Below are 229,207 nucleotides of genomic sequence, written 5' to 3' on the forward strand. Positions count from 1 at the left end.
GGGAAACGAAGAGGTCGTAATGAAGATCGCAAGAGACTTTGCATGCGACACGTGCGGCTCTGCCTCTATCGCGCCTCCACCAAGGCTGGGCGATAGCGACGAGGTCAGGTGCCAGCACTGCAAGAAAGTTCTGATGACCTGGAAAGTCTACAGGCTCCTCGGCGCCGACGATGCAGGCGAAATCGCCATCGGCCCTGCTTGTTGGGAAGATTGAAGACCAGTTCTGCTCAGGAAGGGACGAGAGGGGCGTGTGACCACCCGTTTTACGGCCGCGGCCAGGATCAGCACGGACAGAAGGTGAATGACGATGCAGGACTTCCGGGCGACGCGATTGATGAATGGCAGCAGCGTGCTGGTCACCGGCGGAGCAGGCTACATTGGAAGCCACGCGGTCCTGGCCCTGCTGGATGCGGGCGAGCGAGCCGTCGTAATCGACGATCTATCCACGGGTCTGCAGGCCGCCGTCCCGGAAGGCGTGCCCTTCTATCGTGCAAGCTGCGGCGACACTGCGATGGTCGCCAAGATCCTGCAGGACCATGCTGTCGATACGATCATGCATTTTGCCGGCAGCATATCGGTCGCTGAGTCCGTTCGTGATCCCGGAAAATACTATTTGAACAATACCGTGAACACGCATGCGCTGATCTCCCAGGCTGAGCGCGCTGGCGTTTTACACTTCATATTTTCGTCGACGGCCGCTGTTTACGGAGAGCCGCGAACGATCCCAATTGAAGAGGAAAACGCGACGCTCCCAATCAACCCATACGGCCGTTCGAAGCTTGCCATCGAATGGATGCTACGGGATGCAGCAGCATCAACCTCGCTCAGGTATTGTGCGCTGCGCTACTTCAATGTCGCAGGGGCCGATCCGGCGGGGCGTTCGGGGCAGTCCACGCGAGAGGCATTTCATCTCATACACGTCGCGGTGCAGGCGGCGCTGGGTCGGCGGCAGGGCATGGACGTGTTTGGCAGCGATTATCCAACCGCGGATGGATCCTGCATTCGGGACTATGTGCACGTCACCGATCTCGCGCAGGCGCACGTCGATGCGCTGACGTATCTGCGAAGCGGGGGAGAGTCCCTGACCTGCAATGTGGGGTATGGCCGCGGCTACTCGGTCCTGGATGTGATCGATGTCGTCAAGCGCGTGTGCCGCGTCGATTTCGACGTGAGGACGCGCGAACGCAGGCCCGGCGATCCGGCTATCCTCGTGGCATCCAACGCAAAGGCGAAGTCCATCCTGCGGTGGAGATCGTGTCACGACCATCTCGAGCAGATCGTGCAGCACGCACTGAGCTGGGAGCGGCAGCTGAAATTCGGCGTTCCGGCATGATCAGACTTACTTACGGTGTTGGTTTTAAGACACATTACGAAGGACCGCCGAGGTCGGGACGGAAAAGGGGGTTACTTGATGCGCGCGTCCTATCGTCTGACCAAGGAAGGGGCGGAATGTCCCGAAGGGGGGTCGCAGTCAGCCGTGCACCGGGAGACCAAAGAAAGTTTGGCGACAACCAACGAAAACTGCGGGTCACGTTAGTCGCGGGCGGAGGCGAACAGCGAAGCGTCGCGCGCCAGATGTTGGCCGGCTCCCTTGCGGCCGACCAGGGTGCCATTCGCGACGACGACCTCACCGCGTACCAGTGTGGTCATCGGCCAGCCGGTGACACGAAAACCCTCATAGGGTGTGTAATCGGGGCCGTGATGCAGGATGTCCTGGCTGATCGTAACCTCACGCGCCGGATCCCAGATCGCAATGTCTGCGTCCGAGCCGATTGCGATCGTGCCCTTGCGCGGATAGAGGCCGTACGTCTTGGCATGGTTGGTCGCCGATAGGGCAACGAACCGGTTCAGATCGATACGACCCTTGACCACACCTTCCGAAAACAGGATCGGCAGGCGCGTCTCGACGCCGGGAATGCCGTTCGGCACCCAACGAAAACTGGTACGGCCTTTCGGGGCGAGCTTTCCGGTCGTGTCGTAACGGAACGCGCAATGATCGGAGGAGAAAACGCTGAAGGTGCCTTGCTGCAATCCTTCCCAGCAGGCGACCTGGCTTGGGACATCGCGTGGCGGTGGGCTACAGACGTATTTGGTTCCCTCCATGTTGAGCCCTTCCATGTCCTTCTCGGTCAAGACAAGATATTGCGGGCAGGTTTCGCCAAACACCTTCAGGCCGCGCTGCTGCGCGCGGCGGATTTCCTCCATCGCCTGCCGGTTGGAGACGTGGACGATCATCACCGGGACGTCGATGAGTTCTGCAAGCGCAATGGCGCGGTGGGTGGCTTCCCGTTCGACGGCAATCGGCCGGGATGCCCCGTGAAAATGCGGTGCGGTATGGCCAGCTTGCTTGAGGCGATCCGTGAGGAAGCGGATGGCGTCGAAATTCTCGGCATGGACCATGACCAGCGCACCGGTTTCGCGGGCGACTGCCATCACCTCAAGGATCTGGCGATCGCTCAGCGCCAGGTCTTCATAGGTCATGAACACCTTGAACGAGGTGTAGCCATCCTTGATCAGTGCCGGGAGATCCTGGCCGAGAACCTGCTCGGTTGGATCGGAGATGATCAAATGGAAGCTGACGTCGATGTAGCAGTTGCCGTCAGCCTTGGCGTGATAGTCCCGCACCGCCTGACGCAGGCTCTGTCCGCGTTCCTGCAGGCAGAACGGCAGCACCGTGGTGTTGCCGCCAAAGGCGGCGGCGCGTGTGCCGCTTTCGAAATCATCGGCCATGACGATGCCCGGTCCGCTCGGCTGGGAAAAGTGGACATGGCTGTCGATGCCGCCGGGCAGGACCAGCCGGCCGGTAGCATCGATGGTCTGTCCCGCATCGCCGAGGTCGTGGCCGAGTGCTGCAATCCGACCGCCTGATATTCCGACGTCGCAGGCAAAGGTGTCGGACGCCGTCGCGACTGTGCCGCCGCGGATGATGGTGTCGAATGTCATGTCGCGCTCCCGTCGGGTCGGTTTGCGAATGGCCGCGGCGCTTGCCGTCAGTTGGTTGGACCGTCGCCGCGAATGACGAAAGTGGTGGCTTTCAGCTTGGTCATGCCGAACTTGTCGAACAGTTTGTCATAGGTACCGTCGGTGCGGATGGCCGTCAGAGCATCCGCCGTCGCCTGCGCCAGCAGCTTGTCGCGGAAGGCGAAGGTAATGTCGGTGCCGGCAATGTCCCTGACCCAGATCTTGGCGATGCCACGCTGTTCGAGCGAGTTGGCGGTCTCGTTGATGTTGAGCGCCGCTTCGAGCTGTCCGGCGCGCAAGGCCGCCGAGGTCGCGGTAACGGTCGTGAACGTGCGCAACTCGACTTCCTTGAGTCCTTTCGCCACCATCGCGGCGCTGAATTCGCGCGCCTTGCGCTCGGTATAGGTTGCCGACTCAACGCCGACGACACGGCCGGCGAGATCTTCGAACTTCTCCAGCTTCAGGGAGGAAGCGGGATCGGTGTAGATGCTGATCGCCTGCTGCGCGTAGGGCACGAGGTACAGCATCTTCGAGCGCTCCTCGGTCCAGAACAGGCCGGTATTGATGGTGTCGAAGCGGCCGGAGCGCAAACCCGGGATCATCGGCGGGAAGTCCATCCGCAGGAACACCGGCTCGATGCAGATCCGTTTGGCGATTTCGCGGGCCAATTCGACATTGAGCCCCTGCAGTTCGCCCTTGTCGTCGATGAATTGCTGCGGCGGCAGGGTCGGGTTGATCGACATCTGCCATTTGCCGGCTTCGATCAGGCTGGATGCCGGCACTTTCGGCGTGCAGCTCTGCGCGTGAGCTGTTGGGACGAGGCCGATCAGGACGGCCAGGGCGGAGAAGATATTGAGAAGTCGCATGACGTAAACCCCTGTGTAAAAGTGAATGGGTAAGGCGGCGTTCCCGGGTCTGGTCGTCTTTTCGTTGTCTCGTTATGTCACGTCCGGCATACTGGATGCGCGATCCGGTTGGCGGGTCAGGATCAGCGAAGTATGGCGGGCTTCCGTAACTACCTCGTCGCGCTGGTTGATCAGGTCGAGTGCTTCGATGACGACGCCGCGTGCGGGGTTGCGGGTCGGCCGCTTCTCGACGAAGCGAAAGCGCACGCGGAGCCGGTCGCCAGCGACGACCGGCGCCTTGAAGCGCACTCCGTCCCAGCCGAGCGAGGCGACCGAAGTCTCTTCATAGAGCTTCAATTCCGACTTCAGCCCTTCCATCAGTGACAGGCCATACAGCCCGTGCGCGATCACTGCCGGGAAGCCGCGGGATTTTGCGTAAGTAGCATCGACATGCAGCGGATGATGATCGCGCGTGACGTCGGCGAAGGCCTCGATATCGGCCGGTGTTACGGTATGCGTCGCGCTTTCGAACTGCGTGCCGGGTTCGATGTCCTCGTAGCGGAGATTGATCGACGCGGTGGCCGTGGTTTCCATGGCGTGTCCTCAGGCGACCTTGCGCGGGCGAGCCGGCAGCTCAACGAAGCTCTGTCCGATTCCCATCGGCCCGGGCCGGAAGATGCGCGGGTCCATATCCCGGAGGTCGGGGCTGATGCGCGGCCGGAAACCCATATGCGCCAGCACGTCCTGCTCCAGGCGTACGCCCGGGGCGATCTCGGTTAGCGTGATGCCGCCATTCTCCAGTTGGAACACGGCGCGTTCGGTGACGTAGGACACTTCCTGACCGCGCTGCGCGGCCAGCGCTGCGCTGAAGCTGATCTGGCCGACCTGAGGCACGAATTTTCGGAAGGCGCCGTCGCGACGGATCGCCAGCCGGCCGTTCTCAACGGCGATGTCGAACTTGCCGCCGGTCATGGTGCCGCTGAAGATCAGCCGTTTGGCGTTCTGGGTGATGTCGATGAAGCCGCCCGAGCCGTCGCGACGGTCGCCGAAACGGGTGACATTGACATTGCCCGCCTCATCGACCTCCGCAAACGAGAGGAAGGCGCAGGAAAGGCCGCCGCCGTCGTAGAAATCGAACTGGTAGGCTTGATCGAGGATGGCGCGGGGATTGATGGCGGTGCCGAACTCGCGCGCATGGCCGGGCACGCCGCCGACCACGCCGGATTCAACCGTCAGCGTGATCAGATCCGAGATGCCTTCCTCGGCCGCGACGTTGGGGATCATCGCGGAGATGCCGACGCCGAGATTGACCACGTCGCGCGGGCGCAGCTCGAAAGTAGCGCGGCGCGCGATCACTCGCCGTTCGGTGAGCGGGTCGGGCGTGATCATTGCGACCGGTACGCGGGTCTCGCCGCAGCGGGCGGGATCGTGGACCGTGCCGTAGGTCTGCATCTGGTCGGGTTCGAGCACCACATGGTCGATCAGGAAGCCGGGAATCTTGACCATCTGCGGATGGATCGAGCCGCGCTTGACGATCCGTTTCACCTGGCAAACCACCGTGCCGCCGGCATTGTGCACGGCCTGCGCGATCGAGAGATCCTCGCGCGTCGTGCCTTCGTGCTCCATGCTGATATAGCCGTCTTCGTCGGCCGAGGTGCCGCGGATGATGGCGACGTTCGGAGGCGCAGGCGCGCGGTAGAGCAGCCATGGCTGGCCCTGCAGCTCGACGAGGTCGACCAGCGGAAGGGTGGTGCGCGCGTTCATGCGCCCGCCGTCCTGGCGCGGATCCATATAGGTGTTGAGGCCGACATGGGTCAGCACGCCGGGATGCTTCGCGGCCATGGCGCGGCAGAGCTGGCTCATCACGCCTTGAGGGAAATTATAGGCGTCGATCAGTTCGTCGCGCACCAGGCGCATGAACGGCACCTGCAGCCCGAAATTGCCGCCGACCACCCGCGCAATCAGGCCCTCATGGGCAAGATGGCATAGACCCTTCTCGGTCACGGCGCCGACGCCTGTGATGTTGATCAGCGTTAACCCGTGCGGCCCACCGCCGCCGAGGAAACGCTGCTCCAGCGCATCGAGAATGGCTTCCGCCACGCCGGTACCGCCATTGCCGCCGACGATCAGCGTATCGGCATCGCGAACCAGGTTCGCGGCCTGCGCCGCGGTGATGATGCTCAGCACGGTTGCACGCTCCAATTCATGCGGCTTCCTTTTCGACCTGGCGGGCGATGATGAGGCGCTGGATCTGGTTGGTGCCCTCATAAATCTGCGCGAGGCGCACGTCGCGGAACAGCCGCTCGATGCGGTAGTCGCGTGAATAGCCGTTGCCGCCATGGATCTGCAGCGCGTTGGAGACGTGCTTCATCGCCATGTCGGTGGTGAACAGCTTTGCCTGTGCGGCTTCCTTGGCGATCGGCTCGCGGGCGTCGTGCAGGCGCGCGGCGTGGTGGATCAGAAGGCGGGCGGCGGCGATGTCGGTGGCCATGTCGGCCAGCATGAACTGAATCGCCTGAAAACCGATGATCGGCTGGCCGAACTGCTTGCGGTCCTTTGCGTAGGCGGTGGCATCCTCGAACGCGGCCTGTGCCATGCCGAGCGCCATCGACGCCATCATCAGGCGGCTGAAATTGAAGTTGCTCATGGCCATCTTGAAGGCCTGGTTCTCGGGTCCCATCACGCTGTCGGCCGGCAGACGCACGCCAGAGAAGGTGATCTGGCAATCCTCCAGGCCGTGCATGCCCAGAAGCTCCTCGTTCTTGCCGCGCGCGATGCCCGGCAACGTGCCATCGACGAGCAGGCAGGAGATGGCGCGGTGTCCACCCTCCGCGCCGGTTCGGGCGAACACCATGATGCGGTCGGCGACGCCGCCGAGCGTCACCCAGGCCTTGGTGCCGTCGAGCAGCCAGCCGTTGCCGTCGCGCACCGCGGTCGTCTTGATGCCGGCGACATCAGAGCCGTGGTCGGGTTCGGAGACGGCGGTGGCGGGGATAATCTTGCCGCTCAGGATCTGCGGGATCAGTGCCTTGTGCGTCTCGGTGCCGTGCTGGTCGAAAAACAGCACCGCCTCGACGGGGATGGCGAAAGCGTTGGCCACCGCGCCCGAACAACGTGCCAGCTCTTCCATGGCGATGCAGGCCGCGACCGCGTCGAGCCCTGCGCCGCCCGCGCCTTCGCGCAAGCAGATGCCGAACAGGCCGAGGTCAGCCATGCCCTTGTAAAGCGAACGGTCGAAGCGGTCGTCGCGATCGATCGCGGCCGCGCGCGGCAGGATCTCGGCTTGTGCGAAGCGCCGCGCCGTGTCTCGCAGCGCCTTCTGGTCCTCGGTGTAGAAACGGTCCATGGCGTGACGCTTCCCTCAGTCGCTGGCGAGTTTGGAATCGTGGGCGACCTCGTCCTTCTCCCGGTCGAGGAAGTATGTGGCGACATCAGTGCCCGGCACGCCATAGGCGCTGCAGACGCTGCGCGTCAGCGCGGCCGCGGCGGCGCGGCGCTCGGCCTCGCTGCGGCGGAACGCGTGCACCTTGAGCAGGATACGCTGGCTGGTGCCTTGCGGTCCCATCTCGCCGGCATGGGCGTAGTCGCCGGGAGCGATTGGCAGGAAATAGAGGGTGATCGTCTGCGCACCGACGCCGAAGGCCGACATCAGACCGTCGGTGATGGACTTTGCCAACGAGGCCTTGCTTTGCGGTGGGGCAGGCGGCGCAAGAATTTCGACATAGGGCATCGGTCAGGCCTTCGATCTGGACAATTTGGTTGCAGAAGATCCGCGCGCGGACGGATCGAACGGGCGGCAGGAATAGCGGATCACCAGCCGGGCGCCGACGCGATATTCGCGTACGCTATCGGCGCCAGTCCCCTTGGCGTCCATACGGTGCAGCAGCCGGTCGACCGCGAGATTGGCAAGGTCGCGCGCGCCGTTATCGACGATGCTGATGGCCGGGCGATGCCATTCGAACCAGGGCGAATGCTCGTAACAGAGTAACGACAGATCGTCGGGAATCGACAGGCCACGCTCCGCCGTCACGCGCAGGACGCCGAGCGTCGCTTCGTGGTTGGCGACGAAGATCGCACTGGGGGGTTCGGTGAGATCCAGCAGCTTGCGACAGGAGGCGGCGCCGGTTTCCGGCTCGAAATGGCCAGCATGGATCAACGTATCGTCCACGGGTATCGACGCCTCGCGCAATGCGCGGACATATCCCGACAGTCGTTCGCGTCCCGAAGTCGTATCTGGACGGCCGACAATAAGGCCGATCCGCCGGTGCCCGAGCCCGGTCAGGTACCGCGTGCCCACAAAGGCGCCTTCCGAATCGTCGGCGAGTACGGTCTCGAGGTCTGTCCCGTCGTCGCGGCGCACCAGGCAGACGATCGGGATTTCATTTGCCAGAGCGGTGAGGCGGGCGCCGTTCTTGCCCGTGGGCACAACGATCAGTCCGTCGACACGATGGTCGGCAAGTGTCGTCAGCGTGTCGCTTTCGAGCTGCGGATCATCGCCGGCGATGCACAGCAGCATCTGGTAGCCGAGCGCCTTCAGCCGCGCCTGCACCACCTCGGCCATCACCTGGAACGACGCGTTGGCGAGGTTGTGGACCAACAGCCCCACCAGCCGCGACTGTCCGGTCTTGAGTCCGCGCGCGATCGGGTTGGGACGGTAACCGAGCTCGCGCGCAATGCGCGTCAAGCGCTGCTGGGTGCGCTCGCTCGTCAATCCGCTGCCGCCCAGCGCGCGCGAGGCTGTGCTGATCGAAACGCGGGCCGCCAGTGCCACATCTTTGAGCGTGACGCTCATCAATCTCGCCGCTAAAATGGAAACGATTGCAAAACAGTATTGGCGGAAATTTACGTGTGCAAGCCTAAATTAGAGATGGGTTCTGCCCAAATCAGCGTCAATCCTGCAATCGATTGCAGCGCCGTCGAGGTCCGCGATAGGCCGCTGCCCGAGTTCACCTGAGCAACTGGAAGTTCTTCGATGAAGACATTTCGCGGTACCTACACGGTCATGATCACGCCGTTCACGCCGGCCGGTGAGGTTGATGCCGAGGCGTTGCGGGGGTTTGTCGATTGGCAGATCGGGCAGGGCATCCACGGGCTGATTCCGCTCGGCTCGACCGGCGAGTTCCTCTCGCTCAACGATGACGAGAAGGTTCTGGTGGCTGAGACGGTCATCACCCAGGCGGCGGGGCGCGTGCCTGTGCTGATTGGGACCGGCGCGGAGGATACGCGGGAAGTGGTGCGCCTCAGCCGCCGTGCCGAAAAATTGGGCGCCGACGGCGTGATGATTATCCCGCCGTTCTATTCGACGCCGACCGACGACGAGGTCGTCCATCACTACAAGACAGTGGCCGATGCGATCTCACTGCCCATCATGGTCTACAACAATCCCGCGACCGCTAATGTCGATCTCAAGCCGGCACTGGTGGCGCGACTCGCCGAGATCGATAACTGTCTTTACATCAAGGAGTCGACGCTCGAAGTAACGCGCGTGCGCGACATCATCCGGCTGTGCGGTGACCGGATGACCGTGTTCGGCGGCATCCTCGGTTTCGAATCTTTCGTGGAGGGTGCGCAGGGTTGGGTGGCGGTTGCCTCCAACGTCGTACCTCAGGCCATGGCGCGCATCTTCAGCCTCGTCGCGGATGAAGGCGGGATCAATGCGGCGCGCAAGCTTTATCTCGACTATTTGCCGGTGATCGAATTCGTCGGTGGCCAGGCTTACGTTGCCGGCACCAAGGCGTTGCTCGGTCACATGGGCTTTTCCGCGGGCGTGCCGCGTCCGCCCCGTCTGCCCTTGCCGGGCCCGCAGGATGCAGCCGCGCGCGCACTGGTGGCGAAGTTCGGTCTGGTGTGGCCGGGCGTGACCGCGGCATCAAGGCAGAACGCCGGATGAGGAAAGGGCGCAGCATGATCGCATCCGTTCTTCGTGGTCGTACAGTTCGTACAGTTCGGCGGCGCAAACCGTCATGAGCGATCTGATGAAAAAACTCGATCTGCGCGGCGTCACCGTCGCCACCGTGCTGCCGTTCAAGGACGACCTGTCGATTGACTGGGACGGCTATGCCCGGCTGCTGGATTATTGTGCCTGTCCCGACGGCATCGCGGCTGTCTTCGTCAACGGGCATGCGGGCGAGGGCGCCTCGCTGTCGGACGAAGAGCGTCAGGCGGTCATCGCGCGGACCCGGGCCCATATCGGCGGCAAGCCGCTGCTTGCCGGCATCATCGCGCACTCGACCGCAGAGGCCATCCGGCAGGCCCGGCTCGCCGAGGCCGCCGGTGCGGCCTGCGCGGTCCTGTTTCCGCCTGCTGCCATTGGTGGCGGTGCATCGGCCACACCGCGCGCGCCGGTCGCCTTCGTGCTGGCGGTTAGCGAGGCAATCGCAATCCCGGTGTCTATCTTCCAGTATCCGGTGGCGTCCGGCTTCGGCTATTCGACGCAGACGCTCGCAGAAATAGCGGCCATCGACCGCGTCATCGCCGTCAAGGAGGGTAGCGACACGATGCTCGCCTATGACGAGAACCGACGGGCCGTGAAAGAAGCCGATCCGGAGGTCGCGGTCTTACCGTCGAATTACAACTGGTTTTTGCCGCAGCTCGCTGTCGGTGGCGACGGTATCCTGTCCGGGCTCGTCAGCCTGGCTCCGCATCTGTTTATCGAACTCTGGCAGGCGTCGGTCGCTGACGACCTCAAGGCGATGCGCGTCGTGAACGAGCGGCTCCACCCGATCGTCCGGGCGATTTACGGCCCGGCGCCGATCGTCGACATGCATACGCGCATGAAGGTGGGCCTCAAGGCATTGGGGCTGATCCGCAATGCGAATCCGCGGCCGCCGTTGTTGCCGGTTCTGCCTGATCTTTGCGACGCCATCGCAACGACGCTCGGTGCGGCGCGCTGCGCCGGCGACATTCACCTGACTTGAGGGCGCCGTCATGTCCGACGAAGCCTTCATTCCTATCGTTCGGCAGGTCGGACCGACGGAATTGATAGCGACATGCTTGGGTTCGAGGAGCGCTCGAAGCTGATGTACATGGTGGCTCATGCTGTGCGGGCGATCTCGATTTTCGTCGCTCCCGACGGCGGCATGAAAATTGCTGCCGAATACCACACGGAGATGAGCCGATGACCCATTTCAATCTGGCGGCCAGCGTCGACTACTTTTTCAATTTCTTCCTGATGAAGGGGGTACTCGTCACCATCGGCTTGACGGTTGCCGGAGTCGTTGGCGGGCTTATTCTGGGGATGGGCATTGCGCTGATGCGCATGTCATCCAATCCTGTGCTCAGCGGCTTCGCCCGGTTCTACATCTGGTTCTTTCGCGGCACGCCGCTCCTGATCCAGCTCGTGGTGATCTACAGCGGCCTGCCGCAGCTGGGCATCAAGTTCGACGTGATCACCTGCGCCCTGGTCGGATTGATCCTCAATGAAGCTGCGTATCTTGCTGAAATCGTTCGCAGCGGTTTCATGGCCGTATCTGCCGGGCAACGGGAGGCCGCCTGGGCGCTAAGTCTGTCGAGATGGGTGACGTTCCGGCGCATCACGCTTCCGCAAGCCTTTCGCCTGATGATCCCACCGCTCGGCAACTCCATCAATTCGCTCCTGAAGGCGACGTCGCTCGCCTCCGTCATCTCGGTCGAGGAAATCATGCGCCGGAGCGACATGCTGATGCAGGAGCATTTTCAGATCCTCGAAGTCTATGCGGCCGCCACCGCCTATTACCTGATCCTCACCTCGGTCTGGGATGTGATCCAGCGCCGCCTTGAAAAACACTTTGGCCGGTCGAACGCGACAGGATCGCGAAGAACCACCGCAACGGCGTCGTCGCCGCAAGCCGGCCTCGAGGCCAGGGCATGAAAGTGCCGAGGGAAGATTTTGTTGCGAGGAACGAAGCTGCGACCGCGAGGCGCAGCTTCGGTGTGCGCGCCACTAAGGAACGGATCGATGGCAGCCGATATTGAAGGTGAACAGGGCCAGCCGCGCATGCGCGAGGTCGCCGCGGTTCAAATGGAGGCGGTCTACAAATATTACGGCGATTTTACCGCCTTGAACGAGATCGATCTCAAGGTGGCCAGGGGTGAGAAGATCGTCATCTGCGGTCCGTCCGGTTCGGGGAAGTCGACCCTGATCCGCTGCATCAATCATATCGAAAAGCACGACCAGGGGCTGATCTACGTCAACGGCACCGAGCTGGATGATCAGCGGAAGAACATCGATGCCATCCGGCGGGACACCGGTATGGTTTTCCAGAGCTTCAACCTGTTTCCGCACATGACTACCCTGGAGAACTGTATCCTGGCGCCGATGACGGTGAACGGAATGGCGAAGGAGAAGGCGAAGGATCTCGCCATGCACTTCCTGACCAAGGTCCGGATCCCGGAGCAGGCCGAAAAGTTTCCGGGGCAGTTGTCAGGCGGACAGCAGCAGCGCGTCGCCATTGCGCGCGCGCTCTGCATGCAGCCGAAGATCATGCTGTTCGACGAGCCGACGTCGGCGCTCGATCCGGAAATGGTCAAGGAAGTGCTTGAGACGATGAAGAAGCTGGCGGAAGAGGGCATGACCATGCTCTGCGTCACCCACGAGATGGGCTTCGCCCGCGAGGTCGCGGACCGGATCGTATTCATGAATGAGGGAAAAATCGTCGAGCAAGCAGCTCCAGAGGACTTCTTCAATCATCCGGCGTCCGAGCGGGCAAGGACATTCCTCGACCAGATCCTTCATTAGTTCGTGGCTCTCGCTCACGAACCGGAAAGACTGACCGGCGCCGCATGAATCCGTGGTTGCACCAATTCTACGTCAGCGCGACGATTGTACACTGGCACGATCCTGCAACGCAGGCGGCCGCACTCTACTTCAACCAGTCGGCGGATCGGTTCGGCGCAGCACAGTCGCACCAAATCCAATTGAGGGATGTGTGCAGTGATAATTCAGATATGACGATTTCGTGCAGGTTGAAGTGATCGTCCGGTACTAGCTAGAAGGTGTTCTCCGGCCGCCGCAGGCCGAGATGATCGCGCAGCGTCGTCCCCTCATAGTCGGCGCGGAACAGGCCGCGCTCCTGCAGGATCGGTACCACGAGCTGCACGAAATCCTCAAAACCTTCATGGAAATATGGCGGCATCACGTTGAAGCCGTCGGCGGCATATTCATCGAACCAGTGCTGCAGGGTGTCGGCGATGCTGATCGCCGAGCCGCACAGCACCCAATGGCCGCGCGCGGCGGCGGTGAGATTATAGAGGTCGCGCAACGTCATGTTCTCGCGGCGCGCCTTGGCGAGCATGACACTGGCGAAGCTGTGATAGCTGTCGGACGGCTCGATGTCGGGAACCGGTCCATCCAGATCGTAGGCTGACATGTCGCGGCCGAAGCGATCGGAGAGAATGGCGATTGCGTTGGTGCCGCTGACGAAGCTCTGCAGCACGTTGAGCTTTTCGAAAGCCTCCTTGTCGGTGCGGCCGACGATCGGCATGACGCGGCAGCATCGTCACATCCTCTGCGCTGCGGCCGAGGGCCGGCAGGCGGCTTTTCAGCGACGCATAGCCGGCCTTGGCCTCGTCTATGTCCTGCACAACAGAGAATACGATGTCCGCGGTGCGTGCGGCGAGTGCCTGGCCTGCCTCGGAGCCGCCGGCCTGCAGCACCACCGGATGGCCTTGCGGGCTACGGCCGATATTGAGCGGGCCCTTCACCTTGAAGAAGGCGCCGTCATGGTCGATCGAGCGCAACTTCGCCGGATCGATATAGAGCCCGCTCGCGCGGTCGGCAACGATGGCGTCATCAGCCCAGCTGTCCCAGAGGCCCTTCACGACGTCGAGGAATTCGCCGGCCATCTCGTAGCGGCGGGCGTGGTCGGGATGGGTGGTGCCGAAATTGGCTGCGGTCGCGGGATTTGCTGTCGTCACCGCATTCCACGCGGCGCGGCCGTTGCTGATGTGATCGAGCGAGGCGAACACGCGCGCCACCGTGAACGGGTCACTGTAGGTGGTGGAAACGGTGGCACCTAATCCAATATGGCTGGTCGAGGTGGAAAGCGCAGCCAGCATCGTAAGCGGTTCGAGCCGCAGCGTGTAGGAGGGATGGGCGGTAGCATCCGCGTAGAGGTTGTCGCCCATGAATATCAGGTCGAATTTGCCGCGCTCGGCGATGCGGCCGATCTCTTGAATCGCGGGAAAGTTCTGGAAGCTGTCCACCGTACCAGGGTAGCGCCAGCCGGCAACATGGCTGCCGGTCCCCAGGATGAACAGCCCAAGATGCATCTGTCGTTTCATCGCATCATTTCCAAAACAGGATTTTGCGTTCGAGAAAGCCGATCAGGCCGAAGAAGCTCAGGCTCGCCGCCGAGGCAACGAAGATCGCCGACCAGACCTGCACGAAGTCGATCTGCAGCACTGCCTGGTAGATCACCCAGCCGAGCCCTCCATAGGCGCCAAGCATTTCGGTGATGATCGCCACGATGACGCTGCGGACGGTGGAGACGCGCATCCCGGCAAGCAGCAGCGGCAAGGCGGTCGGCAGGCGCAGGCGCCACAGGATGCTCAGCCGCCCCGCACCGAAGCTGCGCATGAGATCGATGGCGCGGCGATCGACGCGGTCGAGCCCGGCGAGCGTCGACAGGAAGACGGTGAAGCTCACCGCCATGGCCACCATCACCATCTTCGACGCAACGCCGATGCCAAACCAGAGCAGGATCAACGGCGAATAGGCGACCACTGGCACCGAGTTGATGGCGGTGGCTGCCGGCAGGATCACGGCGTGGAGCGCCGGGAGCATGGTGAGGGCGACCGCAAGGCCAATGCCGATGAGACAGCCTTGCCCGTAGCCCACCACCGCTTCGAGCACGGTGTAGCCCGCAGCCTCACCCAGTAGCGCGCGCTTGGACCAGACGCCGGCCAAAATCTCGCTGACGGCGGGAAGAACGTAGGACGGCAGATGCAGTCCGCGCGCGAGCCCTTCCCAGCACACCACCAGTAGAACCGCGCCGAGGATGCCCCGTTGCACGGCAAGCGGAGAAGAGGCGAGGGGCGATCCGCTCATTGCTCCGCGCTCCAGAATACCAGCCGCCGTTCGGCCGCGGCGACGACGGCGTAGAAGCCGGTGCCAAGCAGCGCCGCGGCCAGCAGCGCGCCCCAGATCGCGACCACGTTCTCGGTGAACATGGCCTGCAGCAGCAATACGCCAAGACCCGTGGTGTCGCCGAACCATTCGCCGACGATCGCGCCGACGAGCCTAAGCGACGAAGCAAGCCGCAGCGCCACGAATATCTGCGGCAGCGCGGTGGTCTCCAAGACTCACGGCAAGGCACCACTACCCACGCCCGAATGGGCGTAACCGATATCATGTCAACCATCCGAACGTTTGCGATCCGAATTGACGACTCGGCTTTTGGCTTGCCGCGGTGACATTCTTTCTCGAGTTCGGGAGCGTCCGTCCAGTCGGCGCGAAGCGATTTCGGTAGGGCAGCAGCCATGGGTGTTCGGAGTGTATCGGACGGCGCTCACCTCGGCATCAAGTATCCGCTCGGGTACGATGCATCAGGCTCGTGGTGGCTTTCCGCGGATTCGTGGCCAAACTTCCCGACCCACACGGGAGATAACAGCGCCGGCAATGGCGGCAATGGCTATTTTGCCGGGAGCCTGATCCATAGCAGCTACGCTGGTTTCGAGCCGCTCAACGTGGCGTGGCCGGGCGTCCATGCGACAGCTCTCGCCCATCAGACGAACATCGCCTATTTTGATCAGTCCGCAAGCCAGATCGCGGGAGTTGGCGGTGATGGCGGCAATTGGAACGCAGCATCGGGCGGAAGCGTCGGCGGCCTCGGGCCTGCCGGCCTTGGCGTGATTGCCACCGGCGGCAACAGTGCCGGCAACGGTGGCGATGGTTACTTCTCCGGAGCACTGGTGCATGCTCCTGTCGCGGTCTATAACCCGATCAATATTGCGGTGGCGGGTCCGCATGCGACGGCCGACGCTCATCAGACGAACAACGTGGTGTTCGATCAATCCGCGACCCAGATCGCGGGAGTTGGCGGCGATGGCGGCAACGGAAATGCCGCATCGGGTGGAAATGTCAGTGCGATCGGGTCCACCGGCTCTGACGCGCCCGGTACCGGCGACAACAGCGCCGGCAATGGTGGCGACGGATACGCCTACGGGGGCATCGTTCACGCGACCTTTGCGCTCTACTATCCGATCAACATCGCGGTGGCCGGATACAATTCCACCGCCAACGCCGAACAGACAAACAATGTGGTGTTCGATCAATCCGCTTTTCAGATGGCCGGCGTGGGGGGTGACGGCGGGAACGGTAATCACGCGGTTGGCGGAACTGCAGACATTTTCTCTTCCATCTTCGAGTTAATTGGCTCTGACGTAATTGCGACCGGCAACAACAGCGCCGGCAACGGCGGCAACGGCCACTTCTCGGGAAGCATGGTCGACATCGACGTGGCGATCTACGCCCCGATCAACATTGCGGTCGCCGGCTACAATTCAACAGCCGATGCTCATCAGAGCAACAATGTCGTGTTCGATCAGAGCGCGATCCAGATTTCCGGAATCGGTGGTGACGGCGGCCACGGCAACACTGCGCTGGGCGGCGATTTCGCCATGCACCTGTTGTCGGACCTTCACTTGCTGGATCATGCCTAGCTAGAGCCTTTTCCGTTCCGATAGAATCGAAACGGAGCTCTCGATTTTTCATTTGACGCAGTTTCTTGACGCGGACCGGTCTCTACCCACAGATCAAGTCCCAGGGCACGCTTCGCTCGAAAACGCTCCAGCGGCATTGAAGCTCGCCGGATCTCGGCGGCGAGACCGTAGCATTTCGGGTGTACACCGTTGCACAGGGTGGCATCAGCTTTGGCGGCTAGACCGATCCGGTGTCCAAATCCAAGATCGTTGCTGTCCACATTGGGACGCACAGTGTGCAAACCACATCAGGGAGACTCACATGGCAAAGGCATCATTTCCTTCAGACACGATCATGTTCAAGGCATCGACCGGCGGCAACAGCGCAGGTAACGGTGGAGACGGTTACAACGAGGGCAATATCATCAGCAACCCGAGTATCAAGTTCGAGCCGACCAACAAGGCGGAAGGCGCCGACGTCCACGTCAAGAACGGCGATGACGTTTACCAGAAGGCATACTGGGACGCCGGGGGCGCGAATGCGAAGGCGGAGAAGTATTCCAAGGCTGAGGGCGGAAAGGCCGTCTCGAATGGCGACCAGGAATCTGAGAGCGGCCATAACAAATCCGACGTGGACGCCAACACGACGGCCTATCAGGAAAACTGGCTTGCTGCGGATCAGAGTCAGACGGTGATGGCCGGCGTCGGCGGCGACGGCGGAAACAACAATAAGGCGGAAGGCGGAGATGTTTACTTCAAGGCCAGCATCGAATCCGTGAACCTGAACGACGTGCTTAACGATTCCGAGCACTTCCATATCGACGATTCAGGCATGTTCAGCTGATCGATGCCTGTGAGGGGTGAGACCGGCGGCTGAACGCCGCCGGTCTCAATTCGTCCCAAAGTCGACGAATAATGGGGCGGAAGGTTCGGACTTCAGATCTCTGGCGGGACCGCAATGCTGATGCCACCGCTCCGGCTGCAAACGATGTCACCACCGCGGACGCCGTTGAAGACGGCCTTGCGGGCCTGCGTAGGGTCGCTTGGACTCGTTTTCGCGTATAGCTGCAGCTATAATCTCCTTCTTCTCGCGCCTTCCATCTATCTGCTTCAGATCTATGATCGCGTTCTGTCGAGCCGCAGCAGCGATACGCTCCTGATGCTGACGCTGATCGTTGCGTTTACCGTCGTAGTTGGCGGAGTGCTTGACGCACTGCGCCGCGCTGCATTGGGCCGGATGGGCGAGTGGCTTGAGGAAGAACTCCATCCGGTTACGCTCGTCGCATGCTTCAAATGCGCCCATGCCGATCGGGCGCGGGCATCGGAGGCATATCGCGATCTTGCGATCCTGCGTCAGTTCGCTCAGTCCGGAGCCTGCTCGACCTTGTTTGACGCGCTCTGGACGCCGCTCTTCCTCGGCGTTCTCTTCCTCGTGCATCCCTTGCTCGGAATGATAGGCGCGCTCAGCGTGCTTTTCCTGCTGGGTCTGGGGCTTGTCGAAGACTGGCTCACGGAAGCACCGCTGGCGCGGTCAGCCGGCGCGCTGACGAGGAGCCAGGGATGGTTCGGCATGGCCGTCGGAAACCTCCACGTGATCAGGGCGATGGGAATGCTCGACGGCGCCGCGCGCCTGATCCACCAGGCTGCGCAGGATGCCAGGAGCGAGCAAGAGGTGGTCCAACGCCGCCACGAAACTATCACGCTGATCTCCAAACCCGCGCGGGCGTTGGCGCAGGTACTGATCATGGGCACTGCCGCCTGGCTCGTCCTGGAACAAAGCAGAAGTCCCGCTATCATATTTGCCACGACCCTGTTGTTCGGACGCGCGCTCGCGCCCGTTGAAGGGGCGGTTGCAGGCTGGAAGGCATTCGCGATGGCCTTGGCCGCCTACCGCCGGCTCAACGACATCATGTCCGCTGTCACCACGGTTGCAAACGTCAGGGCTCTCCCGGAAAGCCCGAAGGGCGGCCTCATCGTCAACAATGTTGGCGTCGCCGTGCCGGGATCGGACCATTGGATGCTGAAGGATGTGTCATTCGGTCTCGCACCCGGTGAATGCCTGGGCATCATTGGTCCATCAGGCTCCGGCAAATCCACGCTCGGCAGGATCATCACTGGAATCTCCGCACCGACGGCAGGCTCGGTCCTGCTCGATGGCATCGACATTCTAGCCCTGCACGATTCGGGCGGTGGCGGGCGCCTCGGATATCTGCCGCAGGATATCGATCTCGTCGGAGAAACGGTAAGGGACATCATTGCACGGCTGGACGACGCCGATCTGCAGAAGGTCATTGAAGCAGCGAAGCTGGCCGGCCTTCACGAGACGATCATCCGGCTGCCGCAGGCGTACGATACCGTCGTCAATGCTGGAGCGGCCAATCTCCCACGCGGGTTTCGCCAGCGCCTCGGCCTTGCACGGGCGTTTTTTGGCGACCCGCACCTCGTGGTCCTCGACGAGCCGAACTCCAGCCTGGACGCTCTCGGCGAGCGGATGCTCTTCGATGCCATTGAACGGATGAAGGCGGCCAATACAACTGTCATCATCATCACCCACCGGATAGGGATCCTCGGCGCAACTAACAAGCTTGCCATCATGCAGGGCGGCGCGGTCAGCGCATTCGGTGACAGCAGGGAAGTTTTCGAAAGGTGTGTGGCAAGACCCCAAGTTACTTCGCGCGAACCTGTCTCATGAAGATTTCATTCGCTCACGTTGACGTTCAGAAGGTTGCGCGGTGGCTGAGATCGGCGCCGCCGGCGTTTCGCGATCGGCTTCGCGGTGTCACCTGGATCCGCATCAGACGTCTTCAGCGTCTCTTTGCCCGACGGGGATGGGATCGCTTGAAAATTGCATTCGCTCACGTTGAGATCTGGGAGGTCCCACGGTGGTTGAGATCGGCGCCGCCGGCGCTCCGCGACCGACTTCGCGGCGTAACCTGGACCGGAAACTTGCTGGTTTGGGGTTTTGTCGTTGGTCTCGGCACCTGGTCAACCTATGCCCCCCTTGAGAGCGCCGCGATTGCGATCGGCACCGTCGAATCCGAGTCGAGCCGCAAGACGATTCAGCACCTCGAGGGTGGCATCATCAGGGAAATTCTGGTCGCGGACGGCGACGTTGTCCGCGCCGGACAAACGCTGATCTCGCTGGAGGACACCAAGGCGCGCGCCGAAGCGCAGGGCCTCCAAGGCCAGTTGTGGGAGGCGACGGCGCGAGAAGCACGGCTGCAGGCGGAACAGCATGGAGAGGAACAAGTGTTGTTTTCGGCCAGCTTGGAGATGGCGCAGTATGCTAGTTCGTCGGTCGCAGATGTCCTTGCGGGGCAGCAAGCCATCTTCGAAACGCGTCGGCAGGTCTTTCAATCGCAAGCGGCCGTAAATCGGGAGAAAAGGTCGCAGGTGGAGAAAGAGATCGAGGGCCTCAGGGCGCAGGAAAGCGCGGCCTCAAGGCGCATCGAAATCGTCCGCGAGGAGGCGGCGACCGTCGCGATGCTCGTTAACAAGGGACTTGAGCGGCGTCCGCGCCTTCTGAACCTCGAGCGGGAGATGGCTGACATCGAGGGGCGGCGGGGTGAGATTGTCGCGCAGATATCGCGCGCCGGGCAGGTTATCAACGAATCGCAGGCGACTCTTCTCAAGCTCGAGAACGACCGTCAGAACGAGATCGCGCAGTCGCTGCGCGAGGTGCAAAACCAGATTTTTCAAATACGCGAGCGACTGCAGGCGGCGGACGACCAACTGTCACGAACGGCGGTCAAGGCGCCCCAGGACGGCGTGGTAACCGACCTGAAGGTCCATACGCCAGGTGGCGTCATTGGCGCCGGCGCACCTCTCATGGACCTGGTTCCCCGGCAAGATCGGCTCATCGTGATTGCGCGCGTCAGGCCCGAGGACATCGATGTGGTCCGTCCCGGATTGAGCGCCGACGTGAATCTGTTGCCCTACAATCAGCGCCGCGTACCACGGCTCCATGGGACTGTGACGCACGTTTCTGCCGACCGTCTGGTCGACAAGCGCACGGATCAACCGTACTACGCAACGAAGATTCGGGTGCAGGATCCGACGAGCGCCGGGATCGATGGTGTCCAGATTATTCCGGGAATGCCGGCCCAGGTGTTCATCAAGACGGGACGCGGCACCGTGGCGCTCTACGCTCTCAGGCCTCTGCTCGACAGCTTCCACGGCGCGTTCCGCGAAGATTAAGCTGCGACCGGAACGGCGAGCGCAGGCAGCCCTCAGGATGACCGCACGCGTGAGGGCTGCGCATGGCCGTTGGCTCGCCGGCTCCAGCGAACGACCGCCTCGGTGCGGTTATGCGCGGAGCATTTTCGCATGATGCGTTGAATATGCATTTTTACGGTGTTTTCCGAAAGGTTGAGCCTGACGGCAATCAACTTGTTGGGAAGACCGAGCTGCAGCGCCTCGAGCACATGTTGTTCGCGTGGCGTAAGGTCGACCATCGCCTTCTCCGGCACAATCCTGGTGGCGCCGTTACCCTCGTTAGCTCCGAATAGCTCGGGCGCGTCGGGACATTCCGATATCGCCTTGAGGCTCGACGCTCCATTTTGCCCAACGATCGGTAACGGTCGGTAGACCCCACCGGCAAGGACAAGCCGTAATCCGGCAACAGCGACTTCGACCGGGATCGATGTCGGAAAAAAGCCGCGCACTCCCCGTTGCATCGCAGCTGAAGCCGTCGCATCGTCGTTGCGATTTGACAACACGGCAACAGACGCTTTCGGGCAGGATTCTGCGAGGAGGGCAAGGCTTTCCTCGATCGAAGGGTCGGTGATCTGCTTGTCCCCGATATTCAGCGCAATCAAGCGGATATCTCTGCCGGATAATGAGTTCAGGCCACTCGTCGTTGCCATCTCGACGATCTCGAATCCAGTGAGTTCTCTCTTGAGGATATTGAGGATGCACGTACGCGCCAGGACATGTTGCTCGATGATCACGAGCACCGGCGGTGACCCCTGGGTTAGTTCGGCGAGATTAATGAGATCGTCCATGATATCCTCGAGTTCAGAGAAACGCTGAGTACTCCACCAGTTTTGATTTCCATTTTCCATGGAGCAAGTCTGCCCCACACACTCTGCAGCGAATTGCTGCTGATCGCGACGTGCTTCCGACTTTCAAGTTCGTCAGGAACGTCGTCAGGGACCTTCTGGTCCGTTGCAACAGATCTTGGCAGCGGTTCCGTTGTTCCGGGCTAGCTGCTGCAAATATTGCGATACGCGCTCGCCGCCGCCGAATTCGCGGGACCATCGACGACGTATGCTTCATCTTCCGTCACGAGATATAGAAACGGCCTATCTCCAGTATCTTCGCCCGACGCTTTCTTTCCTTTGACACGGCCGCAAATGGTGTCGACGGATTTTCCGAGCGTATTTTTGCGGATGGCCCGTTTCATCTCACCGAACTCGGCAGATGTCGGGTCCTCCAACTTCGCGGCAATCGTGGTCTTCGCCTTGCTAATGACCGGATCGGACGTCTCAGCGGGTCGACCAGATGCCGGAGCCTCGACTTTCGCTTCGATCATGGAGGACTTCGCCTTTTTCTCAGCGGGTTGGGGCCTGTCGCGGACGTCGGCAATCGACGGCTTTTCCGTCTTCGTCGCGATCGTGGACTTGACTTTTGTTGTCGCGGAATTGGTCCTGGATGACGCTGGCGCCGGTTCAATCGACCGACTGACCGCCATCCCGTTGAGACAGCCGGACCCGCTCGCGTCCATGCACGCGTCCATGCTCGCTTGCGGCGGTAAAAGGCAGCTACAGCCAACCAGGGTCGCAGCCAGAACACCAATGAGAAGCGTTCTCATGCTAATCCCTCATGAGGGGCCTGAGTTCTGCTCGCACTTCTTGCGACGATCTAATGTTGCGCTGGTTGTCTATCATTTGCGCAAAAGTATTAACTGCTCCTTAAACGCCGGTCCTTCGCCGCAGCAAGCTCTTGCATCGGTATGCCGGCGCATCACAGTTCACGGTAGGTGAGCACTTTTCGTGGCGGATCGGGCCACGCTGCTCAGCAGGTCGATATCTAACGCCACCGTCAGCGATATCATCACGGCCTTGCTGGACATCATTGCGACTGCCACCCCGCGAATGGCGCACGATAGCGTTCGCTCGCGATCACTGAGACATCTGGGAGCGCGTCGCTGGCAAGAACTCTGTGATCGCAGGGGGTGATCGAGTTCGGCTGTTGCTCGCCAGCCGCCATATGTCGCTGTCGGTGAACTGCGGCCCGCCTACCTTTCGCAATTCGCTGCGGCTGCGCTCTATGCTGGCGCGTGGGAACGCGCACCATCGCTCCGACCGAAAACGCAACTGCATTTTGCTGCTAACCGGAAGTCAGCAATCTTCTTGCGTTCATGGTGAGGGGCGGCCGGAATCGGCCTGCTCACTCCATCTGTCGTGACGATGCTTCCAGGATTTTGGCTCGTTCTCTCTAGGCGCCGGACGCAGACGGATCAAAAATTGAGCTGGATCAGTCCGAATGCACCACGCGCGACCTTTCCCGTCCCGCCGACGCTCACCGGGTAGTCCCAGTTGGCTGAATATTCGACGGCCGTCTTCAGCCCGTCCATCACCCACTCGCCTCCGGTAAGGAAAAGCCGGTGTTGCGGGACGAATCCGATCCGGGTTGGTATGCCGTTTCTGGAGGAGGGTGCTTGCGCCGTATCTCAGGTCCAGGCTTGCTTAAGGGAACTTGGTCGCGCTCCAGCGCGGTCACGTTATAAAGGCCGGATTCACCGTAGATTAGGTCCGCCGCGTGGCGAGCCTTCTTGAGTGCACCGATTGAGCGGGGTGTCAGGTTTGTATTTATGAGAGACGTAACTCGGCTGGATCGGAACTTTCAGTGAATGTCGGTATCGGTGGTTGCGCCTCCGGGATTTGAAGTGCATCAGGAGAAGCTCATGATGTCTAGCGGATGAAAGTTCTGCCGAGGTACGTCTTAGCCAGACGCCTCGTAGCGAGTCTTGGGTCCGAACCGGTAACGGCAGGACCAAGCGTAGACAGCAAGCGTGCAGGGTGTGTATTGGGCCACGTAATGGGATCGTCGCGGTCGCCGAGGCTGCTTCAAAAGTCGAAGGCAACACCGGGATCTGCGCTAAAGGCGAGCAGGTTCTGGGCCGCCGGGGTCGGAGGCCACATCACGCGCGCACAGAACAAGTGGATTTCAGGATTTGCGGGGGCTTCATTGCGTTGATCGTCCCCGATGACTTCCATTCTCGCGAGCCTTTGCCATGGCGCCGCGCACCGCCTCGGCAATGCGCTCGCCTGTCGTGTCGGCGTCAAAACCGCGCACAAAATTGCCTTCAGGGTCCATCAGGTAGAGATAGGTGCTGTGGTCCATGACGTAGTCATCGGCGCCTGGCCCGTTCTGACGGGCTGTGTAGTAGACCCCATAATCGTGGGCAACGGCAGCGATCTGTTGCGGCGTGCCGGTGAGTCCGACGATTCTCGAATCAAATGACTGAGTGTAGTTCCCCATTACGGCCGCCGTATCGCGCAGCGGATCGACCGTAATGAACAGCGGTTGTAGCTTGTCGGCGTGGGGGCCGAGCCTTGTGAGCGCGGCGGCAATCTCAAGGAGCGCCGTGGGGCAGGCATCGGGACAAGAGGTATAGCCGAAAAACACCAGCAGCCATTTGCCACGGTAGGTCTGCTCGGTGACTGACGTGCCGTCAGGTGAGGTGAGTGTGAACGGACCGCCGATCGTCACCGGCGAGTTGGCTGCGCGCACGAGCGGTTGGCTCAATACCAACGCGGCCGCGACAGCAATGCCGAAAGGGATTGCCCGTCCGAGTTCCGAAAATATGGGACGGCGACGCATCAAATGCCTCCCCGCGGCGGCGGTGCTTAGCCGCCACAAACTTCCCTCTTGTTTCAGCGGGTATTTCTTAGACGATTTTTGCCCTTGAGCTTCATAAGCTTTGCTTAAGGTCTCGCAAAGCAGTTCTGATTTTCCTAGTCCCTACAAATGGCGGTTAGCTCTCGACGAATTTTCCTGCGTACATCAAGGATCAAGAGAGAGAGCTGTGATGACGGGCTTAGCCATGAAGTGGCTGATCGGGGTGTCGTCGGTGCTCGCGGCGGTGGCAACGCCGCTCCCGGCGCCAGCCTACGAAGCGAGCGCGGTCGCGGGCGGCGGATCGATCACCGGCAAGGTCGTGTTCAACGGACCCCCCGGCACCCGCAAGGTCATTCCGACCAAGGACATCGAGGTGTGCGGCGGTCCCTACGAGGAGACGCTCATTCAAGTCGGGCCGGACAAGAGCGTGCAGAACGCCGTCGTGTATCTGGCCGATATCACGAAAGGAAAGGCCTGGCCGGCGGAAGCAAAGAAGCCGGAGATCAACAACAACAAGTGCAAATTCGAACCCAACATTCAGGTGATACGCGTGGGGGGACTGGACGTCGTCAATAGCGATCCGATGCTCCACAACACGCACGGCTATTACGGCAAGCGCACCGTGTTCAACCTCGCTCTTCCCAACCAGGGTCAGCGAATTCCCGTCGAGTTGCCGCGGCCGGGCGAGGTGCGCATCGATTGTGACGCACATGGCTGGATGGAAGCGTTTATCTATGTCGCCGACAATCCCTACTTTGCCGTCACCGGCGCCGACGGCAAATTCACCATCCCCGACGTTCCGGCCGGAAACTACAAGCTGGTCGCGTACCACCCCTTCACCGGTCCGAACGAGCAGGCGGTGACCGTTGCGGCGGGGAAGCCGAGCGATCTGAATATCGAACTGAAGAAGGGCGCCTCTTCAGTGCAAGGCGGCTCCGGGAAGTAACGACGTCTTCGGCTCGACACGCGACAATCGTGCCAAAGAAAAGAATGTAGCGAGGTCGCGAAGAGCCGGACTCGCATCGCGTTAGAGGAGTGACGTCTTGTTACGACCTATCGCAAGGGAGGAAACTCATGTCCGAGCTTGAGCGCGATCGGCGTGAAGTAGCCGCGGTGCTCCAACAGCCCGGGGTGCGTCCTGACCCCTCGCTGCGGATTACCCGACGTACCTTCGTGCACAGATCATGTGTGGTCGGGGCGGCGACCGTAGCCGAGACCTTCGCCTGGTGGCCGCTGCTCAACACCCTCGACATCGCTTATGCGGCCGAGGCGCCATTCAAGTTTGCCTGGATTTCCGACACCCATCTCTATCCGAAGTCCCTCAATACGCGCTTCGTCGAGAAGACGGTGCGTGCCGCCAAGGAGGTGCAGGCCATGAGTCCGCCGGCCGACTTCCTGATTTTCGGCGGCGACCTGGCCCAGCTTGGCAAGGTCGAAGAACTTGAGCTCGGTGTGGAGATCTTGAAAGAGGTCAACATCCGCAAGGTCTACATTCCGGGCGAGCACGATTGGTACCTCGACATGGGTAAGAAGTGGGGCGAACTGTTCGGTCAGCCCAACTGGACATTCGACCATAAGGGCGTGCGCTTTGTCGGGCTCGACACCGTCAGTCGCGGTCCGGACTATTGGACGGCGAAGAAGATGAGTCCCGAGGAGCGGATGGGTCACATGGCCACGCTCGACGGCACCGTCGCTGGGCCGTGGGCGGGCGTCGGCCGCGATCAGCTCGACTGGCTGCAGAAAACGCTTGCCAATTGGGATCGGAACCGGCCGGTCGTCATCTTCAGCCACAATCCGCTGTACGAGTACTATCCGCCATGGAACTTCTGGGTGCGCGACTGGCGCGAGGTAAACGAGGTGCTCAAGCCCTACACCAAAGTCACCAACATTCACGGTCACACGCATCAGGTGCTCTACAACGAGATCGGCACCATGCGCTCGATCGGCATGCTGGCAACCTCATGGCCTTGGCCTTACGCGCCGGAGGGGGTGCCGAAGCTTACAAAGCCGATGATCCGGGTTGACCCCGGTGATCACTTTGACGGGGTAGGTTGGGCCAAGATCGACGTCAGCGCCCAGGACAAAGTCGAAGCCGAATACATCATGTGGCGCAAGCAAGTGTACGCGCAGTCTCCAGATGACTATGCGAAGAGCATTCCCGAGGTTTTGCGACCCCGGATCGCTGACGGTATCTGGCCATATTAGGAGGAATGGGCATGACCGCGTCGATAACATGCCGTTTCATTCTGTTCCGCGCTGCCCCGGCAGTAGCGCTTGCCGTCCTGGTCGGCCCTGCGGGTGCGCACAAGGATCCGGTGACGCCGCAGCTGCTGAACTCCTACCAGCAAGTGTTCATGGAGCAGGTCCGCAAGGGCGACCTGCTGTTCCACGGTGATGCAGCAACCGAGGAGGCGATGGGTGTCGTGTTGTCCAAGACGGGAATGGCCTGCGCTATGTGCCATCCCATGACGGCCGATACCCACCCCGCCACGTTCCCGAAGTACCAAGCGCAGATGGCCAAGTTCGCGACGCTGCGCGACATGATCAATTGGTGCATCGAGAAGCCCAACCAGGGCGAAAAGATCGCCGATGACTCGGACGCGATGAAGGCGCTGGAAGCGTACATCTATTGGTCGCAGAGCGGCTCGGTGTTGAACCCGGGCAAGTTCTGATTTCGATGCTGCGAAGCGGAGGCTTCTAGCGCGGGTCATTGCTGTCGAAGCTGCGTCTATCCGGGAACAGGAGAGAACGCATTAGCGGACAAGAAGGGGGAATGCTCCATGGCGGAGGTGTTTCCTGCAGAAAGACTGCGCGGCAGGTTCAGCGGCATCAACTTGGATGATCTGGTCGATTGGCGCGTGGTCCGAATCTGGCTTTATTGGGGCATGTTCTGGCTCCTCGTCATGCCATCGGTCGGCGTGGCGATCTCGGGTCTCTTCAACTATCCGGATTATCTTGGGACCAGTAATCTAGGGCTGACTTTTGGCCGGCTGCGGCCGGTGCATGTCAATGGCGTCATCTTCGGCGCCTTTTCCGCCCTCTTCATTGGCGAATGTCACTATCTAGTCCCCGCGCCTCTGCGGCGTGCGGGTACCATGGGCACAATGGGGCGAACCGCTGGCATGGCTGTACAACATCAGCCTGGCGGCGGGGCTGATCTCGCTGCCTTTTGCGCAGAACCATGGCCTGGAGGCAGGCGAGCTCCCGCTCTTCGCCGAGATTCCCATCTTCATCGTCATCGCGGCGACGACGGCACAGTTCCTTCTCACCATCGCACAACGCCTCGAGGCGCCGCTCTATGTGGCGCTCTGGTATCTCATAGGGGCCTTCGTGTGGACGACGATGAATCTCTTGCTGGGTAGCTTCATCCTTCCCTACACGATTCCAGGCATTAATAGCGCCGCATTCCATGGCCTCTACATCCACTACATCGTCGGACTGTGGCTCACGCCCGCAGGCTACGTGCTCATCTACTATTTCCTACCGGTCGCTGTGCGCAATCCGCTTTACGCACACCAGCTATCGTTGGTGGGTTTCTGGTCGCTCGCGCTGTTCTATCCCTTCGTTGGCATCCACCATTATCTGTATAGCCCGATCGCCGACTGGACCGAGACTCTCGCGATCATCACCTCCATGTTGCTGATAATTCCCGTGTGGACCGTGCTGGTGAACTTCTTCGGTACAGTGAAGGGGCGCTGGGATGGATTCGGGAAGAATCTCCCCGCGAAGTTCCTGATCATGGGCTCGCTGATGTATCTGGTGGGTTGCTTCCAGGGCTCGACCGAGGCGTTGCGCTCGATCCAGCAGCCCACCCATTTCACCGACTTCGTCATCTCACACTCGCACCTCACCGTTTTCGGCACGTTCGTGGTCTGGGCGATGGGCGGTCTGATTTACGTGTGGCCGCGCGCGGTCAAACGCGAGCTTTGGTCATGGACCCTTGGCAACTGGTCGTTCTGGCTGATCACCGTCGGAATTACGACCATGGGTCTGGTGCTGACTGCCGGAGGTCTGCAGCAAGGCTTCGAATGGATGAATGGCACCGAGTGGCTCGACACGGTGGTCCGGATGAAAGCCTATTGGCTCGTGCGTACGCTCAGCGGCATCACGATGGACATCGGGATGTCCTTGCTCGTCTTCAATCTTATGATGACCGCGCTTAGTCGCCCGGCCGAGGAAAGAGAGCCCGTTCCAGTCCCAGGTGCTGCGCCAATTCCCGCTGGAGGGCCAGCCGAATGAGTGCGCGCTTTGTCGCTCTGGTGGCCGGGGTCTTCTTCTTCTTCCTCGCCGTCGTCACCCAGGGCATCCTACCCTTTATTGAACCGACGGCGCGGACGACCGACGTGACCGCCGTGGTCCGGACCGATTTTGGTCAGCTCAAATGGATGGTGACCGAGGCCACCGATTATACGCCGCTGCAGCAGCTCGGCCGCCAGGTATATCTGCGCGAGGGGTGTTGGTACTGCCATTCGCAATACGTGCGTCCGGTGACCGGCGAGACGCGCCGTTGGGGTCCGGTCTCCGAGGCCGGCGAATACGCCTTCGATGTGCCGCACCTGTGGGGCACCCGGCGTATCGGGCCGGATCTGACGCGGGTCGGGCTCAAGTTCAGCGACGAATGGCATCTCGCGCATTTCTGGAATCCCCGAATGCTCTCGCCGGATTCGAATATGGCGCCTTTTCGGGGACTGTTCGAGACGTCCGCGGAACGAGTCAAGATTGTCGATGACGGAGCTGGTAATCGTAGCCTGGAACGAACGCCAGCTACTGAGAAGCTCTTCGCATTCGAAAGCAAGGAGCAGGTTAAGCTCACGCCGAACGCCGATGGACTTCTGTTTGTGCCCATGGCGGCGCGCGGCAAAGCTCCGATCGTTTGGACACCGAACAAGGAATATACAGGCGACACCGTCAACGTCGCCGCCGAGACAGAAGCGCTGCAGGGGCTCATCGCTTATCTCCAAAAACTTGGCATGAATCGCGGCAAGTGGCGGGACCTGTTTGAGCCGCAAAAGCTCGAAGTTACGGATGCCACGGTGCCACGATCGAGCGAATGGATCGCCTACGGCAAAGAGGTCTATCAGCGGCGATGCCTCGGCTGCCACGGGGACAGCGGCGACGGCAATGGACCGGCTGCAACCTTCATGTACAAGCAGCGCCCGAGGAGCTTCGCGGCGGCCGTTTTCAAGTTCAGGCTGACCAAGGAGCCGTTGCCAACCGATGGCGACCTTCTGCGCACCATTACACGCGGCGTTCGGGGCACGGCGATGCCGGCCTGGCACGAGCTGCAGATAATCGACCGCCTCGCCGTCATTCAGTACATCAAGTACGAGCTGGCGGTCGACCGTTCCGATCCGGCAAAGCCCTATGCCTATTTCAAGGAAGAACCGCCAGGTCCGCCCCTGTACATCGGGCGGCCGCCTGTTCCGTCTGAGCAGATGCTCACTCGCGCCAAGGATGTGTGGGAGGGTGCGAAGTGTTGGGAATGCCATGGTCGAACCGGGAAGGGTGATGGCGAAAAGGCTCCCGGGCTGAAGGACGATCTGGGCTTTCCAAGCCCGCCAGCGGACCTTACCGCCGGCCAATTCAAGTCAGGTCCTACCGTCGAGGACATCTTCCGCACTATGACGACCGGGTTGAGCGGCACGCCCATGCCATCCTACCGGGATCCGCTGTCGACAGAGGACCGCTGGGCGCTCTCCTACTACGTGCTTGCGCTGTCGGCCTACAAGGATCCGCTGTCGGGTGAACCGCTGCCGATCGCCCCCAGTGATCGCAGGGCGCTCAACGATCCCGCACTCGAGGCCGGTACGCCCGACAAAGCCTACGTTCCAAGCGGCCGTGCCGCGAGCCGCGCCAGCGTCCTTGCCGGTCGCAGCAGGAATGGTGCGGCCGAACAACGGGCCGCCAAGGAGTAATGAGCGATGACCATCTATTTCGAGATCGTCGGCCCCTACATTGCAGCATTGATGATGAGTCTCGGTGCACTCTGCGTCTTCATTTGGGGCGTGCTCTCAGGCGCCTTCAGCGGCGCCAACGATGCATCCATACGTTTCCTGCAGAGGGAGATCGGCGATGACGGATCCGACGCGAACGCCAAACACGACGGCGAATAACAGCTCACCCGCCGATACGGAGGAGATGGAGGAGTATGCCGGCGGCACTATTCAGTCCCGCCACGGCTACATTCCCATGTGGCTGCTGGTTGTCTATGCCGTCCTCTTCATCTGGGCGCTGTATTATCTCGTCGTCTATTGGGGTGGGCTGGGACCGGGACGTGTCTAGCGATCCCGACCCACGTGCAAGCTGGTGACTGACTGATTCCGATTCGAAATAAAGGAGCAGGAATTGCCGGTTCTGAAGGAGCAGAAGGTGCTGGTAGCCAGGATCATTCTCGCCCTCGTGGCCTTGAATCTGCTGTTCCTGTTCATCGAGTTAGCCATAAACGTAGTCCGTGTCTATTTCGGCTGACCAGGAGGGCGCGCATGATCGAGAATCCGGTTTTTTCGCTCGCCGATGCGAGTGCGATCCAGATCATCGCGTTAGTCGGCTTCGCGATAGCCACCGTCGCCTTCTTCGTTTGGGTCGCCTATCTCGTGCGTGGGTAGCGGCGGCGAAGTGGTGCCGTCGCTGCACAAGCGTTGGATGGGCAGGGCAATGTGCCGATGGCCGCCTATCTCGTGATCTTTGTCGCAGGGTTCGCAGGGAGCTTTCACTGCATCGGTATGTGCGGCGGGTTCGCTTGTGCGCTGGGCCGCGATCCGCAGGGACGCGGCGCGACAGTTCTGCGCCATCTGCTGTACAATACCGGTCGATTGACGACCTACTGCTTTCTCGGCGGACTAGCGGGCGCCTTCGGCCGGGTCATATGCACGACGCAGGGAACGACAGTCCCGCTGCTGAGCGGTCCGCTTGACACCGGTCAGCGGATTCTCGCGATCCTCGCCGGACTGCTGATGATCGCCATGGCGCTGCAGTTCTTTGGCCTGCTGCCGCGCCTGCATCGCATCACGACAGGCTCCGGCACCAGCACCCTCGCGGCATCCCTGCGCAGCCTGTTGACGGCGCCGGGACATGCCGCCCCGCTCGCGTTTGGCGTATTCAATGGCTTCCTGCCTTGTCCGCTGGTCTACGCCTTTGCCGCGCAGGCGGCGAGCACGGCCGGAGCGTTGCCGGGCTGTCTCACCATGGCAGCGTTCGGGTTTGGGACCTTCCCCGCAATGCTTCTGATGGGTGGCGTCGGCCGAGCGCTGGCGCCGGCGTGGCGGCAACGGGGCGTATGGCTAGCGGGCAGCTGCATCCTGCTGCTCGGTCTCGTTACCGTCGGCCGCGGCATCCTGCCCTTCGCCGTGCACTTCGCGCATGGCTGGACAGAACCAGCATGACGGCCCAGGATCATGCACTGTGCAGCCACTGCCTGTTACCCATCGGGCGGCGGGCGATGCGACTCACGGTGAACGGTGAGGCTTGCGCATTCTGCTGCTACGGCTGCTGTATCGCCTACCAGGTCAAGCACGGCAAAACCGAGGAATGGGAGGCCGCTTGGCTGCTGATTCGGCTCGGTGTCGGCGGCTTTCTCTCTATGAACATCATGCTGTTCAGCCTGCTCCTGTACAGCGACGCCTTCAGCGGCGCGGATGCCGAGATGCTTCCCTGGATTCATCTTCTGCTCTGGCTGTTCGCAACACCCGCGGTGATCATTCTCGGCGGACCGTTTCTCCGCGAGGCGTGGCTCCACGGCATGGAGGGGCGCCTGACCTCCTCGGCACTCATCGTGCTCGGCGTCGGCGCCGCCTACTTTTATTCCGCTTTTGCCACCATCGAGGGCAGCCCGCAGGTTTACTTCGATACGGCCACCATGGTGCTGATGCTGTTCACCGCGGGCTACTATCTCGACGCCGCCGGGCGTGCACGGGCGGCGCGTGACCTGCAGCCGCTCTTGGCCGCGGAAAGTGAGTGGGCCACCGTCGTCATTGGCGACGGAGAGTACCGCCGGCCGGCGCGCGAGGTTGACGCAGGTGTGCTGGTTCGAGTTCGGCCGGGCGAACGCATTCCCGTCGACGGCGTGATCATGGAGGGCGAATCGCACACTGACGAGGCCCTGGTCACAGGCGAAAGCCGGCAGATCGCCAAGGGCGTCGGCTCGCATGTGATCGCCGGCAGCATCAATCTTGACGGGCCGCTCCTGATCCAAAGCTGCGGCGTGGCAAACGCGACCCGCTGGGCGCAGATTTGTCGATCGGTACGGGATGCATTGATCCGCCGCAGCCCGAGCCAGCGTCTCGCCGACAACATTGTAGGCGTCTTCGTGCCGATTATTCTCGTGCTGGGCATTGGAGCGTCGGTGTACTGGGCGCAGCACTTACCGCTCGACCGTGCGCTATTGATCGGGCTTGCGGTACTGGTGGTGGCCTGTCCCTGCGCAGTCGGGCTGGCGGCACCGATGGCCACCTCGCTCGGCATCGGACGGCTGGCCCGACACGGCTGCCTGGTGCGCGACCCGGCCGCGCTTGAGGCGCTGGCGCGCATCCGGCTGATCGCCTTTGACAAGACCGGCACGCTCACCTCGGGTCAGGCGCGCGTTGTCGCTATCGACAGCGATGGAACCAGCGCCGATGCGGTGCTCGCGCATGCCGCCGGACTGGAGCGTCATTCCGAGCACGGCTTGGCCCGCGCCATAGCTGCAGCGGCAGCTGCGCGCGGGCTCGAGCCAGTCGCCATCCACGACGTTCGAGTCGTGCCGGGGCGTGGCATCCGTGGCAAATCGGACGGTCGGATCGTAGCGGCAGGCAGCGCCGCATTGATGCGGGAGTTGGGTTGGTCGCTGACGCCAAATCTGGCTGAGTACGGGAGACGGCGTGAAGCGAGCAGCCATTCCGTGATCTATGTCGGCTGGGGCGAGCAGGCATATGCTGTGCTTTCACTTGACGATACGCCGCTGCCGGAGGCGCGCTCGACCGTCGAAGCGCTGCTCCGACGTGGGGTGCGCGTAACGCTGTTGACCGGCGATCTTCCGGCAGCCGCAGTGCGGATTGCCGCTGCGGTTGGAATTGAGAGCGGCGATATCGAGGCGGGCCTCACACCCGAGGCCAAACGCGCGGCGCTGGAACGCCTCCGGCATGACCATGGCATGGTAGCGATGGTAGGCGACGGCCTCAATGACGCACCGGTGTTGGCCGGAGCCGATGTCGGGATCGCCGTCGGTTCGGCGACGGACCTCGCTCGCGAGGCCGCAGCGGTCGTGCTCCCACCCGAGGGGCTACGGACGCTGCCGTGGGTGATCGACGTCGCTCGCGCAGTTCGCGCGACCATTCTCACCAACCTGGCATGGGCGTTCGGCTATAATCTCATCGCCATTGGGCTGGCGATGGTCGGAGTCCTCCAGCCAGTGCTGGCGGCGGCAGTGATGGCCGGCTCAAGCATCGTCGTCGTCCTGAATTCGCTGCGGCTGGAGCGGCTGCCCGAACCAGTTCCATCCGCCGCGGCGGAGAGCGCTCCTGCACCTCGCAGCACGGCCACTTCAAATCAGAAAGCGGCATAGCCGAACGTGTCACGCGTAAAGGCAGTGTACCAGCTTTGCGCCTCGCGTGCGGTCCGGTGGCGAGTTTCGGCGCTTTCCTGCACCTGACTGACGAAAGTGTCGACGATCTTGATCGTTCCGGCCACGGGCTTGAAGCTGACAGCATTACTCACCGCATCGTCGGGACTAAGATGGGTATAGCAAGTGTTGAACAAATGAGGCGGAACGCGCTCGGACCCGGTCAGCGCCGCGGCTATGGCAAAAGCGCAGGCCTTGGCCTGGCTATTCGCAACGAACGCCGATTTCGGCATATCGCCGGCAGTGCTCGCATCGCCCACCACATGGATTCCCGGCTGTAGCTTCGACTCGAACGTTATGGGATCGATCGGGCACCAGCCAGATTGATCCACGAGGCCGTTTTGCTGCGCGAACTGGCCGGCCATTTGCGGGGGTATGACATTTGCGACCGCGGCCTTGAATGTCTCGCTCGCGGTCTTGACAGAACGCTCCTTCACATCGATGGCCTTTATCCCACCGGTGAATTGGGCGGGTAGCCATTCGATCATACCCCTATAGTGGCGTTCCCAAGCATCCAGAAATAGATCCTGCGCGTTGAAGCTATCTTTCGCATCGAGGATCAGGATCCTCGAGCGCGGCTTATGCTGTTTGAAATAATAAGCAACCAGAGAGGCACGTTCGTATGGGGCGGGCGGACAGCGGAACGGGTTAGGGGGCGCGACGAGCACAAAGACGCCGCCATCCTCCATGCTTTCGAGTTGCCGTCGCAGCAGCTGCGTCTGCGGGCCCGCGTTCCAGGCGTGCGGAATGACCTGCGTTGCCGCCTCGTCATAGCCGGCGATGGCGTCGTAATTGAAAGTGATGCCAGGGGCAACGACCACGCGGTCGTAAGGTAATTTTGGACCACTCTTGAGCCCGACGGTTTTTGCGACCGGATCAACCGCTGTCACGGAGTCATGAATAACATTGATGCCATGTCGTTGCGCCAGCGTCTCATAGCCATGCGTAAGCGCCTCGAGCGAGCATAGCCCGGCGAGATAAAGGTTGCTGAAAAAGCAGGTCGTATAGTTCGGCTTTGGCTCAACCAGCGTGATCTCGATCGTTGGCGCGCTGACGGCCAAGTATTTGGCGGCCGTGGCACCGCCGATGCCGCCGCCGACGACGACAACCCTCGCCTTGGATTCGCTTGCAGCCAATCGAGGACCGAGCCCTGCAAGGACCATTGCTCCTGTCGAGCGGCCGAACTCTCGACGCGTCCAGGACTTCATGGCCTGACCTGCCTGTTCAGTGTTGCGAGATAGCGCGCCACCGTCGCGAGTTCTTCATCACTGAGCGACAGGGCGATGCCACGCATGATATGGCTCGGGCGCTCACGGGATTTGTACGCAAGCATTGCGCGGGTGAGCATCTCCGGACTAATGCCGAGGATCGTCGGAATACCACCATCGCCGCCATCCAGACGATGGCAGGACGCGCACATCGCGGCGAGTTGGGCTCCACCATCGCGATCCGCTGTCTGGCTGGGATCGACGAAAGTAATGACCGAACCTGCAGCGATGGAAGCGGCGATGATTTTGCGCATGCTGAGTCCGGCTCCATCCCCGTGTCTGCGATCGCCGATCCCTTTGCTCATGGCGTGAAAAGGAGCATGGCAACATCACTACAGCATCATTAGGCGACAGTGAGCTGGTGCTCCAACACATGGATGCCGCCGCCATCCTCTTCCCAAATGAACTCGAGCCGGCCGCTCTCTGTCGCGCGCAAGTAGAACTCGATAAAAGGATTCGTCGCCATCGCTTCGTGGAGATCGACGCTGAACACCACGACGTCATTGTGGCGGCAAATAAACTTGTTGACGATCTTGCGCGGGATGACGTTGCCTTGGTCATCGTGCCGCAGCCCGGTCTCCATCGGATGGCTGATCAGGGTTTTGACCAAAAACACTTCACCGCTCGCGGCGGTGCTTGGCACTTGTACACGGGGTGTCGGAGCGAACATTCCGCACCTCCTTCCGGGACGTCATTTGCATCCGTTGGTGGCGACCTCGACCCAGGTCTCGGTCATCAGCAACGTGCCGTCGTTCATCTCCGCCACCGCCAGAACATATTGCGGTTCGGCAAGGCGAATGCGCGTCGACACGCGCGGCTCGCTGCGTTGCGGGACGAAATGAAACGTGGCGACCTCAATTAGCGGGTTTCGTGGCGCCAGCACAGAAACGTGCCTGACGTGATCGGCTTCCGTCATGGGACTATCGATCGCGAGCGTAAGCGGCACCGTGTATCCATTCGGAAAGGTCCGCGGCATCACCAGATGCACACGATCGGATGCGGTCGGGGTTTTTCCGGTCAGCTGCGTGACGAGATCCACCGCGTAATCGTCCAGGGGCGGTGATAGGGCGAGAGCGGCGCTTGCAAAGCCGGTGCTCCCCGCAACGGCGGCGGTCAAGACGGTTCGGCGCGTAACGCCAATTGGTTTTATCTTCAACGCGAGATCCTCGCTATCGACAGGCGGAACTCTCCAAGCGGGCGCTCGATGTTTCTAACGTTAAAATCTTACCATGGGTGCTCTCACAAGACGGCTCCTCCTTCTCGCGGGGGCTGCGACCGTCGGCGCGGCCGAGGGGGGCGTGTGCGCGATCGCGATCGGCTCAGAATTCCATGTCGCCGCGATGGTGGTCGTGGTCATGGCCCGGCAAAGGTGGAGGCGGCGGCGTCGGCAGCTCGGCAACCATGGCCTCAGTGGTGATGAGTAGGCCGGCGACTGAGATCGCGTCCTGCAGCGCGGTTCGCACCACCTTGGTTGGATCGATGATGCCCCTGGAGACCAGGTCGCCGTACTCGCCGGTTTGGGCATCATAACCCCAGTTGTACTGCTCCTTCTCCAGGATCTTGCCGATCACCACCGAGGCGTCGGCGCCGGCGTTTAGTGCTATCTGGCGCGCTGGCCAGCTGATTGCCTTCTTGACGATGTCAACGCCATGCTTCTGGTCCTCGTTGGCAGGCTTCACCCGGTCGAGCACCTTGGCGGCGCGGAGCAGCGCCACCCCGCCGCCCGGCAAAATGCCTTCTTCGACCGCGGCACGGGTGGCATGCATCGCGTCGTCGACACGATCCTTGCGTTCCCTCGCGTCGATCTCGGTGGCTCCCCCGACATGGATCACTGCCACCCCGCCGGCGAGCTTGGCAAGCCGCTCCTCTAGCTTCTCGCGGTCATAGTCGGAGGTGGTCTCCGCGATGTACTGCTTAATTTCGTTGATGCGGGCCTCGATGTCCGCCTTCTTGCCGGCGCCGCCGACGATCATGGTGCTCTCCTTGTCGATCACTGCCGTTCTGGCGCGGCCGAGCATGTCGAGCGTGGCGTTCTCAAGCTTCATGCCGAGATCTTCCAAGATGGCGGTACCACCGGTAAGGATGGCGATGTCTTGCAGCATCGCCTTGCGGCGATCGCCAAAGCCGGGCGCTTTCACCGCCGCGACCTTGAGGCCGCCGCGCAGCTTGTTGACCACGAGGGTGGCGAGTGCATCGCCTTCGACCTCTTCGGCGATAATGAGCAGCGGCTTACCCGTCTGCGCCAGCGCTTCCAACAGTGGCAGCAGTTCCCGCAAGTCCGAGAGCTTCTTCTCATACGCAAGGACGTAGGGATTCTCCATATCGACCCGCATCTTGTCGGCATTGGTGATGAAGTAGGGCGAGAGATAACCCCGATCGAACTGCATGCCCTCGACTACGTCGAGCTCCGTCTCAAGCGACTTCGCTTCTTCGGCCGTGATCACGCCCTCATTGCCTACCTTTTTCATGGCCTCGGCGAGCAACTTGCCGATTTCGGCATCGCCATTGGCGGAGATGGTGCCGACCTGCGCGATCTCGTCGTTGGACGTTATCTTCTTCGCGTTCCTCTTGAGATCCTCGACGACCGCCTCGGCCGCAAGGTCGAGGCCGCGCTTCAGGTCCATCGGATTCATGCCGGCGACGACCGCCTTGGTGCCTTCGCGAACGAGGGAAGCCGCCAGCACGATTGCAGTGGTTGTGCCGTCACCGGCGGCATAGGAGGTCTTGCTCGCGACCTCGCGCACGAGCCGCGCCCCCATGTTCTCGAATTTGTTCTCGAGCTCGATATCTCCGGCGACCGTCACACCGTCCTTGGTAATGCGGGGTGCCCCAAACGACTTTTCCATTACGACGTTGCGGCCCTTGGGCCCGAGCGTCACCTGCACCGCGTTGGCGAGAATGTCGATACCGCGCAGCATGCTTTCACGGGCCCTGCCGGAAAATGCGATTTGCTTGCCTACCATGGATGGCTCCCGATTTGATCAGGTGACCTCGCGGGCGCCGAGGGCGTCTAAGTCCGAATTTGCGGTTCTCCCTTTGATTGTCCGCACAACAGCGTCCCTCGGAGCGTGCACCTGCGGCGCGCTTGCGCTGGTGATTTCAACCCATACGATTTCAAGCCGTTCAGTGTTTTAAGCTGGCGGCCAAAAAGCCAATCAATTTGCTTTGCCGCGGCATTAAGAATATCTTATCGGGGTGATCACGACCCGGCAGCTATGTTATCTTGATGCGCTTGCCCGTCATCAACATTTCGGACGAGCCGCGGCGGAGTGTTGTGTCAGCCAGCCCGCCCTTTCAATGCAGATCCACGAACTGGAAGGGCTTCTCGGCATAGAGTTGATCGAGCGGCGCCCGGGCGCGCCGATGTTCACCGAACTTGGCATCGAGATCGCGCAACGCGCCGGAGTGGTCCTTGGTGCAGTGCGCGACCTGACAGACCTGGCTCAACACAGAGCCAAGGTGCTGAGCGGAACGTTGCGCCTTGGCGTCATCCCGACGCTGGCGCCGTATTTATTGCCGCGGTTGCTGCCCCAACTGGAACTCGGGTATCCCGATCTGCGCCTTGATTTGGTGGAAGCACAGACCAAGGTGCTGCTCGCGGATCTCGAGCGTGGCGCTCTTGAAGTATTGTTGTTGGCGTTGCCGCTCAAGGCGGCTGCGGTTGAAGTTTTCTATCTCATGAGAGACCGCTTCCTCTTTGCTGTTCCCGCCGACGACCCTCTTCCGGAAACGGCGCGCGTGACGCCCGGCGAGGTGAAGAAGCGTAAGCTCATTCTGCTGGAAGAAGGCCATTGTCTGCGGGATCAGGCGCTCGACTATTGTGCCAAGGGGCGTTGGACTGTGGCCTCGAGCCTCAGTGCAACGAGCCTTGCAACGGTCATGCAGATGGTGGCGAGCGGATATGGCGCCACGCTGGTGCCAGAAGTCGCGGCCGATGTCGAGCTGCGCGACGACCGAGTGAAGCTCCTGCGTTTTGTCGAACCGCAGCCCGGCCGCCGTATCGGGCTTGCGTGGCGCCGGACGTCTCCACGCAAGGTGGACTTCCTGGCGCTTGGTCAGGTGGTGAAGAACGCGCTGAACGCACCCGTCCGGCCGCAATGTATCCGCCACGAGCGCACCGGCCTGCGAACGGAAATCTAGTGGTGCCGCGCGGGACCTGCAGAACGGTATAGCGGCCGAAAAGAAGCTCTGTGAAAACCGCGATTTCGCGTCGCCGACGACCCCTGCTTCTGACGGGAGCAATCAAACGTTGAACTACGAATCTGATCGGTCGGCGTTCGAATCTCTTTGGGCGCGCCAAAATGCACGATATTCCGCGATATTTTGCGATGGGAGTCGATCGGGAGTGCCGGCCTCTCGATCGACTGATCTTGCAAGCTGTGGTGGGCAGGAATCTTGCCCCTGGCTCGGTGACTGTTTGCCAGTTCGCGGAGTTTGTTAGACGCCTGTCGACTGCAAACGCGATTTGTCCATCTTCCGGCGTCCATTCGTCGCCGCACACGCTCTGCTCATTCCCGCTCCATCATGTCGGCGATCGCCTTGATGCGGCTTCTGGCGTATTTCGGCAGGCCGGCGCTTAGCGAATCGCCGCTGTTGAAGGAGCTGTTGCCCATGAGCAGTTGCGCGGGCACGAGGTTTCGCAGCATGGGTGTATTGCTGTATTCCTTTTGCTTGTTCAGCACGTCGTTCCTGACCGCAATCAGGATGTAGACCGTCGCGATGGCGGCTTCCCGCTCGGTCGGATGCTGTTGCAGAACCGCAAGCAGCTTGCCGAACTGGATGACCTGGTTGACCCAAAAGATGTTCTGCTCGAGCCCGCCGGTAACCGTGGAGTCGAGCCCTGTCAGGCTCGGCAGCTCGGCAAGGTGCGGCTGCATGACCAACATCATCTCACTCTGGAACTCGATGAAATCCGGAATGGGCTTTTTGCTCTCCTCGCGCAGCTTGTTGGCAAGCTGAATGCCCGCCGGAATTTTCCCTTCGAACATGTAGCGGGACTGCACGCAGATCGCCTTCACGTCCTCGCACCAGCGGCGATTCGGCGCACGGTTGTGCGCGGCGCCCGCGTCCTTGTTGGGAACAACATCGCCCGCCGTAATCGGCCGGTGCTTGACTGCCGGATCGATCTGCTCGAGGAACGCGACATTCGCATACCGCGATAGATCCAATGCCGCTGCCGGTCTTGGAAGTCGAAACCGCGCCTCCGCCTGGTAGACCGAGAGCTTCAGCTTGGTTTGTTGGTTGAGCGTGGGCTCAACGAAGCTCGGGAAGAGCGAGAGGAAGCGCCGCTGAACCGGACGTGAGCGGGCCCAATCGTCGAAAGGAATGAGCCCGGTCGAGGAATCGGCGAGTTTGTCGTTGCGTTGGTCGGCGAAGATGACCGTGCGCGGTTTGATCTGTGCGATCGGAACGCTGGCGGCTGCGGGCACGTCCTCCAGCTGGAATTCCTGCGCGGCCGCGCCCGTGCAAGTGGCCACGCAGGCGGCGATGAGGGCAGCGGCACGGTGGATTCTCATGGCGTCAATCTCAATTCAGCCGCCGCCAGAAATAATCGGGATCGACTCGGAGCGGCGGTCGCGGGAGGCGGTCCTCGTCATCGGGATATCCGCGCCAGGAGGGATATTCGCGCGGACCAAGACGCCAGCTCGGGAATGGAAAGGGCAGCCGGTTATCGCCGTAAAGGCGCTTGTCGTGGGACCACTGCTGGAATGGCCCGTCGTCTTCGTCATAAACGCCTCGATAGGCGTAGCTTTCTGCACGCGAGACGATCCGAAATTGCGTGTCATCGATTCTGCCCGACGGATCCCTCTTGAGGTACTCGGTGAAAGCGCGCCCGGAGCCGGCCGGTGCAGGATCGCCGGTATAGGGATCGATCGACAGAGCAACGAGCTGATGCATGGCTTCGCGCGAAGGGCCGTTCAACGCCGTCTTGGGAGCGTGCAGCTCCCAGGCTGCCTGCACGATCGGCTCGAACATCGGCAGCGCGACTTTCCCTCCGGTCTGGCCGCGCCCAAGGGTGCGGCGCCCGCCGTCGCTGTTGTCGTAGCCGACCCAGATGGCGACGGTGACGTCATTTGTGAAACCGACGAACCAGGCATCGGCCGAATTATCAGTGGTACCGGTCTTGCCGCCGACATAGGGCGAGAGATGCTTCACCGCGCGCGCGGTTCCGCGCGCGAGCACGCCCTGCAGCATTGATTTCAACTGGTAAAACGATGCGCGGTCGGCGAAGCCGATCCAGGACACCGCATGCGGATCGTGCTGGTAGATTGGGCGGCCGTCCTGTTCGATCGTTTCGATCGCATGGGGCTGGGGTCGTGCGCCTTCGTTGGCGATCGCTGCATAGAACGCCGCAAGGTCGATGAGCCGCACAGTTTGGGCACCGAGCACGAACGGGTAGTAGCGCATGCATTCTTTGTAGAGCTGCGCTTCCATCGCGATCTCGCAGACCCGGTCGAGGCCTCGCTCGGCGCTGTCGTCGAGACCGGTCGCGAGCAGTTGCGCGGTGGCGAGATTCCGGGAGTTTTCCAGCGCGCGCCGCAGTGTAATGGCGCCCGAAGCGCCGCCCTCGTAGTTCTTCGGCGACCAGAAACCACGCTGCCGCGCGGAGACCGTCGCGCCGATCGGTGCCAGCGTAATGGGTTCGTCCATCACCAGCGTGTTGGGCTGCAATCCCTTCCGAAGGGCGGCGAGGTAGGTCAGCGGCTTGAAGGTGGAGCCGGGTTGTCGCAGGCTCTGGACCACGCGGTTGAGCTGGCTTGCCGGATACGAAAAGCCGCCGGCCATCGCGAGAATGCGGCCGGTTTCGTTCCCGAGTACGAGCGCCGCTCCCTGCACGGTCGGTCGAATGCGCAGATCGGCACGCGCCGCTTGCTTACCGTTGGCTTTGCGCACCTGCACGTAGACCACGTCGTACGGCTTGAGACCGCGCCGGATCGCGACGCTCCAGGTGTTCAGCGGCAGGATGCTTCCGTCGGTCAGACCGACGTTGATCGCATCGCCGCGCTTGCCATGCGTATTCTCCAGGACGACTGCCGATTCCCAGTGAACGTCATAGAGAGGGAGCCGCGTCGTCTTCAACGCCACGAGCCAGGCCGGCTCCGTGGCCTTCAGATCAGCCGCTCTCAGACGGACAGCATCGGAAATGTTCGCCTCGGGTCCCTCAAATTTGTAACGATTGGTGTTCAGCTCGTACCGCGCGAGACCCTCCTGCAATGTCGCTTCGACTATGCGCTGCAAGGCCGAATTGACGGTCGAGTGCACCGTGTAGGAGGAATTGGTGAGAGTATCGAGGCCCGCGAGCACCTTCGCCTCGCGGGCGATGTGATCGACGAAGTGAAAGCCGAAGTCCCGTCGCGTCGGAAGGTACTCGACGAACTGCGGCAATACTGCTTGCGCCGCGGCGGCGTCGATCATAGCGTCGTCCTGCATGCGGCCCAGCACGTAGGCAAGGCGCTCGCGCGCGCGCTCAGGGTGGTGGTCGGGATTGAAGTAGTTGGGCCCCTTGGCGAGCCCGGCGAGCAGCGCACCCTCGACTGCGGAGAGCGCCTTGGCTGGTTTGCCGAAATAGCTGCGCGCCGCCATCTCGATGCCCCAAGCTCCGCGACCGAGATAAATCGAGTTGAGATAGAGCTCGAGGATTTCCGCCTTGGTCAGAGCCCGCTCCATCCGCGAGGCAACGATCATTTCGCGCAGTTTTCTTTCGTAAGTGATATCGTTGCCCACCAGCAGGTTCTTGGCGACCTGCTGCGTAATGGTCGAGCCGCCCCGCGGCCGGCCCGGCTGCGCGAAGTTGCCGATGAAGGCGCGGACCAGTCCGCGCTCGTCAATGCCGGTGTGTTGGAAGAAGCGCTTGTCCTCGGCGGCGATGAACGCGTTGCGCACCGCTTCCGGGATATCCGCAAGCCTGACCCAGATGCGGCGATTGTTCGGCGCGTAAATCTCGGCAACACGCTGGCTCTTGTTATCGAGGATTACGCTGGTGCCCGGAAGCCTGAGGTGCTTGAGCTGCTCGGCGTCGGGCAGATCCTTGACCGCGCTGTTGTAGAAAGCGATGACCTGACCAAGATCAACCGGAGATCCTTCCACGTTTTCGACTTTGCAGAACTGCCTGTAGGCCACGTGGAGGTCGGCCAGATTCAGTCCTTTGAGCGCCTTGATCTCGCTGCTCAACGCTTCCTTGTCGTCCATGGCAGTGGCAATCAGATCGTCCAGGTTGATGTCCTCGATGTCGAAAGCCTTGCGCATGTGGGCGCAGCCGGCACCCAAAAGCTGCGCCACCTCGAAGCGGTCGCGCGCCGCATCGAATTCCGTCTTGACCTCATCCGGACGGGTAGTGACCTGGCTGAAGGCAAGCGCCGTGGCGAAGATCTTGATGAGAATCGAGTCCATGACCTGCCGACGGTCGAAAACCGCCTCCGTAAGGTCCCTTTTTGTAGAACAATGTTAGACAAGGCTGTTTTGGGGAAAAAGTTCCCGCTAGCTCGCTTTGGCCGCGGTGGGATGCCGGTCATTCAGGGGGAAAGACAGTGGGGACCGGTGCCGCCGGTGCACGGCGATGCGCATGTCGAGATTAGACCCTCGAGCTACCAAAAAACGCCGTTGTCCTGGGCGCTGGGTCCCTGGATTCAGGTGTGCTGCACACACCGTTCGTTCCTCGACTCAGGAGATTCGACCGGTTGCGGCGGCCGACGTCACTCGGTCAACGAGCTCCGGGCCTTCAGCACCGCTCCGACCTGGCCGGGCCATGGAACCAACGCTGCGGCAGAGCGTTTTAGAAACACCGCATTGGCAGTGCACTCATGAATGCCACTCTTCCGGTCGTGCTTGCTGCGGCGCTCCTCAGCGCCGCCATCGCCACGATGCCTGCGGACGCTGCTCCTCGAAAAAAGAAGACCCGGGCTCTTGCCGCGGTCCCCCCTGCAGCTAGCGTCGCTCAGCCACCCACGGACAGATTTTTGGCCTGCGACGTTCGGGTGCGAGACTATCTCCGCGAAGGCGGAGCCGCGATACGGGTCACCAAGATTGAAGTGGATGATGCCCGACTGCAGTTGAACATTCATCATGAGTACGGAGAGGCGGGAAAGTCGTCTCGAAAATACCTGCGCGGGGACAGCGAAGAAGAAATGCGCAAAAATCTGCGCGGAATATTGGATGAGTTCGCGGCGGCTGCGAAGGCCGCAGCGGCTGGTCGCGCTTGGTATGTGATCGCTGCTCGCAAGGTCATGCCGGAGCTCCGCGATGGTTCGGGCGAGAACACGAGTCCGTGGACGGCCATTGTCCTCGCGGATTTCGAGGGAAAATGCAGACCCATCACGTTCTATCAGTCTGTCGATCGGAACAAGCTCAATCCTGAATTGAGCAAGAAATTGGATGAGTGAAGTTTTGCGCTTGAAGTGATTTGCAGTCGTAGCGACCGCACCCGGACGCCATGAGAGGCGCGGCGAGGATGCTTAACTCAAGATAGCGCCAAGTTGGCAGTTTTGTGTGTCGCCGAGGCCTTGTCAGCGCTGTTCATGGAGCCCGGCGCTACGCCGGCAGCTTCAACCACGACAGAGGAGAGGCCCGGTTCGGTCTTGACGGTTCGGCTCGGCCGAGGCCTCACGTCGCATCACGCAATTGACCGACCAGCCGCCATGGATGGCAACTCATGGTACTCGGCATACGGAAGATTGCCGCTCAACACGCGTAGCGCAGGATCGGCGGCCGTCGCAGATTATCCAGTGGCGGCGCTTGCCCGGGCCGACGCATCATAGCGCCACAGCGAAACAATAGTGCCCATCTTCGCGGCGTGCACGAATACCTCTTCCATCCACTGCTCAAGCAACCGACGCCAAGGCACTGACGCCGAATTTATCTTTGATACAGGCCGACGAGGGTTGCTTCCGCGATCGTATGGTTACGTGCTTCCCGCTCGACGTCCCTGCAAGGCGTATTGCTGTGCACTCGCAGGTGCTCCGCGGAGAGGGCGAGAAGCCGGAAGTGATAGCGGTGAGGTCCGTGGCCATGAGGGGGACAAGGGCCGCCATAGCCCAGCTTCCGAAAATCGTTGACCGCCTGTTTCATTTTTGTGTCCTGCGCGGCCCCGACCGCAAGTTCCACCACGGTCGGTGGAATATCGTAGGCCGCCCAATGGTGCCATGTGCCGGAGGGCGCATCGGGATCGTCACAGAGCACGACGAAACTCCGCGTTCCGGCTGGCGCGCCGGACCATTGCAAAGGCGGGGAAAGGTTGTCCCCATCGCAGGTAAAGCGTCGCGGAATGACCGAACCATCGGCGAACGCACTTGATGCGAGTTCCATATGTTTTCTCCTTCAGGCCGCAGGAGACATCGCCTCGGGCTTGACGAGCTCTTGAGGATGGCTCCGCCAGCGGATCAGCATCGTCTTGCGCACGCGATCGCGCAACCGAACGATGGATCGAAAATCGGTACCCGCCCGCGCCGGCGTTGTGTAGTATGCTGATTTGGCGTCGCAAGAGAGCGGCAATATTGACGCCATTCGCGAAGATGCGCGGAAGGTTCGCTGCGGGAAGACTGCTTGCCATGCGGCCGCTTCTCCATCCCAGCCTGGTTAACGGACGCTACGGCGACCCGACGGTCTATGTTGAGACGTTGTTCGAAAAGCGCGGTCTGCTGTTCGATATCGGGGAAATCGCCTCGCTATCGCCGCGGAAGATACAACGTGTCGACCAAATCTTTGTCTCGCATGCGCATATCGATCATTTCGTTGGATTCGACCATCTGCTCCGTTTGCTGGTGGGGCGCGAGAAATCTGTGCACCTCTACGGCCCGTCCGGATTCGCCGAGCGCGTCCATCACAAACTTCAGGGCTATCATTGGAACCTGGTTGACAGCTATCGCTGCGATCTCGTTTTCATCGTGAGTGAGCTCGCGACGCCGCATTCCGTCTCCACCACGCAGTTCCGGCTGAAAAGGGCTTTTGTCGCAGAGCAATTGGTCGCGAACGCCACGTTTGACGGCATACTGTACAGGGAGCCGACCTATCACGTATCGGCCGCCATCCTGGAGCATCGCGTGCCTTGCCTCGGCTTTGCGCTGCAGGAGGCAGCGCATGTCAACGTTTGGAAGAACCGATTAGCCGACCGCGGGCTGCCTGTCGGCCCGTGGCTGCGGGCGCTCAAGAATGCCATTGTCGAAGGCCGTCCTGACGATCATTTGATCCATATCGATGGATCGGCGACATCGGACAGTCGGCTCGTTCGGCTTGGTAGCCTGCGCGATCTCTTGACTGTCGTTGCCGGCCAGAAGATTGCCTATATCACCGATGTCGCCGACACGGTCGCCAACCGTGCCGCGATCGTTGCTCTCGTTCAGGATGCAGACGTGCTCTTCATTGAGGCGGCTTTTGCAGGGACGGATGCCGCATTGGCGAAGCAGCGCGCGCATCTGACGACCACTGCGGCAGGACAGATTGCGCGAGACGCCAACGTGCGCCGCGTCGAGCCGTTTCATTTCTCGCCGCGTTATGCGGGGGAGGAGGGGCGGATGTTGGCCGAAGTGATGGCGGCGTTCGGGAGGCCCTGCGCCTGATCGGAAGGAGTGACACGCCATTGCTGATGCTCTGGCCTGCTGAGGCGGCATTTCATGCGTGACGAACCGCAGGTGCAGACCACTCAGCCACAGCGGCATTCGCTGCGGCTCTTTTTGTGCGGAGATGTCATGTGCGGACGCGGCATCGATCAGGTGCTGGCGTACCCCTGTAGCCCAGAACTGTACGAGAATTACATGCGATCGGCGGAGGATTATGTGCTGATCGCCGAGCAGGTGAACGGCCGCATTCCGCGGCGCAACGGGCCGTCTTACGTCTGGGGCGTTGCACTGGACGAATTCAAGCGCATGCAACCGGACGCTCGCATCATCAATCTCGAAACGGCCGTGACCCGCGGCGACGATCGCGCGCACAGGGGGATCAATTACCGCATGAGCCCCGAGAATGCAGCATGTCTCGCGGCCGCGAGGATCGACTGTTGTGCATTGGCCAATAACCATACGCTCGATTGGGGACGGGCCGGCTTGCTGGAGACGCTGGCGACCCTGCAAAAGATGAACGTCAAGACAGCGGGTGCGGGGCACAATGATCACGAAGCCTGCGCACCAGCAACGCTGAAGTTTTCGACGGCGCGGCTTCTGTTTTTTTCGTTCGGCACCGTTTCGAGCGGCATTCCTCCCGACTGGGCGGCAACAGCCCATACACCCGGTATCAATTTGTTGTCCGGGGTGTCCGAACAGGACGCTTCGAGGGTTGCCAATCAAATCGCCGCGCTCAAGCGCCCGGACGATCTTGTCGTCGTTTCAATTCATTGGGGATCCAATTGGGGATATCATGTTCCAGATGAACAGATGGCTTTCGCTCGAACTCTCATCGACGAAGCAGGGGTATCTGTGGTTCACGGACATTCTTCGCATCACCCAAGAGCCATCGAAATCTATCGCAATCGTCTCATTCTCTATGGCTGCGGCGATTTTCTGAACGATTATGAGGGCATTCGTGGCTACGAGCAGTACCGGGACGATCTGGCGCTGATGTATTTTGCGGACCTGCAGCGGACCAGCGGAAGCCTCCAAGCACTGAATCTGGTTCCCCTGCAGATCAGGAACTTTCGATTATCCTATCCGTCGCGCCAGGACGTGGAATGGCTACAACAGACGCTGGATCGGCAATGTCAGCGGTTCAGAACAAGGGTTATGTTCGATTCTGACAGACAGCTTGTGGTGACCCACTCGACGCCAGCGACCTGACCCTCCAGAAAGATCAAAGCCGGCGAACAAATGACGACCGGCCGAAGGTCTTCTGTGAAAGCAAGGCAGCGCGGTCGGCACGCCACACGGCTAACCGCCTTCAACTGATCCAGATGAAACGCCACGCCCGCCTCAAGGAGGCGGGGTTCCGTCCTTCCGCAAGGTGCGGCCATGGTCGTGGCAACAAGTCTCCGAGCTTTCATTGCCCGGAATAATGAGCGATAATCAATAAGCTGGTCGCTGCGGGTGCCCAGCGGGACGCAATCGGTGCACGGAGATGATAGAGGCCGATGCCTGAGCGGATGTACAGTCCAGACAGCGATATCGATGCCACAAGAGCAAGCGCTCGTTTGCCCGGCCTCGACATCGACATCATTCACCGGCAATCGCCGAATGGTGATTGGGAGCAGATGTCAATCAACCTGCGGGCAACACCGTCCTTTGAAGCGCTCGGATCCTCGTTCGAGGCAGCTAACCCTTTTTCGTTTTGGGTGCAGGCCACACGACTGATGTGGACGCCGTGGCTGCTCACGGCGCAGACGATGATGCTGCCAGCAGGCCGGCCGCGAACGCTCCCGAGCGCCGTCCATCCTGAGCAAGAGGCGCCGACGGCTAACGGTTAGCGAGCCAAAGGATCAGGGAAAGGATCACGCTGACCAGCAGCGATGTTGCGAGCGGGATATAAACGCGGAAGTTGTCGCGCTCGATGACGATGTCGCCGGGCAGGCGGCCCAAACCGATCTTGCTGATCACTGGCCATAGCAGCCCAAGCACAACGAGCGACAAGCCGAAGATGATGAGCAGACGCGAGATCGACATTGCGCCGAGCCTACGATCACAGTGGGCGAGCCGATTGAGGGAGAGCAAAGCGGGATTCGGCGTGCTGCTGTGACCGCGGTCCGCCATACGGCTCGGATGGGTCAGTATAGCGTTTTCGAGTGAAGTGGACACACGCACTTGCGTAAGCTGACACCATGATTGCACTGTTCACGGATTTTGGGTTGCACGGCCCCTATACGGGTCAGATGAAGGCGGTGCTGCATCAGATGGCGCCGGGCATACCCATTATTGACCTGTTCGCCGATGCGCCAGTCGGCAATCCCAAGGCGTCGGCGTATCTGTTGGCGGCCTATGCTGCATGGTTTCCGGTGCGAACCGTCTTTCTCTGCGTTGTCGATCCCGGCGTCGGCGGGAATCGGCCATCCATTTTTCTCGAGGCCGACGGCCGCTGGTATATCGGCCCCGGCAACGGCTTGTTTGAGCTGATCCAGCGCAGAGCCCGAGAGACGCGCAACTGGGACATCGACTGGAAGCCGAAGCATCTCTCGGCCAGTTTTCACGGGCGCGACCTCTTCGCCCCGGTGGCGGCCATGCTGGCGCGCGGTGATCCGCCGCCCGGCCGACCTCGTCACGATGGCGCAGATCGTCGGGCAGACTGGCCGGATGACCTGTGCGAGATCGTTTACATCGACCACTACGGCAATGCGATGACCGGGGTGAGGGCGGCTATGCTGCCGCCCGGCGCAAGGCTGACCGTCGTGGATCGGGTTCTGGACCGCGCGAGGACCTTCAGTGATCTGCCGTCAGGCGCGGCTTTCTGGTATGAGAATTCCAACGGGCTTGCCGAAATTGCCGTCAATCAGGGGCGGGCGGACCGCGATCTCGGTCTTGCCATCGGCGGCCCGGTCGAGATCGTCGCATGAACAAAGGTCTGTCGCTTTGACCCGAAGGCAGCATTCGACTAAACAGCGCCCTCATCCGCATCGGCCGAAGCCGCCGGAGCGCCGCGACGAGCCGCAGGCGAGCACTAACAGGCGCCTTGCGGAGCAGACCCGCAAGATCATGCGCAAGCACTACATGAGCAAATACCGGTTGCAGTGAAATCGTGAAGACTGAACTTTGAAGCAAGCCTCCGATGGTCGCTGGAGACATCTCGCGTGTAGCTTGACTGTGCGTGTGTCGCGAAGGTGGAAGTGCTCCGCGACGTGGCTGCCGAGCGCGGACCGGGAAAGATGCAAGCTCTTGAATTCGCCGCTGGCTGCGCGATAATCTGCTGCTGGACGGCGCGTCGCTCCGCAGTCCGCGCGAGGATGCCGGAGGCATCCAGTACAGGCCTTAATTGCCGTCCCGATCCGCTCGGCCAGGGCCTCACGCCCCAACCTCATGCGGCTGCTGCGCTTCAGCCCTGTCCGAATGCAAGGACTCATTGTGATGTTGCAGCTTGGCACGCCGGCCGCAGCGTCGGCGGCCTCCGCTTGGTGACCGTCGCGGCTACCGACCACCAGACGGTCCCCGACACTTTAGGGCGAGCGGTGGATTTGAGAAGTCAGCCCATTGGTCGAGGGAGGATGTGCTATGAGAGCCTCGCCAGACTATTCGCGTCGTCGCTTCCTTCATGCCGGCGCAGCAGCAACCGTTGTCGCCGCGGCGACAACGCCCGTTCGTGCGGCCGCCGAGGCGGGTACGCAATCGCCACCCTCGACGGCGACGGCGCCGCGGATTCTGCGCAAGCCACCGCTGCCTGAATTGGAGCGCATCGCCAAATCCTACAACTTGGCTCTCAGCCGCGACGATCTGACGTCGTTCCGCAACCTCATGGACGGCGTGCTCGCGTCGTACCGTCGCCTGGACCAGTTCGCGGAGCCGACATTGGCGGTGAAGTACCCGCGGGACGCGGGGTTTCGACCAGGTGTCTCGGACAATCGGCTCAACGCCTGGTACTGGAGGTGCTCGATCAAAGGCGCAACGTCGGGGCCTCTCGCGGGCAAGAAAATCGCCATCAAAGACAATGTGTGCGTTGCCGGCATCCCGATGATGAACGGTTCCAACGTGCTGGAGGGCTATGTCCCCGACGTGGACGCAACCATTGTGACCCGCATCCTCGATGCCGGTGGAGAGATCGTCGGCAAGGCCGTGTGCGAGCATCTTTGCTTCTCGGGCGGTAGCCATACCTCCGATACTGGGCCCGTACTCAATCCGCACGATCCGAAGCGATCTGCCGGAGGCTCCTCCAGCGGCAGCGCGGCACTCGTCGTCGCCGGCGAGTGCGACATGGCCATCGGGGGCGACCAGGGAGGGTCGATCCGAATTCCCAGCTCTTTCTGCGGAGCGGTTGGCCACAAGCCAACCCACGGGCTTGTGCCCTACACAGGTGTCTTCCCGATTGAATTAACACTTGATCATACCGGACCCATTGCCCGTACCGCCGGCGATGCCGCCCGGCTTCTCGAGGTGCTCGCCGGAGCCGATGGCCTCGACCCGCGCCAACCGGCGGGACTGCGTACCGAAGCGTATACCAAGCAGCTCACCGGAGACGCCCGCGGCCTGCGGATCGGGATCGTTAAGGAAGGGTTTGGCTGGCCCAATTCCGAGCCCGATGTCGACGCCATGGTGCGCGAGGCGGCACAGCGCTTGACGCGAGCGGGAGGAACCGTGAGCGAGGTATCGATCCCCCTCCACCGCGACGGCATCCATATCTGGAACGCCATCGCCGTCGAGGGCGCCACGGCGCTGATGGTCGCGGGCAACAGCATGGGAACCAACTGGAAAGGGCACTACACGACTTCGCTGCTGGACTTCTACGGTCGGAGCCGGCGGGTGCGCGCCAACGACCTTTCGGAGACCGTCAAGCTCGTTGTCCTGCTCGGCCAGTACATGCAGGACAATTACCAGGGCCGCTACTACGCGAAGGCCCAAAACCTCGCGCGCGTGCTACGCGCCGCCTACGATGAGCAACTCAAAGGCGTCGATCTCCTGCTCATGCCGACGTTACCTTTGAAGGCCACGTTACTCCCACCGCCGGACGCGAGCCGCGAGGACTACGTTGCGCGGGCACTCGAGATGATTTCCAACACTTGCCCGTTCGACGTCACTGGCCATCCTGCCGCGACGGTTCCGGTAGGCATGTCGACAGGGCTCCCCGTCGGCATGATGCTGGTCGGACGCCACTGGGAGGACGGCACCGTGTTGCGTGCGGCTGACGCGTTTCAGATTGTCGGGTAGACGGCAGGCAGCGAATTGCCGGCTAACGGCACCGCCGAGATTCAAGGTTCGGAAACAGGAGGCCCGCGAGCCGACGAGCGACGCGGGCTGCCCTGACATCGATACCAGGCTCGTCTGCCGACGCGGAGTCGGGGCCTCGTGCCGGGATCATGAGGAGGTCAGGCCATGGAGATCGAACGCACGACATTCGGCACCATCACCATTGACGGGAAGACCTATGAACACGACGTGATCATTCGGCTGTCCGGCGAAGTGGCAAAGCGGAAGAAGAAGCTGTCGAAGAAGTACTACGGCACCTCGCATGTCCTCTCGAAGGACGAAGCGAAGTTCGTCTTTGAGGACGGATGCGAGCAGCTAATTCTTGGCTCGGGCCAGATGGGCAATGTGCATCTATCGCCGGAAGCTGAGGCGTATTTTGCGAGAAAGGGCTGCACGGTTCTGCTGCAGCCGACGCCTGAGGCGATCCATACGTTCAACAACTCGCGCGCGAAGAAGATCGGCCTTTTTCACGTTACCTGTTGAATCGGTGAATTACGGTCTGCATCCTCGAAGACCTGCTACTGCAAGTAGAGCCAAGCTAACCCACCGTCGGTCGCCCGCTTTCTCATTTATACCAACTGATTACCCACTAACGGGCTCGGGTCGGTCAAGCCGGGACTTGTAGGACTTTCGATCCGTTGTAATGTGAGGGACGCATGCGGAATCCGTATGGCTGCTTCCCGAAGGGCGCAGCCTCACAATAAGCAGGCGCGAACCAACGTGCCGGTTTTGGATAGAGACCGACATGGCCGTTGGTGGATCGTTTGACACGTTCCCCAAGCTGCTGGCGCGAAATGCCGTGCAGTTTAGCAGCCGTCCTGCGTTTCGGCACAAGGATCTCGGCATCTGGCAGACGTGGACCTGGGCCCAGGTCGCAGAGATCGTGCGCGCTTACGCTGCGGGCTTGCATCGACTTGGACTACAGCCAGGAGACACGATCGCCATCGTTGGCTCCAACCGGCCGAAGCTCTATTGGACGCTGATGGCAGCGCAAGTGCTGCGCGCGATTCCGGTTCCGGTCTATGCGGATGCAGTGGCCGACGAGCTTGCTTATGTTCTCGCTCACGCCGACGTGAAGTTTGTTGCGGCGCAAGATCAGGAGCAGGTCGACAAGGTCTTTTCTATATCCGACCGGGTGCCGCACCTCCATAAGGTCGTCTATGACGAGCCGCGTGGCCTCGATGACTACGGCCACGACCGATTGATCGCAATCGGCGATGTCATCGAAGACGGCCGCGCCGCGCTTGCGGCCAGCGCGGCGCTCGGCAGGCAGATCGATGGGTTCACCCGGCAGGGCGAAGGTTCTGACATCTCGATCATCCTCTACACCTCGGGAACAACCGGCGCGTCGAAGGGCGTCATGCTGTCGGCGCGAGGCTGCATCGACGCTGCGACTGATACCGTCAGGTTCGACAGCCTGACCGACAAGGACGTGGCACTCGCCTACCTGCCGCTCGCCTGGGTTGGAGATCATTACCTCAACTATGCACAGGGCATTGTCGCTGGATTCTGCATGGCGTGTCCCGAGAGCGGTGAGACGATCGAGCAGGATCGGCGCGAGATCGGACCAACCTTCTATTTCGCCCCGCCGCGTGGTTTCGAGGCCATGCTGACGCGGGTGATGATCCGCATGGAGGACGCTGCAGCCATCAAGCGGCGCATGTTCAACTACTTCCTTGGCATTGCGCGGCGGTATGGCGAGTCGATTTTGACCGGAAAGCCGGTACCGCTGTTTGGCCGGTTGCTCTATGCGCTCGGGCACTTGATGGTCTACGAGCCCCTCAAGAACGTTCTTGGCCTGTCTCGCGTGCGCGTCGCCTATACTGCGGGCGAGGCCATCGGTCCGGATCTGTTCGCGTTCTACCGCTCGATCGGATTGAACCTGAAGCAACTGTACGGTCAGACCGAAGCGTTCCTTTACGTTACCTGCCAGCCTGACGGTGAGATCTACTCCGATACGGTCGGCCCGGCTGCACCGAACGTCGACATCCGCATTGCGGAAACAGGCGAGGTGCAGTTCCGATCACCCGGCATGTTCGTCGGATACTTCAAGGATCAGGCGAAAACCGTGGAGGCCATGACGTCCGACGGCTACGTCAAGACCGGCGACGCCGGTTTCTTCGACGAGAGGACCGGGCACCTCAAGATCATCGATCGCGCGAAGGACGTTGGTCGGCTGGCTGACGGCACGATGTTTGCGCCGAAGTATCTTGAGAACAAGTTGAAGTTCTTTCCCAACATCAAGGAAGCAGTCGTTTACGGCGACTCCAGGGATTTCGTTTGCGCCTTTCTTAATATCGACCCGGTCGCTGTAGCAAACTGGGCCGAACGTAACAACCTCGCATACGGTTCCTATCAGGAGCTGGCGGGCCATCCGCTGGTCTACGACATGGTGGCAAAAGATGTTGCCGAGGTGAACCGCTCTCTCGCGGAGGGAACGGTGCTGGCGGGCGCGCAGATTCGCCGCTTTCTCATTCTGCATAAGGAACTCGACGCAGACGATGGCGAATTGACCCGCACCCAGAAAGTTCGCCGCGGGTTCATCGCCGAGCGCTATGCGCCACTGGTCACGGCGCTCTACGACGGTTCGCATGAGGCGGACATTTCCACCGAGGTCACCTTTGAGGATGGCCGCAAGGGCGTGATCGCGGCTCGGGTCAAGATCCGCGACCTGCAAACAATTGGTGCGACAGAACCTTTGGGGAAAGCCGCATGAGGATGCCGGATACGAGCGAAATCTTGCTTCTGGTCCAGGGGGTATCGCTGGCGTTTGGCGGCGTGAAAGCGCTGAAGGACGTTTCGTTTGACATCAGGAAAGGCGAAATTCGCGCCATCATCGGGCCGAACGGCGCCGGAAAAACCTCGATGCTCAACGTCATCAACGGCTTCTATCATCCGAACCATGGCGCCATCACCTTCAAAGGACGGACCCGCGCCCAGATGCAGCCGTTCGAGGCGTCCCGTGGCGGCATCGCGCGCACCTTTCAAAACGTCGCGCTGTTCAAGGGAATGAGCGCGCTCGACAATATTATGGCTGGCCGCACATTGAGGATGCGCCGGGGCCTTTTTTGGCAGATGCTGCGCTACGGCCCTGCGCTGGCGGAGGAGATCGAGCATCGGCACCGGGTCGAGGAGATCATCGATTTTCTGGAGATTGAGGCGATCCGCAAGGTGCCTGTTGCGCGTTTGCCATATGGCCTGCAGAAACGCGTCGAACTCGGCCGCGCCCTTGCGATGGAGCCTGATCTTCTTCTCCTCGACGAGCCGATGGCAGGCATGAACCTCGAGGAGAAGGAGGACATGTCGCGGTTCATCATCGACGTGAACAATCATTACGGCACGACTATTGCGCTGATCGAGCACGACATGGCTGTGGTGATGGATCTCTCCCATCGCGTGGCGGTGCTCGATCACGGCGTGAAGATCGCTGACGGCACCCCGGATGAGGTCAAGAGGAATCAGGGCGTGATCGACGCCTATCTCGGCGTCGCGCATTAAGGAGCGTTGCGTGATCGCGTTGGGTCAATTTCTTGAAGTGCTGATCGGCGGATTGATGTCCGGCGTGCTGTATTCGCTGGTCGCGCTCGGCTTCGTGTTGATCTTCAAGGCATCCGGCGTCTTTAACTTTGCGCAAGGCGCAATGGTGTTGCTCGCCGGGCTTGCACTGGTTCGCTCGCTCGACCTGCTGGTGGCCAACGGCTTCTCGCTTTGGGCTGCGATCATCCTAGGCATTGGCTTCGCTGCCGTAATCATGGCGATAACGGCCTGGCTGATCGAGCGATTCGTGATCGGACCGCTTGTCAACCAGGACGCCCTTACGCTGTTCATGTCCACCATCGGCGTGACATTCATCCTTGAGGGTGCGGCGCAGATGATCTTCGGTTCCGATGCTTACCCTTTGCGGCTGTTTCCGACGGACGCCTGGTTCCTGCTTGAAAATCTCTTTCCTGGTGGAATTCTGGTCAACAAGCTGGATGTCTGGGGCGGCTTTATCGCCGGCATTCTGGTCGCGGGCCTCGCGATATTCTTCCAGCGCACCAAGACCGGTCGCGCACTCAGGGCAGTTGCCGACGACCACTTGGCCGCTCAGTCGGTCGGGATTCCAATCAGCTGGATCTGGTTCGTGGTCTGGCTTGCTGCCGGTCTCGTTGCGCTGGTTGCGGCGACCGTGTGGGGTACCAAGCTGGGCGTACAGTTCTCCATCACCTTTCTCGCGCTGAAGGCCTTGCCGGTTCTCATCATCGGGGGCTTGACCTCCATTCCGGGAGCCATCGTCGGCGGGCTCATTGTGGGGGCGGGCGAGAAGATCGCCGAGGTGTTCCTGGGGGCGCATATAGGTGGCGGCATCGAATATTGGTTCGCCTATGTGCTGGCGTTGGCGGTGCTGCTCGTGCGGCCGCAGGGGCTGTTCGGCGAGCGGATCATCGAACGTATCTGAGACGAGGAGTTCGTTGTGCTTTATCGTGAGGCTGGCCAATTCAAGACGACCTACGCGGAGGACATGGCGATCTTCCCGATCCGCCAGGACCGTATGGCGCTTGCCATCTTGCTCGGTATCGCCTTCATCGGGGTGCCGCTGCTGGCCGACTTCGACATTTGGCCGTTCGGCAGCGACTATCTGCTCCGCGCCATTCTGCTGCCCTTCCTGATCCTCGCGCTCGCCGCTATCGGCGTAAACATCCTTGTCGGCTATTGCGGCCAGATCTCGCTCGGCAGCGGCGCGTTCATGGCCATCGGCGCCTACTCTGCCTACAAGTTGGGGACCGGCGTTCATATTCCGCTTGCCTGGCTTGGTTTCGCGATTTCGATTCCGCCGTTGCCCGTACTGTTATCTATTTTGCTCGGCGGGCTCGCGGCGGCGGTTGTCGGCATCCTCTTCGGTATTCCCAGTCTGCGGATCAAGGGCCTCTATCTGGCGGTTGCAACACTGGCAGCGCAGTTCTTCTTTGACTGGGTGTTCCTGCGGGTGTCGTGGTTCACCAATTATGCGCCGTCCGGGTCGGTCAATGCACCGACACTGGATTTCTTCGGTCTGAACGTAGGCACGCCGATCGAGCGCTATATGCTGTGCCTGATCTTCGTAACCGTGTTCGCGGTGCTGGCGAAGAACCTCGTTCGCGGCAATCTCGGCAGACAGTGGATGGCAATCCGCGACATGGACATAGCCGCCGAGCTGATCGGCATCCGGCCACTCTACGCAAAGCTAACGGCTTTTGCGGTCTCTTCATTTATCATCGGCGTGGCGGGCGCACTCTGGGCGTTCGTCTATCTGGGCTCGTGGGAGCCGCTCGCTTTCTCGATCGACCGTTCGCTGCAGCTTCTGTTCATGGTGATCATCGGCGGGTTGGGATCGATCATGGGTTCGTTCGTCGGTGCGGCCTTTATCCTCATTCTGCCGATCATGCTGAACCTGATTCCAACCCAGCTCGGTGTGCCGCTGTCGACAGAGACGATTACTCATCTGGAATTCATCATCTTTGGATCGTTGATCTGCTATCTTCTCATCAAGGAGCCGCATGGGTTTGCCCGGCTCATATCGATCGGCAAGGAGAAGCTCAGACTTTGGCCGTTTCCCTACTGAAGGGGCGGGCAGTGCGACGGAAGCCGAAGATCGCAACGCGGAGCGGCGGTCGTTGGCAAAAGGAGGAAGGAAGCCCGCGATAACAAGACCCGGTACGGCAAAAAACCGGGCTGAACGAGGAGGACACCAATATGGTACGCAACAAGCTGATGCTGGCGGCAGCCATACTTTCAGGCGGGGCGTTTGCCTCTCCCGCTGCAGCGCAGAACGAGCAGTTCATCCCAATATTATCCTACCGGACGGGCGCGTACGCCGTGAATGGCGTGCCGTACGCAAACGGCGTGGCCGACTATTACAACCTTGTCAACGAGCGCGACGGCGGCATCAACGGCGTCAAGCTCTTGGTCGAGGAATGCGAAACCGGCTACGCCACCGACAAGGGCGTTGAATGTTACGAGCGTCTCAAAGGGAAGGGCCCGACCGGCGCGGCCTTCATCAATCCGCTGTCGACCGGCATTACATTCGCCCTCACCGAAAAGACCGCGACTGACAAGATCCCGATTATCACGATGGGCTACGGCCGCGCCGATTCCAAGAACGGAGCCGTGTTCGCGTACAATTTCCCGCTGCTCGGCACGTACTGGTCGGCGGCCGATATCGCGATTCAGCACATCGCCAAGGAGGTCGGCGGCGTCGACAAGCTGAAAGGCAAGAAGATTTCGCTGCTCTATCACGACAGCCCTTACGGCAAGGAGCCGATCCCGATGCTGCAGGTGCTGGCAAAGAAGCACGGCTTTGAGTTTGCGCCGATCCCGGTCACGCATCCCGGTGTCGAACAGAAGTCGCAATGGCTGGCGATCCGCCAGAACCGGCCGGACTATGTTTTGCTCTGGGGCTGGGGCGTCATGAACGGCACGGCAGTCAAGGAAGCGGCGGCTGTTGCCTATCCGCGCGACAGGATGATCGGTGTTTGGTGGTCGGGCGCCGAGCCGGATGTGACGCCCGCAGGCGATCAAGCCGCTGGCTACAAGGCGCTGATGCTTCAGCATGGCGCAGGCAAATTCTCCGTACATGCCGACATCGAGAAGCACGTCTATGCAAAGGGCAAAGGGTTGTCGGAGCCTGGCAAGGTCGGCGAAGTTCTCTATAACCGCGGCATGACGAACGCCATGCTCGGCGTGGAGGCGATCCGCAAGGCGCAGGAAAAGTTCGGCAAGAAGCCGCTTACGGGCGAGCAGGTGCGCTGGGGGCTGGAGAACCTCAACCTCTCTGATGCACGTCTCAAGGAACTCGGCTTCGAGGGCATGTTGAAGCCGATCAAGATTTCCTGCTCCGACCACGAGGGCGCGCGGGAGGGGCGGGTACAGCAGTGGGACGGCAAGGGCTGGAAGGTCATCTCCGACTGGTACACCGCCAACCAATCCAACACCGAGCCGCTCGTCGACGAAATTTCCGCGAAGTATGCCGCGGAGAAGAACGTCCAGCCGCGCGACTGCTCGAAAGAAAGCTGAACGCTTCCCAGCGATCCGGGAGGAGCGTTCGCCTCCTCTCGGATCTTTCGAAAGCTGCAACCGTTTGGAGAGGACCGCGTGTCAATCCCTGGGGCCTCTATGGCGACAGAACCGGCAGCGCCCTTTCTGTCGGTCAACAATATCGAGGTTGTCTACAGTCACGTCATCCTCGTGTTGAAGGGTGTATCGCTGGATGTGCCGCGGGGCGGAATTGTCGCGCTTCTCGGCGCCAATGGTGCGGGCAAGACAACGACGCTGAAGGCGGTCTCCAATCTGCTGCATGCGGAGCGCGGCGAGGTCACCAAGGGCTCGATCCTGTTCGACGGCGTCGAAGTGCAGTCCCTGTCGCCAAACGAGGTGGTGCGGCGCGGCTGCATTCAGGTGATGGAGGGACGGCGTTGCTTCGCTCATCTCACGGTCGAAGAGAATCTCCTGACCGGCGCCTTCACGCGCAGGGACGGCAAGGCCGCGATCGCGCAGGATCTGGAGCGAGTTTATGCCTATTTCCCCCGTCTCGGAGAGCGTCGCGGTTCGACAGCCGGCTATACGTCGGGCGGCGAGCAGCAGATGTGCGTGATCGGCCGTGCGCTGATGTCGCGCCCGAAGATGATCCTGCTCGACGAGCCTTCGATGGGCCTCGCGCCGCAGATCGTCGAAGAGATCTTCGAGATCATGAAGGATCTGAACGTCAAGGAAGGCGTCTCGTTTCTTCTCGCCGAGCAGAACACCAATATGGCACTCAAATATGCCAACTACGGATATATCCTCGAAAATGGCCGCGTGGTGATGGATGGCGAGGCGAGGGCGCTCGCTGCGAATGAGGACGTCAAGGAATTCTATCTTGGCGTCGCCGGGGAGAAGCGAAAATCATTCCGCGATGTGAAGCACTACAGGCGGCGCAAACGCTGGCTCATTTAGGCAACGGCGCCAAGCGATCGGCGCGCGTTGAGTGGACTCGCCGCGCGAGGCGTGGCGCAAGACCAGACCGTGGTTTATCTCACACCGATATCCGATCAGTGCGACATCAATGTGGGTTGGTTATCGAGACAAGCATACCACGTGTCGTCCCGCCAAGAATAAATTCCCGCAGCCGGGAATGCTCGTACCCGCCCATCACAATGAGATCGGCACCTGCATCGGCTGCATATGACAGGATTGCATTTGAAACATCGATCTTGCTGACGGGAATGCGCTCAATCGTGGCGTTTACTCCGTGACGGGTCAGATGGGTCGCGATATCCGTACCCGGAAGGTCTACGCTTTTGGCGCTCTGAGTGTCCGCAACAACAATACTCGTCTTGCCGGAGCGGGTAAGAAACGGCATAGCATCGGCGATCGCTCGCGTGGCTGCCCGGCTGCCGTCCCAGCACACCATGACATGATCGAGTTTGAGGCGATCCTTCTGAATAAAAGGTACGATGAGCACCGGTCTTCCGGATTCGAACAGCGCTGCCTCAAGGACGATATTCGTGGTTCGATGATCTGGGTCCCTTTCAAGTTGGCCAATGACGGAAAGATCGAATCGTCTTGCGATATGCGCAAACTGGGTTGGTACGTCGCCAGTGCCAGCTTCAATCCTGCGTGTGTCGGCTGAAACGCCGGCGCGACGCGTCGCCTCGTCAAACGCGGTGGCCACGGACTCTGCGTGTTCTCGGGCTTCAGCTTGCTGGGCTCGAATAAAGTTAGCCGACAGGTCGACGCTGTTGAAGTCGAAGGAGATCGCTGATTCATTTCCCTTAGTAGGTGGAGATTTGAATCGATGATGGCTCCTCGGCAGGTCGATCAGGCGGCGCTGTTTTACGAGTTCTCTCTTGAGCGACATGTTCCGGCCGGCCACTTGCTGAGGTCGATTGATCGCTTTGTCGATTTGTCAGAGGTTCGGGGCCATCTAGCGCCATTTTATAGCTCGACCGGCCGGCCTTCGATTGATCCCGAACTGCTCGTCCGGATGTTGCTGGTTGGCTACTGCTACGGCATTCGCTCCGAACGGGGTTCTGCCGGCTCGGCCTCGATGGCGAGGTGCCGGACCACTCGACCTTCTCCAAGAATAGGCATGGCCGCTTCCGCGATTGCGATCTGCTGCGCAAGCTGTTCGAAACCGTGGTCCGACGCTGCATGGCAGAAGGGTTGGTTGATGGGACGGCCTTTGCTGTCGATGCCAGCCTGATCGCTGCCGATGCCAACAAGCAGCGTTCTTCTGCCGGGTCTGATGATGTCGACTGGGAGGCCGTCGCCAGGACGCGCCGATCCGTCCGGGAATATCTCGATACCCTGGATGAGGCTGCCTGGGGCGCAGCCAGCGAGACGGTACCGAAGTTCATCTCCAGATCGGATCCGGCCGCGCAGGCGGACCGGGGCTCACAAAGGGCATGCCTTCTTTGCCTACGCCGACAACTACCTGATCGACCTGAAGGCGGCGATTATCGTCGATGTTGAGGCGACGCGAGCTATCCGGCAGGCCGAGGTCGGTGCGGCGCGCACAATGATTGAGCGCACCGAAGATTGCCTCGGGCTCTGTCCCGAGCGCCTGGCCGCCGACAGTACCTACGGGTCAGTCGAGATGTTGGGGTGGTTGGTCAACGAGCGCGCGATCGAGCCGCAAATTCCGGTGTTCGACAAGTCCGCCCGCGCCGATGGGACGTTCTCGCGCGGAGACCTCAACTATAATCAGGAAGCCGATATCTACGTCTGTCCAGCCGGCAGGATGCTGACTTCTACCGGCACTCTGGTGAACGACCGAGCAACACTGCTGTATCGCGCCAGCAAATATGACTGCGACGCCTGCGAGCTTAAGCCGCGTTGCTGTCCAAAGATGCCTGCCCGCAAGGTTCCGCGTTCAATTTACGAGAACGCCCGAGACGTGGCGCGCGATATCGCCAAGACCGAGACCTACGTGACGTCGCGGCGTGAACGTAAGAAGATCGAGATGCTGTTAGCACATCTCAAGCGCATCCTGCGCCTAGACAGGCTGAGGCTGAGAGGCCCGTCCGGTGCTCAAGACGAGTTCCTCCTCGCTGCCACGGTCCAGAACCTTCGAAAGATGGCAAAGCTGATCCCGCTGCCCGCCCCAATGCCGGCCTGAGAGCAAACAAGCTCACGCGCGCCTGATTCCTTGCAATCCCCAATCAGTTGGGCGGCCGACTTCTTCAACACAATCGGCGCAAAGCGGTCATTCGGCCAAACGCCGATGTCGGCTAAATGCCAACGAACTAAACCGCTCGCGCGGTAGGTCACTGCGGCTGGCGACACAGCCAAGAGGATAGCGCAACGGGGCGTCCTGTCTTGAGATCGAGGGGTTTCGACAACCTCACTCAAGACAGGAGCATCCCCATGACCGACGAGGCCATGAGCCCATTGCGGCGGCGCATGATCGAAGACATGACGATCGGCAAGTTAGCGCCAAAGACCCAAGAACTAAACCGCTCGCGCGGTAGGTCACTGCGGCTGGCGACACAGCCAAGAGGATAGCGCAACGGGGCGTCCTGTCTTGAGATCGAGGGGTTTCGACAACCTCACTCAAGACAGGAGCATCCCCATGACCGACGAGGCCATGAGCCCATTGCGGCGGCGCATGATCGAAGACATGACGATCCGCAAGTTAGCGCCAAAGACCCAACAAGGCTACATCCGCACCATCAAGGATTTTGCTATCTTCCTTGGCCGGTCGCCCGACACGGCGAGCTTCGAGGACGTCCGACGTTTTCAATTGCATCTGGCGGCGAGCGGCGCGCATATCCCGATTCTCAATCATACCGTAGCTGCGTTGCGGTTCTTCTTCAGGATCACGCTCAGGCGCTCCGATATCATCGAGCACACCACATTCCTCCACGAGCCCCGCAAGCTGCCGGTCGTGCTCAGCCCGGAGGAGGTGGCGCGGCTCTTGGATGCCGCGCCGGGCCTCAAGTACAAGGCGGCGCTGAGTGTGGCTTACGGCGCAGGTTTGCGCGCCGCCGAGGTGATCTCGCTCAAGATCGGCGACATCGACAGCAAGCGCATGGTGATCCGCGTCGAACAAGGCAAAGGGCGCAAAGACCGCTACGTGATGCTGTCTCCGCATCTGCTCGAGTTGCTGCGTGCCTGGTGGAAGACAGCACGACCGCAGGGCTGGTTGTTTCCTGGCCGCGACCGCGTGCAGCCGATGACGACGCGCCAGCTCAATCGCGCCTGCCATGCCGCAGCCGAGAGGGCCGAGATCGACAAGCGCGTGTCGCTCCACACCTTGCGACACAGCTTCGCCAGCCACCTGCTCGAGCAGAACATCGATATCCGGGTGATCCAGGTGCTGCTCGGGCACGCCAAGCTCGACACCACGGCGCTCTATACCCGCGTCGCCACCAAGACGATCCAACGTGTTATGAGCCCGCTGGAGCATATCGCCCGCAAGATCGAAAGGGTCGAGCCACCTGCCTAAAGCGCGGCTCGCGTGCCGCGTCCGGCACAGGAGGTCGCCGATATCTTCCGCGATCATGGACCGGCATGGCGCAGCGCCAACGCCGGCCATCTGAGCCTTGGCCAGTTGAAGGTAATGTCGGCGATCGAGAACTGCCGCACGGCGGCGCTCGGCGGCCATGTCGCGCGCTGCGAGAAGTGCGCGCACACCAAGATCTCGTACAACTCTTGCCGCAACCGGCATTGCCCGAAGTGCCAGGGCGCGGCGGCAAAGGACTGGCTGGCCGCGCGCGAGGCCGATCTGCTGCCGGTGCCGTACTATCATGTGGTGTTCACGCTGCCGGCGCAGATCGCTGACATCGCCTACCAGAACAAGGCGGTGATCTATGACATCCTGTTCAAGGCCTCGGCCGAGACGCTGACCACGATCGCCGCCGACCCCAAGCACCTCGGCGCTCGGGTCGGCGTGACTTCCGTCCTGCACACCTGGGGCTCAGCCATGACCCACCACCCGCACGTCCACATGATCGTGCCGGGCGGCGGCATCTCGCTCGACGGCAAAAGCTGGATATCTTGCCGATCTGGCTTCTTCCTCCCCGTCCGCGTGCTCTCGCGCCTGTTCCGGCGGCTGTTCCTGGAGAAGCTGATCGCGGCCCACAACGCCGGCCACCTGCAGTTCTTCGGCAATCATGCAGCTCTTGCCGATGCGCAGGCATTCGCGGCGTATCTGGCAGCGCTACGCCGCGCCGAATGGGTGGTCTATGCCAAGCGCCCGTTCGGCGGGCTACAGGCCGTGCTGGCCTATCTGTCGCGCTATACCCATCGCGTCGCCATCGCCAACAGCCGACTGATCGCCTGCGATCGCACCAGTGTCACCTTCCGGTGGAAAGACTATCGTGCCGATGGTCGCGATCGCCAGAAGCTCATGACACTCTCAACCGGCGAGTTTATCCGCCGCTTCCTCATCCACGTCCTGCCGCACGGCTTCCACCGCATCCGCCACTACGGCCTGCTCGCCAGCGGCACGCGCGCCGACAACATCGCCCGAGCGCGTGAGTTGCTCGCCGTTTCAAACTCCCAGGCCGAGCCCACCGCTGCCGCCGTCGATCCCGGCAAGCCGGCTTGTCCATGCTGCGGCGGTCCCATGATCATCATCGAGCTCTTCGGGCGCGGTGCAACGCCACGGCATCAGCCGACACCTCCACCGATCGTCATCAGGGTCGACACCTCATGACCGCACCACAATCCCGCAAATTTGCGCGTCTCGCTCGCCGGCTCTCGACCGGCCACGGCAGAGCGCGCTCAGACATCCAGCCGTCGTCTCAAACCGTCCGACAATTCACCGCGATCGACGCGACCCGCCGCTCATCCAGCAGCCGTTTCACCGTCCACCGGCGTGCTGGAGCGCCTCGACCCCAATCACACACCTCATCCGCGGCACTCAAATCCCCATAGCGCACGCCGCACCACCCACGTATCCCTTCCCGCGGTTTCCTCCCTTGGAGGTTTGCGGACGCCGGCCCCGTGCCCGCGGCGCTACCGTCATGGGGCCGGCGTCCGAAAACCTTCACAACTTCGGACATGTCGCTGCACCGCACTAACTGACGCGATGTGCCAAATGCAGTTATTCGTACGGTGGTCTGCTGACCCATCTTGAAAGATAATGCCGGCTCGCCAATCAAGTTTCCGGTAGCCCTGCCTTGCGCATGCCTTCGGCGATCCGCGCACGCTGTGCGAGACAGGTCGGATTGTCCGTTGGCGAACTTGCGTGGAAATGCGCGAGAGTGAAATTGGGATCGATGGCCAGTCCCGTCTGTATCGAAGCCCGCGCTTCCTCAATCCTCCCGAGATGAGCCAACGCCGGGGCGAGATAGATGTGAACGAACGCGGCGACATTCCGATTGGTCTCGATGGCCCGCTTGAACCAGAAGACAGCAGCTTCATCGGCCGCAAGATATGACTGCTCGACGCCTACGTTGATCATCCAGGTGAACGCCCTGTTGTCGCGGGGAGAAAGCCGAAATGCCTGCATGATGTAGTCTTCGGTTTCCTCGGCTCGACCCAGATAACATTTGCCAAGCCCAATCCACGCGTAAGCCGTGGCCAAAAAAGTCCGCGAACTGGCAATTTGGGATCGGACAATGCGACCGGCGCACGGGTGCTTGGTTGTGCCTAAGCGGGCTGGAGCGCAGGGATCGGGATCAGCTTTGCGAGTTTCCGGCCGAGCTGGCAGAACCAGCGATAAGCGAGGTTCAGGTGCACCTCCTCGCACAGCCGCCGTTCGGAACGAACGCCGATCTTCCGCCGTTCTTCCACGTATTCGAGGACCCTGCTCGACGAGGTGCTTGTGGACGGGCACGCGGCGCAGCCGCTTGCCCTTGGTGACCTCGGGCCTGAGCACGAAGCACCAATGCCCGATGATCAGCTGGACGTCGGAAGTGAAATCGCGTTATGACCCAAGCCGAACAACGCTTGAGCCATAGTTATCTCCGCTCTAACTAGCGGGCCGAATCTCCGTTTGCGGGTCGCCGCGACGGCGGCCGGGAGCGGGGTGCGAACCAAGGACGTGGTCTCCAGGAGATGCACGACGGTTGCCAGAACTTTTCGTCTCCCGCCGGACACCCCGCCTTCTTCCTGCGGCGCACACAATTCTTCGCGGGCGCCGCTTCGATTGACGAATTTGCCACGCCCATCAGTCGAGCGATTTCTCGAGCTTTTGTGCCGCCCGAAAGTCATCCATGTGATGTAGGTTCGGGCTGTATGCGGCCTCCTTCGTCAGGAGGTGATAGATCCTTCCTACCACCATCTGGAGATGCCTCAGCCGTCCGACGGGCATCGCCCGAGCCTTGCAAATGGCTCGGACGTCATGGCTCGGAAATAGTGAAAAGCGTCCGACATGCGGATCCAACGTCCGTCGGGGATTTTGGTTCGTCCGGCCGCCCCTCCAGGAACCCCTCGGAGATCACCTGGTTGAAAAGGCATGACAAGAATTCTCTACGAAAGCGCCAACGGTGACGTCTGGCGGCTGGTCCGTGATCCGCAGTCGGGTGTCGCGATGGTGGAGCACAAGCCGAATGCCAGCTCCGGGGGACGTACGTCCCTGATCGAAATCGGAAAATTCCTTGGAGCTGGCGCCAACGGTCCCGAACACCAGGCTCTACTCCAGTTGATCGGCACCCTGGTCAACGACTGACGAGCGTCAGGAAGGCCGACTGCATTGGCGGTCTGCGCGCGAGGGTCGAGTTCGACACCATGCGATCGAGGATTTTGATGCCGTGACGCGGGCGTGGTTTCTATTCGTACTCGCGATGGACAGTCTGTGCCGCGCCATCGGCACCTCGGACATGTACCCATTCGTGTTGACGCGCCCGGTGATCGGCAAGCTGGCGTTTATTCAATAGCTGGTTCAACGCGAGCGGTCGGCGTTACCGCCGGCTCCGGCGGCGGGGTAGGGGGACAAGTCGCCCAGGTGACGTTCCCTTGAAACAAAGCCGGTCTAATCGCATTGTAGCACATCACCAGCAATGGTCAGCCAAAGACGCGGGTGGAGATAGTGTGTGCTCCCGATATGATACAGGAGGTGCGCATGTGCGATTTGTGCCGCGAGCTGGACTATAAGATCGAAGCGTGTCGGAGATTAGAAAACTCAACCAATGACAAGCTAACGCGCGAAGCTCTCGCTGACCTCATCAGGGAATACGAGGAGGACAAAGCCAGGCTCCATCCACACCAGTCGGAGGAGGCATGGCGAAGTTAAGTTGCTTCGCAGTGTTCAATCCTGCGCAAGCCTTATGCTCGACCGATTGAGCGGCGGGTTGCAAAAGATGGCTCTGCGCTAACTCACCGGAACGCCGTCCGTAATGTCAGTATTGAACGTAGCCGATGGCCGGTAGAGTCCCTTCGCTTCAGACACGGGCCCGGATCGAGCGGCATACAAAGACTTTGGATCGCTAAAGCTGCGGGAGTTCAAGGGTCGCTCCGAACAAGGGCGGCTGCTTTTTACGCCTGGTGGGTGACGGGAACCAAAGCATGGATAGCGCTTTTACTGGATAGCGCACAGCCGCCCTTGCGCGTTGCAGGGGATGCGTCCCGGGATTGTTCATGAACAAGGTCAAGGATAAGAGACTAGCCCGGGCGGCGGCAAGCCTTCGGCGTGCTACCGTGCTGGAAGGTAAGCCCTTTCCGCTTGGAGCCACCTGGGATGGCCTTGGCGTTAATTTCGCACTGTTTTCGGCTCATGCCACCAAGGTCGAGCTCTGCCTCTTCGATGACAGCGGAAAGAAAGAGATCGAACGCATCGAGCTGCCCGAATACACCGATGAAGTCTGGCACGGTTATATACCGACCGCACGTCCGGGTACAGTCTACGCCTACCGGGTCCACGGCCCTTACGAGCCAGATGCGGGACACCGTTTCAATCCCAACAAGCTCGTGATTGATCCTTATGCTAAGCAGCTTGTGGGCGCGCTGCGTTGGGGACCAGAATTATTCGGCTATGAGCTCGGTCACTCGGACAAGGACAAGTCCTTCGATTCACGCGACAGCGCGCATCTTATGCAAAAATGCCGCGTGATAGACCCCGCCTTCACCTGGGGCCGTGCGGCAAAGCCCGAGGTGTCCTGGGACCGCACCATCTTTTACGAGATGCACGTCAAAGGTTTTACCCGAAGCCATCCGCTTGTACCGGAAGGCGACCGCGGTACCTTCGCCGGACTTTGCCATCCGCATATCCCTCCTTATCTTCGCGCGCTTGGGATCACGAGCGCTGAATTTCTACCCATCCATGCATTTGTGGACGATAGTTATCTTACGGAGAAGGGCCTGCGTAACTATTGGGGCTATAACTCGCTTGCGTTTTTCGCGCCCGAGCCGCGCTATCTCAAGACGCTTTTTGCGAATGAGTTCAAGGAAGCCGTCAACCAGTTCCACGCCCATGGTATCGAGGTGATTCTCGACGTCGTCTATAATCATACTGCCGAAGGGAACGAACTCGGGCCAACACTTTCCTTCAAGGGCATCGATAATGCGAGCTATTATCGCCTGCTTCCGGACCAGAAGCGCTACTACATCAATGATACCGGTACCGGCAATACCGTAAACTTGTCGCATCCGCGCGTGCTCCAGATGGTCGCGGACAGCCTGCGCTACTGGGCGACCGAAATGCGCGTGGATGGTTTCCGCTTCGACCTTGCGACCATTCTTGCGAGGGAGCCCTACGGTTTCGATGAAGGCGGCGGCTTTCTGGATGCCTGTCGGCAGGATCCGATCCTTTCGTCTGTCAAGCTGATCGCCGAGCCTTGGGATGTAGGCCCGGGCGGCTATCAGGTCGGCCAATTTCCCCCTGGATGGGCGGAATGGAATGATAAATTCAGGGATGACGTGCGGCGCTTTTGGAAAGGGGATGAAGGCATGACACCCGAATTTGCGCGGCGCATCACCGCATCGGGCGACCTCTTCAACAAGCGTGGTCGCAGGCCATGGTCGTCCGTCAATTTCGTTACGGCGCATGACGGCTTCACACTGAACGACGTCGTTTCCTACAATGATAAACACAACGAGGCCAATGGCGAAGACAACCGCGACGGACACTCGGACAATCATTCGTGGAATCACGGCGCTGAAGGGCCGACTGATGATCCAGAGATCATCGAGCTTCGCGAGCAGCAAAAGCGCAATCTCCTAGCGACGGCGCTGCTGTCGCACGGGACGCCTATGATTCTCGCGGGTGACGAGTTTGGCCATACCCAGGGTGGCAACAACAACGCCTATGCTCAGGACAATGACACGACATGGCTCAACTGGCTCGGTATCTCCGCCGAAGGCCGCGCGTTGCGGGAATTCGTCCGCAAGCTAATCGCGACACGGCAGGCCTTTCCCATCCTGCATCGCTCAAGGTTCGTCATCGGCAACGTCAATGAAGAACTAGACGTGAAGGACGTAAGCTGGCTCGCTCCGAACGGCCTGGAGATGACAACGGCGGATTGGGACAATCCGGCCACGCGATGTTTCGGTATGCTGCTTGACGGACGGGCCCAGGACACTGGCGTCAAACGGCAAGGCTCGGATGCGACGCTGCTGCTTATTTATAACGCGCATCATGATTTCGTCGAATTCGTCTTGCCCGAAGTGGCGCAGGGCCGCGCCTGGGCCGGGCTCATTGATACGCATGTACCGGATGTGACGGTGACGGTTTATCCTTTTGGCCATCGCTTAAAGGCCGCTGGTCGATCAATGCTGGCGCTCGGCCTCGCGACGGAAGAGACCATGACGCGACGGCTCCGCCAGGGTCTTGGTGCCATCATGGATATTGCCGAATTTCCACTTCAGGTCTAGGCCACGCCTCCTTCTTCGAGAACGCGCAGGACGCCTTGCAATGGCACGGAAATCCAAGCCGGCCGGTAGGAAAGCTCGTATTCGACCTCATAGAGCGCTTTTTCGAGCAGAAAGAAATTCAACATCGCTTTCGTATCGTCGGCGCGGTCGGGCCACAAAACCGAGGCGCCTATCACATCCTGATAAGCGCTCAGAAAGCCATCTGTGGACTGTTGGCGCCATGAGAATAAGGCTCGCGACGTCGGGGTGTTGAGCTTTTCTAACTTCTGCCTCTGCTGCCTCGATGCCATGGCGGCGTAGTCTAGTGAGCGCAAGACACCTGCGACGTCGCGCGCAGCAGGAGCCTTGCGCCTCCGGTCTGCCAAGGGTCGGCTGGGCTCGCCCTCGAAGTCAATAATGACTGCGTCCTCATTGGCTACAAGCACCTGGCCCAAATGCAAATCGCCGTGATGGCGTATCTTGCAGCGGCCAAGCGAAGGACGGATGAGGTTAGCTGCGTAATCATACAGTCGGGGTTTGACCCGAAACAAGCGCTCCATGAGGGGGCGGTCGTTCACATCCAGCGGCGATTCCTCCAACCTCTTGAAGATACGAGCAGCGCGCTCCATAACGTCGCCGATCCAGAAATCGAGATCGCCTTCGTCGATCGCCTCAGGCTTGAACGCCCCTATGTCATCGCGGCTCGCCAATGAGCGATGCATCTCCGCCACACGGCATCCAAGACGCCGCACCCACTGGAGATAATCCCGTCGTGCGGTGATCGCTTTGTCGCGTTCTTCAGAGCCTTTCGCGATTGAATCGAGATAAATGCTGAGGCGGTCGGCCGACCAGGTCCAGGCATCACCGCGGTTCGGCACAAATGCGTGGACGATACCAAGGGCATAACTCGCCGAAGCATGAGCAGCCTTGAGGTGGCCAAGCAGCGCGGGCGTATACGCAAAATTCGCGGCCTCGGTCAGAAAGTGTCCCATCTCAACTTCGGGGTTTTGGCCGGGCTCGATTTGGCGATACAGCTTGACGACATAGTCCTGATCAACCAGCGCCGTACTGTTGGATTGTTCGCCTTGAATGGCGCGGATTCGGGATGGAGTATTCGGTGGTTGGCTCCCGAGTTTGCTCGTGGGCTTGAAGTCTAGCCGCCAACCCGAGCCGGCAATGGAGGCCTCCCGTCGAAGGTGCTCAAGGATTCGTCGGATGAAAGCCGGATCAGCAGCGACGTCGCACAGCAATCCTTCACGCTCACCCTGGTGCAAACGGGCCACGATGGATTTATCCAGTTCGGGAGCCGCATCAACGGACCAGTCGACCCGCAAGGGCAGGAGATAGCGCGCGTGATGGTTGGTTTCGATAATGACAAAAGTGGTTGAGTCCGCGGTGAAAGGAAGGCGTGCAATGATCTTTGGCTTAATTCGCGTTTCAGAGTTACCAGGGAACCACCGGGCTTTGGCGAGATAGGACGGAAGAAAATGTCTTTCGAGAGCTGCGGTCACCTCTCTGTTCGCAACCCATGAAGAACCTTCCGGTATGTCCAAGAACGCAAGGTTTTCACCGGCGGTGCCCATGTTCGTTAACCCAAGCATCGGAAAATAAGCACGGGATCGTGTATGGGATCGATCCAAAGCCGCATCCCGCCATAGGCGACGGGCGAGGTCGGACCGGATTTGAGATTTTCGAGCGCGGTCACGGGCTTCAAGTCGCCATGGCCTGGCCGCACTTGCACATCACCGAGCGGGAGCCAGAATTCCCGGAAACCACCCGTTAACGCGATGACGGTCACGACTACGTTTGTCTGATCGGCAGAATGTTTGACGTAGGCTATGACCGAGTTGTCCTCCACGGGCAGAAACCGGATCGCGGAGGTCTGTTGCAGTGCCGGGTTTTCGCGCCGGATACGATTGATCTGGGCGATATAAGGCTTGATGTTTCCGGGCTTGTCCCAATCGCGGGATTTCAATTCGTATTTTTCGGAATTGAGATACTCCTCGCGGCCGGGTATCGGCTCATGCTCGAGAAGTTCAAAACCGTTATAGATGCCGTAGTTGCTTGATAACGTTGCAGCCAGCGCAAGCCGCGTCTTGAACGTCCATGGCTCGCCGCGCTGAAGGTGGAACGGCAGGATGTCGGGCGTGCTAACAAAGAAATTAGGACGATAAAATTCGCGCTCGGGGTAGCCCGCGAGCTCGTTCACATATTGCTCGATCTCCCATCTTTCCGTGCGCCACGTGAAGTACGTGTAAGACTGCGTGAAGCCGAGCTTGGCAAGCCCCTTCATGACTTTGGGTCTGGTGAATGCCTCCGAAAGGAAAAGCACGTCAGGATCGCGCGCTTGTACCTCCTTGATCAGCCATTCCCAAAAGCGAAACGGCTTCGTGTGTGGGTTGTCGACACGAAAGATTTTGACGCCTTGCGAGACCCAGAACAGGACGACATCGCGCAACGCTCGGTATAACCCCTCAGCATCGTCCGACTCGAAATCAACATTCACGATGTCTTCGTATTTCTTTGGGGGGTTCTCCGCGTATTTCATCGAGCCGTCTGGACGGCGTTTGAACCATTCCGGATGCTGCTTGAGCCAGGGGTGATCCGGTGAACATTGAATAGCGAAGTCGAGCGCGACCTCCATGCCGGCGGCAGCGCATGCCGCAACAAACCGCCGAAATTCATCCAGGGTTCCAAGCTGAGGATGGATGGCATCATGTCCACCCTCATGTGAGCCAATCGCGTAAAAGCTGCCCGGATCACCGTCGACCGCCCTGAGAGCATTGTTGCCTCCCTTGCGGTTCGTGCGTCCAATCGGGTGGATGGGCGTCAAATACACGACATCGAAGCCCATGGCCTGGATGTCGGGAAGACGATCAATGCAATCGTTCCACGTGCCGTGCTGTCCCGGGTGAGGACTCTGGCTGCGCGGCACCATCTCGTACCAGGAGCTGTAGCGAGCCTGGGGCCGATCCACCATGAGTGTAAGCGGCTTCGATCGGGTGAGATCCGTACGCTCTTGCCCTTCAGCCATCGCCTTTTTGAGGTCATCGGAGAGCAGGACCTCGCACTTGCCCGACTGTAAGAAGGTTTCGCATGCACGTGCAATCTTCGCTGTAGCTTCCTGACCGCCGCTCACGGCGCGGGTAAGCAGGGAAGCTCCCTCCATGGCGTCAAGCTCGGTCGCCACATTGGCTTTGCGTTTTTGCTCAAAGCCATGTCGCCACGTCGCGAATTCGTCAGTCCACGCCTCAATCGCGTAGCTGCAGAGGCCGGTCTTCTCAGGCACGAAGGATCCCACCCAGCGGTCATTGCCGTGGTGAATCATGGCGGTCCGCTGCCAATCGGATTCGGGCTCGCGGCGCCATATCAAGTCGGCGGCAACGACATCGTGGCCGTGGCGATAGATATCTGCCCAGACCTCGACGGCCTCGCCCACGATCCGTTTGACCGCAAAGCGGCCACAGTCAATTGAGGGGAAGATCTCCTCGATATGAAAAGCCTGTTTTACAGGAGCGCTCATGGCATGATGGGGACGCGGCAGCACAGAGACTTATGTACGAATGCCGGATGTGCCGGATTGGTTCCTGAGTGCTGCCGGCGCCTCGGGAAGGAACTGTTTGGGCATCACGCGGTTAGACTTTCTGGACCATTTATCTTGGTCTTCGGCGACGCATTGAGCTACCAAGAGGTACTCGAATATTTCGAGCTGCCGCTACGAATCAGTGCTTATCTTCTTGCCACCACTCGTTCGAAACGGACTGGTTGCTAAACGTGCCGCGGCCAAGAGTGCGCGGCGGCGCGCATTATCATGAGCCCGAAAACGGAGCCAATCGGCAACATGAAATAAGACCCGGATGACGCGCAGGCATAGTATCGACGAACAAGCCGACAATGAAACGCATCTTCATCCCAAATCGTCGAAGTCTTCCGGCGCAAGCTTGAGGGCGGCCGCAAGCACATTATCCTCTAGGTGATCAATGGATCGAGTGCCGGGGATTGGCAGCATAACAGGTGATTTGGCGAGCAGCCACGCAAGGGATAAGGCTGCGTGCGTGAGACCGCGACGCGAGGCGACTTGCTTTATCTTGAGTGCCCTTAGGCCGCGTTTGCCGCCCAGAGGATACCACGGCAGAAAAGCAATTCTAAGACGCTCGCACGCGGCGAGTACGTCTTCGCTGGTTCGGTTTCGCAGATTGTACATGTTCTGAACCGACACGATTGGCGTGATGGAGCGCGCCACTTCGAGCTGCGCAACCGTGACGTTCGAAATGCCAATATGGCGAATTTTGCCTGAGCGCTGTAAATCAAGCAATGCTCCAACCGACTCTATAAATGGCATATTGGGATCAGGCGCATGGAATTGATACAAATCGATGCGCTCTAGCCGCAAGCGCTGTAAGCTACCTTCAACCGCGCGTCGTAAATGGTCGGGGCGACCGTCTGGGACCCAAGATCGGCGATTTGGTCGCACCAAGCCACCTTTCGTGGCAATGACCAAACCCGGGAGGGTAAGGATACAGCGCCTGTGTCCGATTATCGAGCTGGACCAGAAGTGGCTCGGACCTCATTAAAGCAACGCGATTGACCCATCTGCGACATTGGGCAGCACTCCAGAAAGTGCACGATCTCACTTGATCGGCGGAATGGTTCGCCCAGGCGGCGATGTCCTGAGCCTACGCGCTTATGTTCAACTGCCGCAGCACGTCATCGATGAGTTGCTTCACGTCCTGATGGCCACCGTTGTTGAAGGTGATGCGCGTGCCTTGTCCGTCGGGCAGTGGTGTGGCGGTCACGATCCTATCCGTGTTGATGACGATGGGCTGATCGTCCGGTTGCGTGAACTGCACGAATGCCATGAAGGATCGATCCTGCCTGTTGGGCGCGCGAGCCGCGCGCGGCGCCCCGAAACCTGCGACGCGCGGGCGTCAAGGTCAAGCCTGTGTACCGAAAACGTAAAGGCGAGGCTTCAAATGGCTCGCGGCGTTGTGCCCGCTCCACCCGACGCGCCGCCTCGCTTCCCGGTGAGGGCAGCACTCATCTGCGCGGTTGCGGAATGACCGCTGTTGGCGCAATGCGGTCGCTCGGCACTTCAACTAGTCGGTGGATCGGTTCGGCGCAGCGTCGTTACCCAGATGACACGTGCTACCTGCTGCGTCGGGTTGTCGAACATATGTGGCACGATGCTCGGGAAGCGGAAACTATCGCCGGCCTCCAGGATATGGGCCTCGTGGTCGAGCCACAGACGCAGGCTGCCCGACAGTATGTAGCCCGCCTTTTCACCGGTGTGCTGGAAGAAGTCGGTGCCCGACGAGCCGCCAGGATTGAGCGTGAGTTCGTAGAGTTCGAGTTCGCCCTTCTCGGCCGGGGTGAGCGCTTCCTTGACGACGCCGCTGGCGGTGAGCCGAAGAAGCCGCCGATCGTTCTTCCGCACGATGTAGCGCTGGGGTTCGCCCGCGTCGCTTGCTCCGAAGAAATAGGAGATCGGCACGTCGAGAGCGATGCTGAGCAGACGCAACGTGCGCACGGACGGCATAGCGAGCGCGCGTTCGAGCTGGCTGATCATACCGGTGGACAGGCCCGTACGCTTGGCGACGTCCTGGATCGAGAAGCCGGCGCGCTGGCGCAGAAGCCGTACGGTCTCACCGAGACGCCGCTGGTCGACCGCGTCATCGCTTTCGATCGTTGGGGCGTTCTTCGGAACGGTCACGCTGCCGCGGCTACCCATGTCGCTCTCCCGTGCATCGTCTCGTAGCCTAACCGTTTCGCACCCACCACCGAACGGCGATCAATTCTATTGAACAATCGGATCATACCATCAATGGCATTGACTCGTTTATTTAGCTGTGATGAAATTTGGATGCAAATAATTAGACCTACTGAAGCTCAGTTAACCTTTGCGTTGCCGGGTTTTCGAGATCGGGGCGCGGGGAATCGGTGCCGCGCGCGAAAACGGAGACGGTCATGGCGGACGAAACGGGCAAATTCGACGTTCCGGCGTTAGACAACCTGACCCCGGGCATACCGAGCCGCCGCCAGTTCATGCTGCTCGGGGCCAGCGCTGCGGCGGGACTGACCGTTCCAGCTTCCGCGTTTGCTCAGACGGAACGTCCGACCAATCCGCCCGACAAGCCACGCGGGCAGGTGATCGCGGCGCTGTCGCAGGAGCCGACCGTCTTTCATCCCCTGATGCCCGGCATAGAGGTCGATCAGGGTGTCTGGTGGCAGATCTTCTCGCCGCTTTGGTTCATCGACCCTGATGGTAACTTCGTTCCTGACCTCGCCCGCGAGGTCCCGACCATCCAGAATGGCGGGCTGTCGGCCGACGGGCTGACCTGGAAGATCAAGCTGCGCAGTAACGCGAAGTGGCATGACGGTACAGCGTTTACGGCGGACGACGTGAAGTTCTCCCTCGAGCTGATCAACAACCCCGATTTCCGCGTGCGCAACCGCGTCGGCCACAGCCTGGTCAAGGACATCAAGGTCGTTAGCCTCGACGAAATTCATTGGCGCATGGAGGCGCCGTATTCGCCCTACATGTCTATCCTGTCGCTTACCTTCATGGTGCCGAAGCACATCCTGGAGAAGGTAACTGAACCGAACAGTTCGCCGTTCCACAACGCGCCGGTCGGGACCGGACCGTTCCGCTGGGGCGAGCGGGTGCCTGGCGACCACATTCTGTTGAATGCCCATACCGGCTACCACGGCAAAGGACCTTATCTGGAGCGCGTGGTCTTCAAATACATCCCGGATCTGACCGTCCTTTACACCCAGTTCCGAACCGGTCAGGTCGACTATACGGGTCTGCAAGGCATCCTGCCGAATTTTGTGCAGGAGGCGAAAACACTGCGCGGTCGGAAAATCTTCGTGTCCTCGACGGCCTCGGTGGAGCATGTCGCGCCGAACCTGGAATTCGGTCCATTTGCCGACCGCACGGTGCGCGAGGCGCTTTATCTCGCGATCAACAAGAAGGCGATCATCGATGCGCTCAACTACGGTCTGCCGACGCAGACCGAGAGCTTCGTGCCGCAGCAGGCCTGGTCGTTCCAGCAGGGACTGCCGCAGCACAGCTATGATCCTGCGAAGGCAAATGGTCTGCTCGATGCGGCGGGATGGGTCCGCGGCGCCGGCGGCGTCCGCGAGAAGGGTGGCGTAAAGCTCGAATTCACCAATTCGACCACGACCGGCAATGCCGTCCGCGAGCAGACGCAGCAACTGCTGATTCAGGATTGGCGCGCGATCGGCGCCGCGATGCGTGTGAACAACATGCCGGCTGCGGTTATTTGGGGCGACTTCTGGCAGCAGTCGAAGTTCAACTCGGTCCTGGTGTCGGTGAACTTCTTGCTGGGCAGCGATCCGGACGTGACGCCACGCTTCGGCTCCGGTGCCATTCCTGCCAAGGGTGGACGTGGCTTCAACACCTATCAGTACCAGAGCCCGGAAGTTGACCGGCTGCTCGCCGAGGGCGCCAAGCAGTTCGATCTTGCGCAGCGCAAGGTGCTCTACGGCGACCTTCAGAAGCTCGTCCGCAACGACCTCGCCATGCTGCCGCTGTTCCAGGGCTTCATCGCGGAAGGCGTCAAGGACGGCTTGCTGGGCTTCCGGCACAATATCAACACCTCGTCCAACTGTTGGAACATCCGCGAATGGTACTGGGCCTGACCCGTCCGGCCAGGAGGGCTGCCTGAGATGGCCCGTTACGTCGCCAATCGCCTGATGCAGGCGATGCTGCTGCTGGTGATCGTCTCTGCGCTCGGCTTCGCGATCCTCCATCTGGCGCCTGGCGGCCCGCTCTCGCAATTCGCGGTCTCGTCGCAAATGTCGCAGGAAGACCTCGTTCGCGTCACCAGGCAGCTGGGCCTCGATCGTCCGCTTCCGATCCAATATCTCGACTGGTTCGGCCGCATGCTCCGAGGTGACTGGGGTCGCTCTTATCGGGACGGAGAGGCCGTATTGTCCGTCATCGGCTCTCATCTCGGCGCCACGCTCGAACTGATGACGACCGCGACCGTCATCGCGGTTCTGCTCGGCTGCTGGATCGGCGTGCTTGGCGCCGTGCGCCGCTATTCATTGTTCGATTCGTTGGCAACTGTCGGCGCCATGATCGCGCTCTCCATTCCGACTTTCTGGTTCGGACTCGTCACGATCTATCTCTTTTCGGTCAACCTCGGCTGGTTGCCGTCCGGCAACCGGCAGACGATCGGTGACGGCTCACTGCTCGATCTTCTGCATCATCTGATCGCACCAGCCATGGTGCTGGCACTTGTCGAGACTGCCATCTGGGGACGCTTCATGCGCTCCTCCATGCTCGAGGTCATCAACCAGGATTACATCCGCACGGCGCGCGCCAAGGGGATGCCGGAGTGGCGCATCCTGACGGTGCATGCTTTGCGCAACGCCCTGCTGCCGATGATCACTGTTGCGGGCCTTCAGTTTCCTACACTGCTCGGAGGCGCGCTGGTCACCGAGACCGTGTTCACCTGGCCCGGCATGGGCCGGTTGTTCCTCGATTCCATCGGTTATCGCGATTATCCAGTGGTGATGGGCATCCTGATGTTTTCGGCCATGATGGTGCTGATCGGTTCGCTTCTCGCCGACATCCTTTATGCCGTCGTCGATCCTCGGATCCGGGTGGGATAGGCGATGAGTACCGCGGCCTTGCAGACCGTCCAACTTGCTCCCGCTCAAGCCGCCTGGCAGCGCTTCCGCCGTCACCGGCTCGCTTTGGCGGGTGCTGTGACGATCGTCGTCCTTGTCCTGGGCGCGGCGTTCGGCCCTTATCTTTTGCCATTCGACGACACCTTTATCGATATCATGAAGCGGTTCGCTCCGCCGTTGTCGGGCGCTCACATACTTGGCACCGACGAGCTCGGCCGCGACGTGCTGGCACGGTTGATGATGGGAGGGCGCGTGTCGCTCTCCATCGGCATCGTCGCCATGACCATCGCCATGGCGGTCGGCATCCTCGTCGGCGCTTTCGCGGGCTTCTACGGCGGCATCCTTGGCGCGGTGCTGATGCGGCTTGTCGATGCCGTGTTGTGCTTCCCGGCGATCTTTCTGCTGCTGGCGCTCGCGGCGCTCACCGAGCCGGGCCTGACAACCACCACCTTGCTGATCGCTGCCACTGCGTGGATGAGCGTCGCCCGCGTTGTGGAAGCGCAGGTCCGTTCGCTTCGCGAGCGCGAGTTCGCGATCGCCGCCGTCGCCTTCGGTTCGTCGAATCTGCGGATCATGTTCCGTGAACTCGTGCCCAATGCGATGGCGCCTATCGTAGTTGCGGCCACGCTCAACGTCGCCAAGGCGATCCTGCTCGAATCCTATGTCAGCTACCTCGGCTTCGGCATTCAACCGCCGGCCGCGAGCTGGGGCAACATGCTCAACAATGCCCAAATCTACCTGACCAGTGCGCCTTGGCTCGCGATTGCGCCGGGCATTGCCATCACGCTTGCCGTGACCAGCTTCAACTTTCTCGGCGACGGACTGCGCGACGCGCTCGATCCGCGCATGAACATCCCATGAAGCGCCAACGGGCTTCGGTCAACTTTATCGTCAGGAGAGTCTCATGTCCCCGCCACTCAGCCGTATAACAAGCGACGAGCGCTTGCCGGCGCAAGCCGATGTTGTCGTCATCGGCGGTGGGGTCATCGGCGTCTCTGCGGCCTATCATCTGGCGAAGAAAGGACACTCCGTCGCGCTGATCGAGAAGGGGCATGTCGGCGCGGAGCAGTCGAGCCGCAACTGGGGCTGGTGCCGCCAGCAGGGCCGCGCGCGCGCCGAGATCCCGCTTGCCCGCGAGGCGCTGCGGCTGTGGGAGGACATGCAGAACGACGCCGGCGTCGATGCCGGCTTTCGGCGTACCGGCGTCTTGTTCCTGACCAAGAACCCGGAGGAGCTGGCCGCATGGGAGAAATGGGCCGAGATCGCGCGCGAGCAACAGGTTCATTCGACGGTCTTGTCGCCCGCCGAGGTCGCCGAGCGCATGCCCGGCAATGCCGATACCTGGGTCGGCGGTTTGCACACGCCGAGTGACGGGCGCGCCGAGCCTTCCATGGCCGTGCCAGCGCTCGCGGCCGCCGCGCGCAAGCACGGCGTGACCATTCATCAAGGCTGCGCCGCGCGCGGACTCGAGACCCAGGGCGGACAGGTGAGTGCGGTCGTCACCGAGAAGGGGACCATCCGCGCGCAGTCCGTGCTGCTTGCGGGAGGTGCGTGGTCGTCGCTGTTCTGCCGGCGCCACGGCATCGAGCTGCCGATCGGCCTCGTCAACGCAACCGCATGCCGCACCACACCGGCGCCGGAAATCACGATGGGCGCTCTCGGCACCGACTTCTATTGCATCCGCCGCCGCCTCGATGGCGGCTTCACGCTCGCGCTGCGAAACCGTGGCACGGTGGAATTGTCGCCGGATCTGTTTCGCTATGCCCGGAGCTTCTGGCCGACCTACAAGCACCGCCGGAAGGGGCTGAAACTGTCGTTCGGAAAGTCGTTTTTCGATCAGATCATGCGAGGCACGAACTGGAGCCTCGATAAGCCTTCGCCGTTCGAGGCTGAGCGCGTGCGCGATCCCGCGCCGGACATGTCGCTGGTCAATTCGGCGCTCGTCGCGCTGATCGAGTCAAATCCCGAGTTGAAGGGCATCGAAGTCGCGGAGGCCTGGGGAGGCACCATCGACACCACGCCCGACACCATTCCGGTGATTTCTTCCGTCGATACCCTGCCGGGCTTTTTTCTCGCGACCGGCTTCAGCGGTCATGGATTCGGCATTGGGCCGGCGGCCGGCAAGCTCGCCGCCGACATCGTGACGGGTGATGCACCGCTGGTCGACCCGGCGGCGTACAGCCATTTGCGCCTGATCGACGGCCGGCCACTTGCGCCGGTCACCCTGTTCTAGCGGTGTTGGATCGGGGCAGCTCGCATGACATTCCTCTACAAGGCAAACGCGACCCGCGGCATGGAATGGGCTCGCTTTTTTGCGGCGCGGGCCCCCGACCTGCCGTTCCGGCTTTGGCCCGATATCGGCGACCCCGCGCAGGTACGCTACCTGGCGGTGTGGACGCCGCCGGAGAACATCGCAGTGACCTTCCGCAATCTCGAGCTCGTCTTCTCGGTCGGAGCAGGTGTCGATCAATTCGATTTCTCGCAGCTCCCGCCCCACGTTCCGCTGATCCGTATGCTGGAGCCTGGCATCGCGGAGAGCATGGTTGAATATGTCACCATGGCCGTGCTCGCGCTGCACCGTGATCTCCTGCACTTCATCGCCCAGCAGCGGGAGCAGACCTGGCGCGAGATCCGAATCACGCAAGCCGCGAAACGGCGCGTTGGCGTCATGGGCCTCGGCTTGCTCGGACAGGCGGTGCTTGAGCGGCTCAAAGCATTCGGCTTCCCGCTTGCGGGTTGGAACCGTTCGCCGCGCACCATTCAGGATGTCAGCTGTTACGGGGGCAGGCAGGCATTGCCGGAGTTCCTCGCGCAGACCGACATCCTTGTCTGCTTGCTGCCGCTGACCGATGAGACTCGCGGCATCCTGAATTCAAGTCTGTTCGAGGTACTGCCGCGTGGTGCTCAACTCGTCAATGTCGGCCGGGGCGGGCACCTGGTCGAGGCCGACCTGATCGAGGCACTGGAGCGCGGCCTGTTGTCAGCCGCCGTTCTCGATGTCGCCGAACAGGAGCCGTTGCCTGCAGGTCATCCGTTCTGGAGCCATCCGCGCATCCTCCTCACGCCACATATCGCAAGCATGACGACGCCGGAAACGGCGGTCGAATTCGTACTCGACACCATCGGTCGGCACCGCCGCGGCGAAACCTTGCCGGGTCGTGTCGATCGTGAACGCGGCTACTGAAACCGTGCTTTGAAAGCTTCAGGATGAGTATTGGCCCAAGCGTACCTGACCAACTCGCCACCGGCGCGAAGCCGCCCCGGGCAGCGAGTTCGTTCGGAGAAGCGCCAACCTCGGTCCTGTCGATCTCGGGTCTGACCACGTCGTTCATGCGCGAGGGGCAATGGATCCCCGTCGTCCGCAACGTGTCGTTCGACGTTGCCGCAAAGGAGACGGTGGCGATCGTCGGTGAGTCAGGCTCGGGCAAGAGCGTGACCGCTCTCTCCATCATGCGGCTCATTCCGCAAGAGAGCGGCCGCATTCAGGGCAGCATCAAGCTCGCGGGCCGCGACCCTCCTGACGCTGCCCGACCGGACGATGGAAGATGTGCGTGGCAACGAAGTGGCCATGATCTTCCAGGAGCCGATGACCAGCCTCAACCCGGTGCTGACCATCGGCTTCCAGATCGCCGAGGCGCTGATCTACCATCGGGGCATGTCGCGCGCAGCGGCCGAGGCTGAGACCATTCGACTGCTCGAGAGAGTCCGCATCCCGGCGGCGAAGTCGCGTTTCCACGAACATCCTCATCGCTTCTCCGGCGGCATGCGCCAGCGTGTGATGATCGCCATGGCGCTGGCCTGCAGGCCGAAGCTGCTCATCGCCGACGAGCCGACGACCGCGCTCGACGTCACGATCCAGGCGCAGGTCCTGGAGCTCCTCAAGGTTCTGCAGGAGGAAGAGGATATGTCGATCCTCTTCATCACACACGACATGGGAGTCGTTGCCGAGATCGCGGACCGAACCGTGGTCATGTATGACGGACAGGCGGTCGAAACCGACAGCACCGCACGGATATTCGCCGCGCCTTCGCATCCCTATACTCGTGCGCTTCTCTCAGCCGTGCCGCGTCTCGGCTCCATGGAGGGGCGGGCGCGGCCGGTGCGATTTCCGATTGTCGACAAGGTGACAGGAAAGTCGGACGAACCGACGGAGACGCCCGATACGGTCGCCACCGCCGAACGACCGGTGCTCGACGTCACTAACCTGACCACGCGCTTTGCGATCCGTTCCGGCCTGTTCGGCAAGGTCTCGGGCCGCGTCCATGCGGTGGAGAACATATCTTTCAGCCTGCACGCCGGGGAAACGTTGGCGCTGGTCGGCGAATCGGGTTGCGGCAAGTCGACAACAGGCCGATCCATTCTCAAGCTGATCAAGCCGGACAGCGGCGCCATTCTGGTCGATGGCGCGGATGTTCTCGGTATGGGTACTCGTGCCCTGCGCGAGTTGCGCAAGCGCATGCAGATCGTCTTCCAGGATCCGTTCGCGAGCCTCAATCCGCGCATGTCGGTCGGCTCGGCGATCGCCGCGCCGCTCTATGCCCACGGGCTCGCTTCCTCTTCGCAAGCGCGCGACAAGGTTGCCGATCTGCTGGTTCGTGTCGGGCTGACGGCAGACATGGCGTCGCGCTTTCCGCACGAGTTCTCCGGCGGTCAACGCCAGCGCATCTGCATCGCCCGCGCGCTTGCGCTCGGGCCCAAGCTGATCATTGCCGACGAGGCGGTCTCGGCTCTCGACGTCTCGGTCAAGGCACAGGTGGTCAATCTGATGCTCGACCTTCAGGCGAGCATGGGCCTTGCCTATCTCTTCATCTCCCATGACATCGCGGTCGTCGAGCGGATGAGCCATCGCGTCGCAGTGATGTATCTCGGCGAAATTGTCGAGATCGGTCCCCGCGCGGCGGTCTTTGGCAATCCGCAGCATCCCTATACCAAGAAGCTCATGGCGGCTGTACCGATCCCCGATCCTGCGCGCCGCGCCGAGAAGCGCGGCGTATCGAACGACGAAATCATGAGTCCCGTGCGCGCCCCCGATTACCAACCGCCGGTCCGCCAGTACCGCGAGGTCACGCCCGGCCACGTCGTGCAGCTCTGGGGCGAAGAATGGCCAGGTTGCTGATCAGCAGGATGTCATCGTGATCGTCGACAACGCGGGCAGCGGGGGCTGACGCCGCGGTCAGGCGGTCGATGTCTCGAGAGCGTGTTGACTTTGTTCGGCGAGTGGAACTGGCGCGGCCGATCTCTAATGAGAGCTTTTGGCGCAAAGCGGACGGACGCCAATGCGTTTACGTAAGCTAAGTGCCAACAAGCGATATCGTGTGGCTTTCGGCATTCGCTTCAAAGCCAATTATTTCGGCCATTCGGAATTTGGTGTTGAAACATCGCGCGTCGGGTCAGCTGGAAGCCAAGCTGCCGGTTGATGTTGTAGTGTCCCCGGCGGGTGTCCTCAGTTGTTGGCTTCCGGCCTCAGTCAGGTACGCCCCTATAATCTTAGGTACGCTCTGCGCGCCCGGTGTCAGGGCGCCCGCACCTTGATGCCGCCGAGGGCGTTAGCGGCTTTGGCGAAATTCATATCAAAGCTGATAAATGCATCACAGCCTTCCGCCTTGGCGAGATGCAGGCCATCCGCAAAGTCCATGCCCTGCCGCATCCAGCCCAACGCCTTCGCCGCGGCGGTAGCATCTTCCAGACTCGCGCGCGGCAGCCCCGCGAAATCGGAGAGGGCCTTGGCGCACTGGGCAGCGGAAAATCCATAGACGCTCCGCAGCACCCACTCGGTCTCTAGCAGGACTGTGGTGCAGACGAAGACGTCATTGTTGTCGATCAGCCTGCGCGCCCGGGCAGCCTGTCCGGGATCGTCGCCCACGAGATAGCGGACGATGAGATTAGTATCGATTGCGAGCATGCCGCCGTTTCGCCTCGGCGGCGATCCCTGCCTCCATATCCGCGGTCGACTTTGCCGGCCCCTTGTAGGGTAGGGAGCCGAATACGTCTTTCGGCCGGGTGGGCGCAAAGGCGGGTTTCGCTTTCAGCAATACGCCCTCGGGGGTATCCTCCACCATCAGTTCCGTTCCGGCAGGCCAGTGGCGCTGTTCCCGGATCGCCTTGGGCAATATCACCTGGCCCTTGGTCGAGACGGTGGTGGTCAGTTTCTGCTTGGCGGACATGGCGGCTTCATCCGGTAAGACAAAAGTAAGATAGTGTGGCTTGGGCCGAATGGCAAGGTCTATCTATGTCGGGACCTCGATGTGCAATGCAGGCGGTGTTCGACCCACCCACTGATCGACCTCTCGGCGGTCAATGGGCGACCGGACACGCCGATCTGGAAGCTGGAGGCATCGCTGCGACCGGTACTGCACGGAAGCGGCACCCAGTTGCCGGTGGAAGCCGGCGGCGAACATCGTCAGGGTGCGCCGAGAGAAGACGCTCGCCGTGGCCTGGCTGGGTTCGAGGGCTAGAGCTCGATTTGCTCGGCAATTTGTAGAGCATCGTCTACCTCGATCCCGAGATAACGGACGGTGCTCTCCAGTTTAGTATGGCCGAGCAGCACCTGGATGACGCGGACGTCGATGTTCTGCTCGAGCAGGTGGGTGGCAAAGCTGTGCCGCAAGGTGTGCAGCGAGACGCGCTTGTGGATCTCCGCCATTTGGGCCGCGGCGTGGCAGGCGCGATTGAGTTGGCGCGTGGTCATCGGCTGGGCCGGATCGCGGCCGGGGAACAGCCAGCCCTGCGGACGCGCCGCCTTCCACCAGTTCCGCAGCAGATCGAGCAGGCTTGGCGACAGCATGACATTCCGGTCCTTGCCGCCCTTGCCCTGTTCGACGCGGATGATCATGCGCTTGCTGTCGATGTCGCAGACCTTGAGCGAGACGACTTCGGTGGCGCGCAGGCCGGCGCCATAGGCCACGCTCAGCGCCGCCTTGTACTTCAGCCCCGGCGCGGCATCGAGCAGCCTTGCCACCTCCTCGACGCTGAGCACCACCGGCAGCTTGCGCGGCTCGTGAATGACATGGGTATGCTCGACGCTCTCGTGGCGCCTGAGCGTGACCCGGAAGAAGAACCGCAGGGTCGAGACGGTCTGATTGAGCGTCGGCACGCCAACGCCGCTCGCTGCCAGATGCAGCTGGTAGCGGCGCACGTCCTCGAAGGTCGCCGTATCGGGCGATCGCCCGAGAAATACAGCGAAGTTTTTGATCCTTTGCACGTGGTCATGTTGGGTCTTCGGCGCTAACTTGCGGATCGTCATGTCTTCGATCATGCGTCGGCGCAACGGGCTCATCGCCTCGTCGATCATTGGGAGCTCCTGCCTTGAGTGAGGTTGTCGAAACCCCTCAATCTCAAGGCAGGACGCCCTATTGCGCTATCGTCTGGGCTCCGCTGCCAGCCGTCGTTCCCTACCGCGCGAGCGGTTTAGTCGTGTGCTGGGCATGCTCAGTAGCTTGGAGGTGAAAGTCCTCTACCCAACCTGATGGAGGTGAAGGGTTAGCGACAACGCAAGGGCTATCGTCGCGAGGCGAGGTCTGAAGGAAGCGTACAGCAAACGTGCGAGTCGATGGACAAACATCGGGTACAAGGCGCGAGCGTCGGACGAGCGGGCGACTTACCGCGAAGTCCATATCCATCAAGGATGCGAAGCGTAGACCCGGCGACGGTGCACGGAAGGCGACTGAGCTTACCCCAGGAGATCTGCTCTGTGTCGTTTCGACGACTGAGAGCGCCGTGAGGCGGTCTGATCGCAGGGCAGAAGTCAGCAGAGGGCGTATTAGGCCATGCTGTCGGCAAGGCTAGTGAGGCACTCCGTCGCCGAAAGGTGGAGTCAACAGATAGGCCGAACCGGAAACGATGGCTGAAGGCCCGAACGAGAGGAGAGGCAAGTAGGACATGAATCTCGAAAGCGACAAGCGGCTGAACATCCAGTTGAGATTGGACTTCTCATCGGCGTCGACGGGTGAAGCCCGGCAGGCGGGATGGGAAGACATCGAATCGCTTTCGGTGGTGAATGAGCCCGAACGCCCAGCCAACACGTATCGAATCATGGAGGAAGTATGTGAGCGAGCAAACCTGAAGGAAGCATTGCGGCAGGTGAAGAGCAACAAAGGTAGTGCGGGCGTCGACAGGATGACTGTCGACCAATTCGGCGATTATCTGAAGCAGCACTGGCCGGCTATTCGGGAGAAACTGCTGATCGGGACCTACGAACCGAAACCGGTGAGGCGGGTGGACATCCCGAAGCCGGATGGAGGAGGGGTGCGAAAGCTTGGCATCCCTACCGTGCTGGACCGCTTTGTCCAGCAAGCGGTGATGCAGGTGCTGCAAAAGCGGTGGAACCCTACGTTCTCCCAACACAGCTATGGGTTCCGACCGCGCCGATCGGCACATCACGCCGTGGCTCAAGCGCAGCAATATATCGCTGCAGGCTACAGCTGGGTGATTGATCTCGATTTGGAAAAGTTCTTCGATTGAGTCAATCATGACAAACTGATGGGCCAGATCGCCAAACGCGTCGAGGACAAGCGGTTGCTGAAGCTCATCCGGGCATTCCTCAATGCCGGGGTGATGGAGAACGGACTGGTCAGCCCGAGCGTGGAAGGGACTCCGCAAGGAGGACCGCTTTCGCCACTGCTCAGTAACCTCGTGCTCGACGAACTCGACCGCGAGCTGGAGTACCGGGGACACCGCTTCGTTCGTTATGCGGACGACTGCAACATCTACGTTTGCAGCGAACGCGCGGGTCAGCGGGTGATGGAAAGCATCACGCGCTTCATCACACGAAAGCTCAAGCTCAAGGTAAACGAGGCAAAGAGTGCGGTGGCACGACCGCAGGAACGGAAGTTCCTCGGGTTCAGCTTCTCGGCTGGTCCGGAGATCAAGCGTACGATCGCGCCGAAATCTCTGGAACGGTTCAAGCGGCGAATCCGGGAGATCACGCGAAGGGCCAAGGGCGTCAGCATCAAGACGACAATGGAAGAGTTGGCCACGTATATGCGGGGCTGGCGCGGCTATTTCGGCTTCTGCGAAACGCCCGAGGTACTGATCGCTCTCACTCGCTGGGTCCGGTTGCGACTGCGGGCCGCTCTATGGCGTCAGTGGAAAACACCACGGCGTTGCCGAGCGGCACTCATCGCGCTGGGAGTCGCGGGGGAGTTGCGCAATACGGCCGGCAGCGGCCGTGGCACCTGGCATCTCGCCCGGAGTAAAGCCCTCTCTATCGGGCTCTCCAATGCCTACTTCAAATCGCTCGGTCTCCCGACCTTGATCGAAGCGCGTTAGCGTAACTTCTCGAACCGCCGTATACGGAGCCGTACGTACGGTGGTGTGGGAGGGGTGGAGCCGCGAGGCTTCCCCCTATCCCGATCTGTGGCACAAAGCCGGTATGCCCGCCGGCGCTGCCGATGTCCGCTTTCGGGAGCAGCTCTGACTGATCGACACCAGGCGGCGGCAGCTGTGGGTTTTGCCCTGCACCTCGCGCGCGAAAATTTCCTTGGGTACCGTCGCGAATTTCTGCCAGCGCGAGGATTGATTTTGAGAAATGTCCACATCGGAAAGCCCTGTGCCCATCGAGGCGTTTTTTGGCCGCCCGTCGCGTTTGGCAGCGGTCTGTTCGCAGCCGATGCAACCCGGGCAGCGGCGTTTGGTGCTTTATATATCAAACACTCGACTAATCCGTAAAAACGATCACGCATGTTCACCGCCGTTCCGCTTCCAGGTCACATCCACATCGTTCCCGAGGAGCGTTGCGCCAGGCAATTCTTGCATGCCCTTGGCTGCGGTACAGGGGGCTGGATTGAGCCAACGCGGTTTTCTCGCCGGAGCGCGCACACAAGAGAGCTCCTCTGGTTTGCGATGTTATGAAAACTGAACCGTTTGGAAAGCCAGCAGTTTGGATGCACCAATTTTGGTGGTAGCTGTTGGCGCCGCTGTCAGAACCGATCCTTGACGCGGTTGTAAGCCGGATACGTTGTTTTAGCGTTCGGGCGGTTCAGGCCCGTGGCTAGGGAGCAATCCCTATCCCGATCCCGATCCCGATAATCGCCAGCGATATGGCGATCACCAGCACGTCAATCGTCAGCCATGTGGGTAGCGTTTCGCAGGTTGGGTCATAGCGTGTGCCCTCCGCGCCTACGTTATGTACCGGATGACGCAAATGGCTATGAACGAGTTCACATGCCTTGGCGACGCGCCTCAAAGGTGCCGTACAGGCTTTCGAGCGACCGTGCTGACAGACGCTCTTCGCAGGGCAGGGCTGCCGGAAAAACAGTAGCAGCTACTGCATTTGTCTGGACTCGTCGGCTTCTGGCACAATGAGACATGGCCGCCTATCCAGAGAATGTCCGTTCACCGGGGTAGACCGGAAGTCGCCGTGGTCCGGCCGAACCGAGACGAATGACCCAACTGAGACATTGGCGCGGCGCTTCTGTCCCGCGTTTTGCGTTTAGGACCACGGCGGCTCTTCGCTCGCCCCGGCTGCCTCGTGGTGGATCGTGACACCCGCCGAACGCAACCCGGTCAGCAATACAGTTCTTACAGAGGCAGGATCAAATCCAATATCCTTGGCGTTTGGTGGATGTGCCTCGCTGTCCTTCAATCGGAGCGCCAAGTGCAATTGCTCGCAAAGGTGCTGAACGACGAGATTGACCTGATCGTCAGTCATGATCGGCTTCTCCTGACCATCTTGCTACCGAACTAGGTAGCACACATGAAAATTGGGCGGTACGCGATTGGACCGCCCCAGGGATCAACCTCACGCGATTGCCCATGGGCGGGCCCCCGATCGTCCGTCAATCGGAGCAGACCGGAAGCGACTAGCGGCGACTAGAACGACGCTTTTGACCAAAAGCGACATGCCCCGTTTGAGCACAAAAAGCACGGCGCTAAGGCCAGGATGCGCTCCAAAGCGACATAGACTAGTCGCTCTGCGACAGCGCCAGCTTTTTGCATCTGGTAGTTCTTCCTCGCCGGAACAATGAGCGGGCAGCTTCGGACGTGCATGACATTATGACTCGTTTTTCTTCGCTATATTCATCAGCCATGAAACTTGTTTTTCTCTATGGCGCGTGCCTTCATTGCCGGATCGCGGTATGTTTTTTGGATTATGCTTCATGACGAGCACGTCGGCGAACGCAGGACCTCTACCCGATCGCGTCGAAAAGGCCGCGCAGGAACGGATTGCGGCGGGCGCCTACCCGACGCTGGTGTTCGGCGTCGTGGATGGTGACAAGAGCGAGGTTGTGGCCTTCGGCAAGCTCCATGATGGCAAGGCGCCCGATGGCGAGACGGTTTATGAAATTGGTTCGATAACAAAGACCTTCACAGCCACACTCTTGGCACAGGCAGTACTCTCAGGACGCTTGATGCTCGACACGCCGGTGGCGCAACTTCTGGCGGACTTCAAAATCCCGTCCGGCGGTGACAACGAAATTACGCTCGGCGATCTTGCCACGCATCACTCCGGCTTGCCGCGGATGCCGTCGAACTTCACGCCCAAGGACCCAGCCAATCCCTATGCCGACTACGATGAGGCGAAGCTGAAGGTGTTTCTTGCGGGATACCAACTGCCGCGCGATCCTGGGGCCTCCTACGAATACTCCAATCTGGGGTTCGGGCTCCTGGGCCACGCGCTTGCGCAATTTGTGCCCACGACCTATGGCACCCTAACCAACGACGAAATTCTGAAGCCGCTCGGCATGACGATGAGCGGTACGGCGTTCACCGACGCAATGCGCGCCCATCTCGCTCCCGGTCACGACGACACAGGCAAAGCGGCGAAGAACTGGGACCTCGACGCATTAGCAGGCGCGGGCGCCCTCCGATCCACGGCTAATGACATGCTGCGCTATCTGAAGGCCAACATGGGCATCGGTCAGTCGCCATTGGCCGCCGCGATGAACTTCGCGCAACGGCCGCGCAGCGACATGGCAAAAACTATACGCGTCGGCCTGGCCTGGGTGACGACCGATAAAGGGATCGTCTGGCACAACGGCGGGACTGGTGGGTACAGAAGCTTTCTCGGTTTCACAGCTAATCGGGAACGAGGCGTTATCATCCTCACTAACACGTCCGCGGACCCTGATGATCTGGGTTTCGCCACGCTCGACGCGAATGCGCCGCTTGCGCCTGCAAATAAGGCGACTGTTCTGCCCAGTGCTTCGCTTGATGAATATGTGGGAATCTACAAGCTTGCCGACAATTTCCCGCTGAAGGTGTTCCGGATGAACGACAGGCTTTATACCCAGGCGATCGGACAAGATGCGATCCCCATTTTCCCGTCCGCGCCCAACGAGTTTTTCGCCAGGGTCGCTGGAATCAGCATGACGTTTAAGCGTAATCCTGAGGGCGCGGTGGATGGACTTGTACTACACCAGAATGGCGACCACGCCGCGCCGAAACGGATGGAGACGAAAGAAGCCGAACGTCACAGCATCTCGGACCTAGCCTCGGGACTATTGAGCGAAGTACGGCTCCTGAATGACAACTACACTCCGATGGAGTTCGTGGCTTACGTATTGGAGTGGGTATTTGGTAAGGACCGCGAGACCGCCACTCGGATCATGCTTGAGATCCATAATGAGGGTGTCGGTGCGTGCGGTATCTATCCCCACCACGTCGCTGACGCGAAGGTGACAGAAGTACTTGACCTGGCATGCCAGCATAAGCATCCACTGCAATGCGTGCGCGAGCGAATCACGTCCGCCTGTTAGTTTTCGCAAGCTCCGATATAGGCTGCTACACTGCCAGCGGCTTGGTTCTACGACGGTAAGCATCACTTCTGCTGTTGGCACTTTTCGGGCCTGATAGGCCCGGCTGAATAATGTTTGTTCTTGAGGATAGAGCGGACTGCCGAGTTGCGTGCCCAGACCTCCGAATTTGACCCAAAGCCGTCCTGCGCCGCATGTTGCGCTTGCGATCACCATTCGCACCTGCAGTGGGTGCGATCGCCATTTCCCCACTGCCGTCTTGTCTGGCCGAAGATGCGGTATTCGGACTTCCCTTTACTGATGTGGCCGCCGAATCGTGGCGCCTTCCTTTCCTGCGATACAAGCCTCGGGGCTAACGGGGCCCTTCTCGGCTGACATGTCGATCGACTGCACCCAGCGGCTTGCAATGATCACGATGGCGCAGACCGCATAAGAGCACACCCCCAGCGCATAGGTCTTGGCGATGCCGAACTGGATCGACAAGGCCATGCCCAGCACCGACGCCAGCATCGACGTAATTCCGCTGGTGCTCCAGAAGAACGGCAGCAGTTCACGATGACGGCGCCAGACACCGAGACCGAGCGGAAACATCATCCCCATGCAGAATGCAGGAGGAGCCAGCAGCAGAACCGACACCAGAATACGCATGTCGGTTGATAGCGCCCGCGCCCAGGTGGTGGCCAGGGGCGTCAGCAACCCTCCCAGCACGAGCGTGGTGAGGAGGGCGGCAATCCTGAAGACGGTGACGCGCGATCGGGAGGAAGTATCCGCACCGACCGTGGCGCTGCCAATCCCGCTAAAGAGAAGAATTGTGAATAGCACGACGCTCAGCCCGTAAACGGGATGTCCGAGAAAGACCATCAGGCGCTGCATCTGCGATATCTCGATTAGCATGAAGCCCATCCCGATCGCGCTGAAATAGGCCACGGGTGGCGTCAGTGTCGCCATTGGCATCCGCGTCGCAAGACGGAGGAGGGGCAGCACGATGTAATATCCGCAAGCACAAAGCGCTACGATGATGAGCAAGCCGGTGATGCCGATCGCGACATTGTTGCTCATGATGTCCCAACTATGGATGCTCACGAAATCGCTGAAGCGCGACGTATAGAAGAAGAACGGATTGTCGTCCGTCGAAGCAGCGATGTTTTCCGGCAGCGAATCGAAGAAAGCCTGATCTGCCTTGTCGGACAGCAATGTCGAGGTGACGGCATCGAAGGTGAAGTCCGGCCCCAACAATATCTTGAAGCCCTGCGCCTGAAGTCTCTCGCGCGCGCCTTGCCATTCTGCGTCGCTGAACGCGTCAGGCCGGGTAATCACCGTCACGATGTTGCCGACGTTGACCGCGACGACGTGATGCCGCAGTTCTCCGGCCGAAACTCCCTCGCGCTGCAGCGCGCTCGCGGCAATCGCGATCAGCCTGTATAGCTCGCCACGGTGCTTCTCGGGACCGTACCAGCGTGATACCGACAACAGCCCGCCAGGCTTGAGCGCCCGGTAAAAATCATCCCACGCCTCCACGGTATAGAGACGATTTTCGGTGAGCGTCAGGCCACCGGCCACCGTCGCCGCCCAGGTGTCGATGAGCGAAATCTGCACCAGGTCGTACCGCTCGGACGAGTGGTTGATGTAGCTTCGCGCTTCGGCATTGACCAAGGATACGCCGGGCTGGCGATCGAGATGGCCGGAGAAATCGGCGAATTTTTCGGTGAGCACTTCGAAGATCGCCGGGTTGATCTCAATTGCGCGAAGCCGGCTGGCGCCGAAGAGCAGGCCGGAAAGGATGTCGCGACCGCCGCCGACGCCAACGACAGCGACGTCGGCCGCCGGCTGCACGAGGTAGGCTGCATTGATGACATCATCCTTCAGGTAGGCGAGCTTTCCGATGTCGCCATCATACCTGGTGATGACCGTGCCTGCATCGGCATCGATGTCGAGGTGGTGTTGGTCGACCCGGGTATCAGGAGTGCGGACCAGACCCCAGCCAATCGGGACCTTCTCGGCCAATTCGCGCACCCTTACCCGCGAATAGGTATTCCAGCGTTCGAACAGCGTGCCGGTCTGCTCAGCGCCCTTGGCCCAGAACACACCGAGATGGCTTCGACCGGTCAGGTCAAGGCCGGAGTGCACGGTGGCTGCGACGGCCAGCGTTAGCGCGACAGCCCCGCTCAAACGCACACTACGGACGTCATCGCTGGTTCGCACGACGATCCAGCCAACGCCGGCAGCAGAGGCTCCGATCCATAGCGTGGCGCTTACGGGGTCAATCACCAGCAGAATGAAGATCACCCCGAGACATCCAACTGCGGCGCCCAGGAGATCGGCCGCATAGAGCCACCCGCCGCGATAGGGCAAGCGCGTGAGCAACAGCGTGATGCAAACCCCGCCTTCCGTGAACGGAGCCACGAAGGCGATGGTCGCCAGGGCCAGAGCGAGAGGCACATCTGCAGATACGACGAGCGGCACGCACAGGAAGACGATCATTGCGCCAACGCTGCTGAGTGCGAACCATGACGCGTGGCGGGCGAATTCGATTCCGACCCGTTCGGCGGCATAACGGGCAGGCTTGCCGTAGACCTGCATCGCTCCGCGGGTGAGCCCCAGCATGGCAAGTGAAATGGCCGCGAATGCGAAATGATAATGGAGCATAACGCTGAAGAAGCGCGTTATCAGGATCTGGTAAGAAAGCGTCGCAAACGCCAGCACAAAGATTGCCAGATAATAGCGACCGGGAATCTTGGATATGGATTGCAATACGCTGCCCTCTTGGTGGAGCCCTGATGGGGCTCTATTGGGTGCGCTTTGACCACTCGCGCTTCACGCGATCGCCGGATAACTTCCTACTAACTCGTTGATACGCCCGCACAGACTAAGTTCATATTCAGGCTCCGATTGTAGCGGGCGGCTACCCGGGCCTGCAGGAGTGGGTTCCACCGTCAGACGCAACACCATCTGTCACATGAGCATTATACCGTCAGAGGAGCTCGAGCGCATCAAGCAAACCATGCGAGATTGGTGGGTCGTGGATCTGTGATTGCCGCTTCGACTTCCTTATAAGCATATCTGCGCGACTCTCGGTCAGCCACACGGATATTTCGGCCGGCTTATGGCACGTTTGACGTGCCGACGTACCCTGCGAATGCCCGCAGATCGGGGTGGTCCGGAAGTGGCTGGCCGACCGTCAAAACGACGCGATTGACCCGAAGCGAACATTCGATCTGAAAAATCTATGGTGGACACGCAGTGTGAAACTGGGGTCGCTGTTCAAGCATGTGATCGCGAGTATTTGTAGCGATCAACCAATCCAAATTCTACGAGCAAACAAAGCGGTGTTCATGAACAAGGACGCGTCGAAGAGCCCTATCACTCCTGCCAACAGCCACTTTGCTCGCAATCCTAAGCCAGCCAACGTCACAAACAGGGGAAATGAAACGAGATTAAATCGACTCATTGAGACGAAGCCTGCTGGCCCGCTGAGTGTTAGATATGGCAGCAACAGGACAGCCATGGCGAACAGCGTCCAGCTTGCGCGCAGTCGAGACGAGCCCAAAACAATCAGGATAATGAACAATAGTGTAAACCAGCTCGCTTGTCCCCAAGGATTCCAATGAGTATCATTCGTGTGAACGGCTCAAGCTTTAGTGCCGCAATCAATCTTGTCGCTAGCGTCGTTCCTTGATGGAAAGCCGCCTGCCCATCCGCAAAAGCAAACGGAGTTCCGAAAGCGCTCCAGAGGTAGATCATGAATAGCCAGATGCCCGACGTCGCAAGAAGGACGCATGGCAGGAGGGCAAGAAGGAACTTTGTCTGATCGCGATGGGTCCACATCTCCCAAAGAAGGACAGGCAATAGGACAATGCCCGTCGATCGAGTAGAGACTGCCAAGCCTGCAAGCAGTGCTGCCGACAAGTAGTATTTTCGTTTCAAAACAAGAAAAAACGAGACGATTAGCAGCAGTGCCAAGGGCTCGGTATACCCGGCCGATAGCAAGACCGAAGCGGGAAAAAAGCTGAGCAGCGCGGTTGTGGCGAGAGCCAGTTGATCACTAAATTCCTCGCGAACCAGCTTGAAAAGGGCGACGATTGCGAGCAATCCCGCGACGTTCGATACCAACAGCAATGCATCCGCAGGCGTGAGACCGCTAATCGTCGCCAGGCCCCGTGCGAGCATCGGATACAGCGGGTAAAATACGATGTTCTGTTGAACAGTCGGATCGCCGTTATACTGATAGCCACCTGTGACGATCTTGAAATACCATTCCGAATCCCATTGCAGCAATTGGTGGTACCAGAGCGGTCCCGCAGACCAGACATCGGGCCCGGAGGACAAATATTTTTGAGAGAATACCAGTCCGAGTGCGACCACCACCACCCGCGAACAAAGAAATATGAGGATGGCCATGCAATAGGGAAGCCAAGAAGGATCTTTTCCAAGTCGGATAGCGCATCTCCATTCCATACTGTCGCTCGGTAAGAGCCCAAGATCAATTGCCCCCGGGGGTATCGGCCTCGACCAGGCAAGTCGGCGCACGCGATGAGATAGCTGTCACATAAACGATATAAAGGACGCTGTCGCTTGTACCACTGCCGGCAACGATCTAGGCATGTCGACGAAAAGTCGCCGGCTATCGATCGGGCGGGCCAGACGAGCATTGGTACGGGTATTGGCCGATAAAAGCAGCGCTATGCAGGCAATTGCATCATATGTCGCTAAGGCAAGCGGAGCCCGTTCAGTTTCTTGCCCGAGTGATGGTCGCGTCGCAGTGTTTCTACGTCTGGGACGGCGTTTGGCGCGATATGGAAGCGCGATCGGATCGAGCAATGACCGGAGAAATCGAAAATTCCTTGTGGTGGCATATGCGGCATTGCTGACGGCTGGCATCTACGCCGCCGAGGCAGAGGATCGCCAGGTCGCCAAAGCGGCTGAACGGATCGCATTCAGTATCCCGCGCCAACCGCTCGCCGGCGCTTTGCAGGCCTACGGGCAGGCGACCGGCATTCAAGTGCTCTACGAGAGCAACTCTGCCGTTGGCCGTCGAAGGAACGTTCACCGCCGATGCCGCACTCAACCTGCTCCTGGCAGAAACCGATCTGAAGGTTCGCTACATCCGCCCCGACGCGATTACACTCGCCCTTCCATGTGCAGAGGGTGTCAGCTATACGCCGCCGGCAATCCCGCTGGGATCGTCAAGCCTGTCCTTGGGAACGTTGCGGTACGGGGGACGAACGACGACGCCGCCGGGCTGCAGGATTTTCAGCCAAAGGCTGCAGATGGATATTCAGAACGCCCTTCGAAAAAATCCAGTCTCCTGAGCGGTTTTTTGCGGGCGAACCACGAACCGGTGATCCGTGGGGATATCGCCTGAATTTCGCAACGAAATGATACGCCTCTTAAATCAGTGGGTCCCAGGTTCGAGCCCTGGTGCGCCCACCAAGCCTCGTTAGAAATCAGCAACTTAGCAATGTGCGGGATGCCGTGGCGGCGTTCCGTCGTGTCCTGGATTGGGCGCGGCAGGGCGAGCGCGGAGCATTTGGCTGCGCGCTTCGATTGCCAAGGCGATGCTTGGACGCTAATGCCATCCCGCATGTATGGAGAAGGTCCCGCCGTGGCATTTGAACTGTTCGACCTGGCCGGCAAACGAGCGCTCGTCACAGGATCTTCCCAGGGAATCGGGTTCGCTATTGCGCGAGGGCTCGCCGAGCATGGAGCCTCCGTCGTGCTCAATGGACGCGAGCGCAACAAGCTTGAGGCTGCCGCCGCGAGCTTGACCGCTGCCGGGCACAAGGTTGCGGTGGCGGGATTCGACGTGACGGCCGCGGAGGACGTTTGCGAAGGCATTGCTACGATCGAACGGACGGTGGGGGCGATCGATATTCTCGTCAACAACGCCGGGATGCAGTTCCGCGCGCCGCTGGAGGATTTTCCGGTCGAGAAGTGGGAGCAATTGCTCAGGACCAATGTTTCAAGCGCCTTTTACGTCGGCCAGGCCGTCGCGCGCCACATGATCCCGCGCGGCAAGGGTAAGATCATCAACATCGCGTCGGTTCAGAGCGAGTTGGCTCGTCCCGGTATTGCGCCCTACACCGCGACCAAGGGAGCGATCAAGAATTTGACCCGCGGCATGTGCGCCGATTGGGCGAAGCACGGCCTGCAGATCAATGCGATCGCACCGGGCTACTTCAAGACTCCCCTGAATCAGGCGCTGGTGGACGATCCGACCTTTTCGGCATGGCTCGAAAAGCGGACGCCAGCGTCCCGCTGGGGCAATGTGGACGAACTGATCGGCGCCGCCGTCTTCCTGTCAGGCGATGCCTCATCCTTCGTCAACGGGCATACGCTTTACGTCGACGGCGGCATCACGACCTGCCTGTAACCCCGGCTTTCCAACGCCTGAGATTGTCGCCCGCGCAGCCGCCGGACCGCCGGCGCCGAGCGGAGACGTGAAGCGTTTCGACCATCACGAGATTTGCACTGATTGCCTGGATTTCGTAGTCGCCGAACCTGCGGCGAGGCCGGCAAAGAAGAAAGCCGTTCCGCAACCGGTCCAGGCGGGAATACGCTTCCATTCCATGGTTTGAAAAAGCAAATCGCTTCCATTGCCCCATCGGCTGGAAACGACGACATTTGCCTTGCAAATCAAGAGATTGGTCGCGCAATGGAACGCTTGAGATACGAGCCGTTTGGCGAGCGCCTGGTGCCCGGAGGGGAAGCTGGGCCGCGTTCGCGCGCGTCCAAATATCTGTTGTGGGCCGGCACCGGTCTGTTCTGGTCGCTGGTTGGGGCCATCGTGATCGCCCGCGCCGTCTTCTTCGAGCCGGGCGTCTTTGACGATTTCAGCCGCGTTGCGGCGCTCGTCAAGGCCGCGATTTTCTAAGCCATCTCCGCAACGCGCTTGTCCTGCCAGATCATCCGCTCGAACGCGGTCGCCGCAGGGATTTCTATTCGCCCGGGTACCTTCAATTGCCACAGCGTGCGCTCGATCTGCAGGTCGCGCATCGGCACGACCTTGAGCCTGCCAAGCGTGACCTGATCGGAAATCGTGGCGCTGGAGACGATGGCGACGCCGAGGCCGGCGGCTACCGCCTGCTTGATCGCCTCGGTGCTGCCGATCTCCAGCGTGCGCCTGGGTTCAATGCCCTCGGCAGCCAGCGCCTGCGACACCACCTCGCGCGATCCGGAACCGGGCTCTCGCACAATCAGGACTTCATCGCAAAGCGCCGCGCCGTCGATGGCGCGCTCGGCCGCCGCGAAGCGGTGCCGCGCATCGACGATCAGGCTCATCACGTCGGTGCGCCAGGCATGGCTCTCGAGCTCGTCATCTTCGACCGGACCTTCGACCAGCGCGATTTCGATATCATGCGCCAGCATGAGATCGGCGATGTCCCTGGTATTCGCGATAATGAGATGCAGGTCGATCCCGGGATATTTTCGGTGAAACGTTCCGAGATAGTCCGATATCATGTAGGTCGCGATCGTGGTGGATGCGCCGATGCGCAGCGATCCGCTGTCGAGATTGCGCAGCGACAATAATTCGTCCTCGGCTGCGCGCTCGGCCGCAAACAGCGCCTCCGCATGCCGCACCAGCGCCTTTCCCTCCCGCGTCGGCCGCACGCCCTTTGGGGTCCGGTCGAGCAGGCGACAGCCGACCTGAAGCTCGAAATCCCGCACCCCCTTCGAGATCGCCGGCTGGCTGATATGGAGGGCGTCGGCTGCGCGCGAGAAACTCCCGGTTCTCACCACCGTCGTGAACAGGCGCAGCAAATGCAGGTTTAAGGACATAACTTCCCTTTATCGGGCCAGATCGAAAATATATTACCCGACTATCCCGTTCTGGCGCATAGATTTTTCTCCCCGGGAGAAATTAGTGCCGCAGGACGAGGAATTTTCCGCCCCAGGAAATGGGCCGGCCAACAGCGTCAGCCGTCTTGCAGCGCTCATTCCCGGCGTTCTCCTTTGCATCGTCGTCGCCGGCGTCTCGGCCGCCCTCGAAGCCGCGGAACGGAGTTTGTTTGCGCACCCCTATGTGGAGGCGCTGGTACTGGCGATCCTGCTCGGCATGGCCGTGCGCAGTTTCTGGAATCCGCCCGAGCGCTGGCAGGCCGGCATCGCCTTCAGCGCCAAGCAGCTGCTCGAGGTGGCCGTGATGCTGCTCGGCGCCTCCATCAGCTTTGCCGCGATCGCGGCGTCCGGCATTGCCTTGCTCGGCGCGATAGCCGCGACTGTGATTGTGACCCTGGGCCTCAGCTTCGGCGTCGGCCGTATGCTCGGCCTGTCGACGCGGCTCTCGATCCTGATCGCCTGCGGCAACTCCATCTGCGGCAATTCGGCGATTGCAGCGGTCGCGCCGGTCATCGGAGCCGATGGCGACGAAATCGCATCCTCGATCTCCTTCACCGCGATACTCGGCGTGATGATGGTGCTGGGGCTGCCGCTGCTCATTCCGCTTTTGCAATTGTCCGCGACGCAATACGGAATTCTCGCCGGCCTCACGGTCTACGCCGTCCCGCAAGTGCTCGCCGCAACCGTGCCGGCGGGGCTCGTGAGCACGCAGATCGGCACGCTGGTAAAATTGATGCGCGTATTGATGCTGGGGCCGATCGTGGTGGGACTTTCGCTGCTCGCCCCGCGCCTGCATGGTGGCATGCGCGGCAAGGCTGCGGTCGGCTTCTTCCGGCTGGTGCCCTGGTTCATCCTCGGCTTTCTCGCGCTCTCCGTTCTGCGCTCGCTCGATATCGTACCCGCAACAGTGATCGGTCCGCTGACGGCGATCACCGGCTTTCTCACGGTCGTGTCGATGGCGGCACTCGGCCTCGGCGTCGACGTTCGCGTCCTCGCCACCGTCGGCGGCAGGGTGACGGCGGCCGTGACGCTGTCGCTGATGCTTCTGCTTGCGATCAGCCTCGGCTTGATTCATCTGTTCAACTAATGCCGCGCTGGGTGGCCGCGTTCGAACCGATCAGTCCAGCCTGAAGCCGATGCGCCTCACATAGGCGCCGAAGTCCGCGCGCTCGGGGTGCGCATATTGGCGCGCTTTATCCTCCGACCAGCCATAGGTTTCGGCTACGCCGAACTCTCTGACATAGCGTTGAGCCGCATAAGGCTGGGCCGCCTCGCGCCGCCGATCATATGCCTCGATGGCGTCATCGAGCCCCTCTTCCAGAAATGTGTTGTGATGCACCGTCACGGACAGTGGAAGCCGCATGCTGAGCTGCGGCGCTTCGGCAGGATATCCGACGGCGAGGCCCGCTACCGGGAAAACATGGTCGGGAAGTTTCAGGAGCTGTGACAGCGCGTCCGAGTGAATGCGGATCGCGCTGATCGGACAGACCCCCAGGCCTTCGGCCTCGGCCGCGATCACGAACGCGGACAGGGCTATTGCCGCATCGACCGCGGCATTGAAGAAGGCATCGAGGTGGTCGTTGGCGAAATGTCTGTCGCGCAACGTGTGGATTCGACGCTGCCTTCGATTGTTGCCGCAGAAGATGAGAAGGTTAGGGACGTTGGCGAGCCATTTCTGGCCCAGCGGTCCGTCTGCCAGCAGCGCACCGATCCGGGATTTCAGGGACGGCGCGTCGATGATGATGATGTCGCGCTGCTGGAGATCGCTTTTGGTCGGCGCGCATAGCGCCAGGGCACATAGCCGCCGCAAGGCCAGGTACGGAACGGTGTCGGGCCGGAATTTTCGTACCGAGCCGCGAGCGGCCAACTGGCTAAGGAGAGACGGGGCGTCGCCGCCGAATTCCACGTCCGCAGCGTCAGGACCGAAGCGATCGACAAACGGGGTTCTCGAATTGGACATCTTTGAGGTCTCCTGGGGCGCTGCACATTTACGTCAGGTCCGAGCGAGATAAGCAAGGCTGCGAGGAGTGGCACGCCGGATCGGCGTCAAGACGAGACACGAATTATTCGTTTGCCTTTTGTGGCGCTTCGGAGCCGAATGATTGAAAAGGTTGTACCGTTTCCGGGGAGAAGATGCCGGCGGCTATGCGTTGCCGCGCAATCTGCAAGTCGGCGATGATCCAAACCCATCAGATAAGCTGCCTCACGATCCAGACGATGAGAAATAGCCAGCCGGCCATGCCGATCGCGACAGCGATCAAGTAGTTTATTTTCATCCACGTGTGGCGCACTGGCGATCCAAAGAACGAAGCCGCCAAGCGGAGTATATTCGCCTGGCGGCTTCGCCGGTGTGGGCCCGGACGCTTGGGGGAAATTGTCCGGCACTCAATCAATAGCCCAGCTCGAGGACGCTGCAACTGAACTCGCGACTTAACCTAACCAGTCAACCTTACTGATCGACAAGTCTTGCTGATCGGCAAGTCTTGGATCGCCGGCGGCAGCAGCTATTGGATCCTGAACTCATCGAGCTTCCTTCCAGCCGCAATCAGTTTGGCTAGCCAGCGCGGGGCTTTGCCTCGCCCCGACCACGTCTCTGACGGGTTGTCCGGGTTTCGATACTTCGCCTCTACCTTCGGGTACGGTCGGCGCTCGGGACCTGGCGGCGATAATTCCGCAACCCTGCGGGCTAGTTGATCGAGCTGCTGTTCAAGTTTCTTCTTCTCACTCTCAATCTTGTCACTCAGGATCGCGCCGATTCTTTCGTGCAGATCCCAGAGGTCGTCGAGCGACATTTGCTTTAGTTTGTTGTCTTTCATGTCGACCCCAGCAAGGAGCGTGAAGAATCAATTCGTGACCAAACCAGCGTTTCAAAAGAAAAGCCGCCCTAAGGCGGCCCTTCAACAAGAAACCAGGCAGCCAGGGCTCAGGCTGCCGCGACGGCAAGCCTGGATCGGCGGTGACGATATGCGAAGCCAATACCGGCGAAGCCCAGCAGCATCATGGCCCAGGTCGACGGCTCCGGCACGGGTCCAACATTGCCGTAGGAGATGTTGTCGAATTCGAATGAATTGCTCGACGATGCGAGAACGATCTTATCGAAGCTCAGGCCGGTGAACGTGACATAAGCGTTCGTCAGGGCGCTCGACTGGTCGCCGTTAAATCCAAGCGCAGGCACCGCGTTGAGGTTGTTTCCAAAAAGCGTCAGGAACGGCGTGGCGCTGCTTCCCAGATAGAATGCGACGCTGTTGTAGGAATCGATCGATCCCCAAAACAGACCGAACTTGTTCTGGGTTCCCGAGAACGTCAGCGTCTCGGATTTGCCACCCAGAATGGACATGTAGTTTGTGGTGTCTCCCGCCGGCGTCGCCGAGATACCCGCCGCCGTTCCCGCGGCATTCCTGGCGACGATAGCCGTACCCGAGAAGGCGATGCCGCCAAGCGAAGCCGGCGCAGCGCCCCACTGGATGCTGGTGCCGGCAAACGTGTTCGGCGTGGAGAGGCTGTCGAACGTAATGTCGTTGTTGGTGTTGCTATTGCCGGCGCTGAACGGGCCGCTGGAAGCCGTGACGACCACGGCACTGGCGTGATCGCTCAAGGCAACAAGGGCAGCGAGCGCGCAGAGCGGGGCAAGCAATTTTCGCATTATCGGGCTTCCAAAATTAATAGTTAATATTATCGCCGGTAATTTAAATTCGCGAATTAAATAAAGCAAGGCCAATTAAAAGGAAGGATATCAATACTAATAGCAATTCCGTCGCCCGACCCGGATGCTCGCCGCGTCGTGGGCCTCTTGCCGCGGCCTTATCAGCTTCGGCCTGGTTTCTCCCTTTCATGGACGAATATTCAAATCCTAACGAATCCGTTGGGCGGGAATTATTCATGTCCCGGGAGGCGCAACGCCCTTCGCGCGCAAAAGAGCCATATGGATAAAACTGTAACGGTCGGTTTGAGCGGCGGGCAATAGTCCTCCCGCCAAATGCCCCAGAGTCCGCGAGAGGCTCCTGGGGGTGTTTGATGTTTTCACGTGACCTGGCCGGCCCGACAAGCAGGGATGCGATTGACGGCTTCGATGCGATCGCGAATGCGCTCGATCAGGGCTTCGATCCCACCCACAGCAGGAGCTCAAGGCTGGGCGACTTCCTGGCCATCGCGGCAGGCTGGCTCGTTCTCGGGGCGATTATTTTTTACCCCGGTCTCCAACTCGCTGCGATCGTGGTCTGCGCGGCTTTCCTCGCAACGCGTTCGTTCGCGCGTCTCATCCTCGGCCCAAGCCCATCCGCTGGGCAGCAGCGCGAAGGCCAGCCTCTGCTGGCCGCCTAGTCTAGCTGTTCCCCGCGGCTCCCGCGCCATCGGCGGCCACCACCGTTCGCGGCAGGGTGAGGTCGCCCATGTGAACCGGGTAGGAGTGGGACGTCTTGTCCCAAACGAGTGCGGTGCCGGATATCCGGTGGCTGAGATAGATCCGCACGGCGCGCCACGTTGCGAAGAAGTTGACGAAATTGCCGACGACAAGTCTCGGCGCGGCCATCAGGGCGTGACGCACATTGTAGATCATGCCTGTGAACGTCATTCGGTTGAACAGGCGCCAGACCAAAAACAGGAAGTTTGCGAAAAACATCCAGACCGCCCAGTTCTGATTCAGCAGGGTATAAACAAACTGCTTTTCGGGATCGAAAACCACCCGATAGAATTCGAACACGGTCAGATTGGCCAGCGCAAAATAGGCGAGCATGACCGCAGGGCTGGTGATCACGCCCTTTCTATCTCGCGCCAGAAAGTACTTGGTCCCGAGAGAGCCTTTCCAGCCTTGCTCCTGGGAGCCCTGGAACACGATGCCGAGCAGCCAGCGCGCGCGCTGGCGATAGGCGGCCTCGAGGCCTGACGGAAAGAACTCGCGGGTCGCCACCGGAAGGGTCCGGTGGAGAATGCCTGGGTTACCGCTGTCGATGTCGATGTCGATCGCATAGTTGGCCGGATAGGCGACAAACGCGGACTTGAACCCGAGCTCCGAGACGCGAAACGCGATGTCATAGTCTTCCGTGAACGATGACGTGCGGAAAGCCTCGCCGTGGTTCTGGTCGTTGAGATGCTGGATTGCCTCCCGGCTGAAGCATGCGGAGACGCCGGCGCAGGGAATGACGCCGCTGATCCGCTGCCGGACCTCGAGGTCCTTGGTGTGCATCTCGGCGAACTCATCCATGTAGAGGCCCGCGATCATCGAAGTGATCGGCCGGGAGAACGAGTAAACCGGCAACTGAATGAAGTCGTAGATGTCGACCAGCTTGTTGAAGAGCTTGAGCTCCAGCGGATGAATGAGGTCCTCGGAATCGTGCATCACGATTCCCGCAAACTGGATGTTTTGCTCGGCCTCGAACATGAAGATGTCGGAAATGGTCTGGTTCAGGCAGTCGGCCTTGCTGGTCGGGCCGTCATGCGGGACCAGCACCATATGGATGTTCTTGTACAGCCCCTGCGCCTTGCGCACCTCGGCCTGGGTCAGGGGATCGTTCAGATAGACGCCGACGAAGTAGTGCGCGTGCGCGTAGCGCACGAGCCGGGAGTTCGATGAGAGCATCGAAAAAATGACGTCGTGCTCCTTCCAGCACGGCACCATGATGGCGATGGGGCGCTCGGGCAGTTGCTCGAGAATCTCCACGCTCGGCAATTCCCTGGACTTGCTGTCCGCCGTGCCCATCAGCCTGCTGCTCCAGTACAGCAGGTCGACCACGAGGTCGTCGATGCTGGAGATCGCGATGATCACACCGGCGATCAACATCAGAATCTCGACGACATAGAGATATTGAAAGAGGAAGGAGGGGGCTTGTGTCATGAGTTACGACGCGTGGTGAAGCTGAATGATTTCGGCGGGGCGCATTTGCGGCGGCAGGACGTATCGCCGATAGAGAGCTTCGACGATCCGCTTGCTGGCGTGACCATCGCCATAGGGAAAGACCGGCCGGGCCATGCGGGCATATTTGGCGCGGTTCTTGTGCAACTCGAACAAGGCGCCGAATACCGCCTCGCGGGAGGTCCCGATCAACTCGACAACCCCAGACGCCACCGCCTCGGGCCGCTCGGTCACGTCGCGTAACACCAGAACGGGCTTGCCGAGCGCAGGCGCCTCTTCCTGAAGGCCGCCGCTGTCGGTCACCACGCACCAGGCATTCTGTATCGCGGCGACGACGTCGCGGTAGCTCAGCGGATCGACCAGCTTGATCCGGGGGTGTCCCGAAAGAATTTCGATGGCCGTTTCGCGCGCATTTGGATTGGGATGAACCGGAAAATACACCGCGACGTCGGGGGTGAGATCGACGAAGGCCCTGATCGCGGTAAACGCATCCCGCAGCGGCGCGCCGAAATTCTCGCGCCGATGCGCTGTGAGCAGGATGGTCCGCAGCCTGGGAAACTCGGCGGGCCGTGCCGGTTTCGAGGCCGCGACTTCGAGCAGCGAGTCGATCACCGTGTTTCCCGAAACGATAATCTTCTCCCGCGAAATGTTCTCGCGTGTCAGGTTCTGCGCAGCGGCCGATGTCGGGGCGCAGTGAAGGGACGTGGATACGGCGATCGAACGGCGGTGGAATTCCTCGGGGAAGGGCGCGTCAAGGCTTGGCGTGCGCAGCCCGGCCTCCACATGCACGAAGGCGATCTTGCGGTAGAATGCCGCGATCGACGATGCATAGGCGGTCGTCGTGTCCCCCTGGGCCAGAACGCAATCCGGCCGAACCTCCCCGAAATATTTGTCGAGACGGCGAACGAGCAGGCTGGCGAGAACCGCAGGCGTCCGACAATTGCTTCGATGCGGGATGGAGAAGTCCGGGCGGAGGTCGAATTCGGCAAGGGTGCTGTCGAGGAGATCGCTCTGCTGGCCGGACGTTACGATCCGAACGGTCGCCCATTCGGCTTCGCGCAGGCGGCGGATGATGGGGGCCACCTTGATGACTTCAGGCCGGGTCCCAATCACAAAGACAAAAGTGCGGACAGGCGTTGAGTGGCTGAAATGCTCTCTGCGAGGGTGATGCATGCCTTGCTTTCAAAAATAACCGCATCGTCCCCCACGACACGAAATAGAAATCGAATTCCCGTCCCATCGTCCCTGCCCAGACGGCACGGTTACAAATCACCGATAATTTAGCCCGCAGCCCTAAATCAGACAATTGATTTAAATGGATTTTTCCGAGATTGCCGTGGAAATCGATGGAGACTTGGATGCATGGTAAATGCGGTGCCCGTATTTATGCGGGCATCATAAATCTTGATCATTAACGCGGTCGCCGGAAATCGATTTGCGATGTGGATTGGTCGCCGGCGAGCTACGGGCTTTCATGACCCCGGTGTAGCGAGAACGGTTCGGCGGACGCGCGAAAGAAATCCTGAGAGCGAGCTCCGCCCTTCGAATCTCTTCGCGAAGCAGCTGAATCTCGAAATAGGCTTTCGCAATATCGACCGGCATAAATGAGATCTCGATCAAGGGGTTTCCAAAGTGAACCACAAACCCCATCGCCTGGTTGGGTCACGATGTAACAATGGAGCCGGCAACGGCATCCAAGAGCAATGCCATACAAATGGGCTTGCTTCGTGCCTGGTTTTCGCCCCGCGCGCTATGGAAGGCTCAATGCTTGCGGGCTTCGCTCGTCTACCGCAGGACGCCGCGCTTTACCGCAAAAACAAAGTGATTGACGAATGTCTCCAGGCCGTCGCCCCGATTAGCCTCGAGATTTGCCGCGGCCGAACGAAGCAAAGGATGCGGCCGTTGTTCAATGGCATCCAGATCCGCCGAAACCGCCTCAAGGGCGTATCGCAACCGTCTCAAATCGGAGCTGAGTTTGGTATCCACGGCCGCCACCGCAAAACGCTTAAATTAACCAATTAAAGGTAAAACATATGTGATAATTTTGCGGCGGTCAACGCGGGTGATTAAAAAATATTCCAATGATTTTATTTACTTAGTCCGGCGGCCTTGGCGCGGTCTTCAGGTGGCAGTTTTCTGCTTTTCCTTAATTGTGGGCTGAAGATGATTGCAATCAAGAGATACGATCGCACAAAATTGCCTTGTGCGCGGCTGCGTTTTCTCGGGCACAAGCGTTGGTGGTAGGCACGACAAGCCCGCTTCCATGTCCTCATAGAGTCGATGGCGTGACGCACTGAAGTTGATGCCCGCTTTTGTGTCTAAAGCGACGTACTTGCCGCGCAGCAGGGTCCAGCACGGTACAAAAAAGAAGCCGCCCTGCGGCGGCTTCTCAGTCCAATCGGAAGCGCTGATCAGGCCGCGAGCGTTGCGCCGTTGCGACGGCGGTAAGCTATAAAACCTACACCAACGAAGCCAAGGATCAGCATCGCCCAGGTTGAGGGTTCCGGAACGGGCGTCAGCACGTCGAGCGATACGTTGTCGAAGTACTGCGAGGTAACGCCACCGCCGGGTGCGAAGACACGCGTGGCCTGTAGCTGGATGGTATGCTGCCCAGCCGTAAGGTTGGTGGTGAAGTCCAGCGTGTTGTGCAGTGTCGTCGACGTGCCAGGGCCGATGAAGTCAAAGCTGTCCAACACCACACCATCCAGCAGGACGCTCATCAATCCGAACGCCGTGGGACCATTCACGCGGGTAAATGCCGCAACATCGGCCGAGAATGTCGCCATGCCACCCGACGTCGTGAACGTCTGCGAGACGCCACCACCTTCCCCGGGAGCGGAGCCATAGGGAGGATTGATCTTGCCTGCGTTCAGGGACAACGCGTTCGAAGCGCCGGAACCCGTCACGTCGAAAGAGACGACCGAGGCGTTCTGCGGCTGCGGAGCACCTGGCAAGCTCGGAGTGGCCGCGATCGTTCCGTTCGCGGTGGTGTACGAGGTCCATCCCGTCAGACCCGATTGAAAGTCGCCGTTCGTGATCACCTCGACAGCTTTGGCTGGCACAGCGGATACAAGAAGAACAGCGCAAGACAGTTTAGCGATAGTACCAACCATTTAATTATGCTCCCGTTGAGAACCAGCGCCGAACACTGAATGTTCCCGCCAGGCTCCGGTCGATGACTGCGTCCCAAGGCTGGCCCAAGTGTTTATTTAAAGTTCGCCAGCTCCAATGTTATCTAATGTCGTATTATGACGCGTGAATGATACTTTTACTGTGTTGATCGCTTATGCTTCAGGCAAGCAGGTCCTCTGCTCGCGCAGCACGCCCGTCACGCAAAGGTCTTGTCACTTTCGAGCTGTTCGCATTTTTTTTAAGGGGCGACCTTCCACTGTAAATTGTGGCTGCGGAGTCGCTACGGCGCCAGCGCAGCCGTCTGATCACCGTGATCGACGGCAACGATCACGGCGGCATTCGGAGCGGCCGTTTTCGCGGCTCGCAAACGCGCCGCATGATGGGCGTTAGGATGTGGGGTGTGGCGGACGCAGCCGAGCGTGGCTTAAGAGACGGTATCCCGCCACACGCTGGCTTCGTAGCCATCGATGACTTGGGTGGTGTGGGTAAATTCCTCAAGCTGACGCAACGGCTCGATGATCTTGCGTGCCACCAGCACGGTATTCGGCTCGGCGTTCTTCTGCATGTGCCCGGCGACGTCGATGACGCGATCCGAGATCGTCTCGAGCGGAGTTGTGTCGTCGAAGTAGACCAGGCCCGCGTTGACGCCGCAGCGAACGGCGAAATCGGCCTTGGACAGTTTCACATCGCGGTTGAACACCTTGAGACTCTTGATGACGTCCTTGCCCGACTGGCAAGCGTCCTCCACATGGGCGAAGCATGCCATCACGCCGTCGGGCGTCCATGCCGTCTTCAACACGCCCCTGGCGCGAAAGATGCGCTCGACGAGCTTTCGATACTCCTCGAAGTCATATTGAATTGAAGCGTGATCCTCGCCGTGCTTCATCCCCGCCGAGCCGACCACGTCGACGGCAAGGAAGGCCACTTCACGGCCGAACGTGTCCAGCTTCTTCTTGGTTTCGGCAAATACCCGCAACAACTCCTGACGGTTCACGGTCTTGCCGCTTTCCGCCATTCGCAGCGTGGTCTCCAGTTCGGCGTCGAGCTTGGAGCCCGGCTTCACGCCCTCCTTGCGGCGCCATGCCTGGGCCGACTTTCGCAGAAGCCGCCGGTTCTGGGCGGTTTGCGAGCGCTGGGCGATCGAGCCGGAGAAAATAGTGACGACGATGGCGAGGCCAATGAGGATCCAGTCGGAACGATCGCTGCCGGCAATGTTGGTCGGCACATATCGATGCAGCACCGGCGCGGATTTACCGAGAATGTATTCGCGCGCCTCGAACAGCTTGGCCGGGATCGTTGCGTTCTTTGGATTGTCGAACAGGACAAACAGCTTCGGGCCTACCAGAACAATTATCAGAGCGAACGTTGCGACGCCCAGCAGTTTCCTCAGTCCAAAAAGCGCGTGAACCAGGATCGATTTAGGAGCTTCACGATGAACCACTTTGATTGTCCCCAGGCAGAGCGGGCGAGACGATCAGGCGACCGCCCGACCGGCTTATAGCTTGCCATCCGCTTGAGTGGCAAATCACCCCGTCCGATCAGGCGCATATAGGGGGCAGTAACATCGGCGGCGCTTGCGCTCAGGCCGACGGTGGCTGTCCGTCCGCATTGCCTATGACCGGCCCCAGGGCAGACATCGCCGCAGCTTTCAGGCGGATCGGATCGCGCTCGCCGTCGCCGGCCACCTTCAAGATTTTGGCTGCGATCAATCGAAGCTGCTGGTCCGATGCCGGCTCGGGCAGGGAAGCCTCGGCACCTTCCAGCGCCGTTGACATCAACTCGATCGTTTGCGGACCGAAGGAGGGACCGCCAAATTGAGCATGGTCCAACTCCTCGATAATCCGGCGGGCCTTGCGGTGCTGTACGGTCTCCTCGGCCTCGAGACTTGTCGCAACATTCTGCGACGCCTCAGCCTTCGGATCGGACGCAGAACCCCCGCCTGGATGCATGAGCTTTTCAGGCACAAACAGCTCAAGAGCAAATTTCAAGGTGTCTCGAAATCTCATCTTGCTTCTGTCCGGTAGTCACCTCGGCATATGCTTGGCAAACCTATACGCTTGCACGGTCGTTACTATCGCAGAAAATCCGAATCATCTGGGAATCCAGCCTTTCGTTTTTTCAAAAAAATGCAACGTTGTTGATCGGGCAGTGGTTCGATAGGCTGTACAAAACTTTTCTTTCCCAACGGTGGTCCAGCGATCTGCCGGTCCAGCGAAGCAGTGCAGCGAAGACCGGTCTGCCCAAGGAGACTCGATATGGCACGAGCTTTCAAGGTTCGTTCCGCGGAGCGCGATGCCCAGACTGACAGCGAACGGCTCGGCTCAATTTCGGCCGCCGTTGAGGCCGCAGTCGCGTCGATCCAGAGAGAGAGGGACGCCCTGCGTGCGCGGGTCGACGCGGCGCGCGATCAGGCCGCCTTTGCCACCGGCACTGACTATGACGAATACCTGACGCGCGACGCCAAGGACGCGGCCAGGATCAAGGAATATGAGCAGCAAATGGCAAGCGGCGAAAAACGCACGCAGGAGCTCGAGCGTCAGCTTGGCGGTCTGGGTGCCATTCAGGAAGTCTTCAGCCGGTATTTCGCCGACAAAGTGCGGTAGGGACCGCTAGCCGCGGAAATTTTCGAATAATCCGCGTTTAAATCGTATTCCCGGGATTATACCCGCTCTGAGTGCCGAATATTGAGCCGGGATCGCAAGTGCAAATAAGCCGGCCGGGTCATTAGCCCCAGGAAATAGCCTGCCTGAACGGCGATGATTGGAAGTGCCAGGACGGCTAGGCTGTCCAGCAAGCCCTGGCCGTTGGACCAGGCCGAGACAACGTATGCCCCGGCGCCCAGTACAGAGAGCGGGAGCAGCGCCAAAATATTGAAGTGAAGGCCCACATAGATGCCGGCACCGCAGGCGAGGATGGGCAGCATGCGTCTACTCACTCCTTAATATGATTAAAAGCGCATTCAAACTGATTAAATGTTGCGTTGCACCCCCGCCCGAGTGTATGGTCACGGGTATTAACGAAGAGTTACTTAGGCCTTTGATGGTCTGTCGGATTTATGGTCTCTGGCCAATAATCAGACAGTTGTATCAGTGATATTGCGCGGGCATTTTTCATGTCGATCGGAGCGGATATTGGCAACAAGGTAGGCCAGCTCGACAATTCCGCTGGCGGTCCTCCTGCACGTTTCTCCAGCAACGCGGTCCCCTATTTATTATCGACCGCAGATGCCTTCGTGATCCTGTTGTCCAGCGTGGCGGGGGGCATCGGCTATCAGCTGTCCGTCGGCAACGACGTGCCGAATATTCTCCCGCATTGCGCAGTCGGCTTATTGGCCAGCTTCATTCACATCCTGCGCATGAGCGGCAGCGGTTATTACGATTTTCCTGACAGCGCCAAACCGCGCGTCGAGATTGGCGAAATACTGATTTGCTGGTTCACGACAGGGTTGCTGCTCGCCTTCTTTGCGTTTCTGCTCAAGATCGGCGTCGATTATTCGCGTGGCGCCTTTGTGGTTTTTTATTTTGCTGCGCCGGTGGGATTGCTCGCCGTCAGGAAGGGTACCAAGGTGGCCCTGGCGGCTGCCGTTTCGCGCGGCGTGATCGGCCGGCGGGACATCGTGCTGATCGGCGATTTCCACGAGATCGCCGCGCTGGAGCCCCGGGATCTCCTGGTTTTCTTCGGTACTTCCGAAGTCAGCCGCTTCACGCTCAGTTCGGAAGACGATCCCGTGAAGCGCGACGCGATCGACGTCAGCGTCATCAACTCAGCCGCAAACTTTGTCAGGCGCAACAATTGCAGGGAAGTCTTGCTTGCGATGCCCTGGGAGGATGCACCCCGGCTGGAGTTCATCCGCGAGCACGTCAAATCGCTTCCGGTGGCGGTGCGACTCTTGCCCGACATGCGGGTTCGGACGTTGACGAATTATGCGTCATCGGCGCGTCAGCGCGTCCTCGCCATCGAAATTCAACGCGCGCCGCTCAGTGCCGCGGAACGCCTCGTCAAGCGCGTGATGGACGTTGTCATCGCATCCCTGGCGCTGGTGTTCTTTCTGCCGATCATGGCGCTCACGGCTTTCGCCATCAAGCTTGACAGTCCCGGGCCGGTTATTTTCCGGCAGTTCCGCAAGGGATTTAATGGCAAGCAGTTCATGATGTTCAAATTCCGCACCATGACCGTCCAGGAAAACGGGCCCGCTGTCGTGCAGGCTACGCGCGACGATCCGCGGGTAACGTCCATTGGCCATCTGTTGCGATCGGCAAGTATCGATGAATTGCCTCAGCTGCTGAATGTCGTCAGGGGAGATATGTCCCTGATTGGTCCGCGTCCGCATGCGCTGGCTCACGACAACTATTTCGAGACGGTGCTGAGCGAGTATGCGTTCCGGCATCACGTCAAGCCCGGCATGACCGGTTGGGCGCAATGCAATGGAGCGCGCGGGGGCACACCCACGATCGAGCACATCTCCGAACGCGTCAAACTCGACCTCTGGTACATAAACAACTGGAGCCTGTGGCTGGACATCCAGATCCTGATCAAGACCTTTTTCGAGGTGCTGCGCAGGCGCAACGCTTACTGATCGGGCGACGACATCGCGACGCTCGTGATCAGCCGGATGCCGGATTCTTTCAACCCGTGGGTGTGGGGAACCGTGCCATTTGCGGTGGATTGACACCTGCCCGGCCGCACAATCTTGAGCGGGCCTCCGGAAATATCCCGGGTCGATCATGATTTGAGAGATATTTGAACCACTTAGGTTTAGTGCTCGGCAAACTCGCGGTTTGCGGAGATTTGTTGCCAAATCTACAATTTTGCTGGAAAGGCTCGCCGCCGGACTTATAGTTTGTTGCGAATCGTGATGGTCACAGGCGGGATGAACAAGAAGCCAAATTTCGATGGAATGTCTGTAGACGAGTTATGGCAGCTCCATGAGGAGCTCAGTCAGATCTTGTCGGTTCGATTGACGTCGGAAAAGCGTGAGCTCGAGAAGCGGTTGGCGCAACTTCGGCGCGAGAAGGAGATGCGCCAATCGGAATCCGCGGATGTCCGAAGTGCGCCGCGCGAGCGCCGGAAGTACCCGCGCGTATTTCCAAAATATCGAAATCCCGAGGAGCCTTCCGAAACCTGGTCGGGTCGTGGAAAGCAGCCTCGCTGGCTCACAGCCGCGCTAAAGACCGGTCACAAGATCGAAGAGTTCGTGATTGGCAAGCCGGAAGCCAGCGGCGAAGGTTCTCGCCGCCGCCGTGCATAGGCGTCTTGCAGCCGCAAAGGCTGTGTAATCGGAGGTCTCCATGAAGCTCGCGCTCTGTGCAGCGTTGTCCCTGCTGCTGATTGGAACCGCCGCGGCAGGTCAAGGCAACGTCTCGATCGGCAAGTTGCGGTTGGCAGATGCCGCCAGCGACGCCTGCTTTGCCAACTGCGCCAGCCAGAACGATACCTGCAAGCGCATATGCCCGACCACGCTCGGCGCACCCTGCCAGATCGCATGTGACAGCCAGGCCCAAACGTGCAGGGAAGGCTGTCGGAGATAGCGCAGACCGGTCGCGACGCCATGTATCGGGCTGACGCGACGGTCCGCAATTATTTTGCGGCCTGCTGATAGAAGTTGGCTTCGGCATCCCAGGCCGATGGCTCGCTCCAGCCGAATTCCGCCCCGTCAATCCGGTCGGTGTTGATCCGGACCATCGGCTCGGTGAAGTCCTCCTGCTGCAGCAGCGTGACGGGACAGGCAACGCCAAGGCGGGATGACATTTCCGCGGCGAAGCGTTGTGCAAACGCACCCTGGCTCTCGACATAGAAGCTCGGATTGAACTTCGTCATGCCCTTCTGCAAGGGCACTCTCTCAGCAAAGGTTGCATAGGTTGCGGCGAGGAGATCGACATGAATGTTGTCCCGTACGTAGAGAGGTGTCCGTACCGCCGGAACTTCGCCCTTGAACCAGGTGCGTATCAAATAGTTGCAAAACCGCGGCTCTTCGAAAGGCCCAATCGGATTCGCGATCACGAACTTCCCAACATTGAAGTTCATGGTTTCACTCAGGAAGCGGTAATATTGCCAGGTGAGGCCTTTCGATAGTCCGTAGGGGGAAAAAGCTCTGAGCGGCGCTTCACCGGCACCTTCGTCCTGTTCGAATGCCGATCCGGTCAGCACGACGCCTGCCAGGCCGCGCGCCATCATCGCCTTCAGGACTGCGACGGCATTCTTCGTATTGTCGGCGACGGCGCCAATGACATCGAAGTCCGGATTGCGGTAGTCGCCGGTTTGGGCCGCATGCTGACACAACAGATCCCATGAGCCCGTCCCGGCGAGATCGAGAAAGCGGGCCGAGCCAAACGGGCAATCTTCGACGACTTCAGCCACACGACGGAGCTCGGCAACCCGACTGCCGCGCAAGTCCGAATAATCGCTGCCCCTGAGGGGGGCGACGACGGTATGGCCTCTCGCGGCAAGGCTGCGCGCAAACCAAAGACCGGTAAACGAACTGCCGCCGGTCAGAAGGATTCTCACGTCAGGCCTCGCAGGGATTCGATGCCATGGAAGACAGGGTCGAAATCCGGCCAACTGCTGTCCTTGGGCGAAACTTCAACGGGAGCCCGCGGCCACTCAATCCCAAATCGTGGATCGTCGAAGCGCAAGCCGCGCTCCTGCTCGGGGGCGTAGAACGCATTCACCAGATAGAACGCTTCGGTGTCGTCGGTGAGCGTCATGATGCCGTGCGCAAAACCCTGCGGAACGAAAATCATCCGTCGGTTTTCTGCGGTGAGTTCGACGCCGAACCACTTGCCGAAGGTCGGAGAGTCCGGTCGCAGATCGACGATGGCGTCATAGAGGGCTCCGCGAATGCAGCGCACCACCTTGATTTCGGCGGCCGGGGCCAGTTGATAATGCATCCCGCGCAGGGTGCCGGCCTTCGCACTCAGGGAGTTGTTTATCTGAACGACCGACATCGGCACGCCGGCCGCTTCGAATTCCTTCTGGCAAAAGAAACGCGCGAAAAAGCCCCGGTCGTCACCGCGCTTTTCGAGTTCGATCGTGTAGGCGCCATCAAGCGGCGTTGGGTGAAACTTCACGATTGTCGGCCTTCCAAGATTATTGCCAACGGAGGTCGGCAGACAGCCGACCCACCGCAATGTGGTCCTTGAGCGTCTTGAGCCGCATCAGGGAGGATGTGCGAAATTCCTTGTCCGAGAATCCCATTCCGTTCAGTCCGGCTGAGAGGTTTCGGACGGACTGAGCGAGCGGGACCGCCGGGAGATGCGTAGGCGCCAGTTCGGCAAAAAGCGAGAAATCAACCTGATAGGAGCGCAGGTCCGGCGGCGCCGCCGTATTGATGCTCACCTGGGTTCCGGGCAGTTCAGCGGCCACAACCTGGGCCAGATCGCGGACTTGATAATTTCCTGCGTTGCTGCCGGCATTCACCACAAGAACCCGTCCGCCTCGGTCGGTATCGCGTCCGATGGCCCATTCAATGGCCCGGGCCATATCTGATACGTCGATCAACGGCCGCCACGGCGTCCCGTCGCTGAGCACGGTAATCTCGCCTGTGGCCAGCGCACTCGCGACAAAGTCGTTCAAGACCAGATCGAGCCGCAGGCGATCCGACATGCCGCAAGCGGTCGCAAACCTCAGGCACGTGACCGTCATTTCACCGGCGTTGCTCGCGCGGAGCGCGTTTTCCATCGCGACCTTGGAGCGTGCATAGGCGGTGAGGGGATTGAGCTGGTCGCTCTCGCGCTTGGGGTGACCTTCGGCGGCGCCGTAAATGCTGCAACTCGAAGCGAATACGAAGCGGCCGACGCCACGCTGCTCTGCCATCTGTGCGAGCGCAACGCTGGCCTTTTCGTTGATCGCTTCGGTGACGCCCTCGAATTCCTTTCCCATCGGGTCGTTGGAGATCGCCGCCAGATGGACGACGACGTCGACGCCATCGAGCAGCTCCGGCGGAAAGTTTCTGATATCGCCGAAATGCATGCGATCCAGCAGCGACTCGGGCAACCTGGCCGCTCCGGTAAGATTGTGGGCAAAAAATGCGGTATCGAAGCCGATCAATTCGGCGTCTGGAAATTTCTGCCGGAGGTGACGCGTAAGAATGGGACCGACATAGCCCATCGAACCGGTAATAAGAATACGCATGGAATCTTTCTTCTTTACCATTTTTTCCAGGGAGCCTTGTTGCTTGACCAAAGATCTTCCAAATATCGCTTGTCCCGCAACGTATCCATCGGGTGCCAGAAGCCGTCGTGGAGGAACACGCTGAGCTGGCCATCGGTTGCCAGATTCGTCATCGGTTCTTTTTCCCACACGGTGGCGTCGCCTTCGATGTAGTCGCCGACCTTGGGGGAAAGCACGAAGAAGCCGCCATTGATCCAGTTGCCGTCGCCGCGCGGCTTTTCCTGAAAGCCGGTGACGCGGGGGCCCTGATGGTTGATGGCGCCGAAGCGGCCGGGCGGCTGTGTGCCGGTTACGGTCGCCAGACGGCCCTCGCGGCGATGGAAGGCGATACTTTCGGTGATGTCGATATCGGCCACGCCATCGCCATAGGTCAGGCAGAAGGCGTCGTCATCGCCGATATAGGGGAGGATGCGCTTGATGCGCCCGCCGATCATGGTTTCTTCGCCGGTGTCGATCAGCGTCACCCGCCACGGCTCGGCGTGCTTCTGCAGAACCTCCATCCTGTTTTCGCGAAGGTCGAAGGTGACGTTCGATTGATGCAGGAAGTAGTTGGAAAAATACTCCTTGATCACGTAGCCCTTGTAGCCAAGGCAGATGATGAAGTCGTTGATGCCGTGGCTAGAGTAGATCTTCATGATGTGCCAAAGGATCGGCTTGCCGCCGATCTCGATCATCGGCTTGGGACGAACATCGGTTTCCTCGGCGAACCGAGTTCCCAGGCCACCCGCCAGCAATACTGCGCGCATTTAATTTGCCACTCAATACGTTGAGATTAATAGGTTTACCGCTAATCACTACATGAAATGGCGCTGCCGCGCGAGGCCGTGCCATCATTTCGTGACAGAATGGTTTATTTGATTTCGCCCGTCAATTTACGGGTTCCGTTGCCGGGAACGATGCGCGAAATCCAGCAGGGTTCATTGCATGCCGCACGTTGAGATTGAATGCGGCCAAGTAAGGTTGACGGGTTAGCTTAATCAACGGCTTTGATTGAGCCCTTCATCGGCGAAGCTATGATGAAGCATGAAGCGAAATCGCCCGCATCGGAAAGTTGTCACCAAGCGTAAATTGCGGGCTCGGCCCGGAGACCTCGCGCAAAGATATCGGGAAGTGTGCGAACTCCGGCGCAAACTCGAATGCGTTACGGCCAAGATGGCTTCCCTTCGTCCCAGACAGCATTGAGGTGTGAACGCGCCATCATTTATTTCGGCGTGATTTGCCTTCAATGCCGGAGTTCAGTCCGATGAGCCGATACAACCTGTTTCAAATCCCGTCGTTCAATCCCGAGCGGACGTGGGCGGACACCTGGCATCTCTGGACGGTCATGGTGCCGAGGCGCTCCATTACGGGGCGGCTGCTGTGGGGCAAGGTATGGCGCCGGCACGACGGCAGGCGCTGGATCTACAAGAAGTTCGTCGAATACGAGCCCGACGACCTCGTTTGATGGCGACCTCGTTTGATGGATTGGCTGCCTCGCTCAGGCATTGCGGGACACGCCATTGCGGCGTTCTGAGCGAAATGCCAGAGCAACGCCGACGGCGATGACGGCCATCGTTGCCAGCAGACTGGCCGGAGTGGTGCAGTTGATGCACGTCCCAACGACCGAGAAGGTCTCGCTCACGGGAGCTGCGACAAGGTTCATCATACCGTCATCCTGATATTCAGGCCCGAGAAGGCGGGTCCGAAATTAAATGTAGCAGCTTCGTCCCGATTCAGCCAGCCGCAGCACTCGTTGCAGTGAGACCGATAACGCGGCCCATCGGCTGGATTTTTCAGGTCTATATTTATTGGTCCGAAACGGACCTATCACCTCCCGATTATCTTCATTGCATACTCTTCCCGAGGGATGCATGGCTCCCGCGCGCCCCACAGGCCCGGCCGATTTACTGTCGATTAACTATGATGTTTTACCAAATATTTACGCGCCAAAAATCGTCCACGGCGCGAAGCCGTTGGGGGTTTTACCTTTGTTGCCTTCTCGTAGCCTTGCGACGAGGTTAGCCGCCTGCTGGGCGGCAATACTTGTTGTATCGGGCTGCACGACTACCCCCATCGCGACGCCCCTGACCACGGTGTCACAACCCAGATTGGCTTCGGGACAGCCGGTTTCCCTGGAGCAATCCTATGCGCATGACGGCGGCCCTACGGGCGCCGTGCCGCTTCCGTCCCCCTCATCGCCGGCCGTTGCCGTCATGGATGGCGGCAGCGGCAGCATGATCGGCGGGACGTATTCGAAGCGGAAGGCCGCCGGCGCTGACGGGAACGTGGTTCTCAATCTGGCGAGTGTTCCCCTGCAGCAGGCCGCCAAGACCGTTCTCGGCGACATGATCGGCGTGAACTACGTCGTCGACCCCCGCGTCGACGGCGTCATTTCGGTGCAAACCACGCGTCCGGTCAGCAAGGCCGAGGCGATGGAGATGTTCCAGACCGCGCTGGTGCCGATCGGCGCGGTGCTGGTGCAAAGCCGCGGCACTTACCGGATTGCGCCGGCCGACCAGGCCGCCACCGGCGTGATTGCGACCGGCGATGGTCCGGCCGAGAGCGCGATCGCCGGCAACGGCATTCGCGTGATTTCCCTGAAATATGTTTCCGCCACCGAAGTCGCCCGCGTGCTGGAGCCGATGGTGCCGAAGGGCGCCATCGTCCAGGCCGACGATGCGCGCAACATTCTCGCGCTCAAGGGCTCGCCGGCGGAAATCGAAAGCATGCTCGACTCGATTTCGGTGTTCGATGTCGATGTCATGAAGGGCATGTCGTTTGCCGTCGTTCCGGTGAAAACGCCCCAGCCGGAGAAAATGGTCGACGAATTAAAGGCGATATTCGCGGCCGAGAAAGAGGGGCCGCTCAAGGGCCGTGTCAGGTTCATCGCAAACACGCGGCTTGGCGCCATTCTGGTCGTGACCTCGCAGCCGAGCTATTTGCCGAGGGCGCAGACCTGGATCAGACGGCTCGACGCCAAGGCGGCCGGCTCCGAGCGTCAGCTTCATGTCTATCAGGTGCAGAACCGGCCCGTGGCGGAGCTCGCAAGCGTACTACAGTCGATGTTTGCGAACGAGATGAAAGTGATGAAACCGCCGACGCGCAGCGTTTCGCCGCGATCGAAGCAGGCAAGCTTCTCCGGTAGCTCGGCAAAGTCGCTCGGCCCCGGTGGCGCGACGCCAGATATCGATCAGGGCGCGGGGATCGGGCTTCGCGGTGTAAGTCCCGGCAACGATCTGCAAAGCCTGCAGCGCGCGCTGAACAACGAGCCGGAAGCATTGACGCCGGATTCGATGGAGCCGTCTTCGTCGTCTTCGTCGTCCAACGGGGTGGGCGGTGAACCACCGCTCAAGATCGTTGCCGACGAGACGAAAAACTCGCTCCTCATCATGGCCAATGACCGCGACTACCAGCGCGTGCTTCGCGTCATCCAGGGGCTCGATGTCGTCGCAAGCCAGGTCCTGATTGAAGCCGTCATCGCGGAGGTGACGCTTAACGACAAGCTGCAATACGGCGTGCAGTGGCAGCTTTCGAAGAAGGGCACGCCGACCGCCTCATTCTCGAACGCCCTGACCGGCGGCGTTGCTTCCGTCTTTCCCGGGTTCAACTATGCCGTCAACGCAGCCAGCATAGCGTCGACGCTCAGCGCATTGAACGCGATTACACGCGTCAACGTCATTTCGACACCTTCGCTGATGGTGCTCGACAACAAGACGGCCAGGCTGCAGATCGGCGATCAGGTGCCGATCACCACGCAGACCGCCACCAGCACCGTGACGGCCCAAACGGCGATCGTCAATTCGATCACCATGCAGGACACCGGTGTGATCCTTTCTGTAACGCCGCGCATCAACGAAAGCGGCAGGGTGCAGCTAGAGATCGAGCAGGAAGTCAGCGCCGTGGTGAAAACCACCTCATCCGGGATCGACTCGCCGACCATCCAGCAGCGGCGCGTGAAGACCACCGTCGTCGTCAACGACGGCGAGGTGCTGGCGCTCGGCGGCATGATCCAGGAGCAGGCCCACAAGACCAGCAACCAGATTCCGCTGCTCGGCGACATACCCGGGCTTGGCGCGGCGTTCTCCAACCGGGGCGACCAGGTTCAGAAGACCGAGCTCGTCATCCTGATCACGCCCAAGGTTGTCCGCGACGGCACGGAGAGCCGTCTCGTCACGGAAGAGTACCGGCGCAAGATGCATGTCTACATGCCACACACGACGTCGCGCGAGCGTACGCCGGCCAACACCATGCAGCGGATCATTTCACAGTGAAGCGCCGAGCGGCCATAAGAAATTTCTGGCTGTTGTCGAGCATGGCCTGCTCGCTGGCGGGCTGCGTGACCTATGCCTATCCGATCGAACCGCCGCCGCCCTATGCCGTCCTGCCGGTCGATGAGTCGATGAGTTGCAACGGCATCGCGGCGTCCTTCCGCTACGCGGCGCGGCGCGCGGCCCGGCTGGAGTATTGGCTGGCGGTGGGGCCGCTGGCGGGCTACGGCTATGAACGATATCCGCTGGATGCGCCCAAGCAGCTCATCGATGAACGCAGGCGGCTCGACGCGCTGGCGGATCTGCAGCGCTACAAGGGCTGCACCGTGATGGAGCCAGGCCCCGCCGTTGTCGAGGAGCGTTTGAAGCTCGAAGGCTCGGTCCGTCCGCCACCTCCGCCACCGCCGGTCGTGCTCAACTCAAAAGGCTAGGACGCGGACTCATTAGCGCGCAGCCATAGCCTGATCGATGCGAGTTGACGAAGGCAAGGTAGTTGAGGGTGCTGATGCGCGCGAACAATAGACGTGTCGATCATTTGCACGGCGGCATCATGGGCGGCGGCCAGGGCGCGCCGGGGCGGTCTGGAAGATCCGAGACGTAAGGTGTCAATGTACGGACTGCGGCTGTAGTTCGTCATTGCAGCTTTCCGAGCCACAGCGCAGCGAGCGTCGAGCGATTTCGTACGCCGAACTTGCCGTAGATCGACTTGACGTGGAAGTGCGTGGTGTTCGGACTTTGATCGAGCCTCTGTGCGATCTCCTTTTCCATGTGCCCATCGAGCAGTGCGAGCAACACCCGGCGTTCAGCGGGTGTCAGGGGCGCGTTGGCGATGAGCAGACCATGGCTGAGCAATTGTTGACGGTGAAACCATCTCAACCCGCGCATCACGAGGCCCAGACGCTGGCCGTCCTGCGCCGAGAAGCGGGGTGCCTGCGCATCGCGAAATACGAAAAAGCGAATCCTCACGTCTTGATTGAGCGCAACGCGTACGGAAATGCTGTCGGCGAAGCCGACGTCCAAATAGTGCCGCCGATAGTGCTCGCCGTCGAACCATTCCGGCGGCAGCGTTTCGAACAGCAGGCGGACACGGAACGGCTCATCTCCCGACATGGAAAGGATCTGAGACAGGTCGACGTGGTCAGACCAGAGCGTATCGTACTGCTTTTGCACCGATGCTGCCACCGCCGGTATCGGATCCAGCACCCGGACGAGGCGCGGACGCCAGCCGAGCAAGGGATCGGCTCGCTTCGGCGAAGGCAATCGCACGACCACACCCCATAGTACATTGCGTGCCGACAACATGGTGCGCAGCGCGGACATCAGGTGTGTCAGCGCGGCGTCGGCGTCGCCGACTGAGAAGTCGGCCATTTGATCCCAGAGTGCGTAGATTTCTTGTTTTTGCGGATCGGTAGGATCCGTGGAGAGATGCATGTCATTTCCCAACCGTGTGCAGGTCGCCGACCTGCGCAGGCATACATAAAGGACGTCGAACCACCTTTCTAGGTAGTTTTCAGACTCATCAAGTGGCGCGATTGTTCGGCACGGTTGCTGGGATATTTTTCAGGGGAAGCTGCAATGAAGAACTTCGGATTGTCCACGATTCCAGCATTGGCGCTGGGTATCGCAATGACTTTGGCGGGCGTGACCGAAGGAAGGGCAAGCACAATCACGCAAATTGTTGATTTGACGCGCACCAGTTACCGAGCCCCTAATCCTAATGGTGTCGGTAGCACGGCGTTTTCTCAGTTTGATTCGGCTCTCGGAACGCTGACCAGCGTAACATTCGGACTTCCGGTGGACGGTTGGTATCCTTCATCGGGCGGTTGGCTTCCTTATCTATCTTTCATTTACAAAGGCCCCACTGTCGCCGGTAGCAGCGTCGATCCGCGCTATAATTTGTATTCGGGAGACTTCCAGATAGTGGGAACTCCCTACAATCCAATTCCACAGTCCACCAACTCCGGAACCACAACGAGTTTTAATTTCAAAAATACTTCTGACAGCGATCTGGCTTACTATATCGGACTGGGGACGCTGACACTCACCTACTCCGACAACCGCGAGACTGTCGCGGACTTTTGGAATATCAACGTATTTTGCCCTTTGCAGAACTGCACAACTGCCCCCTCTCATCCGGAGATGGCGATTACGTACACCTATACGGAGGCAGTCGCCGCCGTCCCCGAAACGTCCACTTGGGCCATGATGATCCTGGGTTTTGCTGGCGTCGGCTTCATGAGGTATCGCTGGAAGAGCCTGCCTTCGTTTCGAGTAGTCTGATTCCAGCCTTTTCAGGGCCCCAAGAGGCCGCCTCAGTGGGCGGCCTCTTTCATTTGTCGATGTCGTTCCATGTCGCCTTCTGGCCCGAACCAGACCAAGCCGGCCAGCCTGTCGATGTCCGTTGATCGGGGTTGACCGGAAGTCGCTGTGGTCCGGTCAAACCGACGCGAATGATGTGGTGGACGACGCCCGCTCCCGGCATCGAATGTGCCAAAGGGTGATTGTTCAACAACGAATCACCGGAGGGGGGTCGTCCACATGCAGGTTAGCACCATCGGCGTTGATCTCGCCAAGAACGTGTTCCAAATGCACGGCGTGGATAGTGCGGGCAAGGTCGTCATCACTCGTCAGTTGCGGCGCAAGCAGGTCATCATTCTTTAGCAAGATTCCCCCTTGCCTGGTCGGCATGGAAGCCTGCGGAACCGCTCATCATTGGGCGCGTGAAGTCTCTAAGCTCGGTCACACCGTGCGCCTGATGCCGTCGAGCTACGTGAAGGGCTATGTCAAACGGTCGAAAAACGATGCTGCCGACGCAGCCGCCATCTGTGAGGCCGTGACACGCCCATCGATGCGGTTCGTGCCGATCAAGTCGGCCGATCAGCAAGCCTTGCTGATGTTGCATCGAACGCGGGATCTTTTAATCCGTCAGCGCACGCAGCTGATCAATGCGCTCCGAGCCCATCTTGCCGAGTTCGGCCTCGTTGCGGCGACGGGACGCGAAGGTCTCGCGCAGCTTGCCGCGATCATCACGGACGAGATTAATCGCGAAGCTCTTCCATCTGCGATGAAACAGGCATTGCAGGCCCTTGTCGATCAACTCGCTGCTCTGGAATTGCAGATCGGGACCCTGGATCGCGCCATTCACGCCCATCATCGTGCCAATGATATGAGCTGTCGCCTCGAGACCGTGCCCGGGATAGGCGTGATCGGGGCCACGGCCATCGCTTCCACTGTCACAGACCCGAGTGACTTCAAATCCGGTCGGGATTTTGCAGCATGGATCGGACTTGTTCCGCGGCAGCACTCGACGGGGGGCAAGGAGCGGCTCGGCGGCATCTCCAAGCAGGGAGATCGCTATCTCCGACGGTTGCTCGTCATCGGTGCAACAGCCGTTGTTCGACACGCCCGGCAGCAGCCGCAAAAGCACCCCTGGATCATCAGGCTGCTGGCCAAGAAGCCGGCCAAGCTCGTCGCCGTTGCCGTTGCCAACAAGATGGCGCGCATCGCTTGGGCGATCATGGCCAAGGGAGGATACTATCGAGCGCCGGAGCTTGCTGCAGCCGCCTGAAGAGGCTTGGCAATGGGAGCCAGAGGCGACGGCGGAGCAAGACAACCGAATTGCGAGGGTGATGATGGCGTGATGCGAAACGGTCGAGCCGTCGATTGGGACAACCCGCTTCTGGGTCATGGGCGTCAAAGCCCGTGCGAATGATTGGGACCCGATCCGCGGACTACATCAGGGCCAGCGGTCATGGTGCCGCGCAAACAGGCCGGACACATGACTTGTACCCGACCGCAAGCCGAACGTCAGATTCTTCTTGCAACGCGGGCGTCGTCCACACATGACCCAGAGCCGACATGGAGCAACCCGCGCACCTGATACCTCCGCACGCAGGCACGATAAAAAGATCTGACGGCGGGGGTGAAGCGGGCAAAAGAAGTTTTTCTCATGAATGTGCGGTCATACGCGTCAGCAGCAAAAAGGCCCGGCACACATTACGTTGCCGAGCCATTCCTTTTGCCTCGAAGACAGAGCTTACTTCTTCTTGGTCGTCGTGGAAGAACCGGTCGTTGTCTGATGGCCCGGCGCGTATTCAGAGGCGCCCGGTCCGGTAGATTTCGCTCCGGTCTTCTTGGCGGCCTTCATCTTGTGGCCCGGTGTATATTCCGAAGCGCCCGGACCCGTGGAGGGCTTGCCGGTTTCCTGTGCTTTCTGCATCTGCTGGCCGGGAGCGCTCTTCGTGGTCGGCGACTGCGCGAACGCAGACGAAGCGAACAGTATGGTGCCGGCGACGATCAAGAATTTCTTTAACATGTGATTCCTCCTCCATTGGTGGATGAGCGCAGTCAACGTTTCAAGAACTCCACACGTTCCAGTAAAAGGGGAATAGTTTCCTGAACAGCCGTTCAGGTAGGCGTCGAAGCCATATGCGAGAACCGGTTGGGCGCGCCGGCGCGATGGTACGCGACAAGTAATGATTGCCGCCGCCAGTCATCCACGCCATCGCGGCGGTCGTATCGAGCCTGGATGGAGCGGCAGTAGCGACAAAGACGTGATTGACTAGCGCGCCCAACTTCCGATCTTGGCCCAAGGACTAAACCGCTCGCGCGGTAGGCCGCTTCCTCATCCACGTCCTGCCGCACGGCTTCCACCGCATCCGCCACTACGCCTGTTGGCCAGCGGCACGCGCGCCGACAACATCGCCCGAGCGCGTGAGTTGCTCGCCGTTTCAAACTCCCAGGCCGAGCCCACCGCTGCCGCCGCCGAACCCGGCAAGCCGATTTGTCCATGCTGCGGCGGTCGCATGATCATCATCGAGGTCTTCGCGTGCGGTGCAACGCCACGGCATCGGCCGACAGCTCCAACGAACCGCATCAGGATCGACACCTCATGACCGCGTCACACCCCCGCAAATCTGATCGTCGCACTAGCTGCCTCTCGACCGGCCACGGTAGAACGCGCTCAAATATCCAGTCGTCATCTCAAATCGTCCGACACTTCACTGCGGTCGACGCGACCCGCCGCTCATCCCACAGCCGTTTCACCGTCCACCGGCTTGCTGGAGCGCCTCGACTCCATTCACACACCTCATCCGCGGCACTCAAATTCCCATAGTTCTCGCCGCGCTACCCACGTGCCCCTCCCGCGGTTTCCTCCCTTGGAGGTTTGCGGACGCCGGCCCCGTGCCCGCAGCACCACCGTCATGGGGCCGGCATCCGAAAACCTTCACATAAGCCGACATGGGTCGAATCGAGCTGAGCTCAGCCCGAGACTGCGCGTCAGCCGACTACCATGGTCTTCAGACAAGGGACGCGAGATCCGGTGCGGTGCCGCCCCTTTGAAACATCAAAAGGTCCAGCGAAGGGGGTTCGGTGCCGGTGACGATTGAAAGACACGCGTGGCAGTGCCCGCGATGATGAGTCTGGTGGTTGAACAAGTGCGATAGGATGTCGGCAAGGATTTGCTCCTGCGGCGAGCCTGACGTCGTTCGATAGGCGACCTTTGCGGCAAGTTGCGCATTGTTGTATTGCTCAACGACCGAGATCAGCCGCGCATCTTCGGCCAGCCGCGCTTTGGTTAGATCCGCCCGATTGTCGTAGAGGATTGCGTTGAGTTGATTCGGATGCTCGCCCTGGCCGGTCAACCGCTTCAGCCAGATTCGATCCGTCAGTAGCAAGTGGTTAAGTGTGCCATGCAGGCTATCGAAGAAAACGCCCGTCGGCCGCCGATAGGCCTCCTCCGACAATCCGAGCGCGGCAGCGTAAAGGCGGGCGTTGGCCCAACGATTGTAGGCGGCGAGTTGTTGAAAATGACCTTTCATCATAATTTCTGTCATCGCATTGATCTCCGGTGGGGTCCAATAGCAACACGGGCTGTGATGAATCGTTCAAGCATCGGTTATCAGGAACAGGTGACAAGCACGGAGCGCCTTGGAGCGAGATGAGGTCCGTTGTGGGTCATTCGCGTCGGTTTGGCCGGACCACGGCGACTTCCGGTCTACCCCGGTGAACGGACATTCTCAGGATAGGCGGGCATGTCTCAAAGGTGCCATAAGCAAGCGTGCATGACTTATGCTTAAGAGCAAACGTTAGGCTCGAGGCTCCAACTGATCCGCATTGAAAATATGCAGCATCCCCGCGAATTCTGGATGATCAGCTTCGACCACATAGCGCACTGCACCAGCTTGGGTCGTGAAAACTGAAACTATAACACCCGGATAGGCGTAACCCGTCCGCTTCTTCACCAAATCGCCGACCTTTAATGACTGGGACATTTATTCCTCGTATAGCCGCGAATAGCAGTAGCGATAATCTCCGTCTAAGACGCAAATAGCACATCGTGCAATGAGTACGAGCATCAAAAGTCCGCGTTGGGTCGTTCGCGTCGATTTTGGCATGTCCCCAGCGTGTCCGGTTAGGGGTTAATCTCGGAAATGCCGATTGTCCGATTTTGCCAGGTGAAGGCATCGGTTCGGACGTGATTCAAGCGCTCAAATCGGGGCCTCGAATCATGCGGTATGAACTGACGGACTTTGAATGGGTTGTCATCAGGCCGCTCCTTCCGAACAGGCCGCGTGGCATTCCCCGTGTTGACGGCCGGCGCCTCGCATCAATCCGAATTCGGTTGCGCGCTAATGGGTCCGCGCCCTGGTTGCAGCTTCATCGTCGATGCGGAAGGTCAGCTTGCCGCCGCGTCGCGAACGCGCAGGCACGCGCGCCCCGTACCCTGGGAGCGTTCCTGCCGCGGGCTTGATGAATCGATATCTCCGCGCCGCCATTCGCGGACCACGAAGGGGCGTCCATTTCCACCCTCCAGCGAGACCAGCGCCTCCCGTATGAAGCGCGTGCCATCCGTGGCGCTGATATCCGCGCGGATGGTGATGCTGCCGCCCAAGGGCATTCCCCGCCTGGAGGCCACCTGCTTCGGCTGGACATTGAGCAATCGAAGCATGGCGGGAGAGGCAGCTTCCATGTCCGGCTCCGGCCGCCCCGAGCGAACCGTGACGTGGCGAAGCGCTGCCCGAAACAACCGGGGCGACATGCCGTCGAGCTGGTCCAGTTGCATCACGGTGGTGAAGCGTGCCTCCGCGGGCCCTGCGGCTGGTGTGCTCTGTGCCTTGGGTTTGCGGAATTCGATGATCTGCGCGGCGATGCGGGTGCCTGTCGACTGATCGCCCGTGAGCGCGGTGAAGAAACGCGTCAACGCGGTTGGGCTCGCCGTGTTCAGGTCGATTTTTCCGGTCTCTTCCTCGAGCGTGATCGTGGCGCGTTCGCCGCCGGGCAATCGGCACCGTAACGGAAAATTAACGGCTTGGTCGGGCGCTGCAGTCAGCGCCGTGGCAATCGCCAGGTTGATGGCGCTCTCTGCCGCCATCTCGGCTGCGGTCACCGAGGCGTAGTTCGAGGATGTCTTGGTGCGGTAACGCGCACCGACGATGACAGCCATTCCAAGCAGCGTAATCAGGCCCAAAGTCCAGATCACGGCGACCAATGCGAAGCCCGATTGTCTGGCGCTGGAGCGGGGCAAAGAAGGGCAGTCCGGCCGGTCGGGGACGGGAAATCGGTTCGATCGAGCCTTTGGCCGGTTTGCCACGTCAGGAAGCCTTGCTGGGCCGACCAGGCGGCCTGACCTCGCGTCTCCCCAATATTTACGCAGGAATGGCAAACAAAGCGTCAAACAGCTTGTGTTAATCAAAACCCCCTAGAATCGTGCCGACGCAGACCCCGCGAGACCGCCGAGCGCGCGAATGTCATTCGATATCCAGCAATTGTTGCGCCCGGCCGCGCTACCAAGCCGGGGAACGGAATTGCCGAGGCCAAGGGACGCCGGCTTCGCGCAGGCGTTTTCCGACCTTCTGATCGGCAAGGACCTGGTCGATCCCGCCGCCGTCGGCCGGGCCCGGCGGGCCGCCGAAGCGGCTTCCGAGCGTTTCGATCTCGTGCTGGTCAAGCTCGGCCTGATTTCCGAGGCCGACCTCTGTCTGGCCTACGCGACCTATTGCGGTCTGCCGCTGATCGAACCTGTGGATCTCCCGGCCCGGCCCGTTCTGGCGGATCGGTTGCAGTTCTCTTTCCTCAAGACCAATCGGATCCTGCCGATCTCGTTCGACGGCAGGCGCCTGCTGATCGCAACCGCGGATCCCTTTGTTGACGAGTCCGTAAAAGCCATCAGCTACATGCTCGATGTGCGCGTCGATCTCGCCGTGATTGCTCCGGCGGAAATCGAGCGCGCCTTGCGGACGCTGTATCAGGACGCGGCGTCCGAGACGCAACCCGAGGAAACCGACGACCTCGCGATATCAGGCAATGACGGCAGCGAATTCGACGTCGAGCGCCTGCGCGATATCGCCAACGAAGCGCCGGTCATCCGGCTGGTGAATCAGATCATTGCGAGAGCCGTCGAGCGTGGCGCGTCCGACGTGCACATCGAACCCGGACGCGATGCCGTCGCCGTTCGTTTCCGCGTCGACGGATTTTTGCAGCAGGAGCGCCTCGTGCCCGCGACGCTGCGGGCAGCACTGACCACGCGCGTGAAGATCATGGCCAAGCTCGACATCGCCGAGCGGCGGTTGCCACAGGACGGCCGCATCAAGACCGTGGTGCGCGGCGTCGAGATCGACATCCGTGTCTCGACCTTGCCGACGGTGTTCGGCGAAAGCGTCGTGATGAGAATCCTCGACCGGACCCGGGTGGAGCTGGACTTCACCAAGCTTGGGCTCGACGGCAAAACGCAAGCATGCCTCCAGCGCCTGATGGCGCTTCCGAACGGCATCATCCTGGTCACCGGCCCGACCGGCAGCGGCAAGACGACGACGCTCTACACTGCTTTGAAGGATCTCAATCGACCCGAACTGAAGCTGTTCACCGTGGAAGATCCGATCGAATATCAGCTCTCCGGGATCAACCAGATCCAGGTCCAGCCGCAGATCGGCCTCGACTTCCCCACGGCGCTTCGCTCGATCCTGCGCCAGGACCCGGATATCGTCATGATCGGCGAAATCCGCGACCTCGAAACTGCGCGCATCGCCATCCAGGCGGCGCTGACCGGCCATCTGGTGTTCTCGACCTTGCACACCAACAGCGCGATTGCCGCGATCACGCGCCTGATCGACATCGGGCTGGAACGTTACCTTCTCGCCTCGACGATCGCGGGCGTGATGGCACAGCGTCTGGTCAGAAAGCTTTGTCCCGCCTGCGCGCGACCGCACAGCAACGATGAGCGGGCGCATGGCAAGCTCAAGATGGCGATCGCAGGCAATCCGCGAATGGATTGGTCGCACAGCCGGGAGCCGGTTGGCTGCGAGGCGTGTGGCAACACCGGCTATAGCGGCCGCACCACGATATCAGAGCTGCTGGTCATCGATGACAGCGTCCGCGAGGCAATCGGACGAAGAAGCCAGGACCAGCGCACGGTCGAGCAGCTTGCGCGCGAAGCAGGCTTTCACACACTCTACGAGGATGGCCTGATGAAAGTCGGGGCCGGCGAGACTTCTCTCGAAGAAGTCCTTCGCGTCACCCGCGCGTCCTAAAGCGAGCACCGAGCCCTTGGCAATTTTTCACTACAAGGCATACACGGAACGAGGCGCGGTCACCGTAGGGACGATCGTTGCCGAAGGTCTCGACGCGGCCGTCGACGCGCTCTACGGCTCGGGGCTGACGCCGTTCGAAACCTACGGCGTGGCCGACCGGACGGCGGAACGCTCGGGCCAGCCATCCGCTCCGGCGCGCGAAGCGGAAACGTCAGTCTGGAAACGCGAGCTCGTTCAATCGAACCGCTTCAGCCTGAAGGAACTGATGGCCTTCACGGTTGAGCTGGCTTCGCTGACCAATTCCGGGCTGACGCTCGATACCGCGTTCCGGATCATCGCTGGTCCAGGCGCCGCGCCGAAAACCGCGCGTCTCGCCAACGGCCTTCTCAAGGACGTGCTGGCCGGACTGCAGCTTTCGGAAGCGATGGCGCAACGACCGGACGTGTTTCCATCGGACTACCGGGCCATTCTGGCTGCCGGCGAAGCCGGAGGGGTGACCGGGCAGGTTCTCAAGCAGATCGCCGAATTGCTGGCGCGCCGGCTCGAGATTCGCAACAAGATTGCGTCGGCGCTCGTCTATCCCATGATCCTGATCCTCATGTCGCTGGTATCGGTCGTGGTCATTGTGTTCGTGCTGATACCCAGCATCTCGCCGATCTTCGTCGATGCCGGCCTTCCGCTTCCGGGCATCCTGCATTTCTTCGAGGAGGTTCAGGACAATTGGCTGATGGTCCTGTTGGGGGTCGCTCTTTGCGGCGCAGCGGTTTTCCTGTTGTGGGGCAAGGCGAAGCAAAATCCGGAAGTTATGCTCGGTGCCGATCGTTTGAAATGCTCGGCGCCGGTGATTGGCGGGCTCATTCGTAGCCGCGAAGCCGGCGGCTTTGCGCGGGCACTCGGCACGCTGCTGGTCGCAAGGGTGCCGTTGATGTCTGCGATGCAAACCGCGCGGGCGCTCGTCACCAACCGGCACCTGAATGCGCTCTATGAGGGTGCCATCAAGCGTGTTCCCGAAGGCACGCCGCTGCACCGCGCCTTTGAAGGGGACGGCCTGTTGCCGCCGGCATCGCTTCGTCTTGTGGCCGTCGGAGAGGAATCCGGTCAGCTCGGTCCCATGCTCATTCAGGTGGCCAGCGTGATCGAGGCCGACCTGCAGCGGCGCATCGAGCGCATGGTCGGCCTGCTGACGCCGGCTTTGACGCTTATCATCGGCGGAAGCATCGGTGGGCTCATCATGCACGTGATGAGCGCCGTGCTGTCGATCAACAATCTCGCGTTTCAATGAAACGCCCCGCACGATCATCAGCCGGGTTCACGCTGGCCGAACTGCTGGTGGTCATCGGGATCATCGGGCTTGTCCTTGCCGGCACGCTGTCCGCCAAACCGAAGGCGGTGGCCACGCGTGTCGCCGTCACGGTCCGTTCCGTCACGGCGACGCTTCAGCTCGCTCGTGCGCAGGCGATGTCGAGCAATGCCGAAACGCTGTTCCGGATCGACGTCGAGAAAGGCCGGTTCGGCTTGCCGAATTCCATGCACGCGCTGCCGCGTGGAATGACGGCTGCGGTGGTTATTGCCGAGACCGAGCGCGCCGGCGATTTGGGCGGAATTCGATTCTATCCGGACGGCCAGTCTTCCGGAGGCGAGATCGCGCTGACGCTGGAGGGGCGGTCGGCGCGCATCGCCGTCAACTGGCTGACCGGCGAACCACGGCTGATCCAATGATGGGCGCGCGATCCAGGCGAGTGACTATCAGGTGCGATGGCGAGCGCGGTTTTGCGCTGCTCGAAATCCTCGTTGCCTTCGTCATCTTGGCGCTGGGGCTCGGCGCGATATCGACGGGCGTGGTGGTGGCGATGCGTTCCGATGCGCGCACGCAGGTCAATCGCACCGCGCTCAGGGTCGCGCAGTCGCGTCTCGAAGCCGCCGGCATTTCCGAGGCGCTTGCGCCGGGCTACCGGGAAGGCTTGATCGCGAATAAATTCCGATGGCGGCAGACCGTCACGGAACTTCGTCTCGCCAACGACACACGCCAGCCGCAGGGTGGCCGGCCGGCGCCTTCGAGTGGCGCCTTGAAGTCGTTCTGGGTTGAAATAGCCGTCGAGGCGCCGGACGGCACCGGCATCAAGCTCGCGGCGTTGAAGCTTGCGACGGAGGCGAAGCAATGACGCGCGCAGTCCGCAACCGGCTGATCGCCCGCGTTGCTGCGCGTCGGAGGGGCGAGCAGGGGCTGACGCTGATCGAGCTGCTCTTGTCGCTCGCCATCCTGGCGATCCTGACGGGCTTTCTGGCCGGCGGATTGTCGATGAGCCGGCGGGCATTTGCCGCCGATCGCGCAAGCGAGATCGGGAGTGAGACCAGTGCCGCGATCCAGACCGTCGCCGCGCTGGTGGGGTCGGCGCTCCCGGTCCGATTTGACGGGGCGGGCCCAAAAGACGCCATTGGATTCGACGGTCGCGGCGAGGCGATCGCCTTCGTGGGGTTGAGCGAGGGTCGGTCGCTGCGAGGCGGGCCGCACAGAATCGTCTTGCGGCGGAGTGGCGGCGATATCGTCGCTGATTTCGTGCCGCTCAACGGGGCGCGCTCGAAGGAGAATCCCGAACCAGCCGTAACCCGGGTCGTGGTGCTTAGCGGCGTACGTGAAATCCGTATTGGGTATTTCGGCACCGTCGATGCCAAGGTCAAGCCGGCTTGGCGCGCCGATTGGGTTCGCGCCGAGCGGCTGCCGGATCTGGTCTCGATCCGGATCGAATTTGAGGACGAGCGGCGTAACGAGCCCGCCACCGTGGTGGCGCTGCGCCAGGGCTAGCGCATGATGAGATCAGGTTGGGCCGTGACGACAGACCATCTCGGCCCCGGATGCAAGCGGCCTCGGTGCTGCGAGCCGGGGACCATTCTACTTTGCATGGGGTTGTTTTCGCGATTTTGTATCTGGGGCCTGCCGTGTACCGCCGAAGTTTCGGATAATCGCGTCCAAACAAGACGGTAAACGAGTGATCAAACCCGGTTAAAGCACGGACTGAGGGCCGCCGGGCACTTCACGCAGCTGGTGAACGGCGGCTCGTTACTCTTGTTAAAGAATTAGTAAATAGGCTTTCCCTCGTTCGAATCGAACGCCTCGATCCGCAAGTGACGATCATGCCTGTCGCCGATCTTCCAGCCCGCGCCGGTGGCCTCCACGTCCTCATGGCGTGGGGCAAGGGCTTTGCGCAATGGTGGCTGTCGGGCCTGCGCGAGGCCGCTCCTGCACGCTGGCGCAAATGGGCCGAGGGCGAGGCGAGGCCGCAGGTCACGCTTTGGCGGGATGGCGACAGCGTCACATGCCGCCTGGTGTCTGCCACGGGTCCAGCGGAAATCCGGATTCCATTTTCTCACTTCAACGCGGCCGCACTCGAACAGTGGCTCACCGAGCAGGGCGTGTCGCGGGAAGCGACGACCGTGGCGCCGGTGATTTCGCGCGAGCTTTTCTTTCTGCGCGAGTTGAGCGTGCCCAGGGCGGCCTTTGGCGCCCTGCCCAAGATTCTTGACCAGGACATATTGCGGCGAACGCCCTTCCAGCTTTCGGATATCTGGCATGCCGCTACCGCTATGGGCCAGGAATCGGACGGCGTCGTGCCGATGTGTCACTGGATCGTCCGGCGTGATCGTGCAGAGGCGGCTTTATCGGAGCTCGGTCTGGCGTCGCGGGATGTCGACTGTTTGGCGGTGGCAGACGCCGGCGGCGAGGCGGTGCCCGTCATCATTTTCCGCGCCGCCAGTGACGAAGATCCGGCGTGGGCGTTACGGGCGGTTCGGCTGCTGGCAGCCGCTGCGCTCGGCGCCGTCCTGCTTGGCCTGGTCGTGTTCGAATGGCGCCAGTCAAGCGTTGCCGCCGCGCTGGAGACGGCAGTTGCTGAGGCCCGGCTATCAGCTCAAAGCGGTCGGGACGGTCTGGATCCCGCGGCGCGTCTGTTCGCGATGAAGGCCGACACCGGCATCCTTGCCGTGTGGGATGAGCTGTCGCGTATTCTGCCCGAACATACTTTTCTGACAGAGACCCGCATCGCCGACGGCACGATAACGCTATCGGGGTTTTCGGCGGATGCCGCGCGCCTGGTTCGCATCATCGACCAGTCTGCGCTGTTTTCGGGCGCGACCCTGACTTCGGCGATTACGCCGGATGCGAACGAGCGCAAGGATCGCTTCAGCATCGTGTTCAAGCTGCGTGGCGCGCGTGCGGCGACCGCAAGATCCCGGGCCGCGCCATGATTCAGAATCTGAAATTGGCGCGCGGGACGCCTTTCCTGGCCTTCAATGCTGCCGCGATACTCTTTGTCGTCATCTTCTTGCTTGCACCGATCATGGCGCATTTTGCCGCGAGGGGCGAAGACATTTCGGACAATGCAGCGCAGCTTGCGCATTTCCAGAATGTCATGCGCACGGCAAAGAAGTCGGCCGGCAGCCTCGGGAGGTCCGGCGATCCTTTCCTTCCCGGCAGTGAAGAGCGCGTCGCCAGCGCCGACCTGCAGGCCAGCCTGAAGTCGATGGCGGCGAATGCCGGCGTCAACCTGCTCGCTATTCGCGGGTTGCAGGGCGGGCGGTCCCAGCCATTGCACATGATTGCCGTCAGCGTAGAGCTCGAAGGGCCGCTGAAGGCCATCAGGGACATGGTCTTTGCGATCGAGAACCAGACGCCGCTGTTGTTCGTCCCCTCGGCCTCGTTCCGCAGCCTGGCGGACGGGGAGGACGGTCCGATCAGGGCGGAGCTCAGGGTTCAGGGAGCTATCCGCAACGGTCCGCAGCCTTCCGGAAGGGAGGCGGCCATGGGCGGCGGGCAAGCTGGATCGGCCCCGGCGGAGCGGATGCCATGACGTCATTGGCGCAAATTGTCCAGCTTCGGCTGTCGGGCATGGCCGGTTCACCGCGGCAATTCGTAGCCGCCAGGCTTGCCGCCATGCTCGGGCGGACCGACCTGCCCAGCCGGAGCGAATTGGCGGCGCTGCGGCCTGCGACACGCGTTCTCATCCTGGGCTTTGCGGCCTGGATCGGGCTGGTCGGCGCGATGACACTAAGCGCGGTGATTTCGCTTGAGCTTTCGACGGTCACGGCCCCGGCCTGGTTTGGCAGCCGCGGCCCGGTCGCCAAGGCCTCCGAAGCGCGCGCTGCCGCGGGCTTTGAGAATATCGTGCAGCGTCCGCTGTTCTCACGTAACCGGCACGGTTTTGTTGCGGCCGAGCCGGTCGCTGCGCCGCCCCCGACGATGGCGACGTTGGATTCGGGAATAACCCTCAAAGGGGTGTTCATGAGTGACGGGGTGGCGAAAGCGTTCCTGATCACGACTCAAAGTCCGCTGGGCGTATGGGTTCAGGTCAATGGGCAAATCGACGGCTGGCGCGTCGCCGCGGTGACCCCCGAGCACGTGGTGTTGGAGGGGCAGGGCGAAAAGCTGACCGTTCCCCTTCATGCAAGCGGGAGATGATGCGCTCGCTCCGCAAGACCGGTGACCGTACCGGCCGCTTTTTCAGCGAAGCGCTGGCATGGCGCTCGCCAGGGCAGCCATACGTTGTTGTGGCGTGGGCCTTGATAGCCGGCGCGGTCTGGTTCGCAATCGGCCTTGCAGGCGATCCCGGCTGGGCGCTGCCCGCCATTGCAGGCTGCTACCTCGTCGTCCTGTTGGCCGCTGTTTGCGCCATTGACGGCCGCTACGGGATCATTCCGGACAGCATGGTCCTGGCGCTGGCCGCCGGCGGAGCGTTACTGGCCTATCTGTGGGCCCCGGCGGACTTCTGGTGGCGCGGATTTGAGGCTGCCCTGGTCTTTGCTGCCGCGTCCCTGTTCCGCGCCGGCTATCGCTGGCTGCGGGGCTATGACGGCCTGGGTTTCGGCGACGTCAAGTTCGTCGCGGCGGGCACCCTTTGGATCGGCGCGGAAGGAATTCCCGGCCTGCTGTTGATCGCTGTGGTCTCCGCCCTGGTCAGTCTGCTGATACTGAGAGCGCAAGGACATGACCTGCACGGCAAGCAGGCGATCTCATTTGGGCCGCACCTTGCCGTTGGCCTTTGGTGGGTCTGGGTTTTGGGGCCGCAGGTGGTTTAGAGTCGGGCAACAGAAAGCCGCCCGAAGGCGGCCTTTCGCTTCATTGGTGAAGATGGAGTCAGACAGCTGGCACGGCCGGCCTTGATTTCCGGCGATAGGCCATGAAGCCGATACCGCCGAAGCCAAGAATCAACATCGCCCAGGTCGACGGCTCGGGCACGGCGTTGACCTGGATCGACACGTCGCCGAGTTGCCGGTCGTCCGAGCCGAAGAGCTTGAGATCGAAAGTGTAGATGCCGGAGGCGTTGGGATTGAAATTGATCGGGCCTCCCAGAAAAGCGAAAGCGAGATTTTCGCTGTTCTGATAGAGCGGGCCGCCGATCGGGGTATTGTCTAGTATTAGCTGCGGATTGAACGCCAATACCCCTCCGGGCCCGGTAATCGTCAGTAACGAGTGGGTGCCCAGCAGCGAACCGGGATTGACCGAGAACTCGAAATTCCACAACGCCTTGCCGGATGAGTTGCCCGCCGGCGCGATGTAAAGATTTCCGGTCGGCGTGATCGGTCCGCCCCCGGGCCCTCGAATAGAGGCACGCAATCCGAGTTCGACCCCGTCAGCCTCAGTGTCGACCGCGAAATGGCCGTTGCTCGTGCCGGTCCCTTGGGTCCAGCCCGAGGCTAGATCCTGATTAAGCGTGACGACGGCCGACGCACTACTGACAAAGGAGGTCAGCGCAAGCGCGGTCCCCAGACCGATTAAACCCAGCGATGAAAACCGCATGATTCCTCCCCCATTTATTATTGGTTGTATTTTCTTTAAACACGCTCCTTTAATTCGAGTCAATCTTCGATTGGGGATAACTGCGCGTTACGTGAACCCGATGAGCCACCCCATCGCTCGTTTGGAGTTGGGACTTTGAAATCGAGTACGCCGAATCCGACGGGCGTGCGGCATCGAGCGAGCTCATATTCCCTAACAATTTGCCGAATAACATTACTGCTTTGCATTGCAGCATATTGAAATACGGAACACTCGCGCTTTTAAATCACTGTTCGTCAAACGAAGATGGCAGCTAGAATCAGGTCATGATTGGGGGCCGTCATGAAGCTGGGCGAACTTGAGCGAATGTCCGTCGACGATCTGTGGAAGCTGCATCTGGCGGTTGGCGAGGCCTTGGCCGTAAAAATGGCGGCAGAGAAAGATGTTCTTGAAGGGCGTTTGAAGCGGCTCAAAGCCAAGCCGAATCTTGAAAGACGAATTGCCAAGTCGGAGCGCCGGGGGTACCCGCCCGTCTTCCCGAAATATCGCAATCCCGATGATCCTTCGGAAACGTGGGCTGGACGCGGCAGGCAGCCACGGTGGCTTGCGGAGCAACTAAGGTCGGGGAAGAAGGTGGACGATTTTAGGATTGAGATGGCCGCGGAATAGCTTCGTCGCAGGGCCACCTGCCCACTAACCAAGGGCCGCCCGGAGACGGCCTTTGGTGGGATGTCTGAAAACCTGGGCCATGCGCTGGACAGGCCCCGCCTGCTTTCCGACGGTAAGCCAAGAAGCCGACGCCAGCGAAGCCCAAGATCATCGTGGCCGTCAGAGATTCTCGCGTTTCGAAGTTTTAGCGGATTTGTTAGCCTAACGGGCCGATATCTTCTCTACGATCATACGAGGCTGAAATGAGATTCATGATTGCGGCGCTCGCCTTATTGTCGATGGACGGAGTCACGTTGGCCGATAACAACTCCAGTCGATTTAAGATCGACAATGGCCGGGTTATTCTTGCGCAGAGCTATTGCCGAATTTGTTCTGATAGCGCCACGGCTTGTCGCCTCGCCTGCAACGGCGCGGGGACATGCATTCAAGCATGCGATGACAGGCTGAGAGAGTGTCGTGAGAAAAATTGCGGATTACGGTATAGGTAGGACGCGACGAAGTATCCCGCGGGCGAAGACATCGACTGGCGTCACTTTTGCGAGAATTGGTCAGCGCTGATTCTTCTTCTCTCTCTGAAGTACTGGACTGTCCTGGCGAACATGATTCCAGCGGCTCCACCGACAATCTTCTCCAGCGCATCGATCAATGTGCCATGTCGGTCCGGCGTCATGGTCTGCAAGATCTCCAGTAGCGCCGCGGCACCGAACACGATGCAGCAAACAAGAATCAGACGTCGCGGATAGGCGAAGCCAAAGAGGGCACCGAGGACCGCAAACGCGATGACGTGTTCAAAATGAGCGTAGGTCTGCATGGCCGGCTGCATCAGAAACGGCGAGAGCTTGAAATAGATCGAATAAACAAAGCCGACATGCGTCAGCGTGGCATAGGCGATCGCGATGACCGCGATCCATGCCGCAGCAATGGCAAGATGGGTGATACGTCTCTTCATCTTGGGGTTTTGCACTGGTCCAGAACTTCTTTCGAGGCAATAGGATCCTTAACCTTACCTCAGACCCGACATGGCAGGGGACTTGTCGGGCATTCCCCGCAAGCGCCGGGGGTAAACTTTCCAATAAGGGAAACTATCGATTGCGGGCCGATCGCTTAGGCGAAGTCCAACGGATTTTCGATAAGATTGCCGAAAGACAAAATCAAGCAGGCAAAAATCAACCAGGGATGGGTGGGTCGGGTGTTTGCGGATCGGCGAAAGAGCGAACGTCGCTCCTGTCACGGGGCGGCCAAGATTCAGTTTGGGGCCGGCTCTCTGCCGCGCGATTGCACGATCACGGACATATCTGATGGCGGTGTGCGGATTATCGCTGAAAATCTCGATGTGCCCGAGGAGTTCACGCTGATTCTTGCAGGCGGTCGCCCGCGCCTGTGCCGGCTGGCATGGCGCATCGGATGCGAGTTCGGCGCCCAGTTCATCGACCATCTGGCCACGGCTCCGTCGCAGCATTCCAGTCCGCGGGGCAGCGCGAGGACACCGGAATATGCGTAAGGCACATTCAGCGCTGTTGGCGCTTTCCCTGGCGCTTGTGATCGTCCCTGAGATCGCAGCGGCAGGCGGCGCGTTTGTCGTTGCTCCGGGATTTCGCGGGTTTGCCTATGCGGGCGGGTATGGTTACGCGCGCCTCTACGGTCATCCATTTGACGATGGCTATGATTTTCCGTTCGGCTATGGCGAGTATGCCGAGTACGGTCCATGGGCTTACCGCCGCGATGCCGCCTGCTATGCGCTGCGTCGGGTATGGACCGGCAGGGGCTGGCGGCAAAGAGCGGTCAGGATTTGCGATTGAGCGCAGGATGTGATCGGGCGGCGATGCCGCCCGTCTGCGGGCGCCCAGACTAGAAGTCAAACGCCCAGGCGAGGCTATGCAGAAGCAGCCACGACCAGCCGACCATGGCTGCGGCAATGGCAAACAGGTAGGTGAACCTGGCAACGCGTGAACGCATGATGTTACTTCGAGACGAGCCGGTTGACAGCGACCGGCGCCCGTAGCGCGGCCTGGGTCCGGAAGACGGCCTGGCGCAGCCTCACCACTTCCGCGTAACGGTGGCTCAGTGACTTCTCGGTCGGCAATTCCCTGATATTTTTTGGTTTGTTCAAGCGCTGGCGTTTCACGTAATACCCCCGCAGTCCATACAATCAATTTGGCCGAATACGGTAACTCAAAAACAACCATAGTTTCCTACGCGCCGTTCGCAACGCAACTCGCGCGTTAAGCTTGATACCCGCGCAAAACGTTAAATCAGGAACTTCGCTCTGGCGCTTGCGTGATGCTCTGCCAATCCCGGATGGCTGAACCGTCGCCGCCGGCTCGCAGAAGGCAGTAGGATCGCTGAACGGATGCTGAACGATCAACCCTAGAGCCTTTTCCGTTCCGATAGAATCGGAACGGGGCTCTAGATTTTTGTTTTGACGCGTTTTCTTAACGCGAACCGGTTTCCACTTCGCTGGAAAACGCTCTAACGCGCGGCGCATTCCAAACTGCTTATCTGGACGATGCCGCCGGTGCCCCGCCGGCGCTCTTGTGCCATGGCCAGGTCGAAAGGATGCGCTCGGCGTCGGCTTCGAGAAGCTTTCGCTTCGCGATAACTTCTTCCTTCACAAGCCGGAGTGTCTTCGTCCTGATAGAAGAAATCGGAGCAGCGTGAATTGTAGTCATTTGCAAGTGTGTTAAAGGCGCGGATGTCTTCGGGCCCCCGGACCTGTTGCTTGACCACGCGCAGCCGCTCTCCCTGAAAATGACAATAACGAACATATTCTCGCGAAAAGCGTTGGCCGTTGCCGACCGGGGGAAGCAGCTCGGGCTCCGTTTTCGGCTGAGGCGGATTAGGTGCCGAGGCGACGGAGGACGCCGCTCCAAAGTCGAAGGTCCAATACGCCCCCAGAAGGCCAAGCATGGCCAGCAGCGCGGCAGCCGCGAGCATGCCCTTTTTGACGTGACGGAAGCGGCTGCTTCCTTCGGGTACCGTGAGATCCCGGTCTGGTTCGATAGCCTTCGACGCGGCGCGCTGCATATCGCGCAGTATTTCTCCGACTTCGGCGAGCCGCGCGGCCGTATCCGGAATTGATCCGAAAGCGTCGAGCGCGTGATCCAGGACCTGCTGCGCCCTGAGGTAATGGTGCTGGTTGCTCAGATCGCCGAGCAGGCCAAATATGCGATCGGGGGCGACGTTCATCTCCGGATTGCTGACCCCCTCCTGCGCGTCCAGCACTAGCAGGGGTTCGCAGAGGAAGGCCCAGCGATGCAGCGCGTCGGCTAATTCCTCAATCGAGGATGGATCGTCCGGTCGTTGTTTCAGCGATTGGCAGGCATCCTCGACCTGCTGTTCAGCTTTGGAGCGCACCTCCCCAATGGCGCGCCGGTAGACTGCCAGCAGGAGAGAATGCGTTTGGATGAGCGGCCGGTCACGCGTTGCGAGGATCTGGTGAGTGGATTCCAGCAGCGGCTCTGCGGCGCTTCCAACCGGATCGTAGGCCTCGATCACGGCCACGCAATGGGCGTTAAGCAGATCGTTCAAGCCATCCCTTACGCTCGCCAAAGAGGGCGGGGGCCAACCGGCTCGTTGCCGGAGCGCCTGCAGGGCCCGATAGATTTCCATGACGTCGATGGAATTGTGCGCGTCAATCAAGGCCAGGAGCAGTTCGCTCGACGCGCCGCGGCGAGCTGCGTAACGTGCAATGAAATTGGTCTTCGAGGTCGGTGCAAGCTGAACCGACGCTTGCAGTATGTCTTCGTCGGAAGCGTCGGCAGATAGTTCGGTGAAAAAGAGTTCGACGCGATCGGGCGTGCCGTCGAGGGGATAGGAGAGCTCGCTGGGCAGGCGCCGGACCGGGTCCAGGAGATTTGCACGGGCCTCCGCCAGGCTCGTCTCCGGCGCGATCCGCCTCTCTTGTGCGCGCGCGAGCGCGGCATCCATCTCCGAGGCCGTTGCGCCAGGATCGATTCCCAGCAGGCGGAATGGCTGGGCTAACGGATCAAGTCCGGAAGGCGAGGCATTGTTGGCTGAGTTGATTGCCATATCCTGGATACCGACGTGCTCTCCGCGGACCTCCCTTAGAACAGAGTGCCTATGTCGAACCGTTTGTCGAGATGGTTGATCGATCAGCCACGTCGAAGTCGTTACGGAGCCGCACACCGATGTCATGCACCCGGGAACACCAAAGCTCCCGATCAATGCGGGGACCGGCTTCCGGCCGTATCGTCAGCATGGCGTTCCACGGATTTGACCCGTAGACCGTAACGACAAATCCGCGATTGGGGCAACCGTCGATGATGCGTAGCGACTTCATGATGAGGCCTGCGATTTCATCCGGCTTACGGACCTGTTTGCTGCCCGTACCGGTAGGCAGGGCTGGCTGAATGTCCGGATCGGGCTGCTTGCCGGCTGGAAGCGGGGGAGGCAGGCTGTCGCTGCCGGTCCTGGATGCGGCGGACGAAACCGCGGGGGCGGCCTCTGCAGACGATTCGGCAGAAGGGCCCTCTTCAGCAATTCTTTTCGGTATCGCCGCAATCTTCTGAGCAAATTCTACCAGGCTTCGATCAATCGCTTCGTCGGTGGACATAAATAATCCCGGAGCGGGTTTGAAAATCAGGAGGTCAAGGCCGGATTCTTGACGTCGGTCACCTTAAAGCCCTTCAAAAATACGCTGTGCCGAATTGAATCGGAAAGGTGCTGCGGAGGTGTGGTGTCTTCCTTTCCGGTAAGAAGAACCCGCAATCGCCAAAGCGAGAGGCCCGCGATTCTGCAAATGTCGACCATGGCGGCGTAGAACGCGCCATAGTTCTTCAGGAAGTGCCGCCTGCGCGCTTCCAGGAGATAGGATGGCAACCGCTTCGGCTTGCTGTTCACGCCGGTCGACTGACCGACGAGGTGGACCACGCGGCTTGCCGGAACGTACCAGGTCGGCCATCCCCGCTTTTTGGCGTTGAAGCAATAGTCGATGTCGTCGAAATAGGTGAAATAGCCTTCGTCGAGCAATCCCGTCGCTTCCACCGTCTCACGCCGGATGATCATGCTGGCGCCGGAAACCCAATCCGTCTCGAAGGCATGATCGACCACGGGCGGGGCCACCACCCAGCGGCTCAGCAGCTTGCTGACCAATCCAAGTTTCAGGCTGCCCTCGAATTCTCCCAGCGGCGATTGAAAGCGGAACGCGGATCGTTGCGGCGTGCCGTCGGGCTCTTCGAGCCGGCTGCCGGCGATGCCGACTTTCGGATTGTTGTCCATGAAGTCGACGAGGGCCTTGAATGCGTTCGGCCGGACGATCGTATCGGAATTGAGCAACAGAAAATATTCGGGCTTGTCAGTCGATTCCAGAGCGGGCCGCAGGATCGCATTATTGCCGCCGGTAAAACCGAGATTTACGTCGAGCGCCTTGAGCGTACACCAGGATGACCAGCCATTGTCGTCGATCGCTCGCCGGATAACTTCGGTGGAACCATCTCCGGACCCGTTCTCGCAGATCGCGACATGGATGCCGGGGACGCTGGCGATCTCCTTTGCGACCGAATGCAGGCAATCAATCGCAAGATCGGTGACGCGGTAATTAACGATAACGACGAGCAATTTCACGGCATGAGACCAGTTGGTGCAAACAATTGGGGATCATTAGTCTTGCGGATCAGAAAAGAAAAGGCGTCTTTGGGGCCCTTGTTTAATGCATTGGGATAAACGTTTGTGGTTACAGACCTTGGCGGCAAGCGCTCGAAGCCGGTGCGCCCTAATAAGCAAATTGCGCGTTAACCATCCGAGGGGATTGGCGGGGGTGGAGAGGTGGGGTAGGGTCCGGAACCATGAGCGCAACGCTTAGATTGAAGTCGGCCCTCGTCGCCTCGCCCTTCGAAGGCGTCGCGAAATCGCTCCAATGGGCGGCCGGCCTCCGATTCCGCTCCTCACATCCCGAACTGGCCGAACTGTTTCTCGAAGAAAAGCGCCTGCCTGAAGTCCTCCGACGCCTGCTCACCAAGTCCTCCAACGTCCTTGATATCGGCTGCCACCTGGGATCGTTCTTGAGCCTCGCGAGGCGGGTTGCACCCGCCGGACATCACATCGCGATCGAGGCGTCTCCGACGAAAGCTGCGTGGCTAGCGCGCAAATTCCCTGACGTTCAGGTCAAACAGGTTGCTGTTTCGGATCACACCGGAAAAGCAACGTTTGAGGAGAACATCAGAAACCCTGGCTTCAGTCGCCTCCAGGATAGTCACCCCTCCACTGATCCGGTTAATCGCTACGAGGTCACCGTAACGACTCTGGACGCCCTCGATATTCAGCATCGCGTTGACTTCGTGAAGATTGATATTGAAGGCGCCGAGCTGGCGGCGTTCCGGGGCGGGGCAGCTTTCATCGCAGCCAACCGACCGAAGATCCTGTTCGAATGCGGCGCCGATGCCAACGCCGGCCTTGATCGTAGAGCCCTGTTCGATCATGTCACAGAAGAGATGGCTTACGATATCTTCACATTCGGTGACTTCCTGCACAACAAAGGCCCGCTCGGTTTCGATGAATTCCGAAAATGCGGGGTTTACCCGTTCCGAGCCTTCAATTTTGTGGCTTTGCCCAGGATCTAATTACGGCGTCGCCGTCAGTCGCTTCCGGCGCAGGCGCTGGTTAAACAGCAACATCGCGTCTAACTGTGGGCTCGGCGCGGAGTACAGATAATCGTACTTGTTCCACTGATTGGATGGCCCGAACAGAAGTAATTCTGACGGGAACTCGCCCACAGCGGCGCACCGTTGGAAAGCCTCGCGTACCGTACAAGATGCCTTCGGCCGCCTTCGCCGCATTTTGGAACTGGTTCAAAATTTGCGAACCAGTGTTTCCATACCCGTCGTAGATGATACCGTTTGTCACCGAAGTACCATAGCCGAAGGTGCCAGAACCGCGCTCGTCAAGGCTCCGAAGCCGGTTGAGTCCACGTCGATCGTGAGCGTGGTGCTGGTGACGGAAAGGTGGCGCGGTCTCCGCGGCGTCAAATCCCGTTGCGAACTGGGGCTCGGTGAGCAGCCAACCCCTTCATATCGGGAGTCCGCCTATCGCAATGCTGACGGAGACGATGCCGATATCGGCGCAAGCGCGCCGCGGGACCCCAGTTTGCGGCGCAGCCGGTCGATCAGGAGATAGATCACCGGCGTCGTGTAGAGCGTCAGGATCTGCGAAACGAACAATCCGCCGATGATGGTGATGCCGAGCGGCCGGCGCAGTTCGGTGCCGGGGCCGGTGGCAATGACCAGCGGAATGCCGGCAAACAAGGCGGCCATCGTCGTCATCAGGATCGGCCGGAAGCGGGCGCGGCACGCCTCGAAGATCGCATCCGCCGACGACAGGCCGCGGTGGCGTTCGGCGTCGAGCGCGAAATCGACCATCATGATGCCGTTCTTCTTGACGATGCCGATCAACAGGATGATGCCGACAAAGGCGATCACCGTCAGCGGCGTGTTGGTCACCTGCAGCGCCAGCAGCGCGCCGAGCCCTGCGGACGGCAGCGTCGAAATGATCGTGAGCGGATGGGCGAGACTCTCATAGAGCACGCCGAGCACGATATACATCGCCACCAGCGCGCCCAGGATCAGCAGCGGCTGCCGGCCGCTGGTCCTGTTGAAATCGCCGGCATTGCCGTCGAAACTGCCGCGGATGCCTTCCGGCATGTGCAGTTCCTCGACGGCGCGCTGGATGTTCGAGATCGCGGCCTCCAGCGGCACATTGGGAACGAGGTTGAACGACACTGTGGCCGATGGGATCGACTGGGTGTGATTGATCGCCAGCGATGCCAAACCGCGGTCATAGCGAACAACAGCCGATAGCGGCACCTGGGCGTCGTTGGCGCCGGCCACGAAGATACGCTCGAGGTTGGAAGGGTCGCTCTGGAATTTCGGGTCGATTTCCAGCACCACCATGTACTGGTTGCGCTGGGTATAGATGATCGAGATCTGCCGCTGCGCGAACGCATTGTTCAAGGCGTCGTCGATGTCCTTGACGCGGACGCCAAGTGTGGCGGCGGCCTTGCGGTCGATCATCAGCGTGAGCTGCAGCCCGGCGGCATCGCGGTCGGTGGAAATGTCGGTGATGCCCTCGACCGTCTCCATGCGCTTGGCGACCACAGGGGCCCATTTCTTCAGCAGGTCGACGTCGACACTGGAAACCGTGTATTGGTAAACGGAGTTACTTTGACGCCCGCCGGCACGAACATCCTGGGCGGCAAACATGTAGAGCCGTACGCCCGGCATTGTTTCGAGCTTCTTACGCAAGCGGTCGATTACGAGCTGGGTGGTCAGTCCAGCTCTCTCTTGCGGCGGCTTGAGGCTGATGAAGAAGAGCCCCCGGTTTGCCGTCATGCTGCCAAGGATCGATCCGACCCCGGCGACGGCGTCGTCCGATTCAATGGCGTCCTCGAGCTGTTGCTGAAATCTGGTCATGGACTGGAACGAAGTGTCCGATGAACTTTGCGAAGCACCGACGATGAGGCCGCTGTCGTCGATCGGAAAATAGCCTTTCGGGATCTTGATATAGAGCACCACCGTCAGCGCGATGGTGGCAAAGAACACGAGCAGGGTCAGGAACGGAAAGCCCAGCACCGCCCGCAGCGTCCAGGTATAGAAAGAAACGATGCGCGACAGCGTGCCCTCGACCAGGCGATCGAACCAGGTCGCGCGATCCGACGTCGCCTCCTTGATGTAATGCGCACAGATCATCGGCGTGATCGTGAGCGAGACCACAGTCGACACCACGATCGCAAAGGTCAGCGTCAGCGAGAATTCGCGCAACAGCCGGCCGACGATCCCGTCCATGAAGATCAGCGGCGTAAACGCCGCGATCAGGGACAGGCTGATCGATAGCACGGTAAAGCCGATTTGCTTGGCGCCCTCCAGCGCTGCCGGGTAAGGCGCCATGCCGTGTTCGAGGTTGCGGTGCATGTTCTCGATCATGACGATGGCGTCGTCGACCACGAAGCCGACGGAGATCGCAAGCGCCATCAGCGACAAATTGTCGATCGAGAAGCCGGCGAGCCACATGCCGGCGCAGGTGCCGGCCAGCGCCAGCGGCACCGAGACGCCGGCCGCAATGGTCGGCGTCAGCCGGCGCAGGAAGAAGAACACCACCATCATGACCAGAAAGGCGGTCGCCAGCAGCGTGTACTGCATGTCGAGCACGCTGGCGCGGATGGTGTTGGTGCGGTCGACCAGCGTCGAAATCTCGAGGCCGGCGGGCAGCCATCGTTTGAGTTCCGGCAGCAAGGCCTTCACGCGATCGACGGTCTCGATCACGTTGGCGTCGCCCTGCTTGGTGATCTGGATCAGCACCGCCGGTTGCTTGTTGAACCAGGCGATCGAGCGGTGGTTGCGGACGGAGTCCTCGACCTCGGCGACGTCGGCGAGGCGGACGAAATTGCCGGCTGAGCTCTTGATGATGATGTCGCGGAATTCGGCCGCGGTGCGCATCTGCTTGTTGGTCGAAATGGTCTCGCTCTGGCGACCGCCGTCGAAGATGCCGACCGGGCCCAGCGGATTGGCGTTGATGATGGCGAGCCGCACGTCGTCGGTGGCGATCCCCGCATTCGACAGGCCCACCGGGTTCAGCGCGATCCGCACCGCCGGCTGATCGGCGCCGGAGACGGAAACCTCGCCGACGCCCGGCACCTGCGAGATGCGCTGCGCGATCACGGTGTCGGCGACGTCGTACATCGCACTGGTCGTCAGCGTCTTCGACGTCAGCGCCAGCACGAACATCGGCGTCGCCGAGGGATTGGTCTTGCGGAATCGTGGCAGCGACGGCAGGTCGCTCGGCAGGTCCGCCAGCGACGCGTTGATCGCAGCCTGCACGTCGCGCGCGGCGCGGTCGATGTTGCGCCCGATCGCAAATTGCAACTGGATGCTGGTGCTGCCGAGCGAACTGGTCGAGGTGATCTGCTCGATGCCCGCGATCTGGCCGAGCCGGCGCTCCAAAGGCGCTGCGACCGTTGCCGCCATCACGGCGGGATCCGCACCGGGGCGGGTGGCGAACACCCGGATCATCGGGAAGTCGACATTGGGCACCGCCGAGACCGGCAGGAACACATAGGCGACCATGCCGACCAGAAAGAGCCCGACCGCCAGCAGCGTGGTGCCGACCGGCCGGCGGATGAACGGCTCGGAAATCGAGGCCACAGCTGCTTTCCTGCTCTATTCTTCTAGGAGAAGAATGCATCGCTCGGAGAAGCACACCTTAGCTAGCAATCATCGACCGTCGAAATTTCACGATCCCCGAGCAAGATTGAGAATGCCCAACGGATGCCCATCGGTCGAGAGCAATTTGCGCGTCGCGACGCGACTAAATTGCTGTTCTGGTCGGTGAAGACGAGGTTGTTAGTTATCGTGGACGCTCTCGCGCTCGAAAATTCCTGGCCGTTGGGGACCAGCGGCAAGCTTGGTCAGTAACATTCCGGAGTACAAGCAGCCGGGACAAGCCGTACCAAAGAGGCGCTGTCGGCTCGATGCTACTTACGACATCGCTCGGGTGATCAGCCTGTTTATGCGAGTTGGCTGGAGGCGGAGCTGGTGGCTTTGGTCGAGGCTTGTTCTCGCGAGGATCGAAAAACCGCTGTCCATATACATTAGTGCTTGGCAGCGCTGCATGAGATCCAGTTCCACGAACATGTCGAGCGTAATCTGCTCTGGCACGGTCCCGCCGCGTATGCCGTCCTGCATGGCTTGATCAGCTGCCTTGGCATCAAACTGATGAAGGGGACCGTCGCCCTTCTCTGGCAGTAGCTTCGGCCGGACAACGAGGTTCGGCAGGAACTGGCGTAGGGTTTCGATAATCTGTCTCGAATCGCAGAATAAAAACGGTACCGCGTTGGTAATATTGAGCTCTCGAGCAAAGGCACGGAAATCTGCTGCAACCTTGCGGCAGAACCTCCTTTCTGCCGCTGCCTGGTTCGACGTCCCTACGAGCGAGGCAGGCATATTGTCTGAAAACCGACCGAACAGCCCTGGTCGGTGGACATCATTACGAGCGTTCAATGATAACTGGCGCATCAATGCAATGGGTCCAAGCCAGTAGGCGGCGCGTGCCCCCACGTTCTCGCCGTTGCCGTGACGGATGTGGATACCCACAGCGAACGCAGAGCCGATCTGCTGATCCCAAAACTGCTGCGCCTCGGCTTGTATGGGGGTGGCGAGGCGGAGATCGGCCAAAAGCAATCTTACCATTTCGGGCGGAGGAGGAGGCTCAACCCATTGGTTCAAAACAATGGTCGGTTCGGTCGGGCGTTTATCGGACGCTACCAGGTCGTTTACCGCGGCCACCTCGTCAGCGCTGTGCTTCAGGTGATTTGAGGTTGCGAGGCTGGCCGGCGTCCACTTTATTGGCCATATCGGCGTCGAGTATTGCAGGCTTCCGACGGTATCGTCGGCGATAACCGGAACGCCCGCCAATGTCTGCCGAGGCTCAAAATAGCGGAAAAAGCAGTTGCTGCTCATGGTCGGGTCCGCGTTGAATCGGGATCCTCGCCAGTCCACAATCAGTGTTCGACCGGTACGTCGCGCGAGCCACCAGGCACCGATCAAACACGACAGATGATCGCCGATCCCGCCAAAGCAGTGTCTTGCGACCACCAGGTTTCGGTCGATCTGTGTGACAGCGCTAGCCAAGAGCTGCTGCTCCCTTATGGTATGTCTGGGTCGGTGGACGTTGGGAGCAAGCCGCGCTGCCAGCGCGCAGCGAACCAACGCCCGTTGTGGATTGTCTTACGTCGAATAATTCGTTAAAGAATTGCTGCAGCCGCGAAGCACTTGCCGGACGTTTACGAATTTGGAGTGACTTTTTCGCGCCTCCGAACGGGACGACGTGCAATTCCATCGGTTTTACCTCAGACTGCCATTTTTATCTTTGCTTGCAGGAAGCTCACAGTCCAAGAATCACACAAACATGTGGATTTGCCCATCCCGGGCACGCGGTTTTTGCCCTGGATGGTTAAATCGAATAATATGCGGCTGATATCTTGGGGTTGCTGATACTCGAATTAAATACATTAATTAATTCAGGATCTGACGAAAGGCGCCGTCAGTCTCGAATCTCGTCCAGGCTATAATTTCGTGCGTACAAGCCTGTTTTTTAGGCCAATGAGAGCATCGATGCGGAAGGGACGCCCCATGCTGTCCAATCGGTTTTCTCTGGAATCTCGGGGTGTTGCCAAAGCCGGACACGCCAAGATTTAAGTTGGCTCCAGGTTAATTATCTGTTGACTCTCGGCGGACGGGGCAGTATTTCATTAAATGAGTTTTAATTTGCAATGAAGAGGGGTTGTTATGAAGCCATCGAGCATTTTCGGGATCGTCGTATCCGCGGTCATTTTGTCGTCCAGCGCGGCGAGCGCGGCTATCATTAATAATGGCAGTTTTGAAACTGGATTCACCGGCTGGACCGTAAGTTCGGGGACCGATCCGCAGTACGCCCCGGTCGTGATTGCCTACGGACAGGCTAGCCCGTATCCGACGGGAGCCTTTGGTGAAATTATTCCTGCGGCGCCCGGCGGCGGTCTGTCCGGCCTGTACTTCGTTTCGGATTTCGCCACACAGTCGATTTCGCAGTCGATCGCTCTGGCCGCCGGCACGACTTACGCGGTGAGCTTCAATATCTACTCTCCGATCAACGGAACGCAGAATCCGTTCGACGCCCTGCTTCAATCGGTGTCGGACGGCAGCCTTTCCCCGGTCTTTCAGTCCAAGTCCCTGGGTGCCGGATGGACAAACTATTCGGGTGGCTTCGTTGCCGGCGGGGGACCGTATTCGTTCAGTCTCAACTTCGGTCCTCTCGGGTCAGGGGCTGCAAACGCGGCTGCGGATTTCGTGGTCGACAACATCGACATCAGCGTCGCCGTCCCGGAGCCTGCGACCTGGGCGATGATGATCATGGGCTTCATGGGCATCGGCTTCCTGGCCTACCGCCGAAGGGCGACGCCGACGAGCTTCCGTCTGGCTTGATTGCCCGTCCAGTAATGTGGAATAGGCCGCCGAAAGGCGGCCTATTTTTTTGCCGGTGACGGATTTTCAACCCGCTTGAATGGCCCGCGAACCGCTCGGCAAATGCAAGCCTCGGCAACTTCATCCCCTCGACATCGAGATCTGCGCCCGCAGACGACCGGTTTGATGTTCATGGTACCCAGATGCGTTCAGGCACGGCTCGTTCCAACCGGGCGGCGAATCACATTTCGTCGTTGACTGACCGAAGCGAAATAGCAGGTGGTTCTTTGGGCAGTCCTGCCGGCGCACAATCAGCCGTGTGGGCATCGCCACAAAGGCCTCCATTCCATCATCTCGTTCAAGCCTGCTACGCTAGCCCGGCGGAAGCTCAGGCGAGGCCACTGGCAAGCCGAAGGCTGCTTCCGGCTGTGTGGCCGCGCAGCCGCCCAACGCCATCCTTGATCCCCGTACGTGACCGCAGTCGTGCATTTAGCAGCGAGCGCAGTAAGCCGCCGCCCCTCGCGGAGGGCTCGTTGTTCTCGGACAGCTGTCTGAACGCGTGATGCGCCTGGCTGGGGTTGCGAGATGCCCAATAACGCCCGTGGATTTACGGATAGAGCTGCGATGTTCGTGGCTGGTAAAAATAGAGTTGACGATAATACACGGTCCGAACTGACGCTCAGCGCGCAATGTTTCGACAGAATGCCCGCCGGCTGCCGTCGAACGTAGCTTCTGGCTTGATGGACTGAGCGCAATTTTTTCCCGCTGATTTACTTCAAATTGACCCTTGCCTGAGCTGTTCCACTTCGTGAACCTTTTAGTGACCGTGGACCCGCAGGATTGCTCGCGAGATCCGTAGGAAACGGACGCGGGGCGCAACCACCATGTTTATGACTATGAAAAATCGACAAGCCAGGCTTCTCGGCGGTGGCCGAATGGAGCGCTATCGAAGGCGGAATGACGCCGGCTATACGCTGCTCGAACTGCTCGTCGTGATGGGTATTCTGGCGGTTCTGACCGCGATCGCGACGCCGCAGCTGATGGGTTATTTCGGCAAGGCCAAGACCCAGTCGGTGCAGCTGCAGATCGAGAATATCGGCACGGCGCTCGAGCTCTATTATATGGAAAACGGCGCCTATCCGAGCCCGAGCGCTGGGCTGAAGGCCCTGGTCGAGGCGCCGCCCGAGGCGCCGCGCTGGAACGGCCCGTATCTGAAGAAGGCGAAGAACCTGCTCGATCCCTGGGGCCGGCCCTATCAATACGCCATCGCCGACGGCCAATACGAGGTCTATTCGCTGGGGCCGACCGGCAAGGCCAAGTCCGCGAGCGCGGGCACGGCCGCGGCGTTCCGCGGTGGTTAACGGACGAATTAAATGGTTTCCGAAGAAGTGACTGACTAGCGTGGATGACGCGGCCTGCGGTAGAATCAACTCGGTCGCGTAATCAATCGTCTTCGAATTTATCCCTTAACGATGATTGGACCAGACTATGACCTCGCAAATGAACCGTAGAACCTTTCTGCAAGGCGTGAGCGTAGCTTCCCTGACGTCGATGCTGCCGGCGGCGGCAATTGCCGCACCGCTGGCGGCACCGAGCAGGACGGCTTCATCTTCGTCGGCGGCGGCCAAGTTCAACGGCGGTCGGTCGCAGGTGAATTTGAGCTTTTTGCAGATTGGCGGGGATTTTCCGTTTCTGAATTGCTTGAAGACAGCCCAAGCCTGGACGCTGATCGATAACAGTGGCTCTCCCGAGCCGAACACACTCGATAGCGATGGCTATCCTACGTCAATCTCTCACGGCGGAGTCTACACCGTCTTCTTTGTGCCTTCGCAGGCAGCACGCCCGGGAAACTACGTTATCACCTGGAGCGGCAATGGCACGGTCTATTGCGGCATGAGCAACACGCCGGTCAGTGGTAGCAAGATCAGCACTAATGGCAGCGGCCGTTACGTGTTTTCCACGACGGATACGCGGTTCGCCGTCGGCATTCGGGATATCGGAACCCCGCGCATTACGAACTTGCAGGTTTTCCACGTCAACGATGAAGCTGCTCTCAACGCCGGGCAGGTGTTCGGCACCCGCTTCAAGCAAAGGCTCGCCGAAGCAAACTTTGGCGTCATTCGCTTCCTCAATTGGCAGAATGGCAACACTACGAACGTCACGACGTGGGCGACGAGAAAGCCAACGACATATGTGTTCTATTCCGGAACGGAGTATCGAAGCAGCCTCTATGCTGGCCTAACCACGAATGTCGGCACTGCCTATTCGGCTCAACTCGCGGGCTTCAAGCTTGCGGACAAAGCAATAGTTATGGTGAAGTTCAATGTTAGCAACATGGCAGCGAGTACGTTGGATGTTAACGGTACGGGCGCAATTCGAATCCTGAATTCTTATTCCAATCCGCTCTCGGCCGGGAGCAACTCGTATCCTGTAGCCGACCGTATTGCTACGCTCGTTTATGATGCAACGTTGAATGCGTGGATTAAGCAGGGTGGCGACGTCGCACTGGGTAATGCGGGTCTTGGCAACGGTTGCCCTCCTGAATTGATGGTTCGGCTATGTGCTGAGATTGGCGCGCATCCCTATTTTGTCACTCCGCCCTTTGCGATCGACCCGGCGACAGACTACATGCCAAGTCTTGCGGCCTATTGTCGTGCAAATGCTCCGTCTTGGATGATCCCGCGGTTCGAAGGCCCGAACGAGCTCTGGAACAATACCGGTGGTTTCTTCCAGACCGGATACGCTAATGCGAAGGCGACGGCCTATGGCTGGGGAGCGGATTTCCACAATTGGTACGGCAAGGCGATGTCGGTGCTGGGCCAGGCAATTAGCATCGCCTATGGTGGGGATCGAACCAAGTATCAGGTCTTGTGCGGGGTTCAAACCGGAACAGGTAACAGCGTCTTAGGAACGTCCGGCAGTAATGCGAGACTTGCGTCGACTAAGTATTTGGCGCAAGCGGAGGCTCCTCAAGCGCCCTATACCAAGAGCCCAGCTTCGAATTGGGTCACACATATCTGCTGTGCGCAGTACTTCTCGCCGTCGGAATACGGCACCCTCCAGGAGACAGCTGACGCCGCTGCCTATGCCGCGGCAGCTGGGAATCCAACGTTGCAGCTCGAGATCGCGACGGCTTATGCGAACACTTCAAACAGTGGCACAGGACCTTTTACACTCTTCAAGTGCGCGATTTTGTATGCGAACTGGAAGGCGTGGGCACAGAAATTTGGCATACAGAAAATGTGCGGCTACGAGGGAGGTTATTCGCCGGACTATACGGGGGGCGGAAAATCTCAAGTCGACATTCTTAGGGCCGCGTCTAAACAGGCTCCATCCTTAAACGGATTCCTGACTACCAACTACAATAACTTCGTGAGCCTGACGGCAGGAGATTTCACGGCCGAGTTCCCATCCTGTTTTCAACTTTCCGGATGGTCGACTTCAAATAATGTATGGTCAGTTCTAGAGGATATTCACCAGACCCAATCGCCGCCCCAATGGATGGCGATCGTGGCATTCAACGGTATAAAATAAACCGCCGATACTGCCAACATTAAGCTGCGTCTCCCGTAAAGGATGTGACGTCAGGAACAGGGCATGCCATACTAGTAGAGCACTGGGCTCGCCCGCCTGATCTCCACTGTGTGGTGTCACCCTGCACCTGAGGACACTATCTAAGAATTGCGAGACGCGATGACCGGGAACTGGTTTGCGACGTTTGCCATCTTTTCGTGGCCGATCGTTGCAATTTCTCTATTTTTCCTTCTTCCATTTTCAGTCGCAACCGTATCAAACATTCTTGGTGCGTTGTTGCTGCTGCCCTCCGGTGTCGCGACGAAGTTCGAGATGATACCGGCGTTCGACAAAGTTTCTATCCCGAATCTTTGCGCAGTCCTCGGCTGTATATTGTTCGCCCGCCGAGCGAAGCAATTTGCTTCCGGAGTGGGATTCGTTGAGGTTCTGGCATTTGCTTACATCACCAGTCCCTTGATCACTTCTCTGTTGAACAGCGATCCGGTTGCCATTGGAGACAGGATCTTGCCTGGCGTTGGCTATTACGACGGGATTTCTGCGCTCCTAAGTCAGACGATCTACTTTCTGCCTTTTTTCATTGCGCGCCGTTACCTCACGCGTTCGTCTGATGTGGAGATCGTCCTGGGTGCACTGGTTGTGGCGGGACTGTTCTATTCGCTTCCCATATTGATCGAAATCCGCATGAGTCCACAATTGTCCAACTGGATTTATGGTTATTCGCCATCGGCGTTCGTTCACAATTTCCGGTATGGTGGATATCGTCCTCAGGTATTTTTGACGAATAGCCTAGCTACTTCGTTCCTCGTTGCCACGGCCTTCTTAGCGGCACTGGCGATCTGGCGTGCGAGGATTGTCGTGAAATCAATATCTCTCCCTGCTGTCGCAGGCTATTTGGCTGTAATCGTCATCTTGTGCAAATCGGCCGGCGCTCTAGTGTATTCCATCACCATTGGCGCTTGCATAGCGCTCTTGAAGCCTAGAACACAAATGCGCATCGCTGCGGCGATGGTGTCGATTGGGTTACTCTACCCGCTTCTTCGTTCCGTCGATCTATTCCCTACGAACTCGTTTGTCGGCATTGCCGCAATCTTCAATGAAGAGCGCGCTGCGTCGTTGAAGTTTCGATTTGATCAAGAGCACAACCTCCTCGCTCATGCCAACGAGCGCGCTTTTTTTGGTTGGGGACGATATGGTCGTAGTCGGGTTTATTCCGACGCTGGGGACGACATAAGCGCAACCGACGGTCTGTGGATCGTCACACTTGGTCAGGCTGGCCTGATCGGATTCTTAGCCCAATTTGGACTTCTCGTATTGCCGGTGTTTAGGGCGTTCGCTTCATTTCAGTTCGTCAAGTCGAAACGCGAGCAGTTACTAATGGCGGCCCTTGCAGTCATCCTCGCTGTGACCGTAATTGAGCAAATACCTAACGCGTCGATTAGTCCTTGGTCGTGGCTGCTTGCGGGAGCGCTCCTTGCTAGGGCGGAGGCAGTTCGCGCTTTCGTTGGCCAGGCTGCGTCAATGCATCCACTTTCGAAAAGAATTACTAGTGACGCTTGAGATGTCAGCTTCCAATAGATTCACTCTCACACAAAGGGTAGTGCGAGCTGGCGCGTGGAGCTTAACAAGCTACGTGGTCAGCTTTGCTCTTCGCTTTGGCAGTAATCTATTCATGACGCGACAGCTCGTTCCTGAGATGTTTGGCGTCATGGCAATTGCCATGATGGTGCTCGTAGGGTTGGCGCTGTTTTCTGACGTTGGTTTGAAACCCAGCATTATACAGAGTAAGCGAGGACACGAGCCCAGCTTTCTCAATATGGCTTGGGTCGTGCAGATCTTGCGAGGCGTAGCCCTCTGGTGCTTTGCCCTGCTGATATGCTTGTTGGTGCTGCTTGCATCACATTTTGAGTTGTTTCCAAAGGACAGCGTCTACGAACATCCTAGCTTGCCGTACGTATTGGCCGCTTTGTCTCTGACCACGGTTATCGTGGGCTTCGAGTCGACAAAGTTGATCGAGGCGAGCCGCAATCTTCTGCTGGGAAGCGTAACGCGCATCGAAATCGCGGCCCAAGTCGTCGGATTGATCGCCATGATTGCGTGGGTATTGATCGATCGATCGATTTGGGCGCTGGTTGCAGGTAGCATAGCATCAGCGATGGTGAGGACGATTCTGAGCCATATCTGGCTTTCGGGTACTCCGAACCACTGGCGGTTCGACCGCGAAGCCTTTTATGAGATCATGAACTTTGGAAAGTGGATATTCTTTTCTTCCGTGCTGTATTTCTTGGTGAGTAATGGCGATCGGATGACTCTAGGATGGTACACTGACGCTGGCACGTTAGGTGCCTACGCGATTGCGTTTCTAATCTTCAGTTCTATTGATCAAGTATTGGCCAAGATTATCGTCGACATATCGTTTCCAGCCTTGAGCGAGGTTGCGCGGGAGCGCCCGGCAAAACTAACAGAGGCTTATTACCGCTTTCACGGTTTCCTAGCGGCGGCTGCCTACTTTTGCTGTGGTCTAATGGCCGTTTCGGGCCAAGCCATCATCAGCGTGTTATACGATCGTCGGTATGAGCAGGCTGGCTGGATGTTACAAATTCTAGCTCTGGCTCTGGCGATCATTCCACTACGATTGGCCACGCAGTGCTTTCTCGTGCTCGGATTGGCGAGAGTCTACTTCCACCTCAATACAATTCGTATGCTGGCTCTCTTTGTTGCTCTTCCGCTCGGATTTCACTTGGCCGGGGTGCACGGCGCGCTGTGGGGTATTGTGTTTTCCTATTTTTCTAGCGCGCCTCTTGTAATTTATTATGCGAGTTCGCATGGCCTGTTCAATCCCAGAAGAGAGCTCTTGGCGCTGTCCGGCTTGCTTGTTGGGATCGTGTCTGGAGAAGCGCTCAATGCGGTTATCGCTTTCATAGTTCGTTTCGTGTCGATCAGCTAGGGGCGATGCTTGGGCGGCATTTACCTTACCCGGCGCGCACTGTACCCAATCCAATTGATATATGGGAGAAGAGCGTGAAGATGCCCGACAAGCGACCCACGGATGGCGCTTTCGAGGGGCCGCGCTAGTGCGGTGTAGGTTAACCGATTAGGTAGACGATGCGCATTACGTTTTTAATACCGGACCTCGGATTCGCCGGAGGTAATCGGGTTGTGGCGATCTATGCCGAGCGGCTGAAGCGTCGGGGCCACGAGGTAACGGTCGTTTCGGGCGCGCCCCGGAAGGTTGGTTTGCCTGAGAAGATCAAGTCAGCATTAAAGGGACGCGGCTGGCCCGTGGGAATTGGCACGGCACAACCTTACTTTGACGAGTTGGGCATCACCGTAAAGGTGTTGGATTCGAAACGTCCTATCGTTGACGACGATGTTCCGGATGCCGATGTCGTTGTTGCAACATGGTGGGAAACTGCCGAATGGGTAGCCGCCTTGAGCCCGCAGAAGGGTGCAAAGGTTCACTTTGTGCAGCACCACGAAGTCTTCCCGTATCTTCCAATTGAGCGTGTCCGCGCCGTCTATCGGTTGCCCATGGCGAAGATAGTAATTTCGCAATGGCTCGCGCAGACGATGTCCACTTCTTATGGAGTTGATCATTGCTTTTTGATCTACAACAGCGTCGATACAAGTCAGTTCTTCGCGCAGCCCCGCGATAGGCAGGCTGTTCCGACAGTCGGATTCTTATACTCGACAACAAATTTCAAATCTCCCGAAACGCATTTGGCCGCGCTTTATGAACTGAAGAAGATGCTACCTCAAACAAGGGCCGTGGCGTTCGGTTCGCAGCGCATATCCAAGGAGTTTCCACTCCCGGAATGGGTGGAATTCCATTGTCGACCCGCGCAACACGACATCAGACTGATTTATGCCAAGTGCGATTTGTGGCTGTGCGGCAGTAAGAGTGAAGGATTCCATCTTCCTCCGATTGAGGCGATGGCTTGTCGGTGTCCAGTCGTTTCAACAAAGGTCGGCGGGCCCATCGATATCATCGACGAAGGTGTAAACGGTTTCCTTGTTGACGTTGGTGATGCAACCGGCCTCGCGCGCAAAGCACTCGACGTGCTTAGTCAGAGTAACGAGAATTGGAGACGCATGTCGGCGGCTGCGACGGCAACGGCCTTGCGATATTCTTGGGATGACGCGGCTGAACTATTTGAGCGAGCAATATCAGAGATTGCCGCTAGTAATGAAGAGCTAGTTGCTGATTAATAAAATTCCGCCGAGGATGCCGGATAGTACGAGAGAGTAGGCTAAGATGGCCAGCGTCCTCCCGACAAGTGGCGAGTAAAAATCGTTTCGGCGTATCATGACGGTTCGGTCGATCACCAAATATGCCGTGCTCGCTATCATAACTGCTAAAGCAAAGGACGCTAGGCCGACGAATGGCTGAGTTAGCCAATCGAGGCGTTTCGCGATCGCGTTAACCGCGAACGCGCCCATCCAGTGATTGAGATACATGGGGTAGGAAATGGCTCCTGCAAACACGCCCGTCGACCCTCGCAGTCCTGGCCGGGCGCACAGCAGTACGATGCTGATAGCGAAAAAGGGGGCTCCGAAATTGTAGAAGCTGGCAGTGAGCATCAACAGCGACGACAATGCGCTGCCAACGAGCGCGGCGATAAACCACGGCCGAAGGTGGATGTTTCCGTAGGAATGCTGCAGTGTCGCGGCAAAAACGCCCAGACTGATTGACGCGAAATCCACGAGTTGAGCGCACCACAGCGCTATCGAAATCAAAGCCCACGATATCGGATTGCGTCCGAACCTGCTGACAACGATTATCAGGGGGGCGACGAGGTAGAATTGCTCCTCGACCGAAATACTCCAGAAGCCATGCCCGGTCCCTTTCAGCGGCATCTGGGCAAGTGCAACGGCCGCACCCGGCCACAGCGTGAACCAGTTATGAGTAAAAGTTACATCGTAGTACAGAAACTCAAGCCATTTGGGGGTGATTGGCTCTCGTGCTGCGCTCACGAGGTACAGTGCAGCGACGGCGAAGAAGTAAGGTATCCAGATGCGCGTGGCCCGGTTAAAGAAAAATCGTGGCATCTGGTCGATGCGGGAGCTCAATAGGATCCCCCCAATTAGCCACCCGCTCAGCGAAAAGAATACCTGAACCGCCAGGTTTCCGGCGACGTCGCTATGAAAGATCAGGCCGACGTGGCCCAGAGCAACAACAGACGCGAGCACAAATCGGAGCCAATCGAAGATTGGATATTCGATCGATCGTAGTGCTGCAGCCTCCTTTGAGTCAGGATCCTGTTTGGAAATACTGTGCAAGTAGCGTTCCTATACAAAATATCGATTAGACAGTTTTCTCAATATGCTTCGGTGCAGCTGATTTGTTTGGGCGGTTTGCCAAGTGCGCGTCGAGCCGCTTAGCCAGAAGCATGCTGGGTCGTTCGACGAGTCTCCACAGCAGTGTTGCGGCCGCAACGCAGGCCGCCAAAGACACTAGCCACCATCCCGCTTCGGAATAAATGCTGCGTTCCGTGAGTAAAAAGCCTACGCGAAACACCGCCCCCGTGATCGGATTGTGAATGAGATAGAGTGAGTAAGAGATCATTCCCAGGTATTGCAGCCAACGCCAGTTCAGTAGGTCGGTTTGACGGTTGGCAAGGGAAACGATCAGGAGGCTGATGCCGGTGATGCAGCACGCCAAAGCGAAATAATCTAAACGATACAATGCAGCGGCAGAAATGATTGCTGCATACCCCAGAAACCAAGGACGAGCAGACAAATTTGTCCAAGCGAGATATGCGCCTGCTCCGAGCAAGAAAGCAAACCAGAAGCCTACGAATACGCCTGGCCATCCGTCGTGAAGGCCGAGCGGCCAGATCAAACTTGCAACGAAGGCTGCGTATAGGATCGGCGTGTAGCGCGTGAGTCGAAGCAGCGCATAAGCAAGGTAGAGCTGTATCTCGAGGCACAACGTCCAGAATATGGGATTGATGTTCTTATAGCCGAGAATGCCCTGCATATAGAAAAGGTGACTGACAATTTGCGGAGTTGAAAATGTATTCGCGGGCCGGCCGGCGACCACCAGCGAAGCGAGCAGCGCAAATATGATCGCAATGGCAATTCCCACCCAGTACGGGGGATCAAGCCTCAATGACCGCTTTAGGGCGAAACGCAGGGCACCCGCTGGAGTCAGTTCCGCTCGAAGCGAATGCGCAATGACGAAACCACTCAACACAAAGAATATTGCGACGCCCAAGTCTCCATGCCGCAAGATGACCTGAATCCAGGCGGGAAACGTATTGAATAGCGTTGTTATGTGCTCACCTTCGACGGCATGGAATAGCACCACGATCGACGCAGCGACGCCGCGTAAGCCGTCCACATAGGCGAACCGAATTTTTTCCATTATTCGAGGCTGAGCTAAGGTAAATCTCTGAATATTAATTGTCGCGAGGATTTTCTTCAGACAGATTAGATATTTGTCCCTGAGGTGTATATAGTTAGGCCACTTGAAATCCTTTATAAAGCTTAATAGGGACGGCAGTCGTCGGTATCTGAATTGGGCATTCGAATATTTTACGCAGCCGGCCCGGGTGGCTTAGTCGATTCGCATGACTATTGGCGCAAAGGCGCTGCAGACCCTAGGCTGACGGCTTTGACATATTCCGGTCAATTCGCCGACTTCTGCGAGTCGGTCGCTGCGAACGTGTATATGATGAGTCATGCAAGCCCGCCGAGAGACTGTAGCGAGGGAAGGTTTCGGGTAAGGCAAAGGCCGAAGCCGCAGTTAGGGGGCGGCGGATTAGGCTATCATCTTGGGCAGGTAGTGTACGGCGCGTGGCTATTTCTGGAGGCTGTAAAGTTTAGAGCGGATTTCGCGGTTATTCATTCCAGCTCAACCCACTTTTTTGTCCTCTCGATGTTTCGGCTAGTTGGCATAAAGGTCATTCCGGTTCTTCATAACACGCTTTGGCCCGCTGGATATCCCAAAGCTGGCTTAGTGAAGAGATTCATTCGTCGCCTGGACGGAGCCTTCTTTCGAAATTGCGCGCACGCGACGCTAGGAGTTTCGCCAGAATGCTTGCGGCAGGTCCGTACCTTGGCAGGACAGATTCCATCGGAGCGTTTGATTGAGATGAGAGGGCAATTCTCTCGCTCTTATTTTGATGCAATCGCGGCTGCGCCCTCTCAAACGACGCCGTTCCGGATACTGTTTGCAGGGAGGATCACTGAAAACAAAGGTGTATTCGATTTGATTGATATCGCGAGAAGAGTCGAAGATCGGGCGCCTGGGCTGGTAAAATGGGATGTTTGCGGAGCCGGACCTGATTTCGATGAACTTCGGCTTCGGCGCGATGCTGCTAGTTTACAAGGAGTCGTCGAACTTCACGGCCACGTGCTGCCGCCCCAAATGAGCGAAATTATCGCAAGAAATCACGCATCCATTGTCCCGACCAAAAGTACGTTCGAGGAGGGAATGGCGCTCTCTGCGATCGAGCCTGTGCTTGCCAACCGACCGGTCATTACAAGCTCCGTCGTTCCAGCTTGGGAAGTGCTCGGAGAAGCCTGCCTTAAAGCGGAAGTCGACGACGTTGAAAATTATGTCGCGCAAGTGCTTAGGCTGGCCAAATCTCCGGAAGTTTATCAGGCGGCGGCAAATGCGTGCACGCAGGTTAAGGAGCCTTTCCTCGATGGGAAATTGGGTTTCGCCGCTGGCTTGAGGCGTGCATTAGCGCTCAAATGACTAACTAAAATTGGCTGGATCAATGATTTCGTTCGATGGATGCAGCCACAGAAAATCTGCGTGGGTACTTTCTGTCAATGGTTGATCGATGAGCTGAAGCTTGCGGCGCGACCGGATTGCTAACATGTAAGGTCGATAATGTCGATCTCGCAAAAATGTCGAGATTTCCGCTAACGAAGTCTCGGCATTGCGCGCCAATTGACCACTCATTTCCAAGATAAGCCCTGGTCTGTGTTGCTTTAGAGTCTCGCTGAGGCCATTCAGAACGTTAAACTCAAATCCCTCGACATCAATCTTGATCAGACGAGGAGCTTCGGCTCGCAGCATTCCATCCGCAACCTTCAACTGACATTCGACCTTGTTCAGGTCGTTGGACGAATAGTTGCTTTTCGCGAATGAGGCCTCTCCGGAGTTTCCCTTTGGTACTTTGAGCGTAAGAACCTCCTCACGACTTCCCAATCCAAACGAGAAAACATGGATGTTCTCTATGCCGTTTCTTTCGATGGCCGACGTAAAGATAGCTCGTGGAACGGGATTTGGCTCGAACGCAAGGACCCTCCCATGATCGCCAACCAAGCGCGAGGCGAGCAGAGAAATCATTCCTTCGTTTGCACCGATATCAACAAACGTATCGCTGGGTCGGAGGGATGATAGGAGTACGAGTTGGGTTGGAAGATCGTAGAAACGTCCAAGAAAATAGGTTTGTCTGTTGGACCAGTTGCTTAGATCGAGGGACATCTCATAGCCGTGAAGCTTTCCGCGCATCCATACACGATCCAGACCTTGCCAGTCATGGTCGGCTTCGTAACCGCCAACAAACAGGCGATGTAGCCTTCCCCAGCCGGGCAATTCTTTGTAAATGTAGGGACGGAGCAGTTTTGCCAAGGCATGTTTCACGGCATGGGACATGCGTTGAACTCCTTCATCTCGTCGCCTCCAGCCACGGCTCCAACGCCACGCCGATCCCTTCATCAACCATGCGCTGCCGATCAGACGCCGGCTTCCAGCCCAGTTCGGTGCGCGTGCGGGTGCAATCGAAATAGGCCTTCTGCGTTCGCGATTCCCAGTCGGCGTAGCTCGGTTTGCGGATGCGGTCGGGGTGTTTCACCAGAACCTTCACCGCCCATTTCGCGAGATCGGCGAGGTAGAACTTCCAGATCGGCTGATAGATGACGGATAACTTCAGGTCGCCGCGCTGCTGCAGGTCCTGCAGATATTCACGCGCCGTCAGCAGTGGGGCATCGATCAGATTATAGCTCTTGCCCTCGATGCCGGGAACCTCGATGGCCCGCACCAGCGCCGCGGCCACGTCAGATACCAGCACGAACGGCAGCTTGTTGCGTCCGTCGCCCCACACCTCGCAGACGTTTTCGGAAAACCGGCCGACGCCCCAGTGAAACGGACCGCCGCCGCGGCCGATCACGATCCCGGGCCGCAGAATGACGAGCGGCAATTGCCGGCTCCGGCTCATGTCGGTCAGGATGTCCTCGGCCGCAGCCTTGGCGCGCGCGTAGTAGTTGCGCCGCCTTATATCCGGATCGAGCGCCGTTGCCTCCGTGACGGTGCCTGCCTTGGCGCCGGCATAATAGGAATCGATCGTGCCGGTGTAGACCAGCCGCTTGACGTTCGCCGCGAGGCAAACCTCGGCCACCAGCCGTGTCGGCTCGACGTCGTTGGCCAGATATTCTTCCCACGTCTTACATTGCGCATGGGCAAGGTGATAGACGAACGCTATACCCGCCATCGCCCGGTCGAGGTCGGCGCGGTTACCGATGTCGCCGCGAACCACCTCCAGGCGGTCGGACGTGAGTTCGTCAAGCGGCAATGCCGAGCCGCGCACCACGGCGCGGACGCCATAGCCGGCAGCAAGAAGCTGGCGTATCAGCTCCTTGCCGATGAAGCCGGCGCCGCCGAGGACGAGAACAGTGGGCGGGGCGGCGAGGGCGGGACGATCGGCGGCAGCGCGGGCCGCCATGGTGACTGACGTATCAATGGCGGACGCCTCGATGATCCCGACGCAATGCTCGATCACATCGCGGCCGGTGCGGCCGGCAACGCGGACATCGAGCGGCTGTCCGTTGCGGATCGCCGCGTAGAAGGCGGCGGTCGAGTCCTGGATCGAGTTCTGGTACGGGTTGCCGCGCCGCACGAGCTTCAGCTTGCCAAGCCCGTACCGCGCCAGCACCGCGAGCGCCTGCCTGCGCATCTGGCTTGCGAGCCCGCGGCTGCGCTTGAAGCGGTCGAAATCCATATCGAGCGGCGTCCGCTGGTCGATCACGCAGGTGTCGGCGTCAAAATCAAGCAGTGCCGATCCGAACAGTCCGCGAACGTAGATCGTTCGCTGCGGGAAGCCGGGCGCGAAGTTGATGTTGAGGTCGATGGCGGTGCGGCCCACGGTCGTCTGCACGCGCCAGCGCCGATAGATGTCGGCGCCGTTCGGCAAGGTCACCTTGCGGTCGGCCGTCACCGAAAGGATTTCGGGCGCGCCGGCAAGATCGAGCAGCGCGGACACCAGATGGGGGCCGGTTTCGAGGATGACGTTGCCGGGATTGCGCAGCATCCAGTTGTCGAACGGGCCAAAGCGGATCTGGCCCAGCTCATAGAAATGATTGAAGGTGATGTGATCGATCGGTCCGAGCGCTTTCGAATGCACCGCTTCGCGCAGGCGCTGGAACGCCGCCGAGAACAGGAAGTTGTGGCTGACACCGAGCTGGAGGCCGCGCTCCGCCGCGAGGGCGACCAGCTCGTCCGCTTCCGCGGTGGAAGTACACATCGGCTTTTCCAGGAAGACGTGAACGCCGGCCTCCAGTGCTTCCTTGGCCAGGGAAAAATGCAGATCGGGCGGCGTCAGGATGTGGACGCAATCGATCTGGGCTTCTTCAAGCATCTTCGGCAGCGAGTCGAAGGCGCGCGGAATATTCCAGGCGCCGGCGAAGGCCTTCGCCCGCCCGAGATTGGCGTCGCATGTCGCGATCAGCTCAACGCCTGCAACTTCGCGGATCGAACGCGCGTGAAACTCCGCGATGTAACCGGTTCCGACAATGGCAGTGCGAATGGGGGCCGCGGCGCTGATGGCCGCGCGCCGGTTGATTGAACTATCGGTCATGTATTCCTGCTCGTTGGAATCTGCTTGTGTTCGATGAGTTGAGGTCGGCGATGCAACAGCCGGTCGCGCCAGAACATCGCCAGGCCAAGCCCTTCCGGGAAACGGGCCAGAAGCTGAAAGACCGCGAGGCGTGCGCGGTCCGAAAACGGGCCCGGGTTGTTGATGCCCAGCCGGGCAAGCTGCATCGGATAGATCAGCCAGGCGATCCACCCGAAACGCGGCAGCGCGATTGTCGCGATGACGGCGGTGAAGGGGAGCAGGAGGCCCCAAACCAGGGCGCGCCGCGTCTCGCGCACAAAATGCCGCTCGGGCGGTGCGCCGTGCAGATACGCGCCTTGCGCAAAGGCGTATCCCGCCCGCTGCGCCCTTCGCCACCATTGGGTGAAATGCAGCATCGCCGCATCGTGCAGCGCCATCTCGTCGGGAAGCCGCCAAATCCGCCAGTTCGCTTGGCGAAGCCGGACACACAGCTCGTCTTCCTCGGCGGCAATCACCTCCTCACGATAGCCACCGACGCCCTTCAGCGCCGCGGCGCGCAGCATCACGTTGCCGGCAAAGGCGCGAACCTCGCCGGTGGGGCGATCCCACTCGCGGTCGCAAAGCCAGTTGTAGACGGATCGATCGGGATATCGCTCGTGGAGCCTGCCGCATACGGCCGCGGCATCCGCCTGACGATCGAGGAAGGCTGCGGCGGCGTTGGGCCATCCGGCGGCAAGCTCGCAGTCGCCGTCCACGAACTGAACGTAAGGCAGATCGGGGATGACCGTCAGCAGGCGCGCAAAGCCGGCGTTGCGTGCGCGGGCCGCGGTGAAGGGAATGCTGAGATCGAGCTCGACGACCTCGGAGCCCAGCTCGCGTGCCACCTGCACCGATCCGTCCGTCGAGTTGGAATCGACGTAAACCACTGCCGCCGCCGTAGACACCGAGCGCAGACAGGTGACGAGCCGCTGGCCCTCATTGCGTCCGATGACGACAACGCCGAACCTTGCAGGCTCCATGCCGGGTTTTTGGTTAATGCTCTCGCTCGTCTGCAAAGTGGAATCTCTTAACATTTCAATTCCGCGGCGGCCTGGGAGGCCGGTAAACTTCGTCAAATTCGATCTGGAAACGCGACGGCAGCGGCAATTTTGTTTTGCCGAGCAGCCTCAGTGATGCGGCAGATCGACAGGGGCCTAGGTATCACGAACCGGACGGAGTGAAGGCACTATTGCTGAGCGTGGTGAATTCCTCCGGGATATCCCGTCGCCACCCCGTATGGCTCGACGTCGGCAATCACGACGGCGTTCGCCCCGATCCGTGCATGTGCGCCGATTTTGACCGGCCCAAGGATCTTGGCGCCGGCGCCGATGTCGACATGGCCGGCAATTTCGGGAACCCCGCCGCGGCCACGGCTGCCAAGCGTGACCTGGTGGAAAATCAGGCAGTTCACGCCGATTTTGGCGTCCGGATGAATGACGATGCCATTGGGATGGGGGATCAGCAGCCCACCGCCGATCTGGCAGGTGAGCGGTATCTCCGTCCCCGTCACCACGCTCCAGAAGCGGTGGCGCAGCGCGATGAACTTGCAGCACAGCGTACCGAAAAGGCCGCCGCGTGCCTGCCAGAACTGGTAACGCCGAACCGTCAGCAGCAGCTTGCGGCCGGGGTCCCAGAACTGCCGGGGACATTCCCGGGTCCAGTCGGGAATATCGGCGCTGATCTGTTCGGTAGCCTGATCCACCTGCGTGCACCTGTCCTGGAATTAGACCCAATAGCGGACGGCTCGGTTCGTTGGAAGCGCCCGGTTCTCAGTGCGCGCAACCATCTCCATCGGCTGTTGATCCACCGACGGCCCGCGATCTCCGGGGGCGCGCCCGCCCGAGCTATCCCCTTGGAATTGGCATTTCATTCAGAGACGCGCTATTAATCACGTATATTAAATCGATTTCACTAAGCAAGATTTTCGTAGTAGATCGCTTACTATTCGTTAATCATATGATGGCCCACCCGCGGTGCGCCGGGCGAAAATTTGAAATTCGTGGAGCTTTTATGTTGAAGACGTTGCGCACCGCTCCGGCCTCGTCCGACTTTGCCGAGCGATCTGCGGAGCCGCGATCGGCATGCGCCTCTCCGGACGACCTTTCCCGCAACGTATTTGGCCTTCTCGGTATTCCGGTGGACGCGCTCGATTTTCCCTTGCTGCTGCAGTCGATGGAGCTTGCAACGAATGCCGGCTCGCCGTTTCTGATTTCGACACCCAACGTCAATTTTCTCGTCAAGAGCCAGATCAACGGCACGTTCCGGGAGTCCATGCTGCTGAGCGATCTGTGTCTTGCCGATGGCATGCCGCTGATCTGGCTCGCCAAGCTGCTGCGCATTCCGATCCATGAGAGAATTGCCGGCAGCGACCTGTTCGGGCGGCTCAAATCGGCCAACGGGACGGGCCGGCGGCTACGGGTCTTCCTGCTGGGCGGGGCCGAGGGGCTGGCGGCCGCGGTCGGCGCCAGACTGAACGCCGAGCGGGGCGGCCTGGAATGCGTCGGCGTGCTTAATCCCGGTTTTGGCACCATCGAAGAGATGAGCTCGCCGAATATAATCGATGAAATAAATGCCAGCGATGCGGATTTAATTGCGGTGTTTTTTGGCGCGGAGAAGGCCCAGGCCTGGCTGCTGCACAACCATTGGCGGCTGCGCCCGCCCGTTCGCGCCCAGTTCGGGGCCACGATCAATTTCGAAGCCGGAACCGTCCGGCGGGCGCCGCCGATGCTGCGCAGCACCGGGTTCGAGTGGCTGTGGCGCATCAAGGAAGAGCCTTATCTTTGGCGGCGTTACTGGAGTGACGGCAAGGCCTTGCTCGCGATGCTGGTCACCTCCGTGCTGCCTTTGATACTGAGTGAGCGGCGCGCGCGAGACCTGAAAAAGCTGTCGATCGCGAGACGCGAAGATCATGGTTCCGTGATCATTGCCCTGTCCGGGGCCGCGGTGGCCGCACATGTCGACAGCGCGATCGAACAGCTTCGGGACGCGCTCGACAGCGGCAAGCGGTTGATCGTCGACGTTTCGAATACGCAGTATATCGACGCAAGGTTCTTCGGGTTGTTCCTGATGGTTCGAAAACAATTGGCCGGCCGGGGACAGAAACTGCTGTTCATGGGCGCGTCCGCCGGCCTGCGACGAATATTCCGCCTGAATAGATTCGAATTCCTCCTGTCACAGGAAGTGTGATAGCGGAGGCTACAGACGAATATCCGGCCGGGTTCGGCCATGTGCCACTAATCCAGGGCCAGAGATGAAGCAGCCAGTTGGTCAGACTTTTCAAGTTCGCCGCGGACTTGCGCTCCTGCTCGTGACGTTCGTCGCGGGCTGCGGATCGCCTGAAGAACGCGCGCAAGGCTACTATGAGAGCGGAATGGCTCTCATCGAAAAGAAGGACGACCTCGAGGCGCGGAAAGAACTCCTGAAGGCCGTCAAGTACAAGAGCGACAAGGTCGAAGTCTGGCGGGCGCTCGCCGGCGTCGACGAGAGGACAAAGTCGAGCTCGCTCTTTCTGGATCTGCGCCGTATCGTCGAACTGGATCCGAACGATCTGAATGCGAGATTGAGGCTTGCGCGGATTATGGTGGGCGGCGGGGCCGCAGAGGCCGCGCTTCGGGTCGTCGATGCCTCAAACGAGGGCGACAAGCCGAATGCGGAACTCCATGCTTTGCGGGCGATCATTCTCCTGCGAACAAACGACAATGCCGGCGCGATCCGCGAAGCCCAGCGGGCATATGAGATCGATCCGGCCAACGTCGATGCAATCTCGTTGATTGCGTCGAAAAAAGCCGCAGATGGCGACCTGGATGGTGCACTGAAGCTTCTGAATTCGGTTCCTGCCGGTTCTAAGGACGAAACGCGCATCACGCTGCAGACGATCGACGTGTATGCACGCAAGAAGGATTTGGTGAAGGCGGAAGAGTTGTTTCGCAAGCTGATTGCGCAGAATCCTCAGGAGGGTGCGTATCGTGCCCAGCTTCTGCAGTTCCTGATCGCGCAGCGAAAGTTCGCCGAGGCCGAAAAGGAGTTCCGGGCGAGGGCCGAAGCCAACCCGACCGATAGCAAGATCGGGCTCGACCTTGTTCGCTTTTTGGCTGCCACGAAGGGCGCGGATGTTGCCAGAGCGGAGCTGGAAGCGCGGATCAAGGCAGGCGGCGATGACTTCGATTACCAGATCGCATTGGCCGAACTGAATCAGGGGCAGAACCGAACGGCCGATGCCGTGGAGGCTTTGCAGAAGCTGGCCAACACGGCAGCTACCCCCGACAAGAAGCTCGCCGCCCAGGTCAAGCTTGCAGAGATTTATATTGCGAAGAACGACAGGGCGGCTGCCGAGCCCTTGATCGCCGACATCCTCTCGAAGGATCGCCGAAACGCCGGCGCGCTGCGGCTGCGGGCAGCCCTGAGCATCGACAAGGGCCAGTTCGACAGCGCCATTTCCGACTTGCGCGAGGCGCTCAACGATCAGCCAAAGTCGGTTGAGCTGCTGTCGTTGATGGCAGTGGCGTATGAACGCAGCGGGAAGGGCGAGTTGGCCGATCGTCAGTATGCCGACGCGCTGAAATCATCCAACGCCAATCCCGATGTCGTTCTTCGATACGTCGCGTTCCTGCAGCGCAAGGGCGACGCGGCTCGCGCCGAAGAGATTCTGACGGAAGCCGCCAGTCGCAATTCCGGCAATCTCCAGATCTGGTCGTCGCTCGCGCAGGTCAAGTTGAGCCGGCAGAACTGGTCGGGAGCCTTGGCGATCGCGGACGCCATCGGACGCGTCGATGAGGGCCGCGTGACTGCTGAGCAGATCCGCGCGGCAGCGTTCGCGGGCCAGAACAAGATCGAGGAAAGCATCGCGGCGCTGGAGGCTGCGCACAAAGCGGGACCGGACGCACCACAGCCGGCGCTTGCACTTGCCTCCGCCTATGTGAAACAGGGCAAGCCAGACAAGGCTTCAGCGCTGCTGCAGACGATGAGCAGCAAGTTCCCGGGCAATGCTCAGCTTCTCGTGTTTCTGGGGCAGGCCAAACTGGGGGAAAAGAAGAACGATGAGGCGCTGCAAAGCTTCAAGAAGGCAGTCGAGCAGCAGCCGAAAGAGCCGGCGGGATACACTGCGCTGACCGAGCTCTATCTTCAAAGCAAGGACTATGATGCGGCCGACAAGGTGCTCAAGGCTGGACTTGCAGAGTTGCCCGGCAATGTCGCTTTCCGTCTCTCCCTGGCTGGATTGCAGATCATGCGGGGGAACAACGACGCCGCAATATCTCAGTACGAAGCGATTCTGCAGGACCAGCCGAATTCCTCGGTTGCGATCAACAATCTCGTCAGCTTGCTACTGGACAATCGGAGCGACAAGCCAAGTCTCGATCGTGCGTTTGAGCTGTCGGAAAAGCTCAAGAGCTCCAACGTGCCGCAGTTTCAGGATACGTGGGGATGGGCCCAGTACAAGCGCGGCGATGTCAAGGGTGCGATCGCCACGCTCGAGGCCGCTGCGGCGGCGAACCTTGCGGCGGTCCACTATCACCTCGGCATGAGCTACGCGGCTGCGGGGCAAGCCGAAAAGGCGGCCGAACGGTTCAAGACCGCATTTTCGCTGGAGCCGGACGGGACACCGCTCAAGGACAGCATCCGTTCCGCGATGAAATGAACGCCGGCGGGAGCATGATCAGGAAGCGCGGATAACGGATTCCGCCTGGGCCAAACGCGAAGCGTTTGCCCGGGAGATCATGTTCAGCTCAAAGAGATGGAGCGGGACGGCGATCCAAAGGAAAGCTCGGCACGCTCTAGTTGCCCGACGGCAGCACAGTCCAGTTGTGCGTCACGACGAACATCAAGCTGTGGGAGTCCGCAGGCCCGGTGCCGGAAACGGTTGGCGTGCCGGTAATCGGATCGAAAATGGCGCTGCCGGTGCTCGCGAACCGATGCAGGTATCGGTAGGTGGCCGACGCCCCCCATTCCCGGGTCAGATTGTAGCTGTAGGTCGCCGACGCCGAAGCGTAATCCGTTGTTGTGGTCGATATCTGCCGGTTGCCGCTTGCTGAAAACGAGAGGGTGGAGCGTGAATTGATGCTGTGGCTCAGCGATGCCGTGATCGAATCGCGCTTGAACAGAGAACCGACGACGCTCGGTCCAACCGACTGGCTGGCGATGACGGACAAGGTCGTGCTCTTGAGCATTCGATAGGTGAGGACAGCATCTCCGATCCAGTCGTGCACCGTGCTCGATACCGGTGTGGCCGACGTGGTACCCCCGAATGCAGAACTCGAAACCCCTCGATCGGTCACCAGATAGGCGACGCCGGCATTGGCGCGAAAGGAAAGCACCGCCGACGATGTGGCGTCGAACCCGGCTTGCTCACGAAAAATCTGGACCTGGGTATTAAATGCGTTGCCATATTCGAGAAGTTCATATTCGGAGGACAGGTTGATCGCCGTGACTGAACTCAGCGAGCGTTGCCAATTGCCGCGCGCAAGTGTGTCCGTAAACGGCGTGCCGCCGCTCGACGGCTCGTAGCTCGTGCGAGTGGACGTGGCGAACAGAGACACTGTGTCAATTGCGGTGATCGAACGATCGATTCCACCAGTTGCCGTAAGGCGATCGATGAAGCCTGAAGCCGGCGTGGAAACGCCGAGATCGTTCAGGAGTGCGAGAGCGGTACTTTGCTGTCTCCAGCTTGCCTCAACATACTCCCGATCGAATCTGGTCTTTTCCCGAACCTCGTAGCGCGCCTTGAATCCATAGTCCAAAAACTCCGATGCGGTTCCGGCAGCGCCCGGACCCCAATACTTCCTGTAGGTGCCGTCGCCGATGAAATTGAATCTGGTTGTCGGCGTGCGCGCCTCTGCGTCAGCGTTGAGCGTGGTGTAGGAGCCCACCGATCCCGCGGGGGAGTTGCGCAAGAACTGATTGCTGTTCAGTTCGACGGTTTCGCTCTCGCTGGCCTTTATCGACCAGTCGAACGCAAATGCCACGGACGGCGCCATGCCAAAGCATATCGAGACTGCTATGGCAGCTCTCTTCACGTTGCTTCTCGCCCCCGCCGATCGTCAAGCCTCACTCAAACAAGCGTCGTTCTGGAACCATGATGACGTCGCCGGCCCGCAAGGTGATGTTACCCTCCAGGTCGTTACCGGCTTCGTAAGCGCGATAGTTGAACATGAAAATTGTTTCGTCGCCGCTGGGGCCCTTGCGCCTTACCTGGATGCGGTTCTTCGCAGCAAACGGTCCGACGCCGCCAGCAAGGGCGATAGCCTGCATCAACGTCGTCTTCTGCCTGACGACATAGGAGCCCGGCTTGATGATCTCGCCGGTGATGAAAATCTTCGGCTTCAGGTCGTCCTCGGGGATCTCCTTGGGAGCGTTTATAACGGCGACCGTAACGTCCAGATTCTCGTCCTTGTAGTTGTTCTTCAGCTTGTTCTTGAGAATGTTTTCGAGCGCCAACGGTGTGAGCCCGCGTGCCCGTATATGGCCGGCGAGGGGAAACGCGATTTCGCCGGAGGGGTCGATGACAACGTTCCGATCGAGCTTGGGGTCTTGCAGGACCGTAATACTCAGGCTGTCGCCCGATTTCAGCGTTTGCGCTTTTGCCGCCCCCGGGGCCAGGAAGGCAGCGCACAGCAGTGCTAACAAGATTCGCATGTCATAACCCCCAAAAGGTCGGCAAAAAGCCCGCAAACAAAGACATTTGGGCCAACATGTGGGCATTTTTTCCCAACCACGCAGCCGCTGTTTAACCGTGGGGGAAGCTAATAGGATACAAGGACTTAGGGAACCCGAGAGAACTTCTTTACCGGAAAAATGCTGTACTGTTGCTTATCAGCAATAACATCCCGAACAATATTGTCCGAAATCACCCGCTGGTCGTTGGCAAAGCCATAGACCAGCGCCGTGTCACATAAGACGTTAATCATTCGGGGTATCCCCCCGCTCGCGGAGGCGATCAGCGAGCAGGCTTCCTGGGTGAACAGGGGGCGGCGGGCACCCACCGCCTGGAGCCGGAACGCGATATAATTGGCCACCTCCCGGTCGTCGAGGGGACGAAGGTGGAAGTCGGAGGAAATCCGCTGCGCGAACTGATGCAGCTTCGGCGCCAGGAGCAGGTCGCGCAGCTGGGGCTGGCCGACTAGAATCAGCTGCAAAATCTGGAACTTGTCAGCGTTAATATTGGAGATCATGCGCAAATGTTCGAGCGCCTCCGGCTCGAGATTCTGCGCCTCGTCGATAATCAATATGGTCCGTCTTCCATTGGCGAATTGACCGTACAGAAAATCCTGTAACTTCTTGAAAAGGTTTGGATAATCCCCATCGAACGATTGCCCGAGCGACATCAGGATCCATTGCAGCAATTCCTGCCGGCCCTGCGGGGAGTTCGAGATCAGGCCGATGGTGATCGCCGGGCTGACCTTCTTGAGCAGATGCCGGACCAGGGTTGTCTTACCGGAACCTATTTCACCTGTAATGACGGTAAAGCCAGCGTTATTCATGACGCCGAACTCCAGCATCGTGAACGCCATGGAATGCATTTTGCCCCAGTAAATCAGGTCGGGGTCGGGGAGAATTGAAAAAGGTTTCTCCCGGAGCTGATAAAATGCCTCGTACATTGAACTTCCTTAGCCCGGCTACAGACCCTTATAGCGTAATTCGGGAAAATACCCTGCCTCCCTCCACCCATTTCTCTGATCTACGTAAATTTGCCAAAGCGGTTTGCCGATGGAACCACCATTAAGATTGAAATTTGAAACTCTTGGTGATGAGCAACTATTCATTAAATCCCTGCAAGATCGATGATAGATTGCAGCCCGGAGCGAAGCGCCACCGATCATTTCGCGGTATCATTAGCCTAGCAGGCTCGCAAACAGACGCTCGGACGATATATGCTGCAGAAAGTTGAATTTGAGGACGATTTCCAGGCGCAGCAAGAGGACCGCAGTCACCTATTGCAGTTCTCTTTCTATTGGGAACTGTTCAAGCGGCGCTGGGCCTATTTCGCGCTGCCGTTCGTCATCATCCTGGCTGCGGGCGCCGCGGCAGCCTTGCTGTGGCCGCCCACCTATCGCTCCGAAGGACGCATCCTCGTTCAATCGCAGCAGATTCCATCCGAGCTGGTCCGGCCTACGGTTACCAGCGCTGCCCAGGAGCGTATTCAGGTCATTCAGCAGCGGACGATGACGCGAGACAATCTCATCGCGATCGCCGACAAATTGAAACTGTTCCCGGACAAGCGCGCGCTGATGTCGCCGACCGAACTGGTCGAGGCGGTCAAGAAGAACACGAAAATCGCGCCGGTCGACCTTCAACTGGACTTCAAGCAGCGGACGCGCGCCGCGATGGAAAATCCCACGATCGTTTTCTCGGTCGGATTCGAATACGGCAATCCTGCGGTGGCTGCGCAGGTCGCCAACGAATTGATGACGAGGATCCTGAACGAGGACCTTCGAGATCGGACCAGCCGCGCCACGGACACGACGAAATTCCTGGCGCGAGAGGTGCAGAGACTTCAGGCGGAGAACTCGGCGCTTGACGCCAAGATCGCCCAGTTGCGGCTCACACAGGGCAAACCGGCATCGTCCGGTGGCTCCGATCAGCCGACGGCAACCCTTACGCAGCTTAAGTCCGAACTGATCCAGAAGGGCGCGCTGTACTCAGAGCGGCACCCATTGATCCAGTCCCTGAAGAAGCAGATCGAAGCCCTGGAAAAGGTGGCCGCTGCGCCGGCGCCCACTAGTGACCCGGCAGCGGCTGCCAGTATCGAGGTGATGGTTGCCCAGCAGGAGAGCCTGCAAAAGAACCTCGATGCCGCCTCGGCAAAATTGGCCGCCGCACGGCTCGGCGAAAACCTTGAAAAGGACCAGCAGTCAGAGAAGCTCGAAATCATCGAGCAGCCCACGGTTCCGCAGGAGCCGGTCAAGCCCAATCGGCTGAAAGTTCTTGCGATGGCCTTCGCGGCCGCGCTGTTTGGCGGAGCAGGGCTGACAGTCCTGATGGAAATTCTGGATAAGGGAATCCGCAGAAGCAATGACCTTCTGTCGGTGGTCGATGGCCAGTTGATCGTTTCAATTCCCTACATCACGACAGCAGCCGAGCTGCGTGCGAGGCGGCGACGGATATTTGTTTTTCTGGGGGCGTTCGCGCTGGTTGTGATCGGGCTGTTGACAGTTGCCTACCTGTTCCTTCCACCGCTTGACCTGATGATTGCCAAGGCCAGGGTCGGGCTGTTTCGATAATTCGCGGAGTCACGCAGTGGATTCAATAAAGCAGGCTGTCGAACTCGCGCGAGCTGCGGAGGCGGTACACCGTCCGGCGGGGTTGGGCGGATCTCCCCTGGCTGCCGAAGGACCGCTGCAGCGCTCTGCCGACTCGCCGTTCAAGGAAGTGCGCCTCAGCGCGGATCATCTCGAAGCCAATCGCATAGTGGCCCATGGCACTTCCAGTCAGAACGGCCGCTACTACGACATGCTGCGCACGCAGGTGCTGCAGGAGATGGACAAGAAGAGCTGGCAGTTTCTGGCCGTGACTTCGCCGACCGCAGGATGCGGAAAAACGGTAACGGCTTGCAATCTTGCGCTGAGTATTTCCCGCCTGCCGGAGCGGTCGGTGCTGCTGGTCGATCTTGATTTGCGCCGGCCAGCGGTTGGAAATTATCTGGGCATCGGCGGCAATGGTGGTGTTCTCAGCGTGCTCGAAGGACGCGCCCCACTTTCGTCGGCGGTCGTGCAGGCAAGCATCGGTCCGAACGGCATGCTGGTGCTGCCCGGATCGGTCTCGTCCAACTCTTCGGAATGGATGGGCTCCCAGACGATGGGGGCGCTGCTCCAGACCATGAAGCGAGACTTCCGCTCGCGCATCGTCATCTTCGATCTTCCGCCGATGCTGCTTGGCGATGATGTGATTTCAATCCTGCCCCGAATAGATGCGGCGTTGCTTGTTGCAGGGATTGGAAGCACGACGGTTTCTGACATCAAGGAATGCCAGCGGCATTTGAAACGAACGCCGGTTATCCGCGTGGTTGTGAACAAATCGACCGAGAAGGCTAGTTCGTACTACGGCTACTACTGATTTCAAATCCGACCGTGATTCCGAAGCGGCGAGATTCGATTGCGCGTTTTCCGGAATGGCTATTATCGTCCGTCACTCAGGAAAGCCTGATAGGCGAGCCTGATGCCATCCTCGAGCGAGGTAGAGGCCCGCCAGCCGAGCCTGGCCAGCCGGCTGACGTCGAGCAGCTTGCGCGGCGTGCCGTCCGGGCGCGAGGTGTCGAAACCGATCTCGCCAGTGTAGCCGACGGTCGCTGCGACCACCCGGGCGAATTCGGCGATGGTGATGTCCTCGCCGGTGCCGATATTGACCAGCTCATCGCCGGAATAGGTCTTCATCAAATGGATGCAGGCGTCCGCGAGATCGTCGACATAGAGGAATTCGCGCCGCGGCGTGCCGGTGCCCCAGACCATGACTTCCCTGGCGCCGGACATCTTCGCCTCGTGGAAGCGGCGGATCAGGGCGGCGACCACGTGGCTGTATTCGGGATGATAATTGTCGCCGCTGCCGTAGAGATTGGTCGGCATCACATTGATGAAGTCGGCGCCATATTGGCTGCGATAGGCCTCCACCATCTTGATCCCGGCGATCTTGGCAATCGCATAGGGCTCGTTGGTCGACTCCAGCGGCCCCGTCAGCATGGCATCCTCACGCAACGGCTGCGGCGCCAGCTTCGGATAGATGCAGGACGAACCGAGGAACATCAGTTTCTCGGCGCCATGGACATGCGCCGCATGGATCACGTTCGCCGCAATCGCCAGATTGTCGTAGAGGAATTCGGCGCGCAGCGTGTTGTTGGCGACGATGCCGCCGACCTTGGCGGCCGCCAGAAACACCACCTGCGGACGCTTTGCGGCGAACCAGCGGTTGACCGCGGCCTGATCGCGCAGATCGGCCTCGCCGCGGCTCGCCGTCAGCAGTTCGACATTTTCCGGCGCCAGCCGGCGCACCAGCGCCGAGCCGACCATGCCGCGGTGGCCGGCGACGTAGACCGTCTTGTCCTCCAGCTCAAACGGCAGGCTTGCCATTGGCCACCTCCCGCCGCGCCTCTGCAAGGTCGCCCGCGACCATTTCCTTGACCAGCTGGGCGAACGAGGTCTTGGGCTTCCAGCCGAGTTTCTCGCGCGCCTTGCTGGCATCGCCGACCAGAAGATCGACTTCGGTCGGCCGGAAATAGACCGGATCGATCCTGACCAGGGTCTTGCCGGACTTGCCGTCGACGCCGGTTTCATCGACGCCCTTGCCGCGCCATTCGATGGTGCGGCCGACTTCGGCAAACGCCAGCTCGACGAATTCGCGCACCGAACGGGTCTCGCCGGTCGCCAGCACGAAATCGTCGGGGGCATCCGCCTGCAATATCCTGTGCATGCCCTCGACATAATCCCGCGCGTGCCCCCAGTCGCGCTTGGCTTCGAGATTGCCGAGATAGAGCGCCTCTTCCAGACCAGTCTCGATGCGGGCAACGCTGCGCGTGATCTTGCGCGTCACAAACGTCTCGCCGCGGATCGGGCTCTCATGGTTGAACAGGATGCCGTTACTGGCAAACATGCCGTAGGCCTCACGGTAATTGACCGTGATCCAGTAGCCGTACAGCTTGGCGACGCCGTAAGGAGAGCGTGGATAAAATGGCGTGCTCTCCTTCTGCGGCACCTCTTGCACCAGGCCGTAGAGTTCCGAGGTCGAGGCCTGATAAAACCGCGTCTCCTTCTCCATGCCGAGGATCCGGATCGCTTCGAGTAGCCGCAGCACGCCGATGGCGTCGGCATTGGCGGTATATTCCGGGCTCTCAAAACTGACGCCGACATGGCTCTGGGCGGCGAGGTTGTAGATCTCGGTCGGCTTGATCTGCTGCATCAGCCGGATCAAATTGGTCGAGTCGGTCATGTCGCCGTAATGCAGCAGGAACGGCACGTTGCGGGAATGCGGGTCCTGGTAGAGGTGATCGATGCGGGCGGTGTTGAACGAGGACGACCGCCGCTTGACGCCGTGGACGGTGTAGCCGAGGCCGAGCAGATATTCGGCCAGATAGGCGCCGTCCTGGCCGGTGACGCCGGTGATCAGCGCCACGCGCCGCTGTGAATGTTCATTCGTCATGCCAGCTCCAATACTTCTTTCGGCGCACCAAAGGTGCCAAATTTATTGAACGCCGGCGCCGTGATTTGTCTCAATGTGCGGGTGATAAATCGGCAGAGCCGAGGGAGCCGACTAGCTAGAGCTGCAAATGGGCGGGCAAGAAGGCCGCAATCTCTGAGGCCGGTACAAAGTATTTGGCAATATCACGCGCTTCCGTCTTTCTGGTATCAGGTCGATAATATGGTTGCGATATTTTTCGGCTCATGATGCCGAGCAGGCATTTGCGTTTGACATCAAACACCCCTGATCCTGAATTGCCGGTACGGGCCACGTCGGCGATGACCGTGCTGAACCGGCTGCGGGTTCCGATCGGCAGCCGATCGGGCGCCAGGATGTGGGAGCGCACGGCAGATCCCGGCACAATGGTCACAACGTCTTGTCCCGGCTTGGGCGGTTCGGTGCAGATCGAGTTTCGCCGAAGTCGCAAGCGCGCCGGAAGCAGCGCTTCCTCGATCGATAGCAGCGTGAGATCCGTTCCCTCAAAACTGCCTTCCTTGACGACACGCGTCGGATATTCCGAGCCGGCAATCGCGATCTTGGGCCGCGTCAGCCAGGTCCGGCCTGCGACATGCGCTGCCGTGATGAACAGGCCTTTTCCGAGATAGATGCCGGATCCCGGTCCCCAGCTCTGCATCGGCGTCTGATGGATGTGCACCGCATATGGCAACAGCGTATCGTCAGCGTCTTGCGCGCATGCTGGCTGCCACAGGACTGCCAGAAGAAGCACGCCCCGGAGAAATGGTGCGCGCAGCAACTTTGCGGTGGATCGAGCGAATGCCAAGATTACCTGCCGGGTTTGCACGCTCGTTTGTTAGCGATCTTCAGCTCGCGCCGGTAAAGAATTTGAGTTCCTGAGGCGGAATAGCGGCAAGCAGATCGCGGATAAATTGGTCCTGCAGTTTGAAGGATACATCCTTCGGCAGACCGATTGTGGAGACCCTGATCAGTGCGCCATCGGGAATGATGCCGCGCAGGCCATATTTCAATCGGCTGAGCTGATGATCGACGACGCCATTGGCGATGTCATTGCCGATCCGCAGCCAGTAGGTGACCGGCTCGAAGCGCGACTCCCTTGCCGCAATCAATCGCGTCATCTTGATGGGTTGCGTGCCGTTGCGATAGTTGATCGCGGCGTCCGCCTTTTCTGAAATCCGGAAGCCATTGGCCGTGTAGCAAATCTCCGGGCGGTGGGACTTTAGTCGATAGTTCTGCACCGGACCGTACGCGACCATCAGCATGACGATGTTGCCATGCCCGTCCGTATAGCCTCGACCCACCTCCTGACTGTAAATCTTTCCTGCAAGCGGGTCCGGCTGGACGTACGCGTCCGGATCCGCCGGGCGGACCGGGCTGACTTCCGGAACCAGCGTCCAAGTTCCGAACTGACGGGGTATGACGGTTTCAAGGCTGGGGGAGGCCGATGTACGGGCCATCAGTTGGCGCGGCGCCAGGACAGTCGCAAGTACGGCGCATCCCACGATTGTGATACACGCCAGTATGATCTGAATACGAGGGTATTTCATTGAGACCACGCACAATCTTCGAGAGTTAATTGGATCAGCCGTTTCGGGCGAGGATATACTCCAACCGGCCTGTTTGCAGTCAAAAGAAAGAGATAATCGGCCCACTTAACGAAATTAACATAAACAACGGAAATTGCAGCGAAAAAGCGTTATGGGCTCGACCCGGAGCATTGGGCTGGTTAGTCATACCAGGATCAAGGCACGGCCGGACTGTTGTATATACCTCTCGGCCCAATTGGATGCACGGAGTTCCTGGATGAAGGGTATATCCATCAAGATCGCCCGGCTTGCCGTTTTGCTGGCCTGTGGTGCGGTCGTCTTGGCCGGGTGCGGCAAGAAAGATCAGCCGGCTGCTTCCAAAAGCCAGGTCGTTGCGCGTGTCGGCGAGGAAGTCGTAACCGTCCAGGATATCGAGAACGAGTTCCGCTGGGCGAACGTTTCGCCGGACAAGCAGAAGGAGCCGGAGATCGTCAAACGCGTGCTGGGTGATTTGGTCGTGCGCAAATATTTGCTCCGCCAGGCCATGGCTGCGAAGCTCGATCGCGAACCAAGCGTGCTGCTGGATCTTCTGAGATCGCGCGAACAGATCCTCGAGACCGCGTATCTGCAGCGAACGGCAGCGGCCAAGGCGCCGAGCAAGGCAGATGTCGACAGGTACATGGCCAATAACCCGGCGAAATTCGCCGGCAGAAAGCTGCTCAGCGTTGAACAGATTGCATTTCCACTAGGGCCGAACACTCAGTCCTTCGTCGAAGCGAACAAGGATGCCAAATCTCTCGACGAAATCGACCAGAAGCTTACCGCAGCCGGCATCCCCCACGGCCGACAAATGGGCGCGCTGAACAGCGGCGATCTGCCACCGGAGTTTTACGGGGTGATCGAGGCCAAAAAAGCGGACGATGTGTTCTTCGTTCGCGCTGGCCAGAACGGCATGTTCTTCAAGATCAAGGGTGAAGAGCGGCGCCCGCTCGAAGGAGACGCTGCGGCCACTCTTGCGCGGCAATTGATGCGCGCGGACGCGGTTAAAGCCGAGCTGGGGATTGCGGCCTACTCTGCGAATCTCGAAGCGAAATATGAAGGCGAATACGCAAAGATCATGCAGCCGGGAGATGGCAAGAAGAACTGAGCGCGGGATGTAATGGCGCTGCCGTAAAGTGTTTCCTCAAGGCGATATCGACGTGAAATGACAACGTTTTTTGATGTGTTGACCGTTACCTGTTTCGCGGCGCTGGTGATCGCGTTCTTCCAGTTCACCGGGCGGGACAATCGAACGTTGCTGCACTTCATGCTGGCTGGCATCGTATTCGCCGTCGCTAACCAAGTCGGAAATGCCGGTTCGTTCTATCTTGCGCTGATCTTGATTCTTGCTGGCGCCGGTTACGCGGTTTTGATAGCCCGGAGATGAGCGGCTTGTTACTTTTAATGCTATCAGTAGACCAAATTTCGGAATCTGTTGGTATATTGGAATGACATATTCGCAAGTAATACCATCGGCAAAGGCAGGTTTTCTCGGCCCTTTTCTATGGCCGGCGCTGCTTGGCGCCTCGGTGATCGCTGCCTATGCCCAAACCGTTCTCAGTTTGATCGATGGGCCTTGGCAGACGGAGCAGGAGGGGCATGGTCCGCTCATCATTGCCGCCTCGCTCTGGCTGGTCTGGCAATCGCGCGAGAAGTTGAGGGCCGTTGAAATTTCTCCGGCTCCCGTCATGGGGTGGGTTGCTCTCCTCGGCGGCCTGGTCCTCCTCTATCTGGCCCGAATCCAGCAGGGGCTGGTCACCTTCGAAACCTTTTCCTTGATCCCCGTCATCGTCGGGTGCGTCCTGATTTCAGCGGGATGGCCGGCGTTGCGGGTACTCGCGTTTCCGATCGGATTCTTGATCTTCGCGGTGCCGATGCCCGACTGGCTGGTCGATGCCGCCACGGTTCCGCTGAAGGTCTTTATTTCGAACGTCGTTACCAACGTGCTTTATGCGACGGGTTTTCCGGTCGCCCAGAACGGCGTCATGATCATGATCGGGACCTATCAGCTCCTGGTAAAGGACGCCTGTTCCGGAATGAATTCGATTTTTGCATTGTCCGCGATCGGCGTTTTTTACGCCTATGCCTTTCGCTGGCAGGAAAAAATTCGCAGCCTGTTCCTTCTCGCGGCGATTATACCCATTACCATCATTGCAAATTTCTTTCGCGTTTTCGCGTTGGTCCTGATCGCTTATTACCTGGGGCCTGACATGCTCGAGGGAATTCTGCACGATCTCACTGGCATCGGCCTTTTCGTCGTCGCGGTTATTCTGCTGTTCCTGTTCGATGCCTTTCTCGGCCTTTGTTTTGCGCTCGTGCGCCGTGTCCGCAACCGCGCCGCAGCGGCGACGCCCGCCTAGAGCATTATCGGTTCTGATTGAATCAGAACCGAAGCTCTAGATTCTTATTTTGACGCGTTTTCTTCACGCGAACCGGTACCCACTTCGCTCGAAAACGCTATAGCTTCGAACATCATCGCTGCGTCTCATGAAATCGTCCGTTGAGGCGCCTTGCTCTTGCATGCGCTTTCTGCGAGGTGGTTTGTTCGCGGCGAGCTTGCTAAGCTCTTTCCACTTCAAGACCGGTTCTTGACGAAGGTTGCCGTGAGCCGAACGTACGCCATACCCGACCTTCATGGCCGGCTGGACCTCCTGGATCGCGCCATTGACGCGGTCGCCCGGCATGCGGAGGGGATGGCCTCCACGATCATAACCCTGGGCGACTACGTCGACCGTGGACCGCAGAGCAGACAGGTCATCGAGCGTCTCATGGACTGGAGACCGGATGAATCGAAGGTCATCAATCTGAAGGGCAACCATGAAGCCATGATGTGCGCGGTCTGCGAGAATAGGGCCGAGCTCGACTGGTGGATCAAGAATGGGGGAGGCGCAACGCTGGCATCGTATGGCCAAAGCGCAACGCTCCCCGATCTGCGCGCAATCCCGGCCCACCATCTGGACTGGATCGCCAATCTTCCACTGATGCATGTCGATCGGCACAGAATATTCGTTCACGCCGCCGTCGATCCGAAAGCTCCGCTCGATCAGCAGAACGAGGAAACGTTGCTCTGGAAGCGCTATCCCGGCGGTGCCGATGTCGGGCATGGACAGCGGCATGTCGTACACGGCCACCACGCTGATGCGCGCGCGCCGATTGCAGGCAAGCACAAGACCAATCTGGATGGGCTGGCCTGGAAGACGGGGCGATTGGTCATCGGGGTTTTCGAGGATGACCGGCCAGGCGGCGCTTCCGAATATCTGGAAGTGTTCGGTCACGAAATGTAGGGACCGGCCCGTCGTCGGCGTGAAGATGCTCTCCTGGCCGTCCCACCAGCGGCAAGTCGTATATTTCCCGGCCCTGGCATCTTGCGGGCGGGGATGAGGCGTCGAATATTGAATAAAGTTCGTGTGGCGTTGGCCGCTTCAATCCCCAATTAAAGTTTAATTCCTTTTCGGTGCTCGCCCGTTTCCGCTATTATTCAGCGACGAATCAGTGCCGCGTTCGTTTTCACACAAAAATTTCGGGAATTTTGATGTTCACGAAGATGAACTCGGCTGCCTTCGGGGCGGCGCTGATATTGTTTGCAGGCACGGTCAACGCAGACGCCGGCTTGGTCACTTACGCTGACTTCTCTTCGTGGAGCGCGGCCGTACCTGGCTATACCTCTGTCCCAATTCCCAATCCGACAGGTTCTGAAGGATATGACGATTTTGGAAGCGGTACGGCCTCCGTCAGCTATGAGGGTGTACTGTTCGCGACGGACGCAGGCCTAGGCAACGGAGTTTTCTACAACGTTGGACCGGAGTATTGGGGGTCTAACGGTTTTTTTCCGGTTTTGTCCTCGCAGCAACAGACCATCGGCCTTACAAACATTTTGATCACGCTTGCCGCACCTGTAACGGCAGTCGCCTTGAATTTCGATACGTTCTTCGGGACTGACGTGACGTTCACACTTTCCAACGGCGAAACGCTGACGCTGACTAGCGCAGGAAATGCTTACGATCTCGGGAGCTTTTTCGGTGTAACCGACGACACACCTTTCAAGACGATTCTGCTCACCTCGTCAGACCCCGTGTTAAATCTCAATGCGCTGAATTTTGGCGCAGCGGTGTCTCCCATTCCGGAGCCGGCTACCTGGGTCATGCTGCTGCTTGGCTTCGTCGGGATCGGTCTTTTCGGCGCCCGGCTGCCCGCGCGCCGCGCGCCGGTGCTGCTAATCGACAAGGCACAGTCATAACGCGATCTGCGCTGCGACGAAAATCGGCGATTGTGACCCGGTGCTGTTGGCCAGGCCCAGTACGGATCAATCTACTTATTTATTGTGATTTCCCGCCTGAGCGAAATTAAGTCGAGGCGGGCGGCGGAGCGGGGATTTAAATGCTTTGTTTAAGAGCGAACACACTCACGGCTTTGGTGCTTGCGGTCGGATTGTTGATTGGTTTCAGTTCGTTGAATCCGGCAAAGGCGGTTGTTGTTTCGGCTGCGGATTTTGCAGTCATCTAGACCGTCGGTCCAGGCAACACGGGCTATTACACCGTCATCAACAGTTCTATTTCCGAATATATCTACGGATTTTCGGTCACGAACCCGCTCGCCTCGAGCGTCAACGGCTGGACGACGGAGCCGGGCTGGATCGCAGGCAAGACGCCCGTGCTTGGTTATCCCAAGACCGGCTTCGGCTATCTGACCGCCCCTGGGTATTGGACATTTCCGAGGGGACGTCCGGTTTTTGCACGTCAGTTCTCTGACCATTGGTCCGGACGAGAGCTCGAGCAATTTCTTTTTCGGAACGTCAGAGATGGCGACGCTGCTACTGGCCGACGCGAAGGGAAGTTTCTCGTCGATCAGCTTCGATGCCACGCAAGCCGCCCCGGCCGTACCGGAGGCTTCGACCTGGGCGATGATGATTTTGGGCTTTGCCGGCATCGGCGTGCTGGCCTATCGCCGGCGCCGGAATGGCATTGCGACGACCTGAACCGGTCTGGATCTGCTTACGCCAAGGCTGACGCCAAGACCGCCTACGGGCGGTCTTTTGCTGTCTGCCAAACGCGATGAATTCACAAGGACCGCCGGCACATTGTTCTAAAAACAGCGCCGCCCCTGGCTGTCATGGAGCACGTAATCCGTTCCGGGCGGCGGATAATGAAGTTGCCCGCAAGAGCCGGAATTGACTGGATAGCCCAAAATATCGAGCTTTCTGTCCAGCGCGTTTGGCGAGGCGGTCTGGTCGCTGCTCCCGCGCCCATAATACTGTCCGCTGTATTGTCCGCTAAATTGCCCGCCATACTGGCCACCGTACTGTCCGCCATATCGGCCGCTGTACTGCATGTTGACCTGACCGACGGCCGGCGGCATCGAGCCGATGACAGTCACAACCGCCAACAGGGAAAGCAGTATCCTCATCTCACTTCCTGGAAGCATGAGGTATCGCCCAACCGGGGCGACCGACAATTGTCGGTCCAACTGCCCGGTCTAGGCTTCAATCAGTTCGACCAGCTTAGCCGCTTCCTTGTCCACATCATGGCGTTGCAGGACCCGTTGACGGGCACTTTCTCCCATTTTCGTGATCGCTTCCGGCGCCGTGCTGAGACATTCCTCCATTGCCGCGGCCAAGCTCTCGAGGTCGCCGGCAGGAACCAGCCAGCCGTGCTCGCCATGCTGAATAAGTTCAGGGATTCCAGCGACGAACGTGCTAATGACCGGCCTTCTTAACGCCATGGCTTCCATGATGACGACCGGTAGTCCTTCGGCGAAGCTCGGCAACACCAGCGCCCGGGCTGCGAGAATTTCGGCCCGAACCTCGTCGCTGCTGATCCATCCTGTTATTCGAACGACACCCGTCAGCTTGTACTTTGCGACGAGCGCCTCGATCTCGCCGCGCATTTCGCCATCGCCGGCGAGCACCAGTTCGAACTTCGTTCCGCGTTCCGCCAGCAGCCGCGCCGCCTCGATCAGCAGCAACTGTCCCTTCTGCTCACACAGGCGGCCGACGCAAACCAATCGTCGTTCGCCGCCCGCCGCCGTGGTGGCATCGGTTTGATAGAAGGCTGGTTCAAGCCCGCAATGGACCACCTTTATCTTGGGCCAATAAGAATGGGGGACATTGCGAAAGAGTTGGCTCCGCCCGAATGAACTGACCGCCACGACAAAGCGGGCCCGCCGGATTTTCTCAGGCAGCGCGATGAACTTCGGCTTGTCGAACTCTTCGGGGCCGTGGGCGGTAAAGCTCCAGGGTGGCCCTCCCAGTTCGCCGACCAGCATCGCGACTTCCGCAGAATTGGTGCCGAAATGGACGTGCAGGTGCTGCGCCTTTTCGCTGCGCAGCCACAGGGCCACCTGACACGCCTCGAACAGATAAATCAAATGAACGGGGAGGGGACGCTCCGCCCGCAGACCGATTTTCAATGTCAAGACGATCGCGCGAAACAGGCCGACGGGGTTGGTTGCCAGAATGCGCAAGAATGAAACGAGTAGCGGCGCGGCGCCGCCGCGCAGGACGTAACGCGTGCGGGCCTGCTCGAGCTGATCTTCGGCGCCGCGCTGCGCGTCGGCCCAACCCCGGATCGATATTCGCAGGATCTCGTGACCCAGCCGTTCGAGCGCCAGTATTTCGCGCCGAATAAAACTGTGGCTGATCGCCGGATAATGGTTAACCAGATAGGCGATTTTCATAAAGGGTGCTCTGCCTGACACTTATCCGAAAGTAGGCCCGATAAAATACGGGTCCCGCGTCCTATTTATCTATTTGGGGAATATAGTAGTAATCGAGAGGGAAACAGGATATTTATACCTGACTTCCATACTCACTTTTTTACAAAAGCGTTAAGTCAAACGTTTCGAGATCGGTTTTTGTGATGTTGATCTTGGCCGCTCTGGCTGGATTGCTCAGCGTTCCCGTGGCTGTCCTGCTGGTTGAAGTCATTGCAGCTCTCAAGGCGCCAAAGCTGGAGCCTTTCGAGGCCAAAGAATTAAATATTGAGAAGCGCGTTGCAGTCGTTGTTCCTGCGCACAATGAAAGCTTGGGACTTATTCCAACGCTGCAGGATATCAAGGCGCAGCTTGGCGCTGGAGACCGCCTTATCGTCGTTGCCGATAATTGCACCGACGACACCGCGGTGGTTGCGACCGAAGCGGGGGCCGAGGTCATAGTCCGCAACGACCCCAAAAGAATTGGCAAGGGATTTGCGATGGGGTGGGGCATAACCCACCTTAGCCAGAACCCGCCTGATTTCGTTCTCTTTGTCGATGCCGATTGCCGTCTCGAGGCCGACTTGATCGACGGGCTCAAGCGAACCTGTCACGGCGTTCAGCGGCCGGTACAAGCGCTGTTCATGATGCAAAGCGCTGACAATTCGCCCGTCAATCACAGCTTTGCAGAGTTCGCCTGGATTCTCAGAAACTGGATTCGGCCGCTTGGACTGAGAAACCTTCATTGCCCTGTTCAGCTGATGGGGACAGGAATGATGTTTCCCTGGAATGCGATCAACTCTGTTCCACTGGCGAGCAGTCATCTGGTGGAGGATTTGAAGCTAGGGCTCGATCTGGCGAAAACCGGCCAAGCCCCGTATTTCTTTCCGTTTGTGAAAGTTACCAGCGTATTTCCGACAAGCGCCAAGGGGACCGAGAGTCAGCGTCAGCGCTGGGTGCAGGGTCATCTCGCCACCATCGGAAAATTCGTTCCGCGATTTCTCGTGACCGGTTTAATGCGCAGGGACGTAAACGTCCTTGCGCTGGCGCTGGATCTTCTGGTGCCGCCACTCTCTCTCCTTGCGCTATTGATCATCGGGACAATGGTCCTGACTTCGTCTGTTGCGCTGCTGGGAGGGCCGTGGCTGCCCGCCGTGATCGCGGGCGGCAATCTCGTTGGATTTTTCTTATGTGTCGTTCTGGCTTGGTCTAGATTTGGGCGCCAGGTTTTCCCTGCGCATGAGGCATTATCGTTCGGCTCTTTTGCATTGAAAAAAATCCGACTCTACGGCCGGATGTTGATAGGCGGCACCGCGTCCCAATGGATACGGACCGACCGGTCAACCCCCAACTAGCCGCCACGCCGCGGGTTTTTTTCCACGACTTCCCCCAAATGGGTCACGCAAGCGTTATCGAACTTCAATAAGAACGCGCCAGACAAAGGTTGGTCTGGTGTTCCGGTCGCATCACCCTGTTTTGACTGGCACATCGTTTGCTTGAGTTTTCTCAGGCAGTAGGAGGGGGCTACCTATGAAAGCGCACAGTCGCACGACCGTGGATGTTCTGCCGAAATCAAAGAAGCCGAAGAAGGCTTTGAAAAAGCTCACAGCTGTCAGCATTACGGAGCGGTATCTGGAATTGCGACGCCTTCGCGAGCGCCTGTCCGAGGCGGAAGCTTTGCGAAGTTCACAGTGAAGAAGTTACGTCAGGGGTTAGCTCCGCCGCTCTATCTGGCGGCAATCGGGATCGCCATGGTTGGCTGGCTGTGGGCGATAGTTGCGGGTGTGGGATGGCTTTTGGGGGCTTAGCTGGCGCTCCCCCGGGTGTCCTCGGTCGGCGTGCAGCGCTAACCGACCATACTCTGTCTCCTGCATGGTAGGTCAGCGCAAAGCGGCTCCCGGATTAGTTCCGGTAGCTGGAACTATTTGGTCACCTAGCTGGGAAAAGGTATTGCCAAGCCGCATAGCCGGCTTGCGAATCGCTGCGCAGTCGGGCTCCCATCTTGATTAGTGTCGATGAGCGCCTTGGGGTAGGTGCTGCGCGCTTTCTTCAGGCCTGTGACCGCCGGGGCTGCCGGACGGCACGAGGGGATGGGACCCATGCCGGATAGGCTGACGAGCGCGCTGCTTGCGGCGCTGAATGAATCGACCGAGATAAAAGAAAGCGATTGGCTGCAGATCGAAAGGGCATTGCGCGGTCAATCGGACGGGGTTGATAGCAGGCCAGGGGCCGAACCGAAAACAGCTTCAGAAAACAGGTTCGCCGCTACGGTATGCTCGGGGATGGCCAAGGTCCGAGCGAATTTCTGAGCCAGCCGGCCGCGACCTGATACCAGTTCGGATAGCTGAACAAGGCTGACCCGTCGGCTGCATTGAGTAGCTCTTATTTATTTTGCTTATTCGGTCGGCGGACCGCTTGACCTGCGAACGCGCGCGGCCTTGTTGGCGCGCCGGCCATGGAAAGGCGTCACGCGCTCGCGGGGGCTCGGCTGCGGCTGGAGTTGGCAAGGCGGTCCCCGTTCTCCTGAAGACATCGAGAAACGTTTCGCCGCGCGGCGAAATGGCGCCCGGTCGTCCATAGACGTGGCAGGCAATTGATCGCCGCGAATTCCGAAACGAGATTGGCGGCCTGGCGATCGCTCCGGTCAGCCCGGCTTTGGTCGCTGAAGGGCGCGCAAAGGGATCGATTTAAATCTACAGGCGAGCAATATTTAATCCTCCGGCGATCGAGAAAGCTTGACCCTCTTGGGCGAGGGGCTTAAATTTTTCTTAATATTATCGAGTCGTTGCTATTGGGGGTGCCAAATGTCTTTCAAGAAGATTGGTTTCGTGGCCGTCGCATTTGCGGGCCTTACCGCGTTTTCGGCGACTGGGCATGCTGCCGTTATTGTGGATGGCAATTTTGCCGGCGCGCCCGACCCGTATCAGACGATCGGTACCGGTTCTACTTTCGGCGCAAACAATGCATGGACCGTCGTTTCAGGCACGGTCGACTGGATCGGCAACTATTGGACGCCTCCGAGCCCCGGCGGCGGTTCGGTAGATCTCGATGGTCTGAGCGTCGGTGCAATCAGCCAGACCTTGCTTAATCTGGCGGTTGGAACCTACAAGGTGACGTTTGCGCTTTCCGGAAATCCGGACGGCCCCCCGCCCATCAAGGCCCTTGAGGTCAGCGTCACAGGGTCGGCCGCGCAGGACTATTCCTATCCTGTGATCGGCGACAAGGTGAACATGAACTACGCCTATTATTCGTACATGTTCAATTGGGCCGGCGGCGATGCCACGCTGAAGTTTGCGAGCCTGACTGGGCCTCAGGACAATCCATTTTATGGCCCTGTGATTGGTGACGTCTCGATCTCAGCCGTGCCCGAACCCTCGACCTGGGCAATGCTGATCCTCGGCTTCCTCGGTGTCGGCTTTGTTGCCTACCGCCGCAAGTCGGGAGCCGCCGTGCGGGTTGCCTGATCACCCGGCAGGACAAGCTAAAAAGCCGCCGTTCGGGCGGCTTTTTTGTTGTATGAAAATGGTGTCACTCTCGTTGTCGGGATGCCATGTGGAAGTTTCTGCTCGTGTTGCCCGCTTTGGCTTTAGACGCAGAGGCGCTTGCACAGGAGAGCGGCCGCATCAGGCGACCGCCGCCTTCTGCCGCTGAGGCGGAGCGGATCGTCTCGGAAATGGCCATGAACGACAGCCTGCTTCAGAAGGGCGACATTGTCGTCACCGACCGCGGCTTCTTCGTTTTTCGCGGGCCGGCTCCGGATGGTGTGACCAACGAGTTCACAAGGGTGCCCGATCCCGGCCTTGCCGGCAAACCAGCCCGGTAGTCCTGGGGCAAAGTCCCGCCTTGACGGTAGGCGGCAGAACCAGTCCGTGGCCGGGCAATCGTTTGCGATTCGGCGACAGGGTTGGGAAGGCGGCAATTAAATGTGATTAATTAATAAAAGGGGGCATTAAAGACCGAATCAATCCTGCCCGATGGTTATCACGGCTTTTGAGTAATTACCTCTCTTCGGTATTGAGAAGGCACGCCGGATGGCGTCAGCCAAACCAAATAGAGCCAGATTTTGTCGAAAAGAGCTTAAATACAACCGATGCACGCAACGGGTGGTCTTTTGCAACAACCTGCGCGATCAGGCCGTTAACGATAAACGCTGCCGCGGAAGATGCGGCTTTGCACTAGTTATTCCCCGTGGTAATAAGTTGGTAACAATAAACAATGGTGTTCGATTTATTTGATCGCCTCTTGAGGAATTTAATATGTCGCTGCGGTCTCGTTTGCTCATTGCTCTATCAACCACCGTGCTGGGTTCCACGGCTGCATCGGCCGGCCTGGTTACCGTCACCAGTTACGAGATGAACAACGGCAACGGGCTGATTCAAAACGGCAACTACAACTATTTCGATTCGACCTATTCTGTTCAAGCCAATGCCAATACCAACGGCTCTTCATTGGTCGTGCCATCAAATGGGGCTCCCAAGGAAGCCTTGCTGACAGGCGGTACCGGCAAACTGACCGACACTGTCATTCCAACGCAGAATTATTCGTTCGGGCCCCAAAACTACGTCGGCTGGAAATATCAGGATCCCACCATCATTTTTAACCTTGAGGCAGGCAAGAGCGTTAGTACGATTACGTTGTATGTAGCGAGCTCGTACGCCGGTTCGCTCGGCTTCATGGGCCTCGTTGGACAGCCGGCGTCGGTGGGTGTGTCGATCACCACAGCTAACAATACGATCTTAACGCCGAGCTACACTACTACGTTCACGGACTATCTGGGTAACCCGTACACCGGAACTGAAGTCATTACCTTGGCTTTTTCTACGCCCATTCTTTCCAGTGACACTTTCAGCTTGACCCTGAATAGGGGGCCTTTGCTGCTGGATGGCATCAACTACTACAACAATCATGTTGCCCAAGAAGGTTGCGATGCCGCCGGTTGCTTTCTCGATAATGTCAATGACTTCAAGAATAGCGCATACACTCCAAATCTTGAGCCGTGGATACTGCTGAGCGAAGTGCAGTTCACCACCGCCGTGCCTGAACCGTCCACTTGGATCATGATGCTCCTTGGTTTTGCAGGCGTGGGTTTTGGCATGTATCGGCGCAATGTCCGCCCCGTGCCAGCAGTGGCATGATCTGACCTCTGCGCAACGGCCGAAAAGATGAAACCACCGAAAGGTGGCTTTTGTTTTAGATAGCAGAGCTGGCTGAATTGTTCGGTCTCATCCAAGCGTTTCACACCCACCAAGCAATGAGACGCTCAGCCACCACCATTTTGATTGGTCGAGGCGGTAGCATCAAGCGGGTGCAGATGTGCACGGCTTTCAATAATTGATCGACGTCTGCGCGAAAATACCCTGAGCCCGCTGATCACCCGCGAGGCGCCAGCGATACTGCAGCGTCAGCTCCCAGTACGAGGGCGGCGCCATGTATTTTGTCTCGCCGAACCAGTAGCGTAGTGAACCACCTGCGCCGGCCGAGTAGGCGGAACGGTTTGCGAATGAATCGTCGTAGTTTGCGGCAAGCACGGCGTGCGGGAAGAATACCAGTTTGCTGCTGATGGGATCGAGCCGGAAGCTTCGTCCGAAGCGGCCTTCCATGATCGCGACCAGCTGTCGCTTCTCGAGGAAGCGATCCACCTCCGCGTAGACATACCAGGTCGGCCAATTCGGATCCAAAACACGCAGATCCGTGCCGACCGTGTAGGAGTAGAGCGCGCGCAACAGCGTGTCATCGCGCGCCGCATCGCCAAGCGCAATCAGCTTGTCGACTTCAAGGACCAGGTTGGCGTTCGAGAACGGCTTCCAGCGGGCGCCTATCATGCCCTGTGTCGTGCGCCCGCCCGTCGGCCCACCGGACTGATCATAGAGGGTTTCGAAAAGGCGACCGAACAGCTCGAATATCGCGCCATTCCTGTATCCGAACCCTTCCGGGCGATAATAGAGCTCGGTTCCCAGTTGCGACGTGTAACTGCTGGGCGCCGTTATCGTCAGGAACGGATTGGGCGCCGAACCAACTTTGCCGTATGTAACCGAACTGTTGATGCCCCATACGCGGGCGAGGTCTGAAACCGTCCGTCGCGTCTCGAACAGCTTTTGATCGTCAATATTGATCCGTCCGTCTGCCTTGGCGTCGATCCCTTCCATCAGATAGGCGATGGCCTTTGGATTTTCGAAGCGACGCATAGCGGTATATCCCGCATCGATCGTGGCCCGAGCCGGCAATTGTCCATGGGCATGCGCACGATCGAAGCGCGCCAGCGCGACCTCATCATTGCCGACCGCAACGGCCAGGTAGCCAACATCGGCGTCCCGGATGGACGTCAATTTGCCATGGGCTATCGCGTGATCGAACAGCACACGCGCTTCTGGTTTGCGGTCCAGCTCGACCAACGTGTTGATCTGCGCCCGCAACGCGCCGTCTCTCTGGACAGCGGTGGCTGCCAGCCGTTCAGCGGTCCTGAACTCGGGAAGCGATTCTTCCTTTCGGCCGAGCGCCTGCAGCGCATAGGCCTTGCGGATTGCCGTGTCATAGCTGACGGCCAATTTCTGCAACGCGCGCAATGCCCGCAGGGGCTCGTTGGAAGTCAAGGCGGCATCGGCGAGCGAAAGCCTGATGTTGCGAGCTTGACCGGAAGGAAGGCCCTGCTTCAGGGCGGTTTCCCAGTCTGACATCGCACCGTTGAAATTCTTGAGCTTGCTCCTCGCATATCCGCGTTGCGCGTAGATTTCAGCGCTCGCATGCCCCGCATTGATTGCCTTGGTGGCCTCTGTCTCGGCCTCCCCGGGGCGGCCAGCAGCCATCAGGATGTTGACAAGCAGAAGCCGGCTCGCAACGGCATCGGGCTCAAGCTCCACGGCTTTGCGCGCCTCAGCGACCGCTAACTTGTAGTCCTTGTCTCGTTCGGCCCGATAGGCGCGTTCTTTCGCCTCATAGAGTTCTGCTGCAGCTTTCTCTTCAGCGGATGCAACGGGAGTCAGAATACTCGAAACCAGAGGTGCCTCGAGCTCGCAGCGAACGCCACTGGTATTGGCTAAACAATTCTGTATCGGCGCCGGCACGCTGCTGCCGTTGCTCTGCAGCACCCCGATGCGCTGGCGTGCGCCTTCGGCGTCGGTCAGTCGGGTGATGACCTTGGGATCGGTTCGCGAATAGCTACCTAACAACTCTATCGCGGCGTTGAAGTCCCCCGATGCAAGAGCCGCATCCGCGGCGATCAGGCGGATATTCTTTTGCTGAGCCTCGGTCAGGCCCGGGATCGCGAGAGCGGCGCTAAAGTCAGAAACGGCGTCGGCGCGCTTTCCCAATCGCTGGTTGATGTGGCCGCGCCACACCAGGGGGACATAGTCTGCCCGATCGAGCGCTATGGCTTCGGTGGCAGTCGTCAGTGCGCCGGGCAAATCATTGTCCGCGAGCTGGGCGCTCAGCAACAACAGGCGATAGGACATCGAATCCGGGGCATATTCGACCGCGCTGCGCGCCGCCCGGATCGCCGCCTTGGCATCGCCCTTCTCAAGCGCCTTGTAGCCTTCACCGGCCGGCCGCTGGGCGAGGCGCTGGCGAATATTGGCTTGCCGCCCTTCGAGCTCCTGGTTGCCCGCAAACGCCGCCGATGCGGTCTTTGTTGCCTGCTCGGCCCGGGTGAGGTCGCCTGTAGCGACTAGGGAATCGATCAGCAGAAGGTGCAGCCGCAGGAGATCAGGACGGAGCGCCACAGCCTCTGCGGCGCTTGTTGCGGAGGCCTTGTAGTCGCCCTGGCCGAACGCCTTGTAGGCGGTTTCCGCCGCTGTATAGGCGTCGCCCTCCAGCGGAGGACCGTTATCAGCGACCTGGGCACTGGCGCCCACGCACAAAACCACGGCGAGCAAAAGCGCCCCCAGCGCCGCCCGAAATGCCGTCTGGTTCAGGTATTTTCCGCCCCAATTGCCCATGCAACCAGCGCTACGCCAATCCCGTTAAATTTTGACGCTAAACTGTAGCCCGGGCGGTGATTCAGCGGAACGGAGATTCAGCTTTTTAATGGTGCAGCAGGCCTTGATGTCATTCATTTTTCTCACTTTTTTAGGGGCTGTGACGTTTTTGCTGCGCAATGTCCGAGCAACACATCACGCTGCTCGGGTTAACCATTTTTCTCGTTGCGCAGGGCCAGCACAGCTCCGTTCCAGCCGCCAGACCGATAAGGCTTTGGGCGCACAATTCCCCGACAGCGTCAGGCTATTTTGAAGCTGCGATCGTGCCCTGGCTTCAGCGGCACATAGCAGCGCGGACCGCTCGACAAGCTGCTATGCCATCACCGGCCCCTGTTAGGGTTAAATGCGTTCAGCCGTTGCAGAACCCAGCGGGAATCTGGATTTGTCAGGCTCTGGGCAGCGCACGGGCCGGCTCTCGACCTGTTTGATTTTTAACCGTGCATTATTTCAGATTGATGCATTACCGATGGGTGGATTCGATATGGGTGTTGAAGCGCACGTCACCCAGATGGACAGGCAAACCTTCAAGCTGGTTTGCGAACAATGCGGCAGCCTGACGGTTGCGTTGCCGATCGAGGCCCAGCCGGACCCGTGTTCGATTCTGAAATGTGGGCGGTGCGGCTCTCCGCGAGGAACGCTTCAGTCGCTGCGCGACACGTCAATTCAGGCGGGCATTCGGCATCCGGTTTAGTGGAAATGGCCGGCGACGGGTTTGACTTGCGCTCTGTTTTCAGCGGCGGGATCGGCCTTGCCGGAAGCCTGATAGCCCGATGTGATTGTCGGCTGTTGATGGCATGGCGGCTGAACTCGCGAACGCAAATTTGTCGCGCGAACCCCGGATAATCGCGGAAAAATACGCGTGGAAGGCCCTAGTCAGCATCCGGTCAAGCGGGGTAGGCTCGATTGGGCAGGCTCCGGTTTGGCCGTCCATGGGCTGGGTACGTCGTTCCCAAGGAGCCGGCCGCAACCCGATGAGGCGGAGGTCACCACCGGCGGTTAGCCTTCGGTCTTGTATTTTCGAGTATCTGTATTTTCGAAAGCAGCTAGTAAATTCGCGCGAGGGAAGAAACATGCGAACGATCTTTGCGTCCGTGCTGGTGGCCGGCCTTTTGATTGCTACCCATGTCGATGCGGCGCCGCTTCTGAGCCATAGCCAGCCTGCCCCGGATTCGTTGATCACGGCCGCGAAGGTCATCTGTGACGAGGCGGGAAACTGCTATCGACCGAATGTGCGACGGCCCGTCGCCAGGTGGGTCTATGGCGACAAGAATTTCTATGGACCGTACGCCGGACCTGGCAACTACGGTAATCCGCGGTATCGTTACAGCTGGTGGCCCTGGTAACTGATCTTATCTGCCGGACATCGTTGCGGCGTGGGTCCGTTAGCCTGCCGAAAGCCAATGCAGGAATGTGGCGCAGCCGCAAATGAGCTGCGAGGCCAGCAGGAAAACGGCCCATGAAACGAACAGAATACGAATAACCATCCTCGCGCACGCGACCGGCTGCAGACCGCTGATTGGTCGGGCACAACGCACCAGATTCGAAATCGTTCATCATCGTCGACGCACGTGAAGCGCGGCCTCGGAGCTTCGTTTGTTGAACCTCCTAAGCCGAGCGTCACCATCAAACGATTAATGCAAGCGGCTTAAATCGCGATCAAGGCCGGTGAACTAAGCCCGGTCGACGCTGGGTAAGCGCGGACGTCTGGCAGATTTGCTGCAGGCCGCGATTATATCTCCACAGGCGGGTTTGTGTGGAACCCAAATTAAGCCTGTTTCGCCCTACAAACGGTATCAAATCGCTGCTATAGAATTGCGATAAGTCGCCGATATTGGTCCGCCAGTATTGGTTTTAAAGATAATCACGCTGTTCAATTGTCATGGTTATTAAAATGAATGATGCAGCCCCGTGGCCTCTGCGTCCTCGCGAGGTCGGGCCAAGCGATCCCGATCAGGAATTCGATGGCATCGATTGGTCGGCAGCTGCACCGAGCTGGCGTTCAATGTTTACAGGGCTGTTTTTGCCGCTGCTTGCCCTCGCGTTGCTGGTGGTTTCCATTGATCTCGCTTTAGGCTGGTCGTTTGGAAGATGGATCGACCCTTCATCGAGCATGTCGCCTTTGCTGCTCGCCGCGATCATGTTTCCGCCGGCGCTGATAAGCGCTTTTTGCTGCTGTAAGTTTTTCCTGCACTTGAAAGACAGGGGGCGATGAGGGCGGCTGCTCGATCCCGCGATTGAGAGCATTGTCTTAGCGGATCGAGTATGCATCTTCTGACGGATTCAAAGCCCGTATGAAGTTGCGGCCGAGGCCGACTCGCCCGTTTTGATGTCTGCGACGGCGGTCCGGACCCGGCCAGAAAAACGGACGAGGACCGCCTCTATCCTGCACGAATTCAAACCTGAAACGCCGGACGCATGACGTCCGGCGGGTTTATGATTACAAGCAGCTACGCCTTCATGCGCGCTGGCCAAGCCCGGGCAACAAACGCCGTTTGACCGCCCTCTTGACACCGCGGCTGCCGCCACGCCTGCCGACGACGGTTCAAACTCAACGCCGACTGGGTGGTGCTTTCAGCCTGCAACACGGCCGGCGGTGATGCATCGAATTCGGAGGCATTCTCCGGCCTTGCGAGAGCGTTCTTCTTTGCAGGCGCACGTGCGCTGTTGGTCTCACACTGGCCTGTTCGCTCAGACGCCGCTGTTGCCATCACGACCGGCGCAATCGATGCGATGCTGTCTCATCCCGATATCGGCCGCGCTGAAGGGCTTCGCCGCTCGCTCTCGGCCTTGATCGCCAGGGGTGGCGATTATGCGCACCCGAGCGCATGGGCGCCATTTGTGCTCGTGGAAAATGGTAGCCCGTAGCGTGCCACACTTCCCTTGATATCGGCCTCGCGTGCGACGATGATTTCCGCCTGTGAAATCCGTCCCGGCAGCTCCGGCTGGGCTTGAAAAGGTCTTTTTCATGCGCGCTGAAATCAAACCCTATCGCATTTCGATCGCCGACGACGTGCTTGACGATCTCAAATCGCGACTGCGCAACACGCGCTGGCCGGAAGCCGAACTGGTCGAGGACTGGAGCCAGGGAGCGCCACTGAAATGGATCAAGGACATCTGCCGCTATTGGGCGGAAGAGTACGATTGGCGCGGGCGCGAGGCGCGGCTCAATCGCTTTGCGCAGTTCACCACCGAAATCGACGGGCTCGACATTCATTTCCTGCACGTCCGTTCGCCGCACCCGGAAGCGATGCCACTGGTCATCACGCATGGCTGGCCGGGTTCGGTGGTCGAGTTTCACAAGGTGATCGAGCCCTTGACCGATCCGACCGCGCATGGCGGCAACGCGGCCGACGCGTTTCACGTCGTTTGTCCCTCACTGCCGGGCTTCGGCTTTTCGGCCAAGCCGACGGCCACCGGCTGGGGCGTCGGTCGCATCGCGTCAAGCTGGGCGGTGTTGATGGATCGCCTTGGATATCAGCGCTATGGCGCGCAGGGCGGCGACTGGGGATCGGCGATCACGACCGCGATCGGCGCGCAGGACACCGAACATTGCGCCGGCATTCACATCACGCTGGCGATGTCGACGCGGCCCAACGTGGAAGGGCAGCCGACGCCCGAGGAAGCGCGGGCGCTGAACGGCATTCAGCATTACGCCGATTGGGATACCGGATATTCCAAGCAGCAATCGACCCGGCCACAGACACTCGGTTACGCCTTGACGGATTCGCCGAGCGGGCAGGCCGCGTGGATTCTGGAAAAGTTCTGGGCCTGGACCGATTGCGACGGCCACCCGGAGAACATCCTTGGCCGCGATGAGCTGCTCGACAACGTGATGCTCTATTGGGTGACGGCGACCGCCGCCTCGTCAGCTCGCCTGTACTGGGAGAGTTTCGGGCCTAAGCGCCGCGCGCCGTTTAAGGTGACGATACCGACGGGCGTGGCCGTCTTCCCCAAGGAGATTGTCACGCCGGTGCGAAAGTGGATGGAAGCGAGCTACACGAATATCCAGCACTGGAGTGAAATGCCGAAGGGCGGTCACTTCGCGGCATTCGAGCAGCCCGATCTGTTCGTGCGGGAGGTGCGGGACTATTTCAGGACACTGCGGGAGCCGCCTGTTTCCTGACCAGTTGAACGGCGGTTCAGAGATACCAGGCGAGTACGGCCTTGAGCAGCGCGTTTTCGATCACGGGAAGAACAACGATCTGGTTCATGCCGGCCGCGCGGGCGAGCTGCGCCGCGATCGATTCATCGACCTTCAGATGTTCGTTGATGGCCGGCATGCCTGTCGCCCAGGCGCCGCCAATGCTGCCTTCGCCCTTGCGGATCGTCTTTGAGGCATAAAGCGAGGTCAGGTCGGCATTCTTGCTGCAATCGCCGGAATGAAACACCAGTTCCGTTCGCGCCGGGTTCGGCACCCAGATCTCAAAGCGTCTGGCGATCGGCGTTGCCTGCGCAGACAGGAACGTCGTGACCCAGGTTTGATCCGGCGGCGTCACGTAGGGAATGCCGACGCCGCAATTGATCCCGATTTCGCTCGCTTCCTCCCAGCGCAGAAAACTCTTGGCGTTGTGCAAATCCTTGATGATGAGCGGCATGCCGGCTTTCCAGGCGCGGCCGGGCAGGCCGAATCCGCGCGGGAACTTGGTGTGCCGCGAATTGAATTCGAACATGTCGGCGGTGCCATAATAGCCGTCGACCAGGCCCATCTCGTGGGATTTCTCCGGATCGTTGTGCCAGAGTTCGATGGCGCCGACGTGCTTTTCGTCATCGCCGCAGAACAGCACCATCACGGCCATCAGGAATTCGCCGGCGAAGACCGGCAGCGCAACGCCGCAGGTCAATCCGGCTTCGATCGCCTCGTCGGTGCGCTTGAAGTAGGAGTTTGCGAATTCCGTGAGAATGACGGGATGGCCGGAGGCCCAGGCCTTGCCGGGCAGCCCTTCGTCATAGGCGAACAGGGCGTTTTCGCTGACGGCCTTGAACTCCGCGTACTCTTCGCTGCAAAGACAGCCGCCGAACTCCAGGCGCGTGCGGGTTCGGTCGGGCACCCATAGTTCAACCACGCGAATGAATGTCTTCATCGGACGCACCTGTCGCTACGCCTGATATCAGCATCGGCGATTTCGCGGCGATATGTGCGATCAAATTACAGGCAGGCTGCGCTCAAAGTTCGTGCGGAGTTCCGGCGCACCCAGCAGCGGCTCAGTCAGTCTCGATAAGACGGATCAGCCCGATCGAGCTTGCGCAGCAGGGCCGGCCAGGCAAGGTTGCCGTTACGGGTGCTACGCTCGGGTTTCGGTTGCATCCGCTCATAGGTGTCCTCGAGGATGCTCTGCGGCGGATAGATCAGCTTGGTATTGCAGGACAACGCCATGACCTGCACCTGGCAGGCGCGTTCGAGACGGAACAGCACATTGAACGCTGCCGGCACGGTGCGGCCGACGACGAGCAGGCCGTGGTTGCGCAGGATCATGGCTTCATGGTCGCCGAGGTCCCTCACCAGCCGCTCGCGCTCGTCGACATTGTCGGCGATACCCTCGAAATCGTGATAGGCGATGTGGAGAAACCGCATCGAGGTCTGCGCCAGCGGCAGCAAGCCGCATTCCATCGCCGAGACCGCCATTCCGGCCGGCGTGTGGGTATGCGCCACGCAATCCATGTCGTGCTTGGCCATGTGGATGGCGCTGTGAATCACGAAGCCGGCGACGTTGACGTCATAGTCGGAGGCGTTGAGCAGCGTGTTGCCATCGACATCGATCTTGATCAGGCTGGAAGCGTCGATTTCCTCGTAGAGCATGCCGTAAGCATTGATCAGGAACTGGTCGGTCGTCCCCGGCACCCGGCAGGAGATATGGTTGGCGACCATCTCGGTCATCCCGTACATCGCGGTGAGACGGTAGCAGGCCGCAAGATCGACCCGCGCCTGCCACTCCTCCGCGCTCACCTGTTCGCGAACCGATTTCACGACCTTGATGGCGGGCGAATTAACGGGAGGGTTCATGGCGTTTCTCCACGGTTGAATTATTGGGCAGGGCGGGCCGGGTCATTGGCGATCAGAATAGCGGTAAATTTCGCTGCGCCGCAAGGCGAGCACCGCAGGCGTTATTGCAGGTCTGGCGGGTGAAATTCGAATGCGGGCGGGACGTCGATCTCACGGGGTAACTTTCCCTATGATAGCGGGGTATACCCGCCTGACTTGCTGCGAGACGAACAATGAATGCCATGACCGAAGGACGCTACCGGCTGATCGGCTCGACCGCGTCGCCTTACGCCATCAAGCTGCGCGCGCTGTTGCGCTACCGGAGAATTCCGTTCGATTGGGTCATCATGACCAAGGCGCTGCGCAAGGCGACCGAGCATTTGCGGCCCAATCTGATTCCGGTGCTGCAGTATCCTGACGGGACCTACCGCGGCGAGACTACGACGCTCGCTTATGATCAGAGCCGTCACAAGGCACGCTCCGTCATTCCCGATGACAAGGCGGTCGCGTTTGTCTGCGATCTCCTGGAAGACCTCGCCGACGAATGGGCGGTGAAGCCGCTGTTTCTCTATCGCTGGTGGGATCCGGAAGATCAGGCCTATGTCGCGCGCTGGGCCGGCGAGGAGTGGTCGGTGTCGGAGGCCGAGACCGGCAGTCCGGAAGAGATCGAGCAATTCCGCCAGCGGCAGATTTCGCGCATGGTCATTCTCGGCGCGACGGCGGAAAACAAGCCGCTGCTGGAAGAGAGCTACTTGCGGATGCTGACGGCATTCGAGCCGCATGTCGGCATGTCCAATTATCTGTTCGGAAGCCGGCCGTCGCTCGCCGACTTCGCCTGGTTCGGCCAGCTCAGCGAGATGGCGACCGACCCGACGCCGATGCAGATCATGCGTGCGAAGGCGCCGTTCACCGATCACTGGGTGCGGCGGCTGGACGATGCCTCCGGCGTCGAGGGCGATTGGCATTCGCGCGAGCAGGCGTTCGGCGGCATGGCCGAGGCGCTATTGCGAATTGCCGGCGAGCTCTATCTGCCGTTCCTGGTCGCCAACGCCGAAGCGTTTGCCAAAGGCCTTGAGCGGCTGGAGATGAATGTTTGGGGCATGCCTTATGCGCTGGCGCCATTCAAATATCAGGTGAAGTGCCTGCAACAACTTCGTGACAAGTTAGCCGCCCTCGATGCTGAGAGCCGGGCTGCGTTGCGGCCGGTGCTGGAGCGCACCGGGTGCTGGCCGCATTTGGCCGTCGGCTAGGTGTTCAGCGTTTCGGAAATTTTTTACTTGCGATGACGGCCGCCCAGCGCCGTCGCGACCGACTCCGGGTTCCTGATGCGCTCGATCAACATGTCGATGCGATCGCCGCCCCAGAACAATTCGCTGTTGAAGACCATGGTCGGCACGCCGAACACGCCGAGCGCTTCCGCTTCATCGATGATGCGGTCGTGTTCGGCCCGCGCCGGGCCGTGGACGTAAGCCTCGAACGCCTCGGCCGAGCCGCCGATCGATGCGATCACGCCCGAAATGTCCGACAGCTCGTCGATTTCGAGATCATGGCTCCAGAAGCGACGGAATACCGTGTCGTGATAGGGCCGGAACAAGCCATGGCGCTGTGCGAACAGCATGCCGGCGCTGGAACAGAAGCCGTCGTAAATGCGCCGCGGCCCCTTCATGGTGAGGCCCTGCGCATTGGCATAGCGGCGCGCGTCCATATAGGCGTAGCGCACCTTGCGCCAGAAATGCGGCGTGCGCTCTTCCACCGTGCCCATGAATTCTGGAATGCGCAGCGTGTAGGGCAGCCATTCGAGTTCGACGCCATGAGCGTCCTCGAGTTCAAACAGCCGCTTGTTGGCGACGAACGCATAGGGGCTCTTGTAGTCGGTGTAGATTCGTACGCGCGGCTTATCCATGGTGTATCCTTGTTCGATCGGATCAGTATTCCCGATCCGAACAGAGCATGGAACCATGCGGCGCGGTTTTGATATTCCAAAGGTTTTGATATTCCAAAAACGAATGGGCCCCGGTGCATGAAAGCATCGCGGGGCCCGACATCTTCGTTTTAGGCGAAGGATTTCTGGTAGACACCAGTATGATCTCAGGATCCGGCAGCGCGTGGCCTTTGCGCTCCAGTCCCGCGGATATGTCGTTCGAATTGTTGAAGGCGCAACGAGGCTGGCAGCTGCTTATGACCTCGACCGCACCCTGACCTTGCGATGAGCAAGGTCACCAGTCTGATCCGGTGGCGTCATGCTCCTCCTCAAGAGTTGGCCGACGGACTTTCGTCCGCTTCCGCTGCGTGTCGTCTCGATCATCTCACCGAAGCGCCAATGCCTGCGAAGTGGGGAGCCACCCCGCTCCGTGACTCCAACAGGTGCAGCATCGAAATGCTGCGGCAGATGCCGGCCGGTGTCAAGCCATCCCAAAGTCAACTCGTGCGCGACTGGTTCCCGGGAACTGGTTCAAGCCTTTGTCTGGCGGTAGTCCCGTAGGTCGGGGTCGTGGGTCATCGCCCAGTAATCCACGAACCGCCATGGCATCGCCGAAAACACTCGACCTTGGCTGTTGCGGTAATACGTCGTCATGCCTGGGTGAGTCCAGATCAATTGCTCATGCTCGGCATCAACTTGTCTGATGTACTGATCGTGCGCCTCGGGACGAACATCGACCGCAGCGATGCCTTGCTCGATCATCTCAACGAGGCAAGCGGAGATGTACCGGCTTTGGCATTCCGACTGGAAGATCACGCTGCCGCCATGCGCGGGGCCTGAATTGGGACCGAGCATCACGAAGAAGTTCGGAAAGTCCGGCACGGTGAGACCGAGATAGGCTGTCGGGTTGTCGTTGGCCCACGCCGTCCTGAGATTCCTGCCGTCACGCCCGCTGATGTTGAGACGTGCCGCCATCTCCGTGACCTTGAATCCTGTCGAAATCACGATGACATCGGCCGGCCGCAATTTGCCGTCCGAAGCAACGATGCCTTCCTTTGCGAAATGATCGATCTTGTCGGTAACTAGTTCGACATTCGGCTTCGTCAGCGTCTTGAACCAATTGTTGTCGAGCAGGATGCGCTTGCCGTAGGGCGGATAGGTCGGCACGCATTTCTCGATGAGATCAGGGCGGTCCTTCAATTCGGACAGAATGAAGTCCGTCAGTTCCTCGCGATGCCGGTCATTGCCCTTGTTCACGGCGCGCTCGGGATGTGGCCATTCCGGGTCCTTGCGCAGGAACGGCAACAGACCGTCGCCGTAGCGCCAGAACATGTTGAAACGATACCACTGCACGTAAAACGGCAAATTCGCGAGCAGCCACCGTGCACCTTCGGTGATGGGATCGGAATAGCCTGCCACGGGGCGCGCCCATTGCGCGGTGCGTTGGTAGACGGTGACCGACGCGACGCGGTCGGCGATCGAGGGCACCAGCTGCATGGCGGTTGCACCGGTGCCGATGACGGCGACATGTTTGCCGTCGAGCTTGATGTCATCGGTCCACAAGGCTGAGTGCAGCATCTCACCCTTGAAATCCTCCTCGCCCTTGAAGTGCGCAGGTGAGGGGTCGTTGAGTTGGCCGATCGCGCTGACCAGCGTGGTCGACTCAAAGGTCTCCTCGCCATCGGCGGACTTTAACGTGGAGATCCAGCGCCGCTTGTTCTCGTCCCAGTGCGACGATTTCAGCTCGGTGTTGAGGCGGAGATGTTTGCGGATGTCGTATTCGAGCGCGACCTTCTTGAGGTAGTCGAGCAATTCCTGGCGCTGGGCGAAATAACGCGTCCACGGGTTGCGCGCGCCGAACGAGAAGGAATAGGAATGGTTCGGCGTATCGACGCCGCAACCGGGATAGCGGTTAACGTACCAGGTGCCGCCGAGTTCGTCGTTCTTCTCGACGATGGTGTAGGGGATGCCGAGGCGGCCAAGGGCGACGCCCAGCGCGATGGCGCAGACGCCGGCGCCGACGATCAGCACGTGCTGCTGTGCAAGCTTTTCGCTGGACGGTGATTTAGTCCAGCGTGCCTCTCGGGGAATGAAACCCATTTCCTCGCGCATCAATGGCGCATATTCCGGCGTGACGTTCTCGCCGAGTGTCGCGCGCATCATCTTCAGCATCAGCTCGTCGCCGGGGTCAGTAATGACGGGCTTCGGTTCGCCGTTTTCGAACAACTTCAGCACGGCGGCGCGGATTTCGGCCTGGATTTCCGGCGGGACGCCGGCTTGCGGATCCGGAATCAGCCGCACGTCGCGCTTCGGCTTGTAGGGTGGTTCCAGCCAGCGCTCATCTCCGGTCATGTGCACCAGAACCATCAGCAACACGCGGATGTCACCCTCCGCGATGGCCGACGACAGATCGAGCTTCTTGCGCGATACTTCGATGTTCATGCTCATTTCCTCATTACGCGTTCGGCGCTTCCCGCAGGCCGCCATAGGCGGCCCAGGTGGTGCCTGCGATATATCCGGCGTCTACGGGCAGATTTATTCCGGTGACGCCGCTGCTCATCGGCGAGAGCAGCCACGCGATGGCCTGTGCGACCTCGATCGGCTCGACCAGCCGGTTCATCGCGGTCGGACTTTCCAGCCATTTCTTGTTCAGCGCGCCGGAGGCGATGCCCGCTTCCAGCATGGCGGTGCGCGTAAAGCCCGGCGAGACAGCATTGACGCGCACGCCACTGCGGCCCCATTCGGCGGCCAACGTCTGCGTGATCTGAATGACGCCGGCTTTCGCGGCCGTGTAGGCATGGATCGGTCCTGACGTCATGCCGGCAACGGAGGCGACATTGACGATTGCGCCCTGCCGGCGCGCGGCCATCTTTACGCCGACGCTGCGGGCGACCAGAAACGTGCCGCGCAGATCGATATTGACCTCGCGGTCCCATTGATCCATTCGCACGCGCTCAATCGGGTGCATCTTGCCGAAGACGCCGGCGGCGTTGACCAGCCCCGCAATTGGTCCGTGCGCGGCCTCGATGTCGGCGATGCCGCTGACGACGGCGCTTTCGTTGGCGACGTCGAATGGTGCCGGCCACATGACGACTTGCGTTTCAGCCAATGGTTCTGGTGCGATGTCCGATATCACCACGCGCCGGCCCTGTTCGGCCAGCAGCGTCGCAGTGGCGGCGCCGATGCCGCGGCTGCCGCCGGTGACGAGGACGATACCCTCAGCGGTCATGGTTGTTGCCTTTTTCCGGTGTGAACAGGCCGCGCGTAACCAGCTTTCGGTAGGCGGAGATGACATGCCCGGGCGCTGCCGTGACGCTGCCGCCAACGTAGGAGTAGCGGCGGCTCAGATAGCCGCGCGCGCCCATCAAGATGTGAACGATGGCTTCGAACTCCTCGTCGCTATAGTCGATGATCGCGCCGGCCTGACGCGCGCGCCGGAGGATGCGGACATAGGCGGTGGCGATATTGTCGAGATGTTTCTGGTAGCCGATCGGCGCGAAATATTCGGCTTCGTTGAGGATGCGCAGGAACTCTGGCACCTCGCGGATGAAATCGAAGAAGGCGCTGAAGCGTTCGATTTCCTGCCTTGCCGCATGTGCGCTTGCGGTGCGCTCGCGGATGAAGTGAACCATATCGGTGCCGACCTTCGGCAGCAATTGATCGAGCAGTTCCTGGCGGTTCTCGAAGTGATTGTAGAACGTTCCCTGCGCGACACCGGCCTCCTCGGTAATGCGGGCAACCGAAGCCTCGGCGTAACCCACTTTGCCGACGACCTTGGTGGCGGCGTCGAATATCTTGCGCTTGGTCCAGGCGTTGCGCTCGGCCCGGTTGAGTTTTGTCACCTTGCCCGGTGCGGCTTGCGATGATTGCGTCATGCGTGGGATTCCAGTTCGGCGCGCAGCACGCGCTTGAGGACTTTTCCGGAAGGGTTGCGCGGCAGGCTTTCGCGGATGATGAGTTGCTTCGGCACCTTGAAACTTGCGAGGCGCGCGCGGCAGTGATCGGCGAGATCCGGCAATTCCAGCGTGGCGCCGTCGCCCAGCACCACGACCGCCACCGGCTTTTCGCCCCAGCGCTCGTCGGATAGGCCTATGACGGCGACTTCGCGCACCTGCGGCAGTTCGTAGATGACACGCTCCACCTCGGAGGAGGCGATGTTCTCTCCGCCGGAAATGATCATGTCCTTCTTGCGGTCGGTCAAATAGAGAAAGCCGTCCTCATCGAGATAGCCGACGTCACCGGTGCGAAACCAGTCGCCGAAGAACGCCGCCGCGGTTTTCTCGGGATCCTTCCAGTAGCCCTGCGTGATCTTCGGTCCGCGCAGGCAGATTTCGCCGTTCTCGCCGGCCGGCAGTCGATTGCCGGCATCGTCACGGATTTCGATTTCGACATGGGCAATGGCGCGGCCGGTCGAGCCGATCTTCTCGATCTCGCGGCCGGCTTCCATGAAGGTGTCGCCGCCGCATGTCTCGGTCAGGCCGTAGGCGTCGATGTAGCGGGCGTTCTTGAAGTAGTCGGAGAAAGCGCGGATGCGCACTTCCGGGGTTTTCTCGCCACCGCCGATCGTCCATCGCAGGCTCGATACATCGTAACGGTCGCGGCTCGGGCAGGTGAGGATCGCGGTCGTCATCACGGGTGCGAACCAGGCGGCGTTGAGTTTCTCCGTCTCGATCGCGGCGAGCGCCTGCTCGGGCTCGAAGTTGCGGTGGATGGAAAGCATGCCGCCGTGCCAGAGCACCGCGATCCCCGGCAGATCGAGCGCGCCGACATGATAGAGCGGACCGACCACCAGTAATCGCGTGTCGGCGTTCAACCCGAGTACGAGCGTCTGGTCGGCCGACTTCCAGTAGAGGTTTTCGTAAGTGAGCATCACGCCCTTGGGGCGATCCGTCGTGCCTGACGTGTACATCAGCCGCATCAGGTCGCGCGGTTGGCGGACGTGCATCGGGGCGGCGGCAATATCAGGCGCAAGGCGCGTCGCGTCGGACTGTGCGGCTTCGTCCAGCAGCACCACCGGCGCGCCGCCTGCAGCGATGTCCGCGAGCTCGTCATCCGCGATCAGGATGCGCGCACCGGAATTACCGACGATGTAGCCGACTTCGTCGGCGGACAGACGGTAGTTGATGGGCAGAAACACCGCGCCGATATGGCTGGTCGCAAACACGAACTCGAGGAACGCCGTGCTGTTCTTCATCAGCACCGCGACGACGTCGCCGGGGCCGACGCCGCGTGCGGCGAGCCATCCGCCAACCCGACGTATGCGGGCGTCGAACTCGGCATAGGAGACGTCCTCGCCGCGGTATTTCAGCGCACAGCGATCCGGCGTCCGCCGGGCGTGAAACGCGATGAAGCTGGATAGATTGATCATTATCCGCCCAAAAGCCCGGTTTCCGGGTCCGTTTTCTCCCTAGATGAATTATGAGTCGTAATTCACCTTTGGCTTGACGTCACCCCCCTTGCTCTGAAATCCTTGTGGGTACGGAGGCGACGCGATCTCCGGCAGGGATTTGGGAACGCAAACCCCACAGGGAGGAAGCAATGACGAGAACCCGCAAACCGGGCGTAAGCCGCCGCGCGACATTGGCGATGATGGGCGCCGGGGCCGTAACATTTGCGACACCCTGGGTGGCGCGCGCGCAGGCCAAGACCATCAAGGTCGGCATGCCGACCATTCTCTCCGGACGCGTGGCGCAGCTCGGAACGTCGTCGCGTAACGGGGTGATGCTGGAAGTCGAAAAAGTCAATGCTGCCGGCGGGCTGGCCGGACGTCAGGTCGAAATGGTGATCCGCGATTCCAAGGGACAGCCGCAGGAAGCCGCCCGCGTCGCCCGCGAACTCGTCAATACCGATGGATGTGAATTGCTGATCGACGCGGAAGCGTCATCGGGTGCATTCGCGGTGCATGAAGTGGCGCGCGATCTCGGCGTGCTCTGCCTTCACACCAACTCGGAAACCTCGGCGCTGACGGCCGATCCCAAGCAGCACATTCCCAACGCGTTCCGCACCGCGCGCCAAGGCGTGCATGACTCGATCGTCGGCGGCAGCTACGCAGCGGCGATCGCCAAGGCCAAGGGTCTGAAGAAATGGGCGACCTGTTCGCCCGACTATGCCTATGGCCGCGACACCACCGGCGAATACGTGACGTATCTCAAGCGCTTCGCGCCCGACGTTGAGATCATTAGCGAGTCCTGGCCCAAGCTTTTCCAGCCCGATTACACCGAGGTGGTGACGAAAATCCTGCAGGCGAAGCCGCAGGCGTTGTATTCCTGCCTGTGGGGCGGCGACCTCACGTCCTACATCGACCAGGCTAATATCTACGCGCTGTTCAGCCAGATGGAGGTGTTTGCGGTCAATATGGCCGACTACACCGCGCTGACGGTGGTGAAGAACCTGCCGAAGGGCATTCACTCCGGCAACCGCTACATCAAGACCTATCCCGCAACCCCTGAGAACGCCGCTTGGGGTGACGCTTACAAGGCGAAGTACAACGAATATCCCACCAACTGGTCATGGGAGAATGCGACCGCGATCATGCTGTTGGCGGAAGCTTCGAAGAAGGCGAATTCAGTCGACGGCAAGAAGATTGCGGAGGCGTTGCGTGGGTTGAAGATCAAGTCGCCGTTCGGCGCCGACGGCACCGTCACCATGCGCGCCGAGGACCAGACGCTGGTTGGCTATGCGATCGGCTGGGGAACGACGATCCCGCAAGAGCCTTACGTGCCGCAAGTTCAGGCCGGCGACTGGAAGACGATCTTCGAACTCGAAGCCGAGTGGAAGAAGACCAAGGGCTACACCTGATCGATTGGCGAAGAGCGGAGGCGGTGTAGCCGCCTCTGCTTGCTGCCGAGTGTTTCTCGCGCGCCCCGGTTGGCACGCTGCAATGGATGTTTCCCTTGGATATTGACGCGCTTACCGGCTGTCTCGCCAGTTCTGCCTGCCTGGTGACGCAAACCACCAGCGGCTTCATCATCGGCATGTTGCTGTTCCTGGTCGCCGTCGGGCTGACGCTGATCTTCGGCGTGCTCAAGGTGGTGAATTTCAGCCACGGTGCCTTCTATATGTTCGGCGCCTATTTCGCGATGACGGCCTACCAATACACTGGCAGCTTTGCGCTGGCGATGTTGTGCGGGGCGGCCGGCACGGCCTTGCTTGGCCTGATCTTCGAGCGCGTGTTCATGAGCCGCGTCTACGGCTCCGACGTGCTGATGCAGTTGCTCGTCTGCTACGCCTTTGTGCTGATCTTCGATGACGTGGTGCGGATGATCTGGGGGCCGGAATTCAAGTCGATGGGTATGCCGGCGGCATTCCAGGTGGCGCCGCTGTTCATCGCCGGCGGCGTGGTGCCGCCGTATTATTTGCTCCTGATCGGCGTTGCGCTGGTCGCTGCCGTGATCCTCGGGCTCGGCCTTGCCCGCACGCGAATTGGCAAGGTGATCCGGGCGGCCGCGCATAATCCGGGCATGGTGTCTGCGCTCGGCATCAACACCGGCCTGATTTATGGCGGGGTGTTTGCGTTGGGCGGCATGCTGGCAGGCCTTGCTGGCGCGCTCGCCGCACCCGTGCGTTCGCTGACGCCGGGCATGGGATTTTCCGTCCTGATCGAATCCTTCATCGTCACTGTGATCGGCGGCATGGGCTCGATCCTGGGGGCGCTGATCGGCGCGATCCTGATCGGCATGATCCGCTCGTTCGGATCGCTCGGCTTTCCCTTGTTCACGGAAGGCCTGATGTACCTGTTCATGGTGATCGTGCTGGTGTCCCGGCCCACCGGCCTGTTCGGCAAGGAGGTCGCATGACCGAGCTGCAGGCCGAACAGGGGGCGCCGGCACTCGATGTCCCCCACACCGAAGCAAAGCCGCGCCGTAATCGGGATGCCCTGATTGCACTTGCGGTCTTTGTCGTGCTTGCGCTGTTGCCGATGGTCTTCAGCAGTAAACTGCTGCTCGACTTCGTGATCCGCTGCGCGGCCTATGGGCTGTTCGCGACGTCGCTCAACCTTCTGGTCGGTTACACCGGCCTGACATCGTTCGGCCATGGCATGTTCTTTGGCCTTGGCGCCTACGGCTTCGGGTTGATGATGCAGAAGACCGGTGTTCCCATCCCTGTGGCTTTCGTCGCAACGTTGGCGATCACGTTTGTCGTCGCCCTCGTCATTGGCGCCATCTGCGTGCGACTGAAGGAAATCTATTTCGCCTTCGTGACGCTGGCGTTCCAGATGCTGATCCACTCGACCATCCTGTCCTGGGTATCGCTGACCGGCGGCGATCAGGGATTGCGCGGTGGCATTCCGCGTCCGGCCTTTTTCGGTATCGATTTGTCGAACCATGTGCATTTGTACATCACAAGCTGCGCACTGCTGGTGATCGGGCTTCTACTGATGCGTCAGATCGCGCAATCGCCGTTCGGCTATACCTTGCGGATGATCCGCGATAACGCCAGCCGCGCCAGCTTCGTCGGCATCGATGTCTGGCGCGCAAAACTCACGATCTTCGTGCTGGGGGCGCTGTTTGCCTCTACCGGCGGCGTCATCATGGCGCTGTTCGTCTCCGGAGCCTATCCGGAATTCGCCTATTGGACCATTTCGGGCGAGGGCATCTTCATCAACATGCTCGGCGGTGTGACTACATTTCTGGGGCCGATGGTCGGCACCGTGCTGCTCCTGATTCTCAACGATACCGTTACTCGTTGGACCGACTATCACGGCATCGTGCTCGGGATCGTGATCCTGTTCTTCGCCATCGGCCTGCGGAAAGGCTTGATGGATTTTGTTGTCGAGTGGTATGCGCGACGCCGCGAAGGTTCGGGGAAGTAGCCATGCTGGAGATACGCTCCCTTTCGAAATCGTTCGGCGGCGTCAAGGCGACCGACAATGTGACGCTCGATTTTGCCGACGGTTCGCTCACCGCCGTGATCGGCCCCAATGGCGCCGGCAAGAGCACGTTCTTCAACCTGATCACCGGCGCGCTGAGGCCCGACTCCGGACAGATCCTGCTCAACGGCGTCGACATGGCCGGGCGATCGCCGCCCGAGATCGTGCGTCACGGTATCGGCCGGGCGTTTCAGGTAGCCAGCATTTTTCCGTCGCTGACGGTGCAGGAGACCATGCTCGCCGCCGTCTGCGCCGATCAACGGCGCGCCAGCGTGCTGCACCGGCGCTTCCCGTTGGCCGAAACCCGCGACCGCGCCGAACAAGCGATGGAATTATTGGGGCTGACCGGCAAGCGCAATCGCACCGCGGCGACGCTGTCGCATGGCGATCAGAAGCTGCTCGATATCGCACTGGCGCTGGTGCTCGATCCCAAGGTGCTGCTGCTCGACGAGCCGACCGCCGGCATGGGCACTGAGGAGCGCTGGCGGATGATCGACAAGGTGAGGGAGCTCTGGGAGACGCAGAAGATCACGGTGGTGTTCATCGAGCATGATATGGATATCGTGTTCAAGATCGCGCCCGAGATCGTCGTGCTCTGCTATGGCCGCATTCTCGCAACTGGCACGCCGGATGCGATCCGCCGCAACGAGGCTGTGATCGAGGCCTATCTCGGCACCGAACATCACGCCGGAGCAGCGGTATGAGCGCGCAGCCGGTCGTGCAGGTCGAAGACCTCGACGTCTATTACGGCACCAGCCAGATCCTGTTCGGCGTCGCCCTCGCGGTGCGGCAGGGCGAGACCATGGCGCTGCTCGGCCGCAACGGCGCCGGCAAGTCCACCACCATGAAGGCGATCATGGGGCTAGCTCCCGCACGCCGCGGCAAAGTCACTTTGCGCGGCAAAGTGGTGTCCGGGCTGAAGCCACACCACATCGCGCGCGCCGGTCTCGGCTTCGTGCCGGAGGATCGCCAGATCTTTCCCGAGCACACGGTCGAGGACAATCTGGTCATCGGCGCCAAGAAGGGGCCTGATGGCGAGGACGAGTGGCCGATCCGGCGCGTTTACGACGTGTTTCCGCTGCTGGAGCCGCTGCGGCACCGGATCGCGGGAAGGCTGTCGGGTGGCGAACAGCAGATGCTGGCGATTGCGCGCACGCTGATGGGTAATCCGGCGCTGTTGCTGCTGGACGAGCCGAGCGAAGGACTGGCGCCGATCATCGTGCAACGGATCGGAGAATTGCTGCGGCAGCTTCGCAGCACCGGCGCCACGGTGCTGATCGCCGAGCAGAACATGCATTTTTGCCTTGGCCTTGCGAGCCACGCGACGGTTATCGATAAGGGCCAGATCGTCTACACATCCGGGATCGAAGAGCTGAAAGCCAACGACAACATTCGTCAGCGCTACCTCGCGCTGTAGCTTTCGGCCGATCCGGGAGAAGAAATGACCATCGAACGCAAGCTATCGCCGACGCATGAGGCGCCGTATGCCGGCCTGCGCGTGCTGGATTTCGGGCAGGGCATCGCCTCGCCCTATTGCGCGATGCTGCTCGGCGTCTACGGGGCCGACGTCATCAAGGTTGAGCCGCCGCAGGGCGATTGGTCGCGTTTCCTCGGAACGACCTATGGAAGCCATACCACGCTGTCGGCGGTCTATAACCGCGATCGCCTGGAATGCGTAGACCCCGGTGACGACGTCGGAGATCGTGGTGCCGACCCGATGCGGGGTGCCGTCGTTGCCGACATTGATCGACACCAGGCCGGAGAACGCCGCAACGACGCTGTTCGCGCGCGCAACCGTCGGCGCCGGGCGCTGGATCGACGTCAATCTTTGCCAATCGACTTCCGCCCTGCTTGGTCACAAGGTCGCCGAACATATTCTGGAGGCGGCGGGCCACGTGCGCTTAACGTCCCGGCGGGCTTGTATCAGACTGCCGACGGCTGGATGATGGTCACGTTGGTGAACGAGCCGCAATACAAGCGACTGTGCGCAGCCATCGGCCGTGACGACCTCGCCAGCGATCCGCGCTTCGCCGATTTCGTCCGGCGCGCGGACGCCGTGGATGCGCTGATCCCGCAGTTGCGCGAGGTGTTTCTGACCCAGCCGACGGATGCCTGGCTTGCGCGCCTGCATGCCGCCGATCTCATCGCCGAACGGATCCTCAATCCCGGAGAATGGCTGCGCAACGCCCATGTCGAGGCGACCAGGGCAGCGGTCTGCCAGCAGACGCCGGGCGTCGGGCCGGTGTACTCACCGCGGACGCCGGGCATTGCGAGCTTTTCGGAGGATGACTTGCGCCCCGCGCCTGATATAGGCCGGGACAGTTACGAGGTGCTGCTGGAAGCGGGCTTCGAGCGTGGCGCCATCGACGATCTGGTCAAGGCCGGCGCGGTCCGCCAGGCCAAGGGAGGCACGGTATGAGCACCGATCTCGTTCGTTATTCCGTCTCGGGCAATATTGCCGAGATCATGCTCGATCGCGGGCCAGTCAATGCGCTCAGCATGGACCTGATCGATGCGCTGCTGGCGGCGCTTTCGAAGGCGAGGGACGACGAAGCGGCGCGCGCCGTCGTCATCGGAAGCGCACACGATGCCGAGATCGACCGCGCCAAGGCCGAACATTAGATCGCCGGAAGTCAGATTTCCGGCTTTTGCGCCGCAGACTTGCCGTAATTGTCTTACCAGACTACCTTAGGTATAACCTCTCAAATCGCAGTAACTCCCTTAACGCAGCCGTCGCTCTGCAGGCCCCTGCATCCGGCCGACGGATTTGAGTTATAACGCGAGGTAATGAGTAATGAAGATTCTTGTTTCGGTCATTATGCTTGCCATGTCGGTCTCGACGCCGCCGCATATGGGAATCGTCACGGGTGGTGCGGCTGGCACCTACATCAAGATTGGCGAGGACATCAGGAAGATCGTCGAACCGAGCGGCGTCTACTTGCAGGTTCTTGAATCGGCCGGCTCTATCCAGAACGTGTTCGACGTTCGCAAGAAGCGCGGTGTGCAACTCGGTATCGTGCAGTCGGACGTGCTCGAATATATCCGCGACATTTCTGACGACCAGGAACTGAAAGTTATCGCCACCAAGCTTGCTGCCGTTTATCCGCTTTACAAGGAGGAGGTCCACGTTCTCGGTGATCTTTCCTTGAAAACGCTGCAGGACTTGCAAGGCAAACGTGTTGCGATAGGTCCTCAAAGAAGCGGCACTTACCTGACTGCAAAGACGATTTTCTTCCAGACGGGAATCACGCCCTCGAAAGAGGTATTTCTCGGCGGCAAGGAAGCGCTGGATTCGCTGCGCAAGGGCGAAATCGATGCCATGTTCTATGTGGCCGGCGCGCCGGCGACGCTGTTTTCGGAGAACACAACAGTCGATGATAAATTCCAGCTCATCGGGTTGGACGACAAAGCCCTCGACAGCTATCTCACGGCAGTCATCCCGGCCGGCACATACAAATGGCAGGAAACCGAGGTGAGAACGGTAGCGGTCAAAGCCGTTCTGATGACGTTCAACTACGCTGGCGAACAGTGCCAGAATGTGGCCAAGGTGGCCAAAATTATCCGCGAGAACAAGGCTTGGTTGGATGTCAACGGACACCCGAAATGGCGCGAAGTGAATCTCGACGAGAAATTGCCGAAGTGGCCGCAATATGAATGTGTGGTGGCAATGCAGGAGCGCGCGCTGCCCAAGCCAAAGGGCCCGGATATCAAAATCGTGCGCTAGTTTTTTGGCCTGCGCCTCGGTCAGCGGACCTGGTATGCAATTGAAGCGCCCTCAATTTGAATCGCATTTCTCATTGCGGCGCGGATCTTCAGTCCCGGCGAATGGCTGCACAACGCCCATATCGAGGCGACCAGGGCAGCGGTCTGCCAGCAGACGCCGGGCGTCGGGCCGGTGTACTCACCGCGGACGCCGGGCATTGCGAGCTTCTCGGAGGATGACTTGCGCCCCGCGCCTGATATAGGCCGGGACAGTTACGAGGTGCTGCTGGAAGCGGGCTTCGAGCGTGGCGCCATCGACGATCTGGTCAAGGCCGGCGCGGTGCGCCAGGCCAAGGGAGGCACGGTATGAGCACCGATCTCGTTCGTTATTCCGTCTTGGGCAATATTGCCGAGATCATGCTCGATCGCGGGCCAGTCAATGCGCTCAGCATGGACCTGATCGATGCGCTGCTGGCGGCGCTTTCGAAGGCAAGGGACGATGAAGCGGTGCGCGCCGTCATCATCGGCAGCGCCCACAAGGTGTTTTGCGCCGGGCTTGATCTGGACATCGTCCGTGGCAAGCCCGGAATCGAGACCAAGAAATTCCTCGAACGGCTGTATTTCGCGCTCAACGATACCCAGTATCGCATGGGCAAGCCGACCATCGCCGCCGTCGACGGCGCGGTGCGCGCCGGCGGCATGACGATTGCGATCTCCTGCGACATGATCATCGCCGGCGACGCCTGTACCTTCGGCTATCCCGAGATCGATGTAGGCCTGATCCCCGCCATTCACTTCGTGCAATTGCCGCGCTTGGTCGGCAAGCACCAGGCTTTTGGTCCGCTGTTCCTCGGCGAACCCTTTGACGCCGCGACAGCCTTTCGCATGGGATTGCTCAGCGAAGTGGTGCCGAAGGGGACCGCGCTTGAGCGCGCGCGAGAGGTCGCAGGCAAGTTCGCCGCCAAATCCTCCATCGTCATGAAGATCGGGCGCGATGCCTTCGTGCGGGCGGTCGACGCCGACTTCCGCCGCTCGGTCGAAAACGCCGCCGAAAGCTTTGCGCTTGTCGCAACGACCGAGGACTGTCAGGAAGGCTTGAATGCGTTCGTTGAGAAGCGCACACCGAACTACAGGGGACGCTGATGGCTGGATTGTATTTCGAGGAATTCGAGGTCGGCCGGGAATTCCACCACGAGTTCAGCCGCACCGTAACTGAAATGGACAACACGCTGTTCAGCCTGCTGACCATGAATCCGCAACCGCTGCATATCGATGCGCATTTTGCCGAAAGCACCGAATTCGGCCAGCGGCTGTTCAACAGCCTCTATACGCTCGGCATCATGATCGGCATGAGCGTCTACGATACGACGCTCGGCACCACGATCGGCAACCTCGGCATGACCGACGTCAAGTTTCCAAAGCCGGTGTTTCACGGCGATACGCTCAAGGCCCACACCAAGATCATCTCGAAGCGCGAAAGCAAGTCACGCCCGAACCAGGGTATCGTCGAGTTCGAGCACACCATGACCAATCAGCGCGGCGAGGTGGTGGCAAGCTGCCGCCGCACCGGCCTGATGCACTGCAAACCGAAGGCATAGGCTGATGCGATCGTTCCTGTTCGTTCCCGGCGACAGCCTGCGCAAGTTCGAGAGCGCCAAGAAGACCGCGGCTGACGCGCTGATCCTCGACATCGAGGATTCGATTGCGCCGGAAGAAAAGGCCGGTGCGCGGCGAACGGTGCGCGAGATGCTCGACGCCCGCAATCCGAGCCAGAAGACATATGTTCGCGTCAATGCGCTCGACACGGACATGACTCTTGGCGACCTCGCGGCCGTCATGCCGGGCCGGCCCGACGGCATCGTGCTGCCGAAATGCGCCGGCGCCGCCGACGTCAACCGCCTGTCGCTGTATCTCGATGCCTTCGAGGCGGCCGCCGGGATCGAGCATGGCTCTACGAGAATAGTGACGGTGGCGACGGAAACGGCGAGGGCGGTCCTCAAGCTGCTCGACTTCGAGAACATGAGCCCGCGGTTGTGGGGCATGATGTGGGGCGCCGAGGATCTTGCGGCCTCGCTCGGCGCGTCGCGGAACCGGACAGCAGGACGCTTCCACGGGCCGTTTCTGCTGGCGCGCGATCTCTGCCTGATCAGCGCGGCGGCCGCCGGCGTGGTTGCCATCGACACCATTGCGACCGACATCAACGACCTCGATGCGCTTCGGGAAGAGTCCATCGCTGCGCGTCAGGATGGTTTCCTTGCCAAGGCGGTGATCCATCCCAAGCATGTGGACGTCGTCAATGCCGCCTTCATGCCGACGGACGAGGAAATCGCCTGGTCGGAGAAGGTCGTGAAGGCGTTCAACGAGAATCCGACTTCAGGCGTGGTGAAGATCGACGGCAAGATGATCGACAAGCCGCATCTGCGCGCTGCGGAGAAAATCCTGGCGCTGCGGGGGCGGTAGCCGAAATCATTTAGCCGGGATGGAGCGCAGCGAAATCCGGAATCCATCCGATATCCGGCCCCGGATTTCGCTGCGCTCCATCCGGGCTACAAATCGGCCTTGATCGGATTGACAGTGTAACACGATCGGCAGCAAATGCAGCCAATCAACAAGAAGGAAAACACCATGGTTGACGCGCTGATCATCGACGCATGCAGGACGCCGCGGGGCGTCGGCAAGGCCGGCAAGGGCGCCCTGTCGGGCATTCATCCGCAGCAGCTCGGCTCCACGGTTTTGCGTGCGCTGGCTGATCGCACCGGCATCAATACCGCTGATGTCGATGACATCATCTGGGGTACCAGCTCGCAACGCGGCCAGCAGAGCGGCGATCTCGGTCGGATGTCGGCGCTCGATGCCGGCTACGACGTGCGCGCCAGCGCGGTGACGCTGGACCGGTTTTGCGGATCCGGCATTACCAGCGTCAACATGGCGGCCAACTCGATCATGTCGGGCTCGGAGGACCTCGTGATCGCCGGGGGCACCGAGATGATGTCGATGGAAGGCCGCCGCGGCGAGGGGCCGTTCATGATGGACAACGGCAATCTTCGCCTGCGCGCCCGGCACCCGCAATCGCATCAGGGCGTCTGCGCCGACGCGGTGGCGACGCTCGAGGGCATCACGCGGCAGGACGTCGATGGACTCGGCCTCGAAAGCCAGAAGCGGGCGGCGGCCGCTATCAAGGGCGGACATTTCGACAAGAGCCTCGTGCCGGTCTACCGCGAAGACGGCAGCCTCGCGCTCGACCGCGAGGAATACCCGCGGCCGCAGACCACGCTCGAAGGGCTGGCCGGCTTGAAGCCGGCGTTTCCTGCGATTGCTGACTATGCGCTTGACGACAAGGGGACAACCTACCGCAAGCTCATCCTCGACAAATATCCCGACCTCGACATCAATTTTATGCATCACGCCGGTAATTCCTCCGGTGTCGTGGACGGCTCGGCGGCCATCTTGCTGGCGTCGCCGAGTTACGCAAAAGCCCATGGCCTGAAGCCGCGCGCCCGCGTCGTCGCGATGGCGAATATGGGGGACTCGCCGACGTTAATGCTGAACGCGCCGGTGCCTGCCGCCCGCAAGGTGCTGGCCAAAGCCGGCCTCACGCTCGACGATATCGATCTTTTCGAAATCAACGAGGCGTTTGCGGTCGTCGCCGAAAAGTTCATCCGCGACCTCAAGCTCGACCGCGAGAAGGTCAACGTCAATGGCGGCTCGATCGCGCTCGGCCATCCCATCGGTGCAACCGGATCGATCCTGATCGGCACGGTGCTCGACGAGCTGGAGCGGCGCGATCTCAAGCGGGGGCTGGTAACGATGTGCGCGGCCGGCGGCATGGCGCCGGCGATCATCATCGAACGGGTCTGAGCGACTGCTCGATCTAGGCAGCCGGGAACAGGAGCTCAAACGCAACGCCTTGATCGGACGGCAGTAGCCGTATCGATCCGGCGTGGCTGGTCATAACGGCCTGGACGATGGCCAGCCCCATTCCCGTGCCGCCTGTGTCGCGGCGTGTCGTGAAGAAGGCATCGAAGATCTTTTCCCGATTCGCTTCGGATATCGGATCGCCATCATTGCTGACCGTCATTCTGACGGATCCATCTTTCTCGATCGCTTCCAGCCGCACAGTCTTCGCGTTGTGACGGATGGCGTTGTCGGTGAGGTGCGACAGCACGATCAGCGCTTTTTCGCTGGACATGCCGATTGGACGCTCGAGGCAGCCGGTTGCCTCGATCGCTCGCGTCGGGAAGCGGCTCTTCAATCCTCCGACCACCTGTGACAGTTCGGTTTGCTCGTTCTGCGGCGCGGCCTCGGCGCGCGCCAGTTCGCGCAGCCGCTGGGTCATGGCTTCGAGGCGCCCGGTGTCGCCCAGAATGTTCGATATGAAATTCTTCTGCTCCATCCGGGTAAGATTGTCGGACTTGCTTTGCAGCGAATCCAGCAGCAGTTCGGCGGCGCCCTTGATCGATGTCAGGGGCGACTTCAGTTCATGGGTGAGGTGCGCCGAAAACGTCGCGATGTAGTCCGACCGCCGCGCCAACTGCTCGGCCATGTCGAGGAAGCTGTGCGACAATTGGGCGAACTCGCGCGTGCCGTAATGGGCGAGCGGTTGAAATGCGTCGCGATCGCCGCGGCTGATGCGCGCGGCGCGATCGACCAGCTCGCGCATCGGGCGGGTGATGGTTCGGGAGAAAACCAGGCCGATGGCGATGGTGGCCAAAATGACCGTCAGTCCCGCCAGAATGAACTTGCGGCGCTCCTGATAGAGATGATCGAAGATGTTGCTCGGCGTTCGCGAGGTATAGATGACACCCGCCACGTGGTTGTTGGCGATCACGGGCATCGCCGAAAACACGTGCACGCCGACGCCGCGGCTGATCGAGTAGATCGGAGGCGGCGGCTTGTCCGGTTTGCGAATCCGCAAGGCTGCCCGGTATTGTCCTTGCAGTGCCGTGGCCACTTCCTCGATATGGGCGAGCGATTGGCCGACCTCGTCGCGTCCGGCGATCACGACGCCGCGGGGATCGAGGATGCGGAATCCGGCCAGCGTGACTTTCTGCGTTTCCAGGATGATCGGCATCAGGCTTGTGCCGATCTCGACATAGGCAGCCGAGGCAGGCGCGTTCGCGGGAAGGGCGTTCGGCCGCCGGCGGAGTAGATCGCCGCCGGCGGCAAGATCGAGCGCGGGCCGGATCGGCGTCAACTGGTCTTCGCGATCGGGGCGCGCCTGGGGTGGAATTTCGGCGCCGAGGGCAATTCCGCCCCCGAGACGGGCTTCCACTTCCCGCGCATAAACTGCGGCCAGCACCCGGCTTTGTGCGATCAGCTCCGCTTGGGTCTGATGAATGAGCTGGTTGTCGTAGAGGCGAAAGAAGAACAGTCCGACCAAAGGCAGCATCGCCGCAGCGGCAAGCGCAGTAAAAATGACCTGCCCCACCGACGGTCGCCATTTTTCGCGTGTGCGGGGTATCATGCCAGCGGCTCGCATCGGCCGAGCTTGAAGCCGACGCCGTGAATGGTTTCGATGACGTTGTCGCAGTTCACGGCAGACAGTTTGGCGCGGATATTGCGGATGTGGCTGTCGATGGTGCGGTCCGACACCTGGATGTTGAGCTGATAGGCGGCGCTCATGATCTGCTCGCGGCTGAAGACAAGCGTCGGCCGTGTCAGAAATGCCCTGAGGATTCCGAACTCGATGGCCGTCAGCCGAAGCGGGGTTCCGGCAAACTCGGCGAGATGCTGTTCGGGGTCGACGGAAAGCCGGCCTTGCGACAGCGCGGCCATGGACGCCTTGGCATCCTGCCCGCGCGAAGCCATGCGACGCAGGATGACGTTCACCCTTGCTACCAGTTCGCGCGGGCTGAAAGGCTTGGTGACATAGTCGTCACCACCGATCTCCAGGCCCAGGACGCGATCGATCTCGTCGTCGCGGGCGGAGAGAAAAAGGATCGGAACGTCCGAGGACTTTCTGATTTCCCGGCAGACGTCCAGGCCGTCGAATTCCGGCATGCCGATATCCAGAATGATCAGATCCGGCCTGTCGGCGGCGAAGCGGGTTAACGCCTCCTTGCCGTCGCGCGCCTCGAAGACAGTCATCCCGGCCTTCTTCAGTGCAACACGGATGACCTCGCGGATGTGCAGGTCATCGTCGACGATAAGAATGCGGTGCGTCAAAGGTCTCTCCGGGAAGTCGTACTAGCCTGTGGTCGAACTCTTTGGGGCGTCCAGGATGCGCTGCAGCCGCCAACTTCGGAGGCCCCAGCTGCGCCAGGATACCACCTCTCTTCGTTGCTGTTCTACAAGGCTACCACGGCGGGAAACAAGGGTGGGATCGAGCCCGCGAAAGGCAATGGCCCGGTCGATCGCCGGCAATGCCTGCGGTCCGAGGGAAAACAGATAGTTCATGTCGATCCACACGCCCTTGCCGGCGGCTTCGCGGCTATGGCTGACATTGTAGTCGGCGATGATGGCGGCGAAATTGACCAGCGAGCAGATGTAGAGCGTTGCCGTCAGGGTGAGGAGGTTGGCGCGGATCAGCCAGCCATTCGAGCGGTTCAGAACGATGCGGGCAACGATAAGCACGAGTCCGAACGCGACCAGTACCATCCAGATGAAGGCCGCGACGCGCCACCAGGTCAGCAGATAGATTTGAACATAGAGGTCGAGGCGCAGGATCGATGACAGCACCAGCAGGACATTTTGCGCCACCCATAGATAGACCAGCGGCCGGATTACCCCTGATTGCTCGGCCGGCCCACCGGGCCGCATGGCGGCCAGAACGAAGCCGGCCGCCAATAGCGCCGTGACAATGAGGGGATAGGCTCCCCGGTGCGCATATGAAGCGTAGCTGATATCAGCCGGCAGGGTCGCGTTGCCCCAGAGATAGGCGACGTCGAGAACGGTTTGAACGGCGAACAGCAAATTGAACAGGATCAGCGAACGGAGGATCGTCGCAACACCGAAGAAGTCATTTTGGCCCGATGGTATTCCCTGCGCCAGTGCCGCAGCTTCGGCTAAACCTGTCGGCATCTTGCGCTTGCCGCTCCACCGGACGTGGATGAAGGGCCATACGATCGACAGCGCCACAGTCCAAAACAGTACTCGTCCGAGGCTCACGTAAGAAGCCGTGTTACCCGGGTTCAGCAAGCCGATCCACTTCTCGAGCAATGGATTGGCCGATACCAGCAGAAATACGAAGATGCCGCCGAAAACGATCGGAACGAACCAGACGGCAAACCCGGTCCTCAGTGCCGGCAGATTGAACGCGCCGATGGCGTCGCGGAAAAATCTGAAGGGGCCGACCAGATAAAGATCGCATAACGCCGCGGCTCGTTCGGGCAGACGATGCCGATCGCGATTGGTCGTCAGCAGCAGGCCTACGCCGAGAGCCAGCACCATGAAGGTCAGAGACGCGACGTTGAATTCCTCGATAGCGGGGACAAGGGCGGCCAGCAGGAGAGCGCCCGCCGGCAGTGCCTGGCTTCGGTTCAAGATTGCGAGGTTGGCGAGTAGCGAGCCGCAGGCCACGGCGACTGCAAAGATGGCGGCCGATATTCCAATGCCGTGCCCGTAGAACAGCCAGTCGGCCAGCGCTGCCAGCGCGAGAACAATGGCTGCTTTGACGGGAAAGGTGCCTTCCTGAACGGAGCCGGCATTGGACGCCGGCGCGATGAAATCAGCCATTATTGCGCTACCTGTCTGGAGAGGAAAATTGCAAACCAGCGCCGTCGTGGGCCGCTCGCAAAGCCACCACCCGTCGTTGGCTAATCTCGTGGGAACAGGCATTCGATCAATCGCCCCTGGCTTGCAGTTCGGACTATCCGATGCGGTTGTGCAGTTGCTTGGAGCATCCTCTGCAAGAGTTCAGGATTCTTATGCAGTTTCCGTGCAGGCGCGCTTATGCGCTCGCGCATGCCGGGTAAGTTTGATACGGGCAATCGTCTCGCCCCGTCTCCGCAAAGCCCCCAAACTTTTTCATGCAAATCCTCAAGCGTATCGGCATCATCCTCGTTTGGCTCGCCGGACCAGTCTTCGTTTTCGCAGCTGTCAACAAGAACGACCCCTACCTGATTGCGCTGCGGGGGCCAGGAAACATTGTTCTGGCGGCAGCGAGCATCATTGCCGTGGTGGTCCTCATCCGTCGCGGCTATTGGAGGCGAGGCGTCGCCGGACGGTTGCTTATTCTGCTGTGGTGCCTGCCATCGCTGTCGATGCTCGGCGCGCATACTTCGTTTGAATGGCGCAAGCGGAGCGTCTTGCAAATCGGCGCTGCACAGGCGCGAAGCCTTGGGCGACACTTCATCGTGGGATACTCGTCATTCCCTGAGGTGGCCGTTCTTGCCGAGAAGGGCCTGATCTCCGGTGTCTACATCACCAGGCACAATATCGCGGGATCGACGGCGGCGCGTCTGAAAGAAGAAATCTCCGCGCTGCAAGAAAAGCGGCGTGCTGCCGGCCTGCCGCCTCTGATCGTCGCCGCCGACCAGGAAGGCGGCATCGTATCGCATCTGGCGCCGCCCTTGACCAAGTTGCCGGCGCTATCGACCCTTGCGAGCCTGGCGGTGGATGTTCGCGCCGAGAGGGCGGAGGCGTTCGGGCGTACGCACGGGCAGGAGTTGGCGGCGCTCGGCGTCAACATGAACCTCGCGCCGGTCCTGGATTTGCGCCCCGAGATGAAGCGCAACCGGCTCGATTTCAACACGCTGATTCGCTACCGCGCGATTTCCGATGACCCGGCCATCGTCGCCGATATCGCGCGAGCTTACGTCAACGGGCTGGAAGCGTCAGGCGTTGGCGCGACGGTCAAGCATTTTCCGGGGCTCGGACGCGTACGAACCGACACCCATCACTTCAGCGCCGATCTGGATACGCCTCTGGAAGAACTCGAAGCGTCGGACTGGCTTCCCTTCAGGAAGGTGCTGGCCGGCTCGAAAGCGCAACTGATGATCGGGCATGTCACGCTGACATCCGTTGATCCGGATCGCGCGGCGTCGCACTCCAAACGGGTCGTCGACGGCATCGTTCGCAAGAAATGGAATTATCAAGGCGTCGTCATGACCGACGACCTCGTGATGGGGGCGATCTATCAACGCAACGTCTGTACGGCGGTGGTCGAGGCGCTCAATGCCGGTGTCGATCTGCTGCTGGTCGCCTTCGACGGAGCGCAGTTCTATCGCATCTTTACCTGCGCCGTGGCGGCGTCGGCCGAGGGAAGGCTCGACGCCGCCATGTTGGGCGACAGTGATATGCGGTTGAAAGGGGTATTCCCCAGGGAGCGCCAAGGCCCACGGTATTCTACGACATCGAACACTGCTGCTCCGGGAGTACTAGCCCGCCCGATGACTGATTGATCGCGCGGGCCGCTTGGCTTTTCGCGCCATGTGGGTCTTGCCAATTTACATATGATTGCGTGAGGCCTCGCCGGTGCTGCCAATGATGGATTGAAGCAAAAGTGAAATTCTCTTTCCCGAGCAGGCTCTGATCACCCAATGAGGGCTAGCGCAGCGAGAACGCATTTTTCAACTGCACCAGGAATGTCACTACCCAGGCGCACGCAAACATGCCCGCGAGACCAAGCGCCGTTCTGCGATCGATCAAAGACAGGCTTGTCCACCACCATACCCGGTAAAGCCATATTCCCGTCGTGGCCACGCCAAGCAGGCAGACCAGCATCTTGAGAAAGGATGAGTTCGCGACACCTAAAGCACCGAACAAGAGCGTTGCTGGAACGAGAAACATCGTGCAGGCGGATATCAAAGTCTCGTTCATGGGTCCTCAAGACATCAACGAATCGCAGGCTACATATGCAGTTTGCAGCAACCATTGCCCTTCCGGAAGGGACATCGATGCGCAATTCCGCCGGCGGCTCGACGGCGCGGCCGTTCGTGGCCGGGCTGCGCTGGCTTGCTGATGTAGTCGAAGCTTTTCGATCGCGCTGCGTGGACAGCGATATGATGTGATCAGCGGTGGTGCAGGAAGCCCGGCGCGAATTATTTGGCGAACCGGCCTTCCTCAGGTAGCCCCGTCATTGCCTGGGTCCGGAATGCTGGCTTGTGATCCTGCCGTTTGGACCACGACACGTAGTAGGCCACGCCCGTCATGATCAAAATTCCGGCAAAGCTAACCAGGATGTGCATCGCGAGCGAATCCGGGCCCGTGATCAGGACAAGGTGTCCGGCAAACGAAAGAAACACGCCGGCGCAAAACACCGCCAGCCACTCCTGGCCGCATTTGATGGCCGGCTGCAGCATCTGCCATCGGAAACCGGACCAGTCGCGCGGCACCATGTAGGCAAACAGAAAAGCCAAAGCGAGAAAGTGAAGTACCCTGTGAGGGGCGAGGTTTTCCTTGTCGTTGGGAAGAAAAGCATCGCGCAGGAGATCCGGGACGATGTCGGCTTGGGGAAATTTCCCTGCCACCGTTACCACCAGAGCAAAGAGCAGGTACAGCCACGCCGCACCGCGCAGCACTGTGAGATCCTGAAGCTTGTGTACGGCGCGGATTTGATTGGCGCCGCTCAATGCAAGCCAAGCGCCGAGCACAAACAGGAGTTGCCAGCAGAACGGGTTGAGATACCACCGTCCGTCCGGAAACGCAGAAAAATTCCAGTCGAATTGGCGGGCTGCGAAGTAGAAACCAATCGACCCAGCCATGGTGACATTCGGTCGGCGCACCATGCCGAACAGAACGAACGGCAAGACCGCCATCAATACAATGAACAGTTGCAGCACTTCGAGGTTCAGCGGCTTGGCCCGAAGCAGCAGGCCATGAATCAACGTCCGGACCGTATGGTCGACGATTCCCGTGACGTTGAATTCGCCGATAAGTGCGGGCGCCGCGGATTGGCGCGCGACATATCCGATCAGATTGATGTAAATCACGAATAGGACGATATAGGCGGCGTATAGCTGCCACAGCCGCTTGAAGATACGGGTTGCCGTCACGACGAAGCCGCGCTCCAGCATCATCTTTCCATAGAGGATGGCGGCAGTGTAGCCGCCGACGAATACGAACAGGTCGGTGGCGCCGCTGAATCCGAAGTTGCGCATGGTCAGCAGGCTGACCGCATTGTGCGGAACGTGATCCAGAAAGAGAAACCAGGCCGCGAAACCAAGCAGGAGACAGAGTCGAAGATCGCCGTCGCGCGCGGCGAGCTCAGCCTTCATTGACGGATACATTCTGGGTTAAGAACTTTGCAAGTCGGAGGAATTGAATCGCGAATCTAGCGCGATTGTCCGCACCGTCGGAATAGACTTTGCGTGAAGAATAATTAAGCAAGTTGTCGGCGATTCAAGCCTGCCCAACAATCACAATGTTTTGAGGGAATAGCGCGGCGCGGTCGAACATGGGTCACACCCGCTCGTGTTTGCGCAAGTCGCGGATGTGATCGAACTGGCTGGCTTGCAGATCGGCGCCGGCCGGGCCGATGTCGGGCAGGGCCGCTTCGCTGAGAATCTCGGCGGTGATGTCCTCGACCGAGCAATCCGCGATTTCATGGATGAAGCTGATGTTCCTGTATTCACCCGAGGCGATCCGGGAGATGACCTCGCGCCTTGTGATTTCGGGATCGACGATGGCCTCGCGACCGCGGCGGCCGTAGTCGATCATCACGACGAAATACTGCATGCTGGCGATCTGACCCTCATCCCGTGCATCGGAATCGACGATGGCATTATTTCTGAAAAACGGAAATTAGTCAAGTAATAATTCGGAAAAACAGAAATGCTACCGTGAAGAAGGACAGGCGGTCGCGGGCATCGGCAGAATCAGTCGATTCGGCAATTGCGACGGCGATCGCTATTTGTCCGGCGTGCGGCCACCCGCTGCCCTTGTCGCCTTGCGCGACCGGGCCGCCGCCTTGTTGCGCAATCGCTCGATCTGGCCCCTCGGCAAGGTGACGCAGATCTCGCCGATCCATTCCAGCTTTACGCCGGTGATCGGCTTGGCATTGAAACTCGTGAGGTTGACCGAGGTCGATGATTTCCCCCGCTCGATCGTCTTCAGATAGCGCTCGCCGGTCTTCAGGCGGACAGCAGCCTCCTCGCCGTAGAAGCTCGACAGCGGGTGACGTTGCTCGCGATAGACTACGATAATATCGCCATTCTCGTACTTTGGCAGCATGGAATCGCCGGCCACCTCGAAGGCGATGGTCTCTTCGGCGATCGGGAAGGGCAGTTCAACCTCGCCGAGGCCTTCCGGCGGCACCTGCTCATGCTCCGGCTCGATCGAGGCGCCGGCGCCGACGCGGCCCATGATCGGCACCGAGCTCAGTTCGAGATATTCGATGATCGGCGCGATCTCAGACGCCTTGATCAGGCGTAGCCCGGACAGGATTTCGGAAACCGCGCCAGGGCGAACGCCCATCGCGGCGGCCAATCCGCCCTTGGTCTTGCCCGGCTTTTCCAGCCCCCGTTCGATCAACCTGATGTCCAGCATGGCCAAACCTTTTCGAATTTCAGAAATGATAGCAATTCCGATTATCAGAAATCAAGCTTGACTTTCATTTCGGAATATCAGAAATTGATTATCGGCGTCGGGCGGCGTTGACAAGAGTAAGGACAACAAATGGAACTGTCGAACTGGGCGCCCGAGCACTCGGACGCGCTGCGGGAATTTATTGCCAAAGGCATGACCTTTTCGGAAGCCGCGCGAGCCATCAATTCACGATTCAATACGTCCTACTCCCGCAGTGCTGCGCTCGGACGCGCCCGGCGCCTGGGGCTGGGACCGGACGATCGCCAGCAACCGTCGATGCCGACCAAGCCTGCTGAGTTGCACGAGATCGCTGAACCCCGTCCCAGCGATTTCAGGACGCTTGCGCTTCCCTGGCCGACGCCGGTGTTCAAAGAGATCAGGCCGGTCAAGCTGCGTTGTGTGGCGATCGAACCGCGGCATCTCTCCCTGATCGAACTGGAGCGCGGCGACTGCCGCTATCCCTACGGCGGCGATGAAGAGGGCGAAGCCATTACTTTCTGCGGTCATCCGCGCCGCCCGGGTTCGAGCTATTGCACTCCCCATTTTCATCTGAGCCGCGATCCGATCGTGCCCGCCGAACGTGCTGTGAGCACTATTTCATTGCTCGTGGTGGAGGTGGCATGAAGAACACTGCTGTCACAGGCGTGGCCGAGAGGCTGAAACGGCTGCCGCGCTGCCATCGGATCGCTCATCTGCGCGTGCTGATCGGACTTCAGCCGGTGGGCTGCGGCCGTAGGGACGAATTATCCGAACTGCTACGTGACGAGATATCGAGCGCATCAAGCGAATAGATCTTCTGGTCGAAGCCGAATTCCACAGTTTTCGAGGAGTCCATCAGATGCCGAGAGCCAAACGCCGAAAGCCGTACAATCCCGCCAAGGCACATGACCGAAGGTCCCGCGACCTGCTAAGCAACGCTGAAGTCGCAACCGTCGAGGTCGATAATCCCCTGGCGTTGGAGCCGGGCGAGAAGATCATTGCGCTGCGGTCGATCCGCAACGATCCGCTCGCTCGGCTGCATTCCCATCGCCAGATCGACGAGGCGCAGTATCAGGCGGGGCGTGCGTTCCAGAGCGACTGGGAGAAGGCCGAACGCGGGCCGCGCGCGGTCGACCCGACCCGGGAATATGTCGATGGCGGGCAGAGCCGCGAACCGATCACCGAGGGCCAGCGCAAGGCCGTGCTGCGGTTGAACCGGGCCGAGCGCGAACTCGGCGCGGACGGCTCGGCGCTGGTGCATGACGTCCTGGTCCAGGGCCTGACCATGGAGCAGATCGGCCAGCGGAGGGGCCTGTGTACCAAACGCTGGAGCGACTATTTTTCAAGACGATTCCGCGAATGCCTCGACCGGCTGGCGCTGTTGTATGGATTCGCGACGGAGCATCCTGTCCCCGTCAAAACCCTCCCGCGCTGAATCGCAGCGGCTGTACTACGTCGTAGGCAGCCTTGCTCAGCGGTATGGCGTAGTCGACGGTCAAGGCGCCGAACGGCGAGGCCCAGGTCAGGCCTGCGCCGACCGACGAGCGCACGACATTCTTGTTGGCGACCTGAAGTCCTGCCGTCGATCCGCTATAGCGGAATACGCTGCCGGCATCGACAAAGGCCGTGGCCCTGAGGCCGTATTCATTGGGCACGCCGGGGATTGCACTCTGCAGTTCGGCGGTCGTTGCCCAATACGCGCTGCCGCCGACATTATCCATCGTGGTGCCCGCCGTCAGGTCGCGCGGGCCGAATCCATTGGGGGAAAATCCACGCACCATGGTCGGGCCGCCGAAGAAATTGTTCATCAGCGGCACCTGCTGGCCGCCCCAACCAGTCACGTAGCCGCCCTGGGCGCGAACCATGCCAACGAGGTCGCTGTTGATTGATTTGTAGTAGCGCACGTCTTCCGTCGTCTTCAGAAATTTCACATCACCACCAAGTCCCGCCAGGTCCTGGCTGAGCTGCGACCTGATTCCGCTGGTCGGGCTCTTTGTGTTGTCCAGCGTGCTGTAGGTCGTTGTGCTGCCGGGCGCAGAGACCCAGGTCGGCCCGGCGGCCGCCGCCTGCTGGACGGCCAGCGAAGGTGTCAGGCCCGAGCTGTTCGGCGAGAGCGTGATGTTCTGATTGTAGATCGAGTAGCGCCACTGCACGCCGAGTTGCTCGTTGATCGGCGTCCCCAGCTGCAGCCTCGCGCCGTAGGTGGTGGTGCCGTAGGATTGGTAGCTGGTGGCGTCGCTTTGGCGGCCGAAGAGTTCGATCCCCGCCGCGACCTTGGTGCCGAGGAAATAGGGTTCGGACGCGGCCAGATTGACCCCGCGCGCATATTGGCCGTAGGTGAAGGCGGCCTGGACGTTCTTGCCCGTGCCGTAGAAATTCCGGTCGCCGACTTTGACCTCGACGAGCGCGCC

At 60.0% G+C, this 229,207-nt stretch carries 208 protein-coding genes and 15 pseudogenes (1 of these 223 only partly in view); 126 read left to right on the forward strand and 97 right to left on the reverse strand.

The annotated features are described in order from the left end of the window. Positions 1 to 301: 301 nt before the first annotated feature. A complete protein-coding gene (gene galE, locus V1294_RS12675; protein ID WP_334497451.1) occupies positions 302 to 1,333 on the forward strand; it encodes a UDP-glucose 4-epimerase GalE in 1,032 nt (343 codons plus the stop codon). A gap of 200 nt (positions 1,334 to 1,533) precedes the next feature. Here the strand turns inward: galE and hydA are convergent, their stop codons facing one another. The 7 genes from hydA to V1294_RS12710 all read right to left on the reverse strand — a co-directional run bounded on the left by hydA (position 1,534) and on the right by V1294_RS12710 (position 8,598). Next, a complete protein-coding gene (gene hydA / locus V1294_RS12680; protein WP_334497453.1) occupies positions 1,534 to 2,943 on the reverse strand; it encodes a dihydropyrimidinase in 1,410 nt (469 codons plus the stop codon). A 47-nt stretch (positions 2,944 to 2,990) separates the two neighbouring features. After that, complete coding sequence (locus V1294_RS12685) at positions 2,991 to 3,827, reverse strand: ABC transporter substrate-binding protein (protein WP_334483563.1); 837 nt, start codon at positions 3,825 to 3,827, stop codon at positions 2,991 to 2,993. A 72-nt stretch (positions 3,828 to 3,899) separates the two neighbouring features. Beyond that, entirely contained in the window at positions 3,900 to 4,400 is a 501-nt protein-coding gene (locus V1294_RS12690) for a MaoC family dehydratase (protein ID WP_334497455.1), read from the reverse strand. A 9-nt stretch (positions 4,401 to 4,409) separates the two neighbouring features. Beyond that, positions 4,410 to 5,993 (reverse strand): acyl CoA:acetate/3-ketoacid CoA transferase, encoded by a 1,584-nt coding sequence (locus V1294_RS12695; protein WP_334497457.1) that lies wholly within the window; start codon positions 5,991 to 5,993, stop codon positions 4,410 to 4,412. A 16-nt stretch (positions 5,994 to 6,009) separates the two neighbouring features. Further along, positions 6,010 to 7,152 (reverse strand): acyl-CoA dehydrogenase family protein, encoded by a 1,143-nt coding sequence (locus V1294_RS12700; RefSeq protein WP_334497459.1) that lies wholly within the window; start codon positions 7,150 to 7,152, stop codon positions 6,010 to 6,012. A 15-nt stretch (positions 7,153 to 7,167) separates the two neighbouring features. Next, positions 7,168 to 7,536 (reverse strand): tautomerase family protein, encoded by a 369-nt coding sequence (locus V1294_RS12705; protein ID WP_334497461.1) that lies wholly within the window; start codon positions 7,534 to 7,536, stop codon positions 7,168 to 7,170. Positions 7,537 to 7,539: 3 nt separating this feature from the next. Then, positions 7,540 to 8,598: a LacI family DNA-binding transcriptional regulator gene (locus V1294_RS12710; protein ID WP_334497463.1), complete on the reverse strand. Its 1,059-nt coding sequence runs from the start codon at positions 8,596 to 8,598 to the stop codon at positions 7,540 to 7,542. Positions 8,599 to 8,778: 180 nt separating this feature from the next. Here V1294_RS12710 and V1294_RS12715 point away from each other — a divergent pair, with 180 nt between their 5' ends. The 5 genes from V1294_RS12715 (at position 8,779) to V1294_RS12735 (ending at position 12,522) form a co-directional block, all read left to right on the forward strand. Continuing rightward, positions 8,779 to 9,696: a dihydrodipicolinate synthase family protein gene (locus V1294_RS12715; RefSeq protein ID WP_334497465.1), complete on the forward strand. Its 918-nt coding sequence runs from the start codon at positions 8,779 to 8,781 to the stop codon at positions 9,694 to 9,696. Positions 9,697 to 9,769: 73 nt separating this feature from the next. Further along, positions 9,770 to 10,723: a dihydrodipicolinate synthase family protein gene (locus V1294_RS12720; protein ID WP_334497467.1), complete on the forward strand. Its 954-nt coding sequence runs from the start codon at positions 9,770 to 9,772 to the stop codon at positions 10,721 to 10,723. Between the two features lie 72 nt (positions 10,724 to 10,795). Continuing rightward, positions 10,796 to 10,927, forward strand: a complete 132-nt coding sequence (locus tag V1294_RS12725) for a hypothetical protein (protein WP_334497469.1) — start codon at positions 10,796 to 10,798, stop codon at positions 10,925 to 10,927. Then, positions 10,924 to 11,655, forward strand: a complete 732-nt coding sequence (locus V1294_RS12730; protein WP_334497471.1) for an amino acid ABC transporter permease — start codon at positions 10,924 to 10,926, stop codon at positions 11,653 to 11,655. Before V1294_RS12725 ends, V1294_RS12730 begins: the two co-directional genes overlap by 4 nt. A gap of 87 nt (positions 11,656 to 11,742) precedes the next feature. Then, positions 11,743 to 12,522, forward strand: coding sequence for an amino acid ABC transporter ATP-binding protein (locus V1294_RS12735; RefSeq protein ID WP_334497473.1), 780 nt, complete (start codon positions 11,743 to 11,745; stop codon positions 12,520 to 12,522). A gap of 250 nt (positions 12,523 to 12,772) precedes the next feature. On the opposite strand, the pseudogene V1294_RS12740 reads toward V1294_RS12735, so the two are convergent. The 3 genes and pseudogenes from V1294_RS12740 to V1294_RS12750 form a co-directional block, all read right to left on the reverse strand. Then, positions 12,773 to 14,066 (reverse strand): annotated as a pseudogene (locus V1294_RS12740) (LLM class flavin-dependent oxidoreductase). Positions 14,067 to 14,070: 4 nt separating this feature from the next. Then, the gene (locus V1294_RS12745) at positions 14,071 to 14,832 is read right to left on the reverse strand and encodes an ABC transporter permease (RefSeq protein WP_334497475.1); all 762 of its coding nucleotides are present in this window, start codon (positions 14,830 to 14,832) and stop codon (positions 14,071 to 14,073) included. Then, a complete protein-coding gene (locus V1294_RS12750) occupies positions 14,829 to 15,083 on the reverse strand; it encodes a hypothetical protein (protein ID WP_334497477.1) in 255 nt (84 codons plus the stop codon). The genes V1294_RS12745 and V1294_RS12750 overlap by 4 nt, the downstream gene beginning before the upstream one ends. A gap of 549 nt (positions 15,084 to 15,632) precedes the next feature. Here V1294_RS12750 and V1294_RS12755 point away from each other — a divergent pair. The 4 genes from V1294_RS12755 (at position 15,633) to V1294_RS12770 (ending at position 20,621) form a co-directional block, all read left to right on the forward strand. Then, complete coding sequence (locus V1294_RS12755) at positions 15,633 to 16,445, forward strand: hypothetical protein (protein ID WP_334497479.1); 813 nt, start codon at positions 15,633 to 15,635, stop codon at positions 16,443 to 16,445. A gap of 301 nt (positions 16,446 to 16,746) precedes the next feature. Further along, positions 16,747 to 17,268, forward strand: coding sequence for a hypothetical protein (locus tag V1294_RS12760; RefSeq protein ID WP_334483521.1), 522 nt, complete (start codon positions 16,747 to 16,749; stop codon positions 17,266 to 17,268). Positions 17,269 to 17,382: 114 nt separating this feature from the next. Continuing rightward, complete coding sequence (locus tag V1294_RS12765; protein WP_334497481.1) at positions 17,383 to 19,116, forward strand: type I secretion system permease/ATPase; 1,734 nt, start codon at positions 17,383 to 17,385, stop codon at positions 19,114 to 19,116. A 173-nt stretch (positions 19,117 to 19,289) separates the two neighbouring features. Continuing rightward, a complete protein-coding gene (locus V1294_RS12770) occupies positions 19,290 to 20,621 on the forward strand; it encodes an HlyD family type I secretion periplasmic adaptor subunit (RefSeq protein WP_442895440.1) in 1,332 nt (443 codons plus the stop codon). 32 nt (positions 20,622 to 20,653) lie between these two features. Here V1294_RS12770 and V1294_RS12775 read toward each other — a convergent pair whose 3' ends face one another. The 3 genes from V1294_RS12775 to V1294_RS12785 all read right to left on the reverse strand — a co-directional run bounded on the left by V1294_RS12775 (position 20,654) and on the right by V1294_RS12785 (position 24,251). Further along, positions 20,654 to 21,427, reverse strand: coding sequence for a response regulator transcription factor (locus V1294_RS12775; RefSeq protein ID WP_334497485.1), 774 nt, complete (start codon positions 21,425 to 21,427; stop codon positions 20,654 to 20,656). A 200-nt stretch (positions 21,428 to 21,627) separates the two neighbouring features. Continuing rightward, entirely contained in the window at positions 21,628 to 22,236 is a 609-nt protein-coding gene (locus V1294_RS12780; RefSeq protein WP_334497487.1) for a hypothetical protein, read from the reverse strand. 1,376 nt (positions 22,237 to 23,612) lie between these two features. Continuing rightward, positions 23,613 to 24,251, reverse strand: a complete 639-nt coding sequence (locus V1294_RS12785; protein WP_334497489.1) for an SCO family protein — start codon at positions 24,249 to 24,251, stop codon at positions 23,613 to 23,615. Positions 24,252 to 24,459: 208 nt separating this feature from the next. Here V1294_RS12785 and V1294_RS12790 point away from each other — a divergent pair, with 208 nt between their 5' ends. The 11 genes from V1294_RS12790 to V1294_RS12840 all read left to right on the forward strand — a co-directional run bounded on the left by V1294_RS12790 (position 24,460) and on the right by V1294_RS12840 (position 33,807). Beyond that, on the forward strand, positions 24,460 to 25,215 hold the full coding sequence (locus V1294_RS12790; RefSeq protein ID WP_442895337.1) for a carboxypeptidase regulatory-like domain-containing protein: 756 nt from the start codon (positions 24,460 to 24,462) through the stop codon (positions 25,213 to 25,215). A 128-nt stretch (positions 25,216 to 25,343) separates the two neighbouring features. Continuing rightward, the gene (locus tag V1294_RS12795; RefSeq protein ID WP_334497491.1) at positions 25,344 to 26,474 is read left to right on the forward strand and encodes a metallophosphoesterase family protein; all 1,131 of its coding nucleotides are present in this window, start codon (positions 25,344 to 25,346) and stop codon (positions 26,472 to 26,474) included. A gap of 11 nt (positions 26,475 to 26,485) precedes the next feature. Further along, positions 26,486 to 26,941, forward strand: coding sequence for a c-type cytochrome (locus V1294_RS12800; RefSeq protein ID WP_334483503.1), 456 nt, complete (start codon positions 26,486 to 26,488; stop codon positions 26,939 to 26,941). 412 nt (positions 26,942 to 27,353) lie between these two features. Beyond that, complete coding sequence (locus V1294_RS12805) at positions 27,354 to 28,508, forward strand: cbb3-type cytochrome c oxidase subunit I (RefSeq protein ID WP_334497492.1); 1,155 nt, start codon at positions 27,354 to 27,356, stop codon at positions 28,506 to 28,508. Further along, the gene (locus tag V1294_RS12810) at positions 28,505 to 30,184 is read left to right on the forward strand and encodes a cbb3-type cytochrome c oxidase subunit II (RefSeq protein ID WP_334497494.1); all 1,680 of its coding nucleotides are present in this window, start codon (positions 28,505 to 28,507) and stop codon (positions 30,182 to 30,184) included. The genes V1294_RS12805 and V1294_RS12810 overlap by 4 nt, the downstream gene beginning before the upstream one ends. A 6-nt stretch (positions 30,185 to 30,190) precedes the next feature. Further along, on the forward strand, positions 30,191 to 30,382 hold the full coding sequence (locus V1294_RS12815) for a hypothetical protein (RefSeq protein WP_334376151.1): 192 nt from the start codon (positions 30,191 to 30,193) through the stop codon (positions 30,380 to 30,382). Further along, positions 30,342 to 30,551, forward strand: coding sequence for a hypothetical protein (locus V1294_RS12820; RefSeq protein WP_334419120.1), 210 nt, complete (start codon positions 30,342 to 30,344; stop codon positions 30,549 to 30,551). Before V1294_RS12815 ends, V1294_RS12820 begins: the two co-directional genes overlap by 41 nt. Before the next feature lie 63 nt (positions 30,552 to 30,614). Then, the gene (locus V1294_RS12825) at positions 30,615 to 30,737 is read left to right on the forward strand and encodes a hypothetical protein (RefSeq protein WP_334376150.1); all 123 of its coding nucleotides are present in this window, start codon (positions 30,615 to 30,617) and stop codon (positions 30,735 to 30,737) included. Between the two features lie 14 nt (positions 30,738 to 30,751). Continuing rightward, positions 30,752 to 30,874: a hypothetical protein gene (locus tag V1294_RS12830; RefSeq protein ID WP_334359520.1), complete on the forward strand. Its 123-nt coding sequence runs from the start codon at positions 30,752 to 30,754 to the stop codon at positions 30,872 to 30,874. Positions 30,875 to 30,931: 57 nt separating this feature from the next. Beyond that, positions 30,932 to 31,651, forward strand: a complete 720-nt coding sequence (locus tag V1294_RS12835; RefSeq protein ID WP_334497496.1) for a sulfite exporter TauE/SafE family protein — start codon at positions 30,932 to 30,934, stop codon at positions 31,649 to 31,651. 56 nt (positions 31,652 to 31,707) lie between these two features. Then, on the forward strand, positions 31,708 to 33,807 hold the full coding sequence (locus V1294_RS12840) for a heavy metal translocating P-type ATPase (RefSeq protein WP_334497498.1): 2,100 nt from the start codon (positions 31,708 to 31,710) through the stop codon (positions 33,805 to 33,807). Here the strand turns inward: V1294_RS12840 and V1294_RS12845 are convergent. The 5 genes from V1294_RS12845 to groL all read right to left on the reverse strand — a co-directional run bounded on the left by V1294_RS12845 (position 33,792) and on the right by groL (position 38,095). Next, entirely contained in the window at positions 33,792 to 35,072 is a 1,281-nt protein-coding gene (locus V1294_RS12845; RefSeq protein WP_334497500.1) for an NAD(P)/FAD-dependent oxidoreductase, read from the reverse strand. The two genes, V1294_RS12840 and V1294_RS12845, sit on opposite strands and share 16 nt — an antisense overlap. After that, the gene (locus tag V1294_RS12850; protein WP_334497502.1) at positions 35,069 to 35,386 is read right to left on the reverse strand and encodes a c-type cytochrome; all 318 of its coding nucleotides are present in this window, start codon (positions 35,384 to 35,386) and stop codon (positions 35,069 to 35,071) included. The genes V1294_RS12845 and V1294_RS12850 overlap by 4 nt, the downstream gene beginning before the upstream one ends. Before the next feature lie 89 nt (positions 35,387 to 35,475). Continuing rightward, entirely contained in the window at positions 35,476 to 35,802 is a 327-nt protein-coding gene (soxZ, locus tag V1294_RS12855; RefSeq protein ID WP_334483483.1) for a thiosulfate oxidation carrier complex protein SoxZ, read from the reverse strand. Between the two features lie 21 nt (positions 35,803 to 35,823). Further along, the gene (locus tag V1294_RS12860) at positions 35,824 to 36,171 is read right to left on the reverse strand and encodes a thiosulfate oxidation carrier protein SoxY (RefSeq protein WP_334497504.1); all 348 of its coding nucleotides are present in this window, start codon (positions 36,169 to 36,171) and stop codon (positions 35,824 to 35,826) included. 280 nt (positions 36,172 to 36,451) lie between these two features. Beyond that, entirely contained in the window at positions 36,452 to 38,095 is a 1,644-nt protein-coding gene (groL, locus tag V1294_RS12865) for a chaperonin GroEL (RefSeq protein ID WP_334497506.1), read from the reverse strand. Between the two features lie 232 nt (positions 38,096 to 38,327). Between groL and V1294_RS12870 the strand changes: the two genes are divergently transcribed. Beyond that, on the forward strand, positions 38,328 to 39,272 hold the full coding sequence (locus V1294_RS12870) for a LysR substrate-binding domain-containing protein (protein ID WP_334483477.1): 945 nt from the start codon (positions 38,328 to 38,330) through the stop codon (positions 39,270 to 39,272). 368 nt (positions 39,273 to 39,640) lie between these two features. Here the strand turns inward: V1294_RS12870 and V1294_RS12875 are convergent, their stop codons facing one another. Both V1294_RS12875 and V1294_RS12880 read right to left on the reverse strand, forming a co-directional pair. Then, positions 39,641 to 40,648, reverse strand: a complete 1,008-nt coding sequence (locus V1294_RS12875) for a hypothetical protein (RefSeq protein WP_334497508.1) — start codon at positions 40,646 to 40,648, stop codon at positions 39,641 to 39,643. Positions 40,649 to 40,658: 10 nt separating this feature from the next. Continuing rightward, positions 40,659 to 43,523, reverse strand: a complete 2,865-nt coding sequence (locus V1294_RS12880; RefSeq protein ID WP_334497510.1) for a penicillin-binding protein 1A — start codon at positions 43,521 to 43,523, stop codon at positions 40,659 to 40,661. A 410-nt stretch (positions 43,524 to 43,933) separates the two neighbouring features. Here V1294_RS12880 and V1294_RS12885 point away from each other — a divergent pair, with 410 nt between their 5' ends. Then, complete coding sequence (locus V1294_RS12885; protein ID WP_334483470.1) at positions 43,934 to 44,512, forward strand: hypothetical protein; 579 nt, start codon at positions 43,934 to 43,936, stop codon at positions 44,510 to 44,512. Positions 44,513 to 44,984: 472 nt separating this feature from the next. Here the strand turns inward: V1294_RS12885 and V1294_RS12890 are convergent, their stop codons facing one another. Further along, positions 44,985 to 45,434: a YbhB/YbcL family Raf kinase inhibitor-like protein gene (locus V1294_RS12890; RefSeq protein ID WP_334483467.1), complete on the reverse strand. Its 450-nt coding sequence runs from the start codon at positions 45,432 to 45,434 to the stop codon at positions 44,985 to 44,987. Positions 45,435 to 45,676: 242 nt separating this feature from the next. Here V1294_RS12890 and V1294_RS12895 point away from each other — a divergent pair, with 242 nt between their 5' ends. The 3 genes from V1294_RS12895 (at position 45,677) to V1294_RS12905 (ending at position 48,516) form a co-directional block, all read left to right on the forward strand. After that, entirely contained in the window at positions 45,677 to 46,684 is a 1,008-nt protein-coding gene (locus V1294_RS12895) for a ribonuclease Z (RefSeq protein ID WP_334497512.1), read from the forward strand. Between the two features lie 54 nt (positions 46,685 to 46,738). Then, positions 46,739 to 47,893, forward strand: a complete 1,155-nt coding sequence (locus V1294_RS12900; RefSeq protein ID WP_334497514.1) for a CapA family protein — start codon at positions 46,739 to 46,741, stop codon at positions 47,891 to 47,893. A 290-nt stretch (positions 47,894 to 48,183) separates the two neighbouring features. Then, entirely contained in the window at positions 48,184 to 48,516 is a 333-nt protein-coding gene (locus tag V1294_RS12905) for a hypothetical protein (RefSeq protein ID WP_334497516.1), read from the forward strand. Here V1294_RS12905 and V1294_RS12910 read toward each other — a convergent pair. Further along, entirely contained in the window at positions 48,506 to 48,799 is a 294-nt protein-coding gene (locus tag V1294_RS12910) for a DUF2905 domain-containing protein (protein ID WP_334497518.1), read from the reverse strand. The two genes, V1294_RS12905 and V1294_RS12910, sit on opposite strands and share 11 nt — an antisense overlap. Before the next feature lie 68 nt (positions 48,800 to 48,867). Here V1294_RS12910 and V1294_RS12915 point away from each other — a divergent pair, with 68 nt between their 5' ends. From V1294_RS12915 to V1294_RS12955, 9 genes are all read left to right on the forward strand, one after another. Continuing rightward, on the forward strand, positions 48,868 to 49,596 hold the full coding sequence (locus V1294_RS12915) for an SAM hydrolase/SAM-dependent halogenase family protein (protein ID WP_334497520.1): 729 nt from the start codon (positions 48,868 to 48,870) through the stop codon (positions 49,594 to 49,596). A gap of 652 nt (positions 49,597 to 50,248) precedes the next feature. Beyond that, positions 50,249 to 51,895, forward strand: coding sequence for an amidase (locus V1294_RS12920; protein WP_334497522.1), 1,647 nt, complete (start codon positions 50,249 to 50,251; stop codon positions 51,893 to 51,895). A gap of 165 nt (positions 51,896 to 52,060) precedes the next feature. Further along, positions 52,061 to 52,417: an Mth938-like domain-containing protein gene (locus tag V1294_RS12925; protein ID WP_334497524.1), complete on the forward strand. Its 357-nt coding sequence runs from the start codon at positions 52,061 to 52,063 to the stop codon at positions 52,415 to 52,417. 262 nt (positions 52,418 to 52,679) lie between these two features. Next, positions 52,680 to 54,650, forward strand: coding sequence for an AMP-binding protein (locus V1294_RS12930; protein WP_334497526.1), 1,971 nt, complete (start codon positions 52,680 to 52,682; stop codon positions 54,648 to 54,650). After that, the gene (locus V1294_RS12935) at positions 54,647 to 55,432 is read left to right on the forward strand and encodes an ABC transporter ATP-binding protein (protein ID WP_334497529.1); all 786 of its coding nucleotides are present in this window, start codon (positions 54,647 to 54,649) and stop codon (positions 55,430 to 55,432) included. The genes V1294_RS12930 and V1294_RS12935 overlap by 4 nt, the downstream gene beginning before the upstream one ends. Before the next feature lie 10 nt (positions 55,433 to 55,442). Next, the gene (locus V1294_RS12940; protein WP_334497531.1) at positions 55,443 to 56,372 is read left to right on the forward strand and encodes a branched-chain amino acid ABC transporter permease; all 930 of its coding nucleotides are present in this window, start codon (positions 55,443 to 55,445) and stop codon (positions 56,370 to 56,372) included. Positions 56,373 to 56,387: 15 nt separating this feature from the next. After that, complete coding sequence (locus V1294_RS12945) at positions 56,388 to 57,515, forward strand: branched-chain amino acid ABC transporter permease (protein WP_334483434.1); 1,128 nt, start codon at positions 56,388 to 56,390, stop codon at positions 57,513 to 57,515. A 131-nt stretch (positions 57,516 to 57,646) separates the two neighbouring features. Next, the gene (locus V1294_RS12950; protein ID WP_334497533.1) at positions 57,647 to 58,966 is read left to right on the forward strand and encodes an ABC transporter substrate-binding protein; all 1,320 of its coding nucleotides are present in this window, start codon (positions 57,647 to 57,649) and stop codon (positions 58,964 to 58,966) included. A 99-nt stretch (positions 58,967 to 59,065) separates the two neighbouring features. After that, positions 59,066 to 59,884 (forward strand): ABC transporter ATP-binding protein, encoded by an 819-nt coding sequence (locus V1294_RS12955; protein ID WP_334497535.1) that lies wholly within the window; start codon positions 59,066 to 59,068, stop codon positions 59,882 to 59,884. A 106-nt stretch (positions 59,885 to 59,990) separates the two neighbouring features. On the opposite strand, the gene V1294_RS12960 is transcribed toward V1294_RS12955, so the two are convergent. Next, positions 59,991 to 60,788, reverse strand: coding sequence for a universal stress protein (locus V1294_RS12960; RefSeq protein WP_334497537.1), 798 nt, complete (start codon positions 60,786 to 60,788; stop codon positions 59,991 to 59,993). On the opposite strand from V1294_RS12960, the pseudogene V1294_RS12965 reads away from it, so the two are divergent. From V1294_RS12965 to V1294_RS12980, 4 genes and pseudogenes are all read left to right on the forward strand, one after another. Further along, a pseudogene (locus V1294_RS12965) lies at positions 60,726 to 62,048 on the forward strand (transposase). The gene V1294_RS12960 and the pseudogene V1294_RS12965 sit on opposite strands and share 63 nt — an antisense overlap. 248 nt (positions 62,049 to 62,296) lie before the next feature. Then, on the forward strand, positions 62,297 to 62,434 hold the full coding sequence (locus V1294_RS12970; protein ID WP_334497539.1) for a hypothetical protein: 138 nt from the start codon (positions 62,297 to 62,299) through the stop codon (positions 62,432 to 62,434). Between the two features lie 67 nt (positions 62,435 to 62,501). Further along, positions 62,502 to 63,377 carry a tyrosine-type recombinase/integrase gene (locus V1294_RS12975; protein ID WP_334497541.1) on the forward strand — a complete coding sequence of 292 codons (876 nt, stop codon included), beginning with the start codon at positions 62,502 to 62,504 and terminating at the stop codon, positions 63,375 to 63,377. Positions 63,378 to 63,389: 12 nt separating this feature from the next. Beyond that, positions 63,390 to 64,589 carry an IS91 family transposase gene (locus V1294_RS12980; RefSeq protein WP_334497543.1) on the forward strand — a complete coding sequence of 400 codons (1,200 nt, stop codon included), beginning with the start codon at positions 63,390 to 63,392 and terminating at the stop codon, positions 64,587 to 64,589. 444 nt (positions 64,590 to 65,033) lie between these two features. Here V1294_RS12980 and V1294_RS12985 read toward each other — a convergent pair whose 3' ends face one another. Together V1294_RS12985 and V1294_RS12990 are read right to left on the reverse strand one after the other, a co-directional pair. Then, complete coding sequence (locus V1294_RS12985) at positions 65,034 to 65,387, reverse strand: tetratricopeptide repeat protein (protein WP_334497545.1); 354 nt, start codon at positions 65,385 to 65,387, stop codon at positions 65,034 to 65,036. A 188-nt stretch (positions 65,388 to 65,575) separates the two neighbouring features. Continuing rightward, a pseudogene (locus V1294_RS12990) lies at positions 65,576 to 65,650 on the reverse strand (transposase); the annotation flags it as partial. A gap of 685 nt (positions 65,651 to 66,335) precedes the next feature. Between V1294_RS12990 and V1294_RS12995 the strand changes: the two are divergent. From V1294_RS12995 to glgX, 3 genes are all read left to right on the forward strand, one after another. Further along, on the forward strand, positions 66,336 to 66,548 hold the full coding sequence (locus V1294_RS12995; RefSeq protein ID WP_334497547.1) for a hypothetical protein: 213 nt from the start codon (positions 66,336 to 66,338) through the stop codon (positions 66,546 to 66,548). 82 nt (positions 66,549 to 66,630) lie between these two features. Then, entirely contained in the window at positions 66,631 to 66,756 is a 126-nt protein-coding gene (locus V1294_RS37960; RefSeq protein WP_442895338.1) for a putative zinc-binding metallopeptidase, read from the forward strand. A gap of 700 nt (positions 66,757 to 67,456) precedes the next feature. Beyond that, the gene (gene glgX, locus V1294_RS13000; protein ID WP_334497549.1) at positions 67,457 to 69,688 is read left to right on the forward strand and encodes a glycogen debranching protein GlgX; all 2,232 of its coding nucleotides are present in this window, start codon (positions 67,457 to 67,459) and stop codon (positions 69,686 to 69,688) included. Here glgX and V1294_RS13005 read toward each other — a convergent pair. From V1294_RS13005 to V1294_RS13025, 5 genes are all read right to left on the reverse strand, one after another. After that, on the reverse strand, positions 69,685 to 71,250 hold the full coding sequence (locus V1294_RS13005; RefSeq protein ID WP_334497551.1) for a putative maltokinase: 1,566 nt from the start codon (positions 71,248 to 71,250) through the stop codon (positions 69,685 to 69,687). The genes glgX and V1294_RS13005 overlap by 4 nt on opposite strands. A 5-nt stretch (positions 71,251 to 71,255) precedes the next feature. Then, a complete protein-coding gene (locus tag V1294_RS13010; RefSeq protein ID WP_334497553.1) occupies positions 71,256 to 73,190 on the reverse strand; it encodes an alpha-1,4-glucan--maltose-1-phosphate maltosyltransferase in 1,935 nt (644 codons plus the stop codon). 384 nt (positions 73,191 to 73,574) lie between these two features. Next, positions 73,575 to 74,168 (reverse strand): aldo/keto reductase, encoded by a 594-nt coding sequence (locus V1294_RS13015; protein WP_334497555.1) that lies wholly within the window; start codon positions 74,166 to 74,168, stop codon positions 73,575 to 73,577. 175 nt (positions 74,169 to 74,343) lie between these two features. Further along, entirely contained in the window at positions 74,344 to 74,526 is a 183-nt protein-coding gene (locus tag V1294_RS13020; RefSeq protein WP_334497557.1) for a hypothetical protein, read from the reverse strand. 233 nt (positions 74,527 to 74,759) lie between these two features. Continuing rightward, positions 74,760 to 75,395 carry a helix-turn-helix domain-containing protein gene (locus V1294_RS13025; RefSeq protein ID WP_334497559.1) on the reverse strand — a complete coding sequence of 212 codons (636 nt, stop codon included), beginning with the start codon at positions 75,393 to 75,395 and terminating at the stop codon, positions 74,760 to 74,762. 236 nt (positions 75,396 to 75,631) lie between these two features. Between V1294_RS13025 and V1294_RS13030 the strand changes: the two genes are divergently transcribed. The 6 genes and pseudogenes from V1294_RS13030 (at position 75,632) to V1294_RS13055 (ending at position 83,441) form a co-directional block, all read left to right on the forward strand. Further along, positions 75,632 to 77,329, forward strand: coding sequence for a peptide ABC transporter substrate-binding protein (locus V1294_RS13030; RefSeq protein WP_334497561.1), 1,698 nt, complete (start codon positions 75,632 to 75,634; stop codon positions 77,327 to 77,329). A gap of 27 nt (positions 77,330 to 77,356) precedes the next feature. After that, entirely contained in the window at positions 77,357 to 78,307 is a 951-nt protein-coding gene (locus V1294_RS13035; RefSeq protein WP_247836554.1) for an ABC transporter permease, read from the forward strand. Positions 78,308 to 78,310: 3 nt separating this feature from the next. Further along, entirely contained in the window at positions 78,311 to 79,186 is an 876-nt protein-coding gene (locus V1294_RS13040) for an ABC transporter permease (protein ID WP_247836555.1), read from the forward strand. A 43-nt stretch (positions 79,187 to 79,229) separates the two neighbouring features. Continuing rightward, positions 79,230 to 80,558 (forward strand): NAD(P)/FAD-dependent oxidoreductase, encoded by a 1,329-nt coding sequence (locus V1294_RS13045; RefSeq protein WP_334497566.1) that lies wholly within the window; start codon positions 79,230 to 79,232, stop codon positions 80,556 to 80,558. A gap of 24 nt (positions 80,559 to 80,582) precedes the next feature. Continuing rightward, positions 80,583 to 81,509, forward strand: coding sequence for a 2-hydroxyacid dehydrogenase (locus V1294_RS13050; RefSeq protein ID WP_334497568.1), 927 nt, complete (start codon positions 80,583 to 80,585; stop codon positions 81,507 to 81,509). Between the two features lie 23 nt (positions 81,510 to 81,532). Then, positions 81,533 to 83,441, forward strand: a pseudogene (locus V1294_RS13055) (ABC transporter ATP-binding protein). 396 nt (positions 83,442 to 83,837) lie between these two features. Here the strand turns inward: V1294_RS13055 and V1294_RS13060 are convergent. From V1294_RS13060 to V1294_RS13070, 3 genes are all read right to left on the reverse strand, one after another. Beyond that, positions 83,838 to 84,227, reverse strand: a complete 390-nt coding sequence (locus tag V1294_RS13060; protein WP_334497570.1) for a type II toxin-antitoxin system VapC family toxin — start codon at positions 84,225 to 84,227, stop codon at positions 83,838 to 83,840. Further along, on the reverse strand, positions 84,208 to 84,489 hold the full coding sequence (locus tag V1294_RS13065; RefSeq protein WP_334497572.1) for an AbrB/MazE/SpoVT family DNA-binding domain-containing protein: 282 nt from the start codon (positions 84,487 to 84,489) through the stop codon (positions 84,208 to 84,210). Before V1294_RS13065 ends, V1294_RS13060 begins: the two co-directional genes overlap by 20 nt. Before the next feature lie 287 nt (positions 84,490 to 84,776). Then, complete coding sequence (locus V1294_RS13070; protein WP_334497574.1) at positions 84,777 to 85,616, reverse strand: tyrosine-type recombinase/integrase; 840 nt, start codon at positions 85,614 to 85,616, stop codon at positions 84,777 to 84,779. Positions 85,617 to 86,440: 824 nt separating this feature from the next. On the opposite strand from V1294_RS13070, the pseudogene ltrA reads away from it, so the two are divergent. Both ltrA and V1294_RS13080 read left to right on the forward strand, forming a co-directional pair. Continuing rightward, positions 86,441 to 87,109: pseudogene (gene ltrA, locus V1294_RS13075) on the forward strand (group II intron reverse transcriptase/maturase); the annotation flags it as partial. Between the two features lie 21 nt (positions 87,110 to 87,130). Further along, positions 87,131 to 87,592, forward strand: a complete 462-nt coding sequence (locus tag V1294_RS13080; protein ID WP_334504623.1) for a group II intron maturase-specific domain-containing protein — start codon at positions 87,131 to 87,133, stop codon at positions 87,590 to 87,592. Between the two features lie 1,162 nt (positions 87,593 to 88,754). On the opposite strand, the gene V1294_RS13085 is transcribed toward V1294_RS13080, so the two are convergent. Beyond that, positions 88,755 to 88,973 carry a hypothetical protein gene (locus V1294_RS13085; RefSeq protein WP_138836405.1) on the reverse strand — a complete coding sequence of 73 codons (219 nt, stop codon included), beginning with the start codon at positions 88,971 to 88,973 and terminating at the stop codon, positions 88,755 to 88,757. A gap of 448 nt (positions 88,974 to 89,421) precedes the next feature. On the opposite strand from V1294_RS13085, the pseudogene V1294_RS13090 reads away from it, so the two are divergent. Both V1294_RS13090 and V1294_RS13095 read left to right on the forward strand, forming a co-directional pair. After that, a pseudogene (locus V1294_RS13090) lies at positions 89,422 to 90,669 on the forward strand (serine hydrolase); the annotation flags it as partial. Between the two features lie 42 nt (positions 90,670 to 90,711). After that, a complete protein-coding gene (locus V1294_RS13095; RefSeq protein ID WP_442895441.1) occupies positions 90,712 to 91,020 on the forward strand; it encodes an ATP-dependent Clp protease adaptor ClpS in 309 nt (102 codons plus the stop codon). Between the two features lie 291 nt (positions 91,021 to 91,311). Here the strand turns inward: V1294_RS13095 and V1294_RS13100 are convergent, their stop codons facing one another. After that, on the reverse strand, positions 91,312 to 93,768 hold the full coding sequence (locus tag V1294_RS13100; RefSeq protein WP_334497581.1) for a hypothetical protein: 2,457 nt from the start codon (positions 93,766 to 93,768) through the stop codon (positions 91,312 to 91,314). Positions 93,769 to 94,569: 801 nt separating this feature from the next. Further along, positions 94,570 to 95,415, reverse strand: a complete 846-nt coding sequence (locus tag V1294_RS13105; RefSeq protein WP_334497583.1) for a mannosyltransferase family protein — start codon at positions 95,413 to 95,415, stop codon at positions 94,570 to 94,572. A 626-nt stretch (positions 95,416 to 96,041) separates the two neighbouring features. Between V1294_RS13105 and V1294_RS13110 the strand changes: the two genes are divergently transcribed. The 3 genes from V1294_RS13110 to V1294_RS13120 all read left to right on the forward strand — a co-directional run bounded on the left by V1294_RS13110 (position 96,042) and on the right by V1294_RS13120 (position 97,888). After that, the gene (locus V1294_RS13110) at positions 96,042 to 96,326 is read left to right on the forward strand and encodes a hypothetical protein (RefSeq protein ID WP_334497585.1); all 285 of its coding nucleotides are present in this window, start codon (positions 96,042 to 96,044) and stop codon (positions 96,324 to 96,326) included. A 293-nt stretch (positions 96,327 to 96,619) separates the two neighbouring features. Beyond that, positions 96,620 to 97,387: an SDR family oxidoreductase gene (locus tag V1294_RS13115; RefSeq protein ID WP_334483424.1), complete on the forward strand. Its 768-nt coding sequence runs from the start codon at positions 96,620 to 96,622 to the stop codon at positions 97,385 to 97,387. Positions 97,388 to 97,669: 282 nt separating this feature from the next. After that, a complete protein-coding gene (locus V1294_RS13120) occupies positions 97,670 to 97,888 on the forward strand; it encodes a hypothetical protein (RefSeq protein ID WP_334483421.1) in 219 nt (72 codons plus the stop codon). Here V1294_RS13120 and V1294_RS13125 read toward each other — a convergent pair. After that, positions 97,885 to 98,793 (reverse strand): LysR family transcriptional regulator, encoded by a 909-nt coding sequence (locus V1294_RS13125; RefSeq protein WP_334497587.1) that lies wholly within the window; start codon positions 98,791 to 98,793, stop codon positions 97,885 to 97,887. The two genes, V1294_RS13120 and V1294_RS13125, sit on opposite strands and share 4 nt — an antisense overlap. A gap of 85 nt (positions 98,794 to 98,878) precedes the next feature. Here V1294_RS13125 and V1294_RS13130 point away from each other — a divergent pair, with 85 nt between their 5' ends. Next, complete coding sequence (locus V1294_RS13130) at positions 98,879 to 99,940, forward strand: YeiH family protein (RefSeq protein WP_334497589.1); 1,062 nt, start codon at positions 98,879 to 98,881, stop codon at positions 99,938 to 99,940. A 30-nt stretch (positions 99,941 to 99,970) separates the two neighbouring features. Here V1294_RS13130 and V1294_RS13135 read toward each other — a convergent pair whose 3' ends face one another. From V1294_RS13135 to V1294_RS13145, 3 genes are all read right to left on the reverse strand, one after another. Next, the gene (locus V1294_RS13135; protein WP_334497591.1) at positions 99,971 to 100,759 is read right to left on the reverse strand and encodes a nitroreductase family protein; all 789 of its coding nucleotides are present in this window, start codon (positions 100,757 to 100,759) and stop codon (positions 99,971 to 99,973) included. A 598-nt stretch (positions 100,760 to 101,357) separates the two neighbouring features. After that, positions 101,358 to 101,669, reverse strand: a complete 312-nt coding sequence (locus V1294_RS13140; protein ID WP_334497593.1) for an H-NS histone family protein — start codon at positions 101,667 to 101,669, stop codon at positions 101,358 to 101,360. A gap of 107 nt (positions 101,670 to 101,776) precedes the next feature. After that, positions 101,777 to 102,571 (reverse strand): Npun_F0296 family exosortase-dependent surface protein, encoded by a 795-nt coding sequence (locus V1294_RS13145; protein ID WP_334497595.1) that lies wholly within the window; start codon positions 102,569 to 102,571, stop codon positions 101,777 to 101,779. 296 nt (positions 102,572 to 102,867) lie between these two features. On the opposite strand from V1294_RS13145, the gene V1294_RS13150 reads away from it, so the two are divergent. Continuing rightward, positions 102,868 to 103,173 carry a hypothetical protein gene (locus V1294_RS13150; RefSeq protein WP_334497597.1) on the forward strand — a complete coding sequence of 102 codons (306 nt, stop codon included), beginning with the start codon at positions 102,868 to 102,870 and terminating at the stop codon, positions 103,171 to 103,173. Between the two features lies 1 nt (position 103,174). Here V1294_RS13150 and V1294_RS13155 read toward each other — a convergent pair whose 3' ends face one another. From V1294_RS13155 to V1294_RS13185, 7 genes and pseudogenes are all read right to left on the reverse strand, one after another. After that, entirely contained in the window at positions 103,175 to 104,683 is a 1,509-nt protein-coding gene (locus V1294_RS13155) for a glycosyl transferase family protein (protein ID WP_334497599.1), read from the reverse strand. Between the two features lie 3 nt (positions 104,684 to 104,686). Beyond that, entirely contained in the window at positions 104,687 to 105,874 is a 1,188-nt protein-coding gene (gene wecB, locus V1294_RS13160; RefSeq protein ID WP_334497601.1) for a non-hydrolyzing UDP-N-acetylglucosamine 2-epimerase, read from the reverse strand. Positions 105,875 to 106,096: 222 nt separating this feature from the next. Further along, a complete protein-coding gene (locus tag V1294_RS13165; protein ID WP_334497603.1) occupies positions 106,097 to 106,321 on the reverse strand; it encodes a hypothetical protein in 225 nt (74 codons plus the stop codon). Positions 106,322 to 106,486: 165 nt separating this feature from the next. After that, on the reverse strand, positions 106,487 to 106,687 hold the full coding sequence (locus tag V1294_RS13170; RefSeq protein ID WP_334483393.1) for a hypothetical protein: 201 nt from the start codon (positions 106,685 to 106,687) through the stop codon (positions 106,487 to 106,489). Positions 106,688 to 107,112: 425 nt separating this feature from the next. Then, positions 107,113 to 107,214: pseudogene (locus tag V1294_RS37965) on the reverse strand (PEPxxWA-CTERM sorting domain-containing protein); the annotation flags it as partial. A 1,043-nt stretch (positions 107,215 to 108,257) separates the two neighbouring features. Beyond that, positions 108,258 to 109,274, reverse strand: a complete 1,017-nt coding sequence (locus tag V1294_RS13180) for a hypothetical protein (RefSeq protein WP_334483387.1) — start codon at positions 109,272 to 109,274, stop codon at positions 108,258 to 108,260. Positions 109,275 to 109,413: 139 nt separating this feature from the next. Beyond that, the gene (locus V1294_RS13185) at positions 109,414 to 109,782 is read right to left on the reverse strand and encodes a hypothetical protein (protein ID WP_334497607.1); all 369 of its coding nucleotides are present in this window, start codon (positions 109,780 to 109,782) and stop codon (positions 109,414 to 109,416) included. Positions 109,783 to 110,088: 306 nt separating this feature from the next. Here V1294_RS13185 and V1294_RS13190 point away from each other — a divergent pair, with 306 nt between their 5' ends. Next, positions 110,089 to 110,436, forward strand: a complete 348-nt coding sequence (locus V1294_RS13190; RefSeq protein ID WP_334483381.1) for a hypothetical protein — start codon at positions 110,089 to 110,091, stop codon at positions 110,434 to 110,436. Between the two features lie 56 nt (positions 110,437 to 110,492). On the opposite strand, the gene V1294_RS13195 is transcribed toward V1294_RS13190, so the two are convergent. Further along, the gene (locus V1294_RS13195) at positions 110,493 to 110,756 is read right to left on the reverse strand and encodes a hypothetical protein (protein ID WP_334497609.1); all 264 of its coding nucleotides are present in this window, start codon (positions 110,754 to 110,756) and stop codon (positions 110,493 to 110,495) included. Between the two features lie 189 nt (positions 110,757 to 110,945). On the opposite strand from V1294_RS13195, the gene V1294_RS13200 reads away from it, so the two are divergent. The 3 genes from V1294_RS13200 to V1294_RS13210 all read left to right on the forward strand — a co-directional run bounded on the left by V1294_RS13200 (position 110,946) and on the right by V1294_RS13210 (position 113,361). Further along, positions 110,946 to 112,409 carry an undecaprenyl-phosphate glucose phosphotransferase gene (locus V1294_RS13200; protein WP_334497611.1) on the forward strand — a complete coding sequence of 488 codons (1,464 nt, stop codon included), beginning with the start codon at positions 110,946 to 110,948 and terminating at the stop codon, positions 112,407 to 112,409. Between the two features lie 294 nt (positions 112,410 to 112,703). Further along, on the forward strand, positions 112,704 to 113,081 hold the full coding sequence (locus V1294_RS13205) for an H-NS histone family protein (RefSeq protein WP_334483372.1): 378 nt from the start codon (positions 112,704 to 112,706) through the stop codon (positions 113,079 to 113,081). A 40-nt stretch (positions 113,082 to 113,121) separates the two neighbouring features. Continuing rightward, a complete protein-coding gene (locus tag V1294_RS13210) occupies positions 113,122 to 113,361 on the forward strand; it encodes a hypothetical protein (RefSeq protein ID WP_334497613.1) in 240 nt (79 codons plus the stop codon). Between the two features lie 49 nt (positions 113,362 to 113,410). Here V1294_RS13210 and V1294_RS13215 read toward each other — a convergent pair whose 3' ends face one another. The 4 genes from V1294_RS13215 to rfbF are packed head-to-tail and all read right to left on the reverse strand — an operon-like array spanning position 113,411 to position 116,748. Further along, entirely contained in the window at positions 113,411 to 114,337 is a 927-nt protein-coding gene (locus tag V1294_RS13215) for an NAD-dependent epimerase/dehydratase family protein (RefSeq protein WP_334497615.1), read from the reverse strand. Further along, a complete protein-coding gene (rfbC, locus tag V1294_RS13220) occupies positions 114,334 to 114,960 on the reverse strand; it encodes a dTDP-4-dehydrorhamnose 3,5-epimerase (protein ID WP_334497617.1) in 627 nt (208 codons plus the stop codon). Before rfbC ends, V1294_RS13215 begins: the two co-directional genes overlap by 4 nt. Continuing rightward, positions 114,920 to 115,963 carry an NAD-dependent epimerase/dehydratase family protein gene (locus V1294_RS13225; protein ID WP_334504625.1) on the reverse strand — a complete coding sequence of 348 codons (1,044 nt, stop codon included), beginning with the start codon at positions 115,961 to 115,963 and terminating at the stop codon, positions 114,920 to 114,922. Before V1294_RS13225 ends, rfbC begins: the two co-directional genes overlap by 41 nt. A 14-nt stretch (positions 115,964 to 115,977) precedes the next feature. Further along, complete coding sequence (gene rfbF, locus V1294_RS13230; protein ID WP_334483360.1) at positions 115,978 to 116,748, reverse strand: glucose-1-phosphate cytidylyltransferase; 771 nt, start codon at positions 116,746 to 116,748, stop codon at positions 115,978 to 115,980. A 497-nt stretch (positions 116,749 to 117,245) separates the two neighbouring features. On the opposite strand from rfbF, the gene V1294_RS13235 reads away from it, so the two are divergent. Beyond that, positions 117,246 to 117,446: a hypothetical protein gene (locus tag V1294_RS13235; protein ID WP_108515115.1), complete on the forward strand. Its 201-nt coding sequence runs from the start codon at positions 117,246 to 117,248 to the stop codon at positions 117,444 to 117,446. A 33-nt stretch (positions 117,447 to 117,479) separates the two neighbouring features. Here the strand turns inward: V1294_RS13235 and V1294_RS13240 are convergent, their stop codons facing one another. Then, positions 117,480 to 117,647 carry a hypothetical protein gene (locus V1294_RS13240; protein WP_334483354.1) on the reverse strand — a complete coding sequence of 56 codons (168 nt, stop codon included), beginning with the start codon at positions 117,645 to 117,647 and terminating at the stop codon, positions 117,480 to 117,482. A 442-nt stretch (positions 117,648 to 118,089) separates the two neighbouring features. Here V1294_RS13240 and gspD point away from each other — a divergent pair, with 442 nt between their 5' ends. After that, positions 118,090 to 120,252 carry a type II secretion system secretin GspD gene (gene gspD, locus V1294_RS13245; protein WP_334497619.1) on the forward strand — a complete coding sequence of 721 codons (2,163 nt, stop codon included), beginning with the start codon at positions 118,090 to 118,092 and terminating at the stop codon, positions 120,250 to 120,252. Next, complete coding sequence (locus V1294_RS13250; protein WP_334497620.1) at positions 120,249 to 120,680, forward strand: hypothetical protein; 432 nt, start codon at positions 120,249 to 120,251, stop codon at positions 120,678 to 120,680. The genes gspD and V1294_RS13250 overlap by 4 nt, the downstream gene beginning before the upstream one ends. A gap of 202 nt (positions 120,681 to 120,882) precedes the next feature. On the opposite strand, the gene V1294_RS13255 is transcribed toward V1294_RS13250, so the two are convergent. Continuing rightward, positions 120,883 to 121,692, reverse strand: a complete 810-nt coding sequence (locus V1294_RS13255; protein ID WP_334497621.1) for a helix-turn-helix transcriptional regulator — start codon at positions 121,690 to 121,692, stop codon at positions 120,883 to 120,885. 729 nt (positions 121,693 to 122,421) lie between these two features. On the opposite strand from V1294_RS13255, the pseudogene V1294_RS37970 reads away from it, so the two are divergent. Together V1294_RS37970 and V1294_RS13265 are read left to right on the forward strand one after the other, a co-directional pair. Continuing rightward, positions 122,422 to 122,529: pseudogene (locus V1294_RS37970) on the forward strand (PEPxxWA-CTERM sorting domain-containing protein); the annotation flags it as partial. A 258-nt stretch (positions 122,530 to 122,787) separates the two neighbouring features. Next, positions 122,788 to 123,817, forward strand: a pseudogene (locus V1294_RS13265) (IS110 family transposase). A 468-nt stretch (positions 123,818 to 124,285) separates the two neighbouring features. On the opposite strand, the gene V1294_RS13270 reads toward V1294_RS13265, so the two are convergent. Beyond that, the gene (locus tag V1294_RS13270) at positions 124,286 to 124,564 is read right to left on the reverse strand and encodes a hypothetical protein (RefSeq protein ID WP_334367013.1); all 279 of its coding nucleotides are present in this window, start codon (positions 124,562 to 124,564) and stop codon (positions 124,286 to 124,288) included. A gap of 284 nt (positions 124,565 to 124,848) precedes the next feature. On the opposite strand from V1294_RS13270, the pseudogene V1294_RS37975 reads away from it, so the two are divergent. After that, a pseudogene (locus tag V1294_RS37975) lies at positions 124,849 to 125,144 on the forward strand (transposase); the annotation flags it as partial. Between the two features lie 405 nt (positions 125,145 to 125,549). Here the strand turns inward: V1294_RS37975 and V1294_RS13280 are convergent. Both V1294_RS13280 and V1294_RS13285 read right to left on the reverse strand, forming a co-directional pair. Then, positions 125,550 to 126,086 carry a DinB family protein gene (locus tag V1294_RS13280; protein WP_334483340.1) on the reverse strand — a complete coding sequence of 179 codons (537 nt, stop codon included), beginning with the start codon at positions 126,084 to 126,086 and terminating at the stop codon, positions 125,550 to 125,552. A 252-nt stretch (positions 126,087 to 126,338) separates the two neighbouring features. Beyond that, positions 126,339 to 126,524: a hypothetical protein gene (locus V1294_RS13285; protein ID WP_156438732.1), complete on the reverse strand. Its 186-nt coding sequence runs from the start codon at positions 126,522 to 126,524 to the stop codon at positions 126,339 to 126,341. 236 nt (positions 126,525 to 126,760) lie between these two features. On the opposite strand from V1294_RS13285, the pseudogene V1294_RS13290 reads away from it, so the two are divergent. Beyond that, positions 126,761 to 126,854: pseudogene (locus V1294_RS13290) on the forward strand (IS5/IS1182 family transposase); the annotation flags it as partial. A gap of 74 nt (positions 126,855 to 126,928) precedes the next feature. On the opposite strand, the gene V1294_RS13295 reads toward V1294_RS13290, so the two are convergent. Continuing rightward, positions 126,929 to 127,639, reverse strand: a complete 711-nt coding sequence (locus V1294_RS13295; protein ID WP_334497625.1) for a hypothetical protein — start codon at positions 127,637 to 127,639, stop codon at positions 126,929 to 126,931. Positions 127,640 to 127,997: 358 nt separating this feature from the next. On the opposite strand from V1294_RS13295, the gene V1294_RS13300 reads away from it, so the two are divergent. From V1294_RS13300 to V1294_RS13340, 9 genes are all read left to right on the forward strand, one after another. Beyond that, positions 127,998 to 129,779 (forward strand): GspE/PulE family protein, encoded by a 1,782-nt coding sequence (locus V1294_RS13300; RefSeq protein WP_334497627.1) that lies wholly within the window; start codon positions 127,998 to 128,000, stop codon positions 129,777 to 129,779. A gap of 16 nt (positions 129,780 to 129,795) precedes the next feature. After that, the gene (locus V1294_RS13305; protein WP_334497629.1) at positions 129,796 to 131,061 is read left to right on the forward strand and encodes a type II secretion system F family protein; all 1,266 of its coding nucleotides are present in this window, start codon (positions 129,796 to 129,798) and stop codon (positions 131,059 to 131,061) included. After that, positions 131,058 to 131,498, forward strand: coding sequence for a GspH/FimT family pseudopilin (locus V1294_RS13310; RefSeq protein WP_334497631.1), 441 nt, complete (start codon positions 131,058 to 131,060; stop codon positions 131,496 to 131,498). Before V1294_RS13305 ends, V1294_RS13310 begins: the two co-directional genes overlap by 4 nt. A gap of 20 nt (positions 131,499 to 131,518) precedes the next feature. Continuing rightward, the gene (locus V1294_RS13315) at positions 131,519 to 131,941 is read left to right on the forward strand and encodes a type IV pilus modification PilV family protein (RefSeq protein WP_334497633.1); all 423 of its coding nucleotides are present in this window, start codon (positions 131,519 to 131,521) and stop codon (positions 131,939 to 131,941) included. After that, positions 131,938 to 132,582 (forward strand): prepilin-type N-terminal cleavage/methylation domain-containing protein, encoded by a 645-nt coding sequence (locus tag V1294_RS13320; protein ID WP_334497635.1) that lies wholly within the window; start codon positions 131,938 to 131,940, stop codon positions 132,580 to 132,582. Before V1294_RS13315 ends, V1294_RS13320 begins: the two co-directional genes overlap by 4 nt. A gap of 329 nt (positions 132,583 to 132,911) precedes the next feature. Beyond that, a complete protein-coding gene (locus V1294_RS13325) occupies positions 132,912 to 134,021 on the forward strand; it encodes a PilN domain-containing protein (RefSeq protein WP_334504630.1) in 1,110 nt (369 codons plus the stop codon). Next, positions 134,018 to 134,623: a type II secretion system protein GspM gene (gene gspM, locus V1294_RS13330; RefSeq protein ID WP_334497637.1), complete on the forward strand. Its 606-nt coding sequence runs from the start codon at positions 134,018 to 134,020 to the stop codon at positions 134,621 to 134,623. The genes V1294_RS13325 and gspM overlap by 4 nt, the downstream gene beginning before the upstream one ends. Further along, a complete protein-coding gene (locus V1294_RS13335) occupies positions 134,620 to 135,231 on the forward strand; it encodes a hypothetical protein (protein WP_334497639.1) in 612 nt (203 codons plus the stop codon). Before gspM ends, V1294_RS13335 begins: the two co-directional genes overlap by 4 nt. Next, the gene (locus tag V1294_RS13340; RefSeq protein WP_334497641.1) at positions 135,231 to 135,848 is read left to right on the forward strand and encodes an A24 family peptidase; all 618 of its coding nucleotides are present in this window, start codon (positions 135,231 to 135,233) and stop codon (positions 135,846 to 135,848) included. Before V1294_RS13335 ends, V1294_RS13340 begins: the two co-directional genes overlap by 1 nt. Positions 135,849 to 135,906: 58 nt before the next feature. Here V1294_RS13340 and V1294_RS37980 read toward each other — a convergent pair. Continuing rightward, positions 135,907 to 136,011, reverse strand: a pseudogene (locus V1294_RS37980) (PEPxxWA-CTERM sorting domain-containing protein); the annotation flags it as partial. 879 nt (positions 136,012 to 136,890) lie between these two features. Here V1294_RS37980 and V1294_RS13350 point away from each other — a divergent pair. Next, entirely contained in the window at positions 136,891 to 137,217 is a 327-nt protein-coding gene (locus V1294_RS13350; RefSeq protein WP_334497645.1) for an H-NS histone family protein, read from the forward strand. A 529-nt stretch (positions 137,218 to 137,746) separates the two neighbouring features. Here V1294_RS13350 and V1294_RS13355 read toward each other — a convergent pair. Then, positions 137,747 to 138,181, reverse strand: coding sequence for a VanZ family protein (locus tag V1294_RS13355; RefSeq protein ID WP_334497647.1), 435 nt, complete (start codon positions 138,179 to 138,181; stop codon positions 137,747 to 137,749). 225 nt (positions 138,182 to 138,406) lie between these two features. On the opposite strand from V1294_RS13355, the pseudogene V1294_RS13360 reads away from it, so the two are divergent. Then, positions 138,407 to 138,649 (forward strand): annotated as a pseudogene (locus tag V1294_RS13360) (PilZ domain-containing protein); the annotation flags it as partial. 61 nt (positions 138,650 to 138,710) lie between these two features. Beyond that, on the forward strand, positions 138,711 to 139,016 hold the full coding sequence (locus V1294_RS13365) for a hypothetical protein (RefSeq protein ID WP_334497649.1): 306 nt from the start codon (positions 138,711 to 138,713) through the stop codon (positions 139,014 to 139,016). A 161-nt stretch (positions 139,017 to 139,177) separates the two neighbouring features. Here V1294_RS13365 and V1294_RS13370 read toward each other — a convergent pair whose 3' ends face one another. The 4 genes from V1294_RS13370 to V1294_RS13385 form a co-directional block, all read right to left on the reverse strand. After that, entirely contained in the window at positions 139,178 to 139,327 is a 150-nt protein-coding gene (locus tag V1294_RS13370) for a hypothetical protein (protein WP_334497651.1), read from the reverse strand. A 359-nt stretch (positions 139,328 to 139,686) separates the two neighbouring features. After that, the gene (locus V1294_RS13375; RefSeq protein ID WP_334497653.1) at positions 139,687 to 141,246 is read right to left on the reverse strand and encodes a hypothetical protein; all 1,560 of its coding nucleotides are present in this window, start codon (positions 141,244 to 141,246) and stop codon (positions 139,687 to 139,689) included. Positions 141,247 to 141,295: 49 nt separating this feature from the next. Continuing rightward, entirely contained in the window at positions 141,296 to 141,790 is a 495-nt protein-coding gene (locus V1294_RS13380; RefSeq protein WP_334497655.1) for a hypothetical protein, read from the reverse strand. Positions 141,791 to 141,816: 26 nt separating this feature from the next. Next, entirely contained in the window at positions 141,817 to 142,800 is a 984-nt protein-coding gene (locus V1294_RS13385; RefSeq protein WP_334497657.1) for a glycosyltransferase family 2 protein, read from the reverse strand. Positions 142,801 to 143,021: 221 nt separating this feature from the next. On the opposite strand from V1294_RS13385, the gene V1294_RS13390 reads away from it, so the two are divergent. Beyond that, positions 143,022 to 143,795, forward strand: a complete 774-nt coding sequence (locus tag V1294_RS13390) for an FkbM family methyltransferase (protein WP_334497659.1) — start codon at positions 143,022 to 143,024, stop codon at positions 143,793 to 143,795. 462 nt (positions 143,796 to 144,257) lie between these two features. Here V1294_RS13390 and V1294_RS13395 read toward each other — a convergent pair whose 3' ends face one another. Together V1294_RS13395 and V1294_RS13400 are read right to left on the reverse strand one after the other, a co-directional pair. Next, positions 144,258 to 147,368, reverse strand: coding sequence for an efflux RND transporter permease subunit (locus V1294_RS13395; RefSeq protein WP_334497661.1), 3,111 nt, complete (start codon positions 147,366 to 147,368; stop codon positions 144,258 to 144,260). A gap of 333 nt (positions 147,369 to 147,701) precedes the next feature. Next, the gene (locus V1294_RS13400) at positions 147,702 to 148,853 is read right to left on the reverse strand and encodes a nodulation protein NodZ (protein WP_334497663.1); all 1,152 of its coding nucleotides are present in this window, start codon (positions 148,851 to 148,853) and stop codon (positions 147,702 to 147,704) included. A gap of 657 nt (positions 148,854 to 149,510) precedes the next feature. Between V1294_RS13400 and V1294_RS13405 the strand changes: the two genes are divergently transcribed. The 6 genes from V1294_RS13405 to V1294_RS13430 all read left to right on the forward strand — a co-directional run bounded on the left by V1294_RS13405 (position 149,511) and on the right by V1294_RS13430 (position 157,904). Continuing rightward, a complete protein-coding gene (locus tag V1294_RS13405) occupies positions 149,511 to 150,185 on the forward strand; it encodes a PEPxxWA-CTERM sorting domain-containing protein (protein ID WP_334497665.1) in 675 nt (224 codons plus the stop codon). Positions 150,186 to 151,099: 914 nt separating this feature from the next. Further along, positions 151,100 to 151,525 carry a type II secretion system major pseudopilin GspG gene (gene gspG / locus V1294_RS13410; protein WP_334497667.1) on the forward strand — a complete coding sequence of 142 codons (426 nt, stop codon included), beginning with the start codon at positions 151,100 to 151,102 and terminating at the stop codon, positions 151,523 to 151,525. 127 nt (positions 151,526 to 151,652) lie between these two features. Then, the gene (locus V1294_RS13415) at positions 151,653 to 153,698 is read left to right on the forward strand and encodes a hypothetical protein (protein WP_334497669.1); all 2,046 of its coding nucleotides are present in this window, start codon (positions 151,653 to 151,655) and stop codon (positions 153,696 to 153,698) included. Between the two features lie 159 nt (positions 153,699 to 153,857). Then, entirely contained in the window at positions 153,858 to 155,255 is a 1,398-nt protein-coding gene (locus V1294_RS13420) for a hypothetical protein (protein WP_334497671.1), read from the forward strand. A gap of 1 nt (position 155,256) precedes the next feature. Continuing rightward, on the forward strand, positions 155,257 to 156,642 hold the full coding sequence (locus tag V1294_RS13425) for an oligosaccharide flippase family protein (protein WP_334504633.1): 1,386 nt from the start codon (positions 155,257 to 155,259) through the stop codon (positions 156,640 to 156,642). A 158-nt stretch (positions 156,643 to 156,800) separates the two neighbouring features. Continuing rightward, a complete protein-coding gene (locus V1294_RS13430) occupies positions 156,801 to 157,904 on the forward strand; it encodes a glycosyltransferase family 4 protein (RefSeq protein WP_334497673.1) in 1,104 nt (367 codons plus the stop codon). Here the strand turns inward: V1294_RS13430 and V1294_RS13435 are convergent. Next, complete coding sequence (locus V1294_RS13435) at positions 157,890 to 158,975, reverse strand: acyltransferase family protein (RefSeq protein WP_334497676.1); 1,086 nt, start codon at positions 158,973 to 158,975, stop codon at positions 157,890 to 157,892. The genes V1294_RS13430 and V1294_RS13435 overlap by 15 nt on opposite strands. Before the next feature lie 25 nt (positions 158,976 to 159,000). Beyond that, positions 159,001 to 160,062, reverse strand: coding sequence for an acyltransferase family protein (locus V1294_RS13440; protein ID WP_334497677.1), 1,062 nt, complete (start codon positions 160,060 to 160,062; stop codon positions 159,001 to 159,003). A 693-nt stretch (positions 160,063 to 160,755) separates the two neighbouring features. Between V1294_RS13440 and V1294_RS13445 the strand changes: the two genes are divergently transcribed. Continuing rightward, positions 160,756 to 161,400, forward strand: coding sequence for a glycosyltransferase family 4 protein (locus tag V1294_RS13445; protein WP_334497679.1), 645 nt, complete (start codon positions 160,756 to 160,758; stop codon positions 161,398 to 161,400). Here the strand turns inward: V1294_RS13445 and V1294_RS13450 are convergent, their stop codons facing one another. The 4 genes from V1294_RS13450 to V1294_RS13465 form a co-directional block, all read right to left on the reverse strand. Then, on the reverse strand, positions 161,401 to 162,309 hold the full coding sequence (locus tag V1294_RS13450) for an FkbM family methyltransferase (protein ID WP_334497681.1): 909 nt from the start codon (positions 162,307 to 162,309) through the stop codon (positions 161,401 to 161,403). 13 nt (positions 162,310 to 162,322) lie between these two features. Then, entirely contained in the window at positions 162,323 to 164,506 is a 2,184-nt protein-coding gene (locus tag V1294_RS13455) for an NAD-dependent epimerase/dehydratase family protein (RefSeq protein WP_334497683.1), read from the reverse strand. Continuing rightward, positions 164,503 to 165,504, reverse strand: coding sequence for a glycosyltransferase (locus tag V1294_RS13460; RefSeq protein ID WP_334497685.1), 1,002 nt, complete (start codon positions 165,502 to 165,504; stop codon positions 164,503 to 164,505). Before V1294_RS13460 ends, V1294_RS13455 begins: the two co-directional genes overlap by 4 nt. A 206-nt stretch (positions 165,505 to 165,710) precedes the next feature. Continuing rightward, positions 165,711 to 166,226, reverse strand: coding sequence for a serine acetyltransferase (locus tag V1294_RS13465; protein WP_334497687.1), 516 nt, complete (start codon positions 166,224 to 166,226; stop codon positions 165,711 to 165,713). 50 nt (positions 166,227 to 166,276) lie between these two features. Between V1294_RS13465 and V1294_RS13470 the strand changes: the two genes are divergently transcribed. Together V1294_RS13470 and V1294_RS13475 are read left to right on the forward strand one after the other, a co-directional pair. Continuing rightward, positions 166,277 to 167,710: a WecB/TagA/CpsF family glycosyltransferase gene (locus V1294_RS13470; protein WP_334497689.1), complete on the forward strand. Its 1,434-nt coding sequence runs from the start codon at positions 166,277 to 166,279 to the stop codon at positions 167,708 to 167,710. 184 nt (positions 167,711 to 167,894) lie between these two features. Further along, positions 167,895 to 170,159 carry a tetratricopeptide repeat protein gene (locus V1294_RS13475; RefSeq protein ID WP_334497691.1) on the forward strand — a complete coding sequence of 755 codons (2,265 nt, stop codon included), beginning with the start codon at positions 167,895 to 167,897 and terminating at the stop codon, positions 170,157 to 170,159. Positions 170,160 to 170,295: 136 nt separating this feature from the next. Here the strand turns inward: V1294_RS13475 and V1294_RS13480 are convergent, their stop codons facing one another. The 3 genes from V1294_RS13480 to V1294_RS13490 form a co-directional block, all read right to left on the reverse strand. Continuing rightward, positions 170,296 to 171,495, reverse strand: coding sequence for a hypothetical protein (locus V1294_RS13480; RefSeq protein WP_334497693.1), 1,200 nt, complete (start codon positions 171,493 to 171,495; stop codon positions 170,296 to 170,298). Positions 171,496 to 171,565: 70 nt separating this feature from the next. Then, complete coding sequence (locus V1294_RS13485; RefSeq protein ID WP_334497695.1) at positions 171,566 to 172,153, reverse strand: polysaccharide biosynthesis/export family protein; 588 nt, start codon at positions 172,151 to 172,153, stop codon at positions 171,566 to 171,568. Between the two features lie 125 nt (positions 172,154 to 172,278). Next, a complete protein-coding gene (locus V1294_RS13490; protein ID WP_334497697.1) occupies positions 172,279 to 173,115 on the reverse strand; it encodes an ExeA family protein in 837 nt (278 codons plus the stop codon). Positions 173,116 to 173,388: 273 nt separating this feature from the next. Here V1294_RS13490 and V1294_RS13495 point away from each other — a divergent pair, with 273 nt between their 5' ends. Together V1294_RS13495 and V1294_RS13500 are read left to right on the forward strand one after the other, a co-directional pair. Continuing rightward, positions 173,389 to 174,738 carry a sugar transporter gene (locus V1294_RS13495; RefSeq protein WP_334497699.1) on the forward strand — a complete coding sequence of 450 codons (1,350 nt, stop codon included), beginning with the start codon at positions 173,389 to 173,391 and terminating at the stop codon, positions 174,736 to 174,738. 148 nt (positions 174,739 to 174,886) lie between these two features. Then, complete coding sequence (locus V1294_RS13500) at positions 174,887 to 175,570, forward strand: CpsD/CapB family tyrosine-protein kinase (RefSeq protein ID WP_334497701.1); 684 nt, start codon at positions 174,887 to 174,889, stop codon at positions 175,568 to 175,570. A 62-nt stretch (positions 175,571 to 175,632) separates the two neighbouring features. On the opposite strand, the gene fcl is transcribed toward V1294_RS13500, so the two are convergent. The 4 genes from fcl to epsI all read right to left on the reverse strand — a co-directional run bounded on the left by fcl (position 175,633) and on the right by epsI (position 179,205). Beyond that, entirely contained in the window at positions 175,633 to 176,577 is a 945-nt protein-coding gene (gene fcl / locus V1294_RS13505) for a GDP-L-fucose synthase (RefSeq protein ID WP_334497703.1), read from the reverse strand. Continuing rightward, on the reverse strand, positions 176,558 to 177,643 hold the full coding sequence (gmd, locus tag V1294_RS13510; protein ID WP_334497705.1) for a GDP-mannose 4,6-dehydratase: 1,086 nt from the start codon (positions 177,641 to 177,643) through the stop codon (positions 176,558 to 176,560). The genes fcl and gmd overlap by 20 nt, the downstream gene beginning before the upstream one ends. Before the next feature lie 115 nt (positions 177,644 to 177,758). Then, on the reverse strand, positions 177,759 to 178,349 hold the full coding sequence (locus tag V1294_RS13515) for a S1 family peptidase (protein ID WP_334497707.1): 591 nt from the start codon (positions 178,347 to 178,349) through the stop codon (positions 177,759 to 177,761). A gap of 154 nt (positions 178,350 to 178,503) precedes the next feature. After that, positions 178,504 to 179,205, reverse strand: coding sequence for an exosortase-associated protein EpsI, V-type (gene epsI, locus V1294_RS13520; RefSeq protein ID WP_334504636.1), 702 nt, complete (start codon positions 179,203 to 179,205; stop codon positions 178,504 to 178,506). Positions 179,206 to 179,356: 151 nt separating this feature from the next. On the opposite strand from epsI, the gene V1294_RS13525 reads away from it, so the two are divergent. From V1294_RS13525 to V1294_RS37985, 6 genes and pseudogenes are all read left to right on the forward strand, one after another. Then, positions 179,357 to 180,331, forward strand: coding sequence for a hypothetical protein (locus V1294_RS13525; protein ID WP_334497709.1), 975 nt, complete (start codon positions 179,357 to 179,359; stop codon positions 180,329 to 180,331). A 57-nt stretch (positions 180,332 to 180,388) separates the two neighbouring features. Continuing rightward, positions 180,389 to 180,610, forward strand: coding sequence for an XrtV sorting system accessory protein (locus V1294_RS13530; protein ID WP_334497711.1), 222 nt, complete (start codon positions 180,389 to 180,391; stop codon positions 180,608 to 180,610). Between the two features lie 61 nt (positions 180,611 to 180,671). Further along, positions 180,672 to 181,583 (forward strand): exosortase V, encoded by a 912-nt coding sequence (gene xrtV, locus V1294_RS13535; protein ID WP_334497713.1) that lies wholly within the window; start codon positions 180,672 to 180,674, stop codon positions 181,581 to 181,583. Positions 181,584 to 181,733: 150 nt separating this feature from the next. Beyond that, complete coding sequence (locus tag V1294_RS13540) at positions 181,734 to 182,507, forward strand: metallophosphoesterase (protein WP_334497715.1); 774 nt, start codon at positions 181,734 to 181,736, stop codon at positions 182,505 to 182,507. Positions 182,508 to 182,755: 248 nt separating this feature from the next. Further along, positions 182,756 to 183,460 (forward strand): PEP-CTERM sorting domain-containing protein, encoded by a 705-nt coding sequence (locus tag V1294_RS13545; protein WP_334497717.1) that lies wholly within the window; start codon positions 182,756 to 182,758, stop codon positions 183,458 to 183,460. 627 nt (positions 183,461 to 184,087) lie between these two features. Then, a pseudogene (locus V1294_RS37985) lies at positions 184,088 to 184,198 on the forward strand (PEPxxWA-CTERM sorting domain-containing protein); the annotation flags it as partial. A 107-nt stretch (positions 184,199 to 184,305) separates the two neighbouring features. On the opposite strand, the gene V1294_RS13555 reads toward V1294_RS37985, so the two are convergent. Both V1294_RS13555 and V1294_RS13560 read right to left on the reverse strand, forming a co-directional pair. Further along, complete coding sequence (locus V1294_RS13555) at positions 184,306 to 184,626, reverse strand: hypothetical protein (RefSeq protein WP_334497721.1); 321 nt, start codon at positions 184,624 to 184,626, stop codon at positions 184,306 to 184,308. A 69-nt stretch (positions 184,627 to 184,695) separates the two neighbouring features. Further along, a complete protein-coding gene (locus V1294_RS13560; RefSeq protein ID WP_334497722.1) occupies positions 184,696 to 185,895 on the reverse strand; it encodes a glycosyltransferase in 1,200 nt (399 codons plus the stop codon). A 182-nt stretch (positions 185,896 to 186,077) separates the two neighbouring features. On the opposite strand from V1294_RS13560, the gene V1294_RS13565 reads away from it, so the two are divergent. From V1294_RS13565 to V1294_RS13585, 5 genes are all read left to right on the forward strand, one after another. Then, positions 186,078 to 187,265, forward strand: coding sequence for a glycosyltransferase family 2 protein (locus V1294_RS13565; RefSeq protein WP_334497724.1), 1,188 nt, complete (start codon positions 186,078 to 186,080; stop codon positions 187,263 to 187,265). Between the two features lie 744 nt (positions 187,266 to 188,009). Further along, complete coding sequence (locus V1294_RS13570; RefSeq protein WP_334497726.1) at positions 188,010 to 188,219, forward strand: hypothetical protein; 210 nt, start codon at positions 188,010 to 188,012, stop codon at positions 188,217 to 188,219. Between the two features lie 426 nt (positions 188,220 to 188,645). Beyond that, on the forward strand, positions 188,646 to 189,374 hold the full coding sequence (locus V1294_RS13575) for a DUF642 domain-containing protein (protein ID WP_334497728.1): 729 nt from the start codon (positions 188,646 to 188,648) through the stop codon (positions 189,372 to 189,374). A gap of 215 nt (positions 189,375 to 189,589) precedes the next feature. Then, entirely contained in the window at positions 189,590 to 189,733 is a 144-nt protein-coding gene (locus V1294_RS13580) for a hypothetical protein (RefSeq protein ID WP_334483199.1), read from the forward strand. A 433-nt stretch (positions 189,734 to 190,166) separates the two neighbouring features. Further along, on the forward strand, positions 190,167 to 191,045 hold the full coding sequence (locus V1294_RS13585) for a PEP-CTERM sorting domain-containing protein (RefSeq protein WP_334497729.1): 879 nt from the start codon (positions 190,167 to 190,169) through the stop codon (positions 191,043 to 191,045). A 189-nt stretch (positions 191,046 to 191,234) separates the two neighbouring features. Here V1294_RS13585 and V1294_RS13590 read toward each other — a convergent pair whose 3' ends face one another. Next, complete coding sequence (locus V1294_RS13590) at positions 191,235 to 193,841, reverse strand: NfrA family protein (RefSeq protein ID WP_334497730.1); 2,607 nt, start codon at positions 193,839 to 193,841, stop codon at positions 191,235 to 191,237. Positions 193,842 to 194,223: 382 nt separating this feature from the next. On the opposite strand from V1294_RS13590, the gene V1294_RS13595 reads away from it, so the two are divergent. The 5 genes and pseudogenes from V1294_RS13595 (at position 194,224) to V1294_RS13610 (ending at position 198,003) form a co-directional block, all read left to right on the forward strand. Then, on the forward strand, positions 194,224 to 194,571 hold the full coding sequence (locus tag V1294_RS13595) for a hypothetical protein (RefSeq protein ID WP_334497732.1): 348 nt from the start codon (positions 194,224 to 194,226) through the stop codon (positions 194,569 to 194,571). Between the two features lie 379 nt (positions 194,572 to 194,950). After that, the gene (locus tag V1294_RS13600) at positions 194,951 to 195,223 is read left to right on the forward strand and encodes a hypothetical protein (RefSeq protein WP_334497734.1); all 273 of its coding nucleotides are present in this window, start codon (positions 194,951 to 194,953) and stop codon (positions 195,221 to 195,223) included. 548 nt (positions 195,224 to 195,771) lie between these two features. Then, on the forward strand, positions 195,772 to 196,092 hold the full coding sequence (locus V1294_RS13605; RefSeq protein ID WP_334497736.1) for a hypothetical protein: 321 nt from the start codon (positions 195,772 to 195,774) through the stop codon (positions 196,090 to 196,092). 341 nt (positions 196,093 to 196,433) lie between these two features. Next, a pseudogene (locus tag V1294_RS37990) lies at positions 196,434 to 196,745 on the forward strand (CHAT domain-containing protein); the annotation flags it as partial. A 100-nt stretch (positions 196,746 to 196,845) separates the two neighbouring features. Further along, positions 196,846 to 198,003, forward strand: a complete 1,158-nt coding sequence (locus V1294_RS13610; RefSeq protein ID WP_334497738.1) for an epoxide hydrolase family protein — start codon at positions 196,846 to 196,848, stop codon at positions 198,001 to 198,003. 16 nt (positions 198,004 to 198,019) lie between these two features. On the opposite strand, the gene V1294_RS13615 is transcribed toward V1294_RS13610, so the two are convergent. Next, positions 198,020 to 198,961, reverse strand: a complete 942-nt coding sequence (locus V1294_RS13615) for a GAF domain-containing protein (protein ID WP_334497740.1) — start codon at positions 198,959 to 198,961, stop codon at positions 198,020 to 198,022. 125 nt (positions 198,962 to 199,086) lie between these two features. Further along, positions 199,087 to 199,881, reverse strand: a complete 795-nt coding sequence (locus V1294_RS13620; RefSeq protein WP_334497742.1) for a class II aldolase/adducin family protein — start codon at positions 199,879 to 199,881, stop codon at positions 199,087 to 199,089. 212 nt (positions 199,882 to 200,093) lie between these two features. Here V1294_RS13620 and V1294_RS13625 point away from each other — a divergent pair, with 212 nt between their 5' ends. Then, positions 200,094 to 201,110 (forward strand): glutathione S-transferase N-terminal domain-containing protein, encoded by a 1,017-nt coding sequence (locus V1294_RS13625; RefSeq protein WP_334497744.1) that lies wholly within the window; start codon positions 200,094 to 200,096, stop codon positions 201,108 to 201,110. A gap of 23 nt (positions 201,111 to 201,133) precedes the next feature. Here V1294_RS13625 and V1294_RS13630 read toward each other — a convergent pair whose 3' ends face one another. The 5 genes from V1294_RS13630 to V1294_RS13650 form a co-directional block, all read right to left on the reverse strand. After that, positions 201,134 to 201,763 carry a 2-hydroxychromene-2-carboxylate isomerase gene (locus V1294_RS13630; protein ID WP_334497746.1) on the reverse strand — a complete coding sequence of 210 codons (630 nt, stop codon included), beginning with the start codon at positions 201,761 to 201,763 and terminating at the stop codon, positions 201,134 to 201,136. 549 nt (positions 201,764 to 202,312) lie between these two features. After that, complete coding sequence (locus V1294_RS13635; protein ID WP_334497748.1) at positions 202,313 to 204,223, reverse strand: flavin-containing monooxygenase; 1,911 nt, start codon at positions 204,221 to 204,223, stop codon at positions 202,313 to 202,315. A gap of 13 nt (positions 204,224 to 204,236) precedes the next feature. Beyond that, the gene (locus V1294_RS13640; protein WP_334497750.1) at positions 204,237 to 205,010 is read right to left on the reverse strand and encodes an SDR family NAD(P)-dependent oxidoreductase; all 774 of its coding nucleotides are present in this window, start codon (positions 205,008 to 205,010) and stop codon (positions 204,237 to 204,239) included. Next, on the reverse strand, positions 205,000 to 205,656 hold the full coding sequence (locus tag V1294_RS13645) for a TetR/AcrR family transcriptional regulator (RefSeq protein ID WP_334497752.1): 657 nt from the start codon (positions 205,654 to 205,656) through the stop codon (positions 205,000 to 205,002). Before V1294_RS13645 ends, V1294_RS13640 begins: the two co-directional genes overlap by 11 nt. Beyond that, the gene (locus V1294_RS13650; RefSeq protein WP_334497754.1) at positions 205,653 to 207,149 is read right to left on the reverse strand and encodes an AMP-binding protein; all 1,497 of its coding nucleotides are present in this window, start codon (positions 207,147 to 207,149) and stop codon (positions 205,653 to 205,655) included. The genes V1294_RS13645 and V1294_RS13650 overlap by 4 nt, the downstream gene beginning before the upstream one ends. Positions 207,150 to 207,319: 170 nt before the next feature. Here V1294_RS13650 and V1294_RS13655 point away from each other — a divergent pair, with 170 nt between their 5' ends. The 13 genes from V1294_RS13655 to V1294_RS13715 all read left to right on the forward strand — a co-directional run bounded on the left by V1294_RS13655 (position 207,320) and on the right by V1294_RS13715 (position 218,210). After that, entirely contained in the window at positions 207,320 to 208,579 is a 1,260-nt protein-coding gene (locus V1294_RS13655; RefSeq protein WP_334497756.1) for an ABC transporter substrate-binding protein, read from the forward strand. A gap of 95 nt (positions 208,580 to 208,674) precedes the next feature. Then, positions 208,675 to 209,577, forward strand: coding sequence for a branched-chain amino acid ABC transporter permease (locus V1294_RS13660; protein ID WP_334497759.1), 903 nt, complete (start codon positions 208,675 to 208,677; stop codon positions 209,575 to 209,577). Further along, positions 209,574 to 210,593: a branched-chain amino acid ABC transporter permease gene (locus tag V1294_RS13665; protein WP_334497761.1), complete on the forward strand. Its 1,020-nt coding sequence runs from the start codon at positions 209,574 to 209,576 to the stop codon at positions 210,591 to 210,593. The genes V1294_RS13660 and V1294_RS13665 overlap by 4 nt, the downstream gene beginning before the upstream one ends. A gap of 2 nt (positions 210,594 to 210,595) precedes the next feature. Continuing rightward, entirely contained in the window at positions 210,596 to 211,354 is a 759-nt protein-coding gene (locus V1294_RS13670; protein WP_334497763.1) for an ABC transporter ATP-binding protein, read from the forward strand. Then, positions 211,351 to 212,067, forward strand: a complete 717-nt coding sequence (locus tag V1294_RS13675) for an ABC transporter ATP-binding protein (protein WP_334497765.1) — start codon at positions 211,351 to 211,353, stop codon at positions 212,065 to 212,067. Before V1294_RS13670 ends, V1294_RS13675 begins: the two co-directional genes overlap by 4 nt. Before the next feature lie 24 nt (positions 212,068 to 212,091). After that, entirely contained in the window at positions 212,092 to 213,069 is a 978-nt protein-coding gene (locus V1294_RS13680) for a CoA transferase (RefSeq protein ID WP_334497767.1), read from the forward strand. After that, positions 213,066 to 213,272 carry an enoyl-CoA hydratase-related protein gene (locus V1294_RS13685; RefSeq protein ID WP_334497769.1) on the forward strand — a complete coding sequence of 69 codons (207 nt, stop codon included), beginning with the start codon at positions 213,066 to 213,068 and terminating at the stop codon, positions 213,270 to 213,272. Before V1294_RS13680 ends, V1294_RS13685 begins: the two co-directional genes overlap by 4 nt. 172 nt (positions 213,273 to 213,444) lie before the next feature. Next, positions 213,445 to 214,374, forward strand: a complete 930-nt coding sequence (locus V1294_RS13690) for a TAXI family TRAP transporter solute-binding subunit (protein WP_334483144.1) — start codon at positions 213,445 to 213,447, stop codon at positions 214,372 to 214,374. 219 nt (positions 214,375 to 214,593) lie between these two features. Continuing rightward, positions 214,594 to 214,722 (forward strand): hypothetical protein, encoded by a 129-nt coding sequence (locus V1294_RS13695; protein WP_334497771.1) that lies wholly within the window; start codon positions 214,594 to 214,596, stop codon positions 214,720 to 214,722. Beyond that, a complete protein-coding gene (locus tag V1294_RS13700) occupies positions 214,719 to 215,495 on the forward strand; it encodes an enoyl-CoA hydratase/isomerase family protein (protein ID WP_334497772.1) in 777 nt (258 codons plus the stop codon). Before V1294_RS13695 ends, V1294_RS13700 begins: the two co-directional genes overlap by 4 nt. Continuing rightward, positions 215,495 to 215,950, forward strand: a complete 456-nt coding sequence (locus V1294_RS13705) for a MaoC family dehydratase (RefSeq protein WP_057852944.1) — start codon at positions 215,495 to 215,497, stop codon at positions 215,948 to 215,950. The genes V1294_RS13700 and V1294_RS13705 overlap by 1 nt, the downstream gene beginning before the upstream one ends. A 4-nt stretch (positions 215,951 to 215,954) precedes the next feature. Continuing rightward, entirely contained in the window at positions 215,955 to 216,812 is an 858-nt protein-coding gene (locus V1294_RS13710; RefSeq protein ID WP_334497778.1) for an HpcH/HpaI aldolase/citrate lyase family protein, read from the forward strand. Between the two features lie 165 nt (positions 216,813 to 216,977). Beyond that, positions 216,978 to 218,210 (forward strand): acetyl-CoA C-acetyltransferase, encoded by a 1,233-nt coding sequence (locus V1294_RS13715; RefSeq protein WP_334497780.1) that lies wholly within the window; start codon positions 216,978 to 216,980, stop codon positions 218,208 to 218,210. 13 nt (positions 218,211 to 218,223) lie between these two features. On the opposite strand, the gene V1294_RS13720 is transcribed toward V1294_RS13715, so the two are convergent. Genes V1294_RS13720 through V1294_RS13730 form a run of 3 tightly spaced genes read right to left on the reverse strand, consistent with a single transcriptional unit; the run spans position 218,224 to position 222,026 of the window. Then, positions 218,224 to 219,816 carry an ATP-binding protein gene (locus V1294_RS13720; protein WP_334497782.1) on the reverse strand — a complete coding sequence of 531 codons (1,593 nt, stop codon included), beginning with the start codon at positions 219,814 to 219,816 and terminating at the stop codon, positions 218,224 to 218,226. Beyond that, positions 219,813 to 220,517, reverse strand: a complete 705-nt coding sequence (locus V1294_RS13725) for a response regulator transcription factor (RefSeq protein WP_334497784.1) — start codon at positions 220,515 to 220,517, stop codon at positions 219,813 to 219,815. Before V1294_RS13725 ends, V1294_RS13720 begins: the two co-directional genes overlap by 4 nt. A 21-nt stretch (positions 220,518 to 220,538) precedes the next feature. Further along, entirely contained in the window at positions 220,539 to 222,026 is a 1,488-nt protein-coding gene (locus V1294_RS13730) for a DUF4153 domain-containing protein (RefSeq protein ID WP_334497786.1), read from the reverse strand. A 293-nt stretch (positions 222,027 to 222,319) separates the two neighbouring features. On the opposite strand from V1294_RS13730, the gene V1294_RS13735 reads away from it, so the two are divergent. Next, positions 222,320 to 223,693, forward strand: a complete 1,374-nt coding sequence (locus tag V1294_RS13735; protein WP_334497788.1) for a glycoside hydrolase family 3 N-terminal domain-containing protein — start codon at positions 222,320 to 222,322, stop codon at positions 223,691 to 223,693. Positions 223,694 to 223,838: 145 nt separating this feature from the next. Here V1294_RS13735 and V1294_RS13740 read toward each other — a convergent pair whose 3' ends face one another. The 4 genes from V1294_RS13740 to V1294_RS13755 all read right to left on the reverse strand — a co-directional run bounded on the left by V1294_RS13740 (position 223,839) and on the right by V1294_RS13755 (position 226,778). Then, positions 223,839 to 224,111 (reverse strand): hypothetical protein, encoded by a 273-nt coding sequence (locus tag V1294_RS13740; protein WP_334497790.1) that lies wholly within the window; start codon positions 224,109 to 224,111, stop codon positions 223,839 to 223,841. 221 nt (positions 224,112 to 224,332) lie between these two features. Further along, a complete protein-coding gene (locus tag V1294_RS13745; RefSeq protein WP_334497792.1) occupies positions 224,333 to 225,520 on the reverse strand; it encodes an OpgC domain-containing protein in 1,188 nt (395 codons plus the stop codon). Between the two features lie 172 nt (positions 225,521 to 225,692). Then, positions 225,693 to 225,968: a hypothetical protein gene (locus tag V1294_RS13750; RefSeq protein WP_334483112.1), complete on the reverse strand. Its 276-nt coding sequence runs from the start codon at positions 225,966 to 225,968 to the stop codon at positions 225,693 to 225,695. A 171-nt stretch (positions 225,969 to 226,139) separates the two neighbouring features. Then, positions 226,140 to 226,778: a S24 family peptidase gene (locus V1294_RS13755; RefSeq protein WP_334497794.1), complete on the reverse strand. Its 639-nt coding sequence runs from the start codon at positions 226,776 to 226,778 to the stop codon at positions 226,140 to 226,142. A gap of 129 nt (positions 226,779 to 226,907) precedes the next feature. Here V1294_RS13755 and V1294_RS13760 point away from each other — a divergent pair, with 129 nt between their 5' ends. Genes V1294_RS13760 through V1294_RS13770 form a run of 3 tightly spaced genes read left to right on the forward strand, consistent with a single transcriptional unit; the run spans position 226,908 to position 228,231 of the window. Next, entirely contained in the window at positions 226,908 to 227,441 is a 534-nt protein-coding gene (locus tag V1294_RS13760) for a GcrA family cell cycle regulator (protein WP_334497795.1), read from the forward strand. Continuing rightward, complete coding sequence (locus tag V1294_RS13765) at positions 227,438 to 227,608, forward strand: hypothetical protein (protein WP_334497796.1); 171 nt, start codon at positions 227,438 to 227,440, stop codon at positions 227,606 to 227,608. Before V1294_RS13760 ends, V1294_RS13765 begins: the two co-directional genes overlap by 4 nt. A 47-nt stretch (positions 227,609 to 227,655) precedes the next feature. Next, positions 227,656 to 228,231: a DUF6456 domain-containing protein gene (locus V1294_RS13770; protein ID WP_334497797.1), complete on the forward strand. Its 576-nt coding sequence runs from the start codon at positions 227,656 to 227,658 to the stop codon at positions 228,229 to 228,231. Here V1294_RS13770 and bamA read toward each other — a convergent pair. Continuing rightward, on the reverse strand, positions 228,212 to 229,207 hold the 3' portion of the coding sequence (bamA, locus tag V1294_RS13775; protein WP_334497799.1) for an outer membrane protein assembly factor BamA. It continues 1,269 nt past the right edge of the window; the window shows 996 of its 2,265 coding nt (coding positions 1,270-2,265); its start codon lies off the right edge, out of view; its stop codon occupies positions 228,212 to 228,214. The genes V1294_RS13770 and bamA overlap by 20 nt on opposite strands.

Origin of the sequence: Bradyrhizobium sp. AZCC 1678, from assembly GCF_036924765.1 — a bacterium.
Classification (GTDB): domain Bacteria; phylum Pseudomonadota; class Alphaproteobacteria; order Rhizobiales; family Xanthobacteraceae; genus Bradyrhizobium; species Bradyrhizobium algeriense.

What these genes read in the sequence shown, in the direction of transcription:
- V1294_RS13030 (WP_334497561.1), top strand. Translation starts at nt 75,632, where the DNA reads ATGGCGGACGAAACGGGCAAATTCGACGTTCCGGCGTTAGACAACCTG.
- V1294_RS12920 (WP_334497522.1), top strand. Translation starts at nt 50,249, where the DNA reads ATGAGAGCCTCGCCAGACTATTCGCGTCGTCGCTTCCTTCATGCCGGC.
- V1294_RS13615 (WP_334497740.1), bottom strand. Translation starts at nt 198,961, where the DNA reads ATGAAGACATTCATTCGCGTGGTTGAACTATGGGTGCCCGACCGAACC.
- gmd (WP_334497705.1), bottom strand. Translation starts at nt 177,643, where the DNA reads ATGACGAATGAACATTCACAGCGGCGCGTGGCGCTGATCACCGGCGTC.
- V1294_RS12800 (WP_334483503.1), top strand. Translation starts at nt 26,486, where the DNA reads ATGACCGCGTCGATAACATGCCGTTTCATTCTGTTCCGCGCTGCCCCG.
- V1294_RS12975 (WP_334497541.1), top strand. Translation starts at nt 62,502, where the DNA reads ATGACCGACGAGGCCATGAGCCCATTGCGGCGGCGCATGATCGAAGAC.
- V1294_RS12935 (WP_334497529.1), top strand. Translation starts at nt 54,647, where the DNA reads ATGAGGATGCCGGATACGAGCGAAATCTTGCTTCTGGTCCAGGGGGTA.
- V1294_RS13570 (WP_334497726.1), top strand. Translation starts at nt 188,010, where the DNA reads ATGCCGGATAGGCTGACGAGCGCGCTGCTTGCGGCGCTGAATGAATCG.
- V1294_RS13040 (WP_247836555.1), top strand. Translation starts at nt 78,311, where the DNA reads ATGAGTACCGCGGCCTTGCAGACCGTCCAACTTGCTCCCGCTCAAGCC.
- V1294_RS13450 (WP_334497681.1), bottom strand. Translation starts at nt 162,309, where the DNA reads ATGTCCCATGCCGTGAAACATGCCTTGGCAAAACTGCTCCGTCCCTAC.
- V1294_RS13340 (WP_334497641.1), top strand. Translation starts at nt 135,231, where the DNA reads ATGCGCTCGCTCCGCAAGACCGGTGACCGTACCGGCCGCTTTTTCAGC.
- V1294_RS13335 (WP_334497639.1), top strand. Translation starts at nt 134,620, where the DNA reads ATGACGTCATTGGCGCAAATTGTCCAGCTTCGGCTGTCGGGCATGGCC.
- V1294_RS12840 (WP_334497498.1), top strand. Translation starts at nt 31,708, where the DNA reads ATGCGACTCACGGTGAACGGTGAGGCTTGCGCATTCTGCTGCTACGGC.
- V1294_RS13005 (WP_334497551.1), bottom strand. Translation starts at nt 71,250, where the DNA reads ATGGGCACCGCCGGTGAAAACCTTGCGTTCTTGGACATACCGGAAGGT.
- V1294_RS13310 (WP_334497631.1), top strand. Translation starts at nt 131,058, where the DNA reads ATGAAACGCCCCGCACGATCATCAGCCGGGTTCACGCTGGCCGAACTG.
- V1294_RS13430 (WP_334497673.1), top strand. Translation starts at nt 156,801, where the DNA reads ATGCGCATTACGTTTTTAATACCGGACCTCGGATTCGCCGGAGGTAAT.
- V1294_RS12830 (WP_334359520.1), top strand. Translation starts at nt 30,752, where the DNA reads ATGATCGAGAATCCGGTTTTTTCGCTCGCCGATGCGAGTGCGATCCAG.
- V1294_RS13750 (WP_334483112.1), bottom strand. Translation starts at nt 225,968, where the DNA reads ATGCAGTATTTCGTCGTGATGATCGACTACGGCCGCCGCGGTCGCGAG.
- V1294_RS13485 (WP_334497695.1), bottom strand. Translation starts at nt 172,153, where the DNA reads ATGCGAATCTTGTTAGCACTGCTGTGCGCTGCCTTCCTGGCCCCGGGG.
- V1294_RS13710 (WP_334497778.1), top strand. Translation starts at nt 215,955, where the DNA reads ATGCGATCGTTCCTGTTCGTTCCCGGCGACAGCCTGCGCAAGTTCGAG.
- V1294_RS13665 (WP_334497761.1), top strand. Translation starts at nt 209,574, where the DNA reads ATGACCGAGCTGCAGGCCGAACAGGGGGCGCCGGCACTCGATGTCCCC.
- V1294_RS13150 (WP_334497597.1), top strand. Translation starts at nt 102,868, where the DNA reads ATGTTTTCACGTGACCTGGCCGGCCCGACAAGCAGGGATGCGATTGAC.
- V1294_RS13105 (WP_334497583.1), bottom strand. Translation starts at nt 95,415, where the DNA reads ATGGCCATCCTCATATTTCTTTGTTCGCGGGTGGTGGTGGTCGCACTC.
- V1294_RS12715 (WP_334497465.1), top strand. Translation starts at nt 8,779, where the DNA reads ATGAAGACATTTCGCGGTACCTACACGGTCATGATCACGCCGTTCACG.
- V1294_RS12950 (WP_334497533.1), top strand. Translation starts at nt 57,647, where the DNA reads ATGGTACGCAACAAGCTGATGCTGGCGGCAGCCATACTTTCAGGCGGG.
- wecB (WP_334497601.1), bottom strand. Translation starts at nt 105,874, where the DNA reads ATGCATCACCCTCGCAGAGAGCATTTCAGCCACTCAACGCCTGTCCGC.
- rfbF (WP_334483360.1), bottom strand. Translation starts at nt 116,748, where the DNA reads ATGCGCGCAGTATTGCTGGCGGGTGGCCTGGGAACTCGGTTCGCCGAG.
- V1294_RS12970 (WP_334497539.1), top strand. Translation starts at nt 62,297, where the DNA reads ATGACCGACGAGGCCATGAGCCCATTGCGGCGGCGCATGATCGAAGAC.
- V1294_RS12955 (WP_334497535.1), top strand. Translation starts at nt 59,066, where the DNA reads ATGGCGACAGAACCGGCAGCGCCCTTTCTGTCGGTCAACAATATCGAG.
- V1294_RS13620 (WP_334497742.1), bottom strand. Translation starts at nt 199,881, where the DNA reads ATGAACCCTCCCGTTAATTCGCCCGCCATCAAGGTCGTGAAATCGGTT.
- V1294_RS12745 (WP_334497475.1), bottom strand. Translation starts at nt 14,832, where the DNA reads ATGAGCGGATCGCCCCTCGCCTCTTCTCCGCTTGCCGTGCAACGGGGC.
- V1294_RS13715 (WP_334497780.1), top strand. Translation starts at nt 216,978, where the DNA reads ATGGTTGACGCGCTGATCATCGACGCATGCAGGACGCCGCGGGGCGTC.
- V1294_RS12895 (WP_334497512.1), top strand. Translation starts at nt 45,677, where the DNA reads ATGCGGCCGCTTCTCCATCCCAGCCTGGTTAACGGACGCTACGGCGAC.
- V1294_RS13610 (WP_334497738.1), top strand. Translation starts at nt 196,846, where the DNA reads ATGCGCGCTGAAATCAAACCCTATCGCATTTCGATCGCCGACGACGTG.
- V1294_RS13045 (WP_334497566.1), top strand. Translation starts at nt 79,230, where the DNA reads ATGTCCCCGCCACTCAGCCGTATAACAAGCGACGAGCGCTTGCCGGCG.
- V1294_RS13185 (WP_334497607.1), bottom strand. Translation starts at nt 109,782, where the DNA reads ATGCATCCAGGCGGGGGTTCTGCGTCCGATCCGAAGGCTGAGGCGTCG.
- V1294_RS12815 (WP_334376151.1), top strand. Translation starts at nt 30,191, where the DNA reads ATGACCATCTATTTCGAGATCGTCGGCCCCTACATTGCAGCATTGATG.
- V1294_RS13690 (WP_334483144.1), top strand. Translation starts at nt 213,445, where the DNA reads ATGAAGATTCTTGTTTCGGTCATTATGCTTGCCATGTCGGTCTCGACG.
- galE (WP_334497451.1), top strand. Translation starts at nt 302, where the DNA reads ATGACGATGCAGGACTTCCGGGCGACGCGATTGATGAATGGCAGCAGC.
- V1294_RS12685 (WP_334483563.1), bottom strand. Translation starts at nt 3,827, where the DNA reads ATGCGACTTCTCAATATCTTCTCCGCCCTGGCCGTCCTGATCGGCCTC.
- V1294_RS13760 (WP_334497795.1), top strand. Translation starts at nt 226,908, where the DNA reads ATGGAACTGTCGAACTGGGCGCCCGAGCACTCGGACGCGCTGCGGGAA.
- V1294_RS13765 (WP_334497796.1), top strand. Translation starts at nt 227,438, where the DNA reads ATGAAGAACACTGCTGTCACAGGCGTGGCCGAGAGGCTGAAACGGCTG.
- V1294_RS13680 (WP_334497767.1), top strand. Translation starts at nt 212,092, where the DNA reads ATGACCATCGAACGCAAGCTATCGCCGACGCATGAGGCGCCGTATGCC.
- V1294_RS13020 (WP_334497557.1), bottom strand. Translation starts at nt 74,526, where the DNA reads ATGGCATTCGTGCAGTTCACGCAACCGGACGATCAGCCCATCGTCATC.
- V1294_RS12765 (WP_334497481.1), top strand. Translation starts at nt 17,383, where the DNA reads ATGCTGATGCCACCGCTCCGGCTGCAAACGATGTCACCACCGCGGACG.
- V1294_RS12925 (WP_334497524.1), top strand. Translation starts at nt 52,061, where the DNA reads ATGGAGATCGAACGCACGACATTCGGCACCATCACCATTGACGGGAAG.
- V1294_RS13235 (WP_108515115.1), top strand. Translation starts at nt 117,246, where the DNA reads ATGAGCCGATACAACCTGTTTCAAATCCCGTCGTTCAATCCCGAGCGG.
- V1294_RS12885 (WP_334483470.1), top strand. Translation starts at nt 43,934, where the DNA reads ATGAATGCCACTCTTCCGGTCGTGCTTGCTGCGGCGCTCCTCAGCGCC.
- V1294_RS13740 (WP_334497790.1), bottom strand. Translation starts at nt 224,111, where the DNA reads ATGAACGAGACTTTGATATCCGCCTGCACGATGTTTCTCGTTCCAGCA.
- V1294_RS13060 (WP_334497570.1), bottom strand. Translation starts at nt 84,227, where the DNA reads ATGCTCGCAATCGATACTAATCTCATCGTCCGCTATCTCGTGGGCGAC.
- V1294_RS12710 (WP_334497463.1), bottom strand. Translation starts at nt 8,598, where the DNA reads ATGAGCGTCACGCTCAAAGATGTGGCACTGGCGGCCCGCGTTTCGATC.
- V1294_RS12905 (WP_334497516.1), top strand. Translation starts at nt 48,184, where the DNA reads ATGCCTGAGCGGATGTACAGTCCAGACAGCGATATCGATGCCACAAGA.
- V1294_RS12900 (WP_334497514.1), top strand. Translation starts at nt 46,739, where the DNA reads ATGCGTGACGAACCGCAGGTGCAGACCACTCAGCCACAGCGGCATTCG.
- V1294_RS13440 (WP_334497677.1), bottom strand. Translation starts at nt 160,062, where the DNA reads ATGGAAAAAATTCGGTTCGCCTATGTGGACGGCTTACGCGGCGTCGCT.
- V1294_RS13365 (WP_334497649.1), top strand. Translation starts at nt 138,711, where the DNA reads ATGCGTAAGGCACATTCAGCGCTGTTGGCGCTTTCCCTGGCGCTTGTG.
- V1294_RS12790 (WP_442895337.1), top strand. Translation starts at nt 24,460, where the DNA reads ATGACGGGCTTAGCCATGAAGTGGCTGATCGGGGTGTCGTCGGTGCTC.
- V1294_RS13095 (WP_442895441.1), top strand. Translation starts at nt 90,712, where the DNA reads ATGGAGACGAAAGAAGCCGAACGTCACAGCATCTCGGACCTAGCCTCG.
- V1294_RS13085 (WP_138836405.1), bottom strand. Translation starts at nt 88,973, where the DNA reads ATGACTGACGATCAGGTCAATCTCGTCGTTCAGCACCTTTGCGAGCAA.
- V1294_RS13205 (WP_334483372.1), top strand. Translation starts at nt 112,704, where the DNA reads ATGAACAAGAAGCCAAATTTCGATGGAATGTCTGTAGACGAGTTATGG.
- V1294_RS13720 (WP_334497782.1), bottom strand. Translation starts at nt 219,816, where the DNA reads ATGATACCCCGCACACGCGAAAAATGGCGACCGTCGGTGGGGCAGGTC.
- V1294_RS13415 (WP_334497669.1), top strand. Translation starts at nt 151,653, where the DNA reads ATGACCTCGCAAATGAACCGTAGAACCTTTCTGCAAGGCGTGAGCGTA.
- V1294_RS13560 (WP_334497722.1), bottom strand. Translation starts at nt 185,895, where the DNA reads ATGAAAATCGCCTATCTGGTTAACCATTATCCGGCGATCAGCCACAGT.
- V1294_RS13700 (WP_334497772.1), top strand. Translation starts at nt 214,719, where the DNA reads ATGAGCACCGATCTCGTTCGTTATTCCGTCTTGGGCAATATTGCCGAG.
- V1294_RS12915 (WP_334497520.1), top strand. Translation starts at nt 48,868, where the DNA reads ATGATTGCACTGTTCACGGATTTTGGGTTGCACGGCCCCTATACGGGT.
- V1294_RS13650 (WP_334497754.1), bottom strand. Translation starts at nt 207,149, where the DNA reads ATGATCAATCTATCCAGCTTCATCGCGTTTCACGCCCGGCGGACGCCG.
- gspG (WP_334497667.1), top strand. Translation starts at nt 151,100, where the DNA reads ATGGAGCGCTATCGAAGGCGGAATGACGCCGGCTATACGCTGCTCGAA.
- V1294_RS12910 (WP_334497518.1), bottom strand. Translation starts at nt 48,799, where the DNA reads ATGGCGGACCGCGGTCACAGCAGCACGCCGAATCCCGCTTTGCTCTCC.
- V1294_RS13380 (WP_334497655.1), bottom strand. Translation starts at nt 141,790, where the DNA reads ATGTCCACCGACGAAGCGATTGATCGAAGCCTGGTAGAATTTGCTCAG.
- V1294_RS13745 (WP_334497792.1), bottom strand. Translation starts at nt 225,520, where the DNA reads ATGTATCCGTCAATGAAGGCTGAGCTCGCCGCGCGCGACGGCGATCTT.
- V1294_RS13600 (WP_334497734.1), top strand. Translation starts at nt 194,951, where the DNA reads ATGCGAACGATCTTTGCGTCCGTGCTGGTGGCCGGCCTTTTGATTGCT.
- V1294_RS13580 (WP_334483199.1), top strand. Translation starts at nt 189,590, where the DNA reads ATGAACGACAGCCTGCTTCAGAAGGGCGACATTGTCGTCACCGACCGC.
- V1294_RS13025 (WP_334497559.1), bottom strand. Translation starts at nt 75,395, where the DNA reads ATGGGTAGCCGCGGCAGCGTGACCGTTCCGAAGAACGCCCCAACGATC.
- V1294_RS13070 (WP_334497574.1), bottom strand. Translation starts at nt 85,616, where the DNA reads ATGATCGACGAGGCGATGAGCCCGTTGCGCCGACGCATGATCGAAGAC.
- groL (WP_334497506.1), bottom strand. Translation starts at nt 38,095, where the DNA reads ATGGTAGGCAAGCAAATCGCATTTTCCGGCAGGGCCCGTGAAAGCATG.
- V1294_RS13645 (WP_334497752.1), bottom strand. Translation starts at nt 205,656, where the DNA reads ATGACGCAATCATCGCAAGCCGCACCGGGCAAGGTGACAAAACTCAAC.
- V1294_RS12780 (WP_334497487.1), bottom strand. Translation starts at nt 22,236, where the DNA reads ATGAGAACGCTTCTCATTGGTGTTCTGGCTGCGACCCTGGTTGGCTGT.
- V1294_RS13490 (WP_334497697.1), bottom strand. Translation starts at nt 173,115, where the DNA reads ATGTACGAGGCATTTTATCAGCTCCGGGAGAAACCTTTTTCAATTCTC.
- V1294_RS12810 (WP_334497494.1), top strand. Translation starts at nt 28,505, where the DNA reads ATGAGTGCGCGCTTTGTCGCTCTGGTGGCCGGGGTCTTCTTCTTCTTC.
- V1294_RS13730 (WP_334497786.1), bottom strand. Translation starts at nt 222,026, where the DNA reads ATGGCTGATTTCATCGCGCCGGCGTCCAATGCCGGCTCCGTTCAGGAA.
- V1294_RS13210 (WP_334497613.1), top strand. Translation starts at nt 113,122, where the DNA reads ATGAAGCTCGCGCTCTGTGCAGCGTTGTCCCTGCTGCTGATTGGAACC.
- V1294_RS13555 (WP_334497721.1), bottom strand. Translation starts at nt 184,626, where the DNA reads ATGAGGATACTGCTTTCCCTGTTGGCGGTTGTGACTGTCATCGGCTCG.
- V1294_RS13300 (WP_334497627.1), top strand. Translation starts at nt 127,998, where the DNA reads ATGTCATTCGATATCCAGCAATTGTTGCGCCCGGCCGCGCTACCAAGC.
- V1294_RS13120 (WP_334483421.1), top strand. Translation starts at nt 97,670, where the DNA reads ATGGAACGCTTGAGATACGAGCCGTTTGGCGAGCGCCTGGTGCCCGGA.
- V1294_RS12725 (WP_334497469.1), top strand. Translation starts at nt 10,796, where the DNA reads ATGCTTGGGTTCGAGGAGCGCTCGAAGCTGATGTACATGGTGGCTCAT.
- V1294_RS13065 (WP_334497572.1), bottom strand. Translation starts at nt 84,489, where the DNA reads ATGTCCGCCAAGCAGAAACTGACCACCACCGTCTCGACCAAGGGCCAG.
- epsI (WP_334504636.1), bottom strand. Translation starts at nt 179,205, where the DNA reads ATGAAATACCCTCGTATTCAGATCATACTGGCGTGTATCACAATCGTG.
- V1294_RS12850 (WP_334497502.1), bottom strand. Translation starts at nt 35,386, where the DNA reads ATGCGCAAAATCATCGCCGCTTCCATCGCTGCAGGTTCGGTCATTACT.
- V1294_RS13280 (WP_334483340.1), bottom strand. Translation starts at nt 126,086, where the DNA reads ATGACAGAAATTATGATGAAAGGTCATTTTCAACAACTCGCCGCCTAC.
- V1294_RS12700 (WP_334497459.1), bottom strand. Translation starts at nt 7,152, where the DNA reads ATGGACCGTTTCTACACCGAGGACCAGAAGGCGCTGCGAGACACGGCG.
- V1294_RS12995 (WP_334497547.1), top strand. Translation starts at nt 66,336, where the DNA reads ATGACAAGAATTCTCTACGAAAGCGCCAACGGTGACGTCTGGCGGCTG.
- V1294_RS13675 (WP_334497765.1), top strand. Translation starts at nt 211,351, where the DNA reads ATGAGCGCGCAGCCGGTCGTGCAGGTCGAAGACCTCGACGTCTATTAC.
- V1294_RS12890 (WP_334483467.1), bottom strand. Translation starts at nt 45,434, where the DNA reads ATGGAACTCGCATCAAGTGCGTTCGCCGATGGTTCGGTCATTCCGCGA.
- glgX (WP_334497549.1), top strand. Translation starts at nt 67,457, where the DNA reads ATGAACAAGGTCAAGGATAAGAGACTAGCCCGGGCGGCGGCAAGCCTT.
- V1294_RS12820 (WP_334419120.1), top strand. Translation starts at nt 30,342, where the DNA reads ATGACGGATCCGACGCGAACGCCAAACACGACGGCGAATAACAGCTCA.
- V1294_RS12835 (WP_334497496.1), top strand. Translation starts at nt 30,932, where the DNA reads ATGGCCGCCTATCTCGTGATCTTTGTCGCAGGGTTCGCAGGGAGCTTT.
- V1294_RS13190 (WP_334483381.1), top strand. Translation starts at nt 110,089, where the DNA reads ATGGCACGAGCTTTCAAGGTTCGTTCCGCGGAGCGCGATGCCCAGACT.
- V1294_RS13595 (WP_334497732.1), top strand. Translation starts at nt 194,224, where the DNA reads ATGCGTTCAGCCGTTGCAGAACCCAGCGGGAATCTGGATTTGTCAGGC.
- V1294_RS13240 (WP_334483354.1), bottom strand. Translation starts at nt 117,647, where the DNA reads ATGATGAACCTTGTCGCAGCTCCCGTGAGCGAGACCTTCTCGGTCGTT.
- V1294_RS13635 (WP_334497748.1), bottom strand. Translation starts at nt 204,223, where the DNA reads ATGAACATCGAAGTATCGCGCAAGAAGCTCGATCTGTCGTCGGCCATC.
- V1294_RS12960 (WP_334497537.1), bottom strand. Translation starts at nt 60,788, where the DNA reads ATGTCGCTCAAGAGAGAACTCGTAAAACAGCGCCGCCTGATCGACCTG.
- V1294_RS13350 (WP_334497645.1), top strand. Translation starts at nt 136,891, where the DNA reads ATGAAGCTGGGCGAACTTGAGCGAATGTCCGTCGACGATCTGTGGAAG.
- V1294_RS12775 (WP_334497485.1), bottom strand. Translation starts at nt 21,427, where the DNA reads ATGGACGATCTCATTAATCTCGCCGAACTAACCCAGGGGTCACCGCCG.
- V1294_RS13405 (WP_334497665.1), top strand. Translation starts at nt 149,511, where the DNA reads ATGAAGCCATCGAGCATTTTCGGGATCGTCGTATCCGCGGTCATTTTG.
- V1294_RS13390 (WP_334497659.1), top strand. Translation starts at nt 143,022, where the DNA reads ATGAGCGCAACGCTTAGATTGAAGTCGGCCCTCGTCGCCTCGCCCTTC.
- V1294_RS12720 (WP_334497467.1), top strand. Translation starts at nt 9,770, where the DNA reads ATGAGCGATCTGATGAAAAAACTCGATCTGCGCGGCGTCACCGTCGCC.
- V1294_RS12735 (WP_334497473.1), top strand. Translation starts at nt 11,743, where the DNA reads ATGGCAGCCGATATTGAAGGTGAACAGGGCCAGCCGCGCATGCGCGAG.
- V1294_RS13125 (WP_334497587.1), bottom strand. Translation starts at nt 98,793, where the DNA reads ATGTCCTTAAACCTGCATTTGCTGCGCCTGTTCACGACGGTGGTGAGA.
- V1294_RS13630 (WP_334497746.1), bottom strand. Translation starts at nt 201,763, where the DNA reads ATGGATAAGCCGCGCGTACGAATCTACACCGACTACAAGAGCCCCTAT.
- V1294_RS12880 (WP_334497510.1), bottom strand. Translation starts at nt 43,523, where the DNA reads ATGGACTCGATTCTCATCAAGATCTTCGCCACGGCGCTTGCCTTCAGC.
- V1294_RS13545 (WP_334497717.1), top strand. Translation starts at nt 182,756, where the DNA reads ATGTTCACGAAGATGAACTCGGCTGCCTTCGGGGCGGCGCTGATATTG.
- soxZ (WP_334483483.1), bottom strand. Translation starts at nt 35,802, where the DNA reads ATGTTCGCTCCGACACCCCGTGTACAAGTGCCAAGCACCGCCGCGAGC.
- V1294_RS13420 (WP_334497671.1), top strand. Translation starts at nt 153,858, where the DNA reads ATGACCGGGAACTGGTTTGCGACGTTTGCCATCTTTTCGTGGCCGATC.
- gspM (WP_334497637.1), top strand. Translation starts at nt 134,018, where the DNA reads ATGATTCAGAATCTGAAATTGGCGCGCGGGACGCCTTTCCTGGCCTTC.
- V1294_RS13655 (WP_334497756.1), top strand. Translation starts at nt 207,320, where the DNA reads ATGACGAGAACCCGCAAACCGGGCGTAAGCCGCCGCGCGACATTGGCG.
- xrtV (WP_334497713.1), top strand. Translation starts at nt 180,672, where the DNA reads ATGACATATTCGCAAGTAATACCATCGGCAAAGGCAGGTTTTCTCGGC.
- V1294_RS13605 (WP_334497736.1), top strand. Translation starts at nt 195,772, where the DNA reads ATGAATGATGCAGCCCCGTGGCCTCTGCGTCCTCGCGAGGTCGGGCCA.
- V1294_RS13475 (WP_334497691.1), top strand. Translation starts at nt 167,895, where the DNA reads ATGGCTCTCATCGAAAAGAAGGACGACCTCGAGGCGCGGAAAGAACTC.
- V1294_RS13735 (WP_334497788.1), top strand. Translation starts at nt 222,320, where the DNA reads ATGCAAATCCTCAAGCGTATCGGCATCATCCTCGTTTGGCTCGCCGGA.
- V1294_RS12985 (WP_334497545.1), bottom strand. Translation starts at nt 65,387, where the DNA reads ATGCAGGCATTTCGGCTTTCTCCCCGCGACAACAGGGCGTTCACCTGG.
- V1294_RS12875 (WP_334497508.1), bottom strand. Translation starts at nt 40,648, where the DNA reads ATGAGAATCCACCGTGCCGCTGCCCTCATCGCCGCCTGCGTGGCCACT.
- V1294_RS13625 (WP_334497744.1), top strand. Translation starts at nt 200,094, where the DNA reads ATGAATGCCATGACCGAAGGACGCTACCGGCTGATCGGCTCGACCGCG.
- hydA (WP_334497453.1), bottom strand. Translation starts at nt 2,943, where the DNA reads ATGACATTCGACACCATCATCCGCGGCGGCACAGTCGCGACGGCGTCC.
- V1294_RS13670 (WP_334497763.1), top strand. Translation starts at nt 210,596, where the DNA reads ATGCTGGAGATACGCTCCCTTTCGAAATCGTTCGGCGGCGTCAAGGCG.
- V1294_RS13050 (WP_334497568.1), top strand. Translation starts at nt 80,583, where the DNA reads ATGACATTCCTCTACAAGGCAAACGCGACCCGCGGCATGGAATGGGCT.
- V1294_RS13705 (WP_057852944.1), top strand. Translation starts at nt 215,495, where the DNA reads ATGGCTGGATTGTATTTCGAGGAATTCGAGGTCGGCCGGGAATTCCAC.
- V1294_RS13685 (WP_334497769.1), top strand. Translation starts at nt 213,066, where the DNA reads ATGAGCACCGATCTCGTTCGTTATTCCGTCTCGGGCAATATTGCCGAG.
- V1294_RS12930 (WP_334497526.1), top strand. Translation starts at nt 52,680, where the DNA reads ATGGCCGTTGGTGGATCGTTTGACACGTTCCCCAAGCTGCTGGCGCGA.
- V1294_RS12730 (WP_334497471.1), top strand. Translation starts at nt 10,924, where the DNA reads ATGACCCATTTCAATCTGGCGGCCAGCGTCGACTACTTTTTCAATTTC.
- V1294_RS13200 (WP_334497611.1), top strand. Translation starts at nt 110,946, where the DNA reads ATGTCGATCGGAGCGGATATTGGCAACAAGGTAGGCCAGCTCGACAAT.
- V1294_RS13495 (WP_334497699.1), top strand. Translation starts at nt 173,389, where the DNA reads ATGCTGCAGAAAGTTGAATTTGAGGACGATTTCCAGGCGCAGCAAGAG.
- V1294_RS13640 (WP_334497750.1), bottom strand. Translation starts at nt 205,010, where the DNA reads ATGACCGCTGAGGGTATCGTCCTCGTCACCGGCGGCAGCCGCGGCATC.
- V1294_RS13010 (WP_334497553.1), bottom strand. Translation starts at nt 73,190, where the DNA reads ATGAGCGCTCCTGTAAAACAGGCTTTTCATATCGAGGAGATCTTCCCC.
- V1294_RS13460 (WP_334497685.1), bottom strand. Translation starts at nt 165,504, where the DNA reads ATGGAGCCTGCAAGGTTCGGCGTTGTCGTCATCGGACGCAATGAGGGC.
- V1294_RS13035 (WP_247836554.1), top strand. Translation starts at nt 77,357, where the DNA reads ATGGCCCGTTACGTCGCCAATCGCCTGATGCAGGCGATGCTGCTGCTG.
- V1294_RS12690 (WP_334497455.1), bottom strand. Translation starts at nt 4,400, where the DNA reads ATGGAAACCACGGCCACCGCGTCGATCAATCTCCGCTACGAGGACATC.
- V1294_RS13585 (WP_334497729.1), top strand. Translation starts at nt 190,167, where the DNA reads ATGTCGCTGCGGTCTCGTTTGCTCATTGCTCTATCAACCACCGTGCTG.
- V1294_RS13285 (WP_156438732.1), bottom strand. Translation starts at nt 126,524, where the DNA reads ATGTCCCAGTCATTAAAGGTCGGCGATTTGGTGAAGAAGCGGACGGGT.
- V1294_RS13195 (WP_334497609.1), bottom strand. Translation starts at nt 110,756, where the DNA reads ATGCTGCCCATCCTCGCCTGCGGTGCCGGCATCTATGTGGGCCTTCAC.
- V1294_RS13565 (WP_334497724.1), top strand. Translation starts at nt 186,078, where the DNA reads ATGTTGATCTTGGCCGCTCTGGCTGGATTGCTCAGCGTTCCCGTGGCT.
- V1294_RS13225 (WP_334504625.1), bottom strand. Translation starts at nt 115,963, where the DNA reads ATGCGTATTCTTATTACCGGTTCGATGGGCTATGTCGGTCCCATTCTT.
- V1294_RS13140 (WP_334497593.1), bottom strand. Translation starts at nt 101,669, where the DNA reads ATGAAAGACAACAAACTAAAGCAAATGTCGCTCGACGACCTCTGGGAT.
- V1294_RS12760 (WP_334483521.1), top strand. Translation starts at nt 16,747, where the DNA reads ATGGCAAAGGCATCATTTCCTTCAGACACGATCATGTTCAAGGCATCG.
- V1294_RS13320 (WP_334497635.1), top strand. Translation starts at nt 131,938, where the DNA reads ATGACGCGCGCAGTCCGCAACCGGCTGATCGCCCGCGTTGCTGCGCGT.
- V1294_RS13325 (WP_334504630.1), top strand. Translation starts at nt 132,912, where the DNA reads ATGCCTGTCGCCGATCTTCCAGCCCGCGCCGGTGGCCTCCACGTCCTC.
- V1294_RS13755 (WP_334497794.1), bottom strand. Translation starts at nt 226,778, where the DNA reads ATGCTGGACATCAGGTTGATCGAACGGGGGCTGGAAAAGCCGGGCAAG.
- V1294_RS13480 (WP_334497693.1), bottom strand. Translation starts at nt 171,495, where the DNA reads ATGGCGCCGTCCGTGGCATTTGCGTTCGACTGGTCGATAAAGGCCAGC.
- V1294_RS12845 (WP_334497500.1), bottom strand. Translation starts at nt 35,072, where the DNA reads ATGAAGTCCTGGACGCGTCGAGAGTTCGGCCGCTCGACAGGAGCAATG.
- fcl (WP_334497703.1), bottom strand. Translation starts at nt 176,577, where the DNA reads ATGGCAAGCCTGCCGTTTGAGCTGGAGGACAAGACGGTCTACGTCGCC.
- V1294_RS13425 (WP_334504633.1), top strand. Translation starts at nt 155,257, where the DNA reads ATGTCAGCTTCCAATAGATTCACTCTCACACAAAGGGTAGTGCGAGCT.
- V1294_RS13590 (WP_334497730.1), bottom strand. Translation starts at nt 193,841, where the DNA reads ATGGGCAATTGGGGCGGAAAATACCTGAACCAGACGGCATTTCGGGCG.
- V1294_RS13270 (WP_334367013.1), bottom strand. Translation starts at nt 124,564, where the DNA reads ATGTTAAAGAAATTCTTGATCGTCGCCGGCACCATACTGTTCGCTTCG.
- V1294_RS13375 (WP_334497653.1), bottom strand. Translation starts at nt 141,246, where the DNA reads ATGGCAATCAACTCAGCCAACAATGCCTCGCCTTCCGGACTTGATCCG.
- V1294_RS12705 (WP_334497461.1), bottom strand. Translation starts at nt 7,536, where the DNA reads ATGCCCTATGTCGAAATTCTTGCGCCGCCTGCCCCACCGCAAAGCAAG.
- V1294_RS13155 (WP_334497599.1), bottom strand. Translation starts at nt 104,683, where the DNA reads ATGACACAAGCCCCCTCCTTCCTCTTTCAATATCTCTATGTCGTCGAG.
- V1294_RS13530 (WP_334497711.1), top strand. Translation starts at nt 180,389, where the DNA reads ATGACAACGTTTTTTGATGTGTTGACCGTTACCTGTTTCGCGGCGCTG.
- V1294_RS13770 (WP_334497797.1), top strand. Translation starts at nt 227,656, where the DNA reads ATGCCGAGAGCCAAACGCCGAAAGCCGTACAATCCCGCCAAGGCACAT.
- V1294_RS12785 (WP_334497489.1), bottom strand. Translation starts at nt 24,251, where the DNA reads ATGCGTCGCCGTCCCATATTTTCGGAACTCGGACGGGCAATCCCTTTC.
- V1294_RS12795 (WP_334497491.1), top strand. Translation starts at nt 25,344, where the DNA reads ATGTCCGAGCTTGAGCGCGATCGGCGTGAAGTAGCCGCGGTGCTCCAA.
- V1294_RS13455 (WP_334497683.1), bottom strand. Translation starts at nt 164,506, where the DNA reads ATGACCGATAGTTCAATCAACCGGCGCGCGGCCATCAGCGCCGCGGCC.
- V1294_RS13525 (WP_334497709.1), top strand. Translation starts at nt 179,357, where the DNA reads ATGGGCTCGACCCGGAGCATTGGGCTGGTTAGTCATACCAGGATCAAG.